At 51.0% G+C, this 186,072-nt stretch carries 191 protein-coding genes, 5 tRNA genes, 1 other RNA gene, 1 pseudogene and 1 riboswitch (1 of these 199 cut by a window edge); of the genes and pseudogenes, 77 read left to right on the top strand and 121 right to left on the bottom strand.

Features of this window, described 5'->3' with window-relative positions; all coding sequences use genetic code 11:
* Positions 1–236: 236 nt before the first annotated feature.
* From lysO to FEK47_RS04415, 7 genes are all read left to right on the top strand, one after another.
* Positions 237–1,136: an L-lysine exporter LysO gene (lysO, locus tag FEK47_RS04445; RefSeq protein ID WP_135486419.1), complete on the top strand. Its 900-nt coding sequence runs from the start codon at positions 237–239 to the stop codon at positions 1,134–1,136.
* 142 nt (positions 1,137–1,278) lie between these two features.
* Positions 1,279–2,931 carry a hydroxylamine reductase gene (gene hcp, locus FEK47_RS04440; RefSeq protein WP_000458817.1) on the top strand — a complete coding sequence of 551 codons (1,653 nt, stop codon included), beginning with the start codon at positions 1,279–1,281 and terminating at the stop codon, positions 2,929–2,931.
* A gap of 11 nt (positions 2,932–2,942) precedes the next feature.
* The gene (hcr, locus tag FEK47_RS04435) at positions 2,943–3,911 is read left to right on the top strand and encodes an NADH oxidoreductase (RefSeq protein WP_130205241.1); all 969 of its coding nucleotides are present in this window, start codon (positions 2,943–2,945) and stop codon (positions 3,909–3,911) included.
* Positions 3,912–4,043: 132 nt separating this feature from the next.
* The gene (poxB, locus tag FEK47_RS04430) at positions 4,044–5,762 is read left to right on the top strand and encodes a ubiquinone-dependent pyruvate dehydrogenase (protein ID WP_135486420.1); all 1,719 of its coding nucleotides are present in this window, start codon (positions 4,044–4,046) and stop codon (positions 5,760–5,762) included.
* Positions 5,763–5,799: 37 nt separating this feature from the next.
* Positions 5,800–6,801: a low-specificity L-threonine aldolase gene (ltaE, locus tag FEK47_RS04425; protein ID WP_130222137.1), complete on the top strand. Its 1,002-nt coding sequence runs from the start codon at positions 5,800–5,802 to the stop codon at positions 6,799–6,801.
* A gap of 10 nt (positions 6,802–6,811) precedes the next feature.
* Entirely contained in the window at positions 6,812–8,242 is a 1,431-nt protein-coding gene (locus tag FEK47_RS04420) for an SDR family oxidoreductase (protein ID WP_138183117.1), read from the top strand.
* A gap of 99 nt (positions 8,243–8,341) precedes the next feature.
* Positions 8,342–9,355: an NAD(P)-dependent oxidoreductase gene (locus FEK47_RS04415; RefSeq protein WP_130205719.1), complete on the top strand. Its 1,014-nt coding sequence runs from the start codon at positions 8,342–8,344 to the stop codon at positions 9,353–9,355.
* Here the strand turns inward: FEK47_RS04415 and amiD are convergent.
* Together amiD and FEK47_RS04405 are read right to left on the bottom strand one after the other, a co-directional pair.
* Positions 9,352–10,182 carry an N-acetylmuramoyl-L-alanine amidase AmiD gene (gene amiD, locus FEK47_RS04410; protein ID WP_135486421.1) on the bottom strand — a complete coding sequence of 277 codons (831 nt, stop codon included), beginning with the start codon at positions 10,180–10,182 and terminating at the stop codon, positions 9,352–9,354. The genes FEK47_RS04415 and amiD overlap by 4 nt on opposite strands.
* Positions 10,179–10,502, bottom strand: coding sequence for a heavy metal-binding domain-containing protein (locus FEK47_RS04405; protein WP_001160732.1), 324 nt, complete (start codon positions 10,500–10,502; stop codon positions 10,179–10,181). Before FEK47_RS04405 ends, amiD begins: the two co-directional genes overlap by 4 nt.
* A 125-nt stretch (positions 10,503–10,627) precedes the next feature.
* Between FEK47_RS04405 and FEK47_RS04400 the strand changes: the two genes are divergently transcribed.
* The 6 genes from FEK47_RS04400 (at position 10,628) to artJ (ending at position 15,255) form a co-directional block, all read left to right on the top strand.
* Positions 10,628–11,143: a lipoprotein gene (locus tag FEK47_RS04400; RefSeq protein WP_130205231.1), complete on the top strand. Its 516-nt coding sequence runs from the start codon at positions 10,628–10,630 to the stop codon at positions 11,141–11,143.
* A 217-nt stretch (positions 11,144–11,360) separates the two neighbouring features.
* On the top strand, positions 11,361–12,089 hold the full coding sequence (artP, locus tag FEK47_RS04395; RefSeq protein ID WP_000027211.1) for an arginine ABC transporter ATP-binding protein ArtP: 729 nt from the start codon (positions 11,361–11,363) through the stop codon (positions 12,087–12,089).
* 17 nt (positions 12,090–12,106) lie between these two features.
* A complete protein-coding gene (artI, locus tag FEK47_RS04390; protein ID WP_105454365.1) occupies positions 12,107–12,838 on the top strand; it encodes an arginine ABC transporter substrate-binding protein ArtI in 732 nt (243 codons plus the stop codon).
* Positions 12,839–12,844: 6 nt separating this feature from the next.
* Positions 12,845–13,561 (top strand): arginine ABC transporter permease ArtQ, encoded by a 717-nt coding sequence (artQ, locus tag FEK47_RS04385; protein WP_130205229.1) that lies wholly within the window; start codon positions 12,845–12,847, stop codon positions 13,559–13,561.
* Positions 13,561–14,229, top strand: coding sequence for an arginine ABC transporter permease ArtM (artM, locus tag FEK47_RS04380; RefSeq protein ID WP_135486422.1), 669 nt, complete (start codon positions 13,561–13,563; stop codon positions 14,227–14,229). Before artQ ends, artM begins: the two co-directional genes overlap by 1 nt.
* A gap of 294 nt (positions 14,230–14,523) precedes the next feature.
* A complete protein-coding gene (gene artJ / locus FEK47_RS04375; protein WP_130214725.1) occupies positions 14,524–15,255 on the top strand; it encodes an arginine ABC transporter substrate-binding protein ArtJ in 732 nt (243 codons plus the stop codon).
* 174 nt (positions 15,256–15,429) lie between these two features.
* Here artJ and rlmC read toward each other — a convergent pair whose 3' ends face one another.
* The 10 genes from rlmC to FEK47_RS04325 all read right to left on the bottom strand — a co-directional run bounded on the left by rlmC (position 15,430) and on the right by FEK47_RS04325 (position 24,154).
* The gene (gene rlmC / locus FEK47_RS04370; protein WP_135486423.1) at positions 15,430–16,557 is read right to left on the bottom strand and encodes a 23S rRNA (uracil(747)-C(5))-methyltransferase RlmC; all 1,128 of its coding nucleotides are present in this window, start codon (positions 16,555–16,557) and stop codon (positions 15,430–15,432) included.
* Positions 16,558–16,597: 40 nt separating this feature from the next.
* Entirely contained in the window at positions 16,598–17,086 is a 489-nt protein-coding gene (locus FEK47_RS04365) for a YbjO family protein (RefSeq protein ID WP_130205221.1), read from the bottom strand.
* A gap of 59 nt (positions 17,087–17,145) precedes the next feature.
* Positions 17,146–17,991: a putrescine ABC transporter permease PotI gene (potI, locus tag FEK47_RS04360; RefSeq protein ID WP_135486424.1), complete on the bottom strand. Its 846-nt coding sequence runs from the start codon at positions 17,989–17,991 to the stop codon at positions 17,146–17,148.
* Entirely contained in the window at positions 17,988–18,932 is a 945-nt protein-coding gene (potH, locus tag FEK47_RS04355) for a putrescine ABC transporter permease PotH (RefSeq protein ID WP_135486425.1), read from the bottom strand. The genes potI and potH overlap by 4 nt, the downstream gene beginning before the upstream one ends.
* A 9-nt stretch (positions 18,933–18,941) precedes the next feature.
* On the bottom strand, positions 18,942–20,075 hold the full coding sequence (potG, locus tag FEK47_RS04350) for a putrescine ABC transporter ATP-binding subunit PotG (protein ID WP_130214734.1): 1,134 nt from the start codon (positions 20,073–20,075) through the stop codon (positions 18,942–18,944).
* A 94-nt stretch (positions 20,076–20,169) separates the two neighbouring features.
* Positions 20,170–21,282 (bottom strand): spermidine/putrescine ABC transporter substrate-binding protein PotF, encoded by a 1,113-nt coding sequence (gene potF, locus FEK47_RS04345; RefSeq protein ID WP_130205213.1) that lies wholly within the window; start codon positions 21,280–21,282, stop codon positions 20,170–20,172.
* A 351-nt stretch (positions 21,283–21,633) separates the two neighbouring features.
* Entirely contained in the window at positions 21,634–22,110 is a 477-nt protein-coding gene (locus tag FEK47_RS04340) for a YbjN domain-containing protein (RefSeq protein ID WP_135486426.1), read from the bottom strand.
* A gap of 87 nt (positions 22,111–22,197) precedes the next feature.
* Positions 22,198–23,100, bottom strand: a complete 903-nt coding sequence (gene rimK, locus FEK47_RS04335; protein WP_130205211.1) for a 30S ribosomal protein S6--L-glutamate ligase — start codon at positions 23,098–23,100, stop codon at positions 22,198–22,200.
* 60 nt (positions 23,101–23,160) lie between these two features.
* The gene (gene nfsA, locus FEK47_RS04330) at positions 23,161–23,883 is read right to left on the bottom strand and encodes a nitroreductase NfsA (RefSeq protein WP_130222147.1); all 723 of its coding nucleotides are present in this window, start codon (positions 23,881–23,883) and stop codon (positions 23,161–23,163) included.
* On the bottom strand, positions 23,867–24,154 hold the full coding sequence (locus FEK47_RS04325) for a YbjC family protein (protein ID WP_135405734.1): 288 nt from the start codon (positions 24,152–24,154) through the stop codon (positions 23,867–23,869). The genes nfsA and FEK47_RS04325 overlap by 17 nt, the downstream gene beginning before the upstream one ends.
* Positions 24,155–24,313: 159 nt before the next feature.
* Here FEK47_RS04325 and FEK47_RS04320 point away from each other — a divergent pair, with 159 nt between their 5' ends.
* Positions 24,314–24,571 carry a GrxA family glutaredoxin gene (locus tag FEK47_RS04320; RefSeq protein WP_135486427.1) on the top strand — a complete coding sequence of 86 codons (258 nt, stop codon included), beginning with the start codon at positions 24,314–24,316 and terminating at the stop codon, positions 24,569–24,571.
* Between the two features lie 31 nt (positions 24,572–24,602).
* Here FEK47_RS04320 and FEK47_RS04315 read toward each other — a convergent pair whose 3' ends face one another.
* Complete coding sequence (locus FEK47_RS04315) at positions 24,603–24,980, bottom strand: inner membrane protein YbjM (RefSeq protein ID WP_130205203.1); 378 nt, start codon at positions 24,978–24,980, stop codon at positions 24,603–24,605.
* 267 nt (positions 24,981–25,247) lie between these two features.
* Here FEK47_RS04315 and FEK47_RS04310 point away from each other — a divergent pair, with 267 nt between their 5' ends.
* Positions 25,248–26,933: an aspartate:alanine antiporter gene (locus FEK47_RS04310; protein ID WP_130205201.1), complete on the top strand. Its 1,686-nt coding sequence runs from the start codon at positions 25,248–25,250 to the stop codon at positions 26,931–26,933.
* A gap of 235 nt (positions 26,934–27,168) precedes the next feature.
* Here the strand turns inward: FEK47_RS04310 and FEK47_RS04305 are convergent, their stop codons facing one another.
* From FEK47_RS04305 to FEK47_RS04235, 16 genes are all read right to left on the bottom strand, one after another.
* Positions 27,169–27,387, bottom strand: coding sequence for an ogr/Delta-like zinc finger family protein (locus tag FEK47_RS04305; RefSeq protein ID WP_000972391.1), 219 nt, complete (start codon positions 27,385–27,387; stop codon positions 27,169–27,171).
* Positions 27,388–27,477: 90 nt separating this feature from the next.
* Positions 27,478–28,581, bottom strand: coding sequence for a phage late control D family protein (locus FEK47_RS04300; RefSeq protein WP_135486428.1), 1,104 nt, complete (start codon positions 28,579–28,581; stop codon positions 27,478–27,480).
* Positions 28,578–29,063 carry a phage tail protein gene (locus FEK47_RS04295; protein WP_000980394.1) on the bottom strand — a complete coding sequence of 162 codons (486 nt, stop codon included), beginning with the start codon at positions 29,061–29,063 and terminating at the stop codon, positions 28,578–28,580. Before FEK47_RS04295 ends, FEK47_RS04300 begins: the two co-directional genes overlap by 4 nt.
* Positions 29,060–32,137, bottom strand: coding sequence for a phage tail tape measure protein (locus FEK47_RS04290; RefSeq protein WP_135486429.1), 3,078 nt, complete (start codon positions 32,135–32,137; stop codon positions 29,060–29,062). Before FEK47_RS04290 ends, FEK47_RS04295 begins: the two co-directional genes overlap by 4 nt.
* Positions 32,130–32,249 carry a GpE family phage tail protein gene (locus FEK47_RS04285; protein WP_000763311.1) on the bottom strand — a complete coding sequence of 40 codons (120 nt, stop codon included), beginning with the start codon at positions 32,247–32,249 and terminating at the stop codon, positions 32,130–32,132. The genes FEK47_RS04290 and FEK47_RS04285 overlap by 8 nt, the downstream gene beginning before the upstream one ends.
* A gap of 14 nt (positions 32,250–32,263) precedes the next feature.
* The gene (locus FEK47_RS04280) at positions 32,264–32,566 is read right to left on the bottom strand and encodes a phage tail assembly protein (RefSeq protein ID WP_001281016.1); all 303 of its coding nucleotides are present in this window, start codon (positions 32,564–32,566) and stop codon (positions 32,264–32,266) included.
* 54 nt (positions 32,567–32,620) lie between these two features.
* Positions 32,621–33,136 carry a phage major tail tube protein gene (locus FEK47_RS04275; protein WP_001207660.1) on the bottom strand — a complete coding sequence of 172 codons (516 nt, stop codon included), beginning with the start codon at positions 33,134–33,136 and terminating at the stop codon, positions 32,621–32,623.
* 9 nt (positions 33,137–33,145) lie between these two features.
* Positions 33,146–34,318, bottom strand: coding sequence for a phage tail sheath protein (locus FEK47_RS04270; RefSeq protein ID WP_135486430.1), 1,173 nt, complete (start codon positions 34,316–34,318; stop codon positions 33,146–33,148).
* 231 nt (positions 34,319–34,549) lie between these two features.
* Positions 34,550–35,734 (bottom strand): acyltransferase, encoded by a 1,185-nt coding sequence (locus FEK47_RS04265; protein WP_135486431.1) that lies wholly within the window; start codon positions 35,732–35,734, stop codon positions 34,550–34,552.
* 255 nt (positions 35,735–35,989) lie between these two features.
* On the bottom strand, positions 35,990–36,379 hold the full coding sequence (locus tag FEK47_RS04260) for a tail fiber assembly protein (RefSeq protein WP_039067821.1): 390 nt from the start codon (positions 36,377–36,379) through the stop codon (positions 35,990–35,992).
* On the bottom strand, positions 36,379–36,699 hold the full coding sequence (locus FEK47_RS25335) for a hypothetical protein (protein ID WP_240727705.1): 321 nt from the start codon (positions 36,697–36,699) through the stop codon (positions 36,379–36,381). The genes FEK47_RS04260 and FEK47_RS25335 overlap by 1 nt, the downstream gene beginning before the upstream one ends.
* Positions 36,699–38,084, bottom strand: a complete 1,386-nt coding sequence (locus FEK47_RS04255; RefSeq protein WP_240727707.1) for a phage tail protein — start codon at positions 38,082–38,084, stop codon at positions 36,699–36,701. The genes FEK47_RS25335 and FEK47_RS04255 overlap by 1 nt, the downstream gene beginning before the upstream one ends.
* The gene (locus FEK47_RS04250; RefSeq protein WP_135486432.1) at positions 38,081–38,686 is read right to left on the bottom strand and encodes a phage tail protein I; all 606 of its coding nucleotides are present in this window, start codon (positions 38,684–38,686) and stop codon (positions 38,081–38,083) included. Before FEK47_RS04250 ends, FEK47_RS04255 begins: the two co-directional genes overlap by 4 nt.
* On the bottom strand, positions 38,679–39,587 hold the full coding sequence (locus FEK47_RS04245) for a baseplate assembly protein (protein ID WP_135486433.1): 909 nt from the start codon (positions 39,585–39,587) through the stop codon (positions 38,679–38,681). The genes FEK47_RS04250 and FEK47_RS04245 overlap by 8 nt, the downstream gene beginning before the upstream one ends.
* Positions 39,574–39,933 carry a GPW/gp25 family protein gene (locus FEK47_RS04240; protein WP_135486434.1) on the bottom strand — a complete coding sequence of 120 codons (360 nt, stop codon included), beginning with the start codon at positions 39,931–39,933 and terminating at the stop codon, positions 39,574–39,576. Before FEK47_RS04240 ends, FEK47_RS04245 begins: the two co-directional genes overlap by 14 nt.
* The gene (locus FEK47_RS04235) at positions 39,930–40,508 is read right to left on the bottom strand and encodes a phage baseplate assembly protein V (RefSeq protein WP_135486435.1); all 579 of its coding nucleotides are present in this window, start codon (positions 40,506–40,508) and stop codon (positions 39,930–39,932) included. The genes FEK47_RS04240 and FEK47_RS04235 overlap by 4 nt, the downstream gene beginning before the upstream one ends.
* A 114-nt stretch (positions 40,509–40,622) precedes the next feature.
* Here FEK47_RS04235 and FEK47_RS04230 point away from each other — a divergent pair, with 114 nt between their 5' ends.
* The gene (locus FEK47_RS04230) at positions 40,623–41,609 is read left to right on the top strand and encodes a DUF6602 domain-containing protein (protein WP_138183116.1); all 987 of its coding nucleotides are present in this window, start codon (positions 40,623–40,625) and stop codon (positions 41,607–41,609) included.
* A 14-nt stretch (positions 41,610–41,623) separates the two neighbouring features.
* On the opposite strand, the gene FEK47_RS04225 is transcribed toward FEK47_RS04230, so the two are convergent.
* The 12 genes from FEK47_RS04225 to FEK47_RS04170 all read right to left on the bottom strand — a co-directional run bounded on the left by FEK47_RS04225 (position 41,624) and on the right by FEK47_RS04170 (position 47,431).
* Positions 41,624–42,070 (bottom strand): phage virion morphogenesis protein, encoded by a 447-nt coding sequence (locus tag FEK47_RS04225; RefSeq protein ID WP_135486437.1) that lies wholly within the window; start codon positions 42,068–42,070, stop codon positions 41,624–41,626.
* Positions 42,063–42,494 (bottom strand): phage tail protein, encoded by a 432-nt coding sequence (locus tag FEK47_RS04220; RefSeq protein WP_135486438.1) that lies wholly within the window; start codon positions 42,492–42,494, stop codon positions 42,063–42,065. Before FEK47_RS04220 ends, FEK47_RS04225 begins: the two co-directional genes overlap by 8 nt.
* Entirely contained in the window at positions 42,457–42,705 is a 249-nt protein-coding gene (lysC, locus tag FEK47_RS25330; protein ID WP_223196690.1) for an Rz1-like lysis system protein LysC, read from the bottom strand. Before lysC ends, FEK47_RS04220 begins: the two co-directional genes overlap by 38 nt.
* Positions 42,590–43,018: an Rz-like lysis system protein LysB gene (gene lysB / locus FEK47_RS04210; RefSeq protein ID WP_135486439.1), complete on the bottom strand. Its 429-nt coding sequence runs from the start codon at positions 43,016–43,018 to the stop codon at positions 42,590–42,592. Before lysB ends, lysC begins: the two co-directional genes overlap by 116 nt.
* The gene (locus FEK47_RS04205) at positions 43,015–43,392 is read right to left on the bottom strand and encodes a DNZ54_00345 family protein (RefSeq protein ID WP_130258418.1); all 378 of its coding nucleotides are present in this window, start codon (positions 43,390–43,392) and stop codon (positions 43,015–43,017) included. Before FEK47_RS04205 ends, lysB begins: the two co-directional genes overlap by 4 nt.
* A 1-nt stretch (position 43,393) precedes the next feature.
* Positions 43,394–43,906 carry a lysozyme gene (locus FEK47_RS04200; protein WP_001069909.1) on the bottom strand — a complete coding sequence of 171 codons (513 nt, stop codon included), beginning with the start codon at positions 43,904–43,906 and terminating at the stop codon, positions 43,394–43,396.
* The gene (locus tag FEK47_RS04195; RefSeq protein WP_000171568.1) at positions 43,887–44,102 is read right to left on the bottom strand and encodes an HP1 family phage holin; all 216 of its coding nucleotides are present in this window, start codon (positions 44,100–44,102) and stop codon (positions 43,887–43,889) included. The genes FEK47_RS04200 and FEK47_RS04195 overlap by 20 nt, the downstream gene beginning before the upstream one ends.
* A 3-nt stretch (positions 44,103–44,105) precedes the next feature.
* Positions 44,106–44,309 carry a tail protein X gene (locus FEK47_RS04190; protein WP_000868175.1) on the bottom strand — a complete coding sequence of 68 codons (204 nt, stop codon included), beginning with the start codon at positions 44,307–44,309 and terminating at the stop codon, positions 44,106–44,108.
* A complete protein-coding gene (locus FEK47_RS04185; RefSeq protein WP_000673523.1) occupies positions 44,309–44,773 on the bottom strand; it encodes a head completion/stabilization protein in 465 nt (154 codons plus the stop codon). The genes FEK47_RS04190 and FEK47_RS04185 overlap by 1 nt, the downstream gene beginning before the upstream one ends.
* 95 nt (positions 44,774–44,868) lie before the next feature.
* A complete protein-coding gene (locus FEK47_RS04180; protein ID WP_000059191.1) occupies positions 44,869–45,519 on the bottom strand; it encodes a terminase endonuclease subunit in 651 nt (216 codons plus the stop codon).
* A gap of 3 nt (positions 45,520–45,522) precedes the next feature.
* Positions 45,523–46,581 carry a phage major capsid protein, P2 family gene (locus FEK47_RS04175; RefSeq protein WP_000742511.1) on the bottom strand — a complete coding sequence of 353 codons (1,059 nt, stop codon included), beginning with the start codon at positions 46,579–46,581 and terminating at the stop codon, positions 45,523–45,525.
* 16 nt (positions 46,582–46,597) lie between these two features.
* Positions 46,598–47,431 carry a GPO family capsid scaffolding protein gene (locus FEK47_RS04170; RefSeq protein WP_028985445.1) on the bottom strand — a complete coding sequence of 278 codons (834 nt, stop codon included), beginning with the start codon at positions 47,429–47,431 and terminating at the stop codon, positions 46,598–46,600.
* Positions 47,432–47,573: 142 nt separating this feature from the next.
* Between FEK47_RS04170 and FEK47_RS04165 the strand changes: the two genes are divergently transcribed.
* Both FEK47_RS04165 and FEK47_RS04160 read left to right on the top strand, forming a co-directional pair.
* Positions 47,574–49,340 (top strand): terminase ATPase subunit family protein, encoded by a 1,767-nt coding sequence (locus FEK47_RS04165; RefSeq protein ID WP_001098422.1) that lies wholly within the window; start codon positions 47,574–47,576, stop codon positions 49,338–49,340.
* Positions 49,340–50,368 carry a phage portal protein gene (locus tag FEK47_RS04160; protein ID WP_138183115.1) on the top strand — a complete coding sequence of 343 codons (1,029 nt, stop codon included), beginning with the start codon at positions 49,340–49,342 and terminating at the stop codon, positions 50,366–50,368. Before FEK47_RS04165 ends, FEK47_RS04160 begins: the two co-directional genes overlap by 1 nt.
* Positions 50,369–50,437: 69 nt before the next feature.
* Here FEK47_RS04160 and FEK47_RS04155 read toward each other — a convergent pair whose 3' ends face one another.
* From FEK47_RS04155 to FEK47_RS04100, 12 genes are all read right to left on the bottom strand, one after another.
* The gene (locus FEK47_RS04155) at positions 50,438–51,523 is read right to left on the bottom strand and encodes a PIN domain-containing protein (RefSeq protein ID WP_021515779.1); all 1,086 of its coding nucleotides are present in this window, start codon (positions 51,521–51,523) and stop codon (positions 50,438–50,440) included.
* Between the two features lie 522 nt (positions 51,524–52,045).
* On the bottom strand, positions 52,046–53,938 hold the full coding sequence (locus tag FEK47_RS04150; protein WP_138183114.1) for a P-loop NTPase fold protein: 1,893 nt from the start codon (positions 53,936–53,938) through the stop codon (positions 52,046–52,048).
* 321 nt (positions 53,939–54,259) lie between these two features.
* Entirely contained in the window at positions 54,260–54,493 is a 234-nt protein-coding gene (locus tag FEK47_RS04145) for a DinI-like family protein (RefSeq protein ID WP_021515781.1), read from the bottom strand.
* A gap of 10 nt (positions 54,494–54,503) precedes the next feature.
* Positions 54,504–54,692, bottom strand: coding sequence for a hypothetical protein (locus FEK47_RS04140; RefSeq protein WP_001154434.1), 189 nt, complete (start codon positions 54,690–54,692; stop codon positions 54,504–54,506).
* Between the two features lie 152 nt (positions 54,693–54,844).
* Positions 54,845–57,259 (bottom strand): replication endonuclease, encoded by a 2,415-nt coding sequence (locus FEK47_RS04135; RefSeq protein ID WP_138183113.1) that lies wholly within the window; start codon positions 57,257–57,259, stop codon positions 54,845–54,847.
* Positions 57,256–58,113, bottom strand: a complete 858-nt coding sequence (locus tag FEK47_RS04130) for a DNA adenine methylase (RefSeq protein WP_135486441.1) — start codon at positions 58,111–58,113, stop codon at positions 57,256–57,258. The genes FEK47_RS04135 and FEK47_RS04130 overlap by 4 nt, the downstream gene beginning before the upstream one ends.
* Positions 58,110–58,337, bottom strand: a complete 228-nt coding sequence (locus tag FEK47_RS04125; protein ID WP_000752613.1) for a TraR/DksA family transcriptional regulator — start codon at positions 58,335–58,337, stop codon at positions 58,110–58,112. Before FEK47_RS04125 ends, FEK47_RS04130 begins: the two co-directional genes overlap by 4 nt.
* Positions 58,337–58,570: a DUF2732 family protein gene (locus FEK47_RS04120; RefSeq protein WP_001244230.1), complete on the bottom strand. Its 234-nt coding sequence runs from the start codon at positions 58,568–58,570 to the stop codon at positions 58,337–58,339. The genes FEK47_RS04125 and FEK47_RS04120 overlap by 1 nt, the downstream gene beginning before the upstream one ends.
* A 67-nt stretch (positions 58,571–58,637) precedes the next feature.
* Positions 58,638–58,979, bottom strand: coding sequence for a DUF5347 domain-containing protein (locus FEK47_RS04115; protein WP_000963473.1), 342 nt, complete (start codon positions 58,977–58,979; stop codon positions 58,638–58,640).
* The gene (locus FEK47_RS04110) at positions 58,943–59,143 is read right to left on the bottom strand and encodes a phage filamentation protein Fil family protein (RefSeq protein WP_097499988.1); all 201 of its coding nucleotides are present in this window, start codon (positions 59,141–59,143) and stop codon (positions 58,943–58,945) included. Before FEK47_RS04110 ends, FEK47_RS04115 begins: the two co-directional genes overlap by 37 nt.
* Before the next feature lie 7 nt (positions 59,144–59,150).
* Positions 59,151–59,660, bottom strand: coding sequence for a phage regulatory CII family protein (locus FEK47_RS04105; RefSeq protein ID WP_000460893.1), 510 nt, complete (start codon positions 59,658–59,660; stop codon positions 59,151–59,153).
* Between the two features lie 64 nt (positions 59,661–59,724).
* On the bottom strand, positions 59,725–59,928 hold the full coding sequence (locus FEK47_RS04100; RefSeq protein WP_000188450.1) for a hypothetical protein: 204 nt from the start codon (positions 59,926–59,928) through the stop codon (positions 59,725–59,727).
* A 145-nt stretch (positions 59,929–60,073) separates the two neighbouring features.
* Between FEK47_RS04100 and FEK47_RS04095 the strand changes: the two genes are divergently transcribed.
* From FEK47_RS04095 to FEK47_RS04080, 4 genes are all read left to right on the top strand, one after another.
* On the top strand, positions 60,074–60,643 hold the full coding sequence (locus FEK47_RS04095; protein ID WP_135486442.1) for a phage repressor protein CI: 570 nt from the start codon (positions 60,074–60,076) through the stop codon (positions 60,641–60,643).
* Positions 60,644–60,657: 14 nt separating this feature from the next.
* A complete protein-coding gene (locus FEK47_RS04090; RefSeq protein WP_138183112.1) occupies positions 60,658–60,849 on the top strand; it encodes a hypothetical protein in 192 nt (63 codons plus the stop codon).
* A gap of 186 nt (positions 60,850–61,035) precedes the next feature.
* A complete protein-coding gene (locus FEK47_RS25645) occupies positions 61,036–62,067 on the top strand; it encodes a tyrosine-type recombinase/integrase (protein ID WP_033548132.1) in 1,032 nt (343 codons plus the stop codon).
* 58 nt (positions 62,068–62,125) lie between these two features.
* Positions 62,126–62,395, top strand: a complete 270-nt coding sequence (locus FEK47_RS04080; protein WP_001032044.1) for a hypothetical protein — start codon at positions 62,126–62,128, stop codon at positions 62,393–62,395.
* Between the two features lie 81 nt (positions 62,396–62,476).
* On the opposite strand, the gene FEK47_RS04075 is transcribed toward FEK47_RS04080, so the two are convergent.
* Positions 62,477–63,082, bottom strand: a complete 606-nt coding sequence (locus FEK47_RS04075; RefSeq protein WP_135486443.1) for a TetR/AcrR family transcriptional regulator — start codon at positions 63,080–63,082, stop codon at positions 62,477–62,479.
* Positions 63,083–63,165: 83 nt separating this feature from the next.
* Between FEK47_RS04075 and FEK47_RS04070 the strand changes: the two genes are divergently transcribed.
* The 3 genes from FEK47_RS04070 (at position 63,166) to ybjH (ending at position 65,558) form a co-directional block, all read left to right on the top strand.
* Positions 63,166–64,374: an MFS transporter gene (locus FEK47_RS04070; RefSeq protein ID WP_131162165.1), complete on the top strand. Its 1,209-nt coding sequence runs from the start codon at positions 63,166–63,168 to the stop codon at positions 64,372–64,374.
* The gene (gene ybjI / locus FEK47_RS04065) at positions 64,374–65,189 is read left to right on the top strand and encodes a 5-amino-6-(5-phospho-D-ribitylamino)uracil phosphatase (RefSeq protein ID WP_135486444.1); all 816 of its coding nucleotides are present in this window, start codon (positions 64,374–64,376) and stop codon (positions 65,187–65,189) included. Before FEK47_RS04070 ends, ybjI begins: the two co-directional genes overlap by 1 nt.
* 84 nt (positions 65,190–65,273) lie before the next feature.
* Positions 65,274–65,558 (top strand): protein YbjH, encoded by a 285-nt coding sequence (gene ybjH, locus FEK47_RS04060; protein WP_135486445.1) that lies wholly within the window; start codon positions 65,274–65,276, stop codon positions 65,556–65,558.
* 40 nt (positions 65,559–65,598) lie between these two features.
* Here ybjH and mdfA read toward each other — a convergent pair whose 3' ends face one another.
* Entirely contained in the window at positions 65,599–66,831 is a 1,233-nt protein-coding gene (mdfA, locus tag FEK47_RS04055) for a multidrug efflux MFS transporter MdfA (protein ID WP_130205191.1), read from the bottom strand.
* 274 nt (positions 66,832–67,105) lie between these two features.
* Between mdfA and ybjG the strand changes: the two genes are divergently transcribed.
* Both ybjG and deoR read left to right on the top strand, forming a co-directional pair.
* Positions 67,106–67,702: an undecaprenyl-diphosphate phosphatase gene (gene ybjG / locus FEK47_RS04050; protein ID WP_130215049.1), complete on the top strand. Its 597-nt coding sequence runs from the start codon at positions 67,106–67,108 to the stop codon at positions 67,700–67,702.
* A gap of 57 nt (positions 67,703–67,759) precedes the next feature.
* Positions 67,760–68,518: a DNA-binding transcriptional repressor DeoR gene (gene deoR, locus FEK47_RS04045; RefSeq protein ID WP_135486446.1), complete on the top strand. Its 759-nt coding sequence runs from the start codon at positions 67,760–67,762 to the stop codon at positions 68,516–68,518.
* A 47-nt stretch (positions 68,519–68,565) separates the two neighbouring features.
* Here the strand turns inward: deoR and dacC are convergent, their stop codons facing one another.
* The gene (dacC, locus tag FEK47_RS04040) at positions 68,566–69,768 is read right to left on the bottom strand and encodes a serine-type D-Ala-D-Ala carboxypeptidase (RefSeq protein ID WP_130214756.1); all 1,203 of its coding nucleotides are present in this window, start codon (positions 69,766–69,768) and stop codon (positions 68,566–68,568) included.
* A 246-nt stretch (positions 69,769–70,014) separates the two neighbouring features.
* Here dacC and gstB point away from each other — a divergent pair, with 246 nt between their 5' ends.
* The gene (gene gstB / locus FEK47_RS04035) at positions 70,015–70,641 is read left to right on the top strand and encodes a glutathione S-transferase GstB (protein ID WP_135486447.1); all 627 of its coding nucleotides are present in this window, start codon (positions 70,015–70,017) and stop codon (positions 70,639–70,641) included.
* On the opposite strand, the gene yliI is transcribed toward gstB, so the two are convergent.
* The 3 genes from yliI to FEK47_RS04020 form a co-directional block, all read right to left on the bottom strand.
* Positions 70,638–71,756 carry an aldose sugar dehydrogenase YliI gene (gene yliI, locus FEK47_RS04030; RefSeq protein WP_135486448.1) on the bottom strand — a complete coding sequence of 373 codons (1,119 nt, stop codon included), beginning with the start codon at positions 71,754–71,756 and terminating at the stop codon, positions 70,638–70,640. The two genes, gstB and yliI, sit on opposite strands and share 4 nt — an antisense overlap.
* A 110-nt stretch (positions 71,757–71,866) precedes the next feature.
* A complete protein-coding gene (bssR, locus tag FEK47_RS04025) occupies positions 71,867–72,250 on the bottom strand; it encodes a biofilm formation regulator BssR (RefSeq protein WP_135486449.1) in 384 nt (127 codons plus the stop codon).
* A 104-nt stretch (positions 72,251–72,354) separates the two neighbouring features.
* A complete protein-coding gene (locus FEK47_RS04020) occupies positions 72,355–74,409 on the bottom strand; it encodes a beta-galactosidase (RefSeq protein WP_135486450.1) in 2,055 nt (684 codons plus the stop codon).
* A 234-nt stretch (positions 74,410–74,643) separates the two neighbouring features.
* Here FEK47_RS04020 and FEK47_RS04015 point away from each other — a divergent pair, with 234 nt between their 5' ends.
* The 3 genes from FEK47_RS04015 (at position 74,644) to rimO (ending at position 78,656) form a co-directional block, all read left to right on the top strand.
* Entirely contained in the window at positions 74,644–75,726 is a 1,083-nt protein-coding gene (locus FEK47_RS04015; protein ID WP_135486451.1) for a LacI family DNA-binding transcriptional regulator, read from the top strand.
* A 253-nt stretch (positions 75,727–75,979) separates the two neighbouring features.
* Complete coding sequence (locus FEK47_RS04010; protein ID WP_135486485.1) at positions 75,980–77,203, top strand: oligosaccharide MFS transporter; 1,224 nt, start codon at positions 75,980–75,982, stop codon at positions 77,201–77,203.
* Between the two features lie 127 nt (positions 77,204–77,330).
* On the top strand, positions 77,331–78,656 hold the full coding sequence (rimO, locus tag FEK47_RS04005) for a 30S ribosomal protein S12 methylthiotransferase RimO (protein ID WP_130205175.1): 1,326 nt from the start codon (positions 77,331–77,333) through the stop codon (positions 78,654–78,656).
* 47 nt (positions 78,657–78,703) lie between these two features.
* Here rimO and FEK47_RS04000 read toward each other — a convergent pair whose 3' ends face one another.
* The 7 genes from FEK47_RS04000 to iaaA all read right to left on the bottom strand — a co-directional run bounded on the left by FEK47_RS04000 (position 78,704) and on the right by iaaA (position 88,799).
* On the bottom strand, positions 78,704–80,032 hold the full coding sequence (locus FEK47_RS04000) for a GGDEF domain-containing protein (RefSeq protein WP_135486452.1): 1,329 nt from the start codon (positions 80,030–80,032) through the stop codon (positions 78,704–78,706).
* A 7-nt stretch (positions 80,033–80,039) separates the two neighbouring features.
* The gene (locus FEK47_RS03995) at positions 80,040–82,388 is read right to left on the bottom strand and encodes an EAL domain-containing protein (protein ID WP_138183111.1); all 2,349 of its coding nucleotides are present in this window, start codon (positions 82,386–82,388) and stop codon (positions 80,040–80,042) included.
* A 177-nt stretch (positions 82,389–82,565) separates the two neighbouring features.
* A complete protein-coding gene (gene gsiD / locus FEK47_RS03990) occupies positions 82,566–83,477 on the bottom strand; it encodes a glutathione ABC transporter permease GsiD (protein WP_138183110.1) in 912 nt (303 codons plus the stop codon).
* 2 nt (positions 83,478–83,479) lie between these two features.
* On the bottom strand, positions 83,480–84,400 hold the full coding sequence (gsiC, locus tag FEK47_RS03985) for a glutathione ABC transporter permease GsiC (RefSeq protein WP_135486453.1): 921 nt from the start codon (positions 84,398–84,400) through the stop codon (positions 83,480–83,482).
* A 17-nt stretch (positions 84,401–84,417) separates the two neighbouring features.
* Positions 84,418–85,956 carry a glutathione ABC transporter substrate-binding protein GsiB gene (gene gsiB, locus FEK47_RS03980; RefSeq protein WP_135486454.1) on the bottom strand — a complete coding sequence of 513 codons (1,539 nt, stop codon included), beginning with the start codon at positions 85,954–85,956 and terminating at the stop codon, positions 84,418–84,420.
* A 19-nt stretch (positions 85,957–85,975) separates the two neighbouring features.
* Positions 85,976–87,847 carry a glutathione ABC transporter ATP-binding protein GsiA gene (gene gsiA, locus FEK47_RS03975; protein WP_135486455.1) on the bottom strand — a complete coding sequence of 624 codons (1,872 nt, stop codon included), beginning with the start codon at positions 87,845–87,847 and terminating at the stop codon, positions 85,976–85,978.
* Positions 87,834–88,799 (bottom strand): beta-aspartyl-peptidase, encoded by a 966-nt coding sequence (gene iaaA, locus FEK47_RS03970; protein WP_135486456.1) that lies wholly within the window; start codon positions 88,797–88,799, stop codon positions 87,834–87,836. The genes gsiA and iaaA overlap by 14 nt, the downstream gene beginning before the upstream one ends.
* Before the next feature lie 203 nt (positions 88,800–89,002).
* Here iaaA and moeA point away from each other — a divergent pair, with 203 nt between their 5' ends.
* Positions 89,003–90,238, top strand: a complete 1,236-nt coding sequence (moeA, locus tag FEK47_RS03965; RefSeq protein ID WP_130222165.1) for a molybdopterin molybdotransferase MoeA — start codon at positions 89,003–89,005, stop codon at positions 90,236–90,238.
* Positions 90,238–90,987 (top strand): molybdopterin-synthase adenylyltransferase MoeB, encoded by a 750-nt coding sequence (gene moeB, locus FEK47_RS03960; RefSeq protein WP_130258173.1) that lies wholly within the window; start codon positions 90,238–90,240, stop codon positions 90,985–90,987. The genes moeA and moeB overlap by 1 nt, the downstream gene beginning before the upstream one ends.
* A 177-nt stretch (positions 90,988–91,164) precedes the next feature.
* Here moeB and fsa read toward each other — a convergent pair whose 3' ends face one another.
* Entirely contained in the window at positions 91,165–91,827 is a 663-nt protein-coding gene (gene fsa, locus FEK47_RS03955; protein WP_135486457.1) for a fructose-6-phosphate aldolase, read from the bottom strand.
* Between the two features lie 129 nt (positions 91,828–91,956).
* On the opposite strand from fsa, the gene FEK47_RS03950 reads away from it, so the two are divergent.
* The 4 genes from FEK47_RS03950 (at position 91,957) to FEK47_RS03935 (ending at position 97,665) form a co-directional block, all read left to right on the top strand.
* The gene (locus tag FEK47_RS03950; RefSeq protein ID WP_135486458.1) at positions 91,957–92,856 is read left to right on the top strand and encodes a glycyl-radical enzyme activating protein; all 900 of its coding nucleotides are present in this window, start codon (positions 91,957–91,959) and stop codon (positions 92,854–92,856) included.
* Positions 92,857–92,861: 5 nt separating this feature from the next.
* Entirely contained in the window at positions 92,862–95,294 is a 2,433-nt protein-coding gene (locus FEK47_RS03945; protein WP_135486459.1) for a glycyl radical protein, read from the top strand.
* Positions 95,295–95,438: 144 nt separating this feature from the next.
* Positions 95,439–96,254, top strand: coding sequence for a Cof-type HAD-IIB family hydrolase (locus tag FEK47_RS03940; RefSeq protein ID WP_135486460.1), 816 nt, complete (start codon positions 95,439–95,441; stop codon positions 96,252–96,254).
* Positions 96,255–96,405: 151 nt separating this feature from the next.
* Positions 96,406–97,665, top strand: coding sequence for a DUF1479 domain-containing protein (locus FEK47_RS03935; protein ID WP_138183109.1), 1,260 nt, complete (start codon positions 96,406–96,408; stop codon positions 97,663–97,665).
* Between the two features lie 221 nt (positions 97,666–97,886).
* Here FEK47_RS03935 and FEK47_RS03930 read toward each other — a convergent pair whose 3' ends face one another.
* Positions 97,887–99,479, bottom strand: coding sequence for an ABC-F family ATPase (locus tag FEK47_RS03930; RefSeq protein WP_130205149.1), 1,593 nt, complete (start codon positions 99,477–99,479; stop codon positions 97,887–97,889).
* Between the two features lie 218 nt (positions 99,480–99,697).
* Between FEK47_RS03930 and ldtB the strand changes: the two genes are divergently transcribed.
* Positions 99,698–100,618, top strand: a complete 921-nt coding sequence (gene ldtB, locus FEK47_RS03925) for a L,D-transpeptidase (RefSeq protein WP_001056384.1) — start codon at positions 99,698–99,700, stop codon at positions 100,616–100,618.
* A gap of 214 nt (positions 100,619–100,832) precedes the next feature.
* On the opposite strand, the gene FEK47_RS03920 is transcribed toward ldtB, so the two are convergent.
* Complete coding sequence (locus FEK47_RS03920) at positions 100,833–101,951, bottom strand: anion transporter (RefSeq protein ID WP_130258165.1); 1,119 nt, start codon at positions 101,949–101,951, stop codon at positions 100,833–100,835.
* Positions 101,948–102,415 carry a manganese-binding transcriptional regulator MntR gene (gene mntR / locus FEK47_RS03915; protein WP_130214798.1) on the bottom strand — a complete coding sequence of 156 codons (468 nt, stop codon included), beginning with the start codon at positions 102,413–102,415 and terminating at the stop codon, positions 101,948–101,950. The genes FEK47_RS03920 and mntR overlap by 4 nt, the downstream gene beginning before the upstream one ends.
* Positions 102,416–102,600: 185 nt before the next feature.
* Between mntR and mntS the strand changes: the two genes are divergently transcribed.
* Together mntS and opgE are read left to right on the top strand one after the other, a co-directional pair.
* The gene (gene mntS / locus FEK47_RS03910) at positions 102,601–102,729 is read left to right on the top strand and encodes a manganase accumulation protein MntS (RefSeq protein WP_001001761.1); all 129 of its coding nucleotides are present in this window, start codon (positions 102,601–102,603) and stop codon (positions 102,727–102,729) included.
* A 270-nt stretch (positions 102,730–102,999) separates the two neighbouring features.
* Positions 103,000–104,583, top strand: coding sequence for a phosphoethanolamine transferase (gene opgE / locus FEK47_RS03905; protein ID WP_135486461.1), 1,584 nt, complete (start codon positions 103,000–103,002; stop codon positions 104,581–104,583).
* A 48-nt stretch (positions 104,584–104,631) separates the two neighbouring features.
* Here opgE and ompX read toward each other — a convergent pair whose 3' ends face one another.
* On the bottom strand, positions 104,632–105,147 hold the full coding sequence (ompX, locus tag FEK47_RS03900) for an outer membrane protein OmpX (protein ID WP_105289445.1): 516 nt from the start codon (positions 105,145–105,147) through the stop codon (positions 104,632–104,634).
* 52 nt (positions 105,148–105,199) lie between these two features.
* Positions 105,200–105,265, bottom strand: a complete 66-nt coding sequence (locus FEK47_RS03895) for a protein YliM (RefSeq protein WP_120795379.1) — start codon at positions 105,263–105,265, stop codon at positions 105,200–105,202.
* A 233-nt stretch (positions 105,266–105,498) separates the two neighbouring features.
* Here FEK47_RS03895 and rhtA point away from each other — a divergent pair, with 233 nt between their 5' ends.
* The 6 genes from rhtA (at position 105,499) to ybiO (ending at position 112,310) form a co-directional block, all read left to right on the top strand.
* Complete coding sequence (gene rhtA / locus FEK47_RS03890; protein WP_130205141.1) at positions 105,499–106,386, top strand: threonine/homoserine exporter RhtA; 888 nt, start codon at positions 105,499–105,501, stop codon at positions 106,384–106,386.
* A gap of 298 nt (positions 106,387–106,684) precedes the next feature.
* Positions 106,685–107,188, top strand: a complete 504-nt coding sequence (gene dps / locus FEK47_RS03885; protein ID WP_064530112.1) for a DNA starvation/stationary phase protection protein Dps — start codon at positions 106,685–106,687, stop codon at positions 107,186–107,188.
* Between the two features lie 403 nt (positions 107,189–107,591).
* Positions 107,592–108,338 carry a glutamine ABC transporter substrate-binding protein GlnH gene (gene glnH / locus FEK47_RS03875; protein WP_130205139.1) on the top strand — a complete coding sequence of 249 codons (747 nt, stop codon included), beginning with the start codon at positions 107,592–107,594 and terminating at the stop codon, positions 108,336–108,338.
* A gap of 107 nt (positions 108,339–108,445) precedes the next feature.
* Entirely contained in the window at positions 108,446–109,105 is a 660-nt protein-coding gene (gene glnP, locus FEK47_RS03870; RefSeq protein ID WP_061090926.1) for a glutamine ABC transporter permease GlnP, read from the top strand.
* Complete coding sequence (gene glnQ / locus FEK47_RS03865; RefSeq protein ID WP_000569080.1) at positions 109,102–109,824, top strand: glutamine ABC transporter ATP-binding protein GlnQ; 723 nt, start codon at positions 109,102–109,104, stop codon at positions 109,822–109,824. Before glnP ends, glnQ begins: the two co-directional genes overlap by 4 nt.
* Before the next feature lie 260 nt (positions 109,825–110,084).
* Positions 110,085–112,310, top strand: a complete 2,226-nt coding sequence (gene ybiO / locus FEK47_RS03860; RefSeq protein ID WP_001267216.1) for a mechanosensitive channel protein — start codon at positions 110,085–110,087, stop codon at positions 112,308–112,310.
* Here ybiO and rlmF read toward each other — a convergent pair.
* Complete coding sequence (rlmF, locus tag FEK47_RS03855) at positions 112,307–113,233, bottom strand: 23S rRNA (adenine(1618)-N(6))-methyltransferase RlmF (RefSeq protein WP_001275941.1); 927 nt, start codon at positions 113,231–113,233, stop codon at positions 112,307–112,309. The genes ybiO and rlmF overlap by 4 nt on opposite strands.
* A gap of 275 nt (positions 113,234–113,508) precedes the next feature.
* Between rlmF and mcbA the strand changes: the two genes are divergently transcribed.
* From mcbA to ybiJ, 6 genes are all read left to right on the top strand, one after another.
* The gene (mcbA, locus tag FEK47_RS03850; protein WP_130205133.1) at positions 113,509–113,769 is read left to right on the top strand and encodes a DUF1471 family periplasmic protein McbA; all 261 of its coding nucleotides are present in this window, start codon (positions 113,509–113,511) and stop codon (positions 113,767–113,769) included.
* Positions 113,770–114,033: 264 nt separating this feature from the next.
* Positions 114,034–116,316 carry a catecholate siderophore receptor Fiu gene (locus tag FEK47_RS03845; RefSeq protein WP_135486462.1) on the top strand — a complete coding sequence of 761 codons (2,283 nt, stop codon included), beginning with the start codon at positions 114,034–114,036 and terminating at the stop codon, positions 116,314–116,316.
* Between the two features lie 55 nt (positions 116,317–116,371).
* On the top strand, positions 116,372–116,689 hold the full coding sequence (locus FEK47_RS03840; RefSeq protein ID WP_130222198.1) for a hypothetical protein: 318 nt from the start codon (positions 116,372–116,374) through the stop codon (positions 116,687–116,689).
* 49 nt (positions 116,690–116,738) lie between these two features.
* Positions 116,739–117,416, top strand: a complete 678-nt coding sequence (gene ybiX, locus FEK47_RS03835; RefSeq protein ID WP_135486463.1) for a PKHD-type hydroxylase YbiX — start codon at positions 116,739–116,741, stop codon at positions 117,414–117,416.
* Positions 117,417–117,489: 73 nt separating this feature from the next.
* The gene (gene ybiI / locus FEK47_RS03830) at positions 117,490–117,756 is read left to right on the top strand and encodes a C4-type zinc finger protein YbiI (protein ID WP_000146357.1); all 267 of its coding nucleotides are present in this window, start codon (positions 117,490–117,492) and stop codon (positions 117,754–117,756) included.
* Positions 117,757–118,020: 264 nt separating this feature from the next.
* On the top strand, positions 118,021–118,281 hold the full coding sequence (gene ybiJ, locus FEK47_RS03825) for a DUF1471 family protein YbiJ (RefSeq protein WP_000849301.1): 261 nt from the start codon (positions 118,021–118,023) through the stop codon (positions 118,279–118,281).
* 228 nt (positions 118,282–118,509) lie between these two features.
* Here ybiJ and hcxB read toward each other — a convergent pair whose 3' ends face one another.
* From hcxB to dinG, 3 genes are all read right to left on the bottom strand, one after another.
* A complete protein-coding gene (gene hcxB, locus FEK47_RS03820; RefSeq protein WP_135486464.1) occupies positions 118,510–119,595 on the bottom strand; it encodes a hydroxycarboxylate dehydrogenase HcXB in 1,086 nt (361 codons plus the stop codon).
* Positions 119,596–119,735: 140 nt separating this feature from the next.
* Positions 119,736–120,698: a DNA-binding protein YbiB gene (gene ybiB, locus FEK47_RS03815; RefSeq protein ID WP_135486465.1), complete on the bottom strand. Its 963-nt coding sequence runs from the start codon at positions 120,696–120,698 to the stop codon at positions 119,736–119,738.
* A 27-nt stretch (positions 120,699–120,725) separates the two neighbouring features.
* Positions 120,726–122,876: an ATP-dependent DNA helicase DinG gene (dinG, locus tag FEK47_RS03810; RefSeq protein WP_135486466.1), complete on the bottom strand. Its 2,151-nt coding sequence runs from the start codon at positions 122,874–122,876 to the stop codon at positions 120,726–120,728.
* Between the two features lie 119 nt (positions 122,877–122,995).
* On the opposite strand from dinG, the gene ybiA reads away from it, so the two are divergent.
* A complete protein-coding gene (gene ybiA, locus FEK47_RS03805) occupies positions 122,996–123,478 on the top strand; it encodes an N-glycosidase YbiA (RefSeq protein ID WP_001145123.1) in 483 nt (160 codons plus the stop codon).
* 82 nt (positions 123,479–123,560) lie between these two features.
* Positions 123,561–123,659 (top strand): annotated as a pseudogene (locus tag FEK47_RS25640) (hypothetical protein); the annotation flags it as partial.
* A gap of 52 nt (positions 123,660–123,711) precedes the next feature.
* Here FEK47_RS25640 and rhlE read toward each other — a convergent pair.
* Positions 123,712–125,079 (bottom strand): ATP-dependent RNA helicase RhlE, encoded by a 1,368-nt coding sequence (gene rhlE / locus FEK47_RS03800; protein ID WP_135486467.1) that lies wholly within the window; start codon positions 125,077–125,079, stop codon positions 123,712–123,714.
* Between the two features lie 228 nt (positions 125,080–125,307).
* Between rhlE and cecR the strand changes: the two genes are divergently transcribed.
* The 5 genes from cecR to FEK47_RS03775 are packed head-to-tail and all read left to right on the top strand — an operon-like array spanning position 125,308 to position 130,949.
* Complete coding sequence (gene cecR / locus FEK47_RS03795; protein WP_024191852.1) at positions 125,308–125,979, top strand: DNA-binding transcriptional regulator CecR; 672 nt, start codon at positions 125,308–125,310, stop codon at positions 125,977–125,979.
* Positions 125,980–125,981: 2 nt separating this feature from the next.
* Positions 125,982–126,977, top strand: a complete 996-nt coding sequence (gene hlyD / locus FEK47_RS03790) for a secretion protein HlyD (protein ID WP_130205709.1) — start codon at positions 125,982–125,984, stop codon at positions 126,975–126,977.
* Positions 126,970–128,706: an ATP-binding cassette domain-containing protein gene (locus FEK47_RS03785; RefSeq protein ID WP_135486468.1), complete on the top strand. Its 1,737-nt coding sequence runs from the start codon at positions 126,970–126,972 to the stop codon at positions 128,704–128,706. The genes hlyD and FEK47_RS03785 overlap by 8 nt, the downstream gene beginning before the upstream one ends.
* Complete coding sequence (locus FEK47_RS03780; RefSeq protein ID WP_000070131.1) at positions 128,699–129,832, top strand: ABC transporter permease; 1,134 nt, start codon at positions 128,699–128,701, stop codon at positions 129,830–129,832. The genes FEK47_RS03785 and FEK47_RS03780 overlap by 8 nt, the downstream gene beginning before the upstream one ends.
* A gap of 10 nt (positions 129,833–129,842) precedes the next feature.
* Positions 129,843–130,949, top strand: a complete 1,107-nt coding sequence (locus FEK47_RS03775; protein WP_000469031.1) for an ABC transporter permease — start codon at positions 129,843–129,845, stop codon at positions 130,947–130,949.
* On the opposite strand, the gene FEK47_RS03770 is transcribed toward FEK47_RS03775, so the two are convergent.
* Complete coding sequence (locus tag FEK47_RS03770) at positions 130,911–131,321, bottom strand: YbhQ family protein (protein WP_025237330.1); 411 nt, start codon at positions 131,319–131,321, stop codon at positions 130,911–130,913. The genes FEK47_RS03775 and FEK47_RS03770 overlap by 39 nt on opposite strands.
* A 132-nt stretch (positions 131,322–131,453) precedes the next feature.
* On the opposite strand from FEK47_RS03770, the gene FEK47_RS03765 reads away from it, so the two are divergent.
* From FEK47_RS03765 to FEK47_RS03755, 3 genes are read left to right on the top strand one after another with little or no spacing between them, the layout of a single operon-like run.
* Positions 131,454–132,215 carry an endonuclease/exonuclease/phosphatase family protein gene (locus FEK47_RS03765; RefSeq protein WP_135486469.1) on the top strand — a complete coding sequence of 254 codons (762 nt, stop codon included), beginning with the start codon at positions 131,454–131,456 and terminating at the stop codon, positions 132,213–132,215.
* Positions 132,212–133,453, top strand: coding sequence for a cardiolipin synthase ClsB (gene clsB / locus FEK47_RS03760; protein WP_135486470.1), 1,242 nt, complete (start codon positions 132,212–132,214; stop codon positions 133,451–133,453). Before FEK47_RS03765 ends, clsB begins: the two co-directional genes overlap by 4 nt.
* Positions 133,453–134,409, top strand: a complete 957-nt coding sequence (locus tag FEK47_RS03755) for a YbhN family protein (protein ID WP_135486471.1) — start codon at positions 133,453–133,455, stop codon at positions 134,407–134,409. The genes clsB and FEK47_RS03755 overlap by 1 nt, the downstream gene beginning before the upstream one ends.
* Here the strand turns inward: FEK47_RS03755 and FEK47_RS03750 are convergent.
* From FEK47_RS03750 to moaA, 9 genes are all read right to left on the bottom strand, one after another.
* Positions 134,380–134,634, bottom strand: a complete 255-nt coding sequence (locus FEK47_RS03750) for a hypothetical protein (RefSeq protein WP_135486472.1) — start codon at positions 134,632–134,634, stop codon at positions 134,380–134,382. The two genes, FEK47_RS03755 and FEK47_RS03750, sit on opposite strands and share 30 nt — an antisense overlap.
* Before the next feature lie 34 nt (positions 134,635–134,668).
* Entirely contained in the window at positions 134,669–135,367 is a 699-nt protein-coding gene (locus FEK47_RS03745; protein WP_135486473.1) for a Bax inhibitor-1 family protein, read from the bottom strand.
* Between the two features lie 23 nt (positions 135,368–135,390).
* Positions 135,391–136,104: a Bax inhibitor-1/YccA family protein gene (locus FEK47_RS03740; RefSeq protein WP_135486474.1), complete on the bottom strand. Its 714-nt coding sequence runs from the start codon at positions 136,102–136,104 to the stop codon at positions 135,391–135,393.
* Between the two features lie 206 nt (positions 136,105–136,310).
* Positions 136,311–137,015 (bottom strand): Bax inhibitor-1/YccA family protein, encoded by a 705-nt coding sequence (locus FEK47_RS03735; RefSeq protein WP_135486475.1) that lies wholly within the window; start codon positions 137,013–137,015, stop codon positions 136,311–136,313.
* A gap of 135 nt (positions 137,016–137,150) precedes the next feature.
* Complete coding sequence (gene moaE / locus FEK47_RS03730) at positions 137,151–137,603, bottom strand: molybdopterin synthase catalytic subunit MoaE (protein ID WP_000852287.1); 453 nt, start codon at positions 137,601–137,603, stop codon at positions 137,151–137,153.
* 1 nt (position 137,604) lies between these two features.
* Positions 137,605–137,850: a molybdopterin synthase sulfur carrier subunit gene (gene moaD, locus FEK47_RS03725; RefSeq protein ID WP_000598612.1), complete on the bottom strand. Its 246-nt coding sequence runs from the start codon at positions 137,848–137,850 to the stop codon at positions 137,605–137,607.
* The gene (moaC, locus tag FEK47_RS03720) at positions 137,843–138,328 is read right to left on the bottom strand and encodes a cyclic pyranopterin monophosphate synthase MoaC (RefSeq protein WP_000080885.1); all 486 of its coding nucleotides are present in this window, start codon (positions 138,326–138,328) and stop codon (positions 137,843–137,845) included. The genes moaD and moaC overlap by 8 nt, the downstream gene beginning before the upstream one ends.
* Positions 138,329–138,330: 2 nt before the next feature.
* A complete protein-coding gene (gene moaB, locus FEK47_RS03715) occupies positions 138,331–138,843 on the bottom strand; it encodes a molybdenum cofactor biosynthesis protein B (RefSeq protein ID WP_000084634.1) in 513 nt (170 codons plus the stop codon).
* Between the two features lie 21 nt (positions 138,844–138,864).
* Entirely contained in the window at positions 138,865–139,854 is a 990-nt protein-coding gene (gene moaA / locus FEK47_RS03710) for a GTP 3',8-cyclase MoaA (protein ID WP_001295301.1), read from the bottom strand.
* Positions 139,842–139,986, bottom strand: a riboswitch (molybdenum cofactor riboswitch). (Overlaps the previous gene by 13 nt.)
* Positions 139,987–140,251: 265 nt before the next feature.
* On the opposite strand from moaA, the gene yvcK reads away from it, so the two are divergent.
* A complete protein-coding gene (gene yvcK / locus FEK47_RS03705) occupies positions 140,252–141,160 on the top strand; it encodes a uridine diphosphate-N-acetylglucosamine-binding protein YvcK (protein ID WP_135486476.1) in 909 nt (302 codons plus the stop codon).
* 191 nt (positions 141,161–141,351) lie between these two features.
* Here the strand turns inward: yvcK and uvrB are convergent, their stop codons facing one another.
* The 5 genes from uvrB to bioB form a co-directional block, all read right to left on the bottom strand.
* Complete coding sequence (uvrB, locus tag FEK47_RS03700; protein WP_130205097.1) at positions 141,352–143,373, bottom strand: excinuclease ABC subunit UvrB; 2,022 nt, start codon at positions 143,371–143,373, stop codon at positions 141,352–141,354.
* Positions 143,374–143,947: 574 nt separating this feature from the next.
* Complete coding sequence (gene bioD / locus FEK47_RS03695; RefSeq protein ID WP_135486477.1) at positions 143,948–144,628, bottom strand: dethiobiotin synthase; 681 nt, start codon at positions 144,626–144,628, stop codon at positions 143,948–143,950.
* Positions 144,621–145,376, bottom strand: coding sequence for a malonyl-ACP O-methyltransferase BioC (gene bioC / locus FEK47_RS03690; RefSeq protein WP_135486478.1), 756 nt, complete (start codon positions 145,374–145,376; stop codon positions 144,621–144,623). The genes bioD and bioC overlap by 8 nt, the downstream gene beginning before the upstream one ends.
* Positions 145,360–146,517: an 8-amino-7-oxononanoate synthase gene (gene bioF / locus FEK47_RS03685; RefSeq protein ID WP_135486479.1), complete on the bottom strand. Its 1,158-nt coding sequence runs from the start codon at positions 146,515–146,517 to the stop codon at positions 145,360–145,362. The genes bioC and bioF overlap by 17 nt, the downstream gene beginning before the upstream one ends.
* On the bottom strand, positions 146,514–147,554 hold the full coding sequence (bioB, locus tag FEK47_RS03680) for a biotin synthase BioB (RefSeq protein ID WP_130214913.1): 1,041 nt from the start codon (positions 147,552–147,554) through the stop codon (positions 146,514–146,516). The genes bioF and bioB overlap by 4 nt, the downstream gene beginning before the upstream one ends.
* Positions 147,555–147,640: 86 nt before the next feature.
* Here bioB and bioA point away from each other — a divergent pair, with 86 nt between their 5' ends.
* A complete protein-coding gene (gene bioA, locus FEK47_RS03675) occupies positions 147,641–148,930 on the top strand; it encodes an adenosylmethionine--8-amino-7-oxononanoate transaminase (RefSeq protein ID WP_072245244.1) in 1,290 nt (429 codons plus the stop codon).
* A gap of 110 nt (positions 148,931–149,040) precedes the next feature.
* Here bioA and FEK47_RS03670 read toward each other — a convergent pair whose 3' ends face one another.
* Positions 149,041–150,171 (bottom strand): RNA-guided endonuclease TnpB family protein, encoded by a 1,131-nt coding sequence (locus tag FEK47_RS03670; RefSeq protein ID WP_135486480.1) that lies wholly within the window; start codon positions 150,169–150,171, stop codon positions 149,041–149,043.
* Between the two features lie 108 nt (positions 150,172–150,279).
* Here FEK47_RS03670 and FEK47_RS03665 point away from each other — a divergent pair, with 108 nt between their 5' ends.
* Together FEK47_RS03665 and FEK47_RS03660 are read left to right on the top strand one after the other, a co-directional pair.
* Positions 150,280–150,756 (top strand): kinase inhibitor, encoded by a 477-nt coding sequence (locus FEK47_RS03665; RefSeq protein ID WP_135486481.1) that lies wholly within the window; start codon positions 150,280–150,282, stop codon positions 150,754–150,756.
* 151 nt (positions 150,757–150,907) lie between these two features.
* Positions 150,908–152,191 carry a putative acyl-CoA thioester hydrolase gene (locus FEK47_RS03660; RefSeq protein ID WP_130214915.1) on the top strand — a complete coding sequence of 428 codons (1,284 nt, stop codon included), beginning with the start codon at positions 150,908–150,910 and terminating at the stop codon, positions 152,189–152,191.
* A 232-nt stretch (positions 152,192–152,423) separates the two neighbouring features.
* Here the strand turns inward: FEK47_RS03660 and FEK47_RS03655 are convergent, their stop codons facing one another.
* From FEK47_RS03655 to FEK47_RS03645, 3 genes are all read right to left on the bottom strand, one after another.
* Positions 152,424–154,685 carry a hydratase gene (locus FEK47_RS03655; RefSeq protein ID WP_135486482.1) on the bottom strand — a complete coding sequence of 754 codons (2,262 nt, stop codon included), beginning with the start codon at positions 154,683–154,685 and terminating at the stop codon, positions 152,424–152,426.
* 182 nt (positions 154,686–154,867) lie between these two features.
* A complete protein-coding gene (locus FEK47_RS03650; protein WP_130214919.1) occupies positions 154,868–156,301 on the bottom strand; it encodes an anion permease in 1,434 nt (477 codons plus the stop codon).
* Positions 156,302–156,376: 75 nt separating this feature from the next.
* Complete coding sequence (locus tag FEK47_RS03645; protein ID WP_135486483.1) at positions 156,377–157,429, bottom strand: 4-oxalomesaconate tautomerase; 1,053 nt, start codon at positions 157,427–157,429, stop codon at positions 156,377–156,379.
* Positions 157,430–157,612: 183 nt separating this feature from the next.
* On the opposite strand from FEK47_RS03645, the gene FEK47_RS03640 reads away from it, so the two are divergent.
* Positions 157,613–158,566, top strand: a complete 954-nt coding sequence (locus FEK47_RS03640) for a LysR family transcriptional regulator (RefSeq protein WP_130222218.1) — start codon at positions 157,613–157,615, stop codon at positions 158,564–158,566.
* 41 nt (positions 158,567–158,607) lie between these two features.
* Here FEK47_RS03640 and pgl read toward each other — a convergent pair whose 3' ends face one another.
* Positions 158,608–159,603 carry a 6-phosphogluconolactonase gene (pgl, locus tag FEK47_RS03635; protein WP_135486484.1) on the bottom strand — a complete coding sequence of 332 codons (996 nt, stop codon included), beginning with the start codon at positions 159,601–159,603 and terminating at the stop codon, positions 158,608–158,610.
* A gap of 154 nt (positions 159,604–159,757) precedes the next feature.
* Here pgl and ybhA point away from each other — a divergent pair, with 154 nt between their 5' ends.
* Positions 159,758–160,576, top strand: coding sequence for a bifunctional pyridoxal phosphate/fructose-1,6-bisphosphate phosphatase (ybhA, locus tag FEK47_RS03630; RefSeq protein ID WP_000213425.1), 819 nt, complete (start codon positions 159,758–159,760; stop codon positions 160,574–160,576).
* Here ybhA and modC read toward each other — a convergent pair whose 3' ends face one another.
* The 4 genes from modC to acrZ all read right to left on the bottom strand — a co-directional run bounded on the left by modC (position 160,577) and on the right by acrZ (position 163,415).
* Positions 160,577–161,635 (bottom strand): molybdenum ABC transporter ATP-binding protein ModC, encoded by a 1,059-nt coding sequence (gene modC / locus FEK47_RS03625; protein ID WP_130258662.1) that lies wholly within the window; start codon positions 161,633–161,635, stop codon positions 160,577–160,579.
* A 2-nt stretch (positions 161,636–161,637) separates the two neighbouring features.
* Positions 161,638–162,327 carry a molybdate ABC transporter permease subunit gene (gene modB, locus FEK47_RS03620; RefSeq protein WP_000604034.1) on the bottom strand — a complete coding sequence of 230 codons (690 nt, stop codon included), beginning with the start codon at positions 162,325–162,327 and terminating at the stop codon, positions 161,638–161,640.
* The gene (gene modA / locus FEK47_RS03615) at positions 162,327–163,100 is read right to left on the bottom strand and encodes a molybdate ABC transporter substrate-binding protein (RefSeq protein ID WP_138183108.1); all 774 of its coding nucleotides are present in this window, start codon (positions 163,098–163,100) and stop codon (positions 162,327–162,329) included. Before modA ends, modB begins: the two co-directional genes overlap by 1 nt.
* Before the next feature lie 165 nt (positions 163,101–163,265).
* Positions 163,266–163,415: a multidrug efflux pump accessory protein AcrZ gene (acrZ, locus tag FEK47_RS03610; protein ID WP_032302722.1), complete on the bottom strand. Its 150-nt coding sequence runs from the start codon at positions 163,413–163,415 to the stop codon at positions 163,266–163,268.
* A gap of 128 nt (positions 163,416–163,543) precedes the next feature.
* On the opposite strand from acrZ, the gene modE reads away from it, so the two are divergent.
* From modE to gpmA, 7 genes are all read left to right on the top strand, one after another.
* Positions 163,544–164,332, top strand: a complete 789-nt coding sequence (gene modE, locus FEK47_RS03605; RefSeq protein WP_135486487.1) for a molybdenum-dependent transcriptional regulator — start codon at positions 163,544–163,546, stop codon at positions 164,330–164,332.
* A gap of 67 nt (positions 164,333–164,399) precedes the next feature.
* The gene (gene modF, locus FEK47_RS03600) at positions 164,400–165,872 is read left to right on the top strand and encodes a molybdate ABC transporter ATP-binding protein ModF (protein ID WP_138183107.1); all 1,473 of its coding nucleotides are present in this window, start codon (positions 164,400–164,402) and stop codon (positions 165,870–165,872) included.
* A gap of 261 nt (positions 165,873–166,133) precedes the next feature.
* Complete coding sequence (gene galE / locus FEK47_RS03595) at positions 166,134–167,150, top strand: UDP-glucose 4-epimerase GalE (protein ID WP_001265443.1); 1,017 nt, start codon at positions 166,134–166,136, stop codon at positions 167,148–167,150.
* A 9-nt stretch (positions 167,151–167,159) separates the two neighbouring features.
* Positions 167,160–168,206, top strand: coding sequence for a galactose-1-phosphate uridylyltransferase (galT, locus tag FEK47_RS03590; RefSeq protein ID WP_000191508.1), 1,047 nt, complete (start codon positions 167,160–167,162; stop codon positions 168,204–168,206).
* 3 nt (positions 168,207–168,209) lie between these two features.
* Positions 168,210–169,358 carry a galactokinase gene (gene galK / locus FEK47_RS03585; RefSeq protein ID WP_135486488.1) on the top strand — a complete coding sequence of 383 codons (1,149 nt, stop codon included), beginning with the start codon at positions 168,210–168,212 and terminating at the stop codon, positions 169,356–169,358.
* Entirely contained in the window at positions 169,352–170,392 is a 1,041-nt protein-coding gene (gene galM / locus FEK47_RS03580; RefSeq protein ID WP_059321515.1) for a galactose-1-epimerase, read from the top strand. Before galK ends, galM begins: the two co-directional genes overlap by 7 nt.
* A gap of 202 nt (positions 170,393–170,594) precedes the next feature.
* Positions 170,595–171,347 carry a 2,3-diphosphoglycerate-dependent phosphoglycerate mutase gene (gpmA, locus tag FEK47_RS03575; RefSeq protein ID WP_001295305.1) on the top strand — a complete coding sequence of 251 codons (753 nt, stop codon included), beginning with the start codon at positions 170,595–170,597 and terminating at the stop codon, positions 171,345–171,347.
* A 158-nt stretch (positions 171,348–171,505) separates the two neighbouring features.
* Here the strand turns inward: gpmA and aroG are convergent, their stop codons facing one another.
* Complete coding sequence (gene aroG / locus FEK47_RS03570) at positions 171,506–172,558, bottom strand: 3-deoxy-7-phosphoheptulonate synthase AroG (RefSeq protein ID WP_135486489.1); 1,053 nt, start codon at positions 172,556–172,558, stop codon at positions 171,506–171,508.
* 315 nt (positions 172,559–172,873) lie between these two features.
* Between aroG and FEK47_RS03565 the strand changes: the two genes are divergently transcribed.
* Positions 172,874–173,254, top strand: coding sequence for a YbgS-like family protein (locus FEK47_RS03565; protein WP_135486490.1), 381 nt, complete (start codon positions 172,874–172,876; stop codon positions 173,252–173,254).
* A gap of 114 nt (positions 173,255–173,368) precedes the next feature.
* The gene (zitB, locus tag FEK47_RS03560; RefSeq protein WP_135486491.1) at positions 173,369–174,310 is read left to right on the top strand and encodes a CDF family zinc transporter ZitB; all 942 of its coding nucleotides are present in this window, start codon (positions 173,369–173,371) and stop codon (positions 174,308–174,310) included.
* On the opposite strand, the gene pnuC is transcribed toward zitB, so the two are convergent.
* The 19 genes from pnuC to cydA all read right to left on the bottom strand — a co-directional run.
* Positions 174,307–175,026, bottom strand: coding sequence for a nicotinamide riboside transporter PnuC (gene pnuC / locus FEK47_RS03555; protein WP_138183106.1), 720 nt, complete (start codon positions 175,024–175,026; stop codon positions 174,307–174,309). The two genes, zitB and pnuC, sit on opposite strands and share 4 nt — an antisense overlap.
* Positions 175,027–175,062: 36 nt before the next feature.
* On the bottom strand, positions 175,063–176,106 hold the full coding sequence (gene nadA / locus FEK47_RS03550) for a quinolinate synthase NadA (protein ID WP_135486492.1): 1,044 nt from the start codon (positions 176,104–176,106) through the stop codon (positions 175,063–175,065).
* A gap of 278 nt (positions 176,107–176,384) precedes the next feature.
* Positions 176,385–176,510, bottom strand: a non-coding RNA gene (locus FEK47_RS03545) — RtT sRNA.
* 30 nt (positions 176,511–176,540) lie between these two features.
* A tRNA-Lys gene (locus FEK47_RS03540) sits at positions 176,541–176,616 on the bottom strand.
* A 132-nt stretch (positions 176,617–176,748) separates the two neighbouring features.
* A tRNA-Lys gene (locus FEK47_RS03535) sits at positions 176,749–176,824 on the bottom strand.
* A 146-nt stretch (positions 176,825–176,970) separates the two neighbouring features.
* Positions 176,971–177,046, bottom strand: a tRNA-Lys gene (locus FEK47_RS03530).
* Positions 177,047–177,049: 3 nt separating this feature from the next.
* Positions 177,050–177,125: transfer RNA gene (locus tag FEK47_RS03525), tRNA-Val, on the bottom strand.
* Between the two features lie 149 nt (positions 177,126–177,274).
* Positions 177,275–177,350, bottom strand: a tRNA-Lys gene (locus FEK47_RS03520).
* Positions 177,351–177,514: 164 nt separating this feature from the next.
* The gene (gene cpoB / locus FEK47_RS03515) at positions 177,515–178,303 is read right to left on the bottom strand and encodes a cell division protein CpoB (RefSeq protein WP_130258671.1); all 789 of its coding nucleotides are present in this window, start codon (positions 178,301–178,303) and stop codon (positions 177,515–177,517) included.
* A 9-nt stretch (positions 178,304–178,312) separates the two neighbouring features.
* On the bottom strand, positions 178,313–178,834 hold the full coding sequence (pal, locus tag FEK47_RS03510) for a peptidoglycan-associated lipoprotein Pal (protein WP_001295306.1): 522 nt from the start codon (positions 178,832–178,834) through the stop codon (positions 178,313–178,315).
* 34 nt (positions 178,835–178,868) lie between these two features.
* The gene (tolB, locus tag FEK47_RS03505; protein ID WP_010352214.1) at positions 178,869–180,161 is read right to left on the bottom strand and encodes a Tol-Pal system beta propeller repeat protein TolB; all 1,293 of its coding nucleotides are present in this window, start codon (positions 180,159–180,161) and stop codon (positions 178,869–178,871) included.
* 132 nt (positions 180,162–180,293) lie between these two features.
* Positions 180,294–181,535, bottom strand: a complete 1,242-nt coding sequence (gene tolA, locus FEK47_RS03500) for a cell envelope integrity protein TolA (RefSeq protein ID WP_138183105.1) — start codon at positions 181,533–181,535, stop codon at positions 180,294–180,296.
* Positions 181,536–181,598: 63 nt separating this feature from the next.
* Positions 181,599–182,027 carry a colicin uptake protein TolR gene (gene tolR, locus FEK47_RS03495; RefSeq protein WP_130214950.1) on the bottom strand — a complete coding sequence of 143 codons (429 nt, stop codon included), beginning with the start codon at positions 182,025–182,027 and terminating at the stop codon, positions 181,599–181,601.
* Positions 182,028–182,030: 3 nt separating this feature from the next.
* The gene (tolQ, locus tag FEK47_RS03490; protein ID WP_000131310.1) at positions 182,031–182,723 is read right to left on the bottom strand and encodes a Tol-Pal system protein TolQ; all 693 of its coding nucleotides are present in this window, start codon (positions 182,721–182,723) and stop codon (positions 182,031–182,033) included.
* Positions 182,720–183,124 (bottom strand): tol-pal system-associated acyl-CoA thioesterase, encoded by a 405-nt coding sequence (gene ybgC, locus FEK47_RS03485; RefSeq protein ID WP_001098372.1) that lies wholly within the window; start codon positions 183,122–183,124, stop codon positions 182,720–182,722. Before ybgC ends, tolQ begins: the two co-directional genes overlap by 4 nt.
* A 149-nt stretch (positions 183,125–183,273) precedes the next feature.
* Complete coding sequence (gene ybgE / locus FEK47_RS03480; RefSeq protein WP_063096546.1) at positions 183,274–183,567, bottom strand: cyd operon protein YbgE; 294 nt, start codon at positions 183,565–183,567, stop codon at positions 183,274–183,276.
* A complete protein-coding gene (gene cydX, locus FEK47_RS03475) occupies positions 183,567–183,680 on the bottom strand; it encodes a cytochrome bd-I oxidase subunit CydX (RefSeq protein WP_000270283.1) in 114 nt (37 codons plus the stop codon). The genes ybgE and cydX overlap by 1 nt, the downstream gene beginning before the upstream one ends.
* A 14-nt stretch (positions 183,681–183,694) precedes the next feature.
* On the bottom strand, positions 183,695–184,834 hold the full coding sequence (gene cydB, locus FEK47_RS03470; protein WP_000568264.1) for a cytochrome d ubiquinol oxidase subunit II: 1,140 nt from the start codon (positions 184,832–184,834) through the stop codon (positions 183,695–183,697).
* A gap of 15 nt (positions 184,835–184,849) precedes the next feature.
* Positions 184,850–186,072: the 3' portion of a cytochrome ubiquinol oxidase subunit I gene (cydA, locus tag FEK47_RS03465; RefSeq protein WP_010331061.1), read on the bottom strand. It continues 346 nt past the right edge of the window; 1,223 of the gene's 1,569 nt are visible here — the last part of the coding sequence; its start codon lies off the right edge, out of view — the gene reads right to left on this strand; it ends in the stop codon at positions 184,850–184,852.

Here is a 186,072-nt window from a genome sequence, read left to right as displayed (position 1 = left end):
CTCAGCCCACATCCATGTGGGTTGCCCCGGCCTTCAGGGAACGCCTCGGCGATTTTGACGCCACCAACACCAGTGCGGTTTGTAATTAAAGCGCAAGAATATCTTTAAATGAAAATGAATACCCTACAGCTCCTTATGCATAACATTTCCTTTTAATTGCAACTTTACTCGTCCTTCCGCTTTCAGTAGTGTGTCATCGCGCATTTCGACATCTTCTTTGCAAGGACTGGGTTTTCATGTTTTCTGGGCTGTTAATTATTCTGGTTCCCCTGATTGTGGGTTACCTCATTCCACTTCGCCAAAAAGCTGCGTTAAAACGCATTAATCAGCTATTAAGCTGGATGGTTTATCTCATTCTCTTTTTTATGGGTATCAGTCTGGCGTTTCTCGATAATCTCGCCAGTAACCTGTTGGCGATTCTGCATTATTCCGCTGTCAGTATTACCATTATTTTACTGTGCAATATTGTCGCCTTGCTGTGGCTGGAACGCGGTTTGCCGTGGCGCAATAGCCACCAGCAAGAAAAATTGCCGTCGCGTATTGCGATGGCACTGGAATCGCTGAAACTGTGTGGCGTCGTGGTGATTGGTTTTGCTATTGGCCTTAGCGGATTAGGTTTTTTGCAGCACGCGACCGAAGCCAGTGAATACACGTTAATTCTGCTACTTTTCCTCGTCGGTATTCAGTTGCGCAATAATGGCATGACCTTAAAGCAGATTGTCCTTAATCGCCGGGGAATGATTGTCGCCGTGGTGGTGGTTGTCAGTTCTTTAATTGGCGGTTTAATTAACGCCTTTATTCTTGATCTCCCCATCAATACCGCGCTGGCAATGGCCTCCGGTTTCGGCTGGTATTCTCTTTCCGGTATTTTGTTGACCGAATCTTTTGGTCCGGTAATCGGGAGCGCGGCCTTCTTCAATGATTTAGCGCGTGAGTTGATCGCCATTATGTTGATCCCTGGCCTGATTCGCCGTAGCCGCTCTACTGCACTGGGCTTATGCGGTGCCACATCAATGGATTTCACCCTGCCCGTTCTTCAGCGTACAGGTGGGCTGGATATGGTCCCGGCAGCGATTGTTCACGGTTTTATTCTCAGCCTGTTAGTGCCGATCCTCATCGCCTTTTTCTCCGCATAATACCTCTCCGGCGGTAGATCCCTGCCGCCAAAATTGCGCTAAATCAATCTCCCTTAAAGTTGCATGAAAAATCCCTTTTATCCCCGCGTTAAGCGTCTTAACCTTAAACATGTATATTAAATATAACTTTAAAGGTGTGATCATGTTTTGTGTGCAATGTGAACAAACTATCCGTACTCCGGCAGGAAACGGCTGCTCATACGCGCAGGGGATGTGTGGTAAAACGGCGGAAACCTCTGACCTTCAGGATTTACTCATCGCGGCGCTGCAAGGGCTTTCTGCCTGGGCTGTAAAAGCGCGTGAATACGGCATTATCAACCACGATGTAGACAGCTTCGCGCCTCGCGCATTTTTCTCAACCCTGACCAACGTTAACTTCGATTCTCCGCGTATTGTCGGCTACGCTCGTGAAGCGATTGCCCTGCGCGAGGCGCTGAAAGCGCAATGCCTGGCAGTAGATGCTAACGCCCGCGTCGATAACCCGATGGCTGACCTGCAACTGGTGAGCGACGATCTCGGCGAACTGCAACGTCAGGCAGCAGAATTTACCCCTAACAAAGATAAAGCGGCGATTGGCGAAAACATTCTCGGCCTGCGTCTGCTGTGCCTGTATGGCCTGAAAGGTGCGGCGGCCTATATGGAACACGCGCACGTTCTTGGCCAATACGACAACGATATTTATGCCCAGTACCATAAAATCATGGCGTGGCTGGGGACCTGGCCTGCCGATATGAACGCGCTTCTTGAGTGTTCAATGGAAATCGGCCAGATGAACTTCAAAGTGATGAGCATTCTGGATGCAGGCGAAACCGGTAAATACGGTCACCCGACGCCAACCCAGGTCAACGTCAAAGCGACGGCGGGTAAATGCATTCTGATTTCCGGTCACGATCTCAAAGATCTCTACAACCTGCTGGAACAGACCGAAGGCACGGGCGTTAATGTCTACACCCACGGCGAAATGCTGCCTGCCCACGGCTACCCGGAGCTGCGTAAATTCAAGCATCTGGTCGGTAACTACGGCAGCGGCTGGCAGAATCAGCAAGTGGAGTTCGCTCGCTTCCCTGGCCCCATCGTGATGACCTCTAACTGCATCATCGACCCAACCGTAGGCGCTTATGACGATCGTATCTGGACCCGCAGCATCGTTGGCTGGCCGGGTGTGCGTCATCTGGATGGCGAAGATTTCTCTGCGGTCATTGCCCAAGCGCAACAAATGGCGGGCTTCCCGTACAGCGAAATTCCGCACCTGATCACCGTGGGCTTTGGTCGCCAGACGCTGCTTGGCGCAGCCGATACGCTGATTGATCTGGTGAGCCGTGAAAAACTGCGTCATATCTTCCTGCTTGGTGGCTGTGACGGCGCACGCGGCGAACGTCACTACTTCACCGATTTCGCCACCAGCGTGCCGGATGACTGCCTGATCCTGACTCTCGCCTGTGGTAAATATCGCTTTAACAAACTTGAGTTTGGCGATATCGAAGGTCTGCCGCGTCTGGTGGATGCTGGTCAGTGTAACGATGCTTACTCAGCGATTATTCTGGCGGTAACGCTGGCAGAAAAACTGGGCTGCGGTGTCAACGATCTGCCGCTGTCGCTGGTGCTCTCCTGGTTTGAACAGAAAGCGATTGTCATTCTGCTGACGCTGCTTTCTCTGGGTGTGAAAAATATCGTCACCGGCCCGACTGCGCCTGGTTTCCTGACACCAGACCTGCTGGCGGTGCTGAACGAGAAATTCGGCCTGCGTTCTATCACCACTGTTGAAGAAGACATGAAGCAACTGTTGAGCGCGTAAGGAGTTTGTCGATGACGATGCCAACGAATCAATGCCCATGGCGGATGCAGGTTCATCACATTACGCAAGAAACGCCGGATGTGTGGACGATTTCCCTGATTTGCCACGATTACTACCCATATCGCGCCGGGCAATATGCACTGGTCAGCGTGCGAAACTCAGCGGAAACGCTGCGTGCATACACCATTTCCTCCACGCCAGGCGTGAGTGAATATATCACCCTGACCGTGCGGCGGATTGATGACGGTGTCGGCTCCCAGTGGCTGACCCGCGATGTAAAACGCGGTGATTATCTCTGGCTTTCGGACGCGATGGGGGAATTTACCTGCGACGATAAAGCAGAAGATAAATTCCTGTTGCTGGCGGCAGGCTGCGGCGTCACACCGATTATGTCGATGCGTCGCTGGCTGGCGAAGAACCGTCCGCAGGCCGATGTGCAGGTGATCTACAACGTGCGTACGCCGCAGGATGTAATTTTCGCCGATGAGTGGCGTCATTATCCGGTAACACTGGTGGCGGAAAATAACGTTACCGAGGGGTTCGTTGCCGGACGCCTGACTCGTGAACTGCTGGCAAGCGTTCCTGATTTAGCCTCACGTACCGTGATGACTTGTGGTCCGGCACCGTATATGGATTGGGTGGAACAGGAAGTGAAGGCGCTCGGCGTGACGCGTTTCTTTAAAGAGAAATTCTTTACGCCAGTGGCGGAAGCGGCAACCAGCGGTCTGAAATTCACCAAACTGCAACCGGCGCAAGAATTTTACGCTCCGGTTGGCACCACGCTGCTGGAGGCGCTGGAAAGCAATAAAGTTCCGGTTGTCGCCGCCTGCCGTGCGGGTGTTTGCGGCTGCTGTAAGACGAAAGTGGTTTCCGGTGAATATACGGTGAGCAGCACAATGACGCTGACCGACGCCGAAATCGCTGAAGGTTACGTACTGGCCTGCTCCTGCCATCCGCAGGGGGATATGGTTCTCGCGTAATCACCTTATGCCCGATGATATTCCTGTCATCGGGCTGTTTAACCGTTAGTGCCTCCTTTTTCTCCCATCCCTTCCCCCTCCGTCAGATGAACTAAACTTGTTACCGTTATCACATTCAGGAGACGGAAAACCATGAAACAAACGGTTGCAGCTTATATCGCCAAAACACTCGAATCAGCAGGCGTAAAACGCATCTGGGGAGTCACGGGCGACTCTCTGAACGGTCTTAGTGACAGTCTTAATCGCATGGGCACTATCGAGTGGATGCCTACCCGCCATGAAGAAGTGGCTGCCTTTGCCGCTGGCGCTGAAGCACAACTTAGCGGAGAACTGGCGGTCTGTGCCGGATCGTGCGGCCCCGGCAACCTGCACTTAATCAACGGCCTGTTCGATTGCCACCGTAATCACGTTCCGGTACTGGCGATTGCCGCCCATATCCCTTCCAGCGAAATTGGCAGCGGCTATTTTCAGGAAACCCACCCGCAAGAGTTATTCCGCGAATGTAGTCACTATTGCGAGCTGGTTTCCAGCCCGGAGCAGATCCCACAAGTGCTGGCGATTGCCATGCGCAAAGCGGTGCTAAACCGTGGCGTTTCCGTTGTCGTGTTACCGGGCGACGTGGCGTTAAAACCTGCGCCAGAAGGGGCAACCACGCACTGGTATCATGCACCACAGCCAGTCATAACACCGGAAGAAGAAGAGTTACGCAAACTGGCGCAACTGCTGCGTTACTCCAGCAATATCGCCCTGATGTGTGGTAGCGGCTGCGCGGGGGCGCATAAAGAGTTAGTTGAGTTTGCCGGGAAAATTAAAGCACCTATCGTTCATGCCCTGCGCGGTAAAGAGCATGTCGAATACGATAATCCGTATGATGTCGGAATGACCGGGTTAATCGGCTTCTCGTCAGGTTTTCACACTATGATGAACGCCGATACGTTAGTGCTGCTCGGTACGCAATTTCCCTACCGCGCCTTCTACCCGACCGATGCCAAAATTATTCAGATTGATATCAACCCAGCCAGCATCGGCGCGCATAGCAAGGTAGATATGGCGCTGGTCGGCGATATCAAATCAACCCTGCGCGCATTGCTGCCACTGGTGGAAGAAAAAACCGATCGCAAGTTTCTGGATAAAGCGCTGGAAGATTACCGCGATGCCCGTAAAGGGCTGGACGATTTAGCTAAACCGAGCGAGAAAGCCATTCACCCACAATATCTGGCGCAGCAAATTAGTCATTTTGCCGCCGATGACGCCATCTTTACCTGTGACGTCGGCACGCCAACGGTGTGGGCGGCACGTTATCTGAAAATGAACGGCAAGCGTCGCTTGTTAGGTTCGTTTAACCACGGTTCGATGGCTAACGCCATGCCGCAGGCGCTGGGCGCGCAGGCAAGCGAGCCAAAACGCCAGGTGGTCGCCATGTGCGGCGATGGCGGTTTTAGCATGTTGATGGGCGATTTCCTCTCGGTAGTGCAGATGAAGCTACCAGTGAAAATTATCGTCTTTAACAACAGCGTACTGGGCTTTGTGGCGATGGAGATGAAAGCTGGTGGCTATTTGACTGACGGCACCGAACTACACGACACCAACTTTGCCCGCATTGCCGAAGCGTGCGGCATTACGGGTATTCGCGTGGAAAAAGCCGCTGAAGTCGATGAAGCCCTGCAACGCGCTTTCTCCATCGACGGTCCGGTGCTGGTGGATGTGGTGGTTGCCAAAGAAGAATTAGCCATTCCGCCGCAGATCAAACTCGAACAGGCAAAAGGTTTTAGTCTGTATATGCTGCGCGCAATCATCAGTGGACGCGGCGATGAAGTAATCGAACTGGCGAAAACAAACTGGCTAAGGTAAAAAGGGTGGCATTTCCCGTCATAAATAAGGACATGCCATGATTGATTTACGCAGTGATACCGTTACCCGACCGAGCCGCGCCATGCTCGAAGCGATGATGGCCGCCCCGGTTGGGGACGACGTTTACGGAGACGACCCTACCGTTAATGCTCTGCAGGACTATGCGGCAGAGCTTTCCGGTAAAGAAGCCGCCATTTTTCTGCCTACCGGCACTCAGGCCAACCTGGTCGCTCTGCTCAGTCACTGCGAACGCGGCGAAGAGTATATTGTCGGTCAGGCCGCACATAACTATCTGTTTGAAGCCGGTGGCGCAGCAGTGCTGGGCAGTATTCAACCGCAACCCATCGATGCTGACGCCAACGGTACGTTACCGCTGGATAAAGTGGCGATGAAAATCAAACCCGACGATATTCACTTCGCCCGCACCAAATTGCTCAGTCTCGAAAACACCCACAACGGCAAAGTGCTGCCGCGTGAATACCTGAAAGAAGCATGGGAATTTACCCGTGAGCGCAATCTGGCGCTGCATGTTGACGGTGCGCGCATCTTTAACGCCATCGTGGCTTATGGCTGCGAACTGAAAGAGATCACGCAATATTGTGATTCGTTCACCATTTGTCTGTCGAAAGGTCTTGGTACGCCAGTCGGTTCGTTACTGGTCGGTAACCGTGACTACATTAAACGTGCCATTCGCTGGCGGAAAATGACAGGCGGCGGGATGCGCCAGTCCGGGATCCTGGCAGCCGCCGGGATGTATGCGCTGAAAAATAACGTCGCACGCTTGCAGGAAGACCACGACAACGCCGCCTGGATGGCGGAGCAGCTGCGTGAAGCAGGCGCAGATGTGATGCGTCAGGACACCAATATGCTGTTTGTTCGCGTCGGGGAAGAAAATGCTGCCGCGTTAGGCGAATACATGAAAGCGAGAAACGTACTGATTAACGCCTCGCCGATTGTCCGCCTGGTGACGCATCTCGACGTCTCGCGCGAGCAACTGGCTGAAGTCGCCGCCCACTGGCGCGCATTCCTGGCGCGTTAAGGAGAGAGACGTGCCGCAACGCATTTTAGTTCTCGGTGCCAGTGGCTACATTGGTCAGCATCTGGTGCGCACACTCAGCCAGCAAGGGCATCAGATCCTGGCGGCGGCACGTCATGTCGACAGGCTTGCAAAGCTGCAACTGGCAAACGTCAGTTGCCATAAAGTCGATCTCAGCTGGCCGGATAACCTTCCGGCCCTGTTGCAGGATATCGATACGGTCTATTTTCTGGTGCATAGCATGGGCGAAGGCGGCGATTTTATCGCTCAGGAGCGGCAGGTGGCTCTCAACGTCCGCGATGCGCTACACGAAGTGCCAGTTAAGCAAGTCATCTTTCTCAGTTCGTTGCAGGCTCCGCCACATGAGCAGTCGGACCATCTGCGTGCTCGTCAGGCCACGGCGGACATTCTTCGTGAAGCGAATGTACCAGTGACCGAACTGCGGGCCGGAATTATCGTTGGTGCAGGTTCAGCAGCGTTCGAAGTCATGCGCGATATGGTCTACAACCTGCCAGTGTTAACGCCGCCACGCTGGGTACGTTCACGCACCACGCCTATTGCGCTGGAAAACCTGCTGCACTATCTGGTAGCGCTGTTAGATCATCCGGCCTGCGAACATCGGGTCTTCGAAGCCGCCGGGCCAGAGGTGCTCAGTTATCAACAACAATTTGAACATTTTATGACCGCGAGCGGTAAGCGCCGCTGGTTGATCCCCATCCCCTTTCCCACCCGCTGGATTTCGGTGTGGTTTCTCAATGTGATTACTTCCGTACCGCCCACCACCGCCAAAGCGTTGATTCAGGGGCTGAAACACGATCTGCTGGCAGATGACACCGCGTTACGTGCACTCATTCCACAACCGCTGATCGCTTTCGATGATGCGGTACGTAGCACATTGAAAGAGGAAGAAAAACTGGTCAACTCCAGCGACTGGGGGTATGACGCGCAGGCTTTTGCTCGCTGGCGACCAGAATACGGTTACTTCGCTAAACAAGCCGGTTTTACGGTTAAAACGTCCGCCAGCCTTCAGGCGCTATGGCGGGTAGTCAATCAAATCGGCGGTAAAGAACGTTATTTCTTTGGCAATATTTTGTGGCAGACCCGTGCGCTGATGGACCGCGCAATCGGTCATAAACTGGCGAAAGGTCGCCCTGAGCGAGAATATTTGCAGACGGGCGATGCGGTAGATAGCTGGAAAGTGATTGTCGTTGAAGCGGAAAAACAACTTACGTTGTTATTTGGTATGAAAGCACCGGGACTGGGGCGGCTTTGTTTTACGCTGGAGGATAAAGGCAACTACCGCACCATAGACGTTCGCGCTTTCTGGCATCCGCACGGCATGCCAGGCCTGTTTTACTGGCTTTTCATGATCCCTGCACATCTGTTTATTTTTCGCGGCATGGCAAAACGAATCGCCAGACTTGCAGAACAAATCACAGATTAATCGAAAAAAACCTGCGTGATTCTTTCATGTTTCCCATTGCATCAAGGGGGAAATCACGAAAGAATGCGCACGTCGACTTATCAACAACAGTGGAATGATATGAAGGTACTGGTTACCGGCGCTACCAGCGGCTTAGGTCGAAACGCGGTTGAATTTTTATGCCAGAAAGGCATCAGCGTGAGAGCGACCGGTCGCAACGAAGCGATGGGCAAATTGCTGGAAAAACTGGGCGCAGAGTTTGTCCGGGCGGATCTGACCGAACTTGTCTCATCGCAGGCTAAAGTGATGCTCGCAGGCATTGATACGCTGTGGCACTGCTCCAGCTTTACTTCGCCGTGGGGAACGCAGCAGGCTTTCGACCTGGCCAACGTTCGCGCTACGCGTCGCCTTGGCGAATGGGCTGTTGCCTGGGGAGTGCGTAACTTTATTCATATCTCTTCCCCCTCCCTGTACTTCGATTATCACCATCATCGCGATATTAAAGAAGATTTTCGCCCTCACCGCTTCGCTAACGAGTTTGCCCGCAGCAAAGCTGCCAGCGAAGAAGTGATTAATATGCTTTCGCAGGCGAATCCACAAACGCGCTTTACTATTCTGCGCCCACAGAGTCTGTTCGGACCGCACGATAAAGTGTTCATCCCCCGCCTGGCGCATATGATGCACCACTACGGCAGCATTCTGTTACCGCACGGCGGCAGTGCGCTGGTCGATATGACCTACTACGAAAATGCCGTGCATGCCATGTGGCTGGCGAGCCAGGAAAACTGCGACAAACTGCCTTCCGGCAGGGCATACAACATTACCAATGGTGAGCATCGTACACTGCGCAGCATCGTGCAGAAGCTCATCGACGAACTGAATATTGATTGCCGTATTCGTTCAATTCCCTACCCGATGCTGGATATGATCGCCCGCAGCATGGAGCGTTTAGGCCGCAAGTCAGCGAAAGAGCCGCCGCTAACCCACTACGGCGTCTCCAAGTTGAATTTTGACTTTACGCTGGATATTACGCGTGCACAGGAAGAGTTAGGTTATCAGCCTGTCATCACGCTGGATGAAGGGATCGAGAAAACTGCCGCCTGGTTACGCGACCACGGAAAACTACCGCGCTAATCCTGACCGTATTTCTCCAGCAACGCTTGTGCAATTGCCAGAGTTTCTGCATCCGCTTCGCCGTTATATAACGTCGGGCGGAAATGCATCTGGAACGCCATAATCACTCGTTGCTGTTCGCCAGGAGTCATTTCTGGTTTCACGTCATAGCCGTAACGGGCCAACAGTTCCAGCAATGAGGCGGTATCTACCGGTGTGTGCGGCGCGCGCCCGGCAAGATAAAAGTTCACCCGCTGCGCATCAGGCCAGGCACCAATCCCCTCTTGTGCCAGTTGCTGCCACGGAAATAATGGCCCGGGATCATCTTTGCGCTGCGGTGCAATATCTGCATGAGCCACTACGTTTTCCGGTTTGATGTGATAACGGGCGATAATATCCTTCGCCAGTGGAATAAGCGCCTGAATTTGTGTCGGTTCAAACGGGGCAAAATATTTCACCCCCGCCGATTTCTGCCAGCCACGGTTTTCCAGCTCAATGCCAATAGAGGTGTCGTTAAGGCGCGTAGCCCCGCGCCAGGCGCTAATCCCCGCATGCCAGGCCAGTTCCTGTTCCGGTACCAGTTGCCAGATACGCGGCTTGCCGTTGTAAAGTGGTGGCTCGGCAGGAACCAGATAATGCGAACTTACGTGCTTATCGGTCAGTGTCGCCAGTGACGTATCAAAGTCCTCTGCGGTGTAGTGGATCACCAGCACTTTAATGCGCGGATACGCCGCCTGCGCCTGGCGTCGGGTATCAAGCTGGTATCCCTCTTTCTCGACAATGCCTTTTTCGCCTGCACACCCAGCCAGGAACAAAGCGGTGGCAACCAGCCAGAAGACTCTGCTCATCGACGCGTTTTCACCGCCGTTCCGCTGACGCTAACCATCAGCATACTGCCGTTTTGCCCGACCGTTTCGTAGTCGATATCAATGCCGACCACGGCGTCAGCCCCCAGCGCTCGCGCCTGCTCACCAAGTTCCTCAAAGGCTATCTCCCGCGCTTTACGCAGTTCTTTTTCATACGCACCGGAACGTCCGCCAACGATATCGCGGATCCCCGCAAAGAAATCGCGAAAAATGTTAGCGCCTAAAATCGCTTCGCCGGTCACCACGCCGCAATATTCAACGATGGTCTGGCCTTCAAGTGTTGGGGTTGTGGAAAATTGCATGATCGATCTCCTTGTTTGCTAAGCCTTCGATCTTCAAAGCATTATCGGACTGATACGCTATTATTGAAAGGATATCATTATTATCGTAGAACGCTTTCAAGGTGTTCGCTTATAAGGAAATCATTATGCGCTACAGCAAATTGACTATGCTTATCCCTTGCGCACTGTTACTCAGTGCTTGTACCACCGTCACGCCTGCCTATAAAGATAATGGCCCCCGTACGGGATCTTGCGTTCAGGGCGGACCTGACAGCGTGGCCCAGCAGTTTTATGATTACCGCATTTCGCACCGCAGTAACGACATTACCGCTCTGCGTCCATATTTAAGTGACAAACTGGCAACTCTGCTGAGTAATGCCAGCCGCGATAACAGCCATCGCGAATTATTAAGCAGCGATCCGTTCTCCAGTCGCACCACTTTGCCTGACAGCGCACAAGTTGCCAGCGCCTCGACCATCCCAAATCGCGATGCGCGCAATATTCCGCTGCGGGTGAATCTGAAACAAGGCGACCAGAGCTGGCAGGATGAAGTGTTGATGATTCAGGAAGGACAGTGTTGGGTGATCGACGATGTGCGCTATTTAGGTGGCAGCGTACACGCACCTGCCGGCACTCTGCGCCAGTCCGTTGAGAACCGCTAAAACCTTGATTAAACGATAACCCCCATAAATTGTCTGGCATTCTGTGAAGAATGCCGACATTTATGCTCGCCGCCCTTCACCGCCGTTATTTTGTGCTATGTTTATTGAATAATGCGCTTTGCTTTTAACTTTTAAAGCAGAAATATTGCATAATTATTCTGTCAAAGGTACTATCTTCGACTTCAATAGCTATCCGACTGCCAGTATACGAGTGTCAATGAGTATTCAATTAAACGGCATTAATTGCTTCTACGGCGCGCATCAGGCGCTGTTCGATATCACGCTGGATTGCCCGCAAGGCGAAACGCTGGTGTTACTTGGCCCCAGCGGCGCGGGGAAAAGCTCGCTGCTGCGTGTACTCAATCTGCTAGAGATGCCGCGCTCCGGTACGCTCAACATCGCAGGCAACCATTTCGATTTCACTAAAACGCCATCTGACAAAGCGATCCGCGAGCTGCGTCGTAACGTCGGGATGGTGTTTCAGCAATACAATCTATGGCCGCATCTGACGGTACAGCAAAACCTGATTGAAGCGCCCTGCCGCGTGCTGGGGTTGAGTAAAGATCAGGCACTGGCCCGTGCAGAAAAACTGCTGGAACGTCTGCGTCTCAAACCTTATAGCGATCGTTACCCGCTGCACCTTTCTGGTGGTCAGCAGCAACGTGTCGCTATCGCCCGCGCGCTGATGATGGAACCGCAGGTACTGCTGTTTGATGAACCGACCGCCGCGCTGGATCCGGAAATTACCGCACAAATCGTCAGCATTATTCGTGAGCTGGCGGAAACGAATATTACCCAGGTGATCGTCACCCACGAAGTTGAAGTGGCGCGTAAAACCGCCAGCCGTGTGGTGTATATGGAAAACGGTCACATTGTAGAACAAGGCGATGCGAGCTGCTTTACCGAGCCGCAAACCGAAGCATTTAAAAACTATCTCTCTCACTAAGATTCGGGATAACAACAATGAAAAAAGTTCTGATTGCCGCGCTAATTGCAGGTTTTAGTCTTTCCGCCACAGCTGCCGAAACCATTCGTTTTGCTACCGAAGCCTCTTATCCTCCGTTTGAATCGATGGATGCGAATAACCAGATTGTCGGTTTTGACGTCGACCTGGCACAGGCGCTGTGTAAAGAGATTGATGCAACCTGCACTTTCTCTAACCAGGCGTTTGACAGCCTGATCCCAAGCCTGAAATTCCGTCGCGTAGAAGCAGTGATGGCGGGGATGGATATCACTCCGGAGCGTGAAAAGCAGGTGCTGTTTACCACCCCGTACTATGACAACTCCGCACTGTTTGTGGGTCAGCAGGGTAAATACACCAGCGTTGATCAGCTGAAAGGCAAAAAAGTCGGCGTTCAGAACGGGACGACGCACCAGAAGTTCATTATGGATAAGCATCCGGAAATCACCACAGTTCCGTATGACAGCTACCAGAACGCAAAACTGGATCTGCAAAACGGTCGTATCGACGGCGTATTCGGTGACACCGCTGTGGTCACCGAATGGCTGAAAGATAACCCGAAACTGGCGGCAGTGGGCGACAAAGTGACCGACAAAGATTACTTCGGTACTGGCCTCGGCATTGCGGTACGTCAGGGCAACACTGAACTGCAGCAGAAATTCAACACTGCGCTGGAAAAAGTGAAGAAAGATGGCACTTACGAAACCATCTACAACAAATGGTTCCAGAAGTAATTCCTGATGAATGAATTTTTCCCTTTAGCAAGCGCCGCCGGGATGACCGTCGGCCTTGCCGTTTGTGCATTGATTGTCGGGCTGGCGCTGGCAATGTTCTTTGCGGTGTGGGAGTCGGCAAAATGGCGTCCTGTCGCGTGGGCAGGTTCAGCGCTGGTGACGGTTCTGCGCGGCCTGCCAGAAATTCTGGTGGTGCTGTTTATCTATTTTGGCTCCTCACAGCTGCTGCTGACGCTTTCGGATGGCTTCACCATCAATCTTGGGATCGTACAGATCCCTGTGCAGATGGACATCGAGAACTTCGACGTTAGCCCGTTCCTTTGTGGTGTCATCGCTCTGTCGCTGCTGTATGCCGCCTATGCCTCGCAAACGCTGCGCGGTGCATTAAAAGCGGTGCCAGTTGGCCAGTGGGAATCCGGTCAGGCGCTGGGGCTGTCGAAATCAGCCATTTTCTTTCGTCTGGTGATGCCACAGATGTGGCGTCATGCGTTGCCTGGCCTCGGTAACCAGTGGCTGGTGCTGCTGAAAGATACCGCGCTGGTCAGTTTGATAAGTGTGAATGACTTAATGCTACAAACCAAAAGCATCGCTACCCGTACCCAGGAACCATTTACCTGGTACATTGTGGCGGCGGCGATTTACCTGGTGATCACCCTGCTCAGTCAGTACATTCTCAAACGCATTGACCTGCGCGCGACACGTTTTGAGCGGAGGCCCAGCTAATGTTTGAGTATTTACCCGAACTGATGAGAGGGCTGCACACCAGCCTGACGCTAACCGTTGCCTCGCTGATTGTGGCGCTGATTCTGGCGTTGATTTTTACCATTATCCTGACGCTGAAAACGCCGGTGCTGGTGTGGCTGGTGCGGGGTTATATCACGCTGTTCACCGGTACGCCGCTGCTGGTGCAGATCTTCCTGATTTATTACGGGCCGGGCCAATTCCCGACGTTGCAGGAGTATCCGGCACTGTGGCATCTCTTGTCAGAACCGTGGTTATGTGCGCTGATTGCGTTGTCGCTGAACAGTGCGGCGTACACCACGCAGCTGTTTTACGGTGCGATTCGCGCGATCCCGGAAGGTCAATGGCAGTCCTGTAGCGCCCTGGGAATGAGCCAAAAAGACACGCTGGCGATCCTGCTGCCGTATGCCTTTAAACGCTCGCTCTCTTCGTATTCCAACGAAGTGGTGCTGGTGTTCAAAAGCACCTCTCTGGCATACACCATTACGTTGATGGAAGTGATGGGTTACAGCCAGTTGCTGTACGGACGCACCTACGATGTGATGGTGTTTGGCGCGGCGGGAATTATTTACCTGATCGTTAACGGCCTGCTGACGCTGATGATGCGTCTGATCGAGCGTAAAGCGCTGGCGTTTGAGCGACGGAATTGATATGGCTGCGTGCTGATGCCGGATGCGGCGTAAACGCCTTATCCGGCCTACATTAGCTGGATGATTTGTAGGTCTGATAAGACGCGCCTGCGTCGCATCAGACACCAGCACAGAACCCACATAGTGCATAAATTCTTATAATGAAGACGGACAACCCACTAAGTTGTCCGTCTTTTTTTATTTCACTTAAATTATTTAATCATATTTATTGCATATAAATTCACTTGATGGCATTGTTATCCCATGCCGCAGACACGGCCAAAAATCATAAGATTGACAGACGGGAGTTCCATCATGAAAAAGTTAGTTCTTGCCGCTTTACTTGCTTCCTTTACTTTCGGTGCTTCTGCCGCAGAGAAAATCAATTTTGGCGTATCAGCGACCTATCCTCCGTTCGAGTCGATGGATGCCAATAACCAGATTGTCGGCTTTGATATCGACCTGGCAAAAGCCTTGTGCAAACAAATGCAGGCAGAATGTACTTTTACTAATCACGCTTTCGACAGCCTGATCCCGTCACTGAAATTCAGAAAATATGACGCCGTTATCTCCGGTATGGATATCACGCCGGAGCGTAGCAAGCAGGTATCGTTTACCACACCCTACTATGAAAACTCAGCCGTCGTGATTGCCAAAAAAGATACCTACAAAACGTTTGCCGACCTGAAAGGCAAACGTATTGGGATGGAAAACGGCACCACGCACCAGAAATATATTCAGGATCAGCATCCGGAAGTGAAAACTGTCTCCTATGACAGTTATCAGAATGCCTTTATCGATCTGAAAAATGGCCGTATTGATGGGGTATTTGGTGACACAGCGGTGGTGAACGAATGGCTGAAAACCAATCCGCAACTGGGCGTTGCGACTGAAAAAGTGACCGATCCGCAGTACTTCGGCACCGGCCTGGGTATCGCTGTACGTCCGGATAACAAAGCTCTGCTGGAAAAACTGAATAACGCGCTGGCAGCAATTAAAGCTGACGGCACGTATCAGAAAATCAATGACCAGTGGTTCCCACAGTAATTGAGACTGATGACAAAAGTAAGATTGCCTGATGCGTTACGCTTATCCGACCCACATCAACTCTGCAATGTATTGATTTAGCATGATTTTGTAGGCCGGATAAGGCGTTCACGCCGCATCCGGCATGAACAAAGCGCACCTGATCAGCAATCTGAAGCCGCACCTGCGGCTTTTTTATTGTTTCACCAGCAGCGTCAGCACTTCATAGTGCGCGGTGTGCGGGAACATATCAAAAAGCTGTACCCGTTCAATGCGATAACCAGGCAGTTCGCGGATATCTTTCGCCATCGTTTGGGCGTTACAGCTGGAGTAGATAATAAAACGCGGTGCCATCGTTGCGAGATAATCACACAGCGGTTTACCAATGCCGCGGCGCGGCGGGTTAACCAGCACCAGCTCCGGCACCTCCCCCTGAGTGGTGGCAAACTGAGTGGAGTCCAGCGCCTGAAATTGCAAACGCGTTAAGCCCAGTTCAGCGGCTGACTGCTTTGCACAGGCAATGGCCTCTGGCGCAATTTCGATCCCGGTTAACTGCATGTCAGGCGTCGCGCAGTGTAAACCAAAGCCCCCCACGCCACAGAACAGATCCCACATATGTTTAACCGGCAGCTGCCGTACCCAGTCGCGCGCGGTGGCATACAGCTGGCTGGCGACCGCCGGATTAGTCTGGAAGAAACTTTGCGGACGGATCCACAGCGGCACATCGTTAAAACGCTCTGCCAGCGACTGTTGTTCCGTCAGGTAGATCTCCGTCTCCCCTTCCATAATCGCCATATGTACCGGCTGAATGTTGACGGTAATGACTTTCAGCTGCGGCAATTGTGCCTGTAACCACGGCAATGCCTTACGCAGTTGTGCCAGTTTGGTATCAGAACGCAGTACAAAACGCAGCATCATGCCGCCATCGCTCTGGCTTTCGGTCAGCAGAATGTATTTCAGTTCGCCACGCTTACGCGCCACGTTGTAGGGCGTTAGCCCCGCACGGGCGATAAACGGTTTTAGCGCCGCAAAAACGGGCGCAAAAGAGGCAGGATAAAGCGGGCAATCGCAAAGATCTTCCGGCGTGCCGTCGCGATGCAGCATTCCGAGCAGTGGTTTTTCAACGCTGCCACTCACCACCATTTTGGCTTTATTACGAAACCCTTGTTCCGGGCCTGACACCGGCGCGCACCATTCCTCAACCGGAAAATCGGCCAGCAGATTTTTAAGATCGGCGGTTTTAGCGGAGAGTTGCTGTGGAATCGGCTGCGTTATCCACTGACAGGAACGACAGCGACCCGCGTCGTAAAGTGCGCACTGCATACATTGACCTTCACATCATCAGGGGCGACGATTATACACATTATTGCAACTGGAAGAACCGCCGACTGGTCGAGGGAACGAACAGCAGCATCAGGATGAGCATATCCGGCAGCTTCTGCAGCATCAGGCTATGGAAGATTTCACGTTTTGATTCACCGGGAATGCTGAACAACTCCGGATAACCATAACCCAGCGAAGCAGCCCACAAGTAACTGGCGGCCGTGATTTGTGTCAGCAAATACAGCCAGCGCGCCCAGCGACGCCCTTTCACCAGCGAAAACGCACACCAGATCTCAATAAAAACCAGCGCCAGACTGCTTAAAAAGACCAGCGTTAAACTCCAGGTTTGTACGCTGCGATGAATGAACTCGCCAATACCGCGCACGCCTAATGTATTGAAAATCATCAGCACGTCGAGACCACGGATCATAATAATGGCGAGCGCCGCCACCTGCACCAGCGCAGGCACATTCAGGCGAGCATGTGATGAAGATGTTTTCTTAAAAAATCCCAACGGTTCGTCTTCCATGAAAACAATGCCGCGACATGCGCGGCATTATGTAGCCAGGTTGGCAAATTTTAGTGTCTTCAGCCACGTCTTGCACGCTGGATATCGCGTATCCGCTGCTTTTCTGCACGCGCCATCAGATACCAGGCGATAAATCCGACAATTCCTACCGCGCCAAGAATTAGCGTCGCAAGTGCGTTAATTTCTGGATTCACCCCCATCCGCACGCTGGAGAAGACCAGCATCGGTAACGTGGTGGCTCCCGGCCCGGAAACAAAGCTGGCGATCACCAGATCATCAAGCGATAAGGTAAAAGCCAGTAACCAGCCAGAAATGATCGCGGGCATTATCATCGGTAGCGTAATGACGAAAAACACTTTCAGCGGCATCGCACCGAGATCCATCGCCGCTTCTTCTATCGAGCGATCAAGTTCCCGCAGGCGCGACGAAATAACGACTGCCACATAAGCCGTACAGAAAGTAACATGCGCCAGCCAGATGGTGAGCATACCGCGGTCCGCAGGCCAGCCTATGGCATGAGCAAGCGCGACGAATAACAACAACAGCGACAAGCCCGTGATCACATCTGGCATTACCAGCGGCGCGGTGATCATAAAGGCAAAACCATTTGATCCGCGAAACCTGCCAAAGCGCACCAGCACCACCGCCGCAATTGTCCCGAGGATCGCCGCCGCCGTCGCCGCACAGGCCGCAATTGTCAGGCTTAAACCAACCGCACTCATCATTGCGTCATCGCGCAATAACTCACCGTACCAACGCGTTGACCAGCCCGCCCACACCGTCACCAGCTTCGAGCTGTTAAATGAATAGATAACCAGCATCAGCATCGGCGCGTAGAGAAAGGTGAAGCTCACCAGTAAAATCACAATCCGCCAGGGCGAACGAACGACCGGTAAATTATTCATCCGTGTTCTCCCACACTTTTTTGCTGATATTTGTGGAACCACATAATAGGCACGATTAGCAGCAGCAACATGACAATCGCCACTGCTGAGGCTACTGGCCAGTCACGATTATTGAAGAACTCCTGCCACAGCACGCGCCCGATCATGATGCTATCCGGACCGCCGAGCAGTTCCGGGATCACAAACTCGCCCACGGCCGGGATAAACACCAGCATCGACCCGGCAATAATCCCACCTTTAGTCAGCGGCACGATCACAGTAAAGAACGTTTTCAGCGGGCGTGCACCGAGATCCAGCGCCGCTTCCACCAGCGAATAATCAATACGAATCAACGCGGTGTAGATCGGCAGCACCATAAACGGCACATAGGCGTAAACAATGCCAATATAGACCGCCAGGTTGGTATGCAGAATGGTCAGCGGTTGATCGATAACGCCCAGCCACAGCAGGAAGTTATTCAGCACGCCATTGTTTTTTAATATTCCCATCCAGGCATAAACGCGGATCAGAAACGAGGTCCACGACGGCAGGATCACCAGCAGCAATAAGATATTGCGGGTCGAGGGTTTACTGTGCGCCACCGCCCACGCCAGCGGGTAGCCAAGCAATAAGCAGCAGATGGTCGAAATCGCCGCCACCTGTAACGACTGGAGATAAGCATCGAAATAGAGCGGATCATCGGTCAGTTGCAGGAAATTACCAAGATTGAGAGTGATTGACAGTTGCCCGTCGGCCCACTCCATCAATTCGGTATAAGGCGGAATAGCTCGCGCCATCTCTGCAAGGCTTATTTTAAAGACAATCAGAAATGGCAGCAGGAATAGCAAAATTAACCAGATATACGGCAGCGCAATCACCAGTTTGCGCCCGTGCTTCATCTGCCACTGCGTAAGCCACTGTCTTAACCCGCCCGGCTGGACAGGAGGTTCAAGTGTACTCATCTTTGCTCCTTAAACCGTCAGCACCACACAACTGTCCACTTCCCAACATAAACGAACTTCATCACCCCAGGTCGGTAGCCCTTTGCGGTGACGATGCGCGTTTTGTAGCTGGGCGCTAATCATCTGCCCGCTTTTCAGACGAACGTGATACACCGAAAGATCGCCGAGATAGGCAATGTGTATCACCTCCCCCACCGCGAAGTTACAACCATTGGCGGGCGGCTCCTCGCAAAGCATGATTTTTTCCGGTCGCAGCGCCACATGTACCGGCACGTTATCGACCACTGACGCCAGCGGATCGACTTTCAGCGGATGGACCAGCCCCGGTGAATCGAGCAACAGGCCGTCTTCCTGACGCTCTTTTAGTAACCCTTCAAAGACGTTGACTGAACCAATAAACTCGGCGCTGTAGCGGGTAGTCGGATGCTCGTAAATCTCTTCCGGCTCGCCAATCTGAACAAATTTCCCGCGATTCATAATGGCGATACGCCCCGCCATGGTCATCGCCTCTTCCTGATCGTGAGTAACCATTACGCAGGTCACGCCGACACGCTCCAGAATATCCACCACTTCAAGCTGCATCCGGTCCCGCAATTTTTTATCCAGCGCCCCCATCGGCTCATCGAGCAGCAATAGTTTCGGTCGCTTGGCAAGGCTTCGGGCCAGGGCCACACGCTGGCGTTGGCCACCGGAAAGCTGGTGTGGTTTGCGTTTGGCGAACTCCTGCATATGTACTAGCCCGAGCATCTCGTTGACCCGGCTGGCAATTTCCGCTTTTGGCAATTTGTCCTGCTTCAGGCCAAAGGCGATGTTCTGTTCCACGGTCATATGGGGAAACAACGCGTAAGACTGAAACATCATATTGATGGGGCGTAGATAAGGAGGAACCCGTGACAGGTCGACGCCATCAAGCATAATCTGCCCGGCAGAAGGTTGTTCAAAACCTGCCAGCATACGTAGCAGCGTGGATTTACCACAGCCGGATGCGCCCAGCAGCGCGAAGATTTCGCCTTTATAAATGGTCAGACTGACATCATCGACCGCATGTTGACCATCGTAGGATTTGGTCAAATTACGGATTTCTAATAGTGGTGTCAGCGACTTACGACTTTTCGCCTGCGGGCGAGGGATAGCGTCATTCACGGCTGCTCTCCGGCATTGAATGTGTGCAAGCGCACCATGATGGTGCGAATTGCCGGCGGGTGTGGTGCACCCGTCCGGCATCTACAACAGCAGATTATTTTCCGCTCTTCACTTTGGTCCAGGCGCGAGTGCGCACTCGATCGATTTTTGGATCCTGCACTTGTAGTGTGAACATTTTGGCGCGAACGTCCGCAGGCGGGTAAATTCCTGGGTTATCACGGACTTCCGCACTCACCAGCGGCGTGGCTGCTTTATTGGCGTTAGCATAGAACACATGGTCGGAGATATGCGCTACCACATCCGGGCGCAGCAGGTAGTTCAGGAACTGATAGGCTTCGTCTTTATTTTTGGCATCCGCAGGCATGGCGAATACATCAAAGAATGCCATCGCCCCTTCTTTCGGAATCGAGAAAGAGACATTCACACCGTTTTTCGCTTCTTTCGCGCGGTTAGACGCCTGCCACACATCGCCCGCCCAGCCAATAGCGACGCAAATATCGCCGTTTGCCAGATCGTTAATGTATTGAGATGAATGGAAATAACGAATATTTGGACGCAGCTTTAACAGCAGATCGGTTGCCGGGCCAGTGTAATCATCCGCTTTGGTACTGTTGGGATCTTTGCCGAGATAATTCAGCACGGTAGCAAAAACTTCTTCTGGTGCGTCAAGGAAAGAGACACCGCAGCTTTTCAGTTTTTCCAGATTTTCAGGTTTGAGGATCAAATCCCAGCTATCGACTGGCGCGTTTTCGCCCAATACCGCTTTGACTTTATCGACATTATAGCCAATCCCGGTCGTCGCCCACATATACGGCATGGCAAATTTATTGTCGGGATCGTGTTTTGCCACCAGCTTCAGCAGTTCTGGATCGAGATTCTTCCATTCTGGCAATTTGCTTTTATCCAACGGCTGGAATACACCAGCAGTCAGCTGGCGTTCAAGAAAACTGGCTGATGGAACGACAAGATCAAAGCCGGTGCTTCCTGCCATTAACTTGCCTTCCAATACTTCGTTGGAATCGAATACATCGTAGACGACTTTTATACCCGTCTCTTTTTCAAAATTTGCCACTGTATCCGGGGCGATATAATCAGACCAGTTATAGATGTGGAGTGTTTTTTGTTCAGCCGCGAGCGTGCCGACAGAGACGGCCATCAGAGCACCTGCAACCAGACCCGATAGCCATTTTTTATTTAAGGCGGTCATATCTCTTTCCTTCTGAAATTTCGTTAACAAACGAACAAAAGTTGTCACACTGAAAGATATGCAATAAACGTGCATATTTTTTTATCGGCGCGGCGCAAGAAAAGAGAACTCTCTCCCGGCCAGCATTGCTCGCTATATAAAAGCCTCGCAAGAATAACTTTAGCCAGGGTTTGAAACTATAGCTGTAATTAAAAAACAGTATTTAACAAATTTTTATGCGTATTTGCTCTATGTGATAAAGCAAATTCGGCATAAAACAAGTGAAAAAATCTTTAATGGAAGGTTAAATTTAGCAGAAAATATTATAATGCGCAGTCACTGCGGCAGCGACTGCGTGCTCAAAAAGAGTTATCAGTGAAGGAAATAGTTTTCGGTAACGTTATTTTGCCCTTCATCGTCAGTCGGCAACAGTAGTTGATGGGCATTGGCTTCTAGGATGACCATCGAAATCTGCTCTTCACTCTGGCGTACGAACCATGCAAACTGTTCATAGGTTACGCCCTGCATAACGGATAAAGACTGGCAAACCACCAGCTTTGGCAGATTATCATCCTGCATATCAAGAAATGCTTTCACAGTCAGCGAACTGGCATTGATGGCCGACAAATCCGCCGCCAGCGGCAACACGGCTGAAGGTCTGACTTCCGCCATGGCAGAAAACAGGATCGTGTTATCAATCAGGTCGATTTTGGCATCAAAGATACCGTCGAAATTCTGCATATGTGGCAGATGTAGCGCCTGACAGTTATCACATTCAAAAAAACTCATCCCCAGGTCATCGAGCCATTGACGCAACGTATCCAGACCAGGAACGACCAGCGATGTCATAATTTTGTACAACCTCTTCCGATAAAAAGACTGGCACAGCTTACGCAAAAAGCGCAGGCAAAACCATGATCAGTCACGTTATTGCGACTAACCACCGGTTTTTAGGCAATATTCTGCTGTGGCGTGGCGCTCAATCCAGCGGATCATTTTACCCGCGATGTCGATACCGGTGGTTTTCTCTATCCCTTCCAGACCGGGCGACGCATTCACCTCCATCACTAACGGTCCGCGATTTGCACGCAGAATATCCACACCAGCAACATCCAGAGCCATCGTTCGCGCGGCTTTTATGGCAATTTCACGCTCCTGCGGGGTAATACTGGCAATGCTTGCCGCACCACCACGATGCAAATTGGAACGAAAATCGCCCTCTTTCGCCTGCCGTTCAATTGCCGCGACCACTTCATCGCCAACGACCAGACAACGGATATCACGGCCTTTTGCTTCTTTTATATATTCCTGCACCAGAATATGCGCATTAAGACCGCGAAAAGCGTCAATTACGCTTTCTGCTGCCTGACGCGTCTCCGCAAGCACCACTCCAATCCCCTGCGTGCCTTCGACCAACTTGACCACCAGCGGCGCACCACCGACCATCTCGATTAAGTCGCTGGTATCATCCGGCGAATGCGCCATGCCTGTTACAGGCAGGTCAATGCCCTGTCGCGCTAACAGTTGCATGGAACGCAATTTGTCACGCGCACGGGCAATCGCGACCGATTCATTCAACGGATAGCTCCCCAGCATTTCGAACTGGCGTAGCGCCGCCGTCCCATAAAAGGTAATGGCGGTGCCAATACGCGGGATCACCGCGTCAAAATGGGGTAGCTTGCGGCCTTTATAATGAATAGAAGACGCCGCAGGATTAATGTTCATGTAGCAAGAAAGCGGATCGAGAATTTCAACCAGGTGACCACGCTGTATAGCGGCTTCACGCAGCCGCTTACACGAATAGAGCGTTCCATCCCGGGACAATATGGCAATTTTCACCCTGCACCTCTCTGTCAGACCTGGTCAAAAGCCCGCGTATCATACATCGGCGTTACGGTTTTAGCGCGTCGCCCAACCTTGTTTATGCAAATAATCGAGAATAAAAGGACGGCTTTCTTTAATGATTGTCCGACGAATATGGTCGCTCCAGGTATCCCGACGATTATTGCTGCCACGGGTGAGATAATATTCTGCCAGTTGCTCGTCATACTGCGCCAGAGCGTCTTTATCCAGCGGTTGATAGCTGTTTTCATGCACGACAATAGAGGCCGGTAAACGCGGTTTGAGATCCGGATTATCCGCAGGCCAGCCAAGGCACAGCCCGAACAGCGGCAGAACATGCTTTGGTAACTTCAGCAATTCTGTCACTGCTTCGATATTATTGCGCAGTCCACCAATATATACTCCGCCCAACCCCAGCGATTCCGCTGCAGTTAACGCATTTTGCGCCATCATTGCCGTATCAACGACACCGAGCAACAGTTGTTCCGCCAGGCCAAGTTGTGCATCCGGACAGATCTGTAAATGACGGTTAAAGTCGGCACAGAACACCCAGAACTCCGCCGCTTGCGCTACGTGTTTTTGCCCGCCGGTCAGCGTTACCAGTTCTTCACGCAGCGTTCTATCGGTAATGCGAATAATGCTACTGCATTGCAAAAAACTAGAACTGGAAGTCGCTCGGGCGCTGTTAATAATCGCCTCACGCTGCGCCTCAGAAATGGGGTCATCAGTGAAATGGCGAATGGAGCGATGGCCACAAATAAGTTCAATGGTTGGCGTCATTATCTTTTTCTCTTTCTGAACGTGAAGATTCCAGTGGGCGGTTCATCAGTTGTGGGGCAAGCCGTTTTGCCACCTGAAGAATAACCACCACCGCAGCGGGAAGCATGAGCAAAACACCGAGAAAAATCATCAGAATTTGTATCTCTGGCGTCGAAAACGGCACCGGAAGCGAAAGGTAATGGTTTAACGACAGCAGCGCCATCACCAGTAACATCATGCCGATGAATTCCAGTATCAACACGCTTTTAGGTAATTTACCGATCGCGCGCATAAGCTTCCCTCTGCAAAGTGAATTGCTATTTTAAAACCTTTCGTTGCGTTGTGCTTAACAGTTATACCTTTAAGCAATCAATGCAACAGGTTAAACCTACTTTCAGCGAATAAATTTTGGCGTAATCATGGCGGACATAAACAGATGAGGAGAGAAACAATGCAAACCGTTATTTTTGGTCGTCCGGGTTGCTCTTACTGCGTGCGTGCTAAAGAGTTGGCAGACAAACTGAGTAATGAACGCGATGACTTTGAATATCAGTATGTTGATATTCGTGCAGAAGGGATTAGCAAAGAAGATTTACAACAGAAAGCGGGTAAACCAGTAGAAACCGTACCGCAGATTTTTGTCGACCAGCAACACATCGGCGGCTATACCGATTTTGCTGCCTGGGTGAAAGAGAATCTTGAAGCCTGATTGCCGGATAAGCCCTCTCTGTTTGAGGGCTTTATTGATTTTTTCTGTGCTGTGACTTGAACAAACTACTAATAAACAAGAAACACAACGCTCCCAACGCACACCAGAAGACGGCGCTCAATAACCACGCCAGCTCTTGCCAGAATGAGCGTGTTGGTGAAAAAAACAGACGCATAATTAACATAGAACACGGTGCCGCCAGCATTGCGCCAAACAGCGGTTTAAGGACTTCTCTACGCTGCGAAAAAAAGCTGGCAACCGCCCCAGGAAGAATGAAAAACAGCAAGCCGATTTCAGGATGCCCGGCAGCCCGAAAAGCGCCTTTCATTTGCGTCGCCAGGAACAGGCACACTACAATGAAGAGGACAAAACAGCAGATTGCCCCCGCCCAACGTTGTTTATGTTTCACTCGCTCCTCCTGACACTGCCTCTATCGAACACATTTTCGCCACTATGGCGTTCAGTAAGATAAAGCCGCTTCGCATTCCATGCTAATATAGGCCAACGCAATTTTTATAGCCGTTGGTACTTAATGTGATTACACTAGTAAAATATATTGTTTCTTTACTATTGCTTATGTGCGCTGAATGAATCCGCGCCCTGATTTCAGGTAAAAACATTATCTTAAATTACCATTTCTTTCAACAGCTTACTCGTAAACAAGAAGTTAGTCTCCGTGAATATAAACGTCGCCGAATTGTTAAATGGGAATTACATTCTGTTATTATTTGTAGTCCTTGCGCTTGGACTATGTCTAGGAAAATTACGACTTGGTTCAATCCAACTGGGTAATTCCATTGGCGTTTTAGTCGTATCGTTACTATTAGGGCAACAACATTTCAGCATTAACACCGACGCGCTTAATCTTGGCTTTATGTTGTTTATTTTCTGCGTCGGGGTCGAAGCCGGACCCAACTTTTTTTCCATTTTTTTCCGCGATGGGAAAAATTACCTAATGTTAGCTCTGGTGATGGTTAGCAGTGCGCTGGCGATCGCCTTAGGGTTGGGTAAGCTGTTTGGCTGGGATATCGGTCTGACGGCCGGTATGTTGGCTGGCTCCATGACATCGACACCGGTTCTGGTCGGTGCTGGCGACACATTACGCCATTCCGGTATGGAAAGCGGACAGCTCTCCACAGCACTGGATAATCTAAGCCTTGGGTATGCGTTAACTTATTTAATCGGCCTGGTGAGTTTAATTGTCGGTGCACGTTATTTACCGAAGTTGCAACATCAGGATTTACAGACCAGCGCCCAACAAATCGCTCGCGAACGTGGCCTGGACACCGATGCCAGCCGAAAAGTTTATTTGCCGGTGATCCGCGCCTACCGTGTCGGCCCGGAGCTGGTGGCCTGGACCGACGGCAAAAATCTGCGTGAATTGGGTATTTATCGTCAAACTGGTTGCTACATTGAACGTATTCGTCGTAACGGGATTCTGGCAAATCCGGATGGCGACGCCGTGCTGCAAATGGGCGATGAGATAGCGTTAGTGGGATATCCAGACGCCCATGCCCGCCTCGATCCCAGCTTCCGTAACGGTAAAGAAGTTTTTGATCGTGACCTTCTCGACATGCGTATCGTCACTGAAGAGGTCGTCGTCAAAAACCATAACGCGGTAGGTAAACGTCTGGCACAACTGAAGTTGACCGATCACGGTTGCTTCCTTAACCGCGTCATCCGCAGCCAGATTGAGATGCCAATTGATGACAACGTTGTGCTTAATAAAGGTGATGTTTTACAGGTGAGCGGCGATGCCCGTCGCGTGAAAACCATTGCTGACCGCATCGGCTTTATCTCGATTCACAGCCAGGTCACAGACCTGCTGGCATTCTGCGCGTTCTTTGTTATTGGCCTGATGATCGGGATGATCACCTTCCAGTTCAGTACATTTAGCTTCGGCATGGGTAACGCTGCTGGCTTGTTATTCGCCGGCATTATGTTGGGCTTTATGCGCGCTAACCACCCGACCTTCGGTTACATTCCGCAGGGGGCGTTAAGCATGGTGAAAGAGTTCGGCTTGATGGTGTTTATGGCAGGCGTTGGTTTAAGCGCCGGTAGCGGCATTAATAACGGCCTGGGCGCGATCGGTGGTCAGATGTTAATTGCCGGATTGATTGTCAGTCTGGTGCCGGTGGTTATCTGCTTCCTGTTCGGCGCTTATGTACTGCGTATGAACCGCGCACTCCTGTTCGGCGCGATGATGGGCGCGCGTACTTGTGCTCCGGCAATGGAGATCATCAGCGACACCGCACGCAGTAACATCCCAGCTTTAGGTTATGCGGGTACTTATGCAATAGCTAACGTACTGCTAACGCTGGCCGGGACAATCATTGTCATGGTATGGCCAGGACTCGGATAAAACTGAAGTTGCCCTGAAAATGAAATTTTTTTGTACAATCGGCGAACTTTTCTTTGGGGCATCAGTCTTAATTAGTGCCACTGCTTTTCTTTGATGTCCCCATTTTGTGGAGCCCATCAACCCCGCCATTTCGGTTCAAGGTTGATGGGTTTTTTGTTGCCTGAAATTTATGCCGTTTAAAATCATGACGTTAGAAGCACTGTTTTTTAACGATGGCGACAAAATGGCGGCAGCGTCAAAGAGAGAGCGCCACCTGTCCTGATTTCATTGGATGCGGCTGAACCGGATTTGACTCTTTTGGCGTTGCAATCGAACGAACAAAAGTTTCATGGGTAACAAAAGTATGGCTGCAGTTAATGTTCTGGCACTGGTTGTAACGCTCTTTGGTCAATGAAGATACCTGAAAACTGCTGCGAGTATGGGCGGCACTTCCGCACAGTGGGCAAATCATCATTTTTCGAGTTCTCCCCATTTTTGCTAAATTCACAATAATGATACCGCATCATTCCATTTTGCAAACTTAAAAGTTCTCCATTGCGAAGAATCATTCCATTTCGAAATCATCAATCCTCACTTCAAGCTCCAGACTGGTCGTAAAACCGTTATCCGGGCTGACGGTATGCGTCAGAGTCGTAATGGTCCATTCCGCATCATCTATCGGCTGTTTAAAGCCACTGACCTTCACAGGCATTTCTGTGTAGAGATCTGCCCGCCCTTCCGCCAGTTGTAGCGAGAATAATGCAACGCCGCGTTGCAGGCGTTCCCACTGCATTTTCGCTGCCCGTTCGGCGTTGCTCCGGTTGGCATAAGTGCGATTAAGTACCAGCACGTTTTCATCCGTACCCACCAGGTAATCGCCCTGCTTCGCTTCTTCCGGCTCTTTCTTCTGCTTCTTAGTCCTGCGCTTACGCTTCACCGTGGTGCTTTCTTTCTTCGCGGGTTCGCGGGTATGCAACCAGCTGGCAATGACGCCCGTGTAAGCTCCGCGATCTGCCAGGGTAAAGCGGTGACTGTCGCCGTCCTTGCGTGTGATAGTGATCACCGGCAGTGGTTTACCAGTGGCGCTTTTGCCCTGCCCCTGCCGGATGAATAACAGATTGCCATTTTTCACCGACGCGATGGCACCGTACTGTCGCGCCAGCCGCATCAGAAAACTGCCGTCACTCTCATTAGTCTGGTCTATATGATCCACGGGTTTATCCGACAGGTCTTTACCCAGTGCCATCTTCAGTTTGTGACGCGCAGCTATTTCCTTCACCACTTCCCCGACCGTGGTCTTGTGCCACGATTTTTCACGGCGGGTATTCAGCGTTTCCCGAAAATCAGCACTTCGCGCCCGGATAGTCAGGCGGTCCGGGGCGCCAGTGTGTTCAATCTCGTCCACCGTGAATGCCCCTTTCGGGAAAAGCGGCTGCCCCTTCCAGCCCAGCGCCAGTGTAATGACCGCACCACGGCGCGGCAGCACGATTTTTCCGTCGGCGTCGTCCAGCTCCAGATCAAGCTGGTCCGCTTCAAAGCCCCTATTGTCCGTCAGCGTCAGACTCATCAGGCGATTATCCAGGACAGTAGTGATATCCCTGCCCTCAATACTGATGCTGAATGCGGGAGTTTTGTTACCCTTGTTAAGCAGTTCAGAGCTGAAATTCACGACAGCAGCCCTCCCACCGTTTTACTGATATCGCTTAAAGCAGATGTTGCCGTTTCCTGCAGATTATTCAGTTGCGCACTGAGATCACCGAACATATCGGACAGGGATTCATCCACTCGTTTGAGCGACAGGGTGAACTCAATCCGGCGCGGCATACCGTCGCGGAAAAACTCCGTTTTAGTCTGATTCAGTCCCTCAATCACATACATGCCGTAAATCGTGCCGCTGCCTTCAATCAGGGGCCATGCTTTCCCCTGTTCTGCCATCTGCTCAAGTGCCAGCAACGACAGCCTGCCGCCTGTTATCTCCGGCATAAGAACACCGGAAAGCGTCAGCATGTCGTTGTCCGGTCCCAGAAACTGCGTGGACGGACGACGATTTACCCGGCTGTTAGCCGCATGTCGCCAGCTGCGTTGATACTGCAGTTCCTGATACGGCACGGTGCGCAGCATAAACACGTACAATCCCAGCACCATCATCATGCGTCGTATCCCCCCTGATCGCTGTAGTTACTCCTGGCTTTTGCCTTCAGCCTGCGTTCACGTTCATCAAGCTGGCGGGCCACCTCCCGCGCAATATCCTGCGCACTTTGTCCTGGCTGCGTCTGAATGATGATCTGCGTCGGTGCCTCAATCCGTTGAACGGGCGGCACAGTGGCTGCACGACTCACCATCGCTTCGCCGCCTTTCGCGGGAAGTGCCAAAGGATGCAACGGTGGAAGCTCTGCAGGCGCGGCAGCAACGCCCATCATTCCGGCAACAACGGCAGCCAGTGCAGCTGTATTTCTCCGGCTGGTCACGTTTGCCGGGCCGTTAACAATTTCCGGCCCGTTTTCACCGACGATGCCAAACTGCCCGCGCGGGATATAGCCGCCGCTGTCATACATCCCCGCAAAGCCATATCCCCATGACGGAAAACCACCCGATGGCATCATCACTTTACCGTCTGCATTCACCGTCGCAGGTTGCTGACGCGTCACGCTTTCCGGCAGTTTCGCCTTTGCAGCCTCTTTACTGACAATGCCGAGTTTATCCAGCAACCAGGAAACGCCAGATTTCAGGGAGTCCAGCGGATGCATAACCATATTCAGCCCTTCCGCCAGTGCCTCCCCGAATCGTCGCCCCATTGCCGCTGCGCTCTGCAGTTCGGCAGAGGTCGACTTAACGGGCGTCAGCAGATCAGTAAACCAGCCCCACAGCGCCTGTACTTTGTCGCCAATCCACTGAAACACAGGCTTAAGTGGTTCAAATGCAGCACTGATGGGACCTGCCGCCGCTTTGAATCCCTCCACCACGCCATCGAGAAATGCGGTGATGGGTTGCCAGTATTTCCAGACAACCAGCGCCACGCCTGCCAGTGCAGTAACCACAAGACCTATCGGACTGAGCAGAGCACCTAACAGACCAGATATGGCATACAGGGCAACGCGCAGCATCGCCAGTGGACCAGATGCCAGTACTCGCAACACCGTGCCTGCGGCGGTCAGTCCACCGCGCAGTACCGCCAGAGGATTCATAAACATCACAGCAACAGCACGTAAACCGGATAATCCAGACCGCAAAAGTGCAACCGGCGCACCTGCTACAGTTTTCAGGACATTTCCCGTCAGTGATGCCGTGCGGCGCAAAGACGACAACGGCGCAGTAAGTAAACCCGCAGCATTGCCCGATGAAGCAAGCCCGCGTCGCAGCAGTGCCAGTGGTGCGCCAGCCAGCCAGGACAACGCGTTGCTGGTTCGAGTTACTGCTGCCGTAACGGAAGGTAACGTTTTGATACCCAGCACAGAGAATCCCAGACGGATCACTGCCAGCGGCCCCAGCACTGCAGCCAACACTACAGCCAGGGTGCCGAGGCCCACGGTAACAGCAGCCACAACCGCTGCTACTTTCATCAGTGTGCCCGTCAGTTCCGGGTTAGCTTCCACCCAGCGACGCAGCGCCCCCGTGACGCTTTTTACCGTGTACAGAATATCCATCAGCGGCTGGCGCAGCGTTTCGCCCAGGCTGCTGAAGGTGTTCTGCGCTCCGGTTTTGACCAGCAACCACTGAGCAGAAAGTGAATCCTTGTTGATGTCGGATTCTTTCTGCATGGAACCGAGCGCATCATTGCCCGCTGTCAGTTTTAGCTGGCGCTGCAGTTCCGGCAGGTTGTTTGCCAGTTTCGCCGCGTCATCGCCAAACTCTTTACCAAACAACATGGTCATGGCAGACAGTCGCTTATCCTGCGGCAGTGCATTCACCTTCTCCAGCACACGCTGGATAGTTCCCATCGCATCCTTCGTCATCTGCTTTTCAATCACTTCAGGATTAAGTTTCAGCAGATTCATTCCTTCGAAGAAACTCTTACTTTGCATGGTGGCAATGGACAATTCACGCACCATCGCGTTTGCTGCACTGGCTGCAACCTCCGGCGCAGCGCCCAGTGTCAGGAAGGTGGAACCCAGCGCCGCCGCTTTACGATAATCCAGACGGTCAGCCACACCGCCCAGACGTTGCATAACATCGATGATGTCCGCCCCTTTCGACATGGCGTTATCATCCAGATAGTTCAGCGCATCGCCGAGCTGTTCAATATTGCGGGTAGGGATTTTGTAGAGCTGGGCGATTTTCCCCAGACTTTCTGACAGTTCATCCGCTGGCAGCTCAAAGGCTGTTGCCGCCTTTGCCGCCGTACTGGCGAAGGCCAGCAGGTCACGTTTCTGGTCTTCCCAGCTGTCGTCAGGGTTTGCGACGTTCATGCGCGCCCCACCTTCAACCAGTGCAGCGAAATCCACCGCACCGTTTTCCATCGGCAACTGTTCGCTGGCAGCCTTGATGGCATCCTGCATTTCGTAAAAACGCGCAGTGCGGTTGCCATTATCGTCACGCAGACCATTGACCTGCTTTGCCACACCTTTCATGGCATCTTCCATGCTGGTATAGCTTTTTACTGCCGCCATCACTGGTGCGCCCATTGCCAGCCCTGCCGCCGTGGTGGTGGCTCCGGCTCCTGCAATACGATCGCGCACCTCCAGCGAACGGGCATAACTGGCACGCGCCGCATTCATCCTGCGCTGAGCTTCCCCCAGTCGCTTCAGCCGCGCCTCCTGTTTCGACAATTCCTGGTTATAACGTGATGTTTCACGGGCTAAACGGGCAGTTGCTCCCGCATCATCTTTCGCAGAAATTCCCGCCCGGTACAGTTCTGCACGCACAAGCGCCGTTTGCTTCTGCAAATATTTTTGTTGTTCTTCCAGGCGTTGGACTGCCAGCGTTTGCCGACCTAAAGCCACAAGGTGCCGTTGTGATGGTTGTTCCATCGCCTCCAGCTCAGAGCTAAGCAAATTAGCCTTCTGTCTGGCATAGTTCAGCCTGTCGCCTAACTTCTTGTTATCGGCCTGCAGCTTGCGAAATTTTTCCAGGCTGTTACCCGCCTGATTGAGTTGCTTTAATGCGTCACGGGAGTTTCTGATTGCGCCAGCCAGCTCTTTCGAACTGGCCTGTGCAGCACGGAATGGGCGGGTGAGTTTGTCAACCGCATTAAGAATGACCTGCAGCCGCAGGTTGTTATCACTCATCGTTGGCCCCGCTTCTCTGAATCGCTTTATACCGCCATTCCAGCACTTCGGTCAGCGGCATAACGTCAGTAACGGATGGCGGCCAGTGAAAGATGGTGGCGATATCTGCCACCAGATCGTCAACCGTCAGGCTGTCGGTAAACCGGCAAGCACCGACTTCTTCAACAAAAAAGTGACAACCTCAACCGACATGGCAGTGAGATCTGCCGGGTCCATCTCTGCAATTTCCTGTGCAGTCAGTGCCGGACTGGAAATGCGGGGGATCACGGTCATCATCGCGTTCACATCCATATCCATAATGGCCTGCAGGCGTGTACCGCGCAGCGCACCGGACTGCGGTTTACGCAGCACAATTTCGGTAATTTCTGTTTTACCGCGCATGATGGGGGTGTCCAGTTGAATGGTCTTTTCAGTCTGCTTATCGCTCATTTTGCTGTCCTGTAAATTGGGTTCTGGCGCGGTATCCCGCGCCGTTCAGATAGATCAGAGGCCGAGGGCGTTGCGGTGCGCTTCCATCAGGTCCACACCGTCCACAATTTCCACCATGTTGATAAGGTCCACTTCATAGAGCACCTCACCATTGATGGTCAGCTTCGCGTAGCTGTTGGTACTGGTCACTTTGGTGGTGTTGCTTTCGCCCGTCTTCCACTCGCCGGAATCCACTTCTTTGTGACGCCCACGCACCACAAGCTCCACGGCCTGCACTTCCCCGGTATCATCACGCTGAATAGAGCCGGTAAAGCGCAGCTGGATGCCATCCACCGTGGCTTTGCCCATCTGCTTAAACAGCAGCAGTTCAGTACCACCAATGGAAAATTCTGTATCCAGTGCACTGTCATCCAGTCCCAGATCCACATCCACCGCCCCCGGCATACCGCCGCCGCGATACTTCTCATATTTGCGGGTGAATTTCGGCAGCGTCAGCGACTCAACGATCCCCTGCCAGTTGTTCCCGTCGTTAAACAGGTTCAGGTGTTTTAATTTGCGTGGTAAAGCCATGTTGTCCCCTTACGCGCTGACCTGGCTGGCGAAATTCACCAGGTACTGATCGGTGATGCGCTGACGCAGCATCAGGTTTTCAAGTGGCGGCACTGGCGTGTAGTCGTAGTCGATGGTGAGCTTCCCGGCTTTCAGAGTGTCTTTATCGTTCACCGACTCGTCCAGCCAGCAATCACCACCAATGAGATAGCCCTGACTGACCAGGCTGCGCATTTTGGCGCGGATACCTTCGATAATGTCGCGGGCCAGCGACGGGTTCAGCGGTTTGTCCACCGCCCACATATGCGCTTCTGCCATCGTGTCCATCAGTACCTGCGCCGTGCGGGTGTAGTTTTCGAAGGCAAAGAGCGGGTCATCACTCAGGCTGCGGGAACCCCAGAAGCGGAAACCGTCTTTGCGGATAAGCGTGGTGACGTCGTTCTGGTTCAGCAGACCTGCATCTGTTGCCGGGTCCTGCAGATCCCAGAACACATCAGCAGAAATTCCGGTGACACCGTTCACGCCCACGTTGGACAGGCTTTTGTGCCATCCGGTCTGCTCGTCAATTTTGGCGCGCAGGCCAAGCGCACGTGCGGTGGCGTATGCCGTTGCTTCGGCATTCAGCACCGTGTCCCAGCTGATAAAATCCGGCCAGATCAGCATCCCTTCACGCTGGCTGAAGTTTTCGCGGTAGGTAAGCACTTCTTCCACTGTTTTGCAGCCATACGCCGACAGGTAAGCAAACCCGCGCAGGCTTTGCGCCACACTCAGCAGCTCAGTCGCAACGGCTTTGTTATCGTGACCTGGCACGCCGAGAATGCGCGGTTTAACGCCGAGCTGTGACTGGGCAGATAACAGGGCTTTCATGCCTGTTTTTTTACCCTCGGCGGTCACTGCGCCGATGATATTGGTTGTGGTTTCTTCTTCCGTTTCACCCTGCGGCACACGCACAACAACGGTCACGGGTTTTGCCTGATCAGCGATGGCATCCAGCGAACGGGCCAGCGTGCCGGACTCACCCGCTTTACCGCTGGCGGTCAGTACATCAGTTATCAGCACGGGTTTATTAAGAGGAAACATTTTTGCATCGGCATCATCGCCCGTGCAGACCATACCCACGATGGCGGTGCTCACCGTGGTAATGGATCGGGTGCCTTCGTTGACTTCAACAACGCGCACTCCGTGGTGGTAATCCTGAGCCATAGTGGCGAACCTCCTGATTGGATTAGGCTTCGCCCTATGTTGAAGTGATTGTGCCTGACAAACAGCTAAGCGCAGTTGTACCGTTATTCATACAAAATGAGGGGAAGGCTTCAGAAGCTCACTCCACACTGGCGCTTATAGAGCTGTGTCTGATCATATGTTGATACAAGTACATAACGAATAAGCATGGTTAAGCTCCCAGACCAGAACTGGGAGCATGCCATTCACTTGTTATTTCTGTATTCTCACTGCCATTCTTTTTTGCACATCAAAAAATTTATTAATCACTCCATTGCGATTAATAAATGGATATTCTATACCTTTAAAAGTCATATAAGCGATAGTCACAACAATTGGCGACAACATCAGAATTAAATATGCGTATGAATTATCACTCAAATTTCGCACATACGCCTTCCCGAGTAAAACATCTAAAGTAAAATATAGAACAATCCCGTGCATTAGATAGATACTATATGATATCTCACCAAAGACTCTGGAGATTTTCAACTTTAACACACCAAATAGATCACATCCATTTACGATCAAAATAAATATAGCGCCGATCAATAAAATTGGCAGGTAATCAAACGAGTGAGGGAAGTAAAACAACGAAAAAACGAAACCTGAAACACACAAAAACGATGTCAATTTCAAAGATGCAACTTTTAAGATTAATTTATTACCTCGTACTGCTGAAGCTAAAAAGCCACAGGCGAATGGCAGCAAAAAGATGTAATTTAAGTTGAGGTAATTAAACGCATATAAGCTAAATGCAGGGATAACTAGCACAAAGATATTTTTGGTTCTTCTCAAAGCAAATGCAATGAGCGGTAGAGAAAAATAGAATAACCACTCATACACAAGCGTCCAATAAATACCAGCATATATATAACCAGTATCACTAAATCCATTTATATGTGAATTACCATAAGTTGCATATATCATCCATGAAAGAATGGATTCAATTAGTTCACCTGCACTTACATTGAGTTTCCAGCCTGTTTTATATCCTATGATAAATAATGCAATTAAAAGCGAGAACATATACAGAGGATATATTCTAAAAATTCTTGATTTGTACAACGAGAACCAATTTATTTTTTTTGAATCAATTATTTTAGAAAAAAACAAATACCCCGTTATCATAAAGAAAATCATAACGGGTAATTGCCCTGCATTCGCAAATACATGACTTGAAGGTAAAGACCATTCATTTGTTTTTATAAAGTGATGCCATATATAAGAGTGATGCAGAAACACTAAGAAGGCCAAATACCCTCTTAATCCATCAATATTAACGTTCCTACCTTTACCTTCAATTGGTAGCGGGCTTATTTTATCAAGAAAATACAATATGGCGATAGCTGCAAATATAGCAGCTACTATTAACATAGGGCTATTATAAATTAACATGTAATTAACCTTAGGATTTTTCAGAAATTTTCACAGCAATATTTTTATATTGTACGCTCACAAATATATCTTTCACAATATAAATGGTCATTACCATCATCAAAAACTGTCCCAGGATTACAGTTCTCCTGAACTCAACCAGGGCGAGAGTATCTCTATCATGTTGATTTGCAACGTGCCAGTAGCCTGTTTTATCGTGTTTCCAAAATGAGCTGGTTAAAAACTGGCAGGCATGAAAATCTACCTGCCAGTTTTTTACAATGCAGGTTTATCAGGCCATTCAATGTCCGGAGCAGTAGATGTATCGACAGCTTTCACGTCTTTGACATACTGCATCCACATAATCAACTTTGCTTTATTTTCATCACTAATGGTTCCCAGAAATAAATCAGTCCGCCAGTCTGCTGTTACGGCATTAGCATCTGCAAGCCGTGATTGTCTTTCCTGTTCAGCATTGTTAACCAGCTCTTCATATGTTTTTACGGGGGCTGGCGGAGCAATAAATTCACCATCAGCGAAAAGCCAGCCAATGCGCACTCCATCAGCAAGTGGGAACACTTGAAAACCATCCGTAGCCCATTCACTCTCCCCATCCCATACCGCAATGTTGACAACAACACCATCTCTCACCATTGCATAATTCATTATGCGTACTCCCATACAATTACAATGCCTGCCATCCCTGCACCTCCAGCACGTTGCTGTGTCGCGCCGCCGTAAACACAGGCACCGCCACCACCGCCACCTGGTCCATTAGCATTAATTCCTTCTCCGGCAATGGCCTGTGAACCCGCGCCCTCACCCAGAACAGAACTGCCACCAGGTCCTCCCATTGCCAGCAATCCTGAATAGCGAACACCTGGCATGGTATAGCCACTGCCACTGCCAAAAATATTCGCCCCCGTGAATCCAGGTGTGTATGCACCAGCAGGCCCTACAACGGCTACATTATTACCCTCTGTCATTACAGCTCCACCCCCCCCCCTTTTGCGGTAACAACGTCACCAAATGCTGAACTTCCCCCTGTCGCCCCCGGCATTGCACTGGCTCCCGTTCCTCCGTACCCAACGGTAACCGTTGTTACTACCGGATGGTCTATGCGGGCTTTAACGTATTCTCCCGACATTCCCCCTCCGCCGCAGGCAGCATTGCCCCCTGTACCGACCTGGCATCCGCCGCCAGCGCCACCACCGCCAACCACTTCAACAATCGCAAACTTTATACCTGCAGTTGGCGTATATGTCCCGGAGGCTTTGAACACCTGACATTTCACCAGTCGGCCTGTTCCGTCGCCAAGCCCAAGGTATGTGAGAAGACCAGCTACATCCTTTCCACTCAAATTAGTCAGCGTATTATCCAGCGGTTGTTTTCCCGCCAGTGCATTAAGCATTGTCGTGGCAAAGTTCGGGTCATTCCCCAGCGCCGCCGCCAGTTCGTTCAGCGTATCCAGTGCCGCAGGTGCAGAACCCACTATTGCTGCAATCGCCGATTTCACAAAAGCCGTGGTGGCAATCTGTGTATTGTTGACCGACTGTGCCGCAGTCGGTGCTGTTGGCGTTCCGGTGAATGCCGGACTCGACAGCGGCGCTTTCAGTGCTAACGCATTGTTAATGGTGGTGCTGAATTTCGGATCATTGTTAATGGCTGCGGCTATTTCTTTCAGCGTGTCCAGCGTGGCTGGCGCACCATTAATAAGAGCCGTCAGTGCCGCCTGAACAAACGCAGTGGTCGCAACCTGCGTGGTATTATTCCCCGCCGCTGGCGTTGGCGCTTTGGGTGTTCCGGTAAACGTCGGACTTTCTTTGGGTGCATACTGTGAATGCGGGTCCAGTGCGGCAAGATGTTTTGCCATCTGATCATCCGCGTACACCTTCAGCTCCAGTACCTTATCATCCACATACTTGCGAGTCGCCAGTACTACAGCAGGGTCGATTGTCAGGGTGATATTGTCCGTACTACTGGTAATCAGCACCATACGCACGGTCTGGGTACGCCCGCTGCCTTCAGCCAGTTGCGGCTTATAGCTTTCCGGGCAGTTGCCCACGGCAATCAATGCCCCGGATTCATCAAACAGGCCCACTTCACGTATCCACCAACCGCCCTCGTTTTCAGGGATCACCTGTTCAGCAATAATCTGGCTGCTGTTCTGCGGGTCGATATAGAGCATATTCAGCGCAGCCCGGCGTTTCTCATTTACCAGTGCAGTCTGCTTTGCGTCCGGCGTTGGCAATGTCCCGCCGCCATCGCCGACCGCCATATGGGTAATTTTTAAAGGCACACCGAGCGCGGCGGCGCTGGCAAGTTTCGCCGCGCCAATATCCGTCAGCAGGGTATAAAATTTTGTGCTCATGGATTCACTCTCATTGTGTCAATAACATGGATCGCCCCGCCTTCATGCGCGGTGCCGCCAGAAATAATTGTTTCGTTGATATACGGATAGATCGTGATTTCTTCGCCAAGATAGCTGGCGGCCCCCACCCAATGCGGACCGCTGGTCTGCAGATTGATGGACATGCCGATCATGTGACGGCTACATGGTTTGGCATCGCTTATCAGTCGCTCAAGTTCCAGATAGGTATCTTCAGTGATGCCCTGATCCTGCACGCCGATATCCAGGCGAAACGTGCCTGGTGTTTCTCCGGTCTGCCACCACTCAATAATGCGGATCAGAAAGCCGAACGGCTCCACCACCCGCCGCACGGCACTGGTGGTTCCTTTGTGCTGATGAATATAAAAAGCATCCTTCACCACCTGGCGTTTGACGCTTTCTGTCCAGCTCTCGTCCCAGCGATCCACAGAGAACGCCCAGGCGAGATAAGGCAGGAAACTGACCGGACAGGTAGCCGGATCCCACAAGTCACGTAGCGGCACCTGCAAATCAGAAATCCCGCTGCAGGTTTGTGCCAGTCGGCGCTCCAGTGGTGTTGAACCCGGTGGCAGCAGACTATTCATCCGTTCCTCCGTTGGTTACGCTCCACTGCGTACATGATGCCGCCTGCGTTTTGTTCAGAACCACATCCGCCAGCGGAGAAGCCAGTTCCACACGCTGCACACCCTCAACATGCAGCGCGGCAAAAATGGCACTACGGCGAATATCCCGACCGAGCCGCGTCTGACTGGCAATGTACCTCTGCAGACTGGCTTTTGCCGCTGCCATTACCGGCTCTGCTTCCGGTCCCGGATAGAGAAAAATGGTGGCATCCACCCGGTACGGGATGATTTCTGCGCTGCGAACCGTCAGACGGTCAGCCACCGGGCGGACGTTCTCACTGTTCAGGGCTTTTTCCACCACGTCCAGCAGGTCTTTTTCTGCTGTTCCGTCGCCTTCGCGGCTAAGGACAGTCAGCACCACCTCTGCAGGTGCCGGACTGGTTGCACTGGCATCCGCCACCCGACCGTCGGCGCTTCGTGCATGAAATTCATAAGCGGCAGTTGGCCCCGCAACTGAAAGTCCTTCAAAGGCTGCAGGCACACGCAGGCGTAACGCTTCATCGCTTTCCATCACAGCCGCAACGGGCGGTACAGCGTCATCATCAGCAGGCGTCACCGTCAGGCGTTTCACGTTGTAGTTGGCAGCGAGCTGGTCCAGATCGCCGCCCATCGCATAAGCCACCATCACCGCCTGCGCGGCTTCGTTAATGCGCTGGCGCAGAAGCAGCTCACGATAAGCGTTCTCCTGCAACAATTTGGTGACGGGTTCAGATTCCAGTTCCAGCGTGCGGATCACTGCTTCCTGCTCATCTTTCGGATGAAGCGCCACAAATTCTGCCTTGCGTTCGGCAAGCAGCGTCTCAAAGTCCGACACATCCACAATCTGCGGCGCAGGCAACTGCGAAAGGTCAATCACTGCCATTCTCTGCTCCTGTTGATACGGAAAGGGAAACAGGCACACCGTTATTACGCCGCCCGGTCAGCTCCACCACCATTGAACCGTCAAAATCGCTGTTGATGGTGATGGAATCCAGCGTCAGCCGTGGCTCCCAGCGACTCAGCGCCACATACACTGCCGACATGACCTGCAGGCGTAACGCCGAATTTTGTGGCTGATCTATCAGTGCCGACAGCAGGGAACCATATTCCCGGCGGGCAATGCGGCTACCCTGCGGCGTCAGCAGAATGTCCCGCACTGACTGGCGCAGATGGTCAATATCAGTAATGGTCTTGCCCGTTGCGCTGTTCATGCCGTAATACATCGTCATACCGGGCCTCCCGATGTGTCGCCGCCAGACTTCACTTTATTGTGCGCGTGGTCATCCACCACGATCTCGTTGGAACTCATCGGGCCGCCGCCCTGAGTCACACCACCGTTGATCACCACCTCACTGTTAATACGGGTGGTGTCGGCTTCCACGATAAACTCCCCGGTTTTGAAGGTGACGTTATCCACCGCCTCGATCACCATGGATTTAATACCCCGAACGTACCAGCGCCCGATTTCGGGGTCGTACTCAAACCAGCCGCCGTCCGGGTATTCCGTCACGTTGCCGTCCTCAGACCTGGACGGCGGCGGAAACTGGTTTGAATAGACGGCAGGCAGGGCAAAGGCGGTTTCCAGATTGCCGCCCAGGCTGAACAGCACAACCTGCTCCCCCACAGACGGTTTCCACCAGGTGCGCGAGTTGCCCGCGCGCAGCGTCAGCCAGTTAATCCAGTTGGTTTCAAGCTCACCCGTTTTCACCCGGCACAGCCAGTTGTCCCGGTCCACTGCCGTTACAGTTCCGGTGCGGATTAGGTTGGTGATAAGGCGCATGATTTCTGTGAGTTGTGCGTTCATAGCTATAGATTGCCATGAATGATGTATCTAAGAACAAGGTGAGCTTAGTCTGGTCCATGACACAATTAAGAATTACTATATAAAAATTGTTAACTACTTGGTTGAGAAACAAACATGAAAAATAAGAACCAGTATCAGGCTTTACTTAGAGGGAAGGTCGAATCGGCGATTGCTCAAGCCAAAAGTGCTGCAGGATTTTCCCACCAGGGTGTTAAGGGAGCTGTTCTAGAAATATTATTAAGTCAACTATTTCGACCTCTTTTGCCCGCAGATGTTGGCATTGGCACAGGGCAAATCATTGAACAGTATTCAGGAAAGTTATCACCTCAAATAGATATTATTATTTACAATAAATCAATACTCCCTCCGATATTAATCGATGGTGCCACAGGGTTATTCCCAATAGAATCAGTTCTATATACCATTGAGGTAAAAACCACATTAAGCTCATCGGAACTCAGCTCTGCACACTCAAGTGCAAAAGAACTTAATGAGAAATTCGGTTACTTACCTGGAATAAAAGATGAATCAGGCAAACTAATCCAACACAAAATAGAGAAACTTCGCTCGGTAATATTCGCTCTAAGTAGCGACTTATCACCAAATGGAATTACTGAAGCCGAAAGGTATAAAAAAATATACAAAGAAGACTTTCGTTACGTTACAGCAATTTGCGTTGCAGGTCGTGAGTATAGTTATGAAGATCGAGATTGCTGGGTAACAATGCGTAATACTCAAGCGTATGATGAAATCCTTGCATTTATTGGAGGCATAACCAATACATATAAAGGTGTTTCAGAAAGTCGTGGGACACCATTGCTAGGATATTACATTGTTCCAGAGAATGTCGAACTGAGCCTTACAGCTTGTACCACACTCCCGGAATTGCAAGTTAAGTGCACGCAATGCGCTGAAACTAAAAAAATAATCCCCACCTTTGACAACGATGATGAACTAATACTAAAAAACTACACTATTACTGATAACAAGCCTTGTAAATGTGGTGGGGAATTTAAATCAGAAAAAGGTAATTTCACCATTAAAAATGGTCGACTGAGAGAAATAGAGTACAACGAGCCAGCTCGAATTTACAAAGAGTAAATATAACGAAGGAATTAAGGCCTTAGCCATTTATAAACGACAGATGCAATTTCATCTTTGTCAGATGAAGTAAAACCTAGTAACAGCCGCTCCGCATAACGTACCTCTGGCCCCCGGCGGCTTACACGATCGAGCAGACCGTAATGGTGAACACGGGCAATACGCTGCACCTTGCCTTCAAACTGTACGCTGGCAGAGTCGGCGCTGGCGGCAGTTTTCAGGTATTTTGTGGTGCGCAGCTTTGCAAACATCTGACGTTTGATGCGCCCCTTTTTACTGCGTGCTGTTACCCGTCGCGGTTCATAGCTGCTGCCGTCAGGGTTGCGCTGCATCCTGATATTCTGCTGCTGTGTCCGGCGCAGTTCCTGCGCCAGCTGACGCATCATGCGAATTCTTGCGGCTGGCTCCAGATTCGCCAGCAAGGCACTCAGCCAGTCGTCCACTTTCTGCAGTTCAGCCACGTTTCACCGTCCACATTTCTTCAGGTTCATCGGGTTCCGTTATCGCTTCAACGCTCGACACACTTCCGTCAGTGCTGACCAGCACACGCTCCGTCAGTTGCAGGTTCAGGCTGATATCACAGACATCATTGCGCAGAATATCCACCTCAAAGGTGAATAACTTTTCCCGTAACGTCGGGTTATTGATGGCATCGGGCTGGTTATCCCGCAGCCACAGCAAAACCGGAGCCATCAGCAGATTCTGGTCGCCGCTGAAATCCTCGATCACCACGTTCAGGGTATAACGGTACTCCCATGACATGGAGCTGGCCCCCGTGGCAACCAGCGAACCGTTATCCACAAACAGATGCAGTTTGTCCGGGTTATTACAGACATAAGGCACCGCTTTATTGAGGGCGTGGCGCAGGGATTGTGGTTTGTTCACTGTTTCGCTCCTGACACGCAATAATCATGTCCACTTTGTCTGCACAGACCGCCCAGGCAGCCTCCGTTTCATCCAGCAATGCGTTCAGATCACCGTTAGTGCGCGGCGCTGCCTGATCCAGCCGACACGGCGTCACTCGCGGACAACCACTGACGGTAAGCTGCACCTCCGGTGAGTGCCGGACGTTCCCGCAGCCGGATAATGTCAGCAGGCAAAGGAGTATCAGCCCAGCGGCGTAAATCCTCGTTCTCACTTTTCAGTTCCTCGATCCGGCGTTGTCGTTGTCTCAGCAATGCGCTGGTCTGTTCAGCTTCGGCATAGAGCCGCGCCTGCTCCCGGTTATTGGTTTCAGTCAGAATGGACAGGCTGATAAGCTGGCTGTTGCTCTTTGCCAGTGCCTGGCTTTTGCTCTGCAGCTCGTCTGCCTGCGTGCTGATGGTCTGGCTGGCATCAGCCAGCCGCCACGTCTGCCAGCCCAGCGCCGCCAGTAATAACGCCAGCATAACCAGCAGCAACCGGTTCATGCTGCTACCTGTTGCGCCATCTGGTTACGGGTGATCCGGAAGGCAATAACGGTCAGCAGATAAAAGACCAGGGTAATGGCCCACCCCGTCCAGGCGAGACTTACGACAATCAGCAATCGCATCACCCAGCTGATAAATACGTTTTCTTTTCGGGTAATGGTCTTCAGCAAAGATGCCCTCAACTCCTGCCAGAGCGGGCCGTTCTTAATTAACGCAGCCAGTGATACCGGAATTACCGCCCATGTCAGCAGACAGGCTACCCAGACACCGGACGCTGCCAGTACCGGAAAAATCCCCTGCGGATACACCATTGCTGCGATCAACAGCGCCATCCATAACATCAGAAACAGCCCGCTGATTACTTTCTTTTTCATTTCAGTTTGCTCCCTGTAAGCACCAGGCCATCTCCCGCGCACGGCGGTTATCCAGCCCCTGATTAAACACACCTTTTACATACACCCAGCGCGGCAACTGTCGGCACGCATCCGCCCAGCGCCGCTGATTGAGCAATTTCACCAGCGTGGAACTACAGGCATTGCCCGTCCCCACGTTGAAGGCAAACGACACCGTAGCGTCATACACCTTCTGCGGTGGCTGTTGCTTCACACACCTTTCCAGCGCCCGCTCCACACGCAGCACGTTGGAGATCAGCCCTTCTGCTGCCTGTCGCTCCGTAATGGTTTTGCCGGGAATGACGCCCGACGTATTACCAATGCCGTCGGTCCAGACACCCGCGCTGCACTGATACGGCTGCAGACGACAACCTTCGTAATCGGCAATCAGTTTCAGCCCTTCCACGGAGGTGTGAAGCTGCTGAAAACCCGGCAGCGTGGCAGCAATAGCCAGCACGGCCCCGACAAGGCAGCGTTTAACGATTGATGGATTCATAGTCCTCCCGCGAGATCTGCCCGTCGCGCAGAAGCTGGTAGGCTTTGTGTTTGTAGTACCAGTTGATAGCCAGCATCAGCACACCAATCATCAGGCCGCCCAGCGTTGAGGCATCCTTGATGGACAAATCGCCCAGCCAGGCCAGCACAACGGCGATGCAATACGTGATAAAGGCGCTGATTCGCTCAAGCGTCATAATTCAGTCCCATAGCTGGACGGTCTGCACGGTGGTGGTGGTCGGAATGTCCGGCAGCTCCACCTGCAGCCCGTGAGGTAAAAAGGGGCCGTATTCGGCAAGCCCCGGATTTGCCTTCAGTACCTGCTCCGTGACACCCTGCGTGCGCCCGTAATGACGCCAGCAAAGCGCGTCCACCGTGTCATACTGATGCGCACGCACTTTCATCAGATAAGCTCCACTGTGCAGTGCGGCGCATCCTGTACCCGGCTGATGGCCCAGCGGGCGTCACGCCACAAATCACCGCTGGCTTCTGCCAGTTCTTCGCCCCGCTTCACACCGGATGCCGTGGCGTCATAGTCCTGGTAACGTTCGTTGAGCATGGCGCGTGCCCAGCAGTAAACCGCGTTGAAATAGTGCTGAATGCGCTCACTTTTGCCGTCCAGCTGTTCCGCCGGAACCTCTGCCAGCGAGGCATACCCCAGCATCTGCTGGCGTCTGCGAAACTCATACAGCTCTGCGTTGACCTCCGAAATTGCCGACAGCGCAACCTGCTTTAAACGCGGCTGCGTCACCGTGCCGTCAGTGCGCATCACGCTGCGAAACTCCGACAGGTCCACATCAGGCCAGAACGGCGTATTTCTGATGATTTCCGCCTGTTCCGGTGCCTGTTCTGGCGCAACAAACTTCATGCTGCTTTCTCCTGAAATAAAGGGCGGTGGACGGGGTTTTGATGTGGCAGTGCCTTTCGCCACCCCGTGCCGCCCGTGCGCGGGGGCACGTTCTGTCAGCGGCTGTCATTGCGCAGTCTGCGCTCCAGCTGCTGTTTGTCTTTTTTCACGCCACAGCGGGGATCGAGCTGTAACGCATGGTTGAGATGATTAAGGGCGGAAGCCGGATTGCTTTCACTCAGGACAGCGCCAATCGCTTTATGCAGACGTGCCCGTGACTGGTCCGGCATATCCAGACCGTCTGTCAGCTCCAGCGTCTGCAGCAACAGATCAGCATCAAAGCCGGTGGCGGCAAGCATTGCGCTCTGCGCTGCGTCTGCCATTTCCTCTGCCAGCACGGTCTGCACGTTGCGGTTACCCAACGGCATCACCCAGCCATGACGCAGGGCGTGACGCCCGATCTCCAGCGCCCCGGCATAATCTCCGGCATCAATGCGCCACAGCATCACGTACATCAGCACGTCATCCTGTTGCGCGCCTCCGGCAGCCAGGACACCCTCTGCCCAGGCGGCGTATTTCGGCAGCAGTTCCACCTTGATTTCCGCTTTTTTGACCGTGGACTGAACACCCTTGAGACGGCGGCGGTCTTCCGCCAGTTGCAGCAGCATCAGGTCATAGCCCGACGCGTGGCGAACGCTGCCGCCCTCACGGGCGGCCTGTTCAGCCTGAACGCGCAGGCGATGCTGCCGTGCGGGACTCAGGCTCATGGGTTACGCTCCGGTTTCTGCTGCGGCGGCGCTGAAATCGCCAATCTGGATGTTTTCCACCAGTGCAGCGCAGCGGTAGTCCTCAACCACATAGGCTTCGTTAACAGATTCAAAGTTTTCAATCCGGTCACGTTTCGGGTTGTCGATAACTGAACGGCGGCGGGTGTCTTCCTGCCAGTAGATGGACAGGTTATCCAGACGGGTGATCAGCAGCGCATTCGGCGGGAAGAACGGCGCACGCACGGCCTGCAGACCGCCCATGCGTTTCTGACTGATAATCATATCGGCTGCCAGTTTTTCACTGTTTTCCTGCTCTTTGTTGACCAGCGGGAAATACTTGTCAGACAGCAGTTCACGACCGCAAATCACTACCAGATCGTCATCGTCCTGGTAGACCACGTCGATAAGCTCATTGACCGCATCCATCACCACAGCGTCCAGGTTGGCATATTCGCCACCTTTCCCGACTTTCACCGCACCCGGTGTGGTTTCGCCGCCCGTGGTGGTGCTGCCCATGACGTGATCCGGTGCATCCTCACGGATTTTCTGCAGCCAGCCTTTATTCACATCCTGCAGCAGCGGGTTTTCGCTACGGTTGGAAGTTTTCGCACGCTTCACGCCGTTAAAGCCGATCATGATGCGGTCCAGTGCCTGACGTTTCACGATGGCGTCACGGATGCGCACCTGGAAATCCTGAAACTTCGCCCACAGATCCAGCTTCGCGTAGGTCAGCACCGTGTCAAAGTTGGTCTGCTCGCATTTATATTCCACATCGACCATCAGCGTCGGATCGACAGGCTCACGCTCTTTCGCGGTGGTATCAGTGGTTCCGGCAATGGTGCTGCCAACACCCAATCCAAGCAGCTGACCGGACTGCTCAGTCACTGGCGTGACGTTAATCAGTGTCAGGAAAGCGGCGGACTGCTGGATCTGGTCTTCCAGCGTCTGCTGTACAGACGGCTCCACGGTGAACTTGCTGGACAGTTCTTCAACTGCCACACCGTTCAGACGCGCCAGCTGCTGCAGGTAAGCGTTAAAAGCAAAGCGGGTATTCTTCTTCATCAGGTTTTGTGCTCCATCAGCAATTGGTCAGAGTGTCAGCGGGGGCGTTACCGCCTGTTGCACGCTGGCGGTAGTCCTGGCGGCTGTCTTCATGGCTCAGCTTGTCCACCAGTTCGTTAAAGGCGGTCAGCTGTGCCTGCAGGGCTGTCTCCAGCTCAGACAGGCGTTCTTCCTGTTCAGACAGGGATTTTTCGGTGCGCGCACTCAGGTTTTGCTGCTCAGTGGCGACCAGCTCCACGGCCTTATGCACATCAGAGAACCGGGCATCATCGGACTGCTCTTTTTTGGTAAACAGCGCCGTGACACGGGCAAACAGGGATGGTTTTTCGTCCTGGACTTCTTCCAGTTCGATCACCGTTTCCTCTGCAGCGGTAAAAAGATTGGCGGGATTCTGCTTGCGGTTTGCCAGCGGGTTATGGGCTGCACTGGCACTGAATGTCAGCATTTCCGTACCCAGACTGGCTGGATCATCAGTGGCGGCCAGGCCAACCAGGTAGGCTTTGCCCGTATCAGCGAACTTCGGGCTGACTTCCATAGATGTGAATAATTTCTGGCCTTTTTTCACCAGTTCCACCAGGGACTCCGTTGGCTCAACGTCGGCATACAGTGCCATCTTGCCCGCCAGCGGACCTTCCGTGATTTCTTCAGCAAACAGCGCCGTCACCTTGCCGTAGCGGTTAAAGGTGCTGTCCGGCAGATAAGACTTGATGTGCTCAAGGTTAATCAGCGCGGTATACACCGCCGGGTTGTAGCTGGCTGCCATCTGTTCCAGCCATTCACGCTGGATTTCGCGTCCGTCGGTAGTGGCACCTTCCACCCCGATGCGAAAACGCTTTGCTTTCACTGTCATGAGCCGTGCTCCGTTAGAAAAAACTTACTGGAGCCTTATGGTTGCGGTGATGGGGGCAGTGAAACAATGCGCGGTCTTTGTACCGACAACCACACAAACCGCAGGCGGGGAAAGCCTTCATTCAAGGCTGTAGGTTTGTGCCATGAACACCACACTGACACCCGCAGATCTCGATCCCCGTCGGCAGGCCATGCTGCTGTACTTTCAGGGATACCGCGTAGCCCGCATTGCTGAAATGCTGGGCGAGAAAGTTGCAACCGTTCACAGCTGGAAAAAACGCGACAAGTGGGGTGACTATGGGCCGCTGGATCAGATGCAGCTCACCACCGCCGCACGCTACTGCCAGCTCATTATGAAGGAGCACAAAGAAGGGAAAGATTTCAAAGAGATTGACCTGCTGGCGCGCCAGTCGGAGCGCCACGCGCGGATCGGCAAGTTTAACAATGGCGGCAACGAAGCCGACTTAAACCCTAACGTCGCCAACCGCAACAAAGGGCCGCGCCGTCAGCCGGAAAAGAATGTTTTCACCGATGAACAGATTGAGAAGCTGGAAGAAATCTTCCATTCCTCCATGTTCAACTACCAGCGCCACTGGTGGGAAGCAGGAAAAACCAACCGCATCCGTAATCTGCTGAAGTCACGCCAGATCGGCGCGACCTTTTACTTTGCCCGTGAAGCCCTGATTGACGCCCTGCTTACCGGACGTAACCAGATTTTCCTTTCTGCCAGTAAGGCACAGGCGCACGTCTTTAAGCAGTACATCATCGATTTTGCCAAAGAAGTCGAAGTGGAGCTGAAAGGCGATCCGATGGTGCTTCCTAACGGTGCCACGCTTTACTTCCTCGGCACCAATGCCCGCACGGCCCAGAGTTATCACGGCAACCTGTATCTGGATGAATATTTCTGGATACCGAAATTTCAGGAGCTGCGCAAAGTGGCTTCCGGTATGGCTATTCACAAAAAATGGCGACAAACCTATTTTTCCACGCCATCCAGCCTGACCCACAGTGCTTATCCGTTCTGGTCCGGTGCGCTGTTCAATCGTGGGCGCAACAAAGCCGATAAGGTGGACATCGACCTGTCCCACAACAATCTGGCCCCCGGCCTGCTGTGCGCAGACGGGCAATACCGCCAGATAGTCACCGTGGAAGATGCGGTGCGCGGCGGCTGTAACCTGTTCGATCTCGACCAGTTGCGCATGGAGTACAGCCCGGACGAATACCAGAACCTGCTGATGTGTGAGTTCGTGGACGATCTCGCGTCCGTGTTCCCGCTCAGCGAGCTGCAGGCGTGCATGGTGGACAGTTGGGAAGTCTGGACCGACTTTCATGCACTGGCGCTGCGCCCGTTTGGCTGGCGCGAGGTTTGGATCGGTTATGACCCGGCAAAAGGTACGCAGAACGGCGACAGCGCCGGATGCGTGGTGGTGGCACCGCCAGCCGTGCCGGGCGGTAAGTTCCGCATTCTTGAGCGTCACCAGTGGCGCGGGATGGACTTCCGCGCCCAGGCTGACGCCATCAAAAAACTGACCGAACAGTATAACGTGACCTATATCGGCATCGACTCGACCGGCGTCGGTCACGGGGTTTACGAGAACGTGAAAGCATTTTTTCCTGCCGTCAGGGAGTTTGTCTACAACCCCAACGTTAAAAACGCCCTGGTACTCAAGGCCTACGACATTATCAGCCACCGCCGTCTGGAGTTTGACGCCGGGCACACCGACATTGCGCAGTCATTTATGGCAATCCGTCGCGCCACCACTGCCAGTGGCAACCGCCCGACCTATGAAGCCAGCCGCAGCGAAGAAGCCAGCCATGCCGATCTGGCCTGGGCAACAATGCACGCACTGTTTAACGAACCGCTGCAGGGCGAGTCCGCCAATACCAGCAATATTGTGGAGATTTTTTGATGGGAAAGAGTAAGAAAAAACGCGCTGCGGCGACGAATCAGATCCAGCATAAAAACCAAACTTCAGCCGAAGCATTCAGCTTCGGTGATCCCGTTCCTGTTCTGGACCGCCGCGAACTGCTGGACTATGTGGAATGCGTACAGATGGACCGTTGGTATGAGCCACCAGTGAGTTTCGACGGCCTGGCGCGAACCTTCCGCGCCGCCGTACACCACAGCTCACCGATTGCAGTAAAGTGCAACATTCTGACCAGCACCTATATCCCTCACCCGTTGCTCAGCCAGCAGGCTTTTTCACGTTTTGTGCAGGACTATCTGGTATTTGGTAACGCCTACCTGGAGAAACGCACGAACCGCTTCGGTGAAGTTATCGCCCTTGAACCTGCCCTGGCAAAATACACTCGACGCGGATTAGACCTGGATACCTACTGGTTTGTGCAATACGGTATGGCAACCCAGCCGTATCAGTTCACGAAAGGCAGCATCTTTCATCTGATGGAACCGGATATTAATCAGGAGATCTACGGCCTGCCTGGCTATCTTTCTGCTATTCCATCCGCTCTGCTCAACGAGTCCGCCACGCTGTTCCGCCGGAAGTATTACATTAACGGTAGTCATGCAGGCTTCATCATGTACATGACCGATGCCGCGCAGAACCAGGAGGATGTGAACAACCTCCGCAATGCGATGAAAAGCGCCAAAGGCCCTGGCAACTTCCGCAATCTGTTTATGTACTCGCCTAATGGTAAAAAAGACGGACTTCAGATTATCCCGTTGTCAGAAGTCGCAGCGAAGGATGAGTTTCTGAATATCAAAAACGTGAGCCGTGATGACATGATGGCTGCGCATCGTGTTCCGCCACAGATGATGGGGATTATGCCGAATAATGTTGGGGGGTTTGGGGATGTGGAAAAAGCGAGTTTAGTGTTTTTGAGGAATGAATTATTGCCATTGCAAAAAAGGATGATGGAACTAAATAAATGGTTAGGCCATGAAATTTTGAAATTTGAGACATATATACTTAGCTAATTGCCATTTTTTAAAAGCCACGCCAATAATTAATATTAGAACCGTGGCTTTAATTTAGAGCATTAGATACTAACGTTTCAACCAAAGGTCATCTACAGAAAACGAATCGAATTCATTCTCAGATGGAGAATAAATAAAGCTCACTGTAAAATACGGTCTAACCAAAATCTCTAAAGTCACAACGTCACCATCACCATGAGTAAATGGGAATGCCGAATCTAAATCGCTTTTATTTTCAATATAATCCAAATAAGGAATATCCACTTCAATAAAAACCCGTCTCAAATTAAAAGAATAGGCAATGTAATATTTATCCGCATCAATTGAAGTGATGCCTTCAATATAGCCATCCTCGAAATCTTCGATGACATCAACTCTAACATCCAAAACATTCGAAACTCTAGACTCAAAAATATTATTTTCAAGGTATTGACTAAGCATCATGTGATTAAAACTTGATAAATAATCGATACACTCACCTTCTAGAAACTCCTCGAAATAAGGCTCACTTCTTGCATGATCAAAAGCATGGATACTCTTATCAATAGATGATGTAACGAAGTCAAATAGCTTCCGATATGGAGTTATTTTTTGTGTTATGCCTAACTCTTCAATATCTCTTAGAAGATCATCATTAAACGTTGCAGGACCTTTACTGTTGGTAAAAAAGTCTGAGCTATTCTCAGTAATAAATACAAAATCATCATTACCCCCTGATGATTTGATATATTGAAGAAAAGATAACCAGATCAACGTATCACGGTATCCTTTTTCTTGTTCTGAGAAAGGTTTTATCTTTTCAAGGGCCCTACCAACCACCTTAGCATGTGGAATATCGTTATAATCTATTAAAATTAAATTATCAACTTCCTTATTTAATATTTCTTTCAAATCATATTGTTCAATACCTAAGTTTTCAATTTTAAAATCTATTGGATTCTGATTAAGCTTTTTAATTTTACTAATAATGGAACGCATTTCATTTAATTGATTTTTGAGCTCTCTATTCCTGATATTGTTAGTCTCCTCAATTACTAAATTTGATAATAACAAGTCGTTACATTCATTATTCAAAAAATGGAAAAGAAGTTTAAAATTAGCATTTTTAGCAAACCAATTATTGTAAAATATATTTGTATCCAAAAAAACTTTCATCTGTCTTTTCCAGTGATGTAGTTAATAACATAGGTAATTATAAATTGAATTGTAGGCCGGATCCACTGATAGTGGATCCGGTTTAAAAGATTGCATTTATGGCAATGTCAAGTATAAAAACAACCACAACATAATGATTGTATATCCAAAGGCCGTCAGTAAATCATAGCAATTATCACTTACAGGGGATGTGCGATTTTAATCGTTCAGCCGCGCGCTCATATCCCCGCCACGCCTGCCCGCTTTATGTAGCGGTTTTCATGCAGGTGCATGATCTACGCAAAATCCCACCAGTTCTGGCGGGCCTTAGCAAAAACGATCCGCAAACGATCATGCGATCTCATGCGGCATAGTCATGCACTTACGGGGGAACTGAAATCCAGTAACCGAATGATCGCTTGAAAAACGAAACATACGTACTTACAAAGCACAAAGCCTGCTTTGAGCGAAGCGGACGTTAATAATGTTGCTGACCATCCCTAGTACTTCTCATAATATAGCCCTATGTTAATCAACAAAATATTAATTTGTCCCATCACTAAAGAATTTGATTGCGTCAGTTAGTACATAGTCAATGAAAATTTTTACGTGGAAGACCTGAAAAACGCTATTTTCTGAGTTTTGAATGAAATCTACAGCTATATCTTTTAGGTTGATCAACCAGTTATATTCTTCAATCAGTCTAGTTCTGGCATCCGCATCAGAATAACGACTCCGTAAGCTAAATGCCAGTTTCCTCATGATAACTGGATCAAGTTTCCTATAGCTTTCAATGAAAACATCAGCAGGAACTAAGTGTAAAAAAGGTACGTCATGAAGATTTAACTGTCTATTATTAGAATGACTCAATTCAGATAACAACGATGATTTTCCCCTTTGTAACTCATCTCTGAACTGCAATGCAAATTCCGAAATTGATTCATCAAACCGTTTCTTCCTTGCTATTTTAATATGTTCAATAATGAGCTTAAAGTCATCACTATCCCTGTCAAGAAAACTTAAACTACGCCATCCCCTTAATTCGTTATAATGCGTTTGCGCATATTCCTTATGTACATCTTCAGCTCTCAGTCTATTATAATAATTATTTATATTCTGTTTTGTCTCATTTATGAGATCATGAACATCATCTGTTGTTAGACCTTCTTTCGCCATTTCCAGCAAAATACTCGCTGTCATCAGGAGTTCACCTAAGGTAGTGATCTTACCTGAAAATAGGTTATCCTTAGCAATAGCGTACTGCTCATAAAGCATAGTTTCATTTAGTTCTCTATAGTTCCACAAACACCTCCATGCTGGTGAATCGCTGCTTCTAAAAAAACGCGTAACATCCAACTGAGCAAGAAGATCACCCGTTACCTTTCCATCACAGATTAGTTCTCTCCAAGACGCGCCATCCAGTAACTTCTCGGTTAATACAGGAGACGAATATTTCTCGACAATCATGTCATACTTACTTTTGACGCGTTCTTTACCCAAAAACATACCATAATTAACATTGCCGATTGAATTGAAATCCTCGTAGCTAAGATTCCCTCCCCGGTACTCCATCGAAAAAATTAACAATTGATGAAAAAACACCCTTATAAATTCATCGTTACTTAAATATTTATCTCCCAAAAGGGAAATAATTCGTTGTACATCGAGAAAGAACTGCCTCAAGTGTCTTAGATTATTATAATTCGCTGACACATAGAGGTCCTCTATTGTCTGCATATCTTCTTTAAATATATTAGCAACATGCAAACTACTAATTACGCTCAAGAAAATCTTACAAGCACTATGTAAATCTGACGTTACTTCAAATGTTTTACCTACTAGCTTTTCTTTTGTTCTCATGTATTCATTGCGATATTTCTCATCATCATTATTTATTCGCTTTTCTCTATTGATTATTTCATCTTCATTGGCAACCAAGATCGCTTTGTATCCGTTTACTTCCACAAAGTGATTTATATATCCAAATAAGATTGGTAAATCTACACCAGCTCTCTCGACATCATCAAAGACCAGCACAAAACCATCTGGTTTTCTAGTAAAGTCGCTAAGATTAATGGTGGGAACATTGCTATTGATATCTACGTCAGATTTATTATCGCCATTAAGATCGATCTTGAAAGTAGCCTTAAGCGTATTTTTTAGTACATTTGCACCAAAGATAAGGGCTTTGTTTGATAGGACAGGATGCAATTGACGATAGAACTCATCTTCAATCTGCTCAATAGAGTTGACGCCATACAAGCTCACTTTTAGAAATTTGAACTCTGAATGTTTCTGCTTATATTCTTCAAGAACTCGTTCAATGAACCAAGTTTTACCTGATCCCCAAGCACCTTTAAGCATAATGGCGTATTGAGGTTCAGTTTTAAGGCTAAGGTAATATTCTATATAGTCTTTGATGTACGTATTGTGCATTTTTAGTCCATTTTTATAAAATACATAAACATAGATGGTAAGTAGAGCCAAAGGCCAACTATGGAAAATTCAATCGGTAGTGTACATTGTAAGGTTATTATTGGTAAATATTATAGGAATACCCATAATCTTACAAAATTCAGATTATCCGTTGCAAATTAGTCTGCCATTCGTTAATTGACGAAAGATAGCAGAAGAAATGTTCGCTTCTGGCACAAAGCGGACGATCACTTATAAAAATGACCGCCCACCTTACGCCTTATTTCACTCATTGCCCAAACTAGCCCCCATCAGAATGAATCCTCCTGGGGGCAACATTTCTTAATGCTGCCAGCTGTCGTCTTCCCACACCTTCTGCATAATTTTCATCACTTGTTTTCTTTCTTCGTCCAGTTGCAGTCCGGTAAGTTCCACACCGTGAGAGCTACCTTTGCGGATACGAATTACCGTTTTGGGATACAGGGGGCGCAGATTGCGGTAAAGCTCGGATTCAAGGGCGTCCAGGATAGACTGGCTAATCTTCTGCTCTTTATCGATCATTATTTCAATGCGCATAAAAGTCACCTCAACTGATGACATCCATTGAGCGGTTGTATTCGTGGGTTCTGATTTTTGCCATGAGTTCATCAGTCAATTCAGAAACCCACTGCAAAGCCAGCCCCTTCTCTTCATCACTACACTCACTAGCCGCTACAAGCTTAAGAAAAAAATCAATGCGCTGGAGCTTCAAAGACTCCAAAAAATAGTCCTGCATCTTTCCTCCTATAACACCAAAGAAATATTGTATACATAACCACTGTTTATATTTACAGTATATAATAATCTTACTGATGTAAAACGTTTTTTTACGTTCATCAGCCTGATATGCTTGGTATTATTAAGAGCACGAATTGTTAACCCGCGTAATTAATACAGGTTCCGCCACTTATCATCTTCCTGCAAACGCTGGTTCCGATAGAAGATACGCAGGCCTGCTCCTGACGGAATACTGCCGCCGCGAAGGAGTAAATCGACCTCTTTCTCGCTACCATCAAATCCTCTGGACTTCAGTTCATAGGCGAGCTGCTGTCGCTGATGGTCTGTAATTCGCTGTTTGTAGTCTTTACGCCGTTTCGGTTTCACCAGGCGTAACCTTGCTGCCAGTTCCCGGCGCTCTTTTTTGCTCATACTGTGCAGGTAATCGTGCAACTCCTTGTCATCCATGCGGGTGATATCCGTTCTGGTATCCCCATCAGCTGATTTGTCTTTCCCTTGTTGGTTCAAATTTTCAGCAAGGGGACAGTTATTGCCACGAGTCCAAGGGGCGCAAGCGCCCTGGTCGGCTGCCGCCTCCTGAACGTCAACGGCCTTACGAACCATTTTCCACTTCACGGCATGAGTGCAGATCTTGCCCTCTGCAATGGGTGACCAGATGCCATAAATACGAATGCCGTGATCGCCATAGGCGGTCGGCTCTTCGTTGATTTCATAAGCGGTTCTGATCAGGTGATATTTGCGGGGAACCAGTACGCCGCCCTGCTTCATGATGTAGGTGGCAAAACAACCAGCATCAGCAGCAGCCAGGATGGCATCAAGGCACGGGTTATCCAGTACCGGCGCACCTGCTTTTTTGTCCCCCTGTTGCCTTGCCGCCTGACCAGCCAGCAATCGCAGTTCACGGTAAGCCTGACGCCCCGGAATGCCAAAGAAGCGGAATTGCTGAACACGATGCAGAGACGCCCAGGCATTAACGTATTCAGCGTTATCACGCAGGGATTTACCCGTTTCCTTGCTGATCTCGCCAGCCAGACCACGCCCGTCAATGTTCTTACTGATGTATTTCGCGATGTAGCTTGTTGGCGTACCTTTACGCGGGTTAATCAACTCAGACTTAAAGCGCGGCCCAGTGTTATTGCCCAGCTCCTCGCGGTCTTCACGGATGGCAAACTTACGCAGTAATGCAGTGATGGCGCGGCGGTCTTTTTTGTGCATAAAACACAACAGGTGCCAGTGAACTGTACCGTCATGATGCGGCTCAGCCACCCGCACGCCATACCAGCGCAATCCGGCTTTGTGCATCGCCTTACGAAATGCAGCAAACATGCCGACCAGATAATCACTGCTTTGTCTTACCGTCGCATTTGTCCAGGTCGGGTTGGGCCTGCCGTTATTTAGCGTGGAATGGAAACGTGACGGACAGGTGATGGTGTAGAAAACGGCGCAGTCACCGCGCATTTCCGCGATAAGCTCCAGACCTTTAACACAGGCCATCATCTCATTGCGGCGATGCGCAGGGTTGCTGCTGCTGGCGTTTACCACATCCTCCATGTCCAGCGTGTCGCCGTCTTCGTTCACCAGTTCATGAGAACGGAAAAACTCCAGCGACTTACGGCGCTGCTCACGTTTATGCATCACGGCTTCATAGCTGACATAGGGAGATGCTTTTTTGCTGACCAGGCAAACAGCACGCAACTGCTCTTCCCGCCATTCGCAACGCATCTTCCATAATTTCCGGTACCACCAGTCGGCGCACAACATACGTGCCAGCGAACCCGGAATGAGTTCATAGGGCACGGGTTTACGGCGGTTTCTTTTCCGGCGGAGTTGCTCAAACGCAGGCGGTATGACATCCAGTCGCAGGGTTTCTGCTGCCACCTTTTCCCATGTCTTGCGGATTTCTTCTGGCTTAACATCATCGGTGGCGTACAAATCACCACAAGCGGCATCAAGACACATGCTCATATGCGCAGCGACAAGAGTAGACAGGCGTTTCACCTGATCCTGACTCATTTCAGGCAAGTTCAGCAGGCCGTCCAGCCCTTCATGGCTTGCCATAAAGCGAAAAGAAGTGGATAGCTGACTCTCGCGTACATGCTCCAGTCGTTCCAGACATGGCTTAATCGTCTCACGCAAATAGCGGGAATAAGCCTTTGGCCTGCCCAGGCTGCTGAAGTATTCAATACGTTGCATCAGCGGCTTGCTGATATGGGAAGGCTGGGCGTTAACGTCCGCCAGTATGACCATGTCCGGATTAAAACGCTGCTGCTCATGCGCCAGCTTTGCCCGGCTAATGAGCTTATCCTGCTCCATTTCGCGTTGGACAGGATCACGGGATTCATTAAAGAAATAACGCTCCCAGACCTGATCACTCAGTGCCTCGAGGCGCAGTTGTTCCTGCTCGTTATCGGCAGCGTACAGAGTGATCAGGTTTGAAAGCGCAGAAACCGGCGCAACTTCCGCCGGGTCCAGATAAGGGTTAATAGCCTTTTTCGGGCTGTTCCATGAGAATGCTGCGGCGGCCTCGTTAAAGCCGCTGCAGTTGTTCATATCAGCATGGCTCATGCACGCACTCCGTACACGGCAGAACTATCCACGCCACGCGAAGGATCAAATCCCACCCAGCAGCGCACCCCAGAAACAGCGATGATTTCTGTTGCAGATTTACTCTCACCAGCTGCTACGCCGATGCTGCGTTTTGCCTTGATGTAGTGGTGAGTGAAATTGCGATACAGCGAACGGATCAGGGATGTGTCACTGTTAGAAACAATGACCGGATGTCCTTCTGATGACCGATGTTCAAGAACGGATGCCAGGTGATACTGGTCATCTTCAGTGAAGCCGTCAGTGTGATAACCGGAAAACGTACCGTCATAAGGCGGATCGCAATACACCACATCCCCCACCTGCAGCATCGCCAGCGTTTCATCAAAGCTGGCGCAGATAAACGTTGCTCGCTGGGCTTTCTCTGCAAATGCGCGAATTTCTTTTTCAGGGAAATACGGATTTTTATAATTACCGTATGGAATGTTGAAATGCCCGCTCTTGTTATAACGACATAACCCACGGTAACCGTGACGATTGAGATACAGGAAATATACCGCTTTCATGAAATCAGTAATTTCAGTTGAGTAATTAAACTCCTGTCTTATGTTGTAATAAGTCACCTCCCTGTTTGCGTCCTCAAATAAAGCTCTGGCACGAGATATAAACACCTCACAATCAGCGGCAACCTTTTTATAGAGGTTGATTAAATCAGGATTAATATCCGCAACCAGATAGCAGGGATAATCCGTCTCCATCATCACAGCACAGGAACCCGCGAAAGGTTCAACCAGTCGCGGGCCAGCAGGAAGGTGTTTTTTCAGTTCGGACATAATGGCGGTTTTATTTCCCGCCCATTTCAGGATGGTGCTCATACAGCACCTCCGTTGTAATGTTTGCCTTTCAGCTCTGCAATTTCCTGGCAGGTAATGCAAAGCTGCACACCCGGAATGGCACGGCGGCGTGCTGGCGGAATTGGCGCTTCACACTCAATGCAAAGCACGCGAGACACGCCCGGTGTTTTGGCACGGGCAGCACGGATATGGCGCTGGCGTTCTTCTTCAACGCGCTGCTGTACGAGATCCATTGCATCAGCCATTAGTGGATCTCCTGCGCTTCGTTCTGGATTGCTTCAGCAGTCACACGCAGCAGTTCTGCTGCTTCCACGTGGTTTAGCTGGCGGGATGTGATATGACACGCCAGGCTATCAAGGCGGGCAGCCATTGCCTCAGCCCTTGCCCGACGTTCTTCAAGACGGGCCTCTGTCAGTAAAAGATTAAGACCTGCATCATCCGGTCCGGTTTTAGTCGTGAGGGTTTCAATATTACGCATAATCAATTCTCCTGAATTTAGATAAAGGGATGCCCGGCGGGTTTACGCCATGAATTTCATTAATTGGTTAATTCGGCATGGTTAGCCGTCTGGGAAATAAGCTCACCACTGCACGAAAATGATTCATTGCTTTAATCAGCTCCCGCTTTTCGTCAGTGGTCAGCTCATTAATGCTGATGCTATGACGTTCAGCTGGAATTTTTGCCATAAAGAATATGGCAGCCAGTGCCCGTTTATTTTGTTCATTATTGATATCCCGTGGATCACGCATATCTTTAATAAACCGCTCAAGCTCTGACTCAATATTAAGGCCAAATACTTTCGCCCTTAACTCCGCAATATGATTAAGTCCATTCAGGCGTTCACCGGGGCTTAATGGAACAGTCGCCGCAGCGCCTTCAATAGCCATTTGTTCCCCCGTTTTTTCGTTGATAGTTCTGCCAGCAATTCATCTTGTGAATGGCATGGATGCCAGCGTTTACCATCCTCACCCATGATCCAGCCGTGACCGTAGTGCATTGCCGGGCTTTGTTTTACCAGCAGCGATGCAAATGATGGTTCTTTCGTCAGCATAAGCACCTCACAGCAAACCGAATGAAGCACCGAGGCCAGTCACGGTATCAACTGCACTCGCCATCGCAGGATTAGCCTGTAAACGGGCCTGCAATGAAACAGCCGCCAGCGCCATCAGTCGTGTTACAGAGTTAATGCTGCTGATAGCATCACGACGACCTGCACTGGTTTTTACATCGCCAGATACCGCACCTGCAGCAACACGCCCGATCTCTGCGGTTGCACTCATGACGTAATGCGGCAGTTTCTCTTTTGCCACTTCATTAATCGGTACACATGGCAGGCAGTGAATCTGTGCCAGAAAGCCATCTACCAGCGTTGAATCTTCAGTCAGATCGGTAAGCAACCAGATTTCTGGTGCGGTTAATAAATGAGGTTGAGCTGGGTTCAGCTTGTTCCGCAGAATCTGTACATTCATGCCTGCACGTTCTGCCAGTTGCACTAGGTTGTGGCGCAGTGCGAATGCACGACAGGCTTCATCAAAATGTGGATGTTTGGAAACTTGGTAATCAAACATAGTTTTCAACTCCGAACTTATCGCAAAATCGAACTCAGCGTCTTATTGCGAAAATAGACGTCTATTAAGCAGACAAAGCATCAACAGTCAGAGCAGCTAGGTTAATCATTACCTTTTCACGTTTTTTGTCTTTACGAAGACGATGACGAGGTAGTCGGCCATCAGCCAACATGTCGTTAATCGTATCAATAGAAAGGCCAGTTAGTTCGCTATAACGTTCGATTGTGACATGTGGTGTATTCAGAGTAATTGAAATGTTAGGTGTCATAAGGCAACATTCCTTCTAGATATGGCTTGTGGCGAGCCGTTGTTTGTCGTGATTAGTAGTGAAGGCTCCAAAAGAACTCTTCTGGTTCAACTTTAAGATCGCTTTTGGAATCTGTCAACGATTTTTGGATTTCTCTGGAGGACTCGTGGATTTCAATAGCGGTGGTAAGAAGGCCATAGAACGTTTGGTTGAAGCATATGGGTTTGGTACCCGTCAGGCTCTCTGTGATCATTTAGGTGTTTCTAAGAGCACCATGGCAACACGCTATATGCGTGATATTTTTCCGGCAGATTGGGTAATCCAGTGCGCACTAGAAACAGGCATCTCACTTCATTGGCTTACGACCGGGCATGGTTCAAAGCAAGCATCAGCAAAAACAAATGCTATAGAAGTAGTAAAATATTTATTGTCTGATGGAGACTTGCAGGAAGACGGGGTTTATATTTTTGATAAGGGATTTCTACCCTCTACGTTTAAAAATCCTTTTGTAGTCACAGTTAATAATTCTGAATTTATTTGTGATAAAGAATTTGATGATATACGTGATGGTAAATGGGTAATAAGTATTGATGGCGAAATAACAATCCGCGACATTACTCGTTTACCCGGTGGGAGAATCTTCGTTGAAGGTGGAAACAGAGCCTTCGAGTGTAAGATAGAAGATGTTGAAATAATTGGAAAAATTATAAGTTTAACAGTTAAATATGTTAGATAATACCGGGGGAAACTATGCTTGGTAAGGTATTTTTTGTGGTTTTATCATGCTCTTTGTTATTAAACCCACTAACTACCTATGCTAAAAATTATCCTTGTTCTGGGAAAAAGGGAGGTGTCTCTCACTGTACCTCCGATGGAAAATTTGTATGCAATGATGGGGCTATTAGTAAATCCAAAAAAATCTGTACTAAATACTCACGATAAATTTTGCTCTGATATCTGCGCCTAATATAACAATGAGGCGCAGGCTAACCACAAAAGTTACATACTCACATAACAAAAAATAGCCAACTTCATTATGGCTTCAGTGAGATGTATGGTCGCGGGATCTCATACATTGACACTGGTTATATATACAGTAAAAATGCTCTCCACTGGAGGGCATTTTTTATGGCAGTACGAAAACTCACCACAGGAAAATGGCTTTGCGAATGTTACCCCGCCGGACGTAGTGGACGTCGTGTGCGTAAACAATTCGCCACCAAAGGCGAAGCTCTGGCTTTTGAGCGTCACACGATGGAAGAAACCGAAGCAAAGCCCTGGCTGGGTGAATCAGTGGATCGTCGAACACTGAAAGACGTGGTTGAGCTATGGTTCAAACTACATGGTAAATCTCTGACTGCTGGGCAGCATGTCTATGACAAATTGCTGCTGATGGTTGACGCTCTGGGCAATCCCCTTGCAACCGATCTCACATCTAAAATGTTTGCCCATTATCGAGATAAACGACTGACAGGTGAGATCTACTTCAGCGAGAAATGGAAGAAAGGAGCCAGCCCGGTCACCATTAACCTGGAGCAAAGCTATCTAAGTAGTGTTTTTAGCGAACTATCCCGCCTGGGCGAATGGTCGTATCCAAACCCACTGGAGAACATGCGAAAATTCACCATCGCAGAAAAAGAGATGGCATGGCTTACCCATGAGCAGATTGTTGAACTGCTGGCTGATTGCAAACGTCAGGACCCAATTCTGGCACTGGTAGTCAAGATATGCTTAAGCACAGGCGCACGCTGGCGAGAAGCAATAAACCTTACCCGATCACAGGTGACCAAATACCGAATTACCTTTGTAAGAACGAAGGGGAAGAAAAACAGAAGCATCCCTATCAGTAAAGAGCTTTACGAAGAGATCATGGCGCTTGATGGGTTCAATTTCTTCACAGACTGCTATTTTCAATTTTTATCCGTGATGGAAAAAACGTCTATCGTGCTCCCTCGCGGTCAACTGACACACGTTCTGCGCCATACGTTTGCGGCGCACTTCATGATGTCGGGTGGAAATATCCTTGCTTTGCAAAAAATCCTCGGACATCACGATATAAAAATGACAATGCGTTACGCACATCTGGCACCGGATCACCTGGAAACTGCATTACGGTTTAATCCGCTGGCAACACTACCAACATCAATAGCAAGTTTTTGAAAATGCGTATTTTGCCCTGTTGAGCTAATATTCCTTTTTTTCACATGGAGCACTATCAATGAATAAGTTTCAGCATCAGGGAGCGGAATTGCGCAACAGAGCAAAAGAATTGGCTTTATCCGTACTTAAAACTCACCCAGATGCCCAAAAAAACGGCAACGGCGTTAAGCAAGCTGAGGTATTTCGTCTAAGCGGCCTCGATTGGGGAGAAAAACGGAAAGCAACAAGTTCGAACCAACAATATTGGGTTGTTGCACTATTGCGTGAACTAGAAGAGGAAGGGTTAGTCGAACAGATTGAAGATAGAGGCCCCTGGCGTCTAAGGTAAAACAAATGGCGACAAAGTGGCGGCAGCGGTTGGCATTACCCCGTAATAACCACCACTGACCACCAACCCAACTTATTGTTTTTACTCTAACTTATTGTTTTCATTAACCCGTTTACATAAATGGGTTTTTTGTTGCCTGAAATTTATCTCCTGCCCCGCCACTCGTGCCACCATCCGTAAAATCTCCTCGCGCGATAGCGGCTTACGGTCAGTGACAAAATGCAGCGTCATCCCTTCAATAAAAGCATCCAGAGCCCTGGCCGTTCCAGGTTCAAACCATTGTTCGAGTGTTTGCTGACTGCGCTGCATCCAGTTTTGCATCACTGTTTTTAATAACGGTTTTCGACTGGCCAGCGCGTAGAGTTGATACATCAGTTCCATGTTGTCCGGCGTTGCAACCTGCGAGCTGTAGATCATTTCTGTGATGGCCTGGCAGGCACTGGGGGCATCTCTGACATCAAGAAAAAATGCCTGATATTGCCGTGACATAGTCTGCGTAAAGCTACTGAACGCCTCCAGTAATAGCTCATCAATTCCTGAAAAATAGTAGGTCATCGACCCTAACGGTACCCCGGCAAGGGTAGCTATTTTACGGTGCGTCACGGCATGTATTCCGTAAAGTTTCACCGCCTCGAGAGTGGCCTGGATGATTTTTTCTCGCCGTTGTGGATCGTTAGCGCGACGCATGTCATTTCCTCTCTCTGCAATTGTGTACAAATGTACACAACCTTGCTAAGGTTGTCTTCTCTCTTCTTTTTTTGACGTGATCTATGACAGTAAATTCTTCACGTAATGCCTTGAAACGCCGTACCTGGGCGCTGTTTATGTTCTTCTTTTTGCCGGGCCTTCTAATGGCTTCCTGGGCAACCAGAACGCCCGCTATCCGCGACATTCTTTCTGTCTCTATCGCCGAAATGGGCGGAGTGCTCTTTGGTCTGTCGATCGGTTCGATGAGCGGTATTCTCTGCTCGGCGTGGTTAGTAAAACGCTTTGGGACGCGTAATGTCATCCTGGTCACGATGTCCTGCGCATTGATCGGGATGATGATATTAAGTCTGGCGCTCTGGCTGACATCTCCTGTGCTCTTTGCCGTTGGTCTTGGCGTTTTTGGCGCCAGTTTTGGTTCCGCAGAAGTGGCGATAAACGTTGAAGGTGCTGCCGTTGAGAGAGAAATGAATAAAACGGTTTTGCCGATGATGCATGGCTTCTACAGCCTCGGTACGCTGGCGGGGGCTGGTGTAGGGATGGCGCTGACGGCCTTTGGAGTTCCGGCAACTGTTCACATTTTGCTGGCGGCGCTGGTGGGCATCGCGCCTATTTATATCGCTATTCAGGCAATCCCTGACGGTACGGGAAAAAATGCTGCTGATGGCACGCAGCATAGTGAAAAAGGGGTTCCTTTTTATCGCGATATTCAGTTGCTATTAATTGGTGTCGTGGTGCTGGCAATGGCTTTTGCAGAAGGTTCTGCCAACGACTGGTTACCCTTATTAATGGTTGATGGCCACGGATTTAGCCCAACGTCCGGCTCATTGATATACGCAGGTTTCACATTGGGGATGACCGTTGGACGTTTTACCGGCGGCTGGTTTATTGATCGCTACAGCCGCGTTGCCGTGGTACGTGCCAGTGCACTAATGGGTGCGTTGGGTATCGGGCTAATTATTTTTGTTGATAGCGCCTGGGTCGCAGGAGTATCTGTTGTACTTTGGGGACTGGGTGCCTCGCTGGGCTTCCCGCTGACCATTTCAGCCGCCAGTGATACCGGCCCCGACGCGCCAACCCGTGTCAGCGTTGTGGCAACGACCGGTTATCTGGCTTTCCTCGTCGGGCCGCCACTGTTGGGCTATCTCGGCGAACATTATGGATTACGTAGTGCAATGCTGGTTGTACTGGCGCTGGTTATTCTCGCGGCTATCGTCGCAAAAGCCGTCGCCAAACCCAATACAAAAACGCAGACTGCGATGGAGAATAGTTGATGGGCATTAAATTAATTGCGGTAGACATGGACGGTACTTTCTTAAGCGATCAAAAAACCTATAACCGCGAGCGGTTTATGGCCCAATATCAGCAGATGAAAGCACAAGGTATTCGCTTTGTGGTTGCCAGCGGGAATCAATATTATCAGTTGATCTCATTCTTCCCCGAAATTGCCGATGAAATTGCTTTTGTGGCGGAAAATGGCGGCTGGGTAGTGAGCGAAGGCAAAGATGTTTTTAATGGTGAGCTATCGAAAGATGCTTTTGCCACTGTCGTGGAACATTTGCTGACGCGCCCGGAAGTGGAGATTATTGCCTGCGGTAAAAATAGCGCCTATACCCTCAAAAAATATGACGATGCCATGAAAACTGTGGCGGAAATGTATTATCACCGTCTGGAATACGTCGATAACTTTGACAACTTAGAAGATATCTTCTTCAAGTTTGGCCTGAATCTTTCCGATGAACTGATTCCACAAGTGCAGAAAGCATTACATGAAGCCATCGGCGATATTATGGTGCCAGTGCATACCGGCAACGGCAGCATCGATTTAATCATCCCCGGCGTGCATAAAGCCAATGGTCTGCGTCAACTCCAGAAATTATGGGGAATAGACGACAGCGAAGTCGTGGTCTTTGGTGATGGCGGTAATGATATTGAGATGCTGCGTCAGGCAGGATACAGCTTCGCAATGGAAAATGCCGGCAGCGCGGTTGTTGCAGCGGCGAAATATCGTGCAGGTTCCAATAACCGTGAAGGCGTACTGGACGTGATTGATAAAGTTCTTAAACACGAAGCGCCATTTAATCAATAAAACGGCAGCACGCCCGGCAACACAACGCCTGAATGAAGGCTGCATAATTCGCAGAAATTAACCCACCGGATTATTTCAGGCGAAATGATTATGAAGAATTATGTTTTGCTGGGCGCGTTTCTCATGAGCTTTGCCAGTGCAACGATGGCGCAAAGCGTTACCGTCGATGTGCCGAGTGGATACAAAGTGGTAGTGGTCCCTGATTCTGTCAGCGTTCCACAAGCAGTCAGTGTCGCTACTGTGCCGCAAACCGTCTATGTGGCTCCGACCCCTGCTCCAGCTTACCGTCCACATCCGTATGTTCGTCACCTTGCCAGCGTTGGCGAAGGGATGGTTATCGAACATCAGATCGATGACCATCACCATTAATTCGAAAATGCCTGATTGCGTTGTGCAATCAGGCATTTTTTTACCCTTCGTGTGAATTTCCTACCTGTTTATCTTTTAAAAAGATAAACATCAGCAGCAGCCACAAAATTCCGTTGGCAAGGTTGAAGAGATTAAACAGACCATTGCCGCCGTTCAGGTACGCGTGTTTACTGATCTCAATACCGACAGTGAAAATCAGCATTTGCAACATCCCCATCGCCGCCGAGACAGTACCTTTACTCATATCGCTGGCAAACAGGGTTAATCGCACCAGTCCCGCATTCGCCAGACCAATACCAAAAGCATAAATACTTAACCCTGCGGTCATCCACAAATACGCATGCGATGAGATGACCGTTGCCGCAGCGGCGACCAACAGACCAATCATAATCGGCCAACCGCCCATAATGATCAGCGAACGTACGGTGCGACGCGAGGTCAGTCGCGCCAACAGTAGGTTCCCCGCAATTAATGCGCCGAAAATGGGAACTTGCAGCAAACCATATTCATAGCTGCTCAACTGCTCGCCGGTGATGATGATAATCGGCGACTGGGCGATCCACGCCAACAACGGCAGGCTAACGAATCCCAGCGCCAGCGCCCCCGCAACAAAGCGGCCATTCTTCAGAACCAGCTTGTAGTCACGACCGAGCTCTTTCAGCGACAGTTTCTCACCTATACGCGTGGCGGTTTCTGGCATGGCACGTTGCAGACCGAAGAAGGAGATCGTTGCCAATGCGGCAAATAATACAAACATCCCTTCCCAGGGCAGCACATGGATCCACGCCGCGCCCACCAACGGGCCGAGTAGCGGAGCAATCAGCGCCACGTTCGCCATCAGCGCGGTGATCTTGATACAAACCGCCTCTTCGAAGGATTCCTGAATTGCGGCGTAACCCACAGCGCCAATGAAACAGAGGCTTATGCCCTGCAAGAAGCGCAACAGCGTGAATTGTTCAATGTTTTGCGCCAGTAATATCGCCAGACAAGTGATGATAAACCACACTACGCCCGCCAGCATCACCGGACGGCGACCAATACGATCCGACAATGGCCCCAGCAGCCACTGTAAAAACATCCCACCCGCAAGGTACGCGGTCATCGAGGTAGGAACCCAATCAATGCCCGCCTGGTACTGTTCAACCACGGCCAACATACCGGGCTGAATCATATCGTTACCGATATAGGTTGAGAATTCGTAGAGCACCAGACAGAGAGGGAAAAGTAATGCCTGACGTCCAAGTCTGGCACCATTAGCTAATCTATTTTGCATGCAATTTCTTCGCCAATAATAATCGCGCAAAGTTTAATAAAAGCGCGGCTAACGAGAAAGCAATTTTTGCCCCTTAAGCACATTCTTACATTAATCGGCGATTTGACTCTCTTTTTTTAAGCTTTATTTAACTACCGCGCGTTACCATTACTTCACATAATACGGGCCGCTTATGAGAAATAAGACGATGCCGCTTTACCCTGTTTAACATGCACCTTATTCTCACCGCCTTGCCTGACGGCTCCCCATTAAACACCTTATGAGTCTGGAAGTTATGCTGGAAAATCTCAATTACTCATTATTCTCTCTAATTAATGCCACGCCAGATTCTTCTCCGTGGATGATCTCGTTGGCGATTTTTATTGCCAAAGATTTGATTACTGTGGTGCCGCTACTGGCCGGGGTACTTTGGCTGTGGGGACGTACGGCGCAACGGCAGATAGTGATAAAAATAGCGATCGCACTGGCTGTAAGTCTGTTTGTTTCCTGGGGGATGGGTCATTTATTTCCGCATGACCGCCCGTTTGTCGAGAATATCGGCTATAACTTCCTGCACCATGCGGCGGATGACTCTTTCCCGAGCGATCACGGCACGGTGATCTTCACCTTCGCTCTGGCATTTTTAATCTGGCATCGTTTGTGGTCCGGATCGCTTCTCATGGTGCTGGCCGTAATTATTGCCTGGTCGCGGGTCTACCTTGGCGTCCACTGGCCACTGGATATGCTTGGTGGATTGTTGGCAGGAATGATTGGTTGCCTTAGCGCGCAGATTATCTGGCAAGCTGCGGGGGCGATGCTCTACCAGCGACTACAATCGTGGTATCGCTTCTGTTTCGCCTTACCGATCCGTAAAGGCTGGGTACGTGGCTGATTTCGGATAAAACGTGTAATATCAGGCGGCTCGCTTCAATAACTATTCAGAGGGAATATGGAAACACGTCGCGAAGAGCGCATCGGGCAATTACTCCAGGAATTAAAACGCAGCGATAAGTTACATCTGAAGGACGCCGCCGCCCTACTTGGGGTTTCAGAGATGACGATTCGTCGCGACCTGAATAACAACAGCGCCCCCGTCGTATTACTCGGCGGCTATATCGTTCTCGAACCACGCAGCGCCAGCCATTACCTGCTAAGCGACCAAAAATCCCGTCTGGTGGAAGAAAAACGCCGCGCCGCAAAACTGGCCGCGACGTTGGTAGAACCCGGTCAGACCCTCTTTTTTGACTGCGGCACCACTACGCCCTGGATTATTGAAGCGATTGATAATGAAATCCCTTTCACCGCCGTTTGTTATTCACTAAATACCTTTCTGGCGCTGCAAGAGAAACCACATTGCCGGGCGTTTCTTAGTGGTGGAGAATTTCACGCCAGCAACGCCATCTTCAAACCTATCGATTTTCAACAAACGCTGAATAATTTTTGTCCGGATATCGCTTTTTATTCCGCTGCGGGTGTACATACCAAAAAAGGCGCAACCTGTTTTAATCTTGAAGAGTTGCCGGTAAAACACTGGGCTATGTCGATGGCGCAAAAGCATGTGCTGGTTGTCGACCACAGTAAGTTTGGTAAGGTACGCCCGGCACGCATGGGCGACCTGAAACGCTTTGATATCGTAGTAAGCGATCGTAGTCCGGAAGATGAGTATGTGAAGTTCGCGCAAACGCAGCGTATTAAGTTAATGTATTAATTAAGCATCACCGGATGACGTCAACGCGTCATCCGGTCATCTCAAGATTAAGAGAACCAGCTACCAAACCACTGATGGAATTTCATCATCACGAAATCCCACATCCGACCAAAGAATCCCCCCTCTTCCACATTCTCCATTACGATCAGCGGACGCTGTTCAATAGATTTACCGTTAAGCTGGAAATCAATGGTTCCGACGACCTGGCCTTTTTTCAGCGGTGCGGTGAGCTGCGGTTCGGTTAATGTATAACTGGCTTTCAGGTTTTTCAGTTGTCCACGCGGAATAGTCACCGATCCGCCTTCGCCAGCGCCGAGATTCACTTCACTCTTATCGCCAAACCAGACTCGCTGGGTCACAAAGGTGGCATCAGGTTTAATTGGTGTCACGGTTTCAAAGAAACGGAAGCCCCAGGTGAGCAACTTTTCGGACTCATTAAAACGGATACGATCGGTTTTCGCTCCCAGTACCACAGAGATCAAACGCATGTCGCCCTGGGTCGCGGAGGCCACCAGGTTGTAACCGGCTCCTGCCGTAGTACCGGTCTTCATGCCATCGACATTGACATTACTACTCCACAGCAGACGGTTACGGTTAGGCTGGCGAATCTTGTTGAAGGTAAATTCCTTCTCTTTATGAATGGCGTACTCTTCCGGTACATCGTGGATTAACGCTTTGCCCAGCAAGGCCATATCGCGTGCGGTACTGAACTGCCCCGGTGCGTCGAGGCCGTGCACCGTCTGGAAGGTGGTGTTGGTCAGGCCCAATTTTTTAGCATAACCATTCATCAAGCCAATAAATGACTCCTGACTGCCCGCGACGTAATCGGCCAGCGCAATACAGGCGTCATTACCGGACTGAATAATCACGCCTTTGTTTAAATCGGCCACCGAAACCTGATCGCCCGGTTTGAGGAACATCACCGATGAACCACGCAGTGCCGGATTTCCCGTCGCCCAGGCATCTTTACCGACCGTCACCATATCGGTGAGTTTAATCTTATCGGCCTTGAGCGCCTGCCCAACCACATAGCTGGTCATGATTTTGGTCAGACTGGCTGGGTCCAGTTTCTCATCCGCATTACCTTCAGCCAGCACTTTTCCGCTGGCGTAATCCATTAAAATCCATGCACGCGCATCCACGCTCGGCGCGTCAACGGTTTGTTCCGCCGCGAATGCCGTTGGGGCAAAAAGGAATAAAAATGCAGAACCCGCTGCAAGACCACGAAGGAGAGAGGAGTATTGCGTCATAAATGCCACCCGAGTATCCATTCAAAAAAAATACGTTATATCGCCGTATGATAAGTTCGGTGATTAATAACGCACACACAAACTTAAAGAAACCGTAAGTTGGTAAAGTTTTTAAAGTTTATGCAATATCCTGCCGCTTCGCTGCTTCTGGCGTCATTTTTTTGCCAACTGTTGCTTAAAAGTTAACTTTACTCCACCATCAGAGTCCTGTTCAGCCTGTGGCTGCCTGTGTAAAAAGGGGTGAGTATGATTACGCTGTGGGGTCGGAATAATTCAACCAACGTAAAAAAAGTGTTGCTGACGCTCGAAGAACTGGATCTACCTTATGAGCAAATTCTCGCGGGCCGTGAGTTTGGAGTAAACCATGACGCCGACTTTCTGGCGATGAATCCCAACGGGCTGGTGCCGCTGTTGCGCGACGACGAAAGTGATTTAATTCTCTGGGAATCGAACGCCATTGTCCGCTACCTGGCAGCACAGTACGGGCAAAACCGCTTGTGGATCGACTCGCCAGCACGTCGTGCAGAAGCGGAAAAATGGATGGACTGGGCAAACCAGACGCTCAGTAATGCCCATCGCGGGATCCTGATGGGATTGGTCAGAACACTGCCTGAAGAGCGCGACCAGGCCGCCATTGATGCCAGTTGCAAGGAATGCGACGCTCTGTTTGCCCTTCTTGATGCGGAACTGGCAAAAGTGAAATGGTTCTCTGGTGATAAATTTGGCGTGGGTGATATCGCTATTGCACCGTTTATCTACAATTTGTTTAACGTCGGTCTGACCTGGACACCGCGTCCAAATCTGGAACGCTGGTATCAACAGCTCACTGAACGCCCCGCAGTGCGTAAAGTAGTGATGATCCCCGTTAGCTAATTATTACGTGGACTTACTTTCAGTAATTCGCCATTGGACTCGTCGGTCAACACGTACAAATAACCGTCGGGCCCAGTGCGAACATCACGAATTCGCTGCCCTCTGTCCGTTAATATGCGGCCATCTTCTGTCACTTTGTCGCCGTTGACGCTCATCACGATGACATCTTTGTCTTTTAACGCGCCAATAAATAATTTTTGCTGCCACTGGGGGAATTTGTCGCTGTTATAGAAGGCCATACCGCTCACGGCAGGCGAATCTTTCCAGTAGAAAATCGGTTGTTCGGTTCCGGCAACGATTTCCCCTTTCGCTTCCGGTATTTTAAGTCCCGAGTAATTGATGCCCCAGGATGCCAGCGGCCAGCCGTAATTTTTGCCTTTTTCCGGGATATTAATTTCATCACCACCGCGCGGACCATGCTCATTCAGCCACAGCGCATTGCTCCACGGATTCATCGCCATCCCTTGCGGATTACGAATGCCGTAAGACCAGATCTCAGCGCGCGCACCGGATTCCTTTGCAAAAGGATTATCATCCGGGATCTCGCCCTGGTCGGTCAGACGCACCAGTTTGCCCTGTAATTTATCCAGATCCTGCGCCGTCGGGCGCTGATTGTTTTCCCCCAGACCAATAAACAAATAACCTTTGCCGTCAAACACCAACCGTCCACCAAAATGGTTACCGGTAGAAAGCTTAGGCATCTGACGAAAAATGGTGCGGAAATCCGTTATTTTTGTCAGATCATCGCTCAAACGGCCATAACCTACGGCAGTACCGGCTTTGTCATCATCTCCCTGTTCCGAATAACTTAACCAGATGCGGCGAGACTGGGCAAAATCAGGCGCTAAAGCTACATCCAACAAGCCTCCCTGCCCGTGCGCCCAGACTTCCGGCACACCAGCCAGCGGCGCAGATAATCCTTTTCCTTCTTGCCAGTGGCGTAACTCGCCACCACGCAGCGTGATTAACATACCGTGATTATCGGGTAAAAAGGCCAGCGCCCAGGGATGGTCGAGTTTGTCTTGCAATACTTCGACATTTACCGTTGCAGGTGCCGCCCAGAGAGCGGAAGAAACACAGAAAAGGGTCACAAGGAAAAGAGATTGTCGATGCATAACGCCTCCGGATTGACTCTGGCTTAAAGCGTAGTCAGTCAAAAGCGCAACAAATGCATTTTTACATAAACTTAAACATGAAGGGGGAGATGCATTCTCCCCCTTAGTTTTCAGGCCTTCTCAAGCATGGCGTGCTTCTGCAGGCTCTGGATACTCAGCGTTAAGCTCATCAGACAATTTTCAAGCTTATCGGCGTTGACGGTAATAAAATTTGGGCAATCATGATACCCACTCATCAAACATACTGCGGCTGTCGCTAATGCTTCTTCAGCGTGATGAAGAGCACTCCACTCTTCCTTATCCAGATGAAGATTCAACCGCAGCGATTTATCGTGCAGTTCGCGATGCAGTTTAAAAAAGTTATCTCGTAGATGATTGCTTTCGCTGACGGACATGTATCCTTTGGCCTTCCTCAGATGCACGTATGCAGCGAGGTCAACTTGTGCGTCTTTCAACCGGTTCAGCAGGTCGATTCGCTGTCTGTCAACGAACATACTTCGATCCTCCTCTTTCCAGCCTTGTTGCAATTAAATAGTATGGCTGTTTTTTGAGCAAAATGCTGTCAGGGATCAATACTTCACATCTTATTAATAATAATTTACATTATTTCTCTTTCCAGTACCTCACATCCCCACGGCGCCAGTTCTAATTCTTGTGAACAAGCCTTGCCCGTTTCCGCCACTCGCCACGCTCCAGGAAGTACAACATTTTGTACATGAGCAGTGTAATTTTGTACAAAAACCCATTCCTGATCGCCGTCTGTCCGACGCGTTGCAATAACGCCAGCAGGAAGTTCAGTAGCAAGTGCTTTTGGGAGATGAAGTGTGTTGATCAACATCGCGGCAAACGCTTGATGAAATGACGCATCATTACGCGAAGCCACATAGAAAGCACGACCTTGTCCGACGTGATTTACCGTTAACGCAGGTGTACCCGCATAAAAATCCTCACCATAGCGCGCCAGAACCTGAGCACCTTCGGCGTGAATAACCGCACATAATTCCCGTGCCTGCCATTGCCCCTGCAGTCCATACGCATTCGGCTCGCAGATAACTTCGTTATGCTGATAATCATTAAGACTATCAATCTCTTCAGCCCATACGCCCATCAGGTCACGCAACGGGCCAGGGAACCCACCCAGGTGACATAAATCGGTTTCATTGACAATCCCGGACCAGTAAGTGGTGACAAAATTGCCACCAGCTTCGACATAGGCACGAGCACGAGCAGCAAATCCATCGCGAACCATATAGAGCATTGGGGCGATAACTAACTGATAACCCGTAAGATCACAATCAGCATTGATAATATCGACCGCCACGCCCTGCTCCCAGAAAGGTCGGTAATGCTCCACTACCGTTTGTTCGTAGTGGATACCGCAATTGCGCGGTCCGGCAGCATCATTGACCGCCCAGCGGTTCTCCCAGTCGAAAATAATGGCAACTTTTGCCTGCGTTTTCGTCCCAACCAATTGTTTAAGATGAGCCAGCCGTTGCCCCAGTTGTATGACTTCGCGCCCGGTACGCGTCTCCAGATGACCGACGTGATCAACCACCGCACCATGAAACTTCTCCACGGCACCACGACTCTTACGCCACTGAAAATAGTGCACGCCGTCTGCGCCGTGAGCGACGGCCTGTAAGGAAGAAAGAATATTCATTCCCGGCTTTTTCAATTTGCTGGTTGGCTGCCAGCTTGTCTGACTGGGCGTGGATTCCATCAGAATAAACGGTTTATTTTTCAAGGTACGCATCAGGTCGTGATACATCGCTGTTTTACAGGCTACGGCGCGTTCATCTTCCTGTTTGTGCCACATGGGGTAGCTATCCCAACTCACAAAATCAACCACTTCGGCTAATGCCCAGTAGTTGTAGTCATTGAAATACCACATAAAATTGGTCGTCGCAGGTAAATCGGGGCGTTCAGCTTTTAACGGCGCGATTTCCATTTGATAGAACTCTTTTACCTGCGATGTGACAAAGCGCCGCCAATCAAGATTCAAACCGTGGTTGGACATTTCACCTATTGGGGAAGGAGATTCAATTTGTGACCAGTCACTGTATGTATGGCTCCAGAAGCCAGTCCACCATGCCTGATTAAGCGCCTCAAGAGTGGTGTAACGCGTCTGCAACCAACGGCGAAACGCCTGCTGGCATCCATTACAATGACACTCTCCGCCATACTCATTACTGATATGCCATCCCAGAACCGCCGGATGATTGGCGTATCGCTGCGCCAGATTACGGTTAATTTGCGTCACTTTATCTTTATACACTGGCGAAGAAAGGCAGTGATTATGGCGACCACCGTGAAGCATTTTCTCGCGTGAGGCGCTAACTCTCACAACCTCCGGATAACGAGCAGCAAGCCAGGCGGGTTTGGCTCCGCTTGGTGTTGCGAGGAAGACAGAGATCCCACCAGCATGAAGTTTATCCAGCACCTCATCCAGCCAGTCAAAGCGATACTCACCCTCTGTGGGTTCCAGTATTGACCAGCTAAAAATGCCCACCGACATGGTGTTACAACCAGCCTGTTGCATCATGGCAATATCTTTCTCCAGAATCCCAGGGACATGTAACCATTGCTCCGGATTGTAATCAGCTCCATGAAGTAACCATGGGGCTCTGGGGATAATCGGTGGGTACTTGTCCATGCTGACTCCTGAATTGTTTTAAACAGACAAAAAATGTTATTCGTTCACAATACTGTCATCTAGTAATTTATTGCTTCGTTATGCAAGGAATGTCCGGCAGGAATGTGATCAAGTACGCGTTTTTTCCCTTCAAACAGGTTCGTCGGTTCAGCTTACCGGCATTGAGACAGGTGAGCGTGATACGTATGACATTCACTGCGGTATACTGTGACAAATCTTTTAGCCGGGGCGAATATGAAAACCAAAGCTGCAACCCTTGCCGATGTTGCTCGTCATGCCAATGTTTCTTATCAGACAGTGTCGAGAGTGCTTAACAATTCAGCGAACGTGTCTGCTAAAACACGTCAAAAAATTGAACAAGCCATTGCCGAACTTAAGTACGTTCCAAATCGCGTAGCTCAACAGTTGGTAGGGAAAGAGAGCAAAACGGTCGGGCTGGTTACAACTTCACTTGCCCTGCATGCCCCCTCGCAAATTGCGGCAGCAGTGAAAAAATATGCCGGAGAACAGGGATATCAGGTACTGATATCCATGATTGACGATGTTGATATTAAAGGTATTCAGGCTGCAATTAATGAATTAAAAGCACAACGGGTAACAAAGATTATTATCAACGCACCACTGGAAACGGCATTGGCTGAAACACTGGTTGCTGAAAACAGCGATGTATTGTGTCTGTTTCTCGACGTGGACCCTTATAGCCCGGTATTTAACGTCACCTTTAATCCCGCAGAAGGTGCACGCGCCAGCGTGAAACATCTTTACGATTTGGGGCATCGTCAATTTTGCTTGATCTCTGGCCCTGAAAATTCAGTACCCGCGCGGCTACGACTCAATACCTGGCGCGACACCCTCGCTTCACTCCAACTGTCGCCGCTGGCCATTCATTACGGTCATTGGGACGCTCAAAGCGGCTATCTGGCGACGTTACAGATGCTACGTGAAACACCACAGGCGACCGCTCTTCTGATCGCCAATGATCAGATGGCATTGGGAGCATTAAGTGCCTTACATCAACAAAAACGTAAAATCCCGCAAGATATTTCTGTCATAGGCTATGACGACACCTATGAGAGTGCGTTTTTTGAACCTTCGCTAACGACCGTCGCAATCGACTTTGATTTACAAGGGAAAATTGCCGTTCAACAAATTTTACAGCCGGACGATGAACACGCGATGCTCCGCTCTTCAACCATCCTTCCCAGTCGCCTGGTCGTGCGTAACTCTGCTGGACCCCTGCACTCACCACAGACTGATCTGATGAATATTGCTGAACACCTTCGCACACTGGCAGATGAGCTAACACGAAAGGCATAAAAGTAATACGTTCTCATAAAAAGATTTAGTGATCTGTTTCGCTAAATCTTTTTTATTATCAGCAATAATTGTGATGTAAATCTCAAACATTCATTTAACACATTGCCTAATCATCGCGGTCAGGGTCAGAGTAAAAATGAAATTGTTAACGTATGACATTTCCGGAGATGCATACCAAAACAATAACCAGTAAGCACAGCTAATGCCTGTGCCAACGGTAAATGACCCAACGCCAGTGATTGAGGATATGGCTATGTTATTGCCCGGTAAACGTAATTATATTTTGCTCAGTATTTTCGATTTTCTGTACCTCTTCGCCTGGTCGGCAACGATGGCATTTTTTGTCATATGGACGACACAGCATCTGGAAATTACCGCCACACGCACAGGATTGCTTTATTCCGTTAATGCTTTCATTGCGTTATTAATGCAGCCGTTCTTCGGTTTCATCTCTGATAAATTTGGTCTTAAGAAACAACTCATCTGGATCCTCGTCGCATTATTACTTCCCGTAGGCCCATTCTTTATTTATGTGTATGCCCCGCTTCTGGTTCATAACTTCTGGCTGGGCGCTGTTTTGGGTGGCGTTTACCTGGGGATCATATTTAATTCTGGCTGTGGCGTTCTGGATTCCTGGATAGATAAAGTTTCGCGCCGTTATCATTTTGAATATGGTCGCGTAAGAATGTGGGGCTCTCTGGGATGGGCTGCCGCCGCGTGGATTGTGGGTAAATACATTGATACCAGCCCTAATCTCTCTTTCTGGCTGGCAAGCTTCGCCGCAATCTGCTTTATGTTTACCAAAATTGAACTGACCGAGGCGGAAATTGAAAAAACCAATTCGCTGAAAGCTATCCATGCGCTTGAACTGGCGAAAAATAGTCAGTTCTGGTTTTTATTGATGTTCACTCTGTTCGTAACGCAAATTTATGACACCTACGATCAACAATTCGCACAATATTTTTCGCTGCAATTTCCGACGCCAGAAGAAGGCAATCGCTGGTACGGAATTCTGGCTTCTGTCCAGGTCTGTGGAGAAACCTTATTTCTCTGTCTGATGCCGTGGTTTGTTAACCGCACTGGCGCCAAATGGGCATTAGTGATTGCCGGAACCATTATGTCGCTACGCATTGCCGGTTCAGCTATCCAACTGGGACCTGTGTGGATTGCGGCCGTTAAAATGATGCACGCCATCGAAAAACCACTGATCCTGGTGTCTGTGTTTAAATTTATCGCGGCTAACTTTGATCATAAACTCTCTTCGACGGTATACCTGCTGGTGCTTTTTGTGGCATCCATCGCCACGGCAATCTATTCACCCATTGCCGGCTATCTGTATGACACCATTGGCTTTGCTGAAACCTATCTAATCCTGGGGGCGATTGCCGGTTGCTTCACGATTATTTCGGTCTTTACGCTGCGGGACAAATCCAGCAGCCAGACTGCGGAGGCGCTAACTCAAAACCCAGTAGCATGACAATCATTTGCGCCCCGATATTTGGGGCGTTTTCCTCACCTGTTGACCAGATTACGATACAAATTTTATCCAGAACTCTGTAGAATCCCTGCCCTGACCTTTCCTGTAACTGAATATTTTTTAAGCTATGAGCAAAGTAACTCCCCAGCCGAAAATCGGCTTTGTTTCCCTTGGCTGCCCGAAAAACCTTGTCGATTCAGAGCGCATTCTGACCGAACTGCGTACTGAAGGTTATGACGTTGTACCGAGCTATGACGACGCGGATATGGTGATCGTTAACACCTGCGGCTTTATTGACAGCGCGGTGCAAGAATCTCTGGAAGCCATTGGCGAAGCGTTGAATGAAAACGGCAAGGTGATTGTGACTGGTTGTCTGGGGGCAAAAGAAGATCAGATCCGCGAAGTCCACCCGAAAGTGCTGGAAATCACCGGGCCTCATAGCTACGAGCAGGTTCTGGAGCACGTTCATCACTACGTGCCAAAACCGAAACACAATCCGTTCCTGAGCCTGGTGCCGGAACAGGGTGTTAAGTTGACCCCACGTCATTATGCCTATCTGAAGATTTCCGAAGGTTGTAACCACCGCTGCACCTTCTGCATTATTCCTTCAATGCGCGGCGATCTGGTGAGCCGCCCGATTGGCGAAGTATTAAGCGAAGCGAAACGTCTGGTTGATGCGGGCGTTAAAGAGATTCTGGTGATTTCCCAGGATACTTCCGCCTATGGCGTAGATGTTAAACACCGTACTGGCTTCCACAACGGCGAGCCGGTAAAAACCAGCATGGTCAGCCTGTGCGAACAGTTATCGAAACTGGGGATCTGGACACGTCTGCACTACGTTTACCCTTATCCGCACGTGGACGACGTCATCCCGCTGATGGCTGAAGGCAAAATCCTGCCATATCTGGATATTCCGCTGCAACATGCCAGCCCGCGTATTCTCAAACTGATGAAGCGCCCAGGTTCGGTGGATCGCCAACTGGCGCGTATCAAAAAATGGCGTGAAATCTGCCCAGAACTGACCCTGCGTTCAACCTTTATTGTCGGCTTCCCTGGCGAGACGGAAGAAGATTTCCAGATGCTGCTCGACTTCCTGAAAGAAGCACGTCTGGATCGCGTTGGCTGCTTTAAATACAGCCCGGTTGAAGGCGCAGATGCCAATGCTCTGCCGGACCAGGTCCCGGAAGAAGTGAAAGAAGAACGCTGGAATCGCTTCATGCAACTGCAACAACAGATTTCCGCCGAGCGCCTGCAGGAGAAAGTTGGCCGTGAAATTCTGGTGATCATCGACGAAGTGGATGAAGAAGGCGCGATTGGCCGCAGTATGGCTGATGCGCCGGAAATCGACGGCGCGGTCTATCTCAACGGTGAAACCAAGGTTAAGCCGGGCGACATCCTGCGTGTGAAAGTCGAGCATGCCGATGAGTACGATTTGTGGGGTAGTCGGGTTTAATTAATGCCAGGCCGGGCAAATTTATTTTCCCGGCCTGCTAATAAACATTATTGCCAGCTAATCTGCGCCCTGCCGTTTTTCTTGCTCTTATACAGTCGCTCATCAGCCAGCATTTTAAGCCGTTCAACGGTGGTACATTCATTTGAATGCGCTACGCCAATGCTGGTGCTTAAATTAATGCTCCCCACCTGGAAATGAACGATTTCTTTTAATATCGATAGCAACTCTTCCAGCGTTCCACCTGTATAAATCACCGCAAATTCGTCGCCGCCAAAACGATAGACTTTGCCTTTATCCACCGGAATTTGTGATTTAAGGATTTTCACAACCTTAATTAACACTTCATCGCCCAACAAATGGCCGAAGGTGTCGTTAATGTTCTTGAATTTATCGACGTCAAACAGGCACAAATATCCGCCTTTTTCCGGCAAGGCTTTTAAGTCTTCGTCAAAGGATTTTCTGCCCATCGCTTTGGTCAGGTCGTCAAGAAACGCTGAGTTATACATGCTGTAGAGTTTTTTGACATCCGCCGCCGAGAAGAAAAGCCCACCGTCCAGCACACGGTCAAAATGGTTATTAATAATGGCTTCTTTTTCAACAATGCCCCGATTGATCACTCTGCGTACCAGATAGAGGCAGCTGGCCCCTGATATAGCTGCCACCAATGCGGCAAAGAAGATGATCAACGTACATACCTGAAAATAAACGTCTTTTTTATAGGCAAACACATACAATCCTGTCGGTAAATAGGAGAAGTGCTCCATCGCTTCCGAAACAGTGAAGATGGCGTTTTTGGCGTTATATTCATCACCAGTAACCGGTTTGCCATTCTTAAAAAGTGAGAACATCAGGTTATCGCTGTCCATTGCCAGTGATTTTGACAGTAAAGAAAAGCGCTCCAGCCCAAGCAAAAATATCAGACTACGATTATGGCTAACCGGGTAGAGATAATAGACGAAGGTTTTATCATCAAAAGAAATAAACCCCGTATTCTTAACATGCAGATACTTAACCACCTGCATGATATTTGCACAATAGTTATTCTCGTACTCCTTTACCTGAATACACTCATCACTGGAAATCAAATAAGGCCCAACATCATACAAATAAGAAGGAGAAATCGAATCGGCATAGGCTGTGCGTAAGCCAACCAGCAATTGTTCTTCCGTAGGGTTTAGCGAATTGATGAGATCAATTGCCACACTACGCCGATATTCAGCAATATTTGCCACCGCAAAAGCAGTATCAATAACGGACTGTTTCAGGCCATACACCCGTTCTTTCACCATTTGAGTGTAGATCCCGCAGGCAACTGCCGAAATCATAATAAAAATCAGCAGACTGACTGTAAGTACGAATTTATTGATTCTGGACATACCTAAACTACTCTTTTACTAACTTTCCACTTTTATCCCAGGCAGAGAATGGCATAGGCTTCTGGTACAGATACCCTTGGGCCTGAACACAGCCTAATTTCATTAATTCACGCGCAACCTCTTCGCTCTCAACACCTTCTGCAATCACCGGAATCTGGTTATAGCGTGCCAGGTCGAAGATAACGCGTACAATTTTTCCCGCGGTGCCGAAAATATCGCCGGTAAATTGCGAGTCCACTTTTATGCTGTCAGGGTTAATTTCATAAAAACGTTTCAGGTTTGACAGCCCTGTGCCAAAGTCATCAATCGATATCCCTACCCCTTGTTTACGCAGTTGTGCAATATTGAGATAAAAATGTTCATTAATTCGTTCGATCACTGTTTCAGTGATCTCAATACAGATACTATTCGCCTGCAGATCATGCTCTTTCATGATAGTTGTAAAATGCTCATGAAAGTGTGGTTCGTTTAGCTGCCAGGGCGAAACATTAATATGCAGTAAGAAACCGTCCTTCAGGGCCGCACGCTGGCTAAAATGCCTGAATTCACCCATCGCGGTTTTAATAATTTGATAGCCAAGCTCATTGATAAACCCAATATCTTCAGCAATCGTAACAAACTTCAGCGGTGAGATTATTCCTCGTTCCGCAGAGATCCAGCGGCATAATGCTTCTGCGCCGACAATGTCTCTGGTTTTCATATCAACAATCGGTTGATAGACTAAAAATAGTTCGCCTATTTCCATTGCATGGCGAATATTACGCGCAATCCAGATATTCTCTTCAATTTCGTTGAGTTTCGCGTCATCACAGAAAATAAACTCAGAGAACATATGGTCACGGACACTGGAAATCGCCAGTTTCAGTTTTTCGGCATAACTCCAGGCGTTTTCACCCTTCAACGGTTCACAAATGGCAGATTTGTGTATGCGCAGATTGCGATAACCAAAGCTGCTGTCGAAATCATTTACCATCGCTATTTTGCGGGTAAAGGTCTGTACATTTTCCCGGCATAATAATAAATAGAGATCGGCATTGAATGTCACTATATCGCAGCATTGCGCATATTTCTCGGCAATTCGCTGACACAGTTTCCTGACGATTTTATTGCGTTCCTCGACGCCAAACACAGCTTCGACGGCTTCCAGCCCGCACAGTTTGATGATCCCGACAGCCAGATACTGGCTATTATTAGATTCAATAATCGCCATGTTTTTGATAAATCCACTCTCCTGATCGTAGGAGATTAGCGAGAGCAGTTTATTCGAACGTTCAACTTCGGCGTCTTTCATTTCCGCTATGGAATTTTTGATGCTGATAATCTCTTTCGCATCGCCTTCACGGATTTTCAATGCCTGCATTTGTTCAGAAGAATCGGGCAAAAACTCCAGCGTATTGACCAGTTCTGTCATTTCGGAAAATTGTCGACGAAACACACGCGTGGTCATCAAGTAAACCAACAGCAATACGATAATAATAAATGCAAATGGTAGATAAAAGAGTTTATCCGATGCGTTAAATAAATTACCTGTGGGATAATAAAAATATATTTCGAACAACGAGTTATTTGGAACTTCTGATGTTCTTGCGATATATTCCGTGTCGAAAGAATCAATAATGTTATAGTTTCCTTCGCTATTATAAATAATCAGTTTTTCGCGGGCGAGTTGGTTTTTGGCGATGATCTCATGGCCTTGCTTCAAAAACAGTACTTCATCATTCGAACTGATTTGATCAAGATATTCATTCAGATAGCGCCAGTTTAAGTCGACATGAATCTTATTAACCGCCAGTAAGTCACGGTCTTTGCCATTAATTCGTAGAGTAAAAGAGATACACTTTTTCCCTGGCCGATCAAAGCAGTTGTAGGCCGGATTCCAGCTACTACCCGAGTCGTCTGATGCCACCGACCAGGGCCGCTGGGACGGGTTAAAGTCGGCAAAGATGACGCGTCCTGCCTCATCGACAAGTGGCCCATTTACTTTTTCCTGATGGTAAACAATGATTTTATCATTCGCCCGACGGGTAAAGAGATAATATTTATCATCATCCAGCACCAATCCTACCGTATCCAGAAATGGCATCATTTCCATTTTCAGAATGACGGCACGTTTAATCTCCTCACTGTTTTTCAATAAATACAGCGAATCCTTTAACGTTAAGGCAGCACGCTCAATATCTTTAAAAAAATAACCTACATTTTTTTGAATAAGTTCAAAGCGGCTATCGGCACGTTTTACCGCCCTTTCCGATACCAACTGATAGTTAATGATGAAAAAAAGACCAATAAATGACAGCGTAGCCAACAAAAATAAAATAATCAGTCTTATCTTTATTTTTTCGTATAAACTAAGCATGTTAATACACGTAACAAAATAACTATCAGTACGCTACTTCGCTGCATAAATAGACTTTTACAGCAGCATATTTACCCAATTACCTGATTCTACAAAATCGGCAGAAAGTTACAACATTTGCGTATAGCAATAATTTCCTATGACGCCATTACATTTTTAAGCAATATTTTGTCGTGTCTATGCTTTAATTTTCGGGTCCAGCGCGTCGCGTAAGCCATCGCCCAGCAAGTTGAAAGCCAGCACGGTCAGGAAGATAGCAAGTGCCGGGAAAACCGCCACATGCGGCGCGATGACCATATCCGCTCGCGCTTCATTGAGCATAGCCCCCCATTCTGGGGTCGGCGGCTGCGCCCCCAGGCCAAGAAATGAAAGGCTGGCAGCCGAGATGATCGAAGTGCCAATACGCATTGTGAAAAAGACGACAATGGAAGAGACAGTCCCGGGCAAGATATGGCGCAACAAGATGGTCATGTCGCTGGCACCAATACTGCGCGCCGATTCAATAAAAGTTTGCTGTTTCAACACCAGCGTGTTGCCACGCACCAGACGGGCAAAAGCCGGAATGGAAAAGATGGCGACTGCGATAATTACGTTGGCAATACCGCTTCCTAACACCGCAACGACAGCAATCGCCAGTAATATGCCAGGGAAAGCAAACAGCACATCGCAAATACGCATAATCAATCGGTCCCACCAGCCTTCGTAATATCCCGCCAGTAAACCCAATAGCGTACCGATCGCCGCGCCAATAAAGACAGCAAATACACCCGCCGCCAGCGAGATTTGCGCGCCGACCAGGACACGGCTGAAAATATCACGCCCCAGCGAGTCGACACCAAACCAGTGTTGCAAAGAAGGTCCGTTATTCAGGTTGTCATAATCGAAATAATTTTCGGCATCATAGGGGGCGATCCAACGGGCAAAAATTGCCACCACAATCAGCAAAATGACGAACAGTGCGGCGGCCATCGCCATATGCTGACGGCGAAAACGTCGCCAGAATTCATGCCACGGTGTACGTACCTGGTCAGGTTTTACCAGTGGCATAGCGTTTAACACCGCCTGACGTCGCCAGTTAAATAGTCGCATCCTTACTTGTACCTGATAGCCGGGTTAATGGCGGCATAAAGCACATCCACCACTAAGTTGATAAGAATAAACTCCAGCGAGAAGAGCAGAATTTCTGCCTGAATCACCGGGTAATCACGCATTTCTACCGAATCGACCAGTAAACGCCCAAGTCCGGGCCAGTTAAATACTTTCTCCACCACGATAGAGCCACCGAGCAAAAAGCCAAACTGCAATCCCATCATGGTGACCACCGGGATCATGGCGTTGCGTAAACCATGCTTGAGGACAACCCAGGTTTCGCTTACCCCTTTCGCCCTCGCGGTACGCATATAATCTTCATTTAAAACGTCAACAAACGAGGCACGGGTAAAACGCGCCATCACTGCCGCCACCGCCGCGCCGAGCGTCAGAGAAGGTAATATGTAGTGCTGCCAACTGTCTGCACCTACGGTAGGCAACCAGCCCAGTTCAACAGAGAAAACCTGAATCAGCAGTATTCCGAGCGCAAATGCCGGAAATGAAATCCCTGATACCGCGATGGTCATACTTAATCGATCCGGCCAACGGTTAGGCCAGACGGCGGCGATAATACCCGCCGCCATGCCGAACAGCACCGCCCATGTCATACTGGTAATGGTCAACCACAGCGTAGGCATAAAGCGGCTGGCAATCTCCTCGGCAACCGGACGACGCGACACCATCGACAGACCAAAATCCCCCTGCACGGCATTGCTGATATAGTGCCAGAACTGGTGATACAGCGGCTGATCCAGCCCCAGTTGCTGACGCACCAGTTCGATGACCTGCGCATCGGCTTCTGGACCGGCAATCAATCGCGCCGGGTCGCCGGGTAGCATATGGACAAACAAAAACACCAGCACCGAGACAATAAACAACGTCGGAATCAGCCCCAGCAAGCGTTTGATAACGTAATTAAGCATTCCTCTCCCTGCGTTGCTTATTGCAAATCCGCATCTTCAAAGCTAAAGCCAGTGTCTGGCATAATCCAAAAACCACTCAGTTTTTTGCTGTGTGCCGACACCAGTTTTTCTACCACCAGCGGGATCCACGGCGACTCTTGCCAGATGGTATCCTGCGCCGCCTTATACAAGCGCGCCTTTTCCGCCGGATCGTTGGTTTTCAGCGCCTGGGCAAGCTCGTCATCCACCTGCTTATTGCTGTAAAACGCAGTATTAAACAGCGTCGGTGGCCAATTCTGCGAGGCGAACAGTGGCGATAGCGCCCAGTCAGCTTCACCGGTCGAGGCCGACCAGCCAGTATAGAACATTCGCACGCCGCTCTCTTTCTGCCCTTTACCTTCAACTTCTGCCGCCCGCTGCCCGGCATCCATCGCCGTCACCTGGGCTTTAATCCCCACCTGCGCTAGCTGTTGCTGAGTAAATTGCAGCACTTTCTGCGCGGTACTGTGATTATGTGATGACCACAATGTGGTACTGAAACCGTTGGGATATCCCGCCTCTTTTAATAGTTCGCGCGCTTTAGCCGGATCGTAAGGCCACGGTTTATAACTTTGCGCGTAGGCAATACTCGGTGGCACCACACCAGTGGCAGGAACTGCATATCCCGCGAAGGCCACTTTCACCAGTGCCTGACGGTTGATGGCGTAATTCAGCGCCTCACGCACTTTTGGGTTATCGAATGGTTTCTGCGTCACGTTCATACTGATATAACGCTGCATAATCGACGGGCTGGCCATCAGCTCGATATTTTTGTTCTTGTCCAGTAGCGCAGCTTGTTCATAAGGGATGGGGAAAGCAAACTGCGCTTCACCGGTTTGCAGCATTGCCGCGCGGCTATTGTTGTCCGCCACCGGACGCCAGGTGATGCTGTCCAGTTTGGGCAAGCCTGGCTGCCAGTAACCCGCGAATTTTTTAACCTTCACAAAATCGGTCTGGTTCCAGGTATCCAGTTCATACGGTCCAGTTCCGACCGGATGAAAACCAATCTCCTTGCCATATTTTTCCAGCGCCGCCGGTGAAATCATCGCGGTCGCCGGATGGGCAAGAATATTAATAAACGCTGAGAACGGCTGTTTGAGGGTAATCTTTACCGTTGTCGGATCGACCGCTTCAGTTTTGGCAATATTTTTGTACAGGTTATAGCGTTTTAAATGATTTGCCGGATCGCTGGCTCGGTCCAGATTCGCTTTGACGGCTGCGGCGTTAAAGTCGGTGCCGTCCTGGAACTTAATCCCTTCGCGCAATTTCACGGTGTAAGTGAGGCCGTCATCGGAAACGGTATAACTCTCCGCCAGCACGTTTTTCAGTTTCATCTCTTTATCCAGACCGAACAGCCCCTGATAAAAAGATTTCGCTACCGCCTGAGATAACGTGTCATTCGCGTCATACGGATCGAGCGTGGTGAAGTTCGATCCCACTGCCACAACCACATCTTTAGCAGCGAATGCACAAGGTGCCATCAACGCTGCGGCAATGCCCAGCGCCACTAACCCACTACGGTGTACAGCTCTTGCCATTTTATTCTCCGCATGAATGTTATCTACGCAAAAATGCGTACTCTGATTGTGGTTGTGCGACGTAATGCCCCGGTCCGACGCATTGCAACGAGACGGCTGCAACCTCTTCTCCACGCAGATGAATATTGCTGGGAAGATCATCCGACAGCAGCACGCGCTGCGGTCGTAGTCGGGACGGTTCAGCGACCGGAACTGCTGCCAGTAATTTACGTGTATAAGGGTGCTGCGGATTTTCAAAGACCGCGCGCCGTGGACCAATTTCAACGATTTGCCCGAGATACATCACCGCCACACGATGGCTGATCCGCTCTACAACGGCCATATCGTGGGAGATAAACAGAAAGGCGATGCCAAAATCACGCTGGAGATCGAGCAACAAGTTGATGATTTGCCCACGGATAGAAACATCCAGCGCCGAGACGGCTTCATCGGCAATGATCACTTTTGGATTCAATGCCAACGCGCGAGCAATGCAGATGCGCTGACGCTGACCGCCGGAAAACTCATGCGGGTAACGCCACGCATGTTCAGGTAACAGGCCAACGCGTTCCAGCAACCACGCAACGCGTGCAGCAGCTTCTTTACCTTGCAATAAACCGTGTACGCGCAGCGGTTCAACAATCGAATCACCAATGGTCTGTCGTGGATCCAGCGAGGCGTAAGGATCCTGAAAAATAAACTGGATGTCGCGACGCAATGCCTGAAGTTTGCCTGGTGAAAGGGTATCGATTCGCTGCCCTTTGAAGATAATTTCGCCGCCCTGGGATTCAACCAGGCGCAGCAACGCCCTACCGGTGGTTGATTTGCCACTCCCGGACTCTCCCACCAGCGACAACGTTTCGCCCGGCCAGAGATCAAAACTGACCTTCTCAACCGCATGCACTTCTCGCGTAACGCGATTCAGTAAGCCACTACGTAAAGGGAAACGGGTCACCAGATTACGCACCTGTAAAACAGGGTCGCCATCAACCACCGTTTTCTGCTCGACAGGTCGTTCCTGTTTAGCCGGATGTTCAAGCGATATCAGCGGGAAACGGCGAGGATAATCTTGCCCTTTCATCGCCCCCAACTGCGGCACGGCAGCCAACAGCGCGCGGGTATAAGGATGCTGTGGCGCATGAAAAATCTGTTCAACGCTGCCCGTTTCGACCGCTTCGCCCTGATACATCACCAGCACCCGATCGGCAATCTCTGCCACCACGCCCATGTCGTGAGTGATAAAGATGACGCCCATCGACATCTCTTTTTGCAATACTTTGATTAATTGCAGGATCTGCGCCTGAATGGTGACGTCCAGTGCGGTGGTCGGTTCATCCGCAATCAGCACCGCCGGACGACATGACAGCGCCATTGCAATCATCACTCGCTGGCGCATCCCACCGGAGAGTTGATGCGGATAACGGGAAAGAATGGTTTGGGCTTCCGGGATGCGAACCTGATCCAGCATCCGCTTCGCCTCTACCATCGCCTGTTCACGACTGGCGTTTTGATGCAAACGGATAGACTCGGCAATCTGCTCACCCACAGTAAATACCGGATTCAGCGACGTCATCGGCTCCTGAAAAATCATCGCTATATCAGCGCCGCGCACATGCTGTATTTGACTGGCACTCTGCTCGTTAAGCTCAATAACTTCACGACTGCGTCGCCGCAACAGCATTTTATTGCACTGCACCAGGCCGCCTGCTTGTTCCAATAGACGCATCAATGCCAGTGCTGTGACAGATTTACCGGAGCCGGATTCCCCGACAATGGCCAGCGTCTCACCGCGTCGCAGCCGAAAAGAAAGATTGCGCACCGCAGCCACTTTCTGCTGGTCCTGCATAAAGGCAATGTTGAGATTATCGACCGCCAGGACATCACCGGCATCAAGTTCATCACTGTGTGGCAACGGTGTCCCCTTTTTCGCGGTAGATACCAGTGGTTGGTGTATCGCCTGCATAGCCCCAGGCGCGATACATTCCTTCGGTGTTAAACGGTAGTGCGACGTTACCTTCGTGGTCGATAGCGATTAAGCCACCGCTGCCGCCAAGCGCAGGGAGTTTTTCCATCACCACCCGCTCGCAGGCTTCCGCGAGGCTTAGACCGCCATAATCCATTAACGCGCCGATGTCATATGCCGCCAGCGCGCGGATGAAGACTTCGCCCGTACCGGTACAAGAAACCGCCACACTGGCGTTATTGGCGTAGCATCCGGCACCCACTAAGGGACTATCGCCCACTCGTCCGGGTAATTTATTGGTCATTCCGCCCGTGGATGTGGCTGCCGCCAGATTGCCGTGTAAATCCAACGCCACGGCACCCACCGTACCCATTTTCTGTTTTTCATCCAATGGCGCACCGCTATGGTCGAGAACCGTTGCCCCTTCCTCGCGCGCTGCCAGTAGTTGTTCATAACGCAAAGGCGTGGAGAAAATCTCCGGCGAGACGCGCTCCATGCCATGAGAAAAAGCAAAGTTTTCCGCCCCCTCACCAATCATCATTACATGCGGGCTTTGCTCCATCACCAGCCGGGCGGCAAGAACCGGATTACGCAGATGACTAATGCCCGCCACCGCCCCCGCTTTCAGTGTGTTGCCATCCATCACGCAGGCGTCCAGTTCATGCGTTTCATCACGCGTAAAGACGGCGCCAATTCCGGCGTTAAAGAGCGGACACTCTTCCAGCAAGCGCACCGCTTCTGTCACCACATCCAGCGCGCTTTCACCCGCTTCGAGCATTTGCTGTCCGGTTTCAACAATGGCAGACAGCGCCTCAATGTAGCGTAATTCCTGTTGCAGACTCATCTGTGCGCGGCTAATTGCGCCTGCGCCGCCGTGGATTGCAATGACTGCTTTGCCCATAGTCTTCGTCCATTAAGGGTGGCTCGCCACTTTTGCTATAAATATCAGAATTTTTATGAATTACTCATTCAATTTTTGAATATAGAAAGATGTATATGGCATGTAAAGGCGAGCGTCTGCTCTACGACCGAGGTGGCATACAGTCTGTGGCGTTTTTCTGACATAATAGGCAAATTCGATTTTGCCTCCGCAGGAGTGTTTTCATGGAATTTACCACCGGATTGATGTCGCTCGACACCGCGCTTAATGAGATGCTTTCTCGCGTTACCCCACTGACCGCCCAGGAAACGCTGCCACTGGTACAGTGTTTTGGCCGTATTCTGGCGAGCGATGTGGTTTCGCCGCTGGATGTCCCAGGGTTTGATAACTCCGCAATGGATGGTTACGCGGTACGTTTGGCCGATATCACCTCCGGACAACCGCTGCCCGTTGCCGGGAAGTCGTTTGCCGGTCAGCCTTACCATGGCGAGTGGCCCGCTGGCACCTGCATCCGCATTATGACTGGCGCACCAGTACCGGAAGGCTGCGAAGCGGTGGTGATGCAGGAACAGACTGAACAAACGGATAATGGCGTGCGTTTTACTGCTGAAGTGCGTAGCGGGCAAAATATTCGCCGTCGCGGTGAAGATATCTCTGCGGGCGCGGTTGTTTTCCCGGCGGGGACTCGCCTGACTACCGCTGAACTGCCAGTGATTGCTTCGCTAGGGATTGCCGACGTTCCGGTGATTCGTAAAGTGCGAGTGGCGCTATTTTCCACGGGTGATGAGTTACAGTTACCCGGTCAGCCTCTGGGCGACGGGCAAATTTACGATACCAACCGCCTCGCGGTGCATTTGATGTTAGAACAGCTGGGTTGTGAAGTAATCAACTTAGGGATTATCCGCGACGATCCACATGCCCTGCGCGCCGCATTTATTGAAGCCGACAGCCAGGCGGATGTGGTGATCAGTTCCGGTGGTGTTTCGGTTGGTGAGGCGGATTACACCAAAACCATTCTCGAAGAACTGGGCGAAATTGCTTTCTGGAAACTGGCGATTAAACCGGGCAAACCGTTCGCGTTTGGTAAACTCTCTAATAGCTGGTTCTGCGGCCTGCCGGGCAATCCGGTTTCTGCGACGCTGACCTTCTATCAATTGGTACAACCTTTGCTGGCCAAATTAAGCGGCAATACCGCCAGTGGCCTTCCCGCGCGCCAGCGCGTACGCACGGCATCGCGTCTGAAGAAATCCCCTGGACGTCTTGATTTCCAGCGCGGCGTGCTGCAACGCAACGCCGACGGCGAGCTGGAAGTCACGACCACCGGGCATCAGGGTTCCCATATATTTAGCTCCTTTAGCCTCGGCAACTGCTTTATCGTGCTGGAGCGCGATCGCGGCAATGTTGAAGCGGGCGAATGGGTAGAAGTCGAGCCATTTAATGCGTTGTTCGGAGGCCTGTAATGGCGGAACTCAGCGATCAGGAGATGCTGCGCTACAATCGGCAAATCATCCTGCGTGGTTTTGATTTTGACGGCCAGGAAGCATTGAAAGATTCCCGCGTGCTGGTAGTGGGCTTGGGCGGCCTCGGCTGTGCGGCCTCGCAATATCTGGCAAGCGCCGGTGTCGGCAACCTGACGCTGCTCGACTTCGACACGGTTTCGCTCTCAAATTTGCAGCGCCAGACGCTGCACAGTGATGCTACGGTCGGGCAACCGAAGGTAGAATCAGCCCGTGACGCACTGGCACGGATCAATCCACATATCGCGATTACGCCGGTAAACGCGTTGCTTGATGACGCTGAACTGGCTGCGTTGATTGCTGAACACAATCTGGTGCTCGACTGCACGGATAACGTTGCGGTACGTAATCAACTGAACGCGGGCTGTTTTGCCGCGAAGGTGCCGCTGGTTTCCGGCGCGGCAATTCGTATGGAAGGGCAAATCACGGTCTTTACTTATCAGGACGGTGAGCCGTGCTATCGCTGCCTTAGCCGTTTGTTTGGCGAGAACGCGCTAACCTGCGTGGAAGCGGGTGTAATGGCACCGTTGATTGGGGTGATTGGTTCGTTGCAGGCAATGGAAGCGATCAAACTGCTGGCAGGTTATGGCAAACCCGCCAGCGGTAAAATCGTAATGTACGATGCGATGACCTGTCAGTTTCGCGAAATGAAACTGATGCGTAATCCGGGGTGTGAGGTGTGCGGGCATTAATTGTCGCCATAGACGCGGTAGGCGTCGCATCAGGCATTTGCTCCAGACGCCAGATGCGGCGTGAACGCCTTATCTGGCCTACGGTTCGGGTACGCATTTCCAGGCCTGATAAGACGCGGCAGGCATCGGCGCACTCTGCCACGTCATCAGCAATTTATGAGGATGACAAGCGCCCTGTTAAATCGACGTTCTGCCAAACGCCCCCTGCCAGTCCTGCTCAAACTTCGCCACTGCGGCATCAACTGCCGGATAGCTAATCATCTGTTGCGCGACATCCAGCGGCAGTGTGATTGATTCGCATCCTGCCAGTAAGCAGTCCAGCGCCTGACGCGGGGTTTTGAAACTGGCTGCCAGCACTTTCGCCTGTGGCGCATGCATTTTCAGTAACTGGTGTAAGTCGGTCACCGTCTGAATACCACTTCCGCCCTGAGCATCAATTCGGTTGACGTAAGGCGCAACATACTCTGCCCCCGCCAGCGCTGACAGCAGCCCTTGCGCCGCGCCATACACCGCCGTACCCAGCGTCGGAATCCCTTCCGCTTTTAATAGCTTAATCGCTGCCAGCCCCTCGGCAGTCACAGGTACTTTAACCACGATATCCGCAATAATAGAACGCAGTTTACGCGCATCGTTCACCATACCTTCAGCAGTAGTAGACATGACCTGGGCAAACAAACGCCCCTGTCCGCCCATCGCCTCATGTAACTCAGGAAGTAAAACTTCCAGAGGCTTCTCACCTGCCGCCACAATACTTGGATTAGTGGTCACACCCGCCAACGGAAAAACACGAGCCAGCGTCTTCACTGCGGCGACGTCTGAAGTATCCAGATACAGTTCCATAGTCATCCTCTAAATCTACTTTTGTATGAAATCAGACTATCACGAAAAAACTCTCTGAACAGTTGATGCACATCAATCTAACTTTCATTCGAAAGTATTTTAATGTTTGAACGAAAAAGAGGGGCATCTATGATTTTCAACATTCAGCGCTATTCGACCCACGACGGTCCCGGTATCCGCACGGTAGTTTTCCTTAAGGGGTGCTCGCTGGGCTGCCGCTGGTGTCAGAACCCGGAAAGCCGCGCCCGCACGCAGGACCTGCTATATGACGCGCGTCTGTGCCTGGAAGGCTGCGAACTATGCTCAAAAACCGCTCCGGAAGTGATTGAGCGCGCGCTGAATGGTTTACTCATTCACAGGGAAAAGTTAACGCCTGAACATCTGACGGCGCTAACCGACTGCTGCCCGACACAGGCGTTAACCGTGTGCGGTGAAGTGAAAAGCGTTGAGGAGATCATGGCGACCGTTCTGCGCGACAAACCGTTTTACGATCGCAGCGGCGGCGGCTTAACGCTTTCCGGTGGTGAGCCGTTTATGCAGCCGGAAATGGCAATGGCACTACTGCAAGCCAGCCACGAAGCCGGTATTCACACTGCGGTAGAAACCTGTCTGCATGTGCCGTGGAAATACATCGCCCCTTCTCTGCCGTATATCGATCTGTTTCTTGCCGATTTAAAACACGTTGCCGACGTGCCGTTTAAACAGTGGACCGACGGTAATGCCGCGAGAGTACTGGATAACCTGAAAAAACTCGCGGCGGCGGGTAAAAAAATCATTATTCGCGTACCGCTGATTCAAGGCTTTAATGCTGATGAAGCCGCTGTGAAAGCCATTACTGATTTTGCCGCCAGTGAACTGCACGTTAACGAAATCCATTTCCTGCCCTACCACACGCTGGGCATCAACAAATATCACTTACTTAATCTGCCCTATGACGCTCCGGAAAAACCGCTTGATGCGCCAGAACTGCTCGACTTTGCCCAGCAGTATGCCTGCCAGAAAGGGTTAACCGCGACCTTACGAGGATAACAATCATGACAACACTGAAACTGGACACGCTCAGCGACCGCATTAAAGCGCACAAAAATGCGCTGGTGCATATTGTGAAACCGCCGGTCTGTACCGAGCGCGCACAGCACTATACTGAGATGTATCAACAACATCTCGATAAGCCAATCCCGGTACGTCGCGCGCTGGCGCTGGCGCACCACCTGGCTAATCGCACCATCTGGATCAAACACGATGAGTTAATCATCGGCAACCAGGCCAGTGAAGTCCGTGCCGCGCCGATCTTCCCGGAATATACCGTCTCCTGGATCGAAAAAGAGATTGATGATCTGGCGGATCGTCCGGGTGCTGGTTTTGCGGTGAGCGAAGAGAACAAACGTGTTCTGCATGAAGTGTGCCCGTGGTGGCGCGGTCAGACCGTACAGGATCGCTGCTACGGCATGTTTACCGATGAGCAAAAAGGCTTGCTGGCGACCGGCATCATCAAAGCGGAAGGCAATATGACCTCCGGCGATGCGCACCTGGCGGTGAATTTCCCGCTGCTGCTGGAAAAAGGTCTTGATGGTCTGCGCGAGAAAGTGGCAGAGCGTCGCTCGCGCATCAACCTGACAGTGCTGGAAGATTTGCACGGCGAGCAGTTCCTGAAAGCGATTGATATCGTACTGGTGGCAGTCAGTGAACACATTGAACGTTTCGCTGCTCTGGCGCGTGAAATGGCTGCCACCGAATCCCGCGAAAGCCGTCGCGATGAACTGCTGGCGATGGCAGAAAACTGCGATCTTATCGCCCACCAGCCGCCGCAGACTTTCTGGCAGGCGCTGCAACTGTGTTACTTCATCCAGTTGATTTTGCAGATCGAATCTAACGGTCACTCAGTATCGTTTGGTCGTATGGACCAGTATCTCTACCCGTACTATCGCCGCGACGTTGAACTCAACCAGACGCTGGATCGCGAACACGCTATCGAGATGCTGCATAGCTGCTGGCTGAAACTGCTGGAAGTGAACAAGATCCGCTCCGGCTCGCACTCAAAAGCCTCTGCGGGAAGTCCGCTGTATCAGAACGTCACCATTGGCGGGCAAAATCTGGTTGATGGTCAGCCGATGGACGCGGTGAATCCACTTTCTTACGCGATCCTTGAATCCTGCGGTCGCCTGCGTTCCACTCAGCCTAACCTCAGCGTGCGTTACCACGCGGGAATGAGTAACGATTTCCTCGACGCCTGCGTACAGGTGATCCGCTGCGGCTTCGGGATGCCTGCGTTCAACAACGACGAAATCGTCATCCCGGAATTTATTAAACTCGGTATTGAACCGCAGGACGCTTACGACTACGCAGCGATTGGTTGTATCGAAACCGCCGTCGGCGGTAAATGGGGCTATCGCTGCACCGGCATGAGCTTTATCAACTTCGCCCGCGTAATGCTGGCGGCGCTGGAAGGCGGTCGTGATGCCACCAGCGGCAAAGTGTTCCTGCCACAAGAAAAAGCGTTGTCAGCGGGTAACTTCAACAACTTCGATGAAGTCATGGACGCGTGGGATACGCAAATCCGTTACTACACCCGCAAATCAATCGAAATCGAATATGTGGTCGACACCATGCTGGAAGAGAACGTGCACGATATTCTCTGCTCGGCGCTGGTGGATGACTGTATTGAGCGAGCGAAAAGTATCAAGCAAGGCGGCGCGAAATATGACTGGGTATCTGGCTTACAGGTCGGAATTGCTAACCTCGGCAACAGCCTGGCGGCAGTGAAGAAACTGGTATTTGAACAGGGTACGATTGGTCAGCAACAACTGGCTGCCGCACTGGCGGAAGACTTCGACGGTCTGACTCACGAGCAGTTGCGTCAGCGTCTGATTAACGGCGCGCCGAAGTACGGCAATGACGACGATACTGTCGATACGCTGCTGGCTCGTGCTTATCAGACCTATATCGACGAACTGAAGCAGTACCATAACCCACGCTACGGTCGTGGCCCGATCGGCGGCAATTATTACGCAGGTACATCATCTATTTCCGCCAACGTACCATTCGGCGCACAGACCATGGCAACGCCGGACGGACGTAAAGCGCATACCCCGCTGGCAGAAGGCGCAAGCCCGGCCTCCGGTACCGACCATCTCGGCCCAACGGCGGTCATTGGCTCGGTGGGTAAACTGCCTACCGCAGCGATTCTCGGCGGTGTGTTGCTCAACCAGAAACTGAACCCGGCGACGCTGGAGAACGAATCTGACAAGCAGAAACTGATGATCCTGCTGCGCACCTTCTTCGAAGTGCATAAAGGCTGGCACATTCAGTACAACATCGTTTCCCGCGAAACATTGCTGGAAGCGAAAAAACATCCGGATCAATACCGCGATCTGGTGGTGCGCGTAGCAGGTTATTCCGCCTTCTTCACCGCGCTCTCTCCAGACGCACAGGACGATATCATCGCCCGTACCGAACATATGCTGTAACTCTTCCGCCCGGCGGCCACCGTCGCCGGGCCATATCATTCACAGTATCAATTTCTCGCTCAATTACATTCGAAATAAATTTGTGCCCTGCGTCACAATGTTATTACACTGTGGCGGTTTGCATTCATTGCCAGGAGCACTTCTATGAGCGTAAAAGTTATCGTCACAGACATGGACGGTACTTTTCTAAACGACGCCAAAACGTACAATCATGAGCGTTTTATGGCGCAGTATCAGGAACTGAAAAAGCGCGATATTGAGTTCGTTGTCGCCAGCGGTAACCAGTATTACCAGCTCATTTCCTTCTTCCCTGAGCTAAAAGATGAAATCTCTTTTGTTGCAGAAAACGGCGCTCTGGTTTACGAACACGGCAAGCAGCTTTTTCACGGCGAACTGACCCGACATGAATCGCAGATTGTTATTGGCGAGTTATTGAAAGATAAACAACTGAATTTTGTTGCCTGTGGTCTGCAAAGTGCATACATCAGTGAAAATGCCCCGGAATCATTCGTTGCATTGATGGCAAAACACTACCATCGCCTGAAACCTGTAAAGGAGTACCAGGACATTGACGACGTACTGTTCAAGTTTTCTCTGAACCTGCCGGATGAACAGATCCCACAGGTGATAGACAAACTGCACATTGCACTCGACGGCATTATGAAACCGGTGACCAGTGGTTTTGGGTTTATTGACCTGATTATACCTGGCCTGCATAAAGCGAACGGTATTTCACGGTTGATAAAACGCTGGGATTTGTCGCCGCAAAATGTAGTGGCAATTGGTGACAGCGGTAACGACGCCGAAATGTTAAAAATGGCGCATTACTCTTTTGCAATGGGCAATGCTGCTGAAAGTATTAAACAAATCGCTCATTACGCTACGGATGACAATAATCATGAAGGCGCGCTGAATGTAATTCAGGCGGTGCTGGATAACATCGCTCCTTTCAATAGTTGATCTTCCCCCGGGCCGGAGTGACCACTTCGGCCTCTCGCCTTTTTGCTCGCTTTGTGCGGTGACTCAAGATCTTTATCTTGCGTTAACTTATTTTTAACCTAAAGTATCAATCGTAATCATTTTACTTTCGAACGAAAGATGAGAGGTTGATATGACTTTTTCCTGTGAGACGCTGCCCACAGATGCGAAAGCGGCTATCCGAGAAATGAAAGCTGCGCTGCGGGAACAGCTCGGTGATGTACAACAGGTTTTCGATACACTCTCTGCAAAAATCGAAACGCGTGTTGCTGAAATCGATGCCCTAAAAGCGCAAGGGTTGCCGGTTTGGCCAGAAGTTTCTTATAGCGATATTGCCGCAGGTACAGTAAGCGATGTCACTCGCAATGAAATTAAACGTTGCGGCTGTGCAGTAATAAAAGGTCATTTCCCTCGCGAGCAGGCGCTGGCGTGGGATCGTGCCATGCTCGATTATCTCGATATCAATCATTTTGATGATGTTTATAAAGGTCCTGGCGACAGTTTTTTCGGCTCACTGGAGGCTTCTCGTCCCGAAATCTATCCCATTTACTGGTCACAAGCACAGATGCAAGCGCGGCAGAGCGAAAATATGGCTGCTGTGCAATCTTTCCTAAACCGCCTGTGGAAGTCTGAAAGCAACGGCAAACAGTGGTTTGATCCTGATATCAGTGTGATTTACCCGGACAGGATCCGCCGTCGTCCTCCAGGTACTACATCTAAAGGTCTGGGCGCACATACCGATTCTGGTGCGCTGGAACGGTGGTTATTGCCCGCTTATCAGCGCGTTTTTGCCAATGTGTTCAATGGTAATTTCGATGATTACGATCCCTGGGATGCTGCACACCGGACCGATGTCGAAGAGTACACGGTGGATAACACGACCAAATGTTCAGTGTTCCGCACGTTTCAAGGCTGGACTGCGCTCTCTGATATGTTATCGGGTCAGGGATTGTTGCATGTGGTGCCTATCCCGGAAGCGATGGCGTATGTTTTATTGCGCCCGCTGCTGGATGACGTACCGGACGATGAACTGTGCGGGGTTGCACCTGGCAAAGTTCTGCCCATTTCAGAGAAATGGCATCCGCTACTGATTAAAGCGCTGACATCCATTCCCGCGATAACAGCAGGGGATTCCGTCTGGTGGCACTGCGATGTGATTCACTCCGTCGCGCCAGTAGACAATCAACAGGGTTGGGGCAACGTGATGTATATCCCTGCTGCGCCAATGTGCGAGAAAAATCGGGCTTATGCACACAAAGTCAAAATGGCGCTGGAAAAAGGCGCATCACCGGGCGACTTCCCGCGTGAAGATTATGAAGCAAACTGGGAAGGCCGCTTTACGCTGGATGATCTGAACATTCACGGTAAGCGCGCACTGGGCATGGACGTGTAAGAGTTGATGGATTATTGGAAGTGAGGTTAAGAAAGTAGGTTCGATGTTGCTCAGATTGCTGACAAAGTGCGCTTTGTTCATGCCGGATGCGGCCTACAAAGTCTTGCAGATTCAATATATTGCAGGGACTGCGTAGGCCTGATAAGCGTAGCGCATCAGGCAATCTTGCGTTTGTCCTCAGCCGCCGTCACCCCGACTGTATCGGGGTGACGGGCAATAACTTACTCGATCCCTCTGCTACGCAGATAATCTTCGTAATTACCGCTAAAGTCGATCACGCGTTCCGGGGTGATTTCCAGAATGCGGGTTGCCAGGGAGCTTACAAACTCACGGTCGTGAGAAACAAAGATCAGCGTACCCTGATACAGTTCCAGCGCCATGTTCAGTGACTCGATGGATTCCATATCCAGGTGGTTGGTCGGTTCGTCCATGATCAGAATGTTCGGCTTCTGCATCATTAACTTACCAAACAGCATCCGCCCTTTTTCTCCACCGGAAAGCACTTTCGCAGGCTTTTTGATGTCGTCCTGGCTGAACAGTAAACGACCAAGAATGCTGCGTACCGCCTGCTCATCATCGCCTTCCTGCTTCCACTGACTCATCCATTCGAACACGGTCAGATCATTTTCGAACTCATATTCGTGGTCCTGGGCATAGTAACCAATGCGCGCGTTCTCAGACCATTTTACGGTGCCGCTGTCCGGTTGCAGATCGCCCACCAGCGTTTTCAACAGGGTCGATTTACCGACGCCGTTGGTACCCAGTACCGCAAGTTTTTCACCGACTTCCAGCAGCAGGTTGAGATTTTTAAACAGCGGACCGTTATCAAAACCTTTAGTCAGACCTTCCACCTCCAGCGCGTTACGGAACAGTTTCTTATCCTGTTCAAAACGGATGAATGGGTTCTGACGACTGGAGGCTTTTACCTCTTCCAGTTTGATTTTATCAATCTGACGCGCGCGCGATGTCGCCTGGCGAGATTTAGAGGCGTTGGCGCTAAAGCGGCTAACGAAGGATTGCAGCTCAGCAATCTGCGCTTTCTTCTTGGCATTATCAGCCAGCAGACGTTCACGCGCCTGAGTCGCGGCCGTCATGTACTCATCGTAGTTGCCCGGATAAACGCGCAGTTCGCCGTAGTCCAGATCCGCCATGTGGGTACAAACCATGTTGAGGAAGTGACGGTCGTGCGAAATGATGATCATGGTACTGTCACGCTCGTTCAGCACCTGCTCCAGCCAGCGAATGGTGTCGATGTCCAGGTTGTTGGTCGGTTCGTCGAGCAGGAGAATGTCCGGATCTGCAAACAGCGCCTGCGCCAGCAGCACACGCAGCTTCCAGCCAGGAGCAACTTCACTCATCGGGCCGTAGTGTTGTTCCAGTGGAATACCGACGCCAAGCAACAATTCCCCCGCACGCGATTCTGCAGAGTAACCATCCATTTCGCCGTATTTCACTTCCAGATCGGCCACTTTGTAGCCATCTTCTTCGCTCATTTCCGGCAAAGCATAGATGCGGTCGCGCTCTTGCTTCACTTCCCACAACTCTTTATGCCCCATGATCACCGTATCCAGCACGGTGTACTCTTCAAAGGCAAATTGATCCTGGCGCAGCTTACCAATGCGCTCATTCGGATCGAGGGAAACGTTGCCCAGCGTCGGCTCAAGGTCGCCGCCGAGGATTTTCATAAAGGTGGATTTACCACTACCGTTCGCGCCAATCAGGCCGTAACGGTTGCCGCCGCCAAATTTGACGGAAATGTTTTCAAACAACGGCTTACTGCCGAACTGCATGGTGACGTTACTGGAAACTAACACAGGCGTATCCTGAAAAGAGATATGACAAACCGCGTATTATGCCATAAGTCTGAAAGAAGATCCCGTCCCCCGCTTAAGGTCTACACTCTTCCCAAAGGCAAAAAATGTGATTTAGTACACATCTGATTTCACTGTTAGCTGGAATGAACATATAATGCGCTTCCAATACTCTAATATTCTCAACCTAATGGCCTGCCAGGCACTAAATCTCGCTTAACATGAATATGAAATTGAAAACATTATTCGCAGCGGCCTTCGCTGTTGTCGGCTTTTGCAGTACCGCCTCTGCGGTAACTTATCCTCTGCCAACCGACGGGAGTCGCCTGGTTGGTCAGAATCAGGTGATCACTATCCCTGAAGGTAACACTCAGCCGCTGGAGTATTTTGCTGCCGAGTACCAGATGGGTCTTTCCAACATGATGGAAGCTAACCCTGGTGTGGATACCTTCCTGCCGAAAGGCGGCACCGTACTGAACATTCCACAGCAGTTGATCCTGCCAGATACCGTACATGAAGGTATCGTGATTAACAGCGCAGAGATGCGTTTGTACTACTATCCGAAAGGGACCAACACCGTTATCGTGTTGCCGATCGGCATTGGTCAGTTAGGTAAAGATACACCTATCAACTGGACCACCAAAGTAGAGCGTAAGAAAGCAGGCCCGACCTGGACACCGACCGCCAAAATGCACGCCGAGTACCGCGCAGCAGGCGAACCGCTTCCGGCTGTCGTTCCGGCTGGCCCGGATAACCCGATGGGACTGTATGCACTGTACATCGGTCGCCTGTACGCTATCCACGGCACCAACGCTAACTTCGGTATCGGCCTGCGTGTAAGTCATGGCTGTGTGCGTCTGCGTAACGAAGACATCAAATTCCTGTTCGAGAAAGTGCCAGTCGGTACTCGCGTGCAGTTTATTGATGAGCCGGTAAAAGCGACTACCGAGCCAGACGGCAGCCGTTATATTGAAGTCCATAACCCGCTGTCTACCACTGAAGCCCAGTTTGAAGGTCAGGAAATTGTACCGATTACTCTGACGAAGAGCGTGCAGACAGTGACTGGTCAGCCAGACGTTGATCAGGTTGTTCTGGATGAAGCGATTAAAAACCGTTCCGGGATGCCGGTTCGTCTGAATTAATCGTTAAAACTTAAGCAAAAGGCGGAGTGATAATCCGCCTGAGGCTGCTGATGGCAATACATAATTGCCTGATGCGCTACGCTTATCAGGCCTACGCAGAACCTGCAATATATTGAATCCGCAAGTTTTTGTAGGCCGCATCCGGCATGAACAAAGCGCGTATTACCAACAATCAGAGGCGGACTAATAATCCGCCTTTTTAATTTGCCCGACCTTACCCCGCCGGGATCATAACCAACAAAACATATCCCACCAGCGCCGCCCACAACAGCATCGGTATTGAATAGAGATGGAAACGCCACCAGATACGGCGATCGTTCGCCATCCGTAGCGCAATCAAATTTGCCAGCGATCCGGGTAATAAACCAAAGCCACCTACGTTTACCGCCCATGCCAGTAGTAAAGACGGTGGCACATAATTGAGCAGCAAAATCGTGCTCGGCACGTTACTGATTACCTGCGATAAACCAATCGCCGTCAGCCATAATCCAGGTTCAGATAAATGACTCACGTTGCTCAACACGCCCTGTAATACCGGAAGTTGGGTCAGTAAATGGACGTCGATAAACATCGCCATAAACACCAGCAGCAACGTCCAGTCCACGCTCAGCACCACGCGACGCGCCAGCAGCGCAAAGCCCGCCGCCACAATCACTAGCCCCCACAGCTCTTGTTTCAACTCCAGCGCCATAAGGAAGACGATATACAGCCCCAGACAACTCCACACCAGCCGAGGTTTCCACTCCGGCATCTGCGAACCGGTATGGTATTGCAGCGCCTTTCCAGGGAAACAACACCAACACAGCAGCAGTAGTGTCAGCATCATCGCACCAGCCAGCGGGGCCATTTGGGCAATAAAACCGACAAACGAAAGATCAGAGCGTCCCCAGATTAGGATATTTTGCGGATTGCCAATCGGCGTCAGCAACGATCCGGCATTCACCGCCAACGCCTCGAAAATAATCAGCCGATTAACCGGGATCTCACACAGTCTTTTTAGCGTGATGGTCAGCGGAACAACAATAAACAGCGCGACGTCGTTGGTCAGAAACGTAGAAAGCAGCGCCGCTGCCAGCACCATAAACATCGCCAGTCGACGCTCAGTAGCAAAACGGCGCACCATTTTGCGCCCAAGCACATCAAAATAACCGCTTAACTCGACGCCTTTGGTCAGCAGCATCAGGCCACTTAAGGTGATGATGGTGTGCCAGTCAATAGCGCCAGGCCAGGACTTAGGTGTGAAAGGAACGAAAAAACTTAATCCGATGCCAACGAGAATTAATAACTGAAAAAAGCGATCGCCTTGCAGCGTGCGTAAAAAAGGCAGACTCATTTGGCACCGTGTTTCTGGGTAAACAAACGAAAGGCGTCCAGCGTCTCTTCACTGACATGGTGCTCCATGCCTTCCGCGTCGCGACGGGCGATTTCCGGGCTAACGCCCAATACCAGCAAGAAGTTTTCAACTATCTGATGCCGCTCGCGGCTTTCCTGTGCCAGCTTCTCTCCTTCCGCCGTTAAAAACACGCCACGCCAGGGGATCATTTCAATCAATCCCATTGTTGCCAGGCGCTTAAGCATTTTAGCCACCGTAGGTTGAGAGACTCCCAGACGGGCGGCCATATCAACCTGGCGCGCTTCTCCCACCTCCATCATCAGGTCAGAAATCAGCTCAACGTAATCGTCGATAAGTTCACGGCGATGTGCCTCTCTGACCTGGCGGAATCCTTCAACGTGCTCTTCCACGTTCACTAACTGCGTCACTTTTTTTGCTGTTGGCGTACCTGCGCGACGACTCATTGTGCTTCCTCATTATGGTGACGCATGGATAGCGTTCTCATTTCGTGCACACATTGTAAACCAGAGTTGCTAAGGCACAAAAATTTAACGTTTTAGCAATAGCTATATAATATAGCCTGTGCTATATCTGTATGTAATGCAATCATCCCTCATGGATCGACGGGATTAGCAAGTCAGGAGGTCTTATGAATGAGTTCAAGAGGTGTATGCGCGTGTTTAGTCACTCTCCCTTTAAAGTACGGTTAATGCTGCTCTCGATGTTGTGCGATATGGTCAACAACAAACCGCAGCAAGATAAACCTTCCGATAAATAGCGGCGTCGCGGTACGCCGCTTTACTCCTGCTTTATTGCAGGCATAGATTGTTCTGGATTGAAAACCCCCACTTTTTATCGGACTTGCTATTCTCTTCGCAAAAGATTTGTTCCTCAGTAGTTGACCTGAACGGCAGCTCGCTCTATCTTCTTGCAGCCCTGCGTATATTGCGGCTCGCAGATGCGGACCCTTCCCCCTCTTCACGCACTCTTGCAGGTATTGACCCTTGACGCCAGGGTAAGCACATGGCGTTTGTTACGATAGTGGCATATGAACTTAACCCTTAAAGAATCGCTTGTTTCCCGTAGCCGGGTTTTTAGCCCGTGGACTGCGTTCTACTTTTTACAGTCGCTATTGATTAACCTTGGTTTAGGTTATCCCTTTAGTTTTCTCTATACCGCCGCTTTTACTGCCGTTTTGCTTTTGTTATGGCGGATGTTGCCGCGCGTGCAAAAAACCTTAATAGGTGTCTGTTCGCTGGTGGCGGCCTGTTATTTTCCTTTTGCTCAGGCGTACGGTGCGCCTAACTTCAATACATTGCTGGCGCTGCATTCCACCAATATGGAAGAGTCGACCGAAATTCTTACGATCTTCCCGTGGTATAGCTATCTGGTCGGCTTATTTATTTTTGCGCTCGGCGTGATTGCGATCAGACGGAAAAAAGAGGATGAAAAAGCACGCTGGAAAAAATTCGACACCCTATGTCTGGTATTCAGTGTGGCGACATTTTTTGTCGCTCCGGTTCAAAATCTCGCCTGGGGCGGCGTATTTAAACTGAAAGACACCGGTTATCCGGTATTTCGTTTTGCTAAGGATGTCATCGTCAATAATAACGAGGTGATTGAAGAGCAAGAACGGATGGCGAAACTTTCCGGGATGAAAGATACCTGGACAGTCACTGCGGTTAAACCAAAATATCACACTTATGTGGTGGTCATTGGCGAAAGCGCACGTCGCGATGCCCTCGGTGCCTTTGGTGGTCACTGGAACAATACCCCGTTTGCCAGCAGCGTTAACGGCCTGATTTTTTCTGATTATATTGCTGCCAGTGGCTCCACACAGAAATCTCTCGGATTAACGCTTAACCGCGTAGTCGATGGCAAGCCACAGTTTCAGGATAACTTTGTGACCCTGGCCAACCGAGCAGGATTCCAGACCTGGTGGTTTTCTAATCAGGGGCAAATAGGCGAATACGATACGGCCATCGCCAGCATCGCTAAACGTGCAGATGAAGTGCACTTCCTGAAAAACGGTAATTTTGAAGCAGATAAGAACGCTAAAGACGAAGAACTACTGACAATGACCGCTCAGGTGTTGGCGGAAGAACACTCGCAGCCGCAACTGATTGTTTTGCATCTGATGGGCTCACATCCTCAGGCTTGTGACCGGACACAAGGCAAATACGAAACCTTTGTACAATCGAAAGAAACATCGTGCTATCTCTACACCATGACGCAGACGGACGATTTGCTGCGCAAACTGTACGACCAGTTACGCAACAGCGGCAGCAGTTTCTCCATGGTTTATTTTTCAGACCACGGTTTAGCCTTTAAAGAACGCGGAAAAGAAGTGCAATACCTGGCCCACGATGATAAATATCAGCAGAATTTTCAGGTGCCTTTTATGGTCATTTCCAGCGACGATAAAGCGCACAGGGTGATTAAAGCCCGCCGTTCAGCCAATGATTTCTTAGGTTTTTTCTCACAGTGGACGGGAATTAAAGCGCAGGAAATCAACATCAACTACCCGTTTATTTCCGAGAAGAAAGCCGGGCCGATATACATCACCAACTTCCAGTTACAGAAGGTGGATTACAACCATCTCGGAACCGATATTTTCGACCCGAAACCTTAAAAACAAAAATCCGCCCCGAGGGGCGGATTTTTTATATCACCGAAGTGATTAGAAGCGGTAACCAACACCGGCAATCCAGGTGCCTACGTCAACGCTACGAATACGGCTCTGCTCGTAAGAGAAGTCCAGCGCAACGTTTTCGATTGGGTTGAACTGCAGACCTGCGCCGTAGGAGAAACCGTAGTCGCTGGTGTCGTGTTTATAGGTCGGGTAGTTGGTGTCCTGGAATTTACCGTAGCCCACACCTACAACACCGTAGATGCTCGCCCAGTCGTTGATGCGGTATGCCGGACCAGCGGTGATGCCGTAGTACTGGGTTTTGTTGTAATCGCCTGCACTGTTAGTACGACTTTTTTCAGTGTAAGTGAAAGAACCGATCACACCCAGCGGGCTGTTGTCTTCTTCATAGCGGTATTTCAGGTTGAAACCGCCCATTTTGTTCATTTTGCCCTGAGCGTCGCTCTGAGCGTAACCGCCAGTTACGGTAGAAGTAGCAGCTACGGAAGTACCTGCGGTGAAAGCCAGAACTGCGGCCAGTGCTGAAAGACATGCAATTTTTTTCATAACCACCTCAAATGTGATTCAAATAAGTCCTAAGCTTTAAATATATCAAAAATTAATGGGAAACTCTTCGCGATTTGTGATGTCTAACGGGCCATTTCATGTAACAGAACGTTTCCACATGCCGCTATCCATCTAAATTTAAATCACTTTTTCAGTGAACTGCGTAAGTATTACGCATATTTTCACTGCCGTTCATCCAGATTATTCCTAATCACCAAGCTGATGAATCAATCAATCCTGGCGCATTTTAGTCAAAACGGGGAAAAATTTTTCAACAAATGCTCAACCAGTTTTAGTTATATCCAGTACACTCCTCGCTTTACCTGACTATACAAATTTATGGGGGAACGGATGCCAGGGACATTACGTAAAATGCCGGTCTGGTTACCGATATTATTATTGCTCGTTGCCATGGCGTCTATTCAGGGCGGGGCCTCATTAGCAAAGTCGCTTTTTCCATTGGTTGGCGCGCCGGGCGTGACTGCACTGCGTCTGGCGCTGGGAACACTGATTCTTATCGCATTCTTTAAACCGTGGCGACTGCGGTTTGCCAAAGAACAGCGCTTGCCGCTGTTGTTTTACGGCATCTCACTGGGTGGAATGAACTATCTTTTTTATCTTGCTATTCAGACCGTACCGCTTGGGATTGCGGTGGCGCTGGAGTTCACCGGGCCACTGGCAGTGGCGCTGTTCTCTTCTCGTCGCCCCGTAGACTTTGTTTGGGTTGTGCTGGTGGTACTCGGCCTGTGGTTCCTGCTGCCTCTGGGGCAGGATGTTTCGCATGTCGACCTAACCGGCTGTGCGCTGGCGCTCGGTGCCGGTGCTTGTTGGGCTATCTACATATTAAGTGGGCAACGCGCCGGTGCGGAACACGGCCCGGCGACGGTGGCTATCGGTTCGCTGATTGCAGCGCTTATTTTCGTGCCGATTGGCGCATTCCAGGCTGGAGAGGCGCTCTGGCACTGGTCGGTTGTTCCATTGGGTCTGGCTGTCGCTATCCTCTCTACCGCTCTGCCCTATTCGCTTGAGATGATTGCCCTCACCCGTCTGCCGACCCGGACATTTGGTACGCTAATGAGTATGGAACCTGCACTGGCTGCCGTTTCCGGAATGATTTTCCTCGGTGAGACATTGGCGCCAATACAACTGCTGGCCCTCGGCGCGATTATTGCCGCCTCAATGGGCTCAACGCTGACAGCGCGCAAAGAGACTAAAATTAAAGAATTAGATATTAATTAAACCTATCTTTCTGCATGGTTATGCATAACCATGCAGAATATTACACGACTCTTCATCCCTTCCTTTTTTATATATCTTGTTATCCCAAAACCTATTATCTGTGAATAGTTCGCGTAAAAAAGAAAATAAGAATCGTCTTCAGCAATATACATAACTATGTGAATTTATATAGTTTTTATTTTTCACGCTTGTTACCGCTATTAGTGTGATAGGGACAGCCAGAATAGCAGAACAACAGGGCGGTGCTATACTTAGTCTCGTTAATTACTGGGACATAACATCAAGAGGATATGAAATTATGAGTACCGCTAAATTAGTCAAAGCAAAAGCGACCAATCTGCTTTATACCCGCAACGATGTCTCTGACAGCGAGAAGAAAGCGACAGTTGAGTTGCTGAATCGCCAGGTTATCCAGTTTATTGATCTCTCTTTGATTACCAAACAAGCGCACTGGAACATGCGCGGCGCTAACTTCATTGCCGTACATGAGATGCTGGATGGTTTCCGTACCGCACTGACCGATCACCTGGATACTATGGCAGAGCGCGCAGTGCAGCTGGGTGGCGTTGCCCTTGGTACCACTCAAGTTATTAACAGCAAAACCCCGCTGAAAAGCTACCCGCTGGACATCCACAGCGTTCAGGATCACCTGAAAGAGCTGGCTGACCGTTACGCGATTGTTGCCAACGACGTGCGCAAAGCGATTGGCGAAGCGAAAGATGACGACACCGCAGATATCCTGACCGCCGCTTCCCGCGACCTGGATAAATTCTTGTGGTTTATCGAATCTAATATCGAATAAATCCATCGCAGATGGTGCAAAACTTAAGTAAGCGATAAAAGCGGCTTCCTGACAGGAGGCCGTTTTGTATTGCTGCCCGCCTTTACGCACTTTTTTAGTGCAACTCATCGCCTTCTCCGCCTGTCAAAGTAAAATACTTGTATCAACAACATCACACAATCGTTACATAAAGATTGTTTTTTCATCAGAATTTACGCTAAATAACCTATGTGTTGAGTGCACTATTTTTGCGCACCACTTTGGCGCCCCAATATGGTGCAGACCGGAGGTGTTGCCCCATAAATTGTGCAACCCGTTTTTACTGCTCCTATAAAAATCAAAGAGTTGTAAAACTGGCACGATTTTTTCATATACGTAAATGTCACGCAGGGGATCGTCCCGTGGATAGAAAAAAGGAAATGCTATGAAGTCTGTATTAAAAGTTTCACTGGCTGCACTGACCCTGGCTTTTGCGGTTTCTTCTCATGCCGCGGATAAAAAACTGGTTGTGGCGACGGATACCGCCTTCGTTCCGTTTGAATTTAAACAGGGCGACAAATACGTTGGTTTTGATGTGGATCTGTGGGCTGCTATCGCCAAAGAACTGAAGCTGGATTACGAACTGAAACCAATGGATTTCAGCGGCATCATCCCAGCACTGCAAACCAAAAACATCGATCTGGCGTTGGCGGGCATTACCATTACCGACGAGCGTAAAAAAGCGATCGATTTCTCTGACGGCTACTACAAAAGCGGCCTGTTAGTGATGGTGAAAGCCAACAATAACGATGTGAAAAGCGTGAAAGATCTCGATGGTAAAGTGGTTGCTGTGAAGAGCGGCACTGGCTCCGTTGATTACGCAAAAGCGAACATCAAAACCAAAGATCTGCGTCAGTTCCCGAACATCGATAACGCCTATATGGAACTGGGTACCAACCGCGCAGACGCCGTCCTGCACGACACACCAAACATTCTTTACTTCATCAAAACCGCCGGGAACGGTCAGTTCAAAGCGGTAGGTGACTCTCTGGAAGCACAGCAATACGGTATTGCGTTCCCGAAAGGTAGCGACGAGCTGCGTGACAAAATCAACGGCGCGTTGAAAACCCTGCGCGAGAACGGCACATACAACGAAATCTACAAAAAATGGTTCGGTACTGAACCGAAATAATGATTGCCTTTAATTTATGGCCCGGTGGCCTTTTGCATACCGGGCCAGCGTTTCGCCCCGCCAGCCTTCTGGCTCGGGTATTTACACCACGGTAACAGGAACAACATATGCAGTTTGACTGGAGTGCCATCTGGCCTGCCATTCCGCTTCTGATTGAAGGCGCCAAAATGACCCTGTGGATTTCGGTCCTCGGTCTGGCTGGCGGCCTGGTTATCGGACTGGCGGCAGGTTTTGCACGCACCTTCGGGGGTTGGATAGCCAACCACGTCGCGCTGGTCTTTATTGAAGTGATCCGCGGCACACCTATCGTCGTCCAGGTGATGTTTATCTACTTCGCCCTGCCGATGGCGTTTAACGACTTACGCATCGACCCGTTTACTGCGGCGGTGGTCACCATCATGATCAACTCCGGCGCGTACATTGCGGAAATCACGCGTGGTGCGGTGCTGTCAATCCACAAAGGTTTTCGTGAAGCAGGACTGGCGCTCGGCCTTTCACGTTGGGAAACCATTCGCTATGTCATTTTACCGCTGGCACTGCGCCGTATGCTGCCGCCGCTGGGTAACCAGTGGATCATCAGCATTAAAGATACCTCGCTGTTTATTGTTATCGGCGTGGCGGAACTGACCCGTCAGGGGCAAGAAATTATTGCCGGTAACTTCCGCGCCCTTGAGATCTGGAGCGCCGTTGCGGTGTTCTATCTGATTATTACCCTGGTGCTGAGCTTTATTCTGCGTCGTCTGGAAAGAAGGATGAAAATCCTGTGATTGAATTTAAAAACGTCTCCAAGCACTTTGGCCCAACCCAGGTGCTGCACAATATCGATTTGAATATTGCCCAGGGCGAAGTCGTGGTGATTATCGGGCCGTCCGGTTCCGGTAAATCGACCCTGCTGCGCTGCATCAACAAACTGGAAGAAATCACCTCCGGCGATCTGATTGTCGATGGTCTGAAGGTTAACGATCCGAAAGTTGACGAGCGCCTGATTCGCCAGGAAGCGGGTATGGTGTTCCAGCAGTTTTATCTTTTCCCGCATCTGACGGCGCTGGAAAACGTCATGTTTGGCCCGCTACGCGTGCGTGGCGCGAACAAAGAAGAGGCGGAAAAACTGGCACGTGAACTGCTGGCGAAAGTCGGTCTGGCGGAACGCGCCCATCACTACCCTTCCGAACTTTCTGGTGGTCAGCAGCAGCGTGTAGCGATTGCCCGCGCGCTGGCGGTGAAACCGAAAATGATGCTGTTTGATGAACCGACTTCCGCTCTTGACCCGGAATTGCGCCATGAAGTGCTGAAGGTTATGCAGGATCTGGCTGAAGAAGGGATGACGATGGTGATCGTGACCCACGAAATCGGTTTTGCCGAGAAAGTAGCTTCGCGCCTGATCTTTATCGACAAAGGCCGGATTGCGGAAGATGGCGATCCGCAGGTGTTGATCAAGAACCCGCCGAGCCAGCGTTTGCAGGAATTTTTACAGCACGTCTCTTAATAAGACACATTGCCTGATGCGCTACGCTTATCAGGCCTGCAGGATATATGGCAACTTATTAAAATTGCATGCACGTGTAGGACGGATAAGACGTTCACGCCGCATCCGGCAAAAAAGCCCGCACGTTGTCAGCAACCTGCTTAATATCCCTTCCTCCCTTTCACCCGAAAGGGAGGAACACCAGATTCCTCTCATTTAAAATCGCCCCTCCCCCAGCATCTATACTTATCTTTTTGCTCTGTTTTCTCACTGGAGGAGTCATGCGGTGGATCCTGTTCATCCTCTTCTGCCTGCTGGGCGCACCTGCCCACGCGGTATCCATACCCGGCGTTACAACCACAACGACAACGGACTCAACGACTGAACCGGCCCCGGAACCGGATATCGAACAAAAAAAAGCGGCTTATGGCGCACTGGCGGATGTACTGGATAATGACACCTCGCGTAAAGAGTTGATCGACCAGTTGCGCACCGTCGCCGCTACGCCCCCTGCGGAACCGGTACCGAAGATCGTGCCGCCGACGCTGGTTGAAGAGCAAACCGTGCTGCAAAAGGTCACCGAAGTCAGCCGCCATTATGGTGAAGCCCTTTCCGCCCGCTTCGGGCAACTTTATCGCAATATCACCGGCTCCCCGCATAAGCCATTTAATCCACAAACCTTCAGCAATGCGCTGAGCCATTTTTCAATGTTAGCGGTATTAGTGTTTGGTTTTTACTGGCTGATTCGCCTGTGCGCACTGCCGCTGTATCGCAAAATGGGTCAGTGGGCGCGGCAAAAAAATCGTGAGCGCAGTAACTGGTTACAGCTTCCGGCGATGATTATCGGGGCGTTTATTATCGACCTGCTGTTACTGGCGCTGACATTATTTGTCGGCCAGGTATTAAGCGACAACCTGAATGCGGGCAGCCGTACCATCGCTTTCCAACAAAGTTTATTTCTCAACGCCTTTGCCCTGATTGAATTTTTCAAAGCCGTACTACGCCTGATTTTTTGCCCAAACGTGGCGGAGCTGCGCCCGTTCACGATTCAGGACGAGAGCGCCCGTTACTGGAGTCGTCGCCTGAGCTGGTTAAGCAGTTTGATAGGTTATGGCCTGATTGTGGCCGTGCCGATTATCTCTAATCAGGTGAATGTACAGATAGGTGCGCTGGCGAACGTCATCATTATGCTGTGCATGACCGTCTGGGCGTTGTACCTGATCTTTCGTAATAAAAAAGAGATTACCCAGCATTTGCTCAACTTTGCGGAGCATTCGCTGGCCTTTTTCAGCCTGTTTATCCGCGCCTTTGCGCTGGTGTGGCACTGGCTGGCAAGCGCCTATTTTATCGTGCTGTTTTTCTTTTCGTTGTTCGATCCGGGCAACAGCCTGAAATTTATGATGGGTGCAACAGTGCGCAGCCTGGCGATTATTGGTATCGCAGCATTTGTTTCCGGTATGTTTTCCCGCTGGCTGGCAAAAACCATCACTCTCTCGCCACATACTCAGCGTAACTATCCGGAGCTGCAAAAACGGCTGAATGGCTGGCTTTCGGCGGCACTGAAAACGGCGCGAATTCTGACCGTCTGCGTGGCGGTAATGTTGCTGTTGAGCGCATGGGGATTGTTCGATTTCTGGAACTGGCTGCAAAACGGCGCGGGGCAGAAAACCGTAGATATCCTGATCCGTATCGCACTCATTCTTTTCTTCTCGGCGGTTGGCTGGACGGTGCTCGCCAGTTTGATCGAAAACCGGCTGGCTTCGGATATTCATGGCCGCCCGCTACCCAGCGCCCGTACGCGAACCCTGCTGACGCTGTTTCGTAACGCGCTGGCGGTGATTATCAGTACCATCACCATCATGATTGTGTTGTCGGAAATCGGCGTCAATATCGCGCCATTGCTGGCAGGTGCCGGGGCATTAGGTCTGGCTATCTCGTTTGGTTCGCAAACGCTGGTGAAAGATATTATCACCGGGGTATTTATTCAGTTTGAAAACGGTATGAACACCGGGGATTTAGTGACCATCGGACCGTTGACCGGCACAGTGGAACGGATGTCGATTCGCTCCGTGGGCGTGCGCCAGGATACCGGGGCGTATCACATCATTCCGTGGTCTTCGATTACCACTTTTGCTAACTTCGTCCGCGGCATTGGTTCGGTGGTGGCAAATTACGATGTTGATCGCCATGAAGATGCTGATAAAGCCAATCAGGCACTGAAAGATGCGGTAGCGGAATTGATGGAAAACGAAGAAATTCGCGGGCTGATTATTGGTGAACCGAACTTTGCCGGGATTGTCGGCTTAAGCAATACCGCGTTTACACTGCGTGTTTCGTTCACTACGCTGCCGCTCAAACAGTGGACGGTACGCTTTGCCCTCGACAGCCAGGTGAAAAAACATTTCGACCTGGCGGGCGTTCGCGCGCCAGTGCAGACTTATCAGGTGCTGCCTGCTCCGGGCGCGACCCCGGCTGAACCGCTGCCGCCGGGGGAGCCAACGCTTTAACGTTGGCGATTAACAAAACGGCGACGCTGCTCGTCGTTCATAAAGGTCCAGGCAATAAAGCGACTCTGCTTTTGCCCCTGGGCCATCTCTTTTTTGACCACTTTCACCGCGCCAACATCCGTCAGAGCACGATACAATGGCGGTAAGTTTTCACCACGAGATACCAGCGAGGTAAACCACATCACCTGCTTCGCGAAGCCTTTGCTCTCTTCAATCATCTTTTTGATAAAGGCGACTTCACCGCCTTCACACCACAACTCCTGTTGCTGACCACCAAAGTTCAGTGCATCGTCTTTGTTCAGCCCAAGGTTACGGCGTTTACGCTCACTACCTGCCCGTGCCGCAGCGGCGGAATCGTGGAATGGCGGGTTACACAAGGTCGCGTCGTATTGCTCGTTTTTATGGATGATGCCGTTAAAAATCGCCCCACTCTCTTTTTGCCGACGCAGACGAATGGCGCGGTTAAGTCCCGGATTAGCACTGATGATCGCCTGCGCACTGCTTAACGCCTGGCTGCTGGTTTCGCTGCCGGTAAAACGCCAGCCATATTCATGTACGCCAATCAGCGGGTAAATACAGTTCGCACCAACGCCGATATCCAGAATGCTGGCATTAGCTGGAATTGTTCCGCTTGCTTCTGCCAGTAAATCGGCAAGGTGATGAATATAATCCGCCCGGCCCGGTACTGGCGGGCAGAGAAAACCGTCCGGAATATCCCAGTTCGCTACGGCGTAAAAATGGGCCAGCAACGCCTTATTGAGCGCCTTCACCGCCAGCGGATTGGCAAAGTCTACGCTTTGCTCCCCGGCGGGTGTAAGCGTGAGGAATTGCCTGAGTTCAGGATTGACCTGACAAAGCGTGGCGAGATCGTAGCGGCTGTGATGACGGTTGCGCGGATGCAACCCCGGTTTCTGGGCGGACATAGCATTCTCCTTTAAGCAGCGGCGTAAGATACCCGCATAACGCGACAGGGTAAATATCTGGCTGCGTTTATCATTTCGAAAGACCTTAACATGACTATGGCTTATAGCAATTCACCATAAAAATCAGCATCATGCATGTCATTGATTTGTCTTGTTTTGTAAAAATATATCGTTCAAAAAATAAGCACATATCTGTCAATTTTTTGCGTCATTTGCATCGCACAGGCGACCTACACTTATCAGGCACTACTCGTTGTATTTCTGAGGATGTCATTATGAAAAAGTGCCTCGCACTACTGATTGCCACCGTCCTGAGCGGAATCTCTCTCACGGCTTATGCCGCGCAGCCTCTGAGTAACCAGGACAGCGGTCAGCTACGGCCCGCCGGTACCGTTTCGGCAACTGGCGCATCAAACCTAAGTGATCTGGAGGATAAACTGGCAGAAAAAGCGCGCGAACAAGGCGCGAAAGGTTATGTCATTAATTCCGCAGGCGGAAATGACCAGATGTTCGGTACTGCAACCATCTACAAATAACCCCACCAACGTAACTGCATTCGCCTCTGGATGCAGTTTTCGCCTATTTTGTAATCAAAAAACATCAAATATGAACGCAATGTAAATAAATGTATTTCTTTTTCGCGCAATGGGTGATAGAAAATCGCGCTAAGTGATAATGCTTATCAAAATTATTATCACTTTCACGAACACTATTACGGGATTAACAGTGGCATCGCATCCGCAGAGATGCTTTCTCGTGACAGTGAAAACTTAAACATATAAGAAAAAGTCACCTGCCAAATGGAAAACAATCGCAATTTCCCTGCCAGACAATTTCACTCGCTCACGTTCTTTGCCGGTCTTTGTATTGGCATCACGCCTGTGGCTCAGGCACTCGCCGCCGAAGGGCAAACTAACGCGGATGACACGCTGGTTGTCGAAGCATCAACGCCTTCGCTTTATGCGCCACAACAATCTGCCGATCCGAAATTCTCGCGTCCGGTAGCGGATACGACCCGCACGATGACGGTGATTTCTGAACAAGTGATTAAAGATCAGGGCGCGACCAACCTTACCGACGCGCTCAAAAACGTCCCCGGCGTAGGCGCATTTTTTGCTGGTGAGAACGGTAACTCCACCACTGGCGACGCCATTTATATGCGCGGTGCCGATACCTCTAACAGTATTTATATTGATGGCATTCGCGATATCGGCAGCGTCTCGCGCGACACCTTCAATACTGAGCAGGTCGAAGTGATTAAAGGTCCGTCCGGCACCGACTACGGGCGCAGCGCGCCGACGGGCTCGATCAATATGATCAGCAAGCAGCCGCGCAATGATTCCGGCATTGACGCCTCCGCCAGTATTGGCAGCGCCTGGTTCCGCCGCGGCACACTGGACGTCAATCAGGTGATTGGCGATTCCTCCGCGGTGCGTCTGAATGTGATGGGCGAAAAAACGCACGATGCCGGACGCGACAAAGTCAAAAATGAGCGTTACGGCGTCGCCCCTTCCGTAGCTTTTGGCCTTGGCACTGCGAATCGTTTGTATCTTAATTATCTGCATGTCACCCAGCACAACACGCCAGACGGCGGCATTCCGACCATCGGTTTGCCGGGCTATTCCGCCCCATCTGCGGGAACGGCGGCACTGAATCATTCCGGAAAAGTAGATACGCATAACTTTTATGGCACGGATTCCGATTACGACGATTCGACCACCGATACCGCCACCATGCGTTTTGAGCACGACATCAACGATAACACCACCATTCGCAATACGACCCGATGGTCGCGCGTGAAGCAGGATTACCTGATGACGGCGATTATGGGCGGGGCGTCGAATATTACCCAGCCTACCAGCGATGTGAATAGTTGGACCTGGTCACGTACGGCGAACACCAAAGATGTGAGTAATAAAATTCTCACCAACCAGACCAACCTGACTACCACGTTTTATACCGGCTCTATCGGTCATGATGTTAGTACTGGCGTGGAATTTACCCGTGAAACGCAGACCAACTACGGCGTTAATCCGGTGACGCTACCGGCGGTGAATATTTATCATCCTGACAGCAGCATTCATCCCGGCGGCCTGACACGCAATGGCGCAAACGCCAATGGTCAGACGGATACCTTCGCAATTTATGCCTTCGATACGCTGCAAATCACCCGTGATTTTGAGCTGAACGGCGGGATCCGCCTGGATAATTATCATACTGAATATGACAGTGCCACCGCCTGCGGCGGCAGTGGACGAGGCGCAGTCACCTGCCCTGCTGGCGTGGCAAACGGTTCTCCGGTCACCACCGTCGACACTGCCAAGTCGGGCAATCTGGTGAACTGGAAAGCCGGGGCGCTGTATCACCTGACGGAAAACGGCAATGTCTATATTAACTATGCCGTTTCCCAGCAGCCGCCGGGCGGCAATAACTTCGCCCTTGCGCAGTCTGGCAGCGGTAACAGCGCCAGCCGCACCGACTTTAAACCACAAAAAGCCAACACCAGTGAGATTGGCACCAAATGGCAGGTGCTGGATAAACGCCTGTTGCTTACCGCCACGCTGTTCCGTACTGATATCGAAAATGAAGTTGAGCAAAACGATGACGGGACTTACTCACAATACGGTAAGAAACGCGTCGAAGGCTATGAAATATCCGTGGCCGGGAATATCACGCCCGCGTGGCAGGTGATTGGCGGCTACACCCAGCAAAAAGCGACCATAAAAAATGGCGCGGATGTGGCTCAGGATGGTTCATCATCACTGCCATATACGCCGGAGCACGCCTTTACCTTATGGAGCCAATATCAGGCAACCGATGATATTTCCGTTGGCGCGGGCGCACGTTACATCGGCAGTATGCATAAAGGTTCAGACGGCGCAGTGGGAACGCCAGCGTTTACCGAAGGTTATTGGGTCGCCGATGCCAAACTGGGATATCGGGTTAATCGCAATCTCGACTTCCAGCTAAACGTCTACAACCTGTTTGATACCGATTACGTCGCCTCAATCAACAAGAGCGGCTACCGTTACCACCCGGGCGAACCAAGAACGTTCCTGCTCACCGCCAATATGCATTTCTGATTCAGATGTGGGGCGCAAGGCTCACTAATGTTGATGGCGAGAACAGGTCTGCCTGATGCGCTGCGCTTATCAGGCCTATAAGGTTGTCCAATGCATTGAATTCACATCATTTGGTAGGCCAGATAAGGCGTTCACGCCGCATCCGGCATCTGAACACCGTTGCCTGATGCGCTGCGCTTATCAGGCCTACAAGGTTGTGCAACACATTGAATTCACATCATTTTGTAGGCCGGATAAGGCGTTCACGCCGCATCCGGCACCTGAGTACCATTGCCTGATGCGCTGCGCTTATCAGGCCTACAAGGTTGTGCAATACATTGAATTCACATCATTTGGTAGGGCAGATAAGGCGTTCACGCCGCATCCGGCATGACTGTTAAAAATCGGTGTGGGGCGCAGGCCCCACTTTTTGGAGCACTTGTATGATGTACCACATTCCCGGCGTGTTATCGCCACAGGACGTCGCGCGTTTTCTTGAACAACTGGAACAAGCCGAATGGGTTGATGGACGCGTCACCACCGGCGCACAAGGCGCACAAGTTAAGAACAATCAGCAAGTTGATATCCGCAGCGCCCTGTACGCCGAATTGCAAAATGAGGTGCTGAACGCGGTTAACCAACATGCTTTGTTCTTTGCCGCGGCCTTGCCGCGTACCCTTTCCACGCCGCTGTTTAATCGCTACCAGAACAATGAAACCTATGGTTTTCATGTGGATGGTGCAGTACGCAGTCACCCGCAAAACGGCTGGATGCGCACTGACCTTTCTGCCACGCTTTTTTTGAGCGATCCACAAAGCTACGACGGCGGCGAACTGGTCGTTAATGATACCTTCGGACAACATCGGGTTAAACTTCCGGCAGGTGATCTGGTGTTATACCCCTCCAGCAGCCTGCATTGCGTGACACCCGTAACCCGCGGCGTGCGAGTGGCATCATTTATGTGGATCCAATCGATGATCCGCGATGATAAAAAGCGCGCCATGCTGTTTGAACTGGACAACAATATTCAGTCGCTGAAAAGCCGCTATGGCGAAAGTGAAGAGATCCTGTCGCTGCTCAATCTTTATCATAATCTGCTGCGGGAATGGTCGGAGATCTGACGCTTGAACTGCCCGAGTTCGTCCCTATATTAGCTACACTTAACTGTACAAGCATTCATATGGGGAGGACGATATGGCATCCGGTTGGGCTAACGATGACGCCGTCAACGAACAGATCAACAGTACAATTGAAGATGCGATCGCTCGCGCTCGGGGTGAAATTCCGCGTGGCGAAAGCCTGTATGAATGTGAAGAGTGTGGCGCCCCCATCCCGCAGGCCCGTCGGGAAGCCATTCCTGGCGTGCGCTTATGCATTCATTGTCAGCAGGAGAAAGATTTACAAAAACCAGCTTATACAGGATATAATCGCAGAGGTTCGAAAGACAGCCAGTTACGTTAACTGCAACTGGCGGGATGTATAGCGAGTATAATTTGTATTTTGCGTGGCATTCCGTGCCTTTAACGCTGCCGTGACTGCCACGCGATATAAAACGGGTCCATAAGTACAACAAATAAATGATTTATCAATATGTTAGATATCAATCAATTTATTTGAACAAGGCGGTCAATTCTCTTCGATTTTATCTCTCGTAAAAAAACGTGATACTCATCACATCGACGAAACAACGTCACTTAAACAAAAATCACCTGCGAGAGATTAATTATGAAAACTATCAATACTGTTGTTGCTGCTATGGCTCTTTCAACTCTGTCATTTGGCGTGTTTGCCGCGGAACCGGTAACGGCATCCCAGGCACAGAACATGAATAAAATCGGCGTGGTTTCTGCCGATGGCGCATCCACCCTCGATGCCCTGGAAGCGAAACTGGCTGAGAAAGCGGCAGCTGCTGGGGCTAGTGGATACAGCATTACTTCCGCCACCAACAACAATAAATTAAGCGGAACTGCGGTTATCTATAAGTAATTCGTAAGTCGGATAAGACGTTTACACCGCATCCGACAACAGATGCCTGATGCGACGCTACCGCGTCTTGTCAGGCCTACAAAATCCGAACCGTTGGTCGGATATGGCGTTTACGCTACATCCAGCAAAAGTATTTCCCTGTCTGTTTGCCGACAGACGCATATGCTCTAACCCTCATTGATCCTATGTTACCCTTGTTTGCCCGTCCGTCACTGGACGGGCTTTTTTTTAGCTGGCTAACAGCTGACAGAAAGCCTGCAACGTCTCTTCCGGCATACCAACCTGTCGCGCCGCATCACAAATGGCCTGCCAGCTTCCCGCATCCAATGGGATCCCCAACTCCTGCCGTTCGCGACGCGTGTTCACTTCCCACTCACCCGGTAGCAAAATCGGCTTATCTTCATCATGCGGCGAAGCTTTCACCCACTCGGCAAAGGCTTCGGTCTGCGCGCTACAATCCGGCGCGCCGAACAGTTCCGGGTTGATGATGATAGTGGTCATGCAGTTAAGAATGGTATCGGGACTGGTTTGTAACGTTTCCTGATGCGTCGTTTTACCGCCAGAAAGCGCCCCGCCAAGAATTTCACACATCGCCGCCAGCGCGTAGCCTTTATGTTCAGCAAAGGTCAACAACGACCCCAACGGCGACTCCTGCATGACCGCCGGATTTGTCGTCGGGACGCCGTTAACATCAATCAGGCAGCCTGGCGGCACGGGAACACCTTTATGCCAGGCGACGCGAGTTTTACCAAATGCGATGGCGCTGGTGGCGTAATCAAGCAACAGCGGGAAGTTATCTTTACGTGGAAAAATCACACAGAACGGATTGGTGCCAAAGCGGCTGTCGCGGCCGTGGAACGGTGCAACCATTGGAATACCCACCACGTTAACAAAGTGGATAGAGACAAACCCCGCCGCCGCGCACTGTTCCGCCCAATAACCGATTCGGCCGATATGATGCGAGTTATGTAGCGCCACGGCGGCAATGCCGTGCTGATGCGCTTTCTCAATCCCCAGCGCCATCGCTTCGTGTGCCGCCACCTGACCAAATGCGCGATCGCCATCAAGCGTGACCACAGCCCCCGCCTCTTTGATAATTTTGGCGTGATGGTTGATTTGCAAAGAACCCAGGCTCCAGGAATGCACATAGCTTGGGATCATGCCAATACCATGTGAATCATGCCCAGCCAGATTTGCCGCGATTAAATGATCGGCAACTAATTTTGCTTCCTGTTCCTCGCTCCCCATCTGACGAAATACAGCCTGAATAAAACGGTGTAGCGTCTGCGCATCAAAGCGATGACCACTTTCCATGGTTAACTCCTGTTTATGTTATATGCCTGTTGCTTTTTTATGCTGCGCGCCAGACGCGGGAAGGTCAATAAAGATGCAGGAATTTCATATTGCGGTGGGGTAAAGGCCGGATGACAGTGCTCATCCGGCTGGGGGAGAACTTAAAATGATTGCTTAACGCGCGCCAGACCGTCGCTAATGGTTGCCACTTCGCCTGCCGCCAGCAGGCAGCAAGCCATCTGGATTTTTAGTGACTGAGGGATCGGTTCGCTGCCAGCCAGGCAACGTTCAATCCACTGCGCCGTGGTTTCCGGGTCTTTGGCTTGTGGCAGTAGCTCGCTGCCAGCAGTGTCCTGTTTTTCATACAGCACCCGCATCCCTTCACGGTCGATCAGATTGATTTGCGGGCAACGTTGCGGATTAGCATACACTTCACCTTCAGTGCCATGCATTAACAGCGCTCGTCCGCCAATATCGCTAAAGAACTTCGCGACGCGTCCGATGTATTCCGGATGCGAAACGCTGGAAAGACGCAGTGCCTCACCTTCGGCAAATGGCGTCGCCAGTTTCGCCAGGGTATGCGCACTGTTACGCACGCCCATCCGCCAGCGCATCGCCAGTTGTTTTTCCAGCGGCGGGCAAAACGCGCCCACAGGCATAAACACCGGTTGATGTTCGTCGAGCTTCGCCTGCGCCTGCCCACCGTGCAACGTTGGCGTAATACCCATCAGTTCGAAAATGGTTTCTGTCAGCACGCGGGTTGGATCTTCGCTAACCCCGTGAACCACCACAGGAAAACCGAGTTTATGCAGCAGAATCGCTAACAACGGCGTCAGGTTGGCCTGTTTACGCGCGCCGTTGTAACTGGGGATGACAATCGGCATCGGCTTGCCTGCAGGCGGCGTCAGCTTGATGGTGTGATTTTGCATGGCTTCGTAAAAGCCGAGCATCTCTGCTTCCCCTTCCCCTTTGATACGCAGCGCAATCAATACGCCGCCCAACTCAAGGTCAGGGACTTCACCGTTGAGCATATGGGCATACAGACCGCGCGCAGTATCCCGGTCTAAATCGCGCGCGTGGTTTTTCCCGCGCCCGATCTCTTTAATGATTTTGCGATAGTCCATTTACGACTCCTTACCTGACTCACATCATTAACGCCGCCGACGGCGTGGGGATTTCGCTTTTTCTTTCTTTTTAACTATACCTTCAGGGACTTCCGGTTGCTCAATCGGAAATACCGGTAATGCATCCAGTAGTCGCTTGCCATAGTTTTTGGTCAGCAAGCGTTTATCGTAAATCACCACTTCCCCCCAGCAGCTGTGGCTTCGGATCAAACGTCCGACCTGCTGGATCAGGTTAAACGAGGCGCTCGGCAGGCTTTGCACCTCAAACGGATAGCGATTGAGGCTTTTCAGCCATTCCCCTTCGGTGATCACCACCGGGCTGTCAATAGGTGGAAAGGCAATTTTATGGATATGCACCTGACTTAGCAGCTCGCCCTTTAAATCCAGCCCTTCGGCAAATGACTGTAAGCCCACCAGTACGCTGCGCTCACCGTTGGCGACGCGTTTGCGGTGCAGTTCAACTAAACGGTAACGCGGCTGATCGCCCTGCACCAGCAACATCAACCGTAAATCCGTCACATAGTCGAGAAACCGCTGCATCGCCCGTCCGCTGGCAAACAGTACCAACATACCAAGATGTTTTTTGCTCTCCACCTGCTCACGGAAAAAGGCCGCCATTTCAGCAATGTGCTGCTCTTCGTTGTCGATGGAAGGCTCAAAGCGCATCCGGGGAATAACAATTTTGCCCTGTTCGCAGTGGTTAAAGGGGGAATCCAGCGCCACAAAGCGGTCGCCCGCTTTCTCTTTCAGCCCGCTCATCTCCTGCAAACGCGAAAAACTGTTCAGCGAACGCAAGGTTGCAGAGGTGACAATAATGTGCGGAATACTGCGCCACAGCAGCCTTTCCAGCTGATCGCTAACACGTATTCCCACGCAGTGAAACCAGAGATGCAGTTGCCCTTCGCGCTCTTCCCGCGTCGCCCATTTAGTCACCGGCGCACCGGAAGATTGCGCCAGAGAAGCCAGCCGCCAGAGTTTGCTTTGCGCCTCGAACATCCCCAACGCGCGGTTCATCTGCAAAATCAACCGATGCAGACGCACAATGTCGTGACTACCGGTTTTCTCACTTAAATCATTAAGAAATAACTCCGCCAGGCCACGCAGCATCTCGGTGAGTTTTGCCAGCCGCTGGCAGATCTCCAGCACTTCATCAGGCAGTTCGCCCATCGCGAAACGGTGCTCTGCCTCTTGCCCGGCAGGCATGTAGAGATTGAGAATGTTGTTTAACGAGGCGATAAGCTCATACAACTCTTCACAATGCGCATTCAAACGTTCAGGGATCGCCAGCGGCGGGATGGTCTTCGGGCGAAACTGCTCCATGCAGGTAGCGACCAGTTTGGTGAACAAGTCCAGCTGTAGCCGATACCACGGTGCGGTGATTTCGGCGCTCATCTCCAGCGCATCCCGCGCCACATCCGGCAGGTGATGACCTTCGTCCAGTACCAGCAGCAGATTTTTCGGATCAGGCAATACGGCTTCGCTTTCCATCGCCGCCATCACCAGCGCATGGTTTGCCACCACCACTTCCGCTTCCTGAATCTCCCGACGAGCAACAAAAAACGGGCATTCACGATAGTAGTAACAGTTACGGTTGAGGCAGCTGGCTTTGTCGGTACTCAAACGACGCCAGAGATCGTCATCTATAGCGATATCCGTATGATCGCGCAGACCATCCCATTTATAAGTATCGAGATCGCCCTTCAGCTTCGCACAACGTTTTTGCTCTTCCTGATTGTTCGGCGTCAGCTCGTCGTCAAGAAACGCCAGCAGATCCTGTTGCGTGGGCTCAGTGCTGGCGAGCGCCGTCAGATTACGCGGGCAAACGTAGCGCCCACGCCCGAAAGCGGCAGTGAATTTAAGATCGGGAATGATCTTTTTCAGCAGCGGTAAATCTTTGCTGTAGATCTGATCCTGTAACGCCACGTTGGCGGTACTCACCACCAGCGTTTTTTGCTCTTCGCGGGCAATGGCGATGCCGGGGATCAAATAGGAGAGCGTTTTCCCAACGCCGGTGGGGGCTTCAATCGCCAGATGCCGCCCTTCTTCTCCGGCCAGCGTTTTGGCGACGTCCGCAATCATCTGCCGCTGCGGCGCACGGGGAATAAAGTCGGGGATCTGTTCCTGAAGCGCCTTATACCAGGCGGCAATTTGCGCTTTAAGCGCGGCGGTTAATGCCATGAGAAAACCTGAAATACTGTATAAACAGCCAATATTGTGGCATTTTTCGGTTTTCAGGGGTAATGGTTTTTCTGTTTCTGGAAAGCGGCTCGCAATAACCATCAACATAATGCGGTTTAATGCCCGTTCGAGCACAAAGGATCCAACACGTCATGCAAGACACCATCATAAATTTCTACAGCACCGGCGATGACTACGGTGATTTTTCTAACTTTGCCGCCTGGCCCATCAAGGTTGACGGGAAAACCTGGCCCACCTCAGAACACTATTTTCAGGCACAAAAATTCCTTGATGAAAAATACCGCGAAGAGATCCGTCGGGTTTCTTCCCCTATGGTCGCCGCACGCATGGGGCGCGATCGTTCTAAGCCTCTGCGTAAAAACTGGGAGTCGGTCAAAGAACAGGTGATGCGAAAAGCACTTCGCGCTAAATTCGAACAGCATGCAGAACTGCGTGCGCTCTTGCTGGCAACCGCGCCCGCAAAACTGGTTGAGCATACGGAAAATGATGCTTACTGGGGAGACGGTGGTAATGGTAAGGGCAAGAATCGACTGGGCTACCTTTTAATGGAGTTGCGCGAACAATTGGCTATAGAGAAGTAACGTCTCGGGTGGCTTATGGGCGGTAAAACAGAGAAATTTTTTCCCGTGTTCTCAAATTGCTGACAAGTGCTTGTTGTGAAATGCCGGATGCGGCGTAAACGCCTTATCCGGCCTACAAAAGCATGCAAATTCAATATATTGCAGAGTTCACGTAGGCCTGATAAGCGTAGCGCATCAGGCAGTTTTGCGTTTGTTCATCAGCCTGATGCCGGGCTATGCCCGGCATCAAAAGATTACTGCGCAGCGGCAGGTTTACGCGGACGGCGGCGACGTTGTTGCTCGCCTGCCGGTTTGGCATCGCCGAGGCGACGAGAGGGTTTTTCTGCAGGTTTCGCGCTTGCAGATTTTGCGCCACCTTCCCCACGGCGAGGTTGCTGTTGACTGCGACCACCACCTTGCCCACGACCGCCGCCGCCACCACGTTGCTGGCGACCGTTCTGGATTGGTTCGGCTTTGATTGACGGGTCCGGCTCATAGCCCGGAACCGCAATGCGCGGGATCTCTTTTTTCAGCAGTTTTTCGATATCACGCAGCAGTTTGTGTTCATCAACACACACCAGCGACAACGCTTCACCGGTAGCAGCCGCGCGACCGGTACGCCCGATACGGTGGACATAATCTTCCGGTACGTTTGGCAGTTCATAGTTGACGACGTGCGGCAACTCTTCGATATCCAGACCGCGCGCAGCGATGTCAGTTGCCACCAGCACGCGAATATCGCCCGATTTAAAATCGGCCAGCGCACGAGTACGCGCACCTTGCGATTTATTGCCGTGGATCGCCGCACTACGGATGCCATCTTTATTGAGCTGTTCAGCCAGATGGTTAGCGCCGTGTTTGGTACGGGTAAACACCAGCACCTGCTGCCAGTTCCCTTTACCAATCATATGCGACAGCAATTCGCGTTTGCGTTTCTTATCAACAAAGTGAACGTGCTGGGTCACCTGATCAGACGCGGTATTGCGGCGTGCCACTTCGATTTCCAGCGGGTTGTGCAACAGTTTTTCCGCCAGGGCTTTAATATCGTCAGAGAAGGTCGCGGAGAACAACAGGTTCTGGCGCTTCGCTGGCAGTTTTGTTAACACGCGACGGATATCGTGGATAAAGCCCATGTCGAGCATGCGGTCAGCTTCATCGAGGACGAGGATTTCTATCTGGTCCAGCTTCACCGCATTCTGATGTTCCAGGTCCAGCAAACGCCCCGGCGTTGCCACCAGAACATCAACGCCGCCACGCAGTTTCATCATCTGCGGGTTAATGCTGACACCACCAAACACCACCAGCGAACGAATGTTCAGGTATTTGCTGTAATCACGGACGTTTTCGCCAATCTGCGCCGCCAGTTCACGGGTCGGGGTAAGGATCAGCGCACGAACCGGACGACGCCCTTTGGCGTGCGGCTCGCGGGAAATCAGGTGTTGTAGTAGCGGCAACGTAAAGCCCGCTGTTTTGCCCGTGCCGGTCTGGGCACTGGCCATCAGGTCGCGGCCTTCCAGCACCGCAGGGATCGCCTGCTGCTGAATAGGGGTGGGTTCACGGTAACCTTGCTCGGCAACGGCGCGCAGGATATCAGGGCTTAAACCCAAAGAATCGAAAGACATAACTACTCCGAACCGCCCCGACCGTTACCGGTGTAGTTTTCAGGGAGATACTGAAAAGGAAAATGACAAAAACCACAATGTCATGAGGGAGCGGAGTGTAGCAGTTTTTGTGACACAGCGCATAAATTATCCCTGTGACTGGCGTTGCTAAAATTCTTGGTCATACTGGACAACGCTAAAAATGAGTCATAATCTTAATCAATCATTTGATTAAGAATGGGCTGTGCTATGAATAGTCCTGCCATGACAACCAAAGGTGAACAGGCGAAAAAACAGCTGATTGCTGCGGCACTGGCACAGTTTGGTGAGTATGGAATGAACGCCACCACCCGCGATATCGCCGCCCAGGCCGGGCAGAATATCGCTGCCATTACCTATTACTTCGGTTCGAAAGAAGATTTGTACCTCGCCTGCGCCCAGTGGATTGCCGATTTTATTGGCGAGCAGTTCCGTCCGCACGCCGAGGAAGCCGAACGCTTGTTCGCACAACCACAGCCGGATCGCGCCGCTATCCGCGAACTGATCCTTCGCGCCTGCAGGAACATGATCCAACTGCTCACCCAGGATGACACCGTCAACCTCAGCAAGTTTATCTCCCGTGAGCAGCTCTCTCCCACGGCAGCCTACCACCTGGTGCACGAACAGGTGATTAGTCCGCTACACAGCCACCTGACACGCCTGATTGCCGCCTGGACCGGCTGCGACGCCAATGACACCCGCATGATCCTTCATACCCATGCGTTGATTGGCGAGATTCTGGCGTTTCGTCTCGGCAAAGAAACGATTCTGTTACGTACCGGCTGGACTGCGTTCGATGAAGAAAAGACCGAACTGATTAACCAGACGGTAACCTGTCATATCGACCTGATTTTGCAAGGATTATCGCAAAGGAGTTTGTAGTGATGAAAAAACCTGTCGTGATTGGACTGGCGGTAGTGGTACTTGCCGCCGTGATTGCCGGAGGCTACTGGTGGTATCAAAGCCGCCAGGATAACGGCCTGACGCTGTATGGCAATGTGGATATTCGCACCGTAAATCTGAGTTTCCGTGTCGGTGGTCGCGTTGAATCGCTGGCGGTGGACGAAGGTGATGCGATCAAAGCGGGTCAGGTGCTGGGCGAGCTGGATCACAAGCCGTATGAGATTGCCCTGATGCAGGCGAAAGCGGGCGTTTCGGTGGCGCAGGCGCAGTATGACCTGATGCTTGCCGGGTATCGCGATGAAGAAATCGCTCAAGCCGCCGCAGCGGTGAAACAGGCGCAAGCCGCCTATGACTATGCGCAGAACTTCTATGCTCGTCAGCAAGGATTGTGGAAAAGCCGCACCATTTCGGCAAATGACCTGGAAAATGCCCGCTCCTCGCGCGACCAGGCCCAGGCAACGCTGAAATCAGCGCAGGATAAATTGCGTCAGTACCGTTCCGGTAACCGTGAACAGGACATCGCCCAGGCGAAAGCCAGCCTCGAACAGGCGCAGGCGCAACTGGCGCAGGCAGAGCTGAATTTACAGGACTCAACGTTGGTCGCCCCCTCTGATGGCACGCTGTTAACCCGCGCGGTGGAGCCAGGCACGGTGCTTAATGAAGGTGGCACGGTGTTTACCGTTTCACTAACGCGTCCGGTGTGGGTGCGCGCTTATGTTGATGAACGTAACCTTGACCAGGCCCAGCCGGGGCGCAAAGTGCTGCTCTATACCGATGGTCGCCCGAATAAGCCCTATCACGGGCAGATTGGTTTCGTTTCGCCGACTGCTGAATTTACCCCGAAAACCGTCGAAACGCCGGATCTGCGTACCGACCTCGTCTATCGCCTGCGTATTGTGGTGACCGACGCCGATGATGCGTTACGCCAGGGAATGCCGGTGACGGTGCAATTCGGTAACGAGGCAGGACATGAATGATGCCGTTATCACGCTGAACGGCCTGGAAAAACGCTTTCCGGGCATGGACAAGCCCGCCGTCGCGCCGCTCGATTGTACCATTCATGCCGGTTATGTGACGGGGCTGGTGGGGCCGGACGGTGCGGGCAAAACCACGCTGATGCGGATGCTGGCGGGATTACTGAAACCCGACAGCGGCAGTGCCACGGTGATTGGCTTTGATCCGATCAAAAACGACGCTGCGCTGCACGCCGTGCTCGGCTATATGCCGCAGAAATTCGGTCTGTATGAAGATCTCACGGTGATGGAGAATCTCAATCTGTACGCGGATTTGCGCAGCGTCACCGGTGAAGCGCGGAAGCAGACTTTTGCTCGCCTGCTGGAGTTTACGTCTCTTGGCCCGTTTACCGGACGCCTGGCGGGCAAGCTCTCCGGCGGGATGAAGCAAAAACTCGGCCTGGCCTGTACCCTGGTGGGCGAACCGAAAGTGTTGCTGCTCGATGAACCCGGCGTCGGCGTTGACCCTATCTCACGGCGCGAACTGTGGCAGATGGTGCATGAGCTGGCGGGCGAAGGGATGTTAATCCTCTGGAGCACCTCGTATCTCGACGAAGCCGAGCAGTGCCGTGACGTGTTACTGATGAACGAAGGCGAGCTGCTGTATCAGGGAGAACCGACGGCCCTGACGCAAACCATGGCCGGACGCAGCTTTCTGATGACCAGCCCGCACGAGGGCAACCGCAAACTGCTACAACGCGCCTTGAAACTACCGCAGGTCAGCGACGGCATGATCCAGGGGAAATCGGTACGCCTGATCCTCAAAAAAGAGGCCACGCCCGACGATGTTCGCCACGCCGACGGGATGCCGGAAATCGACATCAGCCAAACCACGCCCCGCTTTGAAGATGCGTTTATCGATTTGCTGGGCGGTGCCGGAACCTCGGAATCGCCGCTGGGCGCAATATTACATACGGTAGAAGGCACACCCGGCGAGACGGTGATCGAAGCGAAAGAACTGACCAAGAAATTTGGTGATTTTGCCGCCACCGATCACGTCAACTTTGCCGTTAAACGTGGGGAGATTTTTGGTTTGCTCGGGCCAAACGGCGCGGGTAAATCGACCACCTTTAAGATGATGTGCGGTTTGCTGGTGCCGACCTCTGGTCAGGCGCTAGTGCTAGGGATGGATCTGAAAGAGAGTTCTGGTAAAGCGCGCCAGCATCTCGGCTATATGGCGCAAAAGTTTTCGCTCTACGGCAACCTGACGGTCGAACAGAATTTACGCTTTTTCTCTGGTGTGTATGGCTTACGCGGTCGGGCGCAGAACGAAAAAATCTCCCGTATGAGCGAGGCGTTCGGCCTGAAAAGTATCGCCTCCCACGCGACCGATGAACTGCCATTAGGTTTTAAACAGCGGCTGGCGCTGGCCTGTTCGCTGATGCATGAACCGGACATTCTGTTTCTCGACGAACCGACTTCCGGCGTTGATCCCCTCACCCGCCGTGAATTTTGGCTGCACATCAACAGCATGGTAGAGAAAGGCGTCACGGTGATGGTCACCACCCACTTTATGGATGAAGCGGAATATTGCGACCGCATCGGCCTGGTGTACCGTGGGAAGTTAATCGCCAGCGGCACGCCGGATGATTTGAAAGCGCAGTCAGCCAACGATGAGCAACCCGATCCCACTATGGAGCAAGCCTTTATTCAGTTGATCCACGACTGGGATAAGGAGCATGGCAATGAGTAATCCGATCCTTTCCTGGCGTCGCGTGCGGGCGCTGTGCGTTAAAGAGACGCGGCAGATCGTTCGCGATCCGAGTAGCTGGCTGATTGCGGTAGTGATCCCACTGCTACTGCTGTTTATTTTTGGTTACGGCATTAACCTCGACTCCAGCAAGCTGCGGGTCGGGATTTTGCTGGAACAGCGTAGCGAAGCGGCGCTGGATTTCACCCACACCATGACCGGTTCGCCCTATATCGACGCCACCATCAGCGATAACCGTCAGGAACTGATCGCCAAAATGCAGGCGGGGAAAATTCGCGGTCTGGTGGTTATTCCCGTGGATTTCGCCGAACAGATGGAGCGCGCCAACGCCACCGCACCGATTCAGGTGATCACCGACGGCAGTGAACCGAATACCGCTAACTTTGTGCAGGGGTATGTCGAAGGGATCTGGCAGATCTGGCAAATGCAGCGAGCGGAGGATAACGGGCAGACTTTTGAACCGCTTATTGATGTACAAACCCGCTACTGGTTTAACCCGGCGGCGATAAGCCAGCACTTTATTATCCCCGGTGCGGTGACCATTATCATGACGGTCATCGGCGCAATTCTCACCTCGCTGGTGGTGGCGCGAGAATGGGAACGCGGCACCATGGAGGCTTTGCTCTCTACGGAGATTACCCGCACGGAGCTGCTGCTGTGTAAGCTGATCCCTTATTACTTTCTCGGTATGCTGGCGATGTTGCTGTGTATGCTGGTGTCGGTGTTTATTCTCGGCGTGCCGTATCGCGGGTCGCTGCTGATTCTGTTTTTTATCTCCAGCCTGTTTTTACTCAGTACCCTGGGGATGGGGCTGCTGATTTCCACGATTACCCGCAACCAGTTCAACGCCGCTCAGGTCGCCCTGAACGCCGCGTTCCTGCCGTCGATTATGCTTTCCGGCTTTATATTTCAGATAGACAGTATGCCCGCGGTGATCCGCGCGGTGACGTACATTATTCCCGCACGTTATTTCGTCAGCACCCTGCAAAGCCTGTTCCTCGCCGGGAATATTCCAGTGGTGCTGGTGGTGAACGTGCTGTTTTTGATCGCTTCGGCGGTGATGTTTATCGGCCTGACATGGCTTAAAACCAAACGTCGGCTGGATTAGGGAGAAGAGCATGTTTCATCGCTTATGGACGTTAATCCGCAAAGAGTTGCAGTCGCTGCTGCGCGAACCGCAAACCCGCGCGATTCTGATTTTACCCGTGCTGATTCAGGTGATCCTGTTCCCGTTCGCCGCCACGCTGGAAGTGACTAACGCCACCATCGCCATCTACGATGAAGATAACGGCGAGCACTCGGTAGAGCTTACTCAACGTTTTGCCCGCGCCAGCGCCTTTACCCATGTGCTGCTGCTGAAAAGCCCGCAGGAGATCCGCCCGACCATCGACACGCAAAAGGCGTTACTACTGGTACGTTTCCCGGCTGACTTCTCGCGCAAACTGGATACCTTCCAGACCGCGCCGTTGCAGTTGATCCTCGACGGGCGTAACTCCAACAGTGCGCAAATTGCCGCTAACTATCTGCAACAGATCGTCAAAAATTATCAGCAGGAGCTGCTGGAAGGAAAACCGAAACCCAACAACAGCGAGCTGGTAGTACGCAACTGGTATAACCCGAATCTCGACTACAAATGGTTTGTGGTGCCGTCGCTGATCGCCATGATCACCACTATCGGCGTGATGATCGTCACTTCACTTTCTGTCGCCCGCGAACGTGAACAAGGTACGCTCGATCAGTTGCTGGTTTCGCCGCTCACCACCTGGCAGATATTCATCGGCAAAGCCGTACCGGCATTAATTGTCGCCACCTTCCAGGCCACCATTGTGCTGGCGATTGGTATCTGGGCGTATCAAATCCCCTTCGCCGGATCGCTGGCGCTGTTCTACTTTACGATGGTGATTTACGGTTTATCGCTGGTGGGATTCGGTCTGTTGATTTCATCACTCTGTTCAACACAGCAGCAGGCGTTTATCGGCGTGTTTGTTTTTATGATGCCCGCCATTCTCCTTTCCGGTTACGTTTCGCCGGTGGAAAACATGCCAGTATGGCTGCAAAACCTGACGTGGATTAACCCTATTCGCCACTTTACGGACATTACCAAGCAGATTTACTTGAAGGATGCGAGTCTGGATATTGTGTGGAACAGTTTGTGGCCGCTACTGGTGATAACGGCCACAACCGGGTCAGCGGCGTACGCGATGTTTAGACGTAAGGTGATGTAATTTTTTATCTTTCGCCAGTAACGACACTACCGCCGGGCCGGCAAGGATCGCCAGCCCTGCAACGGCCAACAAATAGTTATTTTCCAGTACGCGGGACAGCAGCCACAGCACAATCAGCGCCGCGCCAAAATACCAGGTGGTGGTCAGCTCTTCCAGCACATCCGCCACCTCACGCCAGCGTTGCTCGGGGTGACGCTGAAACACCAGCATCATTACCACGGTGACACAATACAGCACGCATAATCCCACGCCGACGTGAACCAGAGTTTTACTCATCCAGCCCACCACCAGCAGCGCCACTACCAGTAAATGCAACATAATCTGCCAGCAACTTAGGCCAGTTGCGACACGAACACGTTGTTGCCACTTCATGGCTTCTCTCCTGAAGAATTTATCTCTACTTACTCAGAGTACCGAACTTTACGGAAAATTCCGTAAGACCGCACCTTTTTGTGACGCCGACTACACTATTTCAATGAGATAAGAGGCCAAAACGGGAAAATTATGCCCGATCAAACACAACACTTTTCGTTCAAGGTACTCACCATCAATATTCACAAAGGCTTTACCGCGTTTAACCGACGCTTCATTTTGCCGGAACTTCGCGACGCCGTGCGCACCGTCAGCGCCGATATAGTTTGCCTGCAGGAAGTGATGGGCGCGCACGAAGTTCATCCGCTGCATGTGGAAAACTGGCCCGATACCTCGCACTACGAGTTTCTCGCCGACACAATGTGGAGCGATTTTGCCTACGGTCGCAATGCTGTGTATCCGGAAGGGCATCACGGCAACGCCATACTGTCACGCTATCCCATTGAACATTATGAAAACCGTGATGTTTCGGTCGATGGTGCGGAAAAGCGCGGCGTGCTCTACTGCCGCATTGTGCCGCCGATGACCGGGAAAGCGATTCATGTGATGTGCGTACATCTGGGCCTGCGTGAGGCACACCGTCAGGCGCAGCTTGCGATGCTCGCCGAATGGGTGAATGAACTGCCGGACGGCGAACCGGTATTGGTGGCGGGTGATTTCAACGACTGGCGGCAAAACGCTAATCATCCGTTAAAAGTGCAGGCCGGGCTGGATGAGATTTTTACCCGCGCCCACGGACGCCCGGCGCGCACGTTTCCGGTGCAATTTCCTCTACTACGACTGGACAGGATCTACGTCAAAAATGCCAGCGCCAGCGCGCCAACCGCGTTGCCGCTGCGGACATGGCGACACCTTTCTGATCATGCCCCTTTAAGTGCGGAGATTCATTTATGAAATGTAGCTGGCGCGAAGGCAATAAGATCCAGTTGCTGGAAAACGGCGAGCAATATTATCCCGCGGTGTTTAAGGCGATTGGCGAGGCGCAAGAACGCATCATTCTTGAAACGTTTATCTGGTTTGAGGATGACGTCGGCAAACAGCTGCATGCGGCGCTACTGGCAGCAGCGCAACGCGGGGTAAAAGCGGAAGTCTTGCTGGATGGCTATGGTTCGCCGGATCTCAGCGATGAGTTTGTCAATGAACTGACGGCAGCTGGCGTGGTGTTCCGCTACTACGATCCCCGCCCTCGCCTTTTTGGTATGCGCACCAATGTATTTCGCCGGATGCATCGCAAAATTGTGGTAATCGACGCGCGTATCGCCTTTATTGGCGGGCTGAATTACTCCGCCGAGCATATGTCCAGCTACGGTCCAGAGGCTAAACAGGATTACGCGGTACGCCTTGAAGGGCCGATTGTCGAAGATATTCTCCAGTTTGAGCTGGAAAACCTGCCAGGACAGAGCGCGGCCCGACGCTGGTGGCGACGTCATCACAAAGCGGAAGAAAACCACCAGCCGGGAGAAGCGCAGGTATTGCTGGTCTGGCGCGATAACGAAGAACATCGCGATGATATCGAACGCCACTATCTGAAAATGCTCACTCAGGCGCGGCGAGAAGTCATTATCGCCAACGCCTACTTCTTCCCCGGCTATCGATTTTTACACGCCTTGCGTAAAGCGGCACGGCGCGGGGTGCGGATCAAACTGATCATTCAGGGCGAACCGGATATGCCCATTGTCAGAGTCGGTGCGCGCTTGCTGTATAACTATCTGGTTAAAGGCGGCGTTCAGGTATTTGAGTACCGCCGCCGCCCGCTACATGGCAAAGTGGCATTGATGGACGATCACTGGGCGACGGTAGGGTCCAGTAATCTCGATCCGCTCAGTTTGTCGCTGAATCTCGAAGCAAATGTCATCATCCACGATCGTCATTTTAACCAGACGCTGCGCGATAATCTGAACGGCATTATCGCCGCCGACTGCCAGCAAGTGGATGACAGTATGCTGCCAAAACGGACCTGGTGGAATCTGACCAAAAGCGTGCTGGCGTTCCACTTTTTACGCCACTTCCCGGCGCTGGTGGGCTGGCTTCCGGCGCACACGCCACATCTGGCGCAGGTTGATCCCCCCGCACAACCGACAATGGAAACGCAGGATCGGGTAGAAACTGAAAGTTCAGGGATGAAGCCCTGATGAGTAAATCACATCCGCGCTGGCGCTTAGCAAAGAAGATCCTCACCTGGCTGTTTTTTATCGCGGTGATTGTGTTGCTGGTGGTCTACGCCAAAAAGGTGGACTGGGAAGAGGTCTGGAAGGTCATCCGCGACTACAATCGCGTTGCGCTGCTCAGTGCGGTTGGGCTGGTGGTCATCAGTTATCTGATTTACGGCTGCTATGACCTGCTCGCCCGCTTTTACTGCGGTCACAAACTGGCGAAACGCCAGGTGATGCTGGTGTCGTTTATCTGCTACGCCTTCAACCTGACGCTCAGTACATGGGTCGGTGGCATTGGTATGCGCTATCGTTTGTACTCTCGTCTGGGGTTGCCCGGTAGCACTATTACGCGGATTTTCTCGCTCAGTATTACCACCAACTGGCTGGGCTATATTTTGCTGGCGGGGATTATCTTTACCGCAGGCGTGGTGGAGTTGCCGGATCACTGGTATGTCGATCAAACTACACTGCGTATTCTCGGCATTGGCTTACTGATGATTATCGCGGTTTATTTGGGGTTTTGCGCTTTCGCGAAGCACCGCCATATGACCATCAAAGGGCAAAAGCTGATGCTGCCTTCATGGAAATTCGCCCTCGCCCAGATGCTGATTTCCAGCGTTAACTGGATGGTAATGGGAGCGATTATCTGGCTGTTACTCGGTCAAAGCGTGAACTATTTCTTTGTACTGGGCGTGTTGCTGGTTAGTAGTATTGCTGGCGTCATCGTGCATATTCCGGCGGGAATTGGTGTGCTGGAAGCGGTGTTTATCGCGCTACTGGCTGGGGAGCATACATCCAAAGGCACAATTATCGCCGCCCTACTCGCTTACCGTGTGTTGTATTACTTTATCCCACTGCTGCTGGCGCTGATCTGTTACCTGTTGCTGGAAAGCCAGGCGAAGAAGCTACGAGCGAAAAATGAAGCGGCGATGTGAAGTTCGGTTAAGTTCTTTTGGTTTAAGTTCGGGATGCTGTTTATAGATGGGGTTCATGATGTCAATTAGCATGCGCCCCATAATTTCACCAACGGCGGAACGATAAATATCAAGTTCAGATTCATCGCAAGTTTGCTGAACATATGATACGGACGCATATAATTGAGAACCAATATTGAGAATTAATGCGCTGATATCTGCTGCCGGAGTTTTATCTTTGAACATTTTCATAAACCTTTTTATTTTTTAATAATTTATTTTATAGTCTTCGCAACCATTGCCTGACGTTGAACAGTTCAAAAACCATCACAACGATTGACCAAAAGAAAAAGACAAAATCAAAGTAAAGCATTAATGCCCCTGCAATGACACAATGCTTCAACGTCCAGGGTTCATCGCTATATAATTTGCGCACATAAAGCTTCAGTGCATTTATTTTTCTTAAGGCAATACATGACCATAATAACACAAAGAGGAAACTCATTACCCAAAGATACAAACTATTTAACAAAACGAAATTAGAAACAAAAGAAATACTCCAGCCGACACCAATCAGTAATAAAACATACCACCGCGATGCCGTATTGATATTAAAACTCAAAGCCAACAGTGTACTAAGAAGGAACATTGCCCCACCGATGCCAAATAATAACCTGACAAACGCGATCGAAAAAAGGCTTGATATGAGTATTGCGAATAGACTGATTATTGAAAAATAAATAATACATATTGCTAATGTGTTTATTTTCTCAATTTTCGTCCTTAATCCGTATCCAAAAATAAGAAGCAAGACAACGGCTAAAAAGAATGGTGCGGTATGTTGATGCGTTGCGGTAATGTTATAATAGTCCGCTATCCATGCAAATCCTGCAGTTACCCATAAACCAACCGCTGTTATCAACCAGATACAGGCCATCATTCTGGTCATTAAAGGCTGTTTTTTCATTAAACCTGTCATTGTGATTTTTCCATAAATCATGACTACCACTGAAACCGCGTATGCCTTTGCCAGACAAGCGTTATCGCTATTGCTGCAAGTATCCCAAAGAAGCCGATAAAATAGTAATAGAGTGTTAATGCACCTATAAAAGCGCAACGAACCGGACTCCACAACTCTTCACTATGGCATTTTCCCGCCAGTTCAAGGAGCTTATTTCGTCCATGCGAGATAATGCCTGACCATAACACAATCATTAAGCAACTTATTACCCAAATGGGCCGTTCACTCATTAATGCCGCATTTACGATGATCACCAGGGCCAACCCTGTTAACGTCATCATAATGATGAAACGGTGAGAAGCAGGATCAAATTTAAACAATAGACCTGCCAGCATACTGATTAAAAACATCGCTCCCGCAGTGCTGAACACGACAATAATGGCAGATACAGGCGCTAAACTCGCAACGACAATCGCCACCAAAGAGAGTAAAAACAGATTTATTACGCCTGCGATGGTCGCATTTATCTTGTTGATATCTTTACTTAAGCCATACATACAAAGTAATAATAACCCTATGGCGACATACATTGGTGGTGAATCATATTTGGTTGCCGTAATTTCGAGATACTTAGCTCCCCAGGCCAGTCCTGCGGTTGCCACCAAACCTAAAGCGGTAATGAGCCATATACCGTTTAATATCCTGGCCTCGTGCTGAAAATCTAATTTATTGCTGTTTTGCGAGTATGATTCCATTCTTTTAGTTATCCTTATAGAAAAATATTAATATTCATCATGAATAAATTTAAAACCACGCATACAAAATACTTTGTATTTATGGATACGAAAAACACTTCCGCTCGGCCATAAGGCGTATTTTATACCTGCTACTTGTTAAGTGTCGTTTTTAGTAAGAAAAAAAATCCCGACACATGGCCGGGATATTGATGGTAAAAAAAGAATTAACGACGATTGCCAAAAATTCGCAGCAACATCAGGAACAGGTTGATGAAGTCCAGATACAAGGTTAACGCGCCAAGAATGGAGTATTTACGCAGGTTCGACGCGTCACGGGTATCAATCTGCTCACCCATATTTTTCAATTTCTGAGTGTCATACGCCGTCAATCCGACAAAGACAATCACGCCGATGTAGGTGACCGCCCACATCAACGCTTCGCTTTTCAGCCAGAAGTTGACCAGCGAAGCCAGCACAATGCCGATCAACGCCATAAACAGCATATTGCCGAAGCCGCTTAAATCGCGTTTGGTGGTGTAACCGTACAGGCTCATTGCGCCGAACATCCCGGCAGTAACGACGAAAGTGCTGGCGATAGAGGCCGCGGTATAGACAATGAAAATACTGGAAAGCGTCAGGCCCGTCAGCGCTGAATAAAGCATAAAGAGCATGGTTGTCACTCCTACACTCAGCTTTTGAATCATCGCTGATAACACAATAACCAGAGCTAATTGTGCTATTACCAGACCAATTAAAAAGATTCGGTTGGTGAATAACAGCTCCATAACGGCGGCGGAATTAGCCGCATACCAGGCAACAAACGCAGTAAGCAGCAAGCCTACTGTCATCCAGCCATAGACCTGTGCCATATAGGTTTGCAGGCCAGTTCGGGTTTGTACGATTGAATCAGAACGCGGGAATCTGTCCATGACTTTCTCCTGAAGATATAAGGAATATCTTAAGGATACTGCAAATGATGGGGCTGTGCATCGACGCAGCGTGAAAGCATGTACTGAGCGGTGAAATTGCCGGATGCAGCTGTGCGGTATCCGGCCTGCTAAAAACTACCAGCGTTTTGCCGCCTGCTGATCGCTCTCCCGGGCTTCGACCCAGCGGTCGCCTTCCGGCGTGGCTTCGCGCTTCCAGAACGGTGCGCGGGTTTTGAGATAGTCCATAATAAACTGCCCGGCTTCAAACGCACTGCTGCGATGCGCACTGGTAACACCGACAAAAACAATTTCATCACCCGGCCATAATTCCCCGATGCGGTGAATCACCGTGACGCGCCCCAGCGGCCAGCGGTTACGCGCTTCATCAACGATTTCCGCCAGTGCTTTTTCTGTCATTCCCGGATAGTGTTCGAGGGTCAATGCTTTGACGCTGTCTCCCAGGTTATGATTGCGCACCTTACCGGTAAACGTGACCACTGCACCGTCTTCGTCACGCTCCGCCAGCCACGGATACTCTTCCCCTACACTGAACGGCTGCGGGCCGACAACAATTTTGGTTTCTGCCATTTTAACCTCCGGTTACCGGCGGGAAGAAAGCCACTTCGTCGCCGTCAGTCAGCGGATGGTCAAAACTCACCAGCGTCTGGTTGACGGCAGCCAGCAATTTGCCATCTTCCAGCGCCAGCGCCCAGCGATCGCTCTGCGCAGCCAGGTGCTGGCGTAACGCTTCAACGGTTGGGAAATCCGCAGCCACTTCGGTTGCATCTGTTCCTACCAACTCGCGCACCTGGGCGAAAAAAAGAACTTTAATCATCCGCTTCCACCTTAAAGTCACCTGATTTGCCGCCGCTCTTTGCCAGCAAACGTACCGGACCAATCACCATATCTTTTTGCACCGCTTTGCACATGTCATAAATGGTCAGCGCCGCCACGGAGGCCGCGGTTAACGCTTCCATTTCAACGCCGGTTTTCCCGGTCAGGCGGCATAAGGTTTCTATACGCACCCGATTGTGCTCTGGCTCGGCCTGTAAATTGACTTCGACTTTACTGAGCATCAGCGGATGACACAGCGGGATCAGATCCCAGGTGCGTTTTGCCGCCTGAATACCGGCAATACGCGCGGTGGCAAACACGTCGCCTTTGTGGTGGCGACCATCGATGATCATCGCCAGCGTCTCGCTACGCATGGTGACAAAGGCTTCAGCTCGCGCTTCACGTACGGTTTCCGCTTTGGCGGAGACATCCACCATGTGCGCTTCGCCAGCGGCGTTGATATGGGTCAGTTGCGACATACTTATTTCTTCAAATGTGGATGGAAATTACACGGACGCGTACGGGCATCCAGCTGCGGCGCGATGATATTTTCCCACGCGGTGCGGCACGCTTTGGTCGAGCCCGGCATGGCGAAAATCAGTGTCTTGTTAGCGACGCCCGCTACCGCACGGGATTGCAACGTTGCGGTGCCAATCTCTTCGAACGACAGCATACGGAACACTTCACCAAAACCTTCGACTTCACGGTCGAACAGCGGCAGCAGTGCTTCGGGAGCCTGATCACCTTCCGTCAAGCCAGTACCGCCAGTAATCAACACCACTTGTACATCGTCGCTGGCGATCCACGCAGATACCTGAGCGCGAATAGCGTAGCGGTTTTCTTTCACAATGGCTTTATCGACAACGTGATGGCCCGCTTCTTGCGCCGAATCGCGCAGATAGTGACCGGAGGTATCGTCTTCTTCACCGCGACGATTAGAAACCGTAAGAATAGCAATACGGGTCGGGATAAATTCAGTGCTTACCTGACTCATCTGATCTCTCCTTTTGACGTTTTAGCCGCCAATGTACGATAAGTTTTGCGTAATACCGGTGTTGTTTTGATGCAGGAAATGGGTCTGTTTTTTCTCCCGCAGCGCCGCTGAAATACGCGCTTCCAGCGCCTGTTGCTGGGTATCGTCTTCCAGCAGATCGCGCAGGTTAACGCCGCCCTCACCAAACAGGCAGAGATGGAGTTTACCAATGGAGGAGACGCGCAGACGGTTGCAGGTGGCACAGAAGTCTTTTTCATACGGCATAATTAGGCCAATCTCTCCGGCGTAATCCGGATGACAAAAAACTTGCGCGGGACCGTCGCTACGTTGACGTAATTGGTGGATCCAGCCGCGACGCAGTAGCTCGTCACGCAGAACCTGACCAGAGATGTGATGCTTACGGAAGAGCTCGCTGCCCTCGCCCGTTTCCATCAGTTCGATGAAACGCAGCTGGATAGGACGATGCTGGATCCAGTTCAGAAAGGTGTCGAGCTGGTGATGGTTGACATCGCGCATCAGCACGGTATTGACTTTGACCTTCTCAAAGCCCGCCTCAAATGCAGCATCGATGCCAGCCATTACCTGATTGAATTTATCCTGGCCGGTAATGGCATGAAACTGACGAGCGTCGAGACTATCAACACTGACGTTAATGCCCGTCAGTCCGGCATCGCGCCAGTTCGCTACGTCGCGTTCCAGACGGTAACCATTAGTGGTGACCGCAATCTGACGGATGGCGTCATTTTCCCGCACTGCGGCGATGATATCGGTAAAGTCGCGACGTAAAGACGGCTCTCCGCCTGTCAGACGGACTTTTTCGGTGCCCAGACTGGCAAAGGCGCGCGTAACCCGGCGAATTTCATCGACGGTCAGAAAGCCTTTATTGGTGACGCCGCTCGGCTTGTAGCCATCCGGCAGGCAATATGTGCAACGAAAGTTACACACATCGGTAATCGACAGGCGCAAGTAATAGAACTTACGCGCAAATGCATCAGTCAGTTGTGAAGCCATGTACACCTTTCCAGATACGGGAGGCGAAGTCATTTCTTCCTTCGCCCTGGTGGCAACCTTTCAAAGCATTGTCACGGCCAAAGCACCATATCAGTTGACCCAGGTGCAGAGGCTAGAGTGTTTAGTGGTTATGCCGATACTAGCGCGTAAATGAGATTTTTACCATTCACCCTTTTCGCTATGTAATCATGTATATAGCGTCATGATCGGCCTATTTCGCTACAGAATAAGGGAAAATGGCGGTTTTACTTTGATATACATCATCAGGGATGCAGAGCGAACATTGTCCTTTGGGGGTAGAAAACCATGAGTTGTATCCTCAATATTGGCAGGCTAATTGCTGTTTCCCCGTAATTTGCGCTACTGTAGCGCGGATAATCTGACTTCAGGAATGTATATGCGCAATCGTACGCTGGCTGACCTTGATCGTGTCGTTGCTCTCGGCGGGGGGCATGGACTGGGACGCGTTCTCTCATCACTTTCGTCATTAGGCTCTCGCTTAACGGGTATCGTCACCACCACGGATAACGGTGGCTCGACGGGACGTATTCGTCGCTCGGAAGGCGGTATTGCCTGGGGCGATATGCGCAACTGCCTCAACCAACTGATAACGGAACCGAGCGTCGCCTCCGCGATGTTTGAATACCGTTTTGGCGGCAATGGCGAGCTTTCCGGTCATAATCTCGGAAACTTGATGTTAAAAGCGCTGGATCACCTTAGCGTGCGGCCTCTGGAAGCCATCAATTTAATTCGTAATCTGTTGAAAGTGGACGCGCAATTAATTCCGATGTCAGAGCATCCCGTTGATCTGATGGCCATTGACGATCAGGGACATGAAGTTTACGGCGAGGTCAACATCGACCAGCTAACTACGCCGATTCAGGAACTACTGTTAACCCCCAACGTACCTGCCACCCGTGAAGCGGTGCTGGCAATTAATGAGGCTGACCTGATAATTATCGGGCCAGGCAGTTTTTATACCAGCCTGATGCCAATCCTACTGCTTGAGGAAATGGCGCAGGCACTACGCCGCACTCCAGCCCCTATGGTTTATATTGGCAATTTGGGAAGAGAATTAAGCCTGCCTGCGGCGAATCTGAAGCTTAAAAACAAGCTGGCGATTATGGAGCAGTATGTCGGTAAAAAGGTGATTGATGCGGTGATTGTTGGGCCGAAGGTCGATGTTTCTACAGTTAACGACAGATTAGTCATTCAGGACGTACTGGAGGCCAGCGATATCCCCTATCGTCATGACCGCCAGTTGTTACATAACGCACTGGAAAAGGCATTACAGGCTTTGGGTTAACGGGAAGCCGAAAGAAAATTCCGGCTTCCAATTGAAGACAAAGTACACGTTGTTCATGCCGGAGGCGGCGTGAACGCCTTATCCGGCCTACAAACCGCGCAAATTCAATGTATTGCAGAGATCATGTAGGCCTGATAAGCGTAGCGCATCAGGCAATTTTGCTTTTGCCATCTCTCTTCTTCGTTATCCTGTCACGAAGCCGCAATAAACAACTCACGCAGCTGATGCAACTGGTCACGAATTTGCGCCGCCTCTTCGAACTCCAGATTTTGCGCGTGTTGCATCATCAGCCCTTCCAGTTCATGGATTTTCTGCTGCAACGCTTTAGGCGACATATCCATCGGTACATTATCCGGCTCAACAATCGGGCGCGATTTTCCTCTGCCCTTCGCTTTGGTTTTGGCAATGTTCTGCCCCAGCGCCAGGATATCGACCACTTTCTTGTTCAAGCCTTGCGGCGTAATGCCGTGTTCCTCGTTGTACTTCTGTTGTTTCTCGCGACGACGTTCAGTTTCGCCAATCGCTTTCGCCATTGATGGGGTAATCTTATCGCCGTAGAGAATCGCTTTACCGTTGACGTTACGCGCCGCGCGACCAATGGTCTGAATCAATGAACGTTCGGAACGCAGGAAGCCTTCTTTGTCAGCGTCGAGGATCGCCACCAGTGAAACTTCTGGCATATCCAGACCTTCGCGCAGTAAGTTGATCCCGACCAGCACATCAAACTCGCCCAAACGCAAGTCGCGGATGATTTCCATACGTTCGACGGTGTCGATATCCGAGTGAAGATAACGCACGCGTTCACCGTGTTCTTCCAGATATTCGGTGAGATCTTCCGCCATCCGCTTAGTCAACGTCGTGACCAGTACGCGTTCGTTAATTGCCGCCCGCAGGCGAATTTCTGAAAGAAGATCATCAACCTGAGTCGCTACCGGGCGCACTTCGATAATCGGGTCCAGCAGCCCTGTTGGACGCACGACCTGATCCACCACATCGCCGCCGGATTTCTCCAGCTCGTAATTACCGGGTGTTGCAGAAACATAGATGGTTTGCGGCGCTAATGCTTCGAACTCTTCGAATTTCAGCGGACGGTTATCCAGCGCCGAGGGCAGGCGGAAACCGTACTCCACCAGCGTCTCTTTACGCGCCCGGTCGCCTCGATACATGCCGCCAATTTGCGGAATAGTCACGTGGGATTCATCGACCACCAACAGACCATCGGCGGGGAGATAATCAAACAGCGTCGGCGGTGGCTCACCGGGTCCACGACCGGAAAGAAAGCGCGAATAGTTTTCAATGCCTGAGCAATAACCCAGCTCGTTCATCATCTCCAGATCAAACTGGGTACGCTGAGTCAGGCGTTGTTCTTCCAGCAGCTTGTTATTTGCCAGCAGCACTTTGCGCCGATCGGCCAGCTCTTCTTTGATCTCTTCCATTGCCTGCACAATACGCTCACGCGGGGTGACGTAGTGTGTTTTCGGATAGATAGTAAAGCGGGGGATGGTGGAGATAATCTGCCCTGTTAACGGGTCGAAAAGCGACAACCGCTCTACCTCTTCGTCGAACAATTCGACACGTAGCGCAACGTCGTCGGACTCCGCCGGAAAAATATCAATCACTTCTCCGCGAACACGGAAAGTCCCGCGCTGGAACGCCTGGTCGTTGCGGGTGTATTGCAGTTCCGCCAGACGACGCAGAATCGCGCGCTGATCGATAATCATGCCGACCGTCAGATGCAGCATCATCTTAAGATATAAGTCAGGATCGCCCAGACCGTAGATGGCTGAAACAGAGGCGACCACCACTACATCGCGCCGCTCCAGCAAAGCTTTAGTCGCTGAAAGCCGCATCTGTTCAATATGTTCGTTTACCGAGGCATCTTTTTCAATGAAGGTGTCCGAGCTCGGCACATAGGCTTCCGGTTGATAGTAGTCGTAGTAAGAGACGAAGTATTCCACCGCATTTTCCGGGAAAAACTCTTTCATCTCGCCGTACAACTGGGCTGCCAGCGTTTTGTTGGGCGCCAGCACCATCGTCGGGCGCTGAAGGTCGGCAATGACGTTAGCAATGGTAAATGTTTTCCCGGAGCCCGTTACGCCGAGTAGAGTCTGGTGAGCCAGGCCATCTTCAAGCCCTTCTTCGAGGCGTCGAATTGCCTCAGGCTGATCGCCAGAAGGTTTAAAAGAGGAATTCAGTTTGAACGGTTTACTCATGAGTCGCTACCTGAAGGAGTGGGCGGGCAGGTATGTAATTTTACTCGTCGTGTTTAATAATGCCAACAAATTATACTGGATAAAAAAACAGTTTCACGCCACATTATTTCTGTTACACCGTCAACGAAGGTATCAATCATGAGCATAATTTGCTCAGTGACGAGATAAAACTCCAGGCTTGCGGGGTTATCCCCAAAGCAACGGCTTTTTTAACAATTGTCAAGATGGCTGATGACGGATTTATGGCAAGAGATGTCACTTTCATGACTGCCATTGCTTTTATATAATTAATTGAAAAATAACAAATATTTCCTTAAGCCTTCTTTCGCGTCAATTCGCGTGCAAGCCGCGTATTCTCTCGCTTGCATCACGTTTTCTAACTCTAATGCACATGGTTATCCACAGGAATAGTGGATAACTGCCTGCAGCCCGTATGCCCTGCCGCCTGGGCAATTCCCACACTAACCGCATATTGTGGGGGTAAATATTTTTTCTCAATTCTTTTGAAATTTAATTGGTTGAATTGCAGGCAGCAGACGACGCGATCTCGCTCGCAATTTAACCAAATATATTGCTACAACAATGCGGTGAGATTGAGGTACTTTCCGGTTAGCGCGTTTTCAGGGGATTCATCAAGCCATGGGATCTCGCCAAGCAACGGTGCGGAAATCATCCGCTTGAGCGTGGCCATATATTCAGCGTGACGTTTGCCCGGTGGAGTGACATCGTTCGCTACCCACCCTGCAAGGGTAAGTCCGGCTTGCTGTACAGCCTGTGCGGTCAGCATCGCGTGATTAATACAACCGAGTTTCACGCCCACAACCAGTATCACTGGCAGTTGTTCTTGCGTTACCCAATCCGCGAAAGTGAAAGACTCAGAAAGCGGCGTAAACCAGCCTCCTGCACCTTCTACCAGTACCCAGTTTGCCTGCTGTGCCAGCACGTGTAACCCGGCGCTCATAACCACGGGGTCGATGGGTCTGCCCTCTTGCGCGCTGATGATGTGCGGCGAGGTCGGTTCTGCGAAGGTGTAAGGGTTTACCGTGGCGTAATCCAGTTGCAGGCTACTGTTGCGTTGCAACGCCAGTGCATCGCTATTACGTAAGCCTTCTACTGTCATTTCGCTGCCGGAGGCAACAGGTTTGTAACCTGCCGTCCGGTAGCCTGCAGCCTTTGCGGCTTGTAAAAGTGCGCAGCTGGCGACGGTTTTCCCTACTTCGGTATCCGTTCCGGTGACAAAATAACGTTTACTCACGAGCAATCACTCCCAAAAAAAGATGATACGTCAGAGGATATCGCCCCTGTTGTTGCGGCCAGGCCAGTTGCAATCGCTGCAACTGCGAACGCGTTAATATTCGCTGGTCGCGCCCTTCATGAAGATGCGTGGCACCGATGCCTTTCAGCGAACGCATGGCACTGAGCGCGTCATCAAACCACAGTGTGACGGGCTGAATATGGTGTTGATAATGCAAACCTTTCAGCGACTGTTCGATTTCATCTGGCGGTAAAAAACGATTGGCATGAGGCCGCTCGTCCACCGCCTGCCACGCCTGATGCAGTTCGGGTAACGATCCCTGCGCCAGCGTGGTAAATGCGACCATGCCTCCGGGGCGCACCACCCGATACAGCTCGCGGAGCGCCGTGGATAAATTACCGCACCACTGCACCGCGAGATTGCTCCATGCAAGATCGAACGTCGCAGTCTCTAACGGCAGGGATTCGATATCGCCTGCCAGATAATGATCTGCGGCATCTTGTTGGCGTGCCTGCGCAAGCATAAGTGGCGAGAGGTCTAACGCCGTCACCTGTGCATGACGTTCGCGCCAGTGGCGGCTCATCCAGCCAGGTCCACAACCCGCGTCCAGTACGTGGGGGTATTTACGCTGTGGGAGCATTGCCAGTAAGGCATCGGCACTCTGGCGCTGTAACTCTGCGTGTTGCTCATAGTGCGCGGCTGCCCGACCAAATGCCGCCGCAATGGCTTGTTTATTGACCGTTGCCATGCAGCACCTCCAGCAGACGGTCGATATCCTGCATTTCATGCGCTGCGGTTAGCGTTAAGCGCAGTCGCGCAGTACCAGCGGGTACGGTTGGCGGGCGAATCGCCGTGACCCAGCAGCCTTGCTGGCGCAGTTTTTCTGCCAGTTGTAACGCACGGCTGTTATCACCGACGATTAATGGCTGGATGGCGCTGCATGAATCCGCAAGTGTAAACGGCAAACCCTGCACTCCGGCACGAAAACGCGTAATGAGTGCCGCCAGTTTTTCGCGCCGTGCATCGCCCTCTTCACTGCGAATGACCGCCAGCGACGCACGTAATGCCTGCGCCTGAGCGGGCGGCATACTGGTGCTGTAGATAAGATGGCGGGCGAATTGCAGCAGATAATCCGCCACGCTATCAGAACAAAGCACCGCCGCGCCGCTGACGCCAAATCCTTTGCCAAAAGTCACCACCAGCAATTCTGGTTTTACCTTTTGCAGCCAACAACTGCCTCGCCCCTGTTCACCGATAACGCCCGTGCCGTGGGCATCATCAACCATCAACCAGGCGTTGTGCTGTTGCGTAACTTGCTGGATTTCCGCCAGTGGCGCACTATCGCCGTCCATGCTGAACACGCCTTCTGTCACCACCAGTTGCTGCCCCGGACACGGGGAAGCAAGCAGTCGCGCCAGATGAGCGACATCGTTATGAGTAAAACGGCGAAGCGGCGACGGGCTTAAACTGGCAGCCTCCAGCAAGGAGGCGTGGCTAAGCCGGTCGGCAACAATACGGTCCTCTTTCGCCATCATCGCGGCAATGACTGCCTGATTCGCGGCAAAACCAGAGATAAACAGCAGCGCCCGCGAATAGCCAAGCCACTCGGCCAGCTCTTCTTCCAGTGCCTGATGCGCCACGCTATAACCGCTGACATGCCCGGAGCCACCGCTACCTACACCAAACTTTTCTGCGCCCTGCTGCCAGGCGCGGATAATTTGCGGATGATGGCTTAAACCGAGGTAATCATTGCTGGAAAAGTTCAGATACTGGCGATCATCCGCCACCAGCCAGCGTCCGGCTCCTTGCGCCACCGGATAACGGCGACGCAGGGCATCGGCAGCACGCCGCGCATCGAGCGCCGCGTTGATTTTCTCCTGCCAGCTCATAGTGCTGCCGCGTTGTAATATTCGTCGGTGTCCGGGGTCATCAGTGCCTGCTCCAGACGCTGCTGTTGTTCGTTATCCCCTGCCAGTACGGCAGTTTGCTGCGGATTTAACCCCAGTTTGCGGAACAGTTGCAGGTCTTTATCTTCTTCCGGATTCGGCGTAGTCAGCAGTTTGCAGCCGTAGAAAATCGAGTTAGCCCCGGCCATAAAGCACATCGCCTGAGTCTGTTCGTTCATCTGCTCGCGTCCGGCAGAAAGGCGTACGTAAGAGGTCGGCATCATGATCCGCGCTACGGCAATGGTGCGAATAAAATCAAAGGCATCGACATCATCGTTATCCGCCAGCGGCGTGCCTTTCACCTTCACCAGCATGTTGATTGGTACGCTTTCCGGCGGCGTCGGCAGGTTTGCCAGTTGCAGCAATAATCCGGCGCGATCGTTCACCGTTTCGCCTAAGCCAACAATGCCACCTGAACAGACTTTGATCCCGGCATCGCGCACTTTTTCCAGCGTATCGAGACGTTCCTGATAGGTACGCGTGGTGATGATATTGCCGTAAAACTCCGGCGAGGTGTCGAGGTTGTGGTTGTAGTAATCCAGCCCGGCATTCGCGAGGCGCTGCGCCTGAGATTCACTCAACGTGCCCAGCGTCATACACGCCTCCAGCCCCATCGCTTTTACCCCCTGCACCATTTGTTCCAGGTACGGCATATCGCGTTCGTGGGGATTCTTCCACGCCGCGCCCATACAGAAACGCGTCGATCCCGCCGCTTTCGCTTTGCGCGCCGACTCCAGCACCTGTTCAACTTCCATCAACCGCTCGGCTTCCAGCCCGGTTTTGTAGCGCGAGCTTTGCGGGCAGTATTTGCAATCTTCCGGACAAGCTCCGGTTTTAATCGACAGCAAAGTGCTGACCTGTACCTGATGAGGATCGAAATGCTGACGATGGACCTGCTGCGCTTCAAACAGCAGATCCAGCAACGGTTTTTCAAATAATTCTGTGACTTGCGACAATGTCCAGCGTGGGCGGTGAGCCATGGGGCTTCTCCAAAACGTATTTTTTGTTGTTAATTCGGTGTAGACTTGTAAACCTAAATCTTTTCAATTTGGTTTACAAGTCGATTATGACAACGGACGATCTTGCCTTTGACCAACGCCATATCTGGCACCCATACACATCCATGACCTCCCCGCTGCCGGTTTATCCGGTGGCGAGCGCCGAAGGTTGCGAGCTGATTTTGTCTGACGGCAGACGCCTGGTTGACGGTATGTCGTCCTGGTGGGCGGCGATCCACGGCTACAATCACCCGCAGCTTAATGCGGCGATGAAGTCGCAAATTGATGCTATGTCGCATGTGATGTTTGGCGGTATCACCCATGCGCCAGCCATTGAGCTGTGCCGCAAACTGGTGGCAATGACGCCGCAACCGCTGGAGTGCGTTTTTCTCGCGGACTCCGGTTCCGTTGCGGTAGAAGTCGCGATGAAAATGGCGTTGCAGTACTGGCAGGCCAAAGGCGAAGCGCGCCAGCGTTTTCTGACCTTCCGCAATGGTTATCATGGCGATACTTTTGGCGCGATGTCGGTGTGCGATCCGGACAACTCAATGCACAGCCTGTGGAAAGGCTATCTGCCAGAAAACTTGTTTGCCCCAGCCCCGCAAAGCCGCATGGATGGCGAATGGGATGAGCGGGATATGGTGGGCTTTGCCCGCCTGATGGCGGCACATCGTCATGAAATCGCCGCCGTGATCATTGAACCGATTGTCCAGGGCGCAGGCGGGATGCGCATCTACCATCCGGAATGGTTAAAACGAATCCGCAAAATGTGCGATCGCGAAGGTATCTTGCTGATTGCTGACGAGATCGCCACCGGATTTGGTCGTACCGGCAAACTGTTTGCCTGTGAACATGCAGAAATCGCGCCAGACATTTTGTGCCTCGGTAAAGCCTTAACCGGCGGCACAATGACCCTTTCCGCCACGCTCACCACGCGCGAGGTTGCGGAAACCATCAGTAACGGCGAAGCCGGTTGCTTTATGCATGGGCCAACTTTTATGGGCAATCCGCTGGCCTGCGCGGCAGCAAACGCCAGCCTGGCGATTCTCGAATCTGGCGACTGGCAGCAGCAGGTGGCGGCTATTGAAGTACAGCTGCGCGAGCAACTTGCCCCCGCCCGTGATGCCGAAATGGTTGCCGATGTGCGCGTGCTGGGGGCCATTGGCGTGGTCGAAACCACTCGCCCGGTGAATATGGCGGCGCTGCAAAAATTCTTTGTCGAACAGGGCGTCTGGATCCGGCCTTTTGGCAAACTGATTTACCTGATGCCGCCCTATATTATTCTCCCGCAACAGTTGCAGCGTCTGACCGCAGCGGTTAACCGTGCGGTGCAGGATGAAACATTTTTTTGCCAATAACGGGAAGTCAGCGTGAGGGTTTCTGGCTACACTTTCTGCAAACTAGAAAGGAGGGTTCTTGACGGCTCCCCGCCCTGAATGACGGGGATTCCCACTTCAACGAGCCGAACCTAAGCCGCGTGCTGCGATTCAGGGTTTACAGGCTCTCCGTGGGCTAACACTGCCAGCCCGGCAGCTTTAATATTACGTGCCGCGTTAATGTCGCGATCATGGTCTGCGCCGCATTCAGGGCAGTGCCATTTACGAACATTAAGAGGCATTTTTTGCATGGTGAAACCGCAGCAACTACAGCATTTTGAGGACGGTAAATACTGGTCAATGGCGACCACTGACCGCTCGGCCCATTTGCCTTTGTACTGGAGCTGGCGAACAAGTTCGCTCCAGCCTGCGTCAGCTATTGCTTTAGACAGCTTCGGGTTGCGGATCATGTTTTTCACCTTGAGGGATTCGACGCAAACAACTTGGTTTTCGTTAATCAGTTTGCGGGACAACTTGTGCAGATTGTCCATCCGGCAATCGGCGATTTTCGCGTGGAGTCGGGCGACCTTTAAGCGGGCTTTAATACGGTTTCTTGAGCCTTTTTGCTTCCTGCTTAAACGTCGTTGTAGCAGCGTTAATCGCTTCGCATATTTAGCGGTGTGGAGGGGATTGTCGGTTTTGAATCCGGTATCGGTAACGAATAAATCTTTTAAGCCCACATCAATGCCGACCGTTTTAGCGGTAACAGGCATTGATACAGGTTCAAACTCACACAGGCAGGAAACAAAGTACCTGCCAGCGCTATCTCTGGAAATGGTAACGGTTGACGGCGCAGATGGTAATTCTCGACTCCAGCGAACATCCAGCGGCGACTTGCTCTTTGCTATATACAACTCGCCGTCACGGTGTTTAAACGCGCTGGCAGTGAACTCAGCCACCTGTTTGTGCCGTTTGCTTTTGAAAGCCGGATATGCAGCTCGTCCGGCAAAGAAGTTAGCAAAGGCGGCTTGTTGGTGGCGCAACGACTGCTGGAGGGGAACGCAGGAAACATCATTCAGCCATATGTATTCAGGCTCTTTTTTGAGCGCCGTAAGGCGAGCGTTGGCCTGTAGATAACCGATCTTTTCCTTTCGCTCGTAGTACGCATCGGTACGCCAACGAAGGATGGAATTGTAGACGAAGCGCACACAGCCGAACGTCTGAGCTAAAAGCTCAGCCTGCTCAGTTGTCGGGTAAAACCGGTATTTATATGCGCGTTTCATGTGTTCACATACTAAAGAGGAAAATGTGATTATGCAAAGTACAGTTAGTCGGAAAACCGCCTCCTTTCCTCCCCGGCCTGAAGGCCGAGGTTTCCCGGAGGCATTCTAATGAAACTCATCAGTAACGATCTGCGCGATGGCGATAAGCTGCCGCATCGTCATGTCTTTAACGGCATGGGTTACGATGGCGATAATATTTCGCCGCATCTGGCGTGGGATGATGTTCCTGCGGGAACGAAAAGTTTTGTTGTCACCTGCTATGACCCGGACGCGCCAACCGGCTCCGGCTGGTGGCACTGGGTAGTTGTTAACTTACCCGCTGATACCCGCGTATTACCGCAAGGGTTTGGCTCTGGTCTGGTAGCAATGCCAGACGGTGTTTTGCAGACGCGTACCGACTTTGGTAAAACCGGGTACGATGGTGCAGCGCCGCCGAAAGGCGAAACCCATCGCTACATTTTTACCGTTCACGCGCTGGATGTAGAACGTATTGATGTCGATGAAGGCGCCAGCGGCGCGATGGTCGGGTTTAACGTCCATTTCCACTCTCTGGCCAGCGCCTCGATTACGGCGATGTTCCGTTAATCACTCTGCCAGATGGCGCAATGCCATCTGGTATCACTTAAAGGTATTAAAAACAACTTTTTGTCTTTTTACCTTCCCGTTTCGCTCAAGTTAGTATAAAAAAGCAGGCTTCAACGGATTCATTTTTCTATTTCATAGCCCGGAGCAACCTGTGAACACATTTTCAGTTTCCCGTCTGGCGCTGGCATTGGCTTTTGGCGTGACGCTGACCGCCTGTAGCTCAACACCGCCCGATCAACGTCCTTCAGATCAAACCGCGCCTGGTACCTCTTCTCGCCCGATTCTGTCGGCAAAAGAAGCGCAGAATTTCGATGCTCAACACTATTTTGCGTCCCTGACGCCTGGTGCTGCAGCGTGGAATCCTTCCCCGATTACCCTGCCTGCGCAACCTGACTTTGTTGTCGGCCCGGCGGGTACTCAAGGTGTAACGCATACCACGATTCAGGCAGCGGTGGATGCGGCAATTATCAAGCGTACCAACAAGCGCCAGTATATTGCCGTGATGCCTGGTGAGTATGAAGGCACGGTCTATGTCCCTGCCGCTCCGGGTGGAATTACTCTGTACGGTACAGGCGAAAAACCGATTGATGTGAAGATTGGGCTTTCCCTTGATGGGGGCATGAGCCCAGCCGACTGGCGTCACGACGTCAACCCACGCGGCAAATATATGCCAGGTAAACCAGCGTGGTATATGTACGATAGCTGCCAGAGCAAACGCAGCGACAGCATTGGCGTGCTCTGTTCTGCGGTCTTCTGGTCACAAAACAATGGCCTGCAACTGCAAAACCTGACCATCGAAAACACGCTGGGCGATAGCGTAGATGCGGGTAACCATCCGGCGGTGGCACTACGTACTGATGGCGACAAAGTGCAGATCAATAACGTCAACATTCTCGGTCGTCAGAACACCTTTTTTGTCACCAACAGTGGTGTGCAAAACCGTCTGGAAACCAATCGTCAACCGCGAACGCTGGTGACCAACAGCTACATTGAAGGGGATGTGGATATCGTTTCTGGTCGCGGCGCAGTGGTGTTCGATAACACCGAATTCCGCGTGGTGAACTCCCGTACCCAGCAAGAAGCGTATGTATTTGCACCAGCTACGCTGTCTAACATCTATTACGGTTTCCTCGCCGTAAACAGCCGTTTCAATGCTTCCGGTGATGGCGTGGCGCAACTGGGCCGCTCGCTGGATGTTGATGCTAATACCAACGGTCAGGTGGTGATCCGTGATAGCGCCATCAACGAAGGTTTTAACACGGCTAAACCGTGGGCCGATGCGGTGATTTCCAATCGTCCATTTGCGGGTAATACCGGCAGCGTTGACGATAGCGACGAAGTACAGCGCAATCTGAATGACACTAACTACAACCGCATGTGGGAATACAATAACCGCGGCGTGGGTAGCAAAGTGGTTGCAGAGGCGAAGAAGTAAGAGCTATTAACTATTTGCCGAATGCTGCGTAAACGCCTTATCCGGCCTACGGTTCGATGCGATTCGTAGGTCGGATAAGATGCGCCAGCATCACATCCGACAATAAGTGCCGGATGCGGCGTAAACACCTTATCCGGCCTACGGTTCGATGCTATCTGTAGGTCGGATAAGATGCGCCAGCATCACATCCGACAATAAGTGCCGGATGCGACCTACATTCACATGGCGCTTTTTATATCTGACGGTTTTTATTGAAGTTAATCAAACTACCCGCTTTGATAATCTCGCGCTCTTCAGCAGTCAGACTTTCCATATAGAGCGTAATCTCCGTTACCGGCGCATCTTTATGGATCACATAACCTTTAAATGTCGTACCTGGATTATCCAGCGCCGCTTTAATGCCGGGGATGTAAATGTAATCACCTACGTCAAAGTTCGGTGCTTCCGCCATTTGCAGCGGTAACATCCCCCAGTTGATGACGTTGGAACGGTAGCGTTTAGTCGCGTACTCCTCGGCAATATTCGCCAGACCGCCAATCACTCGCTGGCAGCTCGCCGCCTGCTCACGCGCAGAACCATCGCCTGGTTTGACCGCATAGACCATGCTGCCAATTTCAGTTTGCAGCGGATCAATATTTTCCTGACCAGCAATCTGCTTAATGCGCGCAAAAACGTCTGCCAGTTCGCTGACATTCCCCGCCAGACGCTGATTTTCCAGCTCGGCAGTGGCTTTACTTCTGCCAACATAACCAGGATCACGGCGTGACAGGGTAAACTCCGCCAGACCAATCGGATTTGAACGATACGAAGAGGTTTCACCGGAAGGAATCAATTCGTCAGTGGTGGTCACTTCGTCGAGGATCTTCGAGCACACTTTGAGGACGATATTGTCAGTCAGCGCGCCCAATTCCGGCCAGTCTTTGATGTTCGGTCCGTAGATCAGCGGTTGCTGAGTCGTCCCTTTCACAAAGCCCTGATAAACACGGTTTTTATACGGCGTTACATCGAAGGCGTACTCCGGCACGTTGTCCCAGCAATCGAGTTCGCTGGCAGAGGTTAAATAGCCACCGTTTGCCGCAGTCGCAGCAATAGAACGAGCGTCCATCAACGCCACCGCTGACATCTGCCCATTGGCTGGCTTAGAGCCTTCGCGGTTCGGGAAGTTACGCGTGGTGTGGCGAATACTCAAACCGTTGTTGATTGGCGTATCGCCCGCGCCAAAGCATGGGCCGCAGAACGCGGTTCTGATGATTGCGCCTGCGCCAATCAAATCGGCTACCACACCTTTTTTGGCAAGATCCATAAACACCGGCTGTGATGACGGGTAAACCGCCAGCGAGAAGGTGTCATTACCACAGGATTGACCGCGCAGCGCATTTGCTGCGGCGATAACGTTTTCATAGTTACCGCCAGAACAGCCCGCGATAATCCCCTGCTGCACTTTCAGGCGACCATTTTCCACTTTATCCAGCAGCGAGAGTTTGGCTTTACCGTGCGCCACGCGTTCGGACTCAATTTCAATCTCACGCAGAATGTCGGTCAGGTTCTGGTTCAGCGTGTCGATTTCATACACGTTGCTCGGGTGGAACGGCAGCGCAATCATCGGTTTGATGGCACTTAAATCAACGCTGATGCAGCCATCGTAGTACGCCATCGGTTGAGGGTTAAGCTGGCAGTAATCCTGGCCGCGACCGTGAAGCGCCAGCCAATTATGCACTTCTTCATCAGTTTGCCAGACAGAACTTAAACAGGTCGTTTCGGTAGTCATTACGTCTACGCTGTTACGGAAATCGGTAGAGAGCGCAGCAACACCGGGACCTACGAATTCCATCACTTTGTTTTTGACGTAGCCGTTTTTGAACACGGCACCGATGATAGCCAGCGCCACATCCTGCGGCCCCACATACGGCGCAGGTTTTCCGGTCAGATGCACCGCAACCACGCCCGGATAGTCGATATCCCAGGTGTCATTAAGCAGCTGTTTTACCAACTCGCCGCCGCCCTCACCGACTGCCATTGTCCCTAATGCACCGTAACGGGTGTGGCTGTCTGACCCGAGGATCATTTTGCCGCCGCCTGCCATCATTTCACGCATATATTGATGGATGACCGCAATATGCGGAGGCACAAAAATACCGCCATAACGCTGGGCCGCCGATAAACCAAAAATATGGTCATCACCGTTAATGGTGCCGCCCACAGCACAGAGTGAGTTATGGCAGTTGGTCAGCACATACGGCAGCGGGAAACGTTCCATACCGGACGCTTTAGCGGTCTGTACAATACCAACAAAGGTAATATCGTGAGAGGCTAATGAATCAAACTTAATTTTAAGTTTATCCATATTTCCGGACGTATTATGAGAAGAGAGTATTGACCAGGCAATAGTGCCTTTTTTTGCTTCTTCTTTTTTTATTTCGCCGGTGAAATGTTCTTCGGCAATTATTTCGTTATTACTGGCGAGAAACACGCCTTTTTCAGATAACTTGATCATCAAATGCTCCAGATATCTGCGCACCGTGAAGTGCGCAGAAAGATAATAAATGGATATACTCTAAATAATTCGAGTTGCAGGAAGGCGACAAGCGAGTGAATCCCCAGTCACTTACATAAGTAAGTGACTGGGGTGAGCGAACGCGGACGCAGTACATGCAACTTGAAGTACGACGAGTATTTTTACAGCATGTTCCAGCCGATCAGCATATTCCACCACCATACGCCGAGGGTGATATGCACCAGGAAGGTTAATATCGTCAGTACCGCACCGACCAACCACCAGGATTTAATATCGTTGTAACCCACACCAAAGATGACCGGACCAGCCGCGCCACCATAGTGAGTAACCATGCCGCCGTAGGAGTTGGAGAACAACAGTGCCAGCGCGGTTAACATTAACGGTGCACCGGAGACGTTCGCCAGCATGGCAAATACCGGTAACATGGCAACGATATAGGCACTACCGGAAGCGAAGAAATAACGCACGATGATGCTGAGGAAAATAATAACGAAGAAAGCAACGTTACCGTGACCATCAAATGCCAGGTTATTTTTAAAGACTTCAGCTAACCATTCGAAGAATTTAACTTTCGATAATAAGGAGCTTAAGCCGATAATACCGCCGTACCAGATTAATGTATTCCAGCCGCCTTTATTTTTAACCACGTCTTCCCAGGTAACGATTCCTAGCAGCAGCATGGTCGCCATAACAACGATTGCCACAGTGGATTCATCAACCCCGAGCGTTTTACTGAAAATCCAGCCCAGCAGCGCCAGCACAAAGACACCGAGCAGCATTTTTTCACGGATTTTCATCGGCCCCAGTTCAGCAAGGCCCGCTTTGGCGATGGTTTTGTTATCCACCTTTTTAATTTCTGGCGGATACATGGTGTAAATCACCAGCGGAGTAACCAGCAGCATAATGATGCCCGGCAATCCGGCGGCCAGCGCCCATCCCCCCCAGCTAATTTGCAGATGCAGAATGTCGTTGATCATTTTCAGCGCCAGAATGTTCCCTGCCATTGCGGTAAAGAACATATAGCTGGTGGTTTTGGTGACCATGTAAATGGACATCATCAAGTAATGTCCGACACGACGCGGGCTTTTTTCAGGTTCTGATCCCAAAGCCACAGCCACGCTGTTGATGATCGGTAATACAATGCCGCCCGCACGCGCGGTGTTAGACGGTGTTGCCGGAGCCAGTACCAGATCGAGGAATACCGTAACGTAACCCAGACCCAGGGTAGTGCTACCAATTTTACCAATCAGCAAATAGGCAATACGTTTACCTAAGCCGGTGGTCACAAATGCGGCGCTTAAGGTAAACGCCGAGAACACCAGCCAGGTGGTACCTGAAGAGTAACCGCTTAATACGGCGGTGGTTTTAAACGCACCGTCAGATAAGTTACCGACCACCACCATCGAGGCAGCAACGGCAATTAACAGTACGACAGGTTCCGGGAAAGGCTTGATAACCAGCCCCACAATCGCCGCCAGGTAAATACCAAAAAGTACCCATGCCAGTTCGCTTAATCCTGCCGGGGCTGGCATAACGCCAATAATACATGGGATCGCTAATATCAGAATTAGCTTCCATAACGATTTCTTATTCATTTAAAATCCTGTTCTTTCTGTATGACTCATACAGAAGTCCTTTATTGATTGTCCTTATCACGACAACGAAATTTTTCAGGGAAGATAAACTTCACCGGAAAATATTTTTCTGGTCGTCCGAATAACAGATGCACGTAACGTTGTGGCATCCTGACCTTCATTACTTAAATGAACGTCAAGCGCACCACTGGGGTGTTCAATATTGATATTGCCGTACCCCACAGAAGGGACGATTTGTCGGGTGACGGTGCCTTCCAATGCACAGCTACTGGAAATGGCAATAGCGCCAGTTATTGCCAGCGCGCGATGGCAAGAATGCGGCATAAAATAACGCACATTAATTGCCCCGCCTTTCTGCGCTGGAGAAATAAGCACAGGTTTAGGGATAACCATATTACTGACATCGCCTAAGCCCATTGCTTTACCCGCTTGCAGACGGATAGATTCAATGCAGGCTAATAATGCTTTGTCGGCATCCAGTTCCGCCGGTAATTCATAGCCTGTTTTGCCCAGATATTCAGCCGGAATAATGACGACTGGCATCGCCATATCAATACAGGTCACTGGAACATCGTCAAAATAATCAATCTGTTTATCAGTCGGGAAGACTTTTCCGGTTTTTGTTCCTGCGGCATTCAGGAAAGTGAGAGCGACCGGTGCGGCTGTCCCTGGCACACCATCAATTCTGGCGCTACCCTCGTACTCGACAACACCATTTGGCGTTTGCACATCAGCTTCGATGAACGTACCGGTATTGACGTTGCGGATACGCACACGGGTGACCGGTGATGTCGCTGCAATCAAACCATTTTCAATAGCGAATGCCCCAACCCCAGACAGCATATTGCCGCAGTTGGGTGTCGTATCGACACGCTGCTCATGGACGATAACCTGAGCAAACAGATAATCGACATCAGCACGCGGATCGTCGGAACGGCTAATAATGGCGACTTTACTGGTCAGCGGATTACCGCCGCCGATACCATCTATTTCCAGATCGTTACCGGAACCCATAATTGCCATCAATATTTTATCGCGCTGCGTTTGATCTTCGGGTAAATGTTCCGCTAACAGGAACGCGCCCCTCGAGGTTCCACCTCGCATCATCACGCAGGGTATTTTTTTCATAATAATGCCCTCAATTTAAAAACATAACTTATTGCGATATAGTTACATTAAGGGCAAAGCATCTCTAATGACTTTAGCTCCACGATTAATAACATTTTTTCATTAATTTAAGTGATTAAATTGCAGTTAAACTGTTTAACTGTAAATCACTAAAACGCACCGCTTCCATTTTTCGGAGTAATAATGAAGCATGAATTATCAAGTATGAAGGCATTTGTTACGCTGGCAGAGTCCAGTTCATTTAACAATGCTGCTAAATTACTTAATATTACGCAACCTGCATTAACGCGCAGAATAAAAAAGATGGAAGAAGATTTACACATTCAACTTTTTGAGCGTACAACTCGCAAGGTTACGTTAACAAAAGCAGGAAAAAGGTTGCTCCCGGAGGCTCGGGAATTAATAAAGAAATTCGATGAAACGCTTTTTAGTATTCGCGATATGAATGCTTATCATCGTGGTATGGTGACGTTAGCGTGTATTCCGACCGCGGTATTTTATTTTTTACCACTGGCAATCGGTAAATTTAATGAGCTGTATCCCAATATTAAAGTGCGGATTCTGGAACAAGGCACGAATAATTGCATGGAATCGGTGCTGTGCAATGAATCTGACTTTGGCATAAACATGAACAATGTCACAAATTCATCCATTGACTTTACCCCACTGGTCAATGAGCCGTTCGTGCTGGCCTGTCGGCGTGACCATCCATTGGCCAAAAAGCAGCTGGTGGAATGGCAGGAGTTAGTAGGTTACAAAATGATTGGCGTGCGTTCCTCCAGCGGCAACCGACTGCTGATTGAGCAAAAATTGTCCGATAAGCCCTGGAAACTGGACTGGTTTTATGAAGTGCGTCATCTTTCGACGTCATTAGGATTGGTGGAAGCGGGACTGGGTATTTCGGCGCTTCCTGGCCTGGCAATGCCTCATGCGCCCTATTCTTCGATTATTGGTATCCCATTGGTGGAACCCGTTATACGTCGGACATTGGGAATAATTCGCCGTAAAGATGCCGTACTTTCTCCAGCAGCAGAACGCTTTTTTGCCTTGCTGATTAATTTATGGACTGACGATAAAGACAATTTGTGGACCAATATCGTCGAACGCCAGAGACACGCGTTACAAGAGATAGGTTAATACTCCCGGCGCAGGAGATTCAGCGCCGGGTAAATCAGCGGTTAGTGTGCGTTCACCACAACCCACATTGGCCCCTGCCCGACCGCATAACGGCCTTTTTCATGAAGCAACCCCTGCTCGCCAGCAATTTCGTATACCGCGATGTGGTGCGATTTTTGCCCTGCGGCAATCAGATACTTGCCACTGTGATCAACATTAAAGCCGCGCGGTTGGGTTTCCGTTGGCTGGTATCCTTCTTTACTCAATACGCTGCCATCTTCTGAAACGCTGAAAACGGTAATCAGACTGGCGGTACGGTCGCAGGCGTATAAATGACGACCATCCGGGGTGATATGAATATCAGCCGCCCAACGGGTGTCGGAGAAGTTTTCCGGCATCATATCCAGCGTCTGGACACATTCGATATTGCCGTGCGGATCTTTCAGTTCCCAGACATCCACTGAGCTGTTTAACTCATTGACGCAATATGCATATTGTTCGTTTGGATGGAACACCATATGACGCGGACCGGCCCCTTCAACGGTAGTCACTTCTGCCGGGTCCTGCGCCACCAGATGACCGTCATCGCTGACTGTAAACAGGCAAATACGATCCTGCTTTAATGCCGGAACCCACAGGGTGCGGTTATCTGGTGAGATATTGGCGGAATGGCAACCGTCCAGCCCCTCGACCACATCGACGACGCCCACTGGCAGGCCATCTTCCAGGCGCGTTACGCTCACGTTACCCGCATTGTAAGAACCTACAAAGACAAACTGCCCCTGGTGATCGGTGGAAATATGCGTCGGGCTACCCGGCAGCGCAGACTCTGCGGCAAAGGTCAGTGCGCCATCGTCCGGGGCGATACGATACGCCAGGACGCGAAACTCAGGGCGAACACCAACATAGAGATAACGTTTATCCGGGCTGACCACCATTGGCTGCACCTGCCCCGGCACATCGACAACCTGTGTCAGCGTCAGCACGCCTTCATGATTCAGGTTCCAGACGTGAATTTGCTGGCTCTCAGGGCTGGCGATATAAACTGTTTGCTTCATGAATGCTCCTTTGCATTTAGCAACTGACTTTAACAGCTAAAATTAGTCGCTTTTGGCGGTGAATGCTGAATTAAAACGCAGAATTTTGTCCGATAGTGGTATCGGTGTACCATTCGCGCAGACGAAAATTCTTAACCTTAATCTGGAAAACGCCATGACCACACGCGTGATTGCTCTCGACTTAGACGGCACCTTATTGACCCCGAAAAAGACTCTGCTTCCCTCATCGATTGAAGCGCTTGCCCGCGCTCGCGAAGCAGGTTACCAATTGATTATCGTCACGGGTCGCCATCACGTCGCTATTCATCCTTTTTATCAGGCGCTGGCGCTGGATACACCTGCTATTTGCTGTAATGGCACCTATTTGTATGATTATCATGCAAAAACTGTACTTGAAGCCGATCCAATGCCCGTTAACAAAGCCCTGCAACTCATTGAGATGCTGAATGAACACCACATTCACGGTCTGATGTATGTGGATGACGCAATGGTCTATGAGCATCCGACCGGACATGTCATTCGCACGTCTAACTGGGCGCAGACTTTGCCGCCGGAACAGCGCCCGACTTTCACACAAGTCGCTTCTCTGGCTGAAACGGCGCAACAAGTTAACGCCGTGTGGAAGTTCGCTCTGACGCACGATGACCTGCCGCAGTTACAGCATTTTGGTAAGCATGTTGAACATGAGTTGGGTCTGGAGTGTGAATGGTCCTGGCACGATCAGGTTGATATTGCGCGCGGCGGCAACAGTAAAGGCAAACGCCTGACGAAATGGGTTGAGGCGCAAGGCTGGTCGATGGAAAACGTAGTCGCATTCGGCGATAACTTCAATGATATCAGTATGCTGGAGGCTGCCGGAACGGGTGTAGCGATGGGCAATGCCGATGACGCGGTAAAAGCACGCGCCAATATCGTGATTGGTGACAATACCACCGACAGCATCGCCCAGTTTATTTATAGCCACCTGATTTAATCAGGCGGTTATCGACACACTTTTAATTTGCGCGTATAGCCACAGGCCAGGTTTGATCGCCAGTTCATCCCTGGCCCACGGGCTTATTCGCGCCCACAGCGTTTTACCGCCGACTTCCAGTTCCACTTCCACCTGGCCGTTATCGTCATAGCTATTGACGACTTTTGCGCGCAGCACATTGCGGATGCTGGTTTGTTGCGGCGGTTGTAAAACCAGAGAAACATCGGAAGCCTGGATGCGGATGCGTAGCGCGGCTTGCAGCGGTTCATCCAGCTTATTAACCCATAAATGCTGATCGCCCAGCGCCAGCGCGGTCATTGCGTAACGCGGATGATGTTCCAGTACCGTTACTTTCAGAATGCTGCTTTGTTGCTCTTTCGGCAGCCACGGATTCATCACGCTACTGCCCCACACTTCTTCCAGCGCCCCGAAAGCTTTCACCTGGCCGTTTTCCAGTACCATCACTTTGTCCGCCAGATGGAGGATTTCATCCAGCGAATGACTGACATACAGCATCGGAATGTTGATTTCCCGCGTCAGCCGTTGCAGATAAGGCAATAGCTCGCGTTTGCGCGGAAGATCCAGCGACGCCAGTGGTTCATCCAGCAATAATAATTCCGGAGCCGTCAGCAATGCCCGACCAATTGCCACACGCTGTTTTTCGCCTCCGGACAGGCTGCCCGGTAAACGGTCAAGCAACGGTTCAATGCCTAAAAGCGCCACCAGCTTATCAAACTGATCGACCATACTTTTCGCCATGCCGTAGCGCAGATTGCCACGCACTTTGTAATGCGGGAACAGCCGTGCATCCTGAAACACATAGCCAACGCGACGCTTTTCCGGCGTCAGGCAGATACCTTTTTCGGCATCATTTAGTACCCGACCATTGAGGACAATCCGCCCTTTTTGCGGGCGCGTCAGTCCACTAATGGCGTTAATCAGCGAAGTTTTTCCGGCACCAGAGACGCCAAAGATAGCAGTGATGCCATTGGCGGGCAGCGTTTCATTAATAGTCAGGCAATGGTTGCCCAAGGTCTGGGAAAAATTCAGTTCCAGCATGGTTAGCGCCCCGCCCGTTCACGGCTGATTCTGGCCAGCCATTCTGAAATCAACAGGGAGATCATCGCCAGCGCAATAGAAATAATGCACAGTCTCGCTGCGCCGCTTTCACCGCCAGGGGTCTGGATCAGGGTATACATGGCAGAAGGAATGGTTCGCGTTTCACCTGGAATGTTCGAAACAAAGGTGATGGTTGCGCCAAATTCACCGAGCGAACGGGCGAAAGCCAGTACTGTACCGACGATAATTCCCGGCAACGTCAGCGGTAACGTGATAGTAAAGAAAACGCGCCAGCGCCCGGCCCCCAGCGTTCTTGCGGCCTGTTCCAGTTTGACATCAACCCCTTCCAGCGCCAGACGAATCGCCCGCACCATCAACGGAAAAGACATGACGGCGGCAGCGAGAACCGCGCCGCGCCAGCTAAACGCGAAGGTAATGCCAAACCAGTCATACAGGCGTTCGCCGATAAATCCGCGCCGTCCCATAGAAACCAGCAGCAGATAACCGACAACCACGGGCGGTAACACCAGCGGTAGATGCAGTACGCTGTCGAGCAGAGCTTTGCCCGGAAACGTGCAACGCACCAGTAACCAGGCAAAAAAGATCCCAAACGGCAGGCTAAACAGCACAGCCAGGGAAGAAACTTTCAGGCTTAATAAAACCGCCTGCCATTCTGGATCGGTCAGTATCATTACTTAGTTGTAAATCCGTAACGTTTAAAGATTTCCGCAGCCTGCGGTCCCTTCAGATAATCGTAAAATGCTTTCACTGTCGCGTTGTTATGCCCTTCCACGACGGCAACCGGATATTCCACTTTTTTATGCGAATCTTCCGGGAAGGTGGCGACCACTTTTACCCCTTTGCTGGCAACTGCGTCAGAACCGTAGACAATACCCAGCGGCGCTTCATTACGTTCGACCAGCGCCAGCGCCCCACGAACATCTTCTGCCGGAGCCAGTTTCGGGGAGAGCGTATCCCATGCGCCCAGTTTTTGCAGAGCTTCTTTCGCATAAATGCCAGCCGGAACATGTTCCGGATCGCCAACCGCCAGGCGGCCGCCATTCAGCAGAGAGGTCCAGTTAGTTTTGCTGTCGATGGTGAACTCTTTCTGCTCGCTGGCTTTCGGTGCTACAACGACCAGGCTATTGCCGAGCAATGTTTGACGCGTGGCGGTATCAATTCCTTTTTTATCAATTGCATAATCCATCCATTTCTGATCGGCAGAAATAAACAGATCCGCTGGCGCACCTGCTTCAATCTGACGAGCCAGAGTAGAAGAAGAGGCGAAAGAAGAAACGACGTCTACACCTTTCTCTTTTTTATACTGCGTAGCGATATCCTGCATCGCGTTGGTCAGTGATGCTGCGGCAAAAACCGTGATTTTCCCTTCATCCGCCAACGCATTGCCAGCAACAGTGAAAGAGAGCGCCGCCCCGGCAAACAGGTTTAACCATTTACGAGCCATTTGTAACCCCTTTATTTAACGTTATGTAGGCGTCAATATAGCGGTAAGTTCAGAATTTTCCCAGCAGTTATTGTTAACCTTTGAGAGGTAGATAGAAAAAATATCGGCAGGAAAAGCAGGAAGTTGAGAAAAAGAAAATGCCCGACTCAGCGGGCATTCATGGAATCAATGATTTTGTCCAGGCTGGTCTTTTTTACCAACACCAGAAAAGATGTTGAATACTTCACCAAGACCGTAAATCAGACCCAGGATGATGGCCATCACGATAGGTACCATGATTACGGCGAATACCAGACTTTTTAATAACTCTAACATGGTCAACTCCAGATGTAGTCCTGTGACTATTCTAACCGTTAAGCACAGAAAAGCACTCCCCTTTTGTGCGGTCAGCTTTGCGTGGCGCGCATTTTCCGTCACAATAAGATTTTTGCCAGGACATTGTTATGCAGGCCGAAATCCTTCTCACCCTTAAGCTTCAACAAAAGCTCTTTGCCGACCCACGCCGCATTTCGCTACTAAAACACATCGCGCTTTCCGGTTCCATCAGCCAGGGGGCGAAAGATGCCGGTATCAGCTATAAAAGCGCCTGGGATGCCATTAACGAAATGAATCAGTTAAGTGAGCATATTCTGGTCGAACGAGCTACGGGCGGAAAAGGCGGTGGCGGTGCTGTGCTGACCCGCTATGGTCAACGACTGATTCAGCTTTACGATCTTCTCGCCCAGATCCAGCAAAAAGCCTTTGATGTGTTAAGTGACGATGACGCCCTGCCGCTGAACAGCCTGCTGGCCGCGATCTCACGTTTTTCACTGCAAACCAGCGCCCGTAACCAATGGTTCGGCACCATCACCGCCCGCGATCATGATGACGTTCAACAGCATGTTGATGTCTTACTGGCCGATGGTAAAACACGTCTGAAAGTCGCGATTACCGCGCAAAGTGGCGCGCGTCTGGGGCTGGATGAAGGCAAAGAAGTGTTGATTCTGCTGAAAGCGCCGTGGGTGAACATTACCCAGGATGACACCGTAGCCCAGAGTGCCGACAACCAATTGCCGGGCATTATTCGCCATATAGAGCGCGGCGCAGAACAGTGCGAAGTATTAATGGCGCTACCCGACGGGCAAACCCTTTGCGCCACGGTGCCGGTAAATGAAGCGGCTTCTCTTGAGCAAGGACAGAATGTCACGGCCTACTTTAATGCCGACAGCGTGATTATCGCCACACTGTGCTAAGCGTGTTGACAATTTGTTATGAAACACGTATCCCTGTCAGTAATCGCTGCAAAAAATGGGATATAAAATGTCATTGTTGCAAATTTTGCAAGGCACGTTTCGTCTTAGCGACACAAAAACGCTGCAATTGCCTCAGTTAATGTTAAACGCGGGTGATAGTTGGGCGTTTGTCGGTTCGAATGGAAGCGGGAAGTCGGCGCTGGCCCGCGCGCTGGCCGGTGAACTTCCGCTTTTGAAAGGTGAACGGCACAGCCAGTTCTCCCACATCACTCGTCTCTCCTTCGAGCAATTGCAAAAGCTCGTCAGCGACGAATGGCAGCGGAATAACACCGATATGCTCGGCCCTGGCGAAGATGACACCGGGCGCACCACGGCTGAGATCATTCAGGATGAAGTTAAGGACGCACCGCGTTGCGCGCAACTGGCGCAGCAGTTCGGCATTACCGCCCTGCTCGACCGACGTTTTAAATATCTTTCCACTGGCGAGACGCGAAAAACCCTGCTGTGTCAGGCGCTGATGTCGGAGCCTGACTTACTGATTCTTGATGAGCCGTTCGATGGCCTGGATGTTGCCTCACGTCAGCAGCTGGCTGAGCGACTCGCCTCGTTACATCAGTCCGGTATTACTCTGGTACTGGTGCTCAATCGCTTCGATGAGATCCCGGAATTTGTCCAGTTTGCTGGCGTGCTGGCGGATTGCACGTTAGCGGAAACTGGCGCTAAAGAGGAACTGCTCCAGCAAGCACTCGTCGCGCAACTGGCGCATAGCGAACAGCTTGAAGGTGTGCAACTGCCGGAGCCGGATGAACCTTCAGCACGTCACGCCTTACCCGCCAACGAACCGCGCATTGTGCTGAACAATGGCGTGGTTTCTTATAACGATCGCCCCATTCTAAATAACCTTAGCTGGCAGGTGAATCCTGGCGAACACTGGCAAATTATCGGGCCCAATGGCGCGGGAAAATCGACATTATTAAGCCTGATTACTGGCGATCATCCGCAAGGTTACAGCAACGATTTGACGCTTTTCGGACGACGTCGCGGCAGCGGCGAAACCATCTGGGATATTAAAAAGCATATCGGTTACGTCAGCAGTAGTTTGCATCTGGATTACCGGGTCAGCACTACCGTGCGTAATGTGATTCTTTCTGGCTATTTTGATTCGATTGGCATTTATCAGGCCGTTTCGGATCGCCAGCAAAAACTGGTGCAGCAGTGGCTGGATATTCTCGGCATTGATAAACGCACGGCTGACGCTCCGTTCCATAGTCTTTCCTGGGGGCAACAACGTCTGGCGCTGATCGTCCGCGCGCTGGTGAAACATCCAACGTTGCTTATTCTCGATGAACCATTGCAGGGGCTGGATCCGCTCAATCGCCAGCTTATCCGCCGTTTTGTTGATGTGCTGATTAGCGAAGGTGAAACGCAATTATTGTTTGTTTCGCACCACGCTGAAGATGCGCCTGCCTGTATTACCCATCGTCTGGAGTTCGTGCCGGACGGTGACCTTTATCGCTATGCACTGACAAAAATAAACTGAGTCGGTAGTGCTGACCGTGCCGGATGCGGCGTAAACGCGTTATCCGGCACAGGGCTAGACGCATCCAGGCATGAAACCGCATCTTTTTTTCAGATAAAAAGCGCAATCATTCATAAACCCTCTGTTTTATAATCACTTAATCGCGCATAAAAAACGGCTAAATTCTTGTGTAAACGATTCCACTAATTTATTCCATGTCACACTTTTCGCATCTTTGTTATGCTATGGTTATTTCATACCATAAGCCTAATGGAGCGAATTATGAGAGTTCTGGTTACCGGTGGTAGCGGTTACATTGGAAGTCATACCTGTGTGCAATTACTGCAAAACGGTCATGATGTCATCATTCTTGATAACCTCTGTAACAGTAAGCGCAGCGTACTGCCTGTTATCGAGCGTTTAGGCGGCAAACATCCAACGTTTGTTGAAGGCGATATCCGTAACGAAGCGTTGATGACCGAGATCCTGCACGATCACGCTATCGACACCGTGATCCACTTCGCCGGGCTGAAAGCCGTTGGCGAATCGGTACAAAAACCGCTGGAATATTACGACAACAACGTCAACGGCACTCTGCGCCTGATTAGCGCCATGCGCGCCGCTAACGTCAAAAACTTTATTTTTAGCTCCTCCGCCACCGTCTATGGCGATCAGCCCAAAATTCCCTACGTTGAAAGCTTCCCGACCGGCACACCGCAAAGCCCTTATGGCAAAAGCAAACTGATGGTGGAACAGATCCTCACCGATCTGCAAAAAGCCCAGCCGGACTGGAGCATTGCCCTGCTGCGCTACTTCAACCCGGTTGGTGCACATCCGTCGGGCGATATGGGCGAAGATCCGCAAGGCATTCCGAATAACCTGATGCCGTACATTGCCCAGGTTGCTGTAGGCCGTCGCGACTCGCTGGCAATTTTTGGTAACGATTATCCGACCGAAGACGGTACTGGCGTACGCGATTACATCCACGTAATGGATCTGGCGGACGGTCACGTCGTGGCGATGGAAAAACTGGCGAACAAGCCTGGTGTACACATCTACAACCTCGGCGCAGGCGTCGGCAGCAGCGTGCTGGACGTGGTTAATGCCTTCAGCAAAGCCTGCGGCAAACCGGTTAACTATCATTTTGCACCGCGTCGCGAGGGCGACCTTCCGGCCTACTGGGCGGATGCCAGCAAAGCCGATCGCGAACTGAACTGGCGCGTAACGCGCACACTCGATGAAATGGCGCAGGACACCTGGCACTGGCAGTCACGCCATCCACAGGGATATCCCGATTAAGGAACGACCATGACGCAATTTAATCCCGTTGATCATCCACATCGCCGCTACAACCCGCTCACCGGGCAATGGATTCTGGTTTCACCGCACCGCGCTAAGCGCCCCTGGCAGGGGGCGCAGGAAACACCAGCCAAACAGGTGTTACCTGCGCACGATCCAGATTGCTTTCTCTGCGCAGGTAATGTGCGGGTGACAGGCGATAAAAACCCCGATTACACCGGGACTTACGTTTTCACTAATGACTTTGCGGCCTTGATGTCTGACACGCCAGATGCGCCAGAAAGCAACGATCCGCTGATGCGTTGCCAGAGCGCGCGCGGTACCAGCCGGGTGATCTGCTTTTCACCGGATCACAGTAAAACACTGCCAGAACTGAGCGTTGCGGCATTGACGGAAATCGTCAAAACCTGGCAGGAGCAAACCGCAGAGCTGGGAAAAACGTACCCATGGGTGCAGGTCTTTGAAAACAAAGGCGCGGCGATGGGCTGCTCTAACCCGCATCCGCACGGACAGATTTGGGCAAATAGCTTCCTGCCTAACGAAGCTGAGCGCGAAGACCGCCTGCAAAAAGAATATTTTGCCGAGCAGAAATCGCCAATGCTGGTGGATTATGTTCAGCGCGAGCTGGCAGACGGTAGCCGTACCGTTGTCGAAACCGAACACTGGTTAGCCGTAGTGCCTTACTGGGCTGCCTGGCCGTTCGAAACGCTACTGCTGCCCAAAGCCCACGTTTTACGGATCACCGATTTGACCGACGCCCAGCGCAGCGATTTGGCGCTGGCGTTGAAAAAGCTGACCAGTCGTTATGACAACCTCTTCCAGTGCTCCTTCCCCTACTCTATGGGCTGGCACGGTGCGCCATTTAATGGCGAAGAGAATCAACACTGGCAGCTGCACGCGCACTTTTATCCGCCTCTGCTGCGCTCCGCCACCGTACGTAAATTTATGGTTGGTTATGAAATGCTGGCAGAGACCCAGCGAGACCTGACCGCAGAACAGGCAGCAGAGCGTTTGCGCGCAGTCAGCGATATCCATTTTCGCGAATCCGGAGTGTAAGAAATGAGTCTGAAAGAAAAAACACAATCTCTGTTTGCCAACGCATTTGGCTACCCTGCCACTCACACCATTCAGGCGCCTGGCCGCGTGAATTTGATTGGTGAACACACCGACTACAACGACGGTTTCGTTCTACCCTGCGCGATTGATTATCAAACCGTCATTAGCTGCACACCACGCGATGACCGTAAAGTTCGCGTAATGGCAGCCGATTATGAAAATCAGCTTGACGAGTTTTCCCTTGATGCGCCCATTGTCGCTCATGAAAACTATCAATGGGCTAACTACGTTCGTGGCGTGGTGAAACATCTGCAACTGCGTAACAACAACTTCGGCGGCGTGGACATGGTGATCAGCGGCAACGTGCCGCAGGGTGCCGGGTTAAGTTCTTCCGCTTCACTGGAAGTCGCGGTCGGAACCGTATTGCAGCAGCTTTATCATCTGCCGCTGGACGGCGCACAAATCGCGCTTAATGGTCAGGAAGCAGAAAACCAGTTTGTAGGCTGTAACTGTGGAATCATGGATCAACTGATTTCCGCGCTCGGCAAGAAAGATCATGCCTTGCTGATCGATTGCCGCTCACTGGGGACCAAAGCTGTTTCCATGCCGAAAGGCGTAGCTGTCGTCATCATCAACAGTAACTTCAAACGTACCCTGGTTGGCAGCGAATACAACACCCGTCGTGAACAGTGCGAAACCGGTGCGCGTTTCTTCCAGCAGCCAGCTCTGCGCGATGTCACCATTGAAGAGTTTAACGCTGTTGCACATGAACTGGACCCGATCGTCGCGAAACGCGTGCGTCATATCCTGACTGAAAACGCCCGCACCGTTGAAGCTGCCAGCGCGCTGGAGCAAGGCGACCTCAAACGTATGGGCGAGTTAATGGCGGATTCTCATGCCTCTATGCGCGATGATTTCGAAATCACCGTGCCGCAAATTGACACTCTGGTTGAAATCGTAAAAGCTGTGATTGGCGACAAAGGTGGCGTACGCATGACCGGCGGCGGATTTGGCGGCTGTATCGTCGCGCTTATTCCGGAAGAGCTGGTGCCTGCCGTACAGCAAGCTGTCGCTGAACAATATGAAGCAAAAACAGGTATTAAAGAGACTTTTTACGTGTGTAAACCATCACAAGGAGCAGGACAGTGCTGAACGAAACTCCCGCACTGGCACCCGATGGTCAGCCGTACCGACTGTTAACTTTGCGTAACAACGCAGGGATGGTAGTCACGCTGATGGACTGGGGTGCGACTTTACTTTCAGCCCGTATTCCGCTTTCCGATGGCAGCGTCCGCGAGGCTCTGCTTGGCTGCGCCAGCCCGGAATGCTATCAGGATCAGGCCGCGTTTCTCGGGGCCTCTATTGGTCGTTATGCCAACCGTATCGCCAATAGTCGTTATACCTTTGACGGTGAAACCGTGACGCTGTTACCAAGTCAGGGCGTCAACCAACTGCACGGCGGCCCGGAAGGGTTCGACAAACGCCGCTGGCAGATTGTGAACCAGAACGATCGTCAGGTGCTGTTTGCCCTGAGTTCAGATGATGGCGATCAGGGCTTCCCGGGTAATCTCGGCGCGACGGTGCAATATCGTCTGACCGACGATAACCGTATCTCTATTACTTATCGCGCCACAGTTGATAAACCTTGCCCGGTGAATATGACTAATCACGTCTATTTCAACCTCGACGGCGAGCAGTCTGACGTGCGCAATCACAAGTTGCAGATTCTGGCGGACGAATATCTGCCGGTTGATGAAGGCGGCATTCCCCACGACGGCCTGAAATCTGTCGCCGGAACCTCTTTTGATTTCCGCAGCGCCAAAATCATCGCCAGTGAGTTTCTTGCCGACGACGATCAGCGCAAAGTGAAAGGTTACGATCACGCGTTCTTGTTACAGGCCAAAGGCGATGGCAAGAAAGTGGCGGCGCATGTCTGGTCAGCAGATGAAAAATTGCAGCTGAAGGTCTATACCACCGCTCCGGCTCTGCAATTCTACTCCGGCAACTTCCTCGGCGGCACGCCATCAAGAGGAACTGAACCTTACGCCGACTGGCAAGGCCTGGCGCTGGAAAGCGAGTTTCTGCCGGACAGCCCGAACCACCCTGAATGGCCGCAACCGGACTGCTTCCTGCGTCCTGGCGAAGAGTATTCCAGCCTGACGGAATATCAGTTTATTGCTGAGTAATGTTAAGCCCTCGTCATGAGGGCTTTCTCCTCATGTTGTTCAAATCACCAGCAAATACCGACATATTTGCAACTCAATATTCACAACAACCTTACACTGCGACACTATTTTCGCTATGGTTATGCGTAAGCATTGCTGTTGCTTCGTCACGGCAATATAATGAGAATTATTATCATTAAAAGATGATTTGAGGAGTAAGTATATGGCTGTAACTAAGCTGGTTCTGGTTCGTCATGGCGAAAGTCAGTGGAACAAAGAAAACCGTTTCACCGGTTGGTACGACGTGGATCTGTCTGAGAAAGGCGTAAGCGAAGCAAAAGCAGCAGGTAAGCTGCTGAAAGAGGAAGGTTACAGCTTTGACTTTGCTTACACCTCTGTGCTGAAACGCGCTATCCATACCCTGTGGAATGTGCTGGACGAACTGGATCAGGCATGGCTGCCCGTTGAGAAATCCTGGAAACTGAACGAACGTCACTACGGTGCGTTGCAGGGTCTGAACAAAGCAGAAACCGCCGAAAAGTATGGCGACGAGCAGGTGAAACAATGGCGTCGTGGTTTTGCGGTGACTCCGCCGGAACTGACTAAAGATGATGAGCGTTATCCGGGTCACGATCCGCGTTACGCGAAACTGAGCGAGAAAGAGCTGCCGCTGACTGAAAGCCTGGCGCTGACCATTGACCGCGTGATCCCTTACTGGAATGAAACCATTCTGCCGCGTATGAAGAGCGGTGAGCGCGTGATCATCGCCGCACACGGTAACTCCCTGCGTGCGCTGGTGAAATATCTTGATAACATGAGCGAAGAAGAGATTCTTGAGCTGAATATCCCGACTGGTGTGCCGCTGGTGTATGAGTTCGACGAGAATTTCAAACCGCTGAAACGCTATTATCTGGGTAATGCTGACGAGATCGCGGCGAAAGCAGCAGCGGTTGCTAACCAGGGTAAAGCGAAGTAAACGTCATTCGTTTAATAATGAGAAAGCCGACTGCAAGTGAGTCGGCTTTTTTGTTGCTAACAATGGAGCACATTGCCTGATGCGACGCTGCGCGTCTTATCAGGCCTACGGTGACTCATCGGATACGCCACTCTGGCGGCGCATCCGACAATTAAACCTTACCCGCGACGCGCTTTTACTGCGTTCGCCAGTTGGCGTAACAGAGCATCGGTATCATCCCAGCCAATACAGGCATCGGTGATACTCTTGCCATAAGCCAGCGGCTCCCCGCTCTCGAGGCTCTGATTGCCTTCCACCAGATGGCTTTCCACCATCACGCCAATAATGGCTGTTTCGCCACCGGCAATCTGCTGGCAAACGTCAGCACACACATCCATCTGCTTTTTAAACTGTTTGGACGAGTTGGCATGGCTGAAATCAATCATCACTTGTGCTGGCAGGCCTGCTTTGTTCAGCCCTTCTTTCACTTCAGCAACGTGTTTTGCACTGTAATTAGGCTCTTTACCGCCGCGCAGAATGATATGGCAATCGCCGTTACCGCTGGTATTCACAATCGCCGAATGACCCCATTTGGTCACTGAAAGGAAGCAGTGCGGCGCACCGGCGGCATTAATGGCATCGATAGCCACTTTAATCGTACCGTCTGTGCCATTTTTGAAACCTACCGGGCAAGAAAGACCAGATGCCAGTTCGCGGTGCACCTGCGATTCCGTAGTACGTGCGCCAATTGCGCCCCAGCTCATCAGGTCAGCGAGATATTGTGGGGTGATCATGTCGAGAAACTCACCCGCCGCTGGCAGACCGCTGTCGTTAATATCAAGCAGCAATTTACGGGCAATACGCAGACCGTCGTTGATCTGGAAGCTGTTATCCATATGCGGATCGTTAATCAGCCCTTTCCAGCCCACCGTGGTACGCGGCTTTTCAAAATAGACGCGCATTACGATTTCCAGGTCGTCTTTTAGCTCTTCACGCAGCGCCAGCAAGCGAGTGGCATACTCTTTAGCCGCGACAGGATCATGAATTGAGCACGGACCAATCACCACTAACAGGCGATCATCATTACCTTTCAGGATCTTATGGATCGCTTTTCGGGCATGGGCAACCGTATTCGCGGCATTTTCAGTAGCAGGGAATTTTTCCAGCAGTGCGACAGGAGGAAGTAACTCTTTGATTTCTTTGATGCGTAAATCGTCGTTCTGATAATTCATGTCTGTTCCAGTGTTGCCATACTTATCTTGGTGAATGCAATCCTTCCAATCTATATCTTCCGTCAGAATGTGTAAACGGGGTTTTACACTATGGACGGAATAATCCTGGAATCGGCAAGAAATACGCCATATTGTCGCAAAAAACGAGATCTCTCCTACAATTTCTAACTGTAACTTCTTTGTTTATTAATTATTTCAAGATTCTCTGCTGGATTTCTTTGCCTGGCTGAAATCTTAAACCATTGCCTGATATTCACCTGCAAATGCACTGTTGGAAGAGGTTATCCGACATAACGACCATAACAGGAGCATCCTATGAAAATGACAAAACTGGCCACACTATTTTTGACTGCCACTCTAAGCCTTGCCAGCGGCGCCGCACTGGCTGCCGATAGTGGAGCGCAAACCAACAACGGCCAGGCAAACGCCGCGGCAGATGCGGGCCAGGTTGCCCCGGACGCTCGTGAAAATGTCGCACCAAATAACGTCGACAATAACGGGGTTAATACCAACTCGGGCGGGACTATGCTGCACCCGAATGGTTCATCCATGAATAATGACGGCATGACCAAAGACGAAGAGCACAAAAACACCATGTGCAAAGACGGTCGTTGCCCGGACATCAATAAAAAGGTACAAACCGGTGATGGCATCAACAATGATGTCGATACCAAAACCGACGGTATTACGCAGTAAGTCAGGATATATGGCTGATAATGGGAGAGCGGAGGCTCTCCTTTTTAATTTTTCCCTTCTAAAAGAAGTATGATGTCATAAAGTTAAGTGAGATAAATTAAGGGATGACTCGTCATGGCGCACTCACACTCACACACTTCCCCACACCTACCAGAAGATAATAATGCTCGTCGCTTGTTGTATGCTTTCGGCGTAACTGCCGGGTTTATGCTGGTAGAAGTCATTGGCGGTTTTCTTTCCGGTTCTCTGGCATTGTTGGCTGATGCCGGACATATGTTGACCGATACAGCCGCCCTGCTCTTCGCCCTGCTCGCAGTGCAATTTTCACGTCGTCCCCCCACCATTCGCCACACTTTCGGTTGGCTAAGATTGACCACGCTCGCGGCGTTTGTGAATGCCATCGCCCTGGTGGTGATTACGATTTTGATTGTCTGGGAGGCGATAGAACGTTTCCGCACGCCGCGTCCGGTTGAAGGCGGTATGATGATGGCGATTGCCGTGGCGGGATTGCTGGCAAATATACTTTCTTTCTGGTTACTTCATCACGGTGGTGAAGAGAAAAACCTCAACGTGCGAGCAGCGGCACTGCATGTGCTTGGGGACCTGCTGGGTTCCGTTGGCGCTATCGTCGCCGCGTTGATTATTGTCTGGACCGGCTGGACACCTGCGGACCCGATTCTCTCCATTCTGGTTTCTGTGCTGGTGTTACGAAGTGCGTGGCGTTTGCTTAAAGACAGCGTGAATGAATTACTTGAAGGTGCACCGGTATCGCTGGATATCGCTGAACTGAAGCGCCGTATGTGTCGGGAAATCCCGGAAGTCCGCAATGTGCATCATGTACATGTATGGATGATAGGCGAGAAGCCGGTGATGACGCTGCATGTGCAGGTGATCCCGCCACACGATCACGATGCTTTGTTAGATCAGATCCAACACTATCTGATGGATCACTATCAGATTGAGCACGCCACCATCCAGATGGAATATCAACCTTGTCATGGGCCAGACTGCCACCTGAATGAAGGGGTGCCTGGCCATTCACATCATCACCATTAATGGGACAGCGCGCGTGAACCTCTTTCGCGTGCGCTGTTGATCCACATCCGGCTGCCGTTGAGGGCAATAAAGGTCAGGATCAGATACTCCAGCGACATGGCATAGACGCCCTGCAAGGCGAAAATCACCACGCTAATCACGTTAATGATGACCCACAATAACCAGTTTTCGACGTATTTACGCGTCATCAGAATCATTGCCACGATGGAGAGTACCATCATGCAGGAGTCCCAGAATGGGAAGGCGTCCGGTTGCAATTCTGGCATCACTACCTGCAAACCCAATGCTTGCATAATCGTGACTGCCACGTGGGTCAAAAATGCAAACACCGGATTGATAAATACCGTCATCAGACCAATCGAAACAACGCAAACCGCCAACCAGCTTAGCGCCTTCGGCAATGGCAACCAGCGAATTTTCAACTCAGCTTCATGTTGACTGGTTTGTCGCGACCAGGCATACCAGCCATAAATGTTAGCGGCAAAGAAAAACACCTGTAACAGCAGGCTGGCATACAGCTGAATCTGAAAGAAAATAATGCCAAACAGGGTAACGTTGATCAGGCCAAAAAAGTAGTTACTGATCTTCTCCAGACTGGCAAGGCCAATACACAGTAACCCGGCGATCGTCCCCACCGCTTCGATCCATGAGAGATCGTAACCGCCAGCACCGATCGGTATATGAACCAGAATGTTCTGTGTGCTAAAAAAATCCATCTTTCCCCCATGTGTAGCGTGACGCCTTATTGTCAGTTATCCACGTAGTGTAGCCGCAAAATCCAGCATGCGGTTGAGCGGCACCAGCGCCCTCTCTCGCAGATTTTCGTCAACATGAACCTCGTGATTGCTTCCTCCCTGTTCCAGCGCCTCTGCGATGGCCTGAAGGCCATTCATTGCCATCCACGGACAATGAGCGCAACTTCGACAGGTAGCGCCCTCGCCTGCGGTTGGCGCTTCCAGCAATTTTTTATCTGGCACTGCCTGCTGCATTTTGTAGAAAATGCCCCGGTCAGTCGCCACAATCAGTTGCTGATGCGGCAATGTTTTTGCAGCGTTAATCAACTGACTTGTGGAACCGACCGCATCGGCCATATCGACAATAGCTTGTGGTGACTCCGGATGCACCAGTATGGCAGCATCAGGGTGCTGTTTTTGTAAGCGGGTTAACGCCTGAGTCTTAAACTCGTCATGAACTATACAGGCACCTTGCCAGCATAAGATGTCTGCACCTGTCTGTTTTTGCACGTAACGCCCCAGATGTTTGTCTGGTGCCCAGATAATTTTTTCACCCAAGCTATCCAGATGATCAATGAGTTCGACGGCAATGCTTGAAGTTACCACCCAATCTGCACGCGCTTTTACCGCAGCAGAAGTGTTGGCGTAGACAACGACAGTACGATCGGGATGGGCATCGCAAAATGCGTTGAATTCTTCAATCGGACATCCGAGATCCAGTGAACATTCAGCCTGAAGTGTTGGCATCAGAATTGTTTTTTCCGGGCTGAGAATTTTGGCAGTTTCCCCCATAAATCTCACCCCAGCAACTAACAGCGTAGAAGCGGGATGCTTAGCACCGAAGCGGGCCATTTCCAGAGAATCAGAGATACAGCCACCGGTTTCTTCAGCCAGCTGTTGAATTTCGGGATCGGTATAGTAGTGGGCGACCATCACCGCATTACGTTCTTTCAGCAGACGTTTTATTTTCTCGCGATAATACGCTTTTTCATCAATGCTTAACGGCGTTGGCTTCGGGGGGAAAGGATAAATCGCCGTTTCAGGATCAAACATCACGCTCATTTGGCTATCTCGTTTTACAGGCTTAACGTTTATACCGACATGAAGCGTTCAATCCGCTGCAATCGGCCTCAGTTGTTTTGTATGCTAAACAAAATAGCCGAATGGTGAGGAAAAGTCACACGTATTACGCCTGATGTGCAGGATGCGTCATTTTACGCCTAATTCCACCGACGTAGAGTTGCTTGCACAGCAAGCTCTGACTATGTCATCAGGTTTACAACTTGAAATTGTGGGATGCCTGAATAGCAAAAAAGCGCCTTTAGGGCGCTTTTTTACATTGGTGGGTCGTGCAGGATGACTCGCTTCGCTCGCCCTTCGGGCCGTCGCCGCAAGCGGCTCCGTTGTTTCGCTGCGCTCAACTCGAACCTGCTGCAGGTTCGAATCTTTGAGTATCGCAGATAGCAAAAAAGCGCCTTTAGGGCGCTTTTTTACATTGGTGGGTCGTGCAGGATTCGAACCTGCGACCAATTGATTAAAAGTCAACTGCTCTACCAACTGAGCTAACGACCCCTTGCGGGATTATGCTGCTTTAATCATTCAGGATGGTGGGTCGTGCAGGATGACTCGACTTCGTCTCGCCCTTCGGGCCGTTGCTAACGCAACGTTATCCTTCACGTTCTCTACCAGTAACCACCTTTAAATTGGTGGGTCGTGCAGGATTCGAACCTGCGACCAATTGATTAAAAGTCAACTGCTCTACCAACTGAGCTAACGACCCATATGGGTGTTACCTGAAAGATTTTTACTCGAATCCAATCTTTAAGATTGGTGGGTCGTGCAGGATGACTCGCTTCGCTCGCCCTACGGGCCGTTGCTGACGCAACGTTATCCTTCACGCTTAACATCTGAGTTTGATGTTAAAATTGGTGGGTCGTGCAGGATTCGAACCTGCGACCAATTGATTAAAAGTCAACTGCTCTACCAACTGAGCTAACGACCCGAGTGGTGGGTGATGACGGGATCGAACCGCCGACCCCCTCCTTGTAAGGGAGGTGCTCTCCCAGCTGAGCTAATCACCCGATACTGCGCTGGATACTACAAACTACTTCCACCAAACCTACTGCAATGAGTGGTGGGTCGTGCAGGATGACTCGCTTCGCTCGCCCTACGGGCCGTTGCTGACGCAACGTTATCCTACACGCTTAACATCTGTCTTCGATGTTAAAACTGGTGGGTCGTGCAGGATTCGAACCTGCGACCAATTGATTAAAAGTCAACTGCTCTACCAACTGAGCTAACGACCCACTTTTTCGTTGCTTTCGGTTTGTTTGATATCCCGTGGCAACGGCGGCATATATTACTGATTTCAGACTTGAGCGCAACAAAAATTTCGATGTAGATCACTCAACTGCTTATGAATCGCACGACACGACCAGAAATAATGCGACTTCTGGTCGCGTGTTATGCATTACATGGCGTTCAGACGTTTTTGCGCCTGTTTAGCACCATCAGTACCAGGGTATTTACTGATAACCTGCTGGTACACGGCTTTTGCTTTCGCGGTGTCACCTTTGTCCTGCATGATGACGCCAACTTTAAACATCGCATCTGCAGCCTTCGGTGACTTCGGATAGTTTTTCACTACCGAAGCAAAATAGTACGCCGCATCATCTTTCTTACCCTTGTTGTAGTTTAACTGACCCAGCCAATAATTGGCGTTGGGCAGGTAAGTTGAATCAGGATAATTTTTGATGAAATTCTGAAATGCCACCATCGCGTCATCCTGGCGGGATTTATCCTGTACCAGCGCAATAGCTGCATTGTAATCAGTGTTTGCATCGCCGCTTTTCACCGGCGCACCAGCATTCGCAGTACCTGCATCAGCAGTTGGCGTCGTTGCCGCCGCCCCGCTTTGATCGCCGCTGGCTGATTGTGCCGCTGCACCACCGCTGCTAAGGCTATCGATCTGCAACAAGATCTGCTTCTGCCGCTCCACGACCTGATTCAGTTGATACTGATTTTCCTGAATTTGACCTCGCAGGGAATCAATATCGGACTGATTATCAGAGAGTTGTTGCTGGAGTTGGGTCAAAAGCTGGCTGTGAGCATTAGAAATACGCTCAAGTTGAGTGACGCGGTCTTCGACCGAGCCTGAGCCGACACTACTGATTGGTGCCTGAGCAAAAGCGGCCCAGGGGGCCGCTATACCAACCAGTAACGACAGACTCAATAGTTGATGTCTGAAGTTACTGCTCATGCAATTCTCTTAGTAAACCAGTACCGCACGACGGTTTTTGGAGTATGCCGCTTCGTCATGACCCAGTACTGCAGGTTTTTCTTTACCGTAAGAAACGATGGAGATCTGGTCTGCAGAAACGCCTTTACCCTGCAGGTACATCTTAACGGCGTTCGCACGACGTTCACCCAGGGAGATGTTGTATTCCGGAGTACCACGTTCGTCCGCGTGACCTTCTACGGTGACTTTGTAAGACGGGTTGCTACGCAGGAAGTTTGCGTGTGCATCCAGCATTTGAGCGAAGTCAGAACGGATATCGTATTTGTCCAGATCGAAGTAAACGATGTTGTTCTGCTGCAGCTGTTGCATTTGCAGACGAGCCTGCTCTTCGGAAGACATGTTGCCATTTCCACCGTTCGCATCCATGCCAGTGCCGGCACCCAGCATGCCTTCGCTGCCGTCATTGCTGGCGTTCTTGTTGGAAGAACATGCCGCAATTGCCATAACAGGCAGAGCAATCATCAGCCCTTTCAGCACTTTGTTCAGTTGCATTTCAATGATTCCTTTACTATTCAATTAATTATTATCACAGATACGGCGACCAGGCAGGAAATTTGACCTGTCCATCAGTTGCCGGAAGACGCGCTTTGAAACGCCCATCTGTAGAAACCAAATTCAGCACGGATCCCATCCCCTGAGAAGAGCTGTAGATTACCATAGTGCCGTTAGGTGCCAGACTTGGCGTTTCATCCAGGAACGTTGAGGACAGAACTTGTACGCCTCCCGTTACCAGATCTTGTTTGGCAATGTGCTGCTGCCCACCATTGGAGCTAACCATTACCATAAATTTACCGTCGCTGCTGACATCCGCATCCTGGTTCTGCGAACCTTCCCAGGTAATACGTTGCGGCGCACCGCCGTTGATATTCACTTTATAAACCTGCGGACGACCGGCCTGGTCAGAAGTAAATGCCAAGTTTTGACTGTCCGGGAACCAGGTCGGTTCGGTGTTGTTGCTGCGACCATCTGTCACCTGACGGATTTGACCAGAGGCTAAATCCATTACGTACAGATTCAGGCTACCAGTTTTCGACAGCGCAAAAGCCAGTTTGCTGCCGTCTGGCGAGAATGCAGGCGCACCGTTGTGACGCGGGAAGGAAGCAACCTGACGCACTGCACCGTTAGCCAGCGTCTGAATTACCAGCGCGGAACGACCGCTTTCGAAGGTAACATATGCCAGTTTAGAACCGTCCGGTGACCACGCCGGAGACATCAGCGGCTGCGGAGAACGGTGAACCACAAACTGGTTGTAGCCATCATAGTCAGACACGCGCAACTCATACGGGAACTGGCCACCATTGGTCTGAACAACATAGGCAATACGGGTACGGAACGCACCTTTAATGCCGGTCAGTTTTTCAAACACTTCATCACTGGCGGTATGGCCAGCGTAACGCAGCCATTGTTTGTTTACTTTGTATGAGTTCTGAGCAAGCACAGTACCCGGTGCACCGCCGGTATCAACCAGCTGATAAGCAACATTGTAAGAACCGTCCGGATTCGGAGTGACCTGACCTACAACGACAGCGTCAATGCCCAGCGCAGACCATGCAGCAGGTTGAACTTCCTGCGCGCTACCTGGCTGTTGAGGCAGACGAGCGCGATCTAACGGATTAAATTTACCGCTGTTACGCAAGTCAGCAGCAACGATGCCACCAATATCTTCAGGTGCCGCACCTGGACCCGCCCACTGGAATGGAACAACACCAATAGGACGACCGGAATCTACACCACTATCGATCACAATGCGGACTTCAGCATGCAGAACTGACGCCCACAGTATGAGAAAACCAAATGCTACTCGTAATGCCTGCTTCATCATATCTCCCTTATCTGGACAGATAGCCCACGATAATTTAGCAGAATGTTAACAAACTCAAATACACAAAACTACCAGAACCCTGCGACAACCGATGTCTGATGTTGACCGCCGTGACGACCAACATCGCGATTACGGTTTGAAGTCCAATGGTGCGTTCTTGAACACTTCATATACTGCCTGGCTTGGTGGTTTCGGGATCTTCGCAAGTTTAGCTGCTGCCAACGCAGCCTGACAAAGAGCGGGATCGCCACCTTCAGGTTTGATATCCAGTAACATGCCATCCGGTGCCAGTTTTATGCGCAGCGTACAGGTTTTACCTGCATAGGACGATGCATCATAGAACTTACTTTCGATAGCAGATTTAATCTGCCCGGCATAGTTATTGATATCTGCGCCTGATGCGCCATTGTTTTTAGTATTACCACTCCCGGCAGGCGAAGCATTGTTCCCTTTCGCCCCTCCCCCCGTTTTCGGTGCATTCTTACCAGAGCTTAGCTCACCGAAAATATCATCTGCCTCTGCGGCAGCTTTTGCTGCAGCCGCTTTTTCAGCTGCTGCTTTTGCCGCTGCGGCTTTTTTGTCTGCGGCGGCTTTTTCTGCGGCTTTTTCTGCTGCTTTTTTGTCGGCTGCGGCTTTTTCAGCGGCGGCTTTCTTATCTGCAGCCGCCTTTTCAGCAGCCGCTTTCTGCTCAGCTTCTGCCTTCGCTTTTTCAGCAGCTTCAGTCGCCGCTTTCTTTCTTGCTTCAGCTGCAGCAGCTTCTGCCGCTTCCGCTTTCTTCTTCAGCGCCGCTGCAGCTTTGGCGGCTTCGGCCTCGGCTTTTTTCTGCGCTTCGGCTGCGGCTTTGGCGGCTTCTGCTTCTGCTTTTTTCTTCGCGTCCGCAGCCGCTTTCTTCGCTGCTTCTTCGGCAGCTTTGGCTTCCGCTTCAGCCTTCGCTTTAGCATCTGCCGCCGCTTTCGCTGCTGCCTCTTCCGCTTGCTTCTGCTTTAACTCGGCCTGTTTAGCGGCTTCTTCAGCCTGTTTCTTCTGTTCCTGAGCAGCTAACCGTTCTTTCTCAAGCTGCTTCAGGCGTTCCTGTTCAGCCGCTTGTTTCTCACGCAGTTCTTCAGCTGCCTGCTGTTCCTTCATCTTGCGCTGCTCTTCAGAACGCTTCGCGCTTGATTCCTGGCTTTGCATGCGTTTGTACTGCTCAACTACCGCACCTGAATCAACCATTACAGCGTCGATGGACGAACCACCGCCGCCTCCGGCTGAAGCTTCTATATTCTCATCGAACGAACTCCAGATCAGCGCTGCAAATAAGATGACATGCAGCACTGCTGAAATAATTATCGCCCGTTTGAGCTTGTCGTTTTGTTCGGTTGCCTTTGACACTCTCGGTTCCCAAAAACTGTTCGCCTGTTACCCGCTCTCTTAAAGCAAGGGAAACGCAGATGCTTAAATAGGCTGCGTCATTAAACCAACCGATTTCACACCCGCACTGTGTAACAAGTTCAGCGCTTTAATTATTTCATCGTAAGGCACATCTTTTGCGCCACCGATCAGAAAGACCGTTTTCGGGTTGGCATTGAAACGGCTGGATACTTCCGCCACCACCTGCTCTGGTGGTAAACGCTCCAGACGCTCTTTCTCAACCACCACGGTGTACTGACCAATACCAGACACTTCAACAATCACAGGCGGATTATCGTTACTGCTCACCGCCTGTGATTCAGTAGCGTCTGGCAGATCGACCTCCACGCTCTGGGTGATGATGGGCGCTGTCGCCATAAAGATCAGCAACAGCACCAGCAGTACGTCCAGCAACGGTACAATGTTGATTTCGGACTTGAGATCGCGACGACCTCGTCCACGCGCTCTGGCCATGGCTTACCCCTTGTTGCTCTCGCTAACGGTAAACGCCTGGCGGTGCAGAATCGCGGTAAACTCTTCCATAAAGTTGTCGTAATTCAGTTCCAGTTTGTTTACGCGCTGGTTGAGGCGGTTGTAGGCCATAACCGCCGGAATAGCGGCGAACAGACCGATTGCTGTAGCAATCAACGCTTCTGCGATACCGGGCGCAACCATTTGCAATGTTGCCTGCTTCACCGCGCCGAGAGCGATAAAGGCATGCATGATCCCCCAGACTGTACCGAACAGACCGATATACGGGCTGATGGAACCCACAGTGCCGAGAAACGGAATGTGCGTTTCCAGATTTTCCAGCTCACGGTTCATGGAAATACGCATCGCGCGCGACGCGCCTTCCACTACGGCTTCCGGTGCATGGCTGTTAGCACGATGCAGGCGCACAAATTCTTTGAACCCACTGTAAAAGATTTGTTCCGACCCCGAGAGATTATCTCGTTTTCCCTGGCTCTCCTGATAGAGGCGAGAAAGTTCGATTCCAGACCAGAATTTATCCTCAAACGCTTCGGCTTCGCGAGCTGCGGCGTTAAGAATGCGGGTCCGCTGGATAATAATGGCCCAGGATGCGATTGAAAAACCAATCAAAATCAACATGATAAGTTTAACCAGAAGGCTCGCCTTCAGGAACAAATCAAGGATATTCATGTCAGTCACTGCTTAAACTCCGCGACAATAGACTTGGGAAGCGCACGAGGCTTCATTTTGAGTGGGTCAACGCAAACAATCAGAACCTCGGCTTCATTCAGCAGAGTATTCTCAGCGTTGACAATACGTTGCGTGAAAACCAAAGAGGTGCCACGCATTGATGTTATTTCAGTCTGTATTTCGAGCATATCGTCGAGCCGCGCAGGCGCGTAATATTCCACCGTCATCTTACGCACCACGAAGGCAACGCGTTCAGCCATCAGCGCCTGTTGACTGAAGTGATGATGACGCAGCATCTCTGTGCGTGCTCTTTCATAAAAAGCGATGTAACTGGCGTGGTACACCACACCACCGGCATCGGTATCTTCATAGTAGACGCGAACCGGCCATCGAAACAGCGTTGTATTCACTTTACATCCCGGTAATGCAACAAAAATTAGAACTTTTAAACGCTGCTACTATACGCGCGCGATTGAGGTTTGGGAATGAGGGCAAGTTAAGGGAGCGTAAAAATTTATGGACTGTTGAAGGTCCATAAATTTTTAAAGAGAATTCTGATTTAAAAGAAGAAGAAAATCAGCCCGACAATGAGAACGATATCGGCAAGCAGTGGGCAAAAAATCCCTTGCCAAAGAACCTTCTGCGGACGAAAACCCACGCCGTGAATTACGCCAGCACAGACGGCCCACATCAGCAATAAACCATGCCAGATTTCCAGTTCACTGGTCTTCGCGGCAAAACGTGATGGGTCCCAAAACATACATCCTGCTAACAGAAGCGCCATCACGAAGGAAAGCGCCCGCAGGGGGCGCTTGTCCATTACCGCATACAAAGTTGCGATAACCTTACTCATCAGCTGTCTTCTTGACCGGCTTTACCTGATTCGACGTGCTCAAGCGCCAGCGCGGTGATTACCCCAAACGAACAGGCAAGAAGCGTTCCCAGAATCCATGCGAAATACCACATTTTTAGCTCCTTACTTAGTACAGAGAGTGGGTGTTACGTTCAATATCTTCTTTGGTGATACGTCCGAACATTTTCCAGTAACACCAGGCGGTGTAGAGCAGAATGATCGGAACCAGAACCACCGCAACCCAGGTCATGACGTTAAGCGTCAGCTGGCTGGAAGTTGCATCCCACATTGTCAGACTTGCGTTCATCATGGTGCTGGACGGCATCACAAACGGGAACATTGCAATACCGGCAGTCAGGATGATGCAGGCCAGCGTCAGGGAGGAGAACACAAACGCCCACGCGGCTTTATCCATACGTGCAGTCAGGATGGTCAGCAGTGGCAGAACCACACCCAGCGCCGGAATAGCCCACAGAATCGGCGTGTTGTTGAAGTTAACCAGCCATGCGCCAGCTTCACGAACCACTTCTTTATTCAGTGGGTTAGAGGCAGCGTAATGGTCCATTGTCGATTTCACGACATAACCATCGATACCGTACATCACCCATACGCCAGCCAGTGCGAAGCAGACCAGTGTCACCAGAGCCGCCACCTGAGCCGTTGCACGGGTACGCAGGTGCAGCTCGCCCACGGTACGCATTTGCAGGTAGGTCGCGCCCTGAGTAATGATCATCCCTACGCTCACCACGCCTGCCAGCAGGCCGAACGGGTTAAGCAGCTGGAAGAAGTTACCGGTGTAGTACAGACGCAGATATTCATCAACGTTGAACGGTACGCCCTGCAACAGGTTACCGAACGCTACACCAATCACCAGCGGCGGAACGAAGCTACCAATGAAGATGCCCCAGTCCCACATGTTACGCCAGCGGGTTTCTTCAATCTTGGAGCGGTAGTCAAAACCGACCGGACGGAAGAACAAAGACGCCAGCACGAGGATCATCGCCACATAGAAGCCGGAGAACGCAGCGGCATAGACCATCGGCCAGGCAGCAAACAGTGCGCCGCCTGCGGTGATCAGCCATACCTGGTTACCGTCCCAGTGTGGTGCGATGGAGTTAATCATAATTCGACGCTCGGTGTCGTTACGACCGAGGAAACGGGTGAGCATGCCCACCCCCATGTCGAAACCGTCAGTGACTGCAAAACCAATCAGCAGAATGCCAACCAGCAGCCACCAGATAAAACGCAATACTTCATAATCGATCATTTGACGACTCCTGTCTTAGCGTGCCGGCTGAGTAGTCGTGGAGGACTGCTCAAAGTGATAGCGACCGGTTTTCAGGCTGCTTGGGCCGAGGCGTGCAAATTTGAACATTAAGAACAATTCTGCCACCAGGAACAGGGTATACAGGCCGCAAATCAGCACCATCGAGAAGATGAGATCGCCTGCGGTCAGTGACGAGTTCGCCACAGCTGTCGGCAGCACTTCACCGATAGCCCACGGTTGGCGGCCATATTCAGCCACGAACCAGCCCGCTTCTACAGCAATCCACGGCAGCGGAATACCGTACAGCGCGGCGCGCAGCAGCCATTTTTTCTCGCCAATGCGGTTGCGGATGACACTCCAGAAGGAGAGCGCAATGATTGCCAGCAGCAGGAAGCCACACGCCACCATGATGCGGAACGCGAAGTACAGCGGCGCTACACGCGGAATGGAGTCTTTGGTTGCCTGTTGAATCTGAGCTTCAGTCGCATCCGCCACGTTTGGCGTATAGCGTTTCAGCAGCAGACCGTAACCGAGGTCTTTCTTCATGCTATTGAACTGGTCACGAACCGCCTGGTCGGTAGAACCAGAACGCAGTTGTTCGAGCAGAGAGTACGCTTTCATCCCGTTACGGATGCGTTCTTCATGCTGAACCATCAGCTCTTTCAGGCCGATCACTGGCGTATCCACGGAACGCGTTGCAATGATGCCCAGCGCGTAAGGGATCTGGATCGCAAATTTGTTCGTCTGCTCATCCTGATCAGGAATACCGAACAGAGTAAAGGCAGCAGGCGCAGGTTGCGTTTCCCACTCGGCTTCAATTGCAGCCAGTTTGGTTTTCTGCACGTCGCCCATTTCGTAACCGGATTCATCACCCAGAACAATAACAGACAGAACGGCAGCCATACCGAAGCTTGCAGCGATAGCAAAGGAGCGTTTAGCGAAGGCGAAGTCACGGCCTTTCAGCATATACCATGCGCTGATACCGAGGATGAACATCGCGCCAGTCACATAACCAGAGGCTACAGTGTGAACGAATTTCACCTGAGCAACCGGGTTAAGCACCAGTTCGGAGAAGCTCACCATCTCCATACGCATGGTTTCGAAATTGAAATCGGACGCGATTGGGTTTTGCATCCAGCCGTTCGCAACCAGAATCCACAGTGCGGACAGGTTTGAACCGAGCGCCACCAGCCAGGTGACACACATATGCTGAACTTTACCCAGACGATCCCAACCGA

Source organism: Escherichia sp. E3659, from assembly GCF_005781135.1.
GTDB lineage: Bacteria > Pseudomonadota > Gammaproteobacteria > Enterobacterales > Enterobacteriaceae > Escherichia.
The sequence above is the reverse complement of the archived record's forward strand: the minus strand, read 5'-3'. Positions and strand labels throughout refer to the sequence as shown.

What these genes read in the sequence shown, in the direction of transcription:
- lysO (WP_135486419.1), top strand. Translation starts at nt 237, where the DNA reads ATGTTTTCTGGGCTGTTAATTATTCTGGTTCCCCTGATTGTGGGTTAC.
- hcp (WP_000458817.1), top strand. Translation starts at nt 1,279, where the DNA reads ATGTTTTGTGTGCAATGTGAACAAACTATCCGTACTCCGGCAGGAAAC.
- hcr (WP_130205241.1), top strand. Translation starts at nt 2,943, where the DNA reads ATGACGATGCCAACGAATCAATGCCCATGGCGGATGCAGGTTCATCAC.
- poxB (WP_135486420.1), top strand. Translation starts at nt 4,044, where the DNA reads ATGAAACAAACGGTTGCAGCTTATATCGCCAAAACACTCGAATCAGCA.
- ltaE (WP_130222137.1), top strand. Translation starts at nt 5,800, where the DNA reads ATGATTGATTTACGCAGTGATACCGTTACCCGACCGAGCCGCGCCATG.
- FEK47_RS04415 (WP_130205719.1), top strand. Translation starts at nt 8,342, where the DNA reads ATGAAGGTACTGGTTACCGGCGCTACCAGCGGCTTAGGTCGAAACGCG.
- amiD (WP_135486421.1), bottom strand. Translation starts at nt 10,182, where the DNA reads ATGAGCAGAGTCTTCTGGCTGGTTGCCACCGCTTTGTTCCTGGCTGGG.
- FEK47_RS04405 (WP_001160732.1), bottom strand. Translation starts at nt 10,502, where the DNA reads ATGCAATTTTCCACAACCCCAACACTTGAAGGCCAGACCATCGTTGAA.
- FEK47_RS04400 (WP_130205231.1), top strand. Translation starts at nt 10,628, where the DNA reads ATGCGCTACAGCAAATTGACTATGCTTATCCCTTGCGCACTGTTACTC.
- artP (WP_000027211.1), top strand. Translation starts at nt 11,361, where the DNA reads ATGAGTATTCAATTAAACGGCATTAATTGCTTCTACGGCGCGCATCAG.
- artI (WP_105454365.1), top strand. Translation starts at nt 12,107, where the DNA reads ATGAAAAAAGTTCTGATTGCCGCGCTAATTGCAGGTTTTAGTCTTTCC.
- artQ (WP_130205229.1), top strand. Translation starts at nt 12,845, where the DNA reads ATGAATGAATTTTTCCCTTTAGCAAGCGCCGCCGGGATGACCGTCGGC.
- artM (WP_135486422.1), top strand. Translation starts at nt 13,561, where the DNA reads ATGTTTGAGTATTTACCCGAACTGATGAGAGGGCTGCACACCAGCCTG.
- artJ (WP_130214725.1), top strand. Translation starts at nt 14,524, where the DNA reads ATGAAAAAGTTAGTTCTTGCCGCTTTACTTGCTTCCTTTACTTTCGGT.
- rlmC (WP_135486423.1), bottom strand. Translation starts at nt 16,557, where the DNA reads ATGCAGTGCGCACTTTACGACGCGGGTCGCTGTCGTTCCTGTCAGTGG.
- FEK47_RS04365 (WP_130205221.1), bottom strand. Translation starts at nt 17,086, where the DNA reads ATGGAAGACGAACCGTTGGGATTTTTTAAGAAAACATCTTCATCACAT.
- potI (WP_135486424.1), bottom strand. Translation starts at nt 17,991, where the DNA reads ATGAATAATTTACCGGTCGTTCGTTCGCCCTGGCGGATTGTGATTTTA.
- potH (WP_135486425.1), bottom strand. Translation starts at nt 18,932, where the DNA reads ATGAGTACACTTGAACCTCCTGTCCAGCCGGGCGGGTTAAGACAGTGG.
- potF (WP_130205213.1), bottom strand. Translation starts at nt 21,282, where the DNA reads ATGACCGCCTTAAATAAAAAATGGCTATCGGGTCTGGTTGCAGGTGCT.
- FEK47_RS04340 (WP_135486426.1), bottom strand. Translation starts at nt 22,110, where the DNA reads ATGACATCGCTGGTCGTTCCTGGTCTGGATACGTTGCGTCAATGGCTC.
- nfsA (WP_130222147.1), bottom strand. Translation starts at nt 23,883, where the DNA reads ATGACGCCAACCATTGAACTTATTTGTGGCCATCGCTCCATTCGCCAT.
- FEK47_RS04325 (WP_135405734.1), bottom strand. Translation starts at nt 24,154, where the DNA reads ATGCGCGCGATCGGTAAATTACCTAAAAGCGTGTTGATACTGGAATTC.
- FEK47_RS04320 (WP_135486427.1), top strand. Translation starts at nt 24,314, where the DNA reads ATGCAAACCGTTATTTTTGGTCGTCCGGGTTGCTCTTACTGCGTGCGT.
- FEK47_RS04305 (WP_000972391.1), bottom strand. Translation starts at nt 27,387, where the DNA reads ATGATGATTTGCCCACTGTGCGGAAGTGCCGCCCATACTCGCAGCAGT.
- FEK47_RS04295 (WP_000980394.1), bottom strand. Translation starts at nt 29,063, where the DNA reads ATGATGATGGTGCTGGGATTGTACGTGTTTATGCTGCGCACCGTGCCG.
- FEK47_RS04290 (WP_135486429.1), bottom strand. Translation starts at nt 32,137, where the DNA reads ATGAGTGATAACAACCTGCGGCTGCAGGTCATTCTTAATGCGGTTGAC.
- FEK47_RS04280 (WP_001281016.1), bottom strand. Translation starts at nt 32,566, where the DNA reads ATGAGCGATAAGCAGACTGAAAAGACCATTCAACTGGACACCCCCATC.
- FEK47_RS04275 (WP_001207660.1), bottom strand. Translation starts at nt 33,136, where the DNA reads ATGGCTTTACCACGCAAATTAAAACACCTGAACCTGTTTAACGACGGG.
- FEK47_RS04270 (WP_135486430.1), bottom strand. Translation starts at nt 34,318, where the DNA reads ATGGCTCAGGATTACCACCACGGAGTGCGCGTTGTTGAAGTCAACGAA.
- FEK47_RS04265 (WP_135486431.1), bottom strand. Translation starts at nt 35,734, where the DNA reads ATGTTAATTTATAATAGCCCTATGTTAATAGTAGCTGCTATATTTGCA.
- FEK47_RS04260 (WP_039067821.1), bottom strand. Translation starts at nt 36,379, where the DNA reads ATGAATTATGCAATGGTGAGAGATGGTGTTGTTGTCAACATTGCGGTA.
- FEK47_RS25335 (WP_240727705.1), bottom strand. Translation starts at nt 36,699, where the DNA reads ATGACAGAGGGTAATAATGTAGCCGTTGTAGGGCCTGCTGGTGCATAC.
- FEK47_RS04255 (WP_240727707.1), bottom strand. Translation starts at nt 38,084, where the DNA reads ATGAGCACAAAATTTTATACCCTGCTGACGGATATTGGCGCGGCGAAA.
- FEK47_RS04250 (WP_135486432.1), bottom strand. Translation starts at nt 38,686, where the DNA reads ATGAATAGTCTGCTGCCACCGGGTTCAACACCACTGGAGCGCCGACTG.
- FEK47_RS04245 (WP_135486433.1), bottom strand. Translation starts at nt 39,587, where the DNA reads ATGGCAGTGATTGACCTTTCGCAGTTGCCTGCGCCGCAGATTGTGGAT.
- FEK47_RS04240 (WP_135486434.1), bottom strand. Translation starts at nt 39,933, where the DNA reads ATGACGATGTATTACGGCATGAACAGCGCAACGGGCAAGACCATTACT.
- FEK47_RS04235 (WP_135486435.1), bottom strand. Translation starts at nt 40,508, where the DNA reads ATGAACGCACAACTCACAGAAATCATGCGCCTTATCACCAACCTAATC.
- FEK47_RS04230 (WP_138183116.1), top strand. Translation starts at nt 40,623, where the DNA reads ATGAAAAATAAGAACCAGTATCAGGCTTTACTTAGAGGGAAGGTCGAA.
- lysB (WP_135486439.1), bottom strand. Translation starts at nt 43,018, where the DNA reads ATGAACCGGTTGCTGCTGGTTATGCTGGCGTTATTACTGGCGGCGCTG.
- FEK47_RS04205 (WP_130258418.1), bottom strand. Translation starts at nt 43,392, where the DNA reads ATGAAAAAGAAAGTAATCAGCGGGCTGTTTCTGATGTTATGGATGGCG.
- FEK47_RS04200 (WP_001069909.1), bottom strand. Translation starts at nt 43,906, where the DNA reads ATGAATCCATCAATCGTTAAACGCTGCCTTGTCGGGGCCGTGCTGGCT.
- FEK47_RS04195 (WP_000171568.1), bottom strand. Translation starts at nt 44,102, where the DNA reads ATGACGCTTGAGCGAATCAGCGCCTTTATCACGTATTGCATCGCCGTT.
- FEK47_RS04190 (WP_000868175.1), bottom strand. Translation starts at nt 44,309, where the DNA reads ATGAAAGTGCGTGCGCATCAGTATGACACGGTGGACGCGCTTTGCTGG.
- FEK47_RS04185 (WP_000673523.1), bottom strand. Translation starts at nt 44,773, where the DNA reads ATGAAGTTTGTTGCGCCAGAACAGGCACCGGAACAGGCGGAAATCATC.
- FEK47_RS04180 (WP_000059191.1), bottom strand. Translation starts at nt 45,519, where the DNA reads ATGAGCCTGAGTCCCGCACGGCAGCATCGCCTGCGCGTTCAGGCTGAA.
- FEK47_RS04175 (WP_000742511.1), bottom strand. Translation starts at nt 46,581, where the DNA reads ATGAAGAAGAATACCCGCTTTGCTTTTAACGCTTACCTGCAGCAGCTG.
- FEK47_RS04170 (WP_028985445.1), bottom strand. Translation starts at nt 47,431, where the DNA reads ATGACAGTGAAAGCAAAGCGTTTTCGCATCGGGGTGGAAGGTGCCACT.
- FEK47_RS04165 (WP_001098422.1), top strand. Translation starts at nt 47,574, where the DNA reads ATGAACACCACACTGACACCCGCAGATCTCGATCCCCGTCGGCAGGCC.
- FEK47_RS04160 (WP_138183115.1), top strand. Translation starts at nt 49,340, where the DNA reads ATGGGAAAGAGTAAGAAAAAACGCGCTGCGGCGACGAATCAGATCCAG.
- FEK47_RS04155 (WP_021515779.1), bottom strand. Translation starts at nt 51,523, where the DNA reads ATGAAAGTTTTTTTGGATACAAATATATTTTACAATAATTGGTTTGCT.
- FEK47_RS04150 (WP_138183114.1), bottom strand. Translation starts at nt 53,938, where the DNA reads ATGCACAATACGTACATCAAAGACTATATAGAATATTACCTTAGCCTT.
- FEK47_RS04145 (WP_021515781.1), bottom strand. Translation starts at nt 54,493, where the DNA reads ATGCGCATTGAAATAATGATCGATAAAGAGCAGAAGATTAGCCAGTCT.
- FEK47_RS04140 (WP_001154434.1), bottom strand. Translation starts at nt 54,692, where the DNA reads ATGCAGGACTATTTTTTGGAGTCTTTGAAGCTCCAGCGCATTGATTTT.
- FEK47_RS04135 (WP_138183113.1), bottom strand. Translation starts at nt 57,259, where the DNA reads ATGAGCCATGCTGATATGAACAACTGCAGCGGCTTTAACGAGGCCGCC.
- FEK47_RS04130 (WP_135486441.1), bottom strand. Translation starts at nt 58,113, where the DNA reads ATGAGCACCATCCTGAAATGGGCGGGAAATAAAACCGCCATTATGTCC.
- FEK47_RS04125 (WP_000752613.1), bottom strand. Translation starts at nt 58,337, where the DNA reads ATGGCTGATGCAATGGATCTCGTACAGCAGCGCGTTGAAGAAGAACGC.
- FEK47_RS04120 (WP_001244230.1), bottom strand. Translation starts at nt 58,570, where the DNA reads ATGCGTAATATTGAAACCCTCACGACTAAAACCGGACCGGATGATGCA.
- FEK47_RS04115 (WP_000963473.1), bottom strand. Translation starts at nt 58,979, where the DNA reads ATGGCTATTGAAGGCGCTGCGGCGACTGTTCCATTAAGCCCCGGTGAA.
- FEK47_RS04110 (WP_097499988.1), bottom strand. Translation starts at nt 59,143, where the DNA reads ATGCTGACGAAAGAACCATCATTTGCATCGCTGCTGGTAAAACAAAGC.
- FEK47_RS04105 (WP_000460893.1), bottom strand. Translation starts at nt 59,660, where the DNA reads ATGTTTGATTACCAAGTTTCCAAACATCCACATTTTGATGAAGCCTGT.
- FEK47_RS04100 (WP_000188450.1), bottom strand. Translation starts at nt 59,928, where the DNA reads ATGACACCTAACATTTCAATTACTCTGAATACACCACATGTCACAATC.
- FEK47_RS04090 (WP_138183112.1), top strand. Translation starts at nt 60,658, where the DNA reads ATGCTTGGTAAGGTATTTTTTGTGGTTTTATCATGCTCTTTGTTATTA.
- FEK47_RS25645 (WP_033548132.1), top strand. Translation starts at nt 61,036, where the DNA reads ATGGCAGTACGAAAACTCACCACAGGAAAATGGCTTTGCGAATGTTAC.
- FEK47_RS04080 (WP_001032044.1), top strand. Translation starts at nt 62,126, where the DNA reads ATGAATAAGTTTCAGCATCAGGGAGCGGAATTGCGCAACAGAGCAAAA.
- FEK47_RS04075 (WP_135486443.1), bottom strand. Translation starts at nt 63,082, where the DNA reads ATGCGTCGCGCTAACGATCCACAACGGCGAGAAAAAATCATCCAGGCC.
- FEK47_RS04070 (WP_131162165.1), top strand. Translation starts at nt 63,166, where the DNA reads ATGACAGTAAATTCTTCACGTAATGCCTTGAAACGCCGTACCTGGGCG.
- ybjI (WP_135486444.1), top strand. Translation starts at nt 64,374, where the DNA reads ATGGGCATTAAATTAATTGCGGTAGACATGGACGGTACTTTCTTAAGC.
- ybjH (WP_135486445.1), top strand. Translation starts at nt 65,274, where the DNA reads ATGATTATGAAGAATTATGTTTTGCTGGGCGCGTTTCTCATGAGCTTT.
- mdfA (WP_130205191.1), bottom strand. Translation starts at nt 66,831, where the DNA reads ATGCAAAATAGATTAGCTAATGGTGCCAGACTTGGACGTCAGGCATTA.
- ybjG (WP_130215049.1), top strand. Translation starts at nt 67,106, where the DNA reads ATGCTGGAAAATCTCAATTACTCATTATTCTCTCTAATTAATGCCACG.
- deoR (WP_135486446.1), top strand. Translation starts at nt 67,760, where the DNA reads ATGGAAACACGTCGCGAAGAGCGCATCGGGCAATTACTCCAGGAATTA.
- dacC (WP_130214756.1), bottom strand. Translation starts at nt 69,768, where the DNA reads ATGACGCAATACTCCTCTCTCCTTCGTGGTCTTGCAGCGGGTTCTGCA.
- gstB (WP_135486447.1), top strand. Translation starts at nt 70,015, where the DNA reads ATGATTACGCTGTGGGGTCGGAATAATTCAACCAACGTAAAAAAAGTG.
- yliI (WP_135486448.1), bottom strand. Translation starts at nt 71,756, where the DNA reads ATGCATCGACAATCTCTTTTCCTTGTGACCCTTTTCTGTGTTTCTTCC.
- bssR (WP_135486449.1), bottom strand. Translation starts at nt 72,250, where the DNA reads ATGTTCGTTGACAGACAGCGAATCGACCTGCTGAACCGGTTGAAAGAC.
- FEK47_RS04020 (WP_135486450.1), bottom strand. Translation starts at nt 74,409, where the DNA reads ATGGACAAGTACCCACCGATTATCCCCAGAGCCCCATGGTTACTTCAT.
- FEK47_RS04015 (WP_135486451.1), top strand. Translation starts at nt 74,644, where the DNA reads ATGAAAACCAAAGCTGCAACCCTTGCCGATGTTGCTCGTCATGCCAAT.
- FEK47_RS04010 (WP_135486485.1), top strand. Translation starts at nt 75,980, where the DNA reads ATGTTATTGCCCGGTAAACGTAATTATATTTTGCTCAGTATTTTCGAT.
- rimO (WP_130205175.1), top strand. Translation starts at nt 77,331, where the DNA reads ATGAGCAAAGTAACTCCCCAGCCGAAAATCGGCTTTGTTTCCCTTGGC.
- FEK47_RS04000 (WP_135486452.1), bottom strand. Translation starts at nt 80,032, where the DNA reads ATGTCCAGAATCAATAAATTCGTACTTACAGTCAGTCTGCTGATTTTT.
- FEK47_RS03995 (WP_138183111.1), bottom strand. Translation starts at nt 82,388, where the DNA reads ATGCTTAGTTTATACGAAAAAATAAAGATAAGACTGATTATTTTATTT.
- gsiD (WP_138183110.1), bottom strand. Translation starts at nt 83,477, where the DNA reads ATGCGACTATTTAACTGGCGACGTCAGGCGGTGTTAAACGCTATGCCA.
- gsiC (WP_135486453.1), bottom strand. Translation starts at nt 84,400, where the DNA reads ATGCTTAATTACGTTATCAAACGCTTGCTGGGGCTGATTCCGACGTTG.
- gsiB (WP_135486454.1), bottom strand. Translation starts at nt 85,956, where the DNA reads ATGGCAAGAGCTGTACACCGTAGTGGGTTAGTGGCGCTGGGCATTGCC.
- iaaA (WP_135486456.1), bottom strand. Translation starts at nt 88,799, where the DNA reads ATGGGCAAAGCAGTCATTGCAATCCACGGCGGCGCAGGCGCAATTAGC.
- moeA (WP_130222165.1), top strand. Translation starts at nt 89,003, where the DNA reads ATGGAATTTACCACCGGATTGATGTCGCTCGACACCGCGCTTAATGAG.
- moeB (WP_130258173.1), top strand. Translation starts at nt 90,238, where the DNA reads ATGGCGGAACTCAGCGATCAGGAGATGCTGCGCTACAATCGGCAAATC.
- fsa (WP_135486457.1), bottom strand. Translation starts at nt 91,827, where the DNA reads ATGGAACTGTATCTGGATACTTCAGACGTCGCCGCAGTGAAGACGCTG.
- FEK47_RS03950 (WP_135486458.1), top strand. Translation starts at nt 91,957, where the DNA reads ATGATTTTCAACATTCAGCGCTATTCGACCCACGACGGTCCCGGTATC.
- FEK47_RS03945 (WP_135486459.1), top strand. Translation starts at nt 92,862, where the DNA reads ATGACAACACTGAAACTGGACACGCTCAGCGACCGCATTAAAGCGCAC.
- FEK47_RS03940 (WP_135486460.1), top strand. Translation starts at nt 95,439, where the DNA reads ATGAGCGTAAAAGTTATCGTCACAGACATGGACGGTACTTTTCTAAAC.
- FEK47_RS03935 (WP_138183109.1), top strand. Translation starts at nt 96,406, where the DNA reads ATGACTTTTTCCTGTGAGACGCTGCCCACAGATGCGAAAGCGGCTATC.
- ldtB (WP_001056384.1), top strand. Translation starts at nt 99,698, where the DNA reads ATGAATATGAAATTGAAAACATTATTCGCAGCGGCCTTCGCTGTTGTC.
- FEK47_RS03920 (WP_130258165.1), bottom strand. Translation starts at nt 101,951, where the DNA reads ATGAGTCTGCCTTTTTTACGCACGCTGCAAGGCGATCGCTTTTTTCAG.
- mntR (WP_130214798.1), bottom strand. Translation starts at nt 102,415, where the DNA reads ATGAGTCGTCGCGCAGGTACGCCAACAGCAAAAAAAGTGACGCAGTTA.
- mntS (WP_001001761.1), top strand. Translation starts at nt 102,601, where the DNA reads ATGAATGAGTTCAAGAGGTGTATGCGCGTGTTTAGTCACTCTCCCTTT.
- opgE (WP_135486461.1), top strand. Translation starts at nt 103,000, where the DNA reads ATGAACTTAACCCTTAAAGAATCGCTTGTTTCCCGTAGCCGGGTTTTT.
- ompX (WP_105289445.1), bottom strand. Translation starts at nt 105,147, where the DNA reads ATGAAAAAAATTGCATGTCTTTCAGCACTGGCCGCAGTTCTGGCTTTC.
- rhtA (WP_130205141.1), top strand. Translation starts at nt 105,499, where the DNA reads ATGCCAGGGACATTACGTAAAATGCCGGTCTGGTTACCGATATTATTA.
- dps (WP_064530112.1), top strand. Translation starts at nt 106,685, where the DNA reads ATGAGTACCGCTAAATTAGTCAAAGCAAAAGCGACCAATCTGCTTTAT.
- glnH (WP_130205139.1), top strand. Translation starts at nt 107,592, where the DNA reads ATGAAGTCTGTATTAAAAGTTTCACTGGCTGCACTGACCCTGGCTTTT.
- glnP (WP_061090926.1), top strand. Translation starts at nt 108,446, where the DNA reads ATGCAGTTTGACTGGAGTGCCATCTGGCCTGCCATTCCGCTTCTGATT.
- ybiO (WP_001267216.1), top strand. Translation starts at nt 110,085, where the DNA reads ATGCGGTGGATCCTGTTCATCCTCTTCTGCCTGCTGGGCGCACCTGCC.
- rlmF (WP_001275941.1), bottom strand. Translation starts at nt 113,233, where the DNA reads ATGTCCGCCCAGAAACCGGGGTTGCATCCGCGCAACCGTCATCACAGC.
- mcbA (WP_130205133.1), top strand. Translation starts at nt 113,509, where the DNA reads ATGAAAAAGTGCCTCGCACTACTGATTGCCACCGTCCTGAGCGGAATC.
- FEK47_RS03845 (WP_135486462.1), top strand. Translation starts at nt 114,034, where the DNA reads ATGGAAAACAATCGCAATTTCCCTGCCAGACAATTTCACTCGCTCACG.
- FEK47_RS03840 (WP_130222198.1), top strand. Translation starts at nt 116,372, where the DNA reads ATGCGCTGCGCTTATCAGGCCTATAAGGTTGTCCAATGCATTGAATTC.
- ybiX (WP_135486463.1), top strand. Translation starts at nt 116,739, where the DNA reads ATGATGTACCACATTCCCGGCGTGTTATCGCCACAGGACGTCGCGCGT.
- ybiI (WP_000146357.1), top strand. Translation starts at nt 117,490, where the DNA reads ATGGCATCCGGTTGGGCTAACGATGACGCCGTCAACGAACAGATCAAC.
- ybiJ (WP_000849301.1), top strand. Translation starts at nt 118,021, where the DNA reads ATGAAAACTATCAATACTGTTGTTGCTGCTATGGCTCTTTCAACTCTG.
- hcxB (WP_135486464.1), bottom strand. Translation starts at nt 119,595, where the DNA reads ATGGAAAGTGGTCATCGCTTTGATGCGCAGACGCTACACCGTTTTATT.
- ybiB (WP_135486465.1), bottom strand. Translation starts at nt 120,698, where the DNA reads ATGGACTATCGCAAAATCATTAAAGAGATCGGGCGCGGGAAAAACCAC.
- dinG (WP_135486466.1), bottom strand. Translation starts at nt 122,876, where the DNA reads ATGGCATTAACCGCCGCGCTTAAAGCGCAAATTGCCGCCTGGTATAAG.
- ybiA (WP_001145123.1), top strand. Translation starts at nt 122,996, where the DNA reads ATGCCCGTTCGAGCACAAAGGATCCAACACGTCATGCAAGACACCATC.
- rhlE (WP_135486467.1), bottom strand. Translation starts at nt 125,079, where the DNA reads ATGTCTTTCGATTCTTTGGGTTTAAGCCCTGATATCCTGCGCGCCGTT.
- cecR (WP_024191852.1), top strand. Translation starts at nt 125,308, where the DNA reads ATGAATAGTCCTGCCATGACAACCAAAGGTGAACAGGCGAAAAAACAG.
- hlyD (WP_130205709.1), top strand. Translation starts at nt 125,982, where the DNA reads ATGAAAAAACCTGTCGTGATTGGACTGGCGGTAGTGGTACTTGCCGCC.
- FEK47_RS03785 (WP_135486468.1), top strand. Translation starts at nt 126,970, where the DNA reads ATGAATGATGCCGTTATCACGCTGAACGGCCTGGAAAAACGCTTTCCG.
- FEK47_RS03780 (WP_000070131.1), top strand. Translation starts at nt 128,699, where the DNA reads ATGAGTAATCCGATCCTTTCCTGGCGTCGCGTGCGGGCGCTGTGCGTT.
- FEK47_RS03775 (WP_000469031.1), top strand. Translation starts at nt 129,843, where the DNA reads ATGTTTCATCGCTTATGGACGTTAATCCGCAAAGAGTTGCAGTCGCTG.
- FEK47_RS03770 (WP_025237330.1), bottom strand. Translation starts at nt 131,321, where the DNA reads ATGAAGTGGCAACAACGTGTTCGTGTCGCAACTGGCCTAAGTTGCTGG.
- FEK47_RS03765 (WP_135486469.1), top strand. Translation starts at nt 131,454, where the DNA reads ATGCCCGATCAAACACAACACTTTTCGTTCAAGGTACTCACCATCAAT.
- clsB (WP_135486470.1), top strand. Translation starts at nt 132,212, where the DNA reads ATGAAATGTAGCTGGCGCGAAGGCAATAAGATCCAGTTGCTGGAAAAC.
- FEK47_RS03755 (WP_135486471.1), top strand. Translation starts at nt 133,453, where the DNA reads ATGAGTAAATCACATCCGCGCTGGCGCTTAGCAAAGAAGATCCTCACC.
- FEK47_RS03750 (WP_135486472.1), bottom strand. Translation starts at nt 134,634, where the DNA reads ATGTTCAAAGATAAAACTCCGGCAGCAGATATCAGCGCATTAATTCTC.
- FEK47_RS03745 (WP_135486473.1), bottom strand. Translation starts at nt 135,367, where the DNA reads ATGACAGGTTTAATGAAAAAACAGCCTTTAATGACCAGAATGATGGCC.
- FEK47_RS03740 (WP_135486474.1), bottom strand. Translation starts at nt 136,104, where the DNA reads ATGGAATCATACTCGCAAAACAGCAATAAATTAGATTTTCAGCACGAG.
- FEK47_RS03735 (WP_135486475.1), bottom strand. Translation starts at nt 137,015, where the DNA reads ATGGACAGATTCCCGCGTTCTGATTCAATCGTACAAACCCGAACTGGC.
- moaE (WP_000852287.1), bottom strand. Translation starts at nt 137,603, where the DNA reads ATGGCAGAAACCAAAATTGTTGTCGGCCCGCAGCCGTTCAGTGTAGGG.
- moaD (WP_000598612.1), bottom strand. Translation starts at nt 137,850, where the DNA reads ATGATTAAAGTTCTTTTTTTCGCCCAGGTGCGCGAGTTGGTAGGAACA.
- moaC (WP_000080885.1), bottom strand. Translation starts at nt 138,328, where the DNA reads ATGTCGCAACTGACCCATATCAACGCCGCTGGCGAAGCGCACATGGTG.
- moaB (WP_000084634.1), bottom strand. Translation starts at nt 138,843, where the DNA reads ATGAGTCAGGTAAGCACTGAATTTATCCCGACCCGTATTGCTATTCTT.
- moaA (WP_001295301.1), bottom strand. Translation starts at nt 139,854, where the DNA reads ATGGCTTCACAACTGACTGATGCATTTGCGCGTAAGTTCTATTACTTG.
- yvcK (WP_135486476.1), top strand. Translation starts at nt 140,252, where the DNA reads ATGCGCAATCGTACGCTGGCTGACCTTGATCGTGTCGTTGCTCTCGGC.
- uvrB (WP_130205097.1), bottom strand. Translation starts at nt 143,373, where the DNA reads ATGAGTAAACCGTTCAAACTGAATTCCTCTTTTAAACCTTCTGGCGAT.
- bioC (WP_135486478.1), bottom strand. Translation starts at nt 145,376, where the DNA reads ATGGCAACGGTCAATAAACAAGCCATTGCGGCGGCATTTGGTCGGGCA.
- bioF (WP_135486479.1), bottom strand. Translation starts at nt 146,517, where the DNA reads ATGAGCTGGCAGGAGAAAATCAACGCGGCGCTCGATGCGCGGCGTGCT.
- bioB (WP_130214913.1), bottom strand. Translation starts at nt 147,554, where the DNA reads ATGGCTCACCGCCCACGCTGGACATTGTCGCAAGTCACAGAATTATTT.
- bioA (WP_072245244.1), top strand. Translation starts at nt 147,641, where the DNA reads ATGACAACGGACGATCTTGCCTTTGACCAACGCCATATCTGGCACCCA.
- FEK47_RS03670 (WP_135486480.1), bottom strand. Translation starts at nt 150,171, where the DNA reads ATGAAACGCGCATATAAATACCGGTTTTACCCGACAACTGAGCAGGCT.
- FEK47_RS03665 (WP_135486481.1), top strand. Translation starts at nt 150,280, where the DNA reads ATGAAACTCATCAGTAACGATCTGCGCGATGGCGATAAGCTGCCGCAT.
- FEK47_RS03655 (WP_135486482.1), bottom strand. Translation starts at nt 154,685, where the DNA reads ATGATCAAGTTATCTGAAAAAGGCGTGTTTCTCGCCAGTAATAACGAA.
- FEK47_RS03650 (WP_130214919.1), bottom strand. Translation starts at nt 156,301, where the DNA reads ATGAATAAGAAATCGTTATGGAAGCTAATTCTGATATTAGCGATCCCA.
- FEK47_RS03645 (WP_135486483.1), bottom strand. Translation starts at nt 157,429, where the DNA reads ATGAAAAAAATACCCTGCGTGATGATGCGAGGTGGAACCTCGAGGGGC.
- FEK47_RS03640 (WP_130222218.1), top strand. Translation starts at nt 157,613, where the DNA reads ATGAAGCATGAATTATCAAGTATGAAGGCATTTGTTACGCTGGCAGAG.
- pgl (WP_135486484.1), bottom strand. Translation starts at nt 159,603, where the DNA reads ATGAAGCAAACAGTTTATATCGCCAGCCCTGAGAGCCAGCAAATTCAC.
- ybhA (WP_000213425.1), top strand. Translation starts at nt 159,758, where the DNA reads ATGACCACACGCGTGATTGCTCTCGACTTAGACGGCACCTTATTGACC.
- modC (WP_130258662.1), bottom strand. Translation starts at nt 161,635, where the DNA reads ATGCTGGAACTGAATTTTTCCCAGACCTTGGGCAACCATTGCCTGACT.
- modB (WP_000604034.1), bottom strand. Translation starts at nt 162,327, where the DNA reads ATGATACTGACCGATCCAGAATGGCAGGCGGTTTTATTAAGCCTGAAA.
- modA (WP_138183108.1), bottom strand. Translation starts at nt 163,100, where the DNA reads ATGGCTCGTAAATGGTTAAACCTGTTTGCCGGGGCGGCGCTCTCTTTC.
- acrZ (WP_032302722.1), bottom strand. Translation starts at nt 163,415, where the DNA reads ATGTTAGAGTTATTAAAAAGTCTGGTATTCGCCGTAATCATGGTACCT.
- modE (WP_135486487.1), top strand. Translation starts at nt 163,544, where the DNA reads ATGCAGGCCGAAATCCTTCTCACCCTTAAGCTTCAACAAAAGCTCTTT.
- modF (WP_138183107.1), top strand. Translation starts at nt 164,400, where the DNA reads ATGTCATTGTTGCAAATTTTGCAAGGCACGTTTCGTCTTAGCGACACA.
- galE (WP_001265443.1), top strand. Translation starts at nt 166,134, where the DNA reads ATGAGAGTTCTGGTTACCGGTGGTAGCGGTTACATTGGAAGTCATACC.
- galT (WP_000191508.1), top strand. Translation starts at nt 167,160, where the DNA reads ATGACGCAATTTAATCCCGTTGATCATCCACATCGCCGCTACAACCCG.
- galK (WP_135486488.1), top strand. Translation starts at nt 168,210, where the DNA reads ATGAGTCTGAAAGAAAAAACACAATCTCTGTTTGCCAACGCATTTGGC.
- gpmA (WP_001295305.1), top strand. Translation starts at nt 170,595, where the DNA reads ATGGCTGTAACTAAGCTGGTTCTGGTTCGTCATGGCGAAAGTCAGTGG.
- aroG (WP_135486489.1), bottom strand. Translation starts at nt 172,558, where the DNA reads ATGAATTATCAGAACGACGATTTACGCATCAAAGAAATCAAAGAGTTA.
- FEK47_RS03565 (WP_135486490.1), top strand. Translation starts at nt 172,874, where the DNA reads ATGAAAATGACAAAACTGGCCACACTATTTTTGACTGCCACTCTAAGC.
- zitB (WP_135486491.1), top strand. Translation starts at nt 173,369, where the DNA reads ATGGCGCACTCACACTCACACACTTCCCCACACCTACCAGAAGATAAT.
- pnuC (WP_138183106.1), bottom strand. Translation starts at nt 175,026, where the DNA reads ATGGATTTTTTTAGCACACAGAACATTCTGGTTCATATACCGATCGGT.
- nadA (WP_135486492.1), bottom strand. Translation starts at nt 176,106, where the DNA reads ATGAGCGTGATGTTTGATCCTGAAACGGCGATTTATCCTTTCCCCCCG.
- cpoB (WP_130258671.1), bottom strand. Translation starts at nt 178,303, where the DNA reads ATGAGCAGTAACTTCAGACATCAACTATTGAGTCTGTCGTTACTGGTT.
- pal (WP_001295306.1), bottom strand. Translation starts at nt 178,834, where the DNA reads ATGCAACTGAACAAAGTGCTGAAAGGGCTGATGATTGCTCTGCCTGTT.
- tolB (WP_010352214.1), bottom strand. Translation starts at nt 180,161, where the DNA reads ATGAAGCAGGCATTACGAGTAGCATTTGGTTTTCTCATACTGTGGGCG.
- tolR (WP_130214950.1), bottom strand. Translation starts at nt 182,027, where the DNA reads ATGGCCAGAGCGCGTGGACGAGGTCGTCGCGATCTCAAGTCCGAAATC.
- ybgE (WP_063096546.1), bottom strand. Translation starts at nt 183,567, where the DNA reads ATGAGTAAGGTTATCGCAACTTTGTATGCGGTAATGGACAAGCGCCCC.
- cydX (WP_000270283.1), bottom strand. Translation starts at nt 183,680, where the DNA reads ATGTGGTATTTCGCATGGATTCTGGGAACGCTTCTTGCCTGTTCGTTT.
- cydB (WP_000568264.1), bottom strand. Translation starts at nt 184,834, where the DNA reads ATGATCGATTATGAAGTATTGCGTTTTATCTGGTGGCTGCTGGTTGGC.